Raw genomic sequence first — 215,598 nt, forward strand, 5'->3', positions numbered from 1 at the left:
TTTGCTCAAGGCGGCCGGGTCGCGGCTCATGTAGGCACTGGCGCTGGCGATTTCGTTGAAGAAGTCGCCCGGCGAACTGCGGGTCTTGCGCGCGGCATCGACGATCAGCTTCAGCGACTGCTGCAGGTCGTTGAGCTGCAGCTTGGTCAGCATCACGCACACCTGCAGGGTGGGCAGCGCCGGGTTGGTCAGGTCGCGGTCGGCGGTCCAGGCGCTGACCAGCTGCGGCGCCTGGCTGGCGCCGTGGCGGCCAAGGAAGTCCATGTGCATGGCATAACCCACCGCCTGCGACTTGGCCGCAAGGGTTGCCCCGCTGGCCAGCAGCGGCACCGGTTGCGGCTGCTGGTTGCGCACCTGGTGCACAAGCTCTGCGAAGGTCGAGCCGATCTCGCGCACCCGCTCGCCGAACGTGCCCACCTCGCCGCCCGGCACACCCACGTACAGGTCGCCGATTTTCGGGTTGCTGTCGGCGGTGAGCACGCGGTACTGGCTTTCGGCGGCGCCGTGGTTCTTCACCCCGGCCGGGGTGCGCAGGTGCAGGGCATAGATCTTGATCTGCTTGCTCAGCGCAGCCTGGCGTACCTCGGCCTCGTTCATCTGGGTGCTGCTGAACGGGTCGTTCTTGCGCAAGGCGCCGGCATCGCTGACCAGCAGGATGATGCGCCCGCCGTAGCCGGACCAGTCCATGCCCTCTACCGCCTGCATCACACCGGCAAAGGCATCTTCGTTGAACGAGTGGCTGGAGACGGTGGTGGCTTTCACCTGGCTCGCGGCCTTGAGGAAGCGCGCCGGGTCGCTGCCCTGCTCCAGGCTCACCAGGGTCTTGCTCAGGTACTCAAGGCCCGGGGTGCGCTTGACGTTGTTACGAAAACCCACCAGGCCAAAGCTGACGCTGCCCAGCTCGCCACGGGCGGCCAGTTGCTGCTGCAACTCGCTGACCACGTCGCGCACCCGGTCGATGTACGGCTGCATCGACACCGAGGTGTCCACCACCAGCACGATGCCGGTGCGGAAGCTGTTGTCGCTGGCCGCCACCACGCCTGCGGCCTTCGGCGCGCTGTCGCGGGCGCTGCTGCCGGGGTCGATGGAGGCGATGTTGAGCAACTGTACCGGCTGGCCGTCGGCGTCGAAGCTTTCGCGGTAGTCGAAGATCGGCATCAGGTAGAACTGGTTCTGCGGCACGGCGCTGGCAGCCGGCTCCAGGGCCATCACCTGGGGCACCTGGTCGGGGTTGTTCTGCGCCTTGAGCAGGCTGTCGCGGGCATCGCTCACGTTATCCAGCAGGCGCTGCACGTCGTCGGCCTGGCGCAGGAACATCACCGGCGAGCGGCCGGAGCGTTCGGTGAACTTGAGCACCAGGCTCTGCTTCCAGTCGCTGGTTTGCCCGGCCTTCAGCCAGCCGTCACGCTGGCCGTCGCTAGCGGCGCCCACCTGCACCCAGGCCTGGCCGTCGACGTCCTTGCGCTGGTACACGTACAGCACCGAAAACGCCGGCAGCGGTTCGCCCGAGGCATCGCTGGGCTGGGCCACCAGCTGCGCTTCGGGCTTGCTCAGCACACGCTGGAACAGGGTTTTCTTGCCGGGCATCAGCAGCGGGCGGCCGTCTTCGCTGGCTGCAACCGGCGGCGGCGCAACCGGCTCGACCGGGGCCTGTACCACAGGGGTTTGCGGCTCGGGGGTGTCGCTGCCGCTCAGCAACCAGAAGAACGCCCCGCCCAGGCCCAACGCAGCGGCGATGGCCACGGCCAGCACGGCCTTGGCCGGTTTGCTGGAGCCGGACTTTACCGGCGCGCTGGGCTTGGGCGCGGGCTGCTTGACCGGCTCGGGGGTTGGCGCGGGTTCGGCCTGGGGAATGTCGATGGAGACCGGGGTCAGCCCGCCCAGGTCCGGCACCGCAGGCGCCACGGGCGCGACCAGCGGCAACGGCTGGATCAGCGTGCTCAGGGTGTCCTCGGCCGGCAGCCGGTCCAGCGCGGCCAGCAGCGCGGCGGCGTCGGCGTAGCGCTCGTTGGGGTCCTTGGCCAGCAGCCCGCGCAGGATGTCCTGGTAGCGGCCATGCTCGATGGGCAGCTCCGGCAGCGGCTCGGTGAGGTGCGCCAGCGCCGTGGACAGCGCGTCGGTGCCGTTGTACGGCAGCTTGCCGACGAGGATTTCATACAGCACCACGCCCAACGCATACAGGTCGGCGCGCCCGTCGATCTCAAGGCCGCGCGCCTGCTCGGGGCTCATGTAGCTGGGGGTGCCCACGGCAAAGCCGGCCTGGGTGAACTGGGTGCGGTCATCCAGCGACTTGGCGATGCCGAAGTCCGACAGCACCGCGGTGCCGTCGGCGCGGAACAGGATGTTGGCGGGTTTGACGTCGCGGTGCACCAGGCCCTGGGCGTGGGCATAGCCCAGCGCCTGGGCCATCTGGCGCACGTAAACCAGGCCCTGCTCGGGCGTCAGGCCCGCGGCGATGCGCTCCTTCAGCGTGCCGCTGGGCAAGAACTCCATGGCCATGTAGTACAGCTCGCCGACATTGCCGATGTCGTGGATGGTGGCGATGTTCGGGTGCGCCAGGCGCGCCAGGGTGCGGCCCTCGCGCAAGAAGCGCTCGCAAAAGGTCGGGTCGGCGGCAAGGCTGGCCGCCATCACCTTCAGCGCCACCTTGCGCTCCAGCGAGCGCTGGGTGGCCAGGTACACGCTGGCCATGGCGCCCTGGCCAATCTCGCCGTCGATGTCAAAACCTGGGATCTGCATGTTCATGTTCATCAGTTGGCCTTCACCACCACGGCTGTGATGTTGTCGGGCGCGCCGCGGGTCAGGCCCAGGTGCACCAGGCTGCGCACCACCTGGTAGGGGTCGGCGTGGCCGAGCACATCGGCGATTTCATGGTCTTCGGCGGTCTTGTTCAGGCCGTCGCTGCACAGCAGGTAGGTGTCGCCGGGCTGCACCTGCAAAGCCACCGACTGCAATTCGAAATGCTCCTCCACGCCCAGGGCGCGGGTGACGATGTTGCCGCGCGGGTGCACCCGCGCCTCGGCTTCGCTGAGCAGGCCGCTGTCCTGCAGCTCCTGCACGTAGCTGTGGTCGTGGGACAGGCGCTCGATGCAGCCATCGCGCAGGCGGTACAGGCGGCTGTCGCCGGCCCACAGGCCGATGGCCAGCTCGCCGCGCGCAGCCAGCACCACCACGGTGCTGCCCATCATCGCCACGCCGCGGCGGGCGGTTTCTTCACGCACGGTGCGGTTGACCCAGGCCAGGCCATCACGCACCTCGTCGGCGAATTCTTTCAGCGAGTCGAGCATCGGCAGGCTGCGCAGGCTGTCCACGGCAAGGCTTGCCACGTAGTCGCCGGCGGCATGCCCGCCCATACCGTCGGCCACCGCCCACAGGCCGGCCCAGGTCAGGTCCAGGCAGGCGTCTTCGTTGATCTTGCGCACCATGCCGACATGGCTGTAGCTGGCGGCGCTGTATTGCATGCCGGTCATCCGATCGCAGCCTCGCTACCCAATAAAAACCCGGCGAAATCCGCACTGCGCGGCAAGCCCGCGCAGCGCATCAGCCCCGGGGCAATGCGTTCCGAACCCCGGCCCCACCACAAGCTCATGCCCTCGCAGGCGCACTCGGCCAACGCCAGCGCTCGCCCCTCAGGCGAAGTCGCGTCCAGCCGCTGCAAGCCGCCAAAGGTGTTACGCGGCCCCTGTAGGAGCGGCCTCGCGCCGCGAAAAGGCTGCAAAGCAGCCTCAAAGCTCTCGAAGGCAGCATCCGGCTCAAGCGTCGCCAACAACACCTGCTCGACGCCCTCAAACCACTCATCCCCACCCGCCACGACACTGGCCAACGACTCCCCCGCCCCCAACACCTGGGCCACGGTCAACGGGAAATACCGCCCCACCCGGTCGATGCTCGGCATCAGCACGCCCACCACGGCGTCCGGCCCACACACACCCGGCGCCAACGCAAAGCGCCACAACGGACTGACCAGATACGCCTCGAGCCAACGCTCCCCCAGGCCCTGCTGGCTGGCTTGAAGCCCCGCCGCCAGCCACTGGTCCCAGGGCTGGATGAACGTCTGCGGCAGGCCACGGCTGACGAAGTCGCCACGGCAGGCCAGTTTTCCGTAGAAGCCAAGCTCGTTCACAGGCGCTCCGGCAGGCTGAAACCGCTGACCACTCGGCTGCGGAACGGGTTGAAGGCGCTGCTGGCACGCAGCTCGTAAGACACGCTGGCGCCATCGACGCGCAGGCGCAGGTTGAAGCGTTCGGGCGAGTTGCCGGCCACCAGGTCCGACTGGTCGAGCAGGCGGAACCACGCCCACGGCCCTTCCACGGTCAGCCCGGAACGGCCGCTGGCCAGAGGCGGGGTTACCGACAGGCGCACCACGCCGATGCTGTTGGGGTTGGGCCACTGCAGCGCCACCGGGCGGCTCGGGCCGTGGTCGTAGCTGACCTGCTGGCCGTCGAGGTCGAGCAGGAACTGGGTGATGCTGGCGTCCATCGCCACCGGCTTGAGCTCGAAGCGCACCCCCGGTTGCAGGCCGCTGGTGTTGCGGAAGAACGCATCGCGGATGCTCGCCGCACGCTGGAAGGTGGCCAGCACGTTGCTGTTGATGCCGAGCTTTTGCGCAGCCCCCGGCTGCCAGCTCCAGGGGCTGCTGGAGGTGTTGACGTAGGGTTGCAGGTACTTGCGGAAGTAGTTGTCCATCACCCCGCCAACGCCAAAGAACTGGCCGAAGTCTTCGAGGGTGGCGTCCCGCGAGCTGCCGGCCACCAACGGGTAGCGGCCGCTCAGGGACTGGCGGTAGACGTTGACCACCTCGCTGGTCCAGGCGGCGTTGAGCTGGCTGCGCACCCCGCCCATGACGATGTTGTGGGTCGAGCCCAGCACCGAGCTGACCAGGTTCTGCACCACCTTGGGCTGGCGCGCCGCACCCAGGGCCACCCGCTGCGCGGCGGCCTGGGCCTGGTTCTTGGCCTCGCCCAGCAGCGCATCGCCACTGGCCCCGACCATGGCGCTCACCTGCACGTACAGCGTGTTCAGGTCGGTGAGCAAGCCGTCGATGGCCGCGGGCTGGCCTTCGCCGGTTGCAACCAGCGCAGCCACTTCGGCGAAGTGCTCGGTTACCGGGTCCAGCTGGCGCGCAGCGGGGTTGTCGCTGGCCAGTGGCGTATCGCCCAGCAGGCCGCCCAAACGCTGGCGCAACTGGTCGACGCCGGCCTGCTCGGCCTTGTCCTTGACCTTGTCGAGGGTGGTGGGCTGGGACAGGTCGGTTTCATGGGCCACCGCCTGCAGCAGTTTTTTCATCGGCGAAGTCGGCCCGGACAGCACCCGCAGCACATCGGCGGCCTGGCCGACGCTGGTGATGGGCACAAAGTCCAGGTCAGCCAGCAGGGCATCCCAGTGGCGGATGTAGTCCTGGTAATACAGCTGCAGCACGTCATCCGCCAGGCGTTTGGCATCCCCCGCCTCGCCCGGCTCGCGGCCCAACACCCAGCGCTCTTCGGCCAGGGTGGTGGCCTGCGCAAGGCTGGCAGCCAGGAATGCCTTGCGATAGCCCTCGACGCTGAAGATGCCCGGCAGCGGCTCGCTCAACGGCTTGCCGCTCTTGAAGCGGAACACCAGCGCAGCATCGCGCCCGGCGGCATCGCTGACGCGAAAATCGCTCACGCCGGCGGGCAGCTTCTGGCGTTTGACCCGGTCGTACACGCGCTGCGCCACCGGCAGTTGCTGCAGCTGGCGGCGGGTGTCGTCGATCAGGCGCTGGTCCAGGCGGGCGTTGGGCGGGCGCTTGTCGAACAGCGCCGCCAGGTGCTGCTCCAGGGCCTGGCGCATGTCCGGGGCCAGGTCGCGGGGCAGGCTGCGTTCCCAGTCCAGGGTGACCCAGGCTTTGATGAACTCGGGGTCGTAGTGCTCGCCGTCGGCCAGCATCAGGTAGGCCTTGAGGCCCTCGTACAGGTAGTCGGAGGGGCCGCCGGCGTACAGCTGCTCCTCGATGCGGGTGACCAGGCGCGGGGCGAAGATGGCGATCAGCAGCTTGCGGTACACGCTTTGCGATTCGCCTTCGAGCATGTCGCCCTGGTACAGGCCCAGGCCCTCGGCCCAGCCGGGCGGGTCGTCGGCCAGGCGGCGCACGGCGTTGAGCAGCGGCAGCACCTCGAGCACGTTGCGCTGCGCCGGGCTCAGCTCCTGCACGCTCTTGCCCACCGGCTTGAGGCGGCTGTCCACCTCGGCGATGTACTGCTGGTTGGCGCGGTAGCTCACCGCCCACAGGCTGCCGACCACCAGCACCAGGGCCACGCTCAGGGCCAGGGCGCCACGGGCCAGCCACTTGCGCCGCTGCTCGACTTTCGGGTTGCTGCCCACCAAACCGCGCTCGGCGAAGGCCACGGCGCTGAACAGCTTCTCGATGAAGTAGCTGCGCCCGGTGCCGTTCTGCCGCGCCAGGTGCGCGCGGTCCAGGCCCATGCTCTGGGCCATGCTGCCGATCAGGCGGTCGATGGGGCTGCCTTCCTGGGTGCCGCTGGTCAGGTACACCCCGCGCAGCAGGGCGCGCTCTTCGAAGGCGTTGGGCTTGAACACGCCGTCGAGGAAGCTTTTCAGGTTGCCGCGCAGGGCCGCGAACTGCTGCACGAAGCCGTACACCAAATCGCGCCGCGCCGGGTCGCGCTCTTGTTGCAGGCGTTCGACCAAGCGCTGGTTCAGGCGCTGTTCGAGCAGGCCGAACTCATTGCTGAACTGCGCCAGCGGGCCGTCGCCGTGCTGGCCGTCGTCCAGGGCGAAGGTCATGCCCCACACCTGGGCGCGCTCTTCCTTGCCCAGGTTGTCGAAAAACTCCATGAAGCCCGGCACCAGGTCGAGCTTGGTCAGCATCAGGTAGATCGGGAAGCGCACTCCCAGCTGGCTGTACAGCTCCTGGATACGCGTGCGAATGGCCGCGGCATGGGCGGCACGCTCGGCGTCGCTGCCCAGCAGCAGGTCGGACAGGCTGATGGCGATGAACGCGCCATCAATGGGCCGGCGCGAGCGCTGGCTCTTGAGCAGGTCGAGAAAGCCCAGCCAGGCGGCCTTGTCCACTTGCGCGTGGCTGTCCTGGGTGGTGTAGCGCCCGGCGGTGTCCAGCAGCACGGCCTGGTCGGTGAACCACCAGTCGCAGTTGCGCGTGCCGCCCACGCCACGGATGGCGCCCTCGCCCAGTTGCGCGGCCAGCGGGAAGTGCAGGCCGGAATTCACCAGCGCGGTGGTCTTGCCCGAGCCGGGCGGGCCGATGATCACGTACCACGGCAGCTCGTACAGGTTGCGCCGCTCGTCACCGCCCAGGCGCGCCTTTTTCAGCAGCACCAGGGCTTCGTCCATGCGCTGGCGCAGGGTGGCGAGCTCTTCGGCGGTGGCCACGCTGGCAGGGTCGGGCGCGGTTTCGGCAGCCAGGCTCTCCATCACCTTGGCGGCCTGGCGGCGGGCCTGGATCACCCGCCACACGCGATAGCTGACCCACACCGCGAACAGCAACACGATCAGCACCACCCGTGGGGTGGCCGGCACCAGCGCGTCCAGCAGCGGGCCGACGAACCAGATGATCAGGCTCAGGGCCAGCAGGCCCAGTACCGGGATCACCCAGCGAATGACAAAACTGAAAAACGCCTTCACTCGACGCCCTCCGCTAGAACGGTGATTTCAACCCGGCGATTCTTCGCCCGGCCCTGGGCGCTGTCGTTGGACGCCAGCGGCTCGGTGTCGCTCAGCCCTTGCGCGGTGAAGCGCTGCGCCTGCCCGGTGCGGGCGGCGAGGATGTCGCGCACCTCTTCGGCACGGGCCTGGGACAACGCCCAGTTGGACGGGAAGCGAATGGTGGCGATGCGTTGGTTGTCGCTGTGGCCGGTGATCTTGACGTTGCCCTTGACCTTGCCCACCGCCTCGGCAATTCGCAGCATCAGCGGCTCGAAATCGCCCTTGATGCTGGCGCTGCCGCTGGCGAACAGCTCGTCGCCACGGATGGTCACCACCGAACGGTCCACCGCATCTTCCACGGCAACCCGCCCGGCCTTGATTTCGTCGGCCAAAAAGCCTGCCAGGCGCGGGCGTTCGACAGGTTTTGGCTGCACCACCGGGCGGTCCATGGCCTGCACCGGGATTTCGCCCAGGGCGTGGATGCCGCGGAACACCGGCTCCGCGTCCGAGGCCAGCTTCAGGCGCAGGCCGAACAGCACCAGCAACAGCAGCGCCAGGGCGATGGCCAGGCCAACCCACGGCGGCACGAACTGCGCCAGGCGGTCGCGGGCCACGGTCACGCCGCGCCAGTGCGGCGACAGCTCACGTTCCACATCGCCACGGGCACTGCGAATGGCCGCCGCAGTGCGTTCGCGCAAGGCTTCGAGCTGGGCGCGGCCACCGTTCATTACCCGGTAGCGGCCTTCGAAACCCAGGCTGGTGCACAGGTACAAGAGCTCCAGCAGGTTGATGCGCTCACGTGGGCTTTGCAGGCAGTGCTCCATCAGCTGGAACACTTTTTCGCCGCCCCAGGCCTCGTTGTGCACGGTGATCAACAGGCTTTGCTTGCCCCAGTCGCTGGCGCTGCCCCAGGGGGTGCTGAGCACCGCTTCGTCGAGGGCGGTGCACAGTGCGTAGCGGGCCAGCAACACCTCGTTGCGCGGCACGCCGCCGGCTTCGGCGCGTTCCTCGAACTGGCGCAGGTAGGCCAGCAGTTGCGCGCGCAGGCTGGCCGGCGCCGGGTGGGCGATGGTGTTGCGCAGGCGGGTGAGCAGCGCCAGCAGGGGGCCGGCGGCTTGCTCCAGGGGGTTCAGGCCGACCGCCTGGCCGGGGGCCAGGGGTTCGGCGGGGACGTTCAGCGGCGCAGGCGCCGCCTGCGGCTGCGCGGCGGCCGGCTGCGGGCCACGGCCACCGGGGCGCGGCATGAACTGGGTGCGGTCATCCGAATGCATCGCGGCTTAGTCTCCGGTCCGTGGAAGTGCAGTGGCATCAGGGGTCAGAGAACCCTGTGGGAGCGGGCTTGCCCGCGAAGCAGGCGACTCGGTGTATGGCACCGGCTGCGCCGGTAATCGCGGGCAAGCCCGCTCCCACAGGGTCCCGGCTGGGTCGAGTAGTGCAACGAACTCCACGGCTTACCCCCGAATCGCCCAGAAGGCCAGGTTCAACCCGGGGAACTCGCCGGCCATGTAGAAGGCAAAGCCGCCCGACTGCTGCAGCTGCTTCCAGTGCTCGCTGCCGCGGTCCAGCTCGAAGTAGGTGGAGCCTGCATGGAACGGGATCTGCCGTGGTGCCACCGGCAGCGGCAGCAAGCCGATGCCGGGCAGTTGCAGGTTGACCAGGTCGCGAATGTGCTCCACCGAACCGATCTTGCTCTGCTGGCCAAAGCGCGCGCGCAGGGTTTCGCTGGGCACGTCGGCGCGCACCACCAGGATAAAGCTGGCGCTGTCCAGCAGGCTGCGGTCGGCGAGCATGCCGACGTGGATGCCGTAGGCTTTCTCCACCAGCGGGATGGCCACCGCCTTGCTGTCGATCAGCATCGACAACGCCTCGCGCAGCGCCGCCATCACCGGGGTGAAGGTGGCGGCCAGGTCGTCGTGCTGGTACACAGGGTAGCCTTCCGGGCGCCGGCCATCACGGGTGAAGGTGGCGAACTCGCCGGCCAGGGCCACCAGCTCGCTGTACAGCCGCTCGGGGTGCAGCGGGGTCAGCTGGTTGAGGTGCTCCACCAGCGGCTGGGCGCGGTTGACCAGTTGCAGCAGCATGAAATCGGCAATCTCCGAGGCGCCGCCGTTGGCCGAAGCCACCACGCGCCCGGCCAGGGCCTCGCCACGCTGGTGCAACAGGCCCAGCAGCTCGCCACGGAACCCCGACAGCTGGGTATTGGCCGTTACGTCCAGCAGCGGCGGAATATAGCGCTCGTCCAGCACCAGGGCGCGGTCGGCACGCTTTTCGCGAATGCGCACCACACCTAACGCGGCGTAATCGCTCAGGCCGTCCTCGGCGCGCAGCAGGCGCAGGGCGCGGCTGCCCAGGGCCAGCGGTGCGCGGTTTTCGAACGGGGCGTTGTCGTCGCGCACTTCGCTGATACGGCTGACATAGCGCGCACCATCGGCGGCCTCGCCGTCGTCGACGGTATCGCGGGCACCGGCACGCTTGAGCGCCAAGCCCAGGTAGATCACCCCGTCGCGCAGCTCGTCCGGCACCTCCAGCGGCGCCGGCGGCAGGTCGTCACGGGGGATGTCGAACGGCGTGCCGTCAGGCAAAAGGCCGCGGGCGCTGAGGATCGACAGCTTGCCCTGGGCCAGCAGGCCCTGGTCGATGAGCAGCTCGGAAAAGCCCCAGGCGGCGGCGCTGAGCGGGCGGCTGCGGGCGTCGACGAAGTTTTCCAGGTAGCGGTCGTGCTGCTGGAAGTGCTGGGTCGTGATGAACATGCCTTCCGACCAGACCACGCGATTGTTCCAGGACATGGGGACTCCGATTGCCTAGCGGGCAGGCTCAGGTTGTGGGGTGGCCACGGCGCTGCGCACGGCACGCACATCGAGGCTGATCTGATAATCACGGGGCGGCACCGGCAGCACGCTGCGCCACTGGGCCTGGTCGATCTCGCGGTAGCCGACCACCAGGCCGAGCTGGCGGGTGGCCGGGTTCAGCGGGCGCTCCAGGCGCAGTTGTTCACCGGGCTGCAGCAGCACTTCGTCCTGGTCGATCAAGTCGGCGCCCAGGGTGGCCTGGGCCCGTTCGGCCAGGGCGAAATAATCGGCGCGGGCAAAGGCTGCGCTGTTTTTCAGCTCGTACAGGCGCACCCGCACCGGCGCCGGGGTGCCGGTGGCGCCAGGGTTCAGGCCGGCGGCGGCGCTGAAATACAGGGTGATGCCGCTGGCAGGGTCGGCGGCGGGCTCGACCGGCGCGTCCTTGCTGCAGGCGCCAAGCAGCACCAGGGCCAGGGCGGCGATCAGTCGTGTTGCGTTCATCCTCGTCCTCATGACGTGTCGTGTTCTTCCTGTAGGCAGGGCTTCAGTTGCGTTGCAGGCGGCTGCCGTGGGCCTCGTAGGCACGGCTGAATTCGCGGCCGAACAGGTCCTGGAAGTCGTCTTCGGCCTCGCGGGAAATCTGCCCGTAAAGCTCGGTGAACTGCTGCCAGCAATGGGCCTGGCGCGAACCGCCGAACAGCTTGGCCAGCCCCGCGGCCGGGGCCAGGCGCTGCTCCAGGCGGGCCGGTTCGAAGCGCGTCAGCAGGTGCTTGATGGCCGCCTCCACGCCGGCCATCACCGCCAGCTGGTGGGCGCGCAGGTCGTCGAAACTGTCGCGCAGCGCCTGATCGGGGGGCATGAACGCCTGGTTGCCGGGGCGCAGCAGCAACAGCAGCGCCTCTTCGGCATTGGGGGCAAACTTGAGCGGGTTGTTCTGTACCGGGGCGATGCTGGTTTGCTGCATGCGGAACTCGCCCTTCAGGCTGCTGCGCGCGCGCAACACGTCGATCAGCCCCTCGACCATCAGCCGGTAGCTGCGGCCGATGGACTCCATCTGCGCGGCGGCGTCCTGGGCGTCGATACGCAGGTGATCGATACCGGCGCCGCGCAGGAAGGCTTGCAGCAGGGCATCGCTGCTGGCCGCCGGAGCGGGTGCAGGGGCTGGAATCGGCGCAGGGGCGGCAACAGGTTCGGCGGCGCGCACCGGCTCGGGCATTGGCACTGGCGGCGCAATCGGTGCGGGCGCCGGCGTGCTGTCGAGCAGGTCCCAGTCCGCCGGGATCACGCCCGGCGCGGCAGGCGGCGCCACGGGTGCTGGCGGCGCCACCGGGGTGGGCGGGCGAAAATCATGCTGCTGGGCCGGCACGTGGTCCGGCTGGCTGGCTGGCGGCACGCTGGCCGGGCCGAGAAAATCGAACAGATCGGGCAGCGTGTCGTGGCTCGACGCCCCTTGCAAAAAGGCCGCCGGCGCGCCGGAAATGGGTGCAGCGGGGATGGCCGGTGCAGCCACCTGGTTGGCCATCAGCGCTTCGAAGCTGTTGCCATCGGGCTGGGCGCCGGTGGTGATGGCGTGGCCGGCGTCGATGCGCGCCTGGATTTCATACTCGCCAATACGGATAACTTCGCCGTCCATCAACGGCTCGCTGTTACCCCGGCGCAGGCGAATACCGGCATTGAGCAATTCCACACCGTTGGTACTGTTATCGGTTAGGTAGTAACGCCCATCTTTGAACTGGATCACACAATGTTTCGACGACACCAGGCGCTCTGGGTCGGGAAGTACCCAGTCATTATCCGCGGCACGGCCAACAGTGATGGCACCGGTTTCCAGCAACTTCTCCGGGCATTGCCCGGGCGTGATCTTGTGGTAACTGGTGATAGTTAGGCAAAGTGCCATCATGCCTCCATGCATATATGTAAAACACGCACCCATTCATTTGAATGGTTTTGCGAGCCCGCCCCGCCCAACGGCAGCAACCCCAGCAAACATTGGGGATTACACCGGAAAAGGGTGTTTGGGAGGGCGTATTTAATCCTAGAATCGAGGCACTTTGATGGCACCCGACGCATGGACAACGCAGGCTGCCAAGTAGTTCACAGCCCTCACTCGCGGCGCGTAGCTTACCTTGACACTTGTTTACAAATAAACCATAAATGCGCAACTTCAGAGTGCCATAGTGATATCACCTTGATATCAACTTCGCATTCTTTGACAAGTTTGTGCGCTTGTTCACAAAAGCAACTTAGCGCCACCAACTGCCCCACCACGGGCCGATATGGAGATCGAATTCTGGTGAACTCGCCGCAGTTGCTCGCCGCTGTTTCCGCCGACTTCCCCTGCGGCGAAGACCTCGAATACGACGCCGATTTTCTGCAACTGGAGCGTGATGCCCAGGGCCGCCCCGAGCGCGTGATGGGCGATGCCGTGCAACCGGCCGAGCCACCCCAGTGGCGCGATATCGAACAGGCTTGCACCGGCCTGCTGCAACGCAGCAAGGATTTGCGCATCACCCACTTTCTGGTGCAGTCGAACCTGGCCCTGCACGGCCTGCCGGGCCTGGCGGCGAGCCTCGAGCTGATCCGCGACCTGCTGGGTGAGTACTGGCTGTACCTGCACCCGCAACTGGACGCCGCCGACGACAACGACCCCACGGTGCGGGTCAACGCCCTGGCCGGCCTTGTCTGCGACACCAACATCGCCCTGCTGCGCGACGCCGTGCTGGTGCGTTCGCGCGCCTTCGGCCCGGTGAGCCTGCGCGCCGCCCTGCATGCCGCTGGCGTGCAGCACTTTGCCAGCGAGCAGCTGAGCGCCGAAGAACTCGCCGCCGCCCTGCGCGACGCCGACCCCGAGCAACTGCAGCAGTGCCTGCAAGCCCTGCAAGTGGCCCGCGAGGCCCTGGACGCCATCGAGCACCGGGTCAACGACCAGGTCGGTTCGGCCAGCGGCATCGACCTTTCGGCCCTGCGCCAGCCGCTGCGCCAGGTGCAGCAGGTGCTGGCCGACTACAGCCCGGAGGGTGCAGCGCCACTGGGCAGCGATGAGCAGGCGACGGCCGACAGCGCCAACCACGATAGCGCGCAAGCCCCCGCCGCCGCCGCAGCGCCGCGCCCGACCGCACGCCCAGGCGAAGTGAACAGCCGCGAGGACGTGCTGCAAAGCCTCGAACGCCTGCTGCAGTACTACGCCCGCCACGAGCCTTCGAGCCCGCTGCCGGTGCTGCTGCGCCGGGCGAAAAACCTGGTCAACGCCGATTTCGCGACCATCGTGCGCGACCTGATCCCCGATGGCATGTCGCAATTCGAGAACCTGCGCGGCCCCGACGGCGACTACTGAACGCCCAAGGCCGCATAAAACCGAACGCCCGCAACGAACAGAGCCGCCGCAGCGGCGCCCAGGAGGAACAACGTGGCGAAAGACAGCTCCCAGAAATTCATCGCGCGCAACCGCGCGCCGCGCGTGCAGATCGAGTACGACGTCGAACTGTACGGCGCCGAGAAGAAGGTCCAGCTGCCGTTCGTCATGGGCGTGCTGTCGGACCTCGCCGGCAAGCCGGCCGAGCCGCTGCCGGCGGTGGCCGACCGCAAGTTCCTGGAAATCGACGTTGACAACTTCGACTCGCGCCTCAAAGCCATGAAGCCACGGGTGGCGTTCAACGTGCCCAACGAGCTGACCGGTGAAGGCAACCTGAGCCTGGACATCACCTTCGAGAGCATGGACGACTTCAGCCCGGCCGCCGTGGCGCGCAAGGTCGATGCCCTGAACCAGCTGCTCGAGGCCCGCACCCAGCTGGCCAACCTGCTGACCTACATGGACGGCAAGACCGGCGCCGAGGACATCATCCTCAAGGCCATCAAGGACCCGGCCCTGCTGCAGGCCCTGGCCAGCGCCCCGAAACCCGCCGATTCCGAGCCGAGCGCCTGAGGAGCCAGCCCATGAACGACCCATTGCGCGAAACCCAGGCCCAGCAAACGGCCACCCAGGACCCAAGCGAGTTCGCAAACCTGCTGCTGCAGGAGTTCAAGCCCAAGACCGAACGCGCCAAGGAAGCCGTCGAGAGCGCCGTGCGCACCCTCGCCGAGCAGGCCCTGGCGCAGACCAACCTGGTGTCCAACGATGCCATCGGCTCGATCGAGCAGATCATCGCCGCCATCGACCAGAAGCTCACCGCGCAGGTGAACCAGATCATCCACCACGACGACTTCCAGCAGCTGGAAAGCGCCTGGCGTGGCCTGCACTACCTGGTCAACAACACCGAGAGCGACGAGCAGCTGAAAATCCGCGTGCTCAACATCTCGAAGAACGACCTGCACCGCACCCTGAAGAAGTTCAAGGGCACCGCCTGGGACCAGAGCCCGGTGTTCAAGAAGCTCTACGAAGAAGAATACGGCCAGTTCGGCGGCGAGCCTTACGGCTGCCTGGTGGGCGACTACTACTTCGACCAGTCGCCGCCCGACGTGGAACTGCTGGGCGAGATGTCCAAGGTTTGCGCCTCGATGCACGCGCCGTTCATCAGCGCCGCGTCGCCGACGGTGATGGGCATGGGTTCGTGGCAGGAGCTGTCCAACCCGCGCGACCTGACCAAGATCTTCACCACCCCGGAATACGCCGGCTGGCGTTCGCTGCGTGAGTCGGAAGACTCGCGCTACATCGGCCTGACCATGCCGCGCTTCTTGGCCCGCCTGCCCTATGGCGCCAAGACCGACCCGGTGGAAGCCTTCGCCTTCGAAGAAGACACCGACGGCGCCGACAGCAGCAAGTACACCTGGGCCAACGCTGCCTACGCCATGGCGGTGAACATCAACCGTTCGTTCAAGTACTACGGCTGGTGCTCGCGCATCCGCGGCGTGGAGTCGGGCGGCGAAGTGCAGGGCCTGCCGGCCCACACCTTCCCCACCGACGACGGCGGCGTGGACATGAAGTGCCCGACCGAGATCGCCATTTCCGACCGCCGCGAGGCGGAGCTGGCGAAGAACGGCTTCATGCCCCTGCTGCACAAGAAGAACACCGACTTTGCCGCCTTCATCGGCGCCCAGTCGTTGCAGAAGCCGGCCGAATACGACGACCCGGACGCCACCGCCAACGCCAACCTGGCTGCGCGCCTTCCGTACCTGTTCGCCACCTGCCGCTTCGCCCATTACCTGAAGTGCATCGTTCGCGACAAGATCGGCTCGTTCAAGGAAAAGGACGAGATGCAGCGCTGGCTGCAGGACTGGATCCTCAACTACGTCGACGGCGACCCGGCGCACTCCACCGAGACCACCAAGGCCCAGCACCCGCTGGCGGCCGCCGAAGTGGTGGTCGAGGACGTCGAAGGCAACCCGGGTTACTACAACTCGCGCTTCTACCTGCGCCCGCACTATCAGCTCGAAGGGCTGACCGTGTCGCTGCGCCTGGTGTCGAAGCTGCCTTCGGCCAAAGGGGCCTGAGATACCCCGGGCAAGCCCGTTCCCTGTGGGAGCGGGCTTGCCCGCGATGGGCGGCGTAGCCGCCCCCGTACCGTCAACCGACATGGAATCCCGAGGACATCATGGCTGTAGATATTTTCATCAAGATCGGCGACATCAAGGGCGAGTCCCAGGACAAGGCCCACAAGGACGAAATCGACGTGCTGAACTGGAGCTGGGGCATGTCCCAGTCCGGCAACATGCACATGGGCAGCGGCGGCGGTTCGGGCAAGGTCAACATCCAGGACCTGTCGATCACCAAGTACATCGACAAGTCCAGCCCCAACCTGATGGCCCACTGCTCCAGCGGCAAGCACATCGACAAGGTCAAGCTGACCGTGCGCAAGGCCGGTGGTGAAAGCCAGGTGGAATACCTGATCCTCAACCTCGAAGAGGTGCTGATCAGCTCGCTGAGCACCGGCGGTTCGGGCAGCGACGACCGCCTGACCGAAAACGTGACCCTGAACTTCGCCAAGGTCACCGTCGACTACCAGCCGCAGAAAGCCGACGGCAGCAAGGAAGGCGGCCCGGTCAAGTACGGCTGGAACATCCGCTCCAACGTCAAGATCTGACCTGGCCAACATCTGTGGGATATCCCTGGCCAACTGCGGTTCCTGTGAGAGCGGGCTTGCCCGCGAAGCAGGCAACACGGTGGATGGCACCGGCTATGCCGGTGTTCGCGGGCAAGCCCGCTCCCACAGGTCCAGCGACCTGACGAGAGACTTCCTGAAGTGGTAGCCGAAATCGCCACCCGCGACCGCCTGCAGCCCTCGCTGCTCGATCGCCTCACCGACGACGACCCGGGCAACCCGCAGGAAGCCCCCGACAAGCGCGTGCTCAGCCTGCAGCAACTCAAGGCCTCGGTGCTGCGCGACCTGGCCTGGCTGCTGAACACCACATCATTGCTGGACAGCGCCGCCACCCTGAACACCCACGCAGGTGCCTCGGTGGTCAACTACGGCCTGCCGGCATTGGCCGGCAACAGCGCCTCGAACATCGACCTCACGGCCCTGGAGCGCATCATCCACCAGGCCATCGCCACCTACGAACCACGCATTCTCGCCCACACCCTCAAGGTGCGCGCCCAGGCAGCGCCTGGCGAGATGAACGCCAACGCCCTGAGCTTCGAGATCGAAGGCGACCTGTGGGCGCAGCCGGCGGCACTGCCGCTGCTGCTACAGACCGACGTCGACCTTGAGTCCGGCCATGTGCGCGTGGCCCCCGCCGAGCGCCGGAGGCGTGCATGAACCCGCGCCTGCTCGAGCTGTACAACCAGGAGCTGCAGCACATCCGCGAGGGTGCTGCGGAATTTGCCAAGGAATACCCGAAGATCGCCGGGCGCCTGACGCTGTCGGGCATCGAGTGCGCCGACCCGTATGTGGAGCGCCTGCTCGAAGGCTTTGCCTACCTGACTGCTCGGGTGCAGCTCAAACTCGACGCCGAGTACCCGACCTTCACCCACAACCTCCTGGAAATCGCCTACCCGCACTACCTGGCGCCAACCCCGTCGATGACCGTGGTACAGCTGCAGACCGACCCCGACGAAGGCTCGTTGGCGGCAGGTTTCCAGCTGCCGCGCGCCAGCGTGCTGCGCGCCAACCTGGGCCGCAACTCGCAAACCCCGTGCGAGTTTCGCAGCACCCAGGATGTAACCCTGTGGCCACTGCAGGTGGCCCGCGCCGAATACTTCGGCAACCCCGGCGCCGTGCTCGGCCGCCTGGCCGCCAGCGAGCCCAAGGCCCGCGCCGGCCTGCGCCTGACCCTGCGCAGCGGCGCCGAAATTCCGTTCAGCAGCCTGCCGTTGACGCACCTGCCGCTGTACCTGAACGGCGCCGACGAAACCCCGTTCCGCCTGTACGAGCAACTGCTGGGCGCCGCCTGCGCGGTGTTCGTGCGCCAACCTGGCGCCGACTGGGTCGAACGCATTCCGGTGGAAGAGGCCCTGCAGCCTTGCGGCTTCGACGACGCCGAAGCCGCGCTGCCGGTGGTGCCCCAGGCGTTCCAGGGCTACCGCCTGATGCAGGAATACTTCGCCCTGCCGCAGCGTTTTCTGTTCGTCGACTTCGCCGGGCTGGAACGTGCGGTCAAGCGCTGCGACGGCCAGGAGCTGGAAATTCTGGTGCTGTTCGAGCGCTTCGACCAGGCGCTGGAAAGCAGCGTCGGCGCCAGCCAGCTGGTGCCGTTCTGCACCCCGGCGATCAACCTATTCCCGCGCCGGGTCGACCGCATTCACCTCACAGACCGGGTCAACGAGCACCATGTGATCGCCGACCGCACCCGGCCCACCGATTTCGAGATCCACTCGCTGCAACAGGTGACCGGCCACGGCACCGGGCCGGACCAGCCGTTTCTGCCGTTCTACGCCGTGCGTGACCCGTCGCGCTATGGCCGCGACCAGGCCTATTACATCGTGCGCCGCGAGCCGCGGGTGCTGTCCAGCGAGCAGCGGCGCAACGGCACGCGCTCCAGCTACATGGGCAGCGAGACCTTCGTCAGCCTGGTCGATGGCCAGCAGGCGCCGTACCGCCACGACCTGCGCCAGCTGGGCATCAGCGCCCTGTGCAGCAACCGCGACCTGCCGCTGTTCATGAACGTGGGCGACGGGCGCAGCGACTTCAGCCTGGCCGACAGCGCCCCGGTGGCCGCCGTGCGCTGCCTGGCCGGCCCCAGCCGGCCCAAGGCCAGCCACGCCCACGACAACCGTGCTTGGCGCCTGATCAGCCAGCTGTCGCTGAACTACCTGTCGCTGGCCGAACAAGGCCAGGGCGCAGCGGCCCTGCGCGAGTTGCTGCGCCTGTACGGCGACCCGCACGACAGCGCCCTGCAGCTGCAGATCGACGGCCTGCGCGAAGTCAGCAGCAAGCCTTGCACCCGGCGTTTGCCGATGCCCGGGCCGATTGTCTTTGGCCGGGGCCTGGAGATCACCCTGACCTTCGACGAGAACGCCTTCCGCGGCACCGGGGTGTTTCTGCTGGGGGCGGTGTTCGAGCGCTTCTTGACCCGCTACGTGTCGATCAACAGCTTCACCGAAACCGTGCTGCGCACCAGTGAACGGGGCGAGATCATGCGCTTCAAAGCCAAGCCCGGGCGCAGGCCAACCCTGTGAGTACCTTACAGGCCATGCAGGCCGAGCCCTGGGAGTACGACTTCTTCCAGGCACTGCGCCGCCTTGAGGCAGAAAACCCCGAGCTGCCGCGCTTCGGCCACTCGCTGCGCCTGAGCGACGAGCCGGTGCGCCTGGGCCAGCGCCTGGACTGCGGCTTTGCCCCGGCCACCCTGGCCTCGGTGTCGGCAAGCGAGGAAGGCCCGGCGCGCCTGGAGCAGTTTTTCTTCGGCCTGGGCGGGCCCAACGGCCCGCTGCCGCTGCACCTGACCGAGTACATGCGCGAGCGCCAGCGCAATCACGCCGACCCCACCAGCAAGCGCTTTCTCGATGTGTTCCACCACCGGTTGCTGAGCCTGTTCTACCGCGCCTGGGCCGAGGCCCGGCCAACGGTCAGCCACGACCGCCCGGGCGATGACTACTGGGCCGCGCGCCTGGCGGCGCTGAGCGGCCGTGGCCAGCCGGAGCTGCAACAGCAGGGGCCGCTGGCCGACACCGCCAAGCTGCACTGGTCCGGCCACCTGGCCGCGCAAACCCGCTACCCGGACGGGCTGTGCAGCATTTTGGCCGGTTACTTCGGCGTGCCGGTAAAGCTCGAAGAGTACGTCGGCCAGTGGCTTGAGCTGCCCGAGCGCAGCCAGCTGGGCGTGCGCGCCAACCGGGTTGGCGTCGATTTGTGCCTGGGCCGCTATGTATGGGACCGCCAGCACAAGTTCCGCCTGTGCCTGGGCCCGCTCAGCCTCGACCAGTACCACGCCCTGCTGCCCGGCGGCCAGGCGTTCGTCGAGCTGGCGGCCTGGGTCGCCGAGTACCTGGGCCAGGAGCTGGACTGGGACCTCAACCTCATCCTCGCGCAGGCCGAAGTGCCGGCGCTGCAACTCAATGCCGGCCAACGCCTGGGGTTCGATACCTGGGTCGGCCGCCCGTCGCACGATGCAAACGACCTGAAGCTTGCCCGGTACTACGCCGAGCAGCCGGTCGCCGCCCCCCACACAAGGAGCCAGGACCATGGGTGAAATCAGCCGCGCCGCGCTGTTCGGCAAGCTCAACAGCGTCGCCTACAAGGCCATCGAGGCCGCCACCGTGTTCTGCAAGCTGCGCGGCAACCCCTACGTGGAGCTGGCGCACTGGCTGCACCAGTTGCTGCAGCTGCAAGACAGCGACCTGCACCGCATCATCCGCCAGTTCAACGTGGAGCCGGCGCGCCTGGCCCGCGACCTGACCGACGCCCTGGACCGCCTGCCGCGTGGCTCGACCTCGATCACCGACCTGTCTTCGCAGGTGGAGGAGTCGGTGGAGCGCGGCTGGGTGTACGGCAGCCTGCTGTTCGGCGAAAGCCAGGTGCGCACCGGCTACCTGCTGGTGGGCATCCTCAAGACCCCAAGCCTGCGCAATGCGCTGCTGGGGCTGTCCAGCGAGTTCGCCAAGCTCAAGGCCGAAACCCTGACCGAGCGCTTCGACGAGTACGTGGGCGACTCGCCCGAAAACAACCTGGCCGCCAGCGACGGCTTCAGCGCCGGCGTGCCCGGCGAGGCCAGTGGCGCCGTAGCGCCAGCGGCCATGGGCAAGCAGGAGGCGCTCAAGCGCTTTACCGTCGACCTCACCGAACAGGCCCGCAGCGGCAAGCTCGACCCCATCGTCGGCCGTGACGAAGAGATCCGCCAACTGGTGGACATCCTCATGCGCCGCCGGCAGAACAACCCGATCCTCACCGGCGAGGCCGGTGTGGGCAAAACCGCGGTGGTCGAAGGCTTTGCCCTGCGCATCGTCGCCGGTGACGTGCCGCCGGCACTCAAGGATGTCGAGCTGCGCAGCCTGGACGTCGGCCTGCTGCAGGCCGGCGCCAGCATGAAGGGCGAGTTCGAACAGCGCCTGCGCCAGGTGATCGAGGACGTACAGGCCTCGCCCAAGCCGATCATCCTGTTCATCGACGAAGCCCACACCCTGGTCGGCGCCGGTGGCGCAGCCGGCACCGGTGACGCCGCCAACCTGCTCAAGCCGGCCCTGGCCCGCGGCAGCCTGCGCACCGTGGCGGCCACCACCTGGGCCGAATACAAGAAGCACATCGAGAAAGACCCGGCCCTGACCCGCCGCTTCCAGGTGGTGCAGGTGGACGAGCCGAGCGAGCCGAAAGCCCTGTTGATGATGCGCGGCGTGGCCTCGACCATGGAAAAGCACCACCAGGTGCAGATCCTCGACGAAGCGCTGGAAGCGGCGGTGAAGCTGTCGCACCGGTACATTCCGGCGCGCCAGCTGCCGGACAAGTCGGTGAGCCTGCTGGACACCGCCTGCGCCCGCGTGGCCATCAGCCTGCACGCGGTGCCGGCCGAGGTGGACGACAGCCGCCGGCGCATCGAGGCGCTGGAGGTGGAGCTGCAAATCATCGCCCGCGAAGCGGCCATTGGTGTGGACACCAAGCAGCGCCAGGCACAGGCCGAAACCCTGCTGGGCGAGGAACGCGAGCGCCTGGCCCAGCTGGAAAGCCGCTGGGCCGAAGAGAAAGCCTTGGTGGACGAGCTGCTGGCGACCCGCGCACAACTGCGCGAACAGGTGGGCGTGGTGGACCGTGAAGTCGAGGTGCAAGGCAGCCACGAGCTGCGCGAAAAACTCATCGACCTGCAGCAACGCCTGAGCGCCTTGCAAGGCGAGAGCCCGCTGATTCTGCCAACCGTCGACTACCAGGCCGTGGCCTCGGTGGTGGCCGACTGGACCGGTATCCCGGTGGGGCGCATGGCGCGCAACGAGATCGAGACCGTGCTCAACCTCGACAGCCACCTGGCCAAGCGCATCATCGGCCAGGACCACGCGCTGAAGATGATCGCCAAGCGCATCCAGACCTCCCGCGCAGGCCTGGACAACCCCAACAAGCCGATCGGCGTGTTCATGCTCGCCGGCACCTCCGGGGTAGGCAAGACCGAAACCGCGCTGGCCCTGGCCGAGGCCATGTACGGCGGTGAGCAGAACCTGATCACCATCAACATGAGCGAGTTCCAGGAAGCCCACACGGTGTCCACCCTCAAGGGCGCCCCGCCCGGCTACGTGGGCTACGGCGAAGGCGGCGTGCTGACCGAGGCGGTGCGCCGCCGGCCGTACAGCGTGGTGCTGCTGGACGAGGTGGAAAAGGCCCACCCCGATGTGCACGAGATCTTCTTCCAGGTGTTCGACAAGGGCGTGATGGAAGATGGCGAAGGCCGCCAGATCGATTTTCGTAACACCCTGATCCTGCTGACCACCAACGCCGGCACCGAGCTGATCGCGCGCACCTGCAGCGACCCGCAGGCGCTGCCCGACCCGGAGGCCGTGGCCACCTCGCTGCGCCAGCCGCTGCTGGAGATTTTCCCGCCGGCGCTGCTCGGGCGCCTGGTGACCATCCCCTACTACCCGCTCAGCGACGCCATGCTCAAGGCCATCACCCGCCTGCAGCTGGAGCGCATTCGCAAGCGCGTGGAGGGCACCCACAAAGTCGGTTTTGCCTACGACGACGGCGTGGTGGATGTGATCGTCTCGCGTTGCAGCGAGACCGAAAGCGGTGGCCGCATGATCGACGCCATTCTCACCAACGGCCTGCTGCCAGACATGAGCCGCGAGTTCCTGACCCGCATGCTCGAGGGCAAGCCGCTGGCCAGCGTGCGCATCAGCGGGCGCGACAACGACCTGCACTATGACTTCGGCACTGCCGACTGACGGGGCCGACGATGCTGTTCAAGCAGTTCACGCGCCTGGCGCAGATCAACAGCCCGCTGGGGCCGGACAAGCTGATTTTGGCCGAAATGGGCGGCAGCGAAGAGCTCGGCCGCCTGTTCGACTACGAGCTGCAGCTGACCAGCGACGACCCTAACATCGACCTCAACCAGCTGCTGGGCAAGCCCATGAGCCTGAGCGTGCAGATGGGTGTGGGCAGTTCGCGGCACTTTCATGGCATCGTCGCCCGTTGCAGCCAGTCGGTGGACCAGGGCCAGTTCGCCGCCTACCGGGTAACCCTGCGCCCGTGGCTGTGGCTGCTCAGCCGCACCAGCGACTGCCGGATCTTCCAGCACCAGAGCGTGCCGCAGATCATCAAGCAGGTATTCCGCGACCTGGGCTTCTCGGACTTCGAGGACGCCCTGAGCCGCAACTACCGCGAACGCGAGTACTGCGTGCAGTACCGCGAAACCAGCTTCGACTTCGTCAGCCGGTTGATGGAAGAAGAAGGCATCTATTACTTCTTCCGCCACGAGCAGGAGCGCCACGTGCTGGTGCTGGCCGACGCCTATGGTGCGCACCAGAAGGCCCCGGGGTACGAGAGCGTGCCCTACTACCCGCCTGACGGCCAGCACCGCGAGCGCGACCATATCAACGACTGGCACCTGGCCCAGGAGGTGCAGCCGGGGTCGATGGAGCTCAACGACTACGACTTCCAGCGCCCCAGCGCGCGCATCGACGTGCGCTCGGCCATGCCGCGCCCGCACCAGGCTGGCGACTACCCGCTGTACGACTACCCCGGCGCCTACGAGCAGACCCAGGACGGCGAGCACTACGCGCGCACCCGGCTCGAGTCGCTGCAAAGCCTGCACGAGCGCATCGAACTGCGCGGCAACGCCCGGGGCCTGGGCAGCGGCCACCTGTTCAGCCTCGAAGGCTTTACCCGCCAGGACCAGAACCGCGAATACCTGATCGTCGCTGCCCGCTACTACGTGCATCAGGAGCGCCTGGAAAGCGGCGGCGGCAGCGGCGCGGCGCAATTCGAGAGCAACCTCAGCTGCCTCGACGCACAGCAGAGCTACCGCCCGGTCAGCAGCACCCTGCGCCCGATCGTCAAAGGGCCGCAGACCGCCGTGGTGGTGGGCCCGGCCGGCGAGGAAATCTGGACCGACCAGTATGGCCGGGTGAAGGTGCACTTCCACTGGGACCGGCATGACCAGTCCAACGAGAACAGCTCGTGCTGGATTCGCGTGTCCCAGGCTACCGCAGGCAAGAACTGGGGTTCGATCCAGGTGCCGCGCATCGGCCAGGAGGTGATCGTCAGCTTCCTCGAAGGCGACCCCGATCGGCCGATCATCACCGGGCGGGTGTACAACGCCGAGCAGACGGTGCCCTACGACCTGCCCGGCAGCGCCACACAAAGCGGCATGAAGAGCCGTTCGAGCAAGGGCGGCACGCCGGCCAACTTCAATGAAATCCGCATGGAGGACAAGAAGGGCGCCGAGCAGTTGTACGTGCATGCCGAACGCAACATGGACAGCGTGGTGGAGCAAAACCAGACGCTGTCGGTGGGCATCAGCCGGATCAAGACCGTGGGCCTGGTGGAAGTCGCCACCATCGGCCAGGACCGCATCCGCTCGGTGCGCCAGCACGACACCCTGCAGGTGGGCGGCAACAAGCGCGACAGCGTCGGCGCCAACTACGTGATGGACGCCGGCGACAAGATCCGCCTGGTGTGCGGCGAGAGCGTGATCGAGCTGCTGGCCGACGGCAACATCAACATCAGCTGCAAGAATTTCAATATCCATGCCGGCGAGAACGGCATCATCAACACCGGCGGGCAGCTCGATTTGAACCTTGGCGGCGGGCCGGAGGCCAAGATCTCGGGGCAAGGGGACAAGACCGAGATCAGCGAGCGGGTGGACAAGGTGTTCAAGAAGTAAGGCGCGGTGGATGGCACCGGCTCTACCGGTGTTCGTGGTGGTCCGGCACTCCGGTAAACCCGCTCCTACAGAATTGTGCAAAACCTGGCTACAGCGCCGTACCTGTGGGAGCGGGCTTGCCCGCGAAACAGGCGACGCGGTGTATGGCACCGGCTTCGCCGGTGTTCGCGGGCAAGCCCGCTCCCACAGGGTCCGCGGCGGGCTCGTGCCCAGTGCTCGGCGCGACAGCGCAGCGCAAAAGGGCTGGGTGATCTCCTACAGGATTGCGCTAAGGCCAGCCCCAGTGCCGTACCTGTTAAATGCAGTTCAGCGCTGGCAGCGCGGGCAGAATGCGCTGGCGCGCTGGCCCAGGGTCACCGTGCGCAGCTCGGTGCCGCACACCTTGCACGGCTGGCCGCCACGCCCGTACGCGAACAGCGTCTGCTGGAAATACCCCGGCTGCCCGTCCCCGCCGATAAAATCACGCAACGTGGTGCCGCCCTGCTCGATGGCTGCGGCCAGCACCCGCTTGATTTCGATCGCAAGCTTCAGGTACCGCGCCCGGGAAATGCCACCCGCCGGGCGCCGTGGGTCGATGCCGGCAGCAAACAGCGCCTCGGTGGCGTAGATGTTGCCCACCCCCACCACTACGGCGTTGTCCATGATGAACGGCTTGACCGCCATCGCCCGCCCGCGGGACAGCTGGAACAAACGCTCGCCGTCGAACAGGTCGGTCAAAGGCTCCGGCCCCAGGCGCAGCAGCAGCTCGTGGTTGAGCGCATCGAGGCTCCAGAGCATGGCGCCGAAGCGTCGTGGGTCGGTGTAGCGCAGCATCAGCCCCGACTCAAGCTCGATGTCCACATGCTCGTGCTTGCCCGCCGGCAAGCCCAGCTCGACCAGGCGCAAATTGCCCGACATGCCCAGGTGGCTGATCAGCGTGCCCACCTCGGCATTGATCAGCAGGTACTTGGCGCGCCGCTCGACGCTGACGATGCGCTGCCCCGACAAACGCACGTCGAGGTCTTCGGGGATCGGCCAGCGCAGGCGCCGGTCGCGCACCACCACGCGGCTGACGCGCTGGCCTTCCAGGTGCGGGGCGATGCCCCGGCGGGTGGTCTCGACCTCTGGCAATTCCGGCATCGGTCAGTGCCCGCCCAGTTCGCGGATGTTCTGCTTGAGCTGCTCGAAGTCGTACTCGGTCAGGCCGATGTAGTCGAGCACCAGCGGGCCCACCACGTTCCACTCGTGGTCCACGCTCTGGTTGCCCAGCACCCGGTACGAGGCGCAGATGTGCTCGGCCATCTTCAGCACCGCCAGCAGGTTTTTCAGCTGGGTCTGGGTGTTGCGCGAGGACTCGTCGCGGAACACCGCCAGGGCGTTGTGGTGGTTGGCGATGGCCGCGCTGATGTGCTCCGGCAGGCGCCAGGACTTGGCGGTGAAGTAACCGACCACCGAGTGGTTGGTGTTGAAGGCGCGGTTTTCGGTGTCGACCACGCGCACTTCTTCACTGGCAGCGGCGTAGGACTGCTCCAGCACTTCCATGTAGTTGGGGAAGCGCTTGTGCATCAGTGGCACGCCGCAGTCGTGGAACAGGCCCAGGGTGTAAGCCTCGTCCACAGCCTGGATGCCGGTGCGCTTGGCCAGGGTCAGGCAGGTCATGGCCACGTCCTGGGCGGTGTCCCAGAAGCGGTTGAGGGTGACGATGGTCTCGTCGCTCATCTCGCCACGGATCGACTGGGCGTTGATCAGGTTGATGATCGAGCGGCTACCCAGCAGGTTCACCGCGCGCTGGATCGAGCCGATCTTGTTGGAAAGGCCGAACTGCGACGAGTTGACCAGCTTGAGCAGCGCACCGGCAAGGCCTGGGTCTTGCGAGATCAGCTTGGCGATGGTCTCCAGGTCCGGGTCGGGCATGTACTGCTCGAACTGCAGATCGACCATGATCTGCGGCTGCGGCGGGATGGTGATGCCTTGCAGGGCCTGCTGGATCTGTTCGGCGGTGAGTTCCTGGGACATGAGCACTTACTCCATGGGGACGGGCGAATTCTAACCCTGCAGTCCGCCAGGGCACCAATCAGTGGATCGTTCGTTCCAGTTTTTTCTTTAGAGCCGACCACCCAACCCCCACTTGGTCGCGCATGCGCGCCGAAGGTGGGGCCAACAGGCTATACTCCCGCTCTTTTTTCCCGGAGCGACGTCATGTCCCTGCCCAGCCTTCGCCTCAAAGCCAACGCCGACCGCCGCCTGCGCGCCGGCCACCTGTGGGTCTACAGCAATGAAGTCGACGTTGCCGCGACCCCGCTGCAGGGCCTGAAGGCCGGCCAGCAGGCCATCCTCGAAGCGGCCAACGGCAAGCCCCTGGGCGTTGTGGCCCTGAGCCCGAACAACCTGATCTGCGCACGCCTTTTGTCGCGCGACATCAAGCTGGCGCTGGACAAGTCGCTGCTGGTGCACCGCCTGAACGTGGCCCTGTCGCTGCGCGAGCGCCTGTTCGACAAGCCGTGCTACCGCCTGGTGTACGGCGATTCCGACCTGCTGCCGGGCCTGGTCGTTGACCGCTTCTTCGACATTCTGGTGGTACAGCTGGCCTCGGCCACCATGGAAGCGCACAAGCATGACGTGATCGCCGCCCTGGTGCAGGTACTCAAGCCCAGCGGCATCCTGTTCAAGAACGACTCCGCCGCGCGTGACGCCGAAGGCCTGGAGCGTTACGTAGAAACCGTCTACGGCGAAGTACCGGACTGGGTCGCCCTGGAAGAGAACGGCGTGAAGTTCGAAGCCCCGGTGCGTGAAGGGCAGAAGACCGGCTGGTTCTACGACCACCGCATGAACCGTGCGCGCCTGGCACCCTACGTGAAAGGCAAGCGGGTGCTGGACCTGTTCAGCTACATCGGTGGCTGGGGCGTGCAGGCCGGCGCGTTCGGCGCCAGCGAAGTGTTCTGCGTGGATGCCTCGGGCTTTGCCCTGGACGGCGTCGAGCGTAACGCCCAGCTGAACGGCATCGGCGACAAGCTGACCTGCATCGAAGGTGATGTGTTCGAGGCCCTGCGCGAGCTCAAAGCCGCCGAAGAGCGCTTTGACGTGATCGTTGCCGACCCGCCCGCCTTCATCAAGCGCAAAAAAGACCTGAAAAACGGCGAGGCCGCGTACCGCCGCCTCAACGAACAGGCCATGCGCATGCTGAGCAAGGACGGCATCCTGGTCAGCGCCTCGTGCTCGATGCACCTGCCCGAGGATGACCTGCACAACATCCTGCTGACCAGCGCCCGCCACCTGGACCGCAACCTGCAGCTGCTCGAGCGCGGCGGCCAGGGCCCGGACCACCCGGTGCACCCGGCCATCAGCGAAACCCGCTACATCAAGAGCATCACCTGCCGCCTGCTGCCCAACAGCTGATCGGCAGCACAGGGGCCACTCTGCGGCCCCTGTGCTGCCTTAGCCGCGAAGCAGGCACCGCGCCAGATGGCACCGGCTTCGCCGGTGTTCGCGGCTAAAGCCGCTTACAGGATTGCGCCGCGCCTGAACCCTGCGCTGGACCTGTAGGAGCCGGCTGTGCCGTGCGCCCGTTCAACGCCCAAGATCATGGGTGGGGTGATGGTTGTTGGCGATGATGTTGGCGATCAACGACTCACCGGGAAAGTCCGCCATGATGATGCCTACGGTCCGTTGAAGCGGTGCAGGGCCGTTCAGGTCCTTGATATCGTCGCGGGCAAGGGTGTTGGTGCCCTCGAAGGAAATCGAGCAGACCCGCACCAGGCAAGTTGTCCGTGGAAAGAACGGGTACCAGTCGACATCACCCAGGGCCAGCAGCCCGGTGGACAGCCGGGCCGCATCCGTTGCGGAGCTGACATGCCCGCTGGCGACAAAATAAGGAAATGACCCGACACTGCCGGACAGGTAGTTCACATAGAACGTACCTGGGTCGCCCCCCGCGGCGCGGTGCAGATGACGCCGGACTTTGAGGTACTTTTCGTGCAGGTCCCAGTTGGTTTTAAGGGTCGAGTCGTCCTGGATATCGAAGCGTGAATAGTTCAGCCCCAGGGTGTTGAGTTCGGCGATATTGGACAGCAGCACGAACTTCCCGCGCGCCTGGCCGAGTGTGACGTCGCTTGCGGGCGACTTGAGGAACACGCCCGAGAACTGCTCCATGTAACGGTTGAAGACCTGCGCCAGGCTATGGTCGCGTCGCTGGCGGCGGTGTGCTCTTCCTTGATGCGAAACAGCACGGTTTCGCTGGGGTTCGCCTTGAGAAAGCGCTCAATCGACTGCAGTGCGTTGCCGAACATCTTGTCCAGATAAACCGGGCCATGGTGCAGCGCGAACGCGTCGCCCGTACGTCGGATGCGCAGGTCAAGCACGCGGATGCCATATTTGAGCTGCTCATCGAAATTGAGTGTCTGGGTGCGCACGATGTCGTCGACGATTGGAAACACACTGGTATCGAAAGTGGCCGAATCATGGGTGCCGGCAAGGGCCAGCTCGCTCAACCGCACGTTGTCGCGAATTGCACTCATCCAGGCGCTCTTGTCGGTGAACGCATCCTTGGCGTCGTGGGAATAGGCATCGTCAGAGTGGGCGAAAGCCGGGCTGGCAAGCGCGTAGAAAAGCCCGAGCATGCCGAGCACAGGGTGGAGCAGTTGCATGGGGTGTCCTCCTGGACAACGGGAACTACGGCCACCCTAGGCGGCTGGCGAGCCGCAAGGCGTTAGATAGTTACCCTGCCTGCCCGGGAAGCTTGCGCAGGCATGACCGATTCTCGGCTCGCTTGCGCTTGACCATTCCCTCTGCGCCCCAGCGGTGTAGAATCGGCCTATTCATCGCCAGTCATCCCCGGCGGGTTTATGAGCTCTGGTCGAGCCTGCGGCGATCCCGCGCGGACATCGGCCCCCATCCTTGCCGCTGGCAACCGGCCACGGCGTTTCAGGACAAGAGAAGCTCACTCTCCTACTAGTGACCTGATTAAGCCGCCCGGAGCAGCCAATGCCTGATTATCGTTCCAAGACCTCCACCCACGGCCGCAACATGGCCGGCGCCCGTGCCCTGTGGCGCGCCACCGGGATGAAGGACGAAGACTTCAAAAAGCCGATCATCGCCATCGCCAACTCGTTCACCCAGTTCGTCCCGGGCCACGTGCACCTGAAGGACCTGGGCCAACTGGTCGCCCGCGAGATCGAACGCGCCGGTGGCGTGGCCAAGGAATTCAACACCATCGCCGTGGATGACGGCATCGCCATGGGCCACGACGGCATGCTGTACTCGCTGCCCAGCCGCGAGATCATCGCCGACGCCGTCGAGTACATGGTCAATGCCCACTGCGCCGACGCCATCGTGTGCATCTCCAACTGCGACAAGATCACCCCCGGCATGCTGATGGCTGCCCTGCGCCTGAACATTCCGGTGATCTTCGTCTCCGGCGGCCCGATGGAAGCCGGCAAGACCAAGCTGGCCAGCCACGGCCTGGACCTGGTCGATGCCATGGTGATCGCCGCCGACACCAGCGCCAGTGACGAGAAAGTCGCCGAGTACGAGCGCAGCGCCTGCCCGACCTGCGGTTCGTGCTCCGGCATGTTCACCGCCAACTCGATGAACTGCCTGACCGAAGCGCTGGGCCTGGCCCTGCCGGGCAACGGTTCGACCCTGGCCACCCACTCCGACCGCGAGCAGCTGTTCCTCACCGCCGGGCGTACCATCGTGGAGCTGTGCAAACGTTACTACCAGGAAAACGACGAGTCGGTGCTGCCGCGCAGCATCGCCAACTTCAAGGCGTTCGAGAACGCAATGATGCTGGACATCGCCATGGGCGGCTCGACCAACACCATCCTGCACCTGCTGGCCGCGGCCCAGGAAGGCGAGGTGGCGTTCGACCTGCGTGACATCGACCGCCTGTCGCGCAAAGTGCCGCAGCTGTGCAAGGTGGCGCCGAACATCCAGAAGTACCACATGGAGGATGTGCACCGCGCTGGCGGCATTTTCAGCATCCTCGGCTCGCTGGCCCGTGGCGGCCTGCTGCACACCGACCTGCCGACCGTGCACAGCCGCAGCATGGAGGAGGCCATCGCCAAGTGGGACATCACCCAGACCGATGATGAAGCCGTGCACACCTTCTTCAAGGCAGGCCCGGCCGGCATCCCGACGCAAACCGCGTTCAGCCAGTCGACCCGTTGGGAAACCCTCGACGACGACCGCGAAAACGGCTGCATCCGCAGCTTCGAGCACGCCTACTCGCAAGAAGGCGGCCTGGCCGTGCTGTACGGCAACATCGCGCTGGATGGCTGCGTGGTGAAGACCGCCGGCGTGGACGAGTCGATCCATGTGTTCGAGGGCACCGCGAAGATCTTCGAGAGCCAGGACAGCGCCGTGCGCGGCATCCTCGCCGATGAAGTGAAGGCCGGTGACATCGTGATCATTCGCTACGAAGGCCCGAAAGGCGGCCCGGGCATGCAAGAGATGCTCTACCCGACCTCGTACCTGAAGTCCAAGGGCCTGGGCAAGGCGTGCGCCCTGCTCACCGACGGCCGTTTCTCGGGCGGCACCTCGGGCCTGTCCATCGGCCACGCCTCGCCGGAAGCCGCCGCAGGCGGCGCCATCGGCCTGGTGCAGGACGGCGACAAGGTACTGATCGACATCCCCAACCGTTCGATCAACCTGCTGGTCAGCGACGAGGAGCTGGCAGCGCGCCGCGTCGAACAGGACAAGAAGGGCTGGAAGCCGGCCGAAGTACGCCCACGCAAGGTGACCACTGCGCTGAAGGCCTACGCCCTGCTGGCCACCAGTGCCGACAAGGGTGCGGTGCGTAACAAGGCGATGCTCGAAGGGCTGTGAGGCTTTGAGTGGATAAAAACCGGCGCCTGGTGCGCCGGTTTTTTTTGCAGCCTGTCCGGGCCCTTTCGCGGGTAAACCCGCTCCCACAGGTACCGCACAACCCTTGAAGGCAGTGACAATCCTGTGGGAGCGGGTTTACCCGCGAAGAGGCCGATACAGGTTTACTGAATCTGCTCCGGCGTCACGACCACCCAGTTCTTGTCCGCCGTCACCGGCAACCCTTCCCTGGCCTGGGCCGCGGCATTTTTGCTGATCATCCCGTTCAACTGGTCAATGTACTTGGCCTTGCGGTTTATCCACAGGTGGATGCCGCCCTTGTTCACATCCACACCATGGAACTGCATGTAGCCATCACTGGTAGGCGTGTCGCCGCCCACCAGCACCGGCTTCTTCCATTCATCGATGTAGGTGAGGATGGCCGCCTGCTTGCCGGCCATCCAGGTGGCCGGGGTCCACAGGTAGGGGGTCAGCTCGAGGTTTTCGTTGGCCTTGGCGTCATAGTGCCCGGCGCTGATCTGCTTGCGCGCGGTGGTCAGCTGGCCGCTCTGGCGGTCCTTGAGCAGCAGGCTGACGCCGATCACGTTCTGTGGTTTGACGTTGTAGCCGTACTTGGGGTCAGAGGCGACCATGCGCACCAGCTCCTCGGAGGCGGCGGAGATCACGTACACCTCGATGCCGTTCTCCATCAGCTTGTTGTACAGCTCGGCCTGGCCTGCGAAGACCTTCGGCGGCTGCACCTCGGTGCTCTTGAGCTGGTCACCCTCGAAGTAGGTGGCCGGCACCGGCTTGCCCGAGGCCATCAGCTCGTCCACCTGCACCTTCAACTCCTTGAGGGTGAAGCCCGAGAACACCTGGGCCACCCAGGGGTAGCAGACCATGTCGTCGAGTTCGCACAGGCGGTAGTAGTAGCTGAACAGGCTTTCCTTGTGCCCGGCGGTGTCCTTGAACGGGATCAGCTTGAGCGAAGGGTCGAGCTTGTCGCGGCTCAGCAGGCCCTTGTTCTCCATGAACGGCAGCAGCGCTTCTTCGAGGTCGTAGCGATAGCTGGTGTTGTCCATGTCGAACACCGCGTAGTTGCCCTTGTTGGCATTGGCGGCAATCATCGCGTCCAACTGCCTGGCGGCTTCGGCCGGCCAGTGCTTGAGCTCGGTGGCCGCCCAGCTGCTGGCACTCAGCAACAGGGCCAGGCCGCCGGCAACGAGGCTTGGAACAGACTTCATGGGCAATTCTCCAAAGACGTGGCCGTTCAACCCTAGACGCCTTTGGTGACAAACGGTCGCTTGTGACCGACGCTGAAAAAGCCCTCAGCGCCCCCGGCATATTCAATAGCGACATCGCGTTATGCCAAAAACGACTATGCCCATTACTTTTGGGTATAAATTCGTTTGTTTTCAGGCTGTTAGCATTTGCGTTCGCAATCGCTCACAGAAGCGATGCCTTTTTTGAATTCTGGAGCTGCAATGAACCTGCCCCTGTTTCTAAACCTGCTGGCGTTTCTGGCGCTGTTGCTGGGCCTGTCGCAAACCGGCCGCACCCACTGGAGCCTGGCCAAGAAAGTGCTGCTGGGCCTGGCCCTGGGCGTCGGCTTCGGCCTGGTGCTGCACAGCATCTATGGTGCCGGCCACCCGGTACTCAAGGCCACCATCGGCTGGCTCGACCTGGTCGGCAACGGCTACGTCGGCCTGCTGCAGATGATCGTCATGCCGCTGATCTTCGCCTCGATCCTCAGCGCCGTGGCCCGCCTGCACAACGCATCGAGCCTGGGCCGCATCAGCGTGCTGAGCATCGGCACGCTGCTGCTGACCACCGCCATCGCCGCGCTGCTGGGCATTGTGCTGAGCAACCTGTTCGGCCTGAGCGCCGAGGGCCTGGTGGCCGGCGCGCAGGAAAGCGCACGCCTGCAGGCCATTCACAGCGACTACGCAGGCAAGGTTGCCGACCTCAACATCCCGCAGCTGCTGCTGTCGTTCATCCCGAGCAACCCGGTGGGCGACCTGGCCCGGGCCAAGCCGACCTCGATCATCAGCGTGGTGATTTTCGCGGTGTTCCTGGGCCTGGCCGCGTTGCAGTTGCTCAAGGATGACAAGGACAAGGGCGAGCGTGCGCTGTCGGCCATCGACGTGCTGCAAGCCTGGGTGATGCGCCTGGTGCGCCTGGTGATGAAGCTCACCCCCTACGGCGTACTGGCGCTGATGACCAAGGTGGTGGCCAGCTCCAACCTTGAAGACATCCTCAAGCTGGGCAGCTTCGTGCTGGTGTCGTACATCGGCCTGGGCCTGATGTTCGTGGTGCACGGGGTGATCCAGGCCATGACCGGGGTCAACCCGCTGCGCTTCTTGCGCAAGGTGTGGCCGGTGCTGACCTTCGCCTTCACCAGCCGCTCCAGCGCGGCCAGCATCCCGCTGAACATCGAGGCGCAAACCCAGCGCCTGGGTGTGCCGCAGTCAATTGCCAGCTTCAGCGCCTCGTTCGGTACCACCATCGGCCAGAACGGCTGCGCCGGCCTGTACCCGGCCATGCTGGCGGTGATGGTGGCGGCGGCAATGGGCATCAATACCTTCGACCCGCTGTGGATCGCCACCCTGGTGGCCATCGTCACCCTGAGCTCGGCGGGTGTTGCCGGCGTTGGCGGCGGTGCGACCTTCGCCGCGCTGATCGTGCTGCCGGCCATGGGGCTGCCGGTTGAGCTGGTGGCGCTGCTGATTTCGGTGGAGCCGCTGATCGACATGGGCCGCACCGCGTTGAACGTGAACGGTTCGATGACCGCGGGCGTGGTGACCAGCCAGTTGCTCAAGCAGACCGACCAGCAGGTGCTGGGCGGCGATGAGCATGCGCAGCTGAGCCACAGCTGAAAACCATCGCGGGGCAAGCCCGCTCCCACGCAGATCCGTGGGAGCGGGCTTGCCCCGCGATGCGATCTAGATTTTGTCCCACACCTCGAAGTGATATGCAGGCTTGCCTTCCTCAGCCTGCGCCTCGCTCGAAGCCAGCGTCCACTGCGCCTTGTCGAACTCGGGGAACCACGCATCCCCCGCGGGCGACAGCTCCACCCGGGTCAGGTACATACGGCTCACCAGCCCCTTCTCCAGCGCCTGTGCATAAAGCTGCGCCCCGCCGATCAGCATCAGCTCGTCGACGCCTTGCTCGCGCGCCCACTGCTCGGCCCGCACCAGAGCGGCTTCCAGCGAGGCAAATACCTCTGCCCCTTGCAACTGCAGCCCGGCCTGGCGGCTGACCACGATATTCAAACGCCCGGGCAATGGCCTGCCCAGCGAGTCCCAGGTCTTGCGGCCCATGATGATCGGCTTGCCCAGGGTGGTGGCCTTGAAGTACTTGAAGTCCCCCGGCAGGTGCCAGGGCATGGAATTGTCGATGCCGATCACGCGGTTCTCGGCGAGCGCCGCGATCAGGCTGAGGGGGAGTGAGGTAGTCATGGCGGCGAGGATAGCACCGGGCACGTGGGTTATGCTTGCCCCCTGACCTGTGCACTGGAAGACCTTGTGACTGCACCGACACCACTGGACAAACGCTGGCTCACCGAAGCGGTGCGCCTGCGCGAGGAACACGCCGGCCCCTTGGAAGACCAGGAGGCCAACCGCCGCGCCCGCCAGCAGGGCGGCGACCTGGCGGCGCGCGTCGAGGCCCGCGCGCTGTGGCTGGCCGAACGCGACGGCATGGCCGAGGCCCTGCGCCACTGGAAGCAGGGCGCGCGCCTGGCACTGCTGGCGCTGATCATCGCCGCCGTGCTCAGCGGCGCCGGCCTGGGCCTGGCGGCGCTGGGCGACGGGCAGCGGCCGGTCAATGTGTTCTGGGCCCTGGGTAGCCTGCTGGGGCTCAACCTGCTGTTGCTGATCGGCTGGGCCCTGGGGTTTTTCTTCGCAGGCGAACAGGGCGCGGCATTGGGCCGAGTGTGGCTGTGGCTGAGCGAACGCCTGGCCCGCGATGCCAAGGCCGCGCAACTGGCGCCGGCATTGCTGGTGCTGCTGCAGCGCCAGCGCCTGAACCGCTGGCTGCTGGGCTTGCTGGTACACAGCCTGTGGCTGTTGGCGATGTTGGCAGCCCTGGGCATGTTGCTGGCGCTGCTGGCCACGCGGCGCTATGGCTTCGTCTGGGAAACCACGCTGCTGGCTGCCGACCCCTTCATCACCCTGACCCAGGCCCTCGGCGCACTGCCCTCGCTGCTGGGTTTTGCCGTGCCGGACGAGGCAATGATCCGCGCCAGCGGCGCCAGCCTGCCGGCACTGGATATCGCCCGCCAGGCCTGGGCCAGCTGGTTGCTCGGCGTGGTGCTGGTGTACGGCCTGCTGCCGCGCCTGGTGCTGGCGGCGCTGTGCCTGTGGCGCTGGCGCCAGGGCCGTGAGCGCCTGACGCTGGACCTGAGCCTGCCCGGCTACGCGCAACTGCGTGAGGCGCTGATGCCGCGCAGCGAACGGATTGGCGTGCAGGACGCCGCCCCCGACAGCCTGCCGCATTTCGCCGCCGGCCAGCTGGAAAGCGCCAGCACTGGCGCCCTGCTGGTGGGCCTGGAGCTGGACGAACAGCGCCCCTGGCCGCCCGCCCTGCCCCATGGCATCACCAACGCCGGGGTGCTCGACAGCCGCGAGTCGCGCAACAAGCTGCTGGAACAGCTCAGCCGCTTCCCGCCGGCGCGCCTGGCGATTGCCTGCGACCCGCGCCGCTCGCCCGACCGTGGCAGCCTGGCGCTGCTGGCGGAGCTGGCGCGCAATGCCGGCGCCACGCGTATCTGGCTGCTGCAGGCCGAGCCCGGCCAGGCCATCGATGCCGCGCGCCTGGGTGACTGGCACGAGGCCCTCGACCGCCTCGGCCTGCCCCACGCCGACACCTCGCCTTTGACCTGGCTGGAGCATGGCCATGACTGAGCCGCTGAAACTGGCCGTGGTCGGCCACACCAACGTTGGCAAGACCTCGCTGCTGCGCACCCTCACCCGCGACGTCGGCTTTGGCGAAGTGTCGCACCGCCCCAGCACCACCCGGCATGTCGAGGGGGCCCGGCTGTCGGTGGACGGCGAGCCGCTGCTGGAGCTGTACGACACCCCGGGCCTGGAAGACGCCATCGCCCTGCTCGACTATCTGGAGCGCCTGGAGCGCCCCGGCGAGCGGCTGGATGGCCCGGCCCGGCTTGAGCGCTTTCTGCAGGGTAGCGAGGCGCGCCAGCGCTTCGAGCAGGAGGCCAGGGTGCTGCGCCAGTTGCTGGCCAGCAATGCCGGGCTGTACGTGATCGACGCCCGCGAGCCGGTGCTGGCCAAGTACCGCGACGAACTGGAGGTGCTGGCCAGTTGCGGCAAGCCGTTGCTGCCAGTGCTCAACTTCGTCGCCAGCGATTCGCACCGCGAGCCACAGTGGCGCGAAGCCCTGGCACGCCTGGGCCTGCATGCGCTGGTGCGCTTCGACAGCGTGGCCCCGCCTGAGGATGGCGAACGGCGCCTGTACGAAAGCCTGGCGCTGCTGCTGGAAGACGCCCGCCCGGCCCTGCAACGGCTGATCGACGACCAGCAGGCCCAGCGCGAGGCGCGCCGGCACAGCGGCAAGCGGCTGATTGCCGAACTGCTGCTGGACTGCGCTGCCTGCCGGCGCAGTGTCGAGGCCGAGCCTGCCGCCGAAGCCCGCGCCGTCGAGGCGCTGCGCCAGGACGTGCGCCAGCGTGAGCAACGCTGCGTGGAGGCATTGCTCAAGCTGTATGAATTCCGCCGCGAGGACGCCAATGCTGGCGACCTGCCGTTGCTCGACGGGCGCTGGGGCGATGACTTGTTCAACCCGGAAACCCTCAAGCTGCTGGGCGTGCGCCTGGGCAGCGGGGTGGCGGCCGGTGCGGCGGCGGGCGCCGGGGTGGACCTGCTGGTGGGTGGCCTGACGCTGGGCGCCGCGGCCTTGGCCGGGGCAATTGCCGGGGGCGCGGTGCAAACGGCGCGCAACTATGGCTCGCGGCTGCTGGGCAAGCTCAAGGGCAAGCGCGAGCTGACCGTGGACGACACGGTGCTGCGCTTGCTGGCGTTGCGTCAGCAGCAGTTGATGGTGGCACTGGAGGGGCGTGGGCATGCAGCGCAGGACAGCATTCGGCTGGGGGCCCTGGACGAAAAGGCCTGGCGCGAAGGCAAGTTGCCCGAGGCGCTGGGCAAGGCCCGGGCGCATCCGCAGTGGTCGACCTTGAACCCGGGGAGCAAGGTCAACCAGGCAGAGCGCCAGGAGCAGTTGGAGGCGTTGGTTTTGCAGATCTGATTCGGCAGTTCCGGCCTTATCGCGGGGCAAGCCCGCTCCCACGGAGGTCTCGGCGTGGGAGCGGGCTTGCCCCGCGATAGGGCCTCAAAGCAGCGCCCGGGCCATGGCCTTCAGCACCTCAATGTCCACCAACGCCACCCCCACCTCCTTGGCCATTTCATCCCACTCACGCATGCGCAGGCTCACGGCAAACAGCGGGTCACGTTCGAACGCATCGGCCTCGGCGTCGTTCATCACCCCGCCCTGATACGCCAGCGTGCGCCGGCTGGCCTCGCTCAAGCGCTGGTAGTAGCCGGGCTGGCGCAAGGTCAGGTAGCGCTTGGCCTCGACGTGGTATTGCACCAGCCGCGCCAGGCGCTCGCTGAAGCCCGCCCGGCGCAGGTACTCGGCGCCGATGCGCTCGTGGCTGGCAACGCCAAAGCCGCCCATCTGCTCGCCTTCGCACAGGTGGCCGATGTCGTGGAAGAACGCCGCCAGCACCACCTCGTCGTCATAGCCCTCGGCCATGGCCAGCTGGGCGGCCTGGGACATGTGCTCGAGCTGGGTGATGGCTTCGCCGATGTAGTCGGTGCTGCCGTGGTGCTGGTAGAGGGCGAAAATCTGGTCCATGGTGGGCATCTGGCTTTGCTCGAGGCTGAATTCAATGTTGCCTGTCAGTAAGCATTCGCGGGCAAGCCCGCTCCCACAGGTGTAGCGCAGCGCCAAAGGCAGCGCGATTGCTGTAGGAGCCGGCTTGCCGGCGATGGGGCCCTTACTGCTGGGCGACTTTCTCCGACTTGCCGTCATAACGCTTGCGCCACTCGCTCAAGATCTGGTCGCGGTTCTTCGAGGCCCAGGCGAAGTCGTTCTTGATCAGGCGCTGTTCGTAGTCCGCCGGCAGTTCGGTCTGCGGCTTGGCGATGCCCGGGGCGGCCAATACGGCGAAGTTCTCCTTGTACAGCTCCATGGCGGCCGGGCTTGCCGAAAAATCAGCCAGGCGCTTGGCCGCATCGGCCTTGGGCGAGCCCTTGATCACCGCAGTGGCCTCGATCTCCCAGCCCAGGCCTTCCTTGGGCAGTACGATATCCAGCGGCGCGCCTTGGCGCTTGAGCTGCACGGCCGGGTACTCGAACGAGATGCCGATCGGGAACTCGCCGGCGGCGGCCAGCTTGCACGGCTTGGAGCCGGAATGAACGTACTGGCCGATGTTCTGGTGCAGGGCGTCCATGTAGGCCCAGCCCTGGGGCTCGCCGAAGGTCTGCAGCCAGGCGCTTACATCCAGAAAACCGGTGCCCGACGAGGCCGGGTTGGGCATGACGATCTTGCCCTTGTACTCAGGCTTGGTCAGGTCCTGCCAGCTTACCGGCTTGCTCAGGCCCTGCTTTTCGGCTTCGACGGTGTTGAAGCAAATGGTTGCGGCCCACACGTCCATGCCTACCCAGGCCGGCGGGTTGGCGGCGTCGCGATAGTTGCCGGAGATCTTGCCCAGATCCTTCGGCGCGTAGGCTTCGAGCATGCCGTTCTGGTCGAGGATGGCCAGGCTGGAGGCGGCCAGGCCCCACACTGCATCGGCTTGCGGGCGGTCTTTCTCGGCCAGCAGCTTGGCAGTGATGATGCCGGTGGAGTCGCGCACCCACTTGATCTCGATGTCCGGGTTGGCCTTTTCGAAGGCCTGCTTGTAGCTCTTGAGCTGCTCGGCCTCCAGGGCGGTGTAGACGGTCAGCTGGGTAGCGGCCGAGGCCTGCAGGCTGAACACGGCGGATACGGCAGCGGCAAGTGCAAACGGCTTGAACATGATGCGTTTCCTATGGGTTGGGCAGTCGGTCAATGGCCGGGGGCGCGCTGGCGCCAGGCCTGGGAGCGGCGCAACAGGCCGCGGGAAGCTGCGGCCAGCAGCAGCGAGGCGCCGGCACTGGTGAGCAGAATCAAGGTGGACATGGCGGCGGCGCCGCCGACGTTGCCGGCATCGTCCATGTTCAGCACGGCGACGGCGGCAAGGATGGTGTCAGGGCTGTACAGGAAGATCGCCGCCGACACCGTGGTCATGGCCGAGACGAACAGGTAGCGGATGATGTCCAGCAGCGCCGGCAGGCAGATCGGCACGGTGACCCGCAGAAAGTGCCTGTACAGCGGCGCCTTGAGCGACAGCGCGGCAGCCTCGAACTCGCCGTCGAGCTGGCGCAGGGCGGTGGTGGCGGTCATCTGCGCGGTGGTCAGGTAGTGGGCGATGGTGCACAGCACCAGCAGCGCCATGCTGGCGTACAGCACATGCAGCGGGTTGCCGGCGAGGTTGAAAAAGAACACGTAGCCCAGGCCCAGCACCAGCCCGGGCACTGCCATGGGAATGAAGCTGAGCAGGCGCAGGCTTTGGTTGAGCAGGCGCTGGCCGGAGGTTTTCTCCATCAGGTAGGCGCCGGTGAAAATCACCACGCTGCCGATCAGCGCGGTGCACAGGGCCATGGTCACGCTGTTGCGGTAGGCCAGCCAGCCGCCGCCGGCGGTGTCGTCGAACATGTAGTGCTTGAGCGACAGCGACAGGTTGTACGGCCAGAATTTGACCAGGGACGAGTACACCGCCATGCCGATCACCGCCAGCAATGCGGCGCATACCAGCAGCACCAGCGCCAGGTAGCAGCCGTCGCGCAGCTTGCACGGCTTGGGCTCGAACACCTGGGCACGGCCACTCATGGCCTCGCCCTGGCGCCGGCGCAGCCAGGCATCCACCGCAAAGCTGAGCAGCGCCGGCACCAGCAGCACCATGCCGATCAGCGCGCCGCGGCCGAACTGCTGCTGGCCGACCACCGCCTTGTAGGCTTCCAGCGCCAGCACCTGATAGTCGCCGCCCACCACCACCGGCACGCCGAAATCGGTGATGGTCAGGGTGAACACCAGGCAAAACGCCGCGAACACCGCCTGGCGCGTGGCCGGCCAGGTGATGCTGCAGAACGCCCGGGCGGGGCCGGCGCCCATGCTGGAGGCGGCATCGAACAGCCGCGCATCGGCCAGCGACAGGGCCGACAGCAGAATCATCAGCGCGTGGGGGAAGGTGTAGATGGCCTCGCCGACAACGATGCCCCAGAAACCGTAGATGTTGTCGCTGAGCAGCCCGCGCAGCAGCCCCTGATTGCCGAACAGGTACACCAGGGCGATGGCCGGCAGCATCGACGGCGCCAGCAGCGGCAGCAGCGAGATGCCGCGCCACAGGCCCTTGGCCGGGATCAGCGTGCGTTGCAGGGCGTAGGCGAACAGGTAGGCCAGCGGCACCACGATGGCGGCCACGGTGAAGGCCACCGACAGGCTGTTGCCCAGCAGCCAGTGGAAGTTCGCGCTGGCGAACAGTTCGCGCGCGGCCAGCAGGCCACCACCCTGGCCGGCCTCACCACTGAAGCCTTTCCAGAAGATCGCCAGCAACGGCAGCAGCACCGCCAGCACCAGCAACAGCAGCAGCAGGCTCTTGCCGCCGACCACGAACAGGCGGTCCCCCAGGGCGGCGCCATTGCGCGGCGCGGGCTTGGCAGCGCTGAGCGGCAGGGTCATGGGCGCGGCCATCTCAGGCAAACACCTGCAGGCTCTGCGGCGGCAAGGCCACCCAGATGTCCTGCGAGCCCAGACGCGGCATGGCTTCTGGCGCAAGCTCGGCGAGCAGCGCGTGGCCCGGCAGGGCCTTGAGTTCGAAGCTCATGCGGCAGCGGTTGCCAAGGAAGGTGATCTCGCGGACCTTGGCCGGGAACAGGTTTTCTTCATGCACGATCGGGTTGACGGTGATCGCCTCGGGGCGGCAGAACAGCCGGCCACTGCTGGCGCTGCCGGCGTTGCTGCCCAGGCGCATGTGCATGCCGCCCACCTGGGCGTGGCTGGCGCTGCTGCGCTGGAACGGCAGCCAGTTGCCCTGGCCGACGAACTCGGCGACAAACGGCGTGGCCGGCTGATCGTAGATTTGCTGGGGCGTGGCGTACTGCTCGACCTGGCCGTTGCTCATCACGGCGATGCGGTCGGCCATCAGCATGGCCTCGTCCTGGTTGTGGGTGACCATCAGCGTGGTGATACCCAACTGGCGTTGCAGCTGGCGCAGCTCGGTGCACAGGTGCTCGCGCACCCGGGCATCGAGGGCCGACATCGGCTCATCGAGCAGCAGCAGCGAAGGCGACGGCGCCAGCGCCCGGGCCAGGGCCACCCGCTGTTGCTGGCCGCCGGACAGCTGGCCGGGGTACTTCTTTTCGCTACCCAAAAGGCCCACCAGCTCGAGCATGTCGCGCACCCGCTGGCGCGCCTCGTCACGGCTGCTGCCGGTCAGGCCGTAGGCGATGTTGGCTTCGACGCTGAGGTTGGGGAACAGCGCGTAGGACTGGAACAGGATGCCGTAGTCACGGGCCTGGGGTGGCAGCTTGGAGATGTCGCGCTCGCCGATGTACAGCTCGCCACGGTCCTGGCGCTCCAGACCGGCAATGCAGCGCAGCAGGGTGGTCTTGCCGCAGCCCGAGGGGCCCAGCAGGCACACCAGCTCGCCGGCGGCGATGTCCAGGGACACGTCGTTGAGCGCGGTGAAGGCGCCGAAACGCTTGTGGATGCCACGCACTTTCATGTGCGCGCCAGGGGTTGCGTGGTTCATGGCAGGGCCTCATCGAAGAGATGGGGCCCATGCTAGGAAGGCAGTGCGAAGGTTCTGTGGCGTTTGGGCAAAAGCCGGTGATAGTGGTATTGGCGGATTTTGTAGTGGCCTTGAGGGCCTCTTCGCGGGCAAGCCCGCTCCCACAGGGTCGTCACATTACCTGTGGGAGCGGGCTTGCCCGCGAAGAATCCAGCACCGCTCTAGAACTGCGAACCCACCACTTCCTGCGCCACCCCGAGGAAGGCCGCCGGCAACCTGGCCTGGCGCCGCTCCTTCAGGCAGTACAGGTACTCGTGCATCACCGGTGCATTGTCCAGTGCCAGCACCCGCAGCTCGGGGTTATGCGGCACTTCGTGGCGGGCGATGATGCTGATGCCGATATTGCGCAGCACCGCCTCGCGGATCGACTCGCGGCTGCCGATTTCCAGCAGCGCCCCGGCCTTCACCCCGGCGTCCTGCATCATCTGCTCGGTGAGTTTGCGGGTGGTCGAGCCTTTTTCGCGCATCAGCAGGCAATGCCCGGCCACCACCTCGATGGACACCGCCTGGCGCTGGGCCAGCGGGTGGTTGCGGTGCACCGCCAGCACCAGCGGGTCGGTGCCCAGCACCCGGCGCACCAGGCGGGCGTCCTCCAGCAGTTGCGAGGAGGCGGCGATGTCCACCCGGTAGTCCTCGAGCATTTCCAGCACCTGCTGCGAGTTGCCGATTTCCACCGCCACTTCCACCTGGGGCAGACGTTCGCGAAAGATCTTCACCAGGTCCAGGATGTAGTACGGCGCGGTGGCGGCAATGCGCAGGCTGCCCTGGGCCTGGCCGCTGTTGCGCAGCTCGAACTCGATATCGGCCTCCTGCTGCAGCAGCGTCTTGACCATCGGCAGCAGGCGCACGCCCTCCTCGCTGAGCACCAGGCGCCGGCCGCCGCGGTAGAACAGCTCGACGTTGTACTGGCTTTCGAGGTTGCGGATCTGTGTGGTCACCGTGGGCTGGCTGAGGCCGAGCTTTTTTGCCGCCAGGGTGATGCTGCCCTGGCGGGCCACCATGTAGAAGGCTTTGAGCTCGGCGCTGAGCATTGTGGATAACCTCTAGTTGAACAGACCTGCTGCGCTTCTACAGGGGGGCGTTTGGGTTTATTTACGTAGCAAGCGCAGGCCGTTGAACACCACCAGCAAACTCACCCCCATGTCGGCGAACACTGCCATCCACAGGGTGGCCATGCCGGCGAAGGTGATTGCCAAAAAGATCGCCTTCACCCCAAGCGCCAGCACGATGTTCTGCACCAGGATCGCCGCACTTTGCCGCGACAGCCTGACGAAGGCCGGGATTTTGCGCAAGTCGTCGTCCATCAGCGCCACGTCGGCGGTCTCGATGGCGGTGTCGGTGCCGGCGGCGGCCATGGCGAAGCCGATTTCGGCGCGGGCCAGGGCCGGTGCGTCGTTGATGCCGTCGCCGACCATGCCCACGCGGTGGCCCTGGGCATACAGCGCCTCGATGCTGGCGAGCTTGTCGGCCGGCAGCAGGTTGCCCTCGGCGCGGTCGATGCCCACCTGGGCGGCGATGGCCTGGGCGGTGTGCGGGTTGTCGCCGGTGAGCATGACGGTCTTGATGCCCAGTGCGTGCAACTCGGCGATGGCCTGGCGGCTGCTGTCCTTGACCGTGTCGGCCACGGCGAACAGGGCCAGCGGGCCGGAACGGTCGAGCAGCAGCACCACGGTCTTGCCTTGGCGTTCCAGCACGTCCAGTTGCGCTTCAAGTTCCGCGGAGCACAGGCCCAGTTCTTCCACCAGGCGATGGTTGCCCAGGTGGTAGGTTTGCCCGTTGATATCCCCACGCACACCGCGACCGGCCAGGGCGGCGAACTCGGTAACGTCGCTCAGGGCAATGTTCTGTGCCTTGGCGAACTGGGCGATGGCGCCGGACACCGGGTGGTCGGAACGGGCCGCAAGGCTGGCAGCCAGGGCCTGGGCGCGGCCGTCGAACAACGGGTCGAGCACCTGGCTGTCGGTTTGCACCGGCTTGCCGTGGGTGATGGTGCCGGTCTTGTCCAGGGCCAGGAAGTCCAGCTTGCGGCCGCCCTCCAGGTACACCCCGCCCTTGATCAGGATGCCCTTGCGTGCAGCGGCAGCCAGGCCGCTGACGATGGTCACCGGGGTGGAGATCACCAGGGCGCACGGGCAGGCGACGACCAGCAGCACCAGGGCGCGGTACACCCAGTCGAACCAGGCGCCGGCCATGAACAGCGGCGGCACCAGCGCCACGGCCAGAGCCACGGCGAACACTGCAGGGGTGTAGATGCGCGAAAACTGGTCGACAAAGCGCTGGGTCGGGGCACGGGCGCCTTGCGCTTCTTCCACGGCCTTGATGATGCGCGCCAGGGTCGATTGGCCAGCAGCGGCGGTCACGCGGTATTCAAGCGAGCCGGCCTGGTTGATGGTGCCGGCGAACAGCTTGTCGCCGGCTGCCTTCTCTACCGGCAGGCTTTCGCCGGTGATCGGTGCCTGATCGACGCTGGATTGGCCGCTGAGCACTTCGCCGTCCAGCCCGATGCGCTCGCCGGGGCGTACCCGCACCAGCGCGCCGATGGCCACCTCGCGCACCTGCACTTCGTGCCACTGGCCGTCGGCCTTCTGCACGGTGGCCATGTCCGGCGCCAGCTGCATCAGGCCGCCGATGGCATTGCGCGCACGGTCCAGGGAGCGGGCTTCGATCAGCTCGGCGATGGTGAACAGCACCATCACCATGGCTGCCTCGGGCCATTGGCCGATCAGCACGGCGCCGGTCACGGCAATGCTCATCAGCGCGTTGATGTTGAGGTTGCGGTTTTTCAGGGCGATCCAGCCCTTTTTGTAGGTGCCCAGACCGCAGCCGAGGATGGCCGCCAGGGCCAGCAAGGCGACCACCCACTCCGGTGCTTTTCCTGAGAAGTGCACAATTTCGGCGGCAATCGCGGCAATACCCGACAGCGCCAGCGGCCAGACACTTTTCTTCACCGCCTGTGGGGCGCTGTCGTCTGCGGCAGCCATGGGCTCGGCCTTCATGCCCAGGCTGTCGATGGCCTGCTCGATCGCGACCGTGCCATCGAGGGTGTGGTGCACGCCCAGCACGCGGTTGATCAGGTTGAATTCCAGCTGCTCGACGCCCGGCAGCTTGCCGAGCTTGTCCTGGATCAGAGTCTGCTCGGTGGGGCAGTCCATGGCCTGGATGCGAAAGCGGCTGAGGCGCGCACCGGCGCTGGCCTTGGCGGTCAGTTGCACCTTGGCGGGTGCAGCCTTGCTGGCGCAGCAGCTGTGGGCGTGCGGGTGCTCGCCATGAGGGTGCTCGGCATGGTCATGCTTGTGATCGTGGCTGACAGGCTGGTTCATGGAATCATCCTTAACTGGGCACGGGCCTGGCGGGACTGGTTTGCCGGGGCCCGCAGGGGTATCTGTTGCCAAGTGAACACCCTGTAGCCACTATAGGGTCAAGCCCTGTTTTGGAGAGGCGTGCCATGAAGATCGGCGAACTGGCCAAGGCCACCGACTGTGCGGTGGAAACCATCCGCTACTACGAACGCGAGCAATTGCTGCCGGAGCCGGCCCGCACCGAGGGCAACTACCGGCTTTACACCCAGGCCCACGTGGAACGGCTGACGTTCATCCGCAACTGCCGCACCCTGGACATGACCCTGGATGAAATCCGCAGCCTGCTGCGCCTGCGCGACAGCCCGGATGGCTCGTGCGGCAGCGTCAATGCGCTGATCGACGAGCATATCGAGCATGTGCAGGCGCGGATCGACGGGTTGATGGCGTTGCAGGCGCAACTGGTGGAGTTGCGCAGGCAGTGCAATGCGCAGGGGGCGGAGTGCGCGATCTTGCAGCAGTTGGAGACCAACGGGGCGGTGACGGTGCCGGAGGTGGAGCATTCCCATGTGGGGCGCAGTCATGGGCATTGAGAATGCTGGGGGCGCTGAGCGCCCCTTTCGCGGCACAAGGCCGCTCCTACAGACGAACGCGCGCCCCTGTAGGAGCGGCCTTGTGCCGCGATTGGGCTGCGCAGCAGCCCCCAGCTATCTAAGGGGTCAGACCGCCATCGGCGCCGTCAGCGGCGCATGGTGCTCATAGCCTTCCAGCCAGAAGTCGCTCGGCTCGATCTTCTCCAGCCACTCAGGCTCGTACTTGCCGGTATCGACAAACGCCGGCACGCGGTCGCTGATCACCAGCTTGGGCGCGGCCAGCGGCTCGCGCTTCATCTGCTCGTTCAGCATGTCCAGGTGGTTCTCGTACACATGGGCATCGCCGATGAAGTAGGTGAACCAGCGCGGGGTGTAGCCGGTCAGGCGGCCGAACAGCGACAGCAGCGCGGCGCCTTCGGTGAGGTTGAACGGCGTGCCCAGGCCCAGGTCGTTGGAGCGGATGTAGAGGGTCAGGGAGATCTCTTTGGTCTCTACATTCGGGTGGAACTGGTACAGCAGGTGGCACGGCGGCAGGGCCATTTCGTCCAGCTGGGCGCAGTTCCAGCCGTGGAACAGGATGCGCCGGCTGCCCGGGTCGTTGGCGATGGTGTCCAGGCACTGGCGCACCTGGTCGATGGCCTTGTACAGGATGACGAACGCCTGGCCGTCTTCTTCGTCCTTGGCGATCTGGCGGAAACCGGCCTTTTCGGCCATTTCGATGGCCGCCGGGTTGCTCAGCGGGATGCGCTTGTAACCCGGCCACTGGCGCCATTGCACGCCGTAGATCTCGCCGAGGTCGTCATGCCCCTGGCGGAACGGGTTGGCCAGCCACTGGGCGTTCTCGTTGGCGTTCTGGTCCCAGACCTTGCAGCCCAGTTCGCGGAATTGGCCGGCGTTTTTCACGCCGCGCAAGAAGCCCACCATTTCGCCGATCGCCGACTTGAACGCCAGCTTGCGCGTGGTGACGGCCGGGAAGCCCTTTTGCAGGTCGAAACGCAGCATGGCGCCCGGCAGGCTGATGGTGCGGATACCGGTGCGGTTTGCCTGCAGCGTGCCGTTTTCGATGACGTCACGGACCAGGTCCAGATACTGTTTCATGGCTTACCTGTAGCGAACACGGCAGGGGGATCGCCCCTGCCGTGGTGGGTTCATTGGGCGGGTGTCGCCGTTGGCTTGCGATTATAAGCCCACCAGATCAGGCCGAGGCCAGCCAGGATCATCGGCACGCAGAGAATCTGACCCATGGTCAGCCAGCCCCAGGCGATGTAACCCAGTTGGGCGTCCGGTACGCGGACGAACTCGACGATGAAACGGAAGATGCCGTAGAACAGCGCGAACATGCCGGAAACCGCCATGGTCGGGCGCGGCTTGCGCGAAAACAGCCAGAGGATGACGAACAGCGCCACGCCTTCCAGGGCGAACTGGTACAGCTGTGAAGGGTGGCGCGGCAACTGGGCAGGGTCACTGAACGGCGGGAAGATCATCGCCCATGGCACGTCGGTGGGCTTGCCCCACAGCTCGGCGTTGATGAAGTTGCCGATACGCCCGGCGCCCAGGCCGATCGGCACCAGCGGGGCGACGAAGTCCATCAGTTCGAAGAACGACTTGTTGTTGCGCTTGCCGAACCACAGCGCCGCCAGCATCACGCCGATGAAGCCGCCATGGAACGACATGCCGCCTTTCCACACCTCGAAGATCAGGGTCGGGTTGGCCAGGTACTGGTGCAGGTCGTAGAACAGCACGTAGCCCAGGCGGCCCCCGACGATCACCCCCATCGACAGCCAGAACACCAGGTCGGAGAGTTTCTCGCGGCTCCAGGTGGGGTCGAAGCGGTTGAGCCGACGCGAAGCCAGCAGCCACGCGCCGCCGATGCCGATCAGGTACATCAGGCCGTACCAGTGGATTTTCAGCGGCCCGAGGGCCACGGCCACGGGGTCGATCTGCGGGTAAGGCAGCATGGTTAGTCCTCTTGGTTCAAATCAGAAAGCTTGCGCCGACGCAGAACAGCAGCGCGGCGAACAGGCGCTTGAGCAGGCGCGGCGACAGCTTGTGTGCCAGGCGCGCGCCAAAGCGGGCGAAGAACATGCTGGTGACGGCAATGCCGACCAGCGCGGGCAGGTACACGTAACCCAGGCTGTGGGCCGGTAAATGCTGCTCGTGCCAGCCCAGCCACATGAAGCTCAGGGCGCTGGCCACGGCAATGGGCAGCCCGCAGGCCGACGAGGTGGCCACTGCCTGCTGCATCGGCAAGCTGCGCCAGGTCAAAAACGGTACGGTCAGCGAGCCGCCGCCGATACCGAAAATCGCCGAGGCCCAACCGATCACCCCGCCTGCGGCAGTCAGCGCCGGCTTGCCGGGGATGCTGCGGCTGGCTTTGGGCTTGACGTCCAGGGCCATCTGCACGGCGATCACCAGGGCGAACACACCGATGATCTTCTGCAGCATCGGGCCCTGGATCAGCGAGGCGGTCTTGGCCCCGACCAGCGCGCCGAGCAGGATGCCGAGGGTCATCCAGGCAAAGATCGGCCACTGCACCGCGCCCTTGCGCTGGTGCTCGAGCACCGCATTGATCGAGGTGAAGACGATGGTCGCAAGCGACGTGCCGACCGCCAGGTGGGTGAGCACCGCAGGGTCGAAGCCTTGCAGGGTGAAGCTGAACACCAGCACCGGGACGATGATGATGCCGCCGCCCACGCCGAACAGCCCGGCCAGCACGCCGGCACAGGCTCCCAACAGCAGGTAGAGTACGAATTCCATTCGCCGCCCCAGTGAAAACGATGCGGCATGGTAACGGAAGCCGCGCCTGTGGCTCTAGTGAACTCTGTGTCAGGTGATGGCCTGGGGCCGGGGGCGCGGGTAGAGTGGCGAAAAACACAAGGGGCAACCTATGTGCCTGATCGTCTTCGCCTGGCAGCCCGGAGCCGCCCGGCCGCTGATCGTTGCGGCCAACCGTGACGAGTTCTACGCCCGCCCCACCCAGGCCCTGGCGGCCTGGGAAGACGCGCCGGGGGTGCACGCCGGGCGCGACCTGGAGGCCGGCGGCACTTGGCTTGGGGTCGGGCCGCAGGGGCGCTTTGCGGCGCTGACCAATATCCGCGACCCCGGCAAAGCGCCGGGGCCGCGTTCGCGGGGCGAGTTGGTGGCCAACTTTCTGAGCGGCGAGCTGGGCGTCGAGGCTTACCTGGACCAAGTGGCCAGCCGCGCCGGGCAATATTCCGGGTTCAACCTGCTGGTGGGGGATGGCCAGCGGCTAGGTTACCTGCATGCCCGCGAAGCCGCGCCGCGTTTGCTGCCAGCGGGCGTATACGGGTTGTCCAATGCGGGGCTGGATACGCCGTGGCCGAAGCTTGTGAAGGCGCGCAGGGGGCTGGAGGGGCTGCTTGAATCGGCCGAGCCGCAGCGCTTGCTGGAATTGCTGGCCGATGGCGAGCCGGCGGCGGATGCCGAACTGCCGGAAACCGGCGTGGGGCTGGCTACCGAGAAGCTGCTGTCGAGTGTGTTCATTGCCAGCCACAACTATGGCACGCGGGCGAGTACGGTTTTGATTGTGGATAAGTCTGGCCGGCGGCACATGGTAGAGCGCAGTTTTGGGCCGTTTGGCGGGCATTTGGGCGAGGTCAGCCTGGAAATCTGATCGCGGGGCAAGCCCGCTCCCACGCCATGTGCCAGAGGGTGGGAGCGGGCTTGCCCCGCGATAGGGCCGGTGCAGGCCTCAGAGGCTTTTGTTGGCCCCTGGCCCGATCATCCGCGCCAGGCCCAGGTTCTTCAGGGCCAGCTGCAGCGCGCTATGGGTGAGTTGCGGGTTGTCGTGGCTCAAGGCATCGGCCAGCAGTTCCTTGGCCTTGCTCATGTTCACCTGGCGCAGCATCCACTTCACCTTCGGCAGGTTGGTGGCGTTCATCGACAGGCTGTCAAAACCCATGGCCATCAGCAAAATCGCCGCCGCCGGGTCACCGGCCATCTCGCCGCAGATGCTCACCGGCTTGCCTTCGCCATGGGCATCGCGCACCACGGTGTTGAGCGCCTGCAGCACCGCCGGGTGCAGGTAGTCGTACAGGTCGGCGACCCGCGGGTTGTTGCGGTCCACCGCCAGCAGGTACTGGGTCAGGTCGTTGGAGCCCACCGAAAGGAAGTCCACCTGGCGCGCCAGTTCCTTGGTCTGGTACACCGCAGCGGGGATTTCCACCATCACCCCCACCGGCGGCATCGGCACGTCGGTGCCTTCGTCACGCACCTCGCCCCAGGCGCGATGGATAAGATGCAGGGCTTCTTCCAGCTCGTGAATGCCGGAGATCATCGGCAGCAGAATACGCAGGTTGTTCAGGCCCTCGCTGGCCTTGAGCATGGCGCGGGTCTGCACCAGGAAGATTTCCGGGTGATCGAGGGTGACGCGGATGCCGCGCCAGCCGAGGAACGGGTTTTCTTCCTTGATCGGGAAGTACGACAGCGCCTTGTCACCGCCGATGTCGAGGGTACGCATGGTCACCGGCAGCGGGTGGAAGGCCTGCAGTTGCTCGCGGTAGATCGCCAGCTGTTCCTTCTCGCTGGGGAAGCGCTGGTTGATCATGAACGGCACTTCGGTGCGGTACAGGCCCACGCCCTCGGCGCCGCGCTGCTGGGCGCGAGCGACGTCGGCGAGCAGGCCGGTGTTGACCCACAGCGGCATGCGGTGGCCGTCAGGGGTGATGCATGGCAGCTCGCGCAGTGCGTCCAGGCCTTGAGCGAGCTGGCGTTCTTCCTCGACCACTTCGCTGTACTGCTTGCGCAATACTTCGCCGGGGTTGGTGAATACCTCGCCCTTGTAGCCGTCGACGATCAGCTCGATGCCGTCGACCTTCGAATACGGCAAGTCGACCAGGCCCATGACGGTGGGGATGCCCATCGCCCGGGCGAGAATCGCCACGTGGGAGTTGCCCGAGCCCAGTACCGAAACCAGGCCCACCAGCTTGCCTTCAGGCACTTCGCCGAGCATGGCCGGGGTGAGTTCTTCGCTGACCAGGATGGTATTGTCCTGGTACACCATCGCCTGCGAGCGGGCCTCTTGCAGGTAGGCCAGCAGGCGCCGGCCCAGGTCCTTGACGTCGGAGGCGCGCTCGCGCAGGTAGTCGTCGTCCATCAGTTCGAAGCGGTTGACGTGCTCGCCGACCACCTGGCGCAGGGCGCCCTGGGCCCACTGGCCGGTCTTGATGACGGCGACCACCTCGCCACCGAGGGCGGCGTCTTCGAGCATCATCAGGTACACGTCGAACAGCGCACGCTCTTCGGGGCGCAGCTGGGTGGCGAGCTTGGCCGACAGCTTGCGCATGTCTTCGCGCACGCCTTCGAGGGCGTTGTTGAACAGCTTGAGTTCGGTGTCGATGTCTTCGACGGTCTTGTCCGGCACCACCTCGAGGTCGGCCGGTGGCAGCATCACCACGGCGCGGCCCACGGCAGCGCCCGGCGAGCCCGGCACGCCGACGAAGCGCGCCTCCTGGATGCCCTTGCCCTGGCGCCCCAGGCCACGGATGGACCCGGTGGCCTCGGCGTGGGCGATAACCCCGGCGAGCTGAGCGCTCATGGTGACCAGGAAGGCTTCTTCGCCTTCGTCGAACTGGCGGCGCTCCTTCTGCTGGATGACCAGCACCCCGACCACGCGGCGGTGGTGGATGATCGGTGCGCCGAGGAAGGAGGCGAAGCGTTCCTCGCCGGTTTCGGCGAAGTAGCGGTAACGCGGGTGGTCGGCGGCGTTTTCGAGGTTCAGCGGCTCCTCGCGGGTGCCAACCAGGCCCACCAGGCCTTCGTTGGGGGCCATGCTGACCTTGCCGATCGAGCGCTTGTTCAGGCCTTCGGTGGCCATCAGCACGAAGCGGTTGGTTTCCGGGTCGAGCAGGTAAACCGAGCAGACCTGGCTGCCCATGGCCTCCTTGACGCGCAAGACAATGATACCCAACGCCGTCTTGAGATCTTTGGCGGAGTTCACTTCCTGGACGATCTTGCGCAGCGTATTGAGCATGGCTCGGGGTCGGACTCCGTCGTCAGTCGCGCGTCAGCAGGCGCGGGGCTAGCTCTTTCAGGGCGCGCCGGTACACCTCGCGCTTGAATGTCACCACCTGGCCCAACGGATACCAGTAGCTGACCCAGCGCCAGCCGTCGAATTCCGGTTTGCCGGTGAGGTCCATGCGCACCCGTTGCTCATTGCTAACAAGGCGCAGCAAAAACCACTTCTGTTTCTGGCCGATACACAGCGGCTGGCTGTGGGTACGCACCAGGCGCTGCGGTAAACGATAACGCAACCAGCCACGGGTGCAGGCAAGAATTTCCACGTCCTGGCGTTCCAGGCCCACTTCTTCGTTCAGCTCGCGGTACAGGGCGTCTTCTGGGGTCTCGTCAGGGTTGATGCCACCCTGGGGGAACTGCCAGGCATCCTGGTTGATCCGGCGAGCCCATAGCACCTGCCCGGCATCATTCGTAAGAATGATCCCGACATTGGGGCGAAAACCATCCGGGTCGATCACGGCAGCAACCTCGCAAACGCATGTCACCGCATTGTTCCACAAAGCCTGCGAGCGCAGCAACGCACCCGCAAGCTTATGTGCAGCACGGTGAAAACGCCGTATTCTGCGGGGCCTCCCGAAGATTTGCGCGAGACTTGCACATGCGCCTGGCTTTATTCGATCTGGACAATACCCTCCTCGGCGGCGACAGCGACCATGCCTGGGGTGACTACCTGTGCGAACGGGGCATTCTCGACCCGGTCGCGTACAAGGCACGCAACGATGCCTTCTACCAGGACTACCTCAACGGCACCCTGGACCTACAAGCCTACCTGGCCTTCTCCATGGAAATTTTCGCCGCCACCGAACCTGCACAACTGGAGCAGTGGCACCGCGAGTTCATGCGCGACTGCATCGAGCCGATCATCCTGCCCAAGGCCCTGGCGTTGCTGCAGCAGCACCGCGAGGCGGGCGACCAACTGGTGATCATCACCGCCACCAACCGCTTCGTCACCGCGCCCATCGCCCGCCGCCTGGGCGTGCGCGTGCTGCTGGCCACCGAATGCGAGATGCACGACGGGCGCTATACCGGGCGCAGTACCGATATACCCTGTTTCCGTGAAGGCAAGGTGACGCGGCTGAACCGCTGGATGCTGGAGAACGGCTTCGACCTGCAGGACAGCTACTTCTATAGCGACTCGCTGAACGACCTGCCTTTATTGGAGCAGGTCACTCACGCAGTGGCCGTGGACCCGGACCCGAAGCTGCGCGCCGAAGCCGAGGCGCGGGGGTGGCCGGTGATTTCGTTGCGCGATTGATGTATTCCTGACCCTGCCCTTTCGCGGGCAAGCCCGCTCCCACAGGTACTGCGCAGGCCTTCAAGCCAGTGAGATCCCTGTAGGAGCGGGCTTGCCCGCGAAGAGGCCGGTATGGGCAGCCCAATACTGTCAGACCGGCTTGGCGCCCATCAGCCCGGCAATCGACAAAAAGCACACCCCGCTGAACACCGCCAGCGCCAGGGTGAACTTCAGCCCCACCAGCTCGGCCTTGCGCAGCCGGTTCAGGCGCACCAGCAGCCACCACACGGCGAAGGCACCGAAGGTATAGATGACGCTGGAGGCCAACACCCAGGTCTGCCCCAGCGGCCAGCCCACCAGGTGCACCAGCCACCAACCGGTGAACGGCATGCTCACCAGGCACAGCCCCATCAGCAACCAGACGAACACCAGCGGCCGGCGCAGCAGCTTGGCATAGGCCTCGCTGTCGCCCTTGCGCTTGGCCAGCACGGTCCAGATGGCCAGGCCCAGGGCGCTGAGCAGCAGGATGGCGGTGGCGGCGATGTGCAGGGTCTTGAGGGTGGTCAGGTGTTCCATGTCTTGGTTGTCCTTAAGCAGGCCATTTTGCAGCAGCTTCTTCGCGGGCAAGCCCGCTCCCACAGGTACCGCACAGGCCCTGGTGCCCGCGAATAACCTGTAGGAGCCGGCTTGCCGGCGATGGCGCCATCAGCCCAAGAATAGCTTGTAAGCCGGGTTCTCGGTCTCGTCCCAATACGGGTAGCCGATCTTGGCCAGCGCCGCCGGCACCAGGTGGCGCTCCTCCTCCGGCACCTGCAGCCCCGCCACCACGCGCCCGTCAGCCGCGCCATGGTTGCGGTAGTGGAACATCGAGATGTTCCAGCGCCCACCCAGCTTGTTGAGGAAGTTGAACAATGCCCCGGGGCGCTCGGGGAACTCGAAGCGCAGTACCATCTCGTCGCTGGCCCCGGCCGAATGGCCGCCGACCATGTGACGGATGTGCAGCTTGGCCAGTTCGTTGTCGGTCAGGTCGGTTACCGGGAAGCCCTGCTCGGTCAGTTGCTGCACCAGCAACGCACGCGGGTCGTTTTCCGGATGGGTCTGCACGCCGACGAAAATGTGCGCTTCGTCCGAGGTGTGCTTGCGGTAGTTGAATTCGGTGATCTGGCGCTTGCCGATGGCCTCGCAGAACGCCTTGAAGCTGCCTGGCCGCTCGGGGATGGTCACGGCGATGATGGCTTCGCGCTTCTCACCCAGTTCGGCGCGCTCGGCCACGTGGCGCAGGCGGTCGAAATTGACGTTGGCACCCGAATCGATGGCCACCAGGGTTTGCCCGGCCACGCCCTTGAGCTCGACGTACTTCTTGATGCCCGCCACGCCCAGTGCGCCGGCAGGCTCGGTGATCGAGCGGGTATCGTCGTAGATATCCTTGATGGCCGCGCAGATCTCGTCAGTGCTGACGGTGATCACCTCATCCACATGGTGGCGGCAGATATCGAAGGTATGCTGGCCGATCTGCGCCACCGCCACGCCGTCGGCGAACAGCCCGACCTGCGGCAGCACCACCCGCTCGCCGGCAGCCAGGGCGGCCTGCAGGCAGTTGGAATCGTCCGGCTCGACGCCGATCACCTTGATTTCCGGGCGCAGGTACTTCACGTAGGCGGCAATACCGGCAATCAACCCGCCGCCGCCCACCGGCACGAAGATCGCGTCCAGCCGGCCCGGGTGCTGGCGCAGGATCTCCATGGCCACGGTGCCTTGGCCGGCGATGGTGTGCGGGTCGTCGTAGGGGTGGATGTAGACCAGGCCCTTTTCGTCGACCAGCTTCAGCGAATAGGCCAGCGCCTCGGGGAACGAGTCGCCGTGCAGCACCACCTTGCCGCCGCGCGAGCGCACGCCTTCGATCTTGATCTCGGGGGTGGTCTTGGGCATCACGATGGTAGCCTTGATGCCCAGTTCCCGCGCCGCCAGGGCCAGGCCCTGGGCGTGGTTGCCGGCAGAAGCCGTGACCACGCCGCGGGCCAGTTCCTCGGCGCTGAGCTGCGCCAGCTTGTTGTACGCCCCGCGGATCTTGAACGAGAACACCGGCTGCAGGTCTTCGCGCTTGAGCAGCACGCTGTTGCCCAAGCGCTTGCTCAGCTGCCCGGCGCTGTGCAGCGGGGTTTCGACGGCAACGTCGTAGACGCGCGAGGTGAGGATCTTCTTGACGTACTGTTCGAGCATCGGGAAAGCATCACTGGGCCGCGGGACAAGGGCTGGGAGTCTACCGCAGCGGGCTGTCGGGCGACCACAGCAAAGCCGCGCGAGCCGTTATACTAGGCGACTTTGAAATCCGCCCTGCCCCTTCCCGGAGCCCGCATGACCCAGGACCAACTGAAACAGGCCGTCGCCCAGGCCGCTGTCGACCTCATCCTCCCCAAGCTGGATGAGAAAAGCGTCGTCGGCGTCGGCACAGGCTCCACCGCCAACTTCTTCATCGACGCCCTGGCCCAGCACAAGACCGCCTTCGACGGCGCCGTAGCCAGCTCCGAGGCCACCGCCCAGCGCCTGAAAGGCCATGGCATCCCGGTGTACGAGCTGAACAGCGTCAGCGAGCTGGAGTTCTACGTGGACGGCGCCGACGAGAGCGATGCGCACCTGAACCTGATCAAGGGCGGCGGCGCGGCCCTGACCCGCGAGAAGATCGTCGCGGCAGTGGCCAAGACCTTCATCTGCATCGCCGACGCCAGCAAGCTGGTGCCGGTGCTGGGCGCCTTCGCGCTGCCGGTCGAGGTGATCCCCATGGCCCGCAGCCACGTGGCGCGCCAGCTGGTCAAGCTGGGCGGCGACCCGGTTTACCGCGAAGGCGTGCTGACCGACAACGGCAACGTGATCCTGGACGTGCACAACCTGCAGATCACCAACCCGGTGGAGCTCGAGGCGCAGATCAACGCCATCGTCGGCGTGGTCACCAATGGCCTGTTCGCCGCCCGCCCGGCCGATGTGCTGCTGCTGGGTACCGCCGAAGGCGTGAAGACGGTCAAGGCCGAGTGATCCCATCGCGGGGCAAGCCCGCTCCCACAGGGGTCTCATGACCTGCGTGGGAGCGGGCTTGCCCCGCGATTGTGTTGTTGCAGGCGCTCAATCCGCCGGCTTTTCGAACACATAGAACAGGTTCGGCTCGCTCACCAGGTACAGCCTGCCCGCCTCGTCCATGGCCATGCCCTCGGCCTGCGGCACGGTTTTCTTCAGGCCCTGGAAGCCCTTGCGCAACGACAAGGTGCTCAGCGGCCTGCCCTCCACATCCAGCTCCAGCACCAGGCGCGATTCATCCGACAAGGCCAGCAGGTGCCCGCTGCGCTCGTCGTACTGCAGGCTCGACAAGTCGCGCACGAATAGCCGCCCATCACGCTTGCGGTCCTGCACTACATGCACGGCATACGGCTGCTCGGGGTTGGTGTGGGGGAACCCATGCACCTCGTAGATCAGCATCGGGTCGCGCTCCTTGGCCACGAACAGGCGCTGGCCTGCCGAGTCGTAGGCCAGCCCCTCGAAGCCCTTGTTGCCGTTCAGGCCGATGCCCAGGGTAAGCTGCTCGGCGTCGGCGGCATCGAGGAACAGGGTGTTGTCGTCCAGGCGCACACGAATCAGCCGCTGCTGGCGCTCATCGGTGATCACGAAATTGTTCGGCCCCACGTACTCCACCGCCTCGGGGTCGCCGAAGCCGGTCAGCGGCACGCGCCGCAGAATACGCCCGTCCAGCGACAGCTCGATCAGTTCGGGGCTGGAGTTGGTCACGGTGAACAGGGTCTTGCGGTCGGGATCGTAGGTCAGCGCCGAAACATCGTCATGCAGCCCGTCGATGGGCAGCGCCTCGAGCGTTACCCGATAGCGGTCCAGGCCGATGCCCTGCTCGCTCGGCTGCCACCAGGTCTTGAGGTTGAACCAGCCACGCTCGAACAGACGAAATTCATGCGCCGCCACACCCAGCAGGGTCAGGGTTGAAAACAGCAGGGCAGCAATGGTCAGGCGGTAGCTTCGGCGCATCAGGGCAGGCTCGGACTTGGAAAGGTGCGAATCTAACCATTAACAACTGAAGCAAAGCTTAAAGTCGGTGTGGGAAACAACTGGCAGTTTTATCAGTTTTTTCTGAAGCGATAGAACAGATTGGGCTCACTGACGAAATACAGATTGCCCTGCTCATCCATGGTCACGCCTTCGGCACGCGGGATACCGGCCTTGAGGCCATTGAAGCCACCCAGCAGGGCCATGAAGCTGACCTGGTCGCCCTTTTCATCCAGCTCAAGCAGCATGTTGGAGTCGGCCGACAGCGCCAGCAGGTGCCCGGTGCGCGGGTCAACGGCCAGTGCCGACAGGTTGCGCAGGTCCAGCTGGTCGCTAGGCAGAGCGTGTTTTTCGCCCTTGAGCGGGCTGCGCCCGTCGCTGCTCCAGGCGTACAGCTTGGGCGGGCGCTCTTCGCCTATCAGCAGGCGTTGGCGCATGGCATCCCAGGCAAGGCCTTCGAAGCCCTTGTTACCCTCGCCGGCATCGCCAAGCTCGAACCCTGGGTAGTCGCTGCGCTTGAGCGAAGTGGTGCTGGCATCGACCTTGACCATCACCAGATCATGCTGACGTTCATCGACAATACCGATCAGGCCGTCTTCCATCACCGCCACGGCTTCCGGGTTGGCCCAGCCCTCCAGCGGGATCTTGCGCAGCACGTTACCGTCGAGGTCGAGCTCGGTAAGGAAGGGGTGTTTGCCCATCACCGCGAACAGGGTGCGGGTATGCGGGTTGAACGACAGGTCCGAGGCTTCGTCCCGCTCCATGCCCGGCAGCGGCTTGGCATCGATGTCCACCACGTAATCCGGCAGCCAGATGCTTTCCTGGCGCACGGCAGAGCTTTGAAAGCGCTCCTTGAGCCACAGCAACCCGCGGTCGTCCCAATGCATGGCCATGGCCGCGCAGTAGGCGATCACTGCCAAGGCGCCCAGCCAGACAGGCCAGCGCAGCCACAGCTTGCGTTTGGGAGCAGATGAACGGGACGCAGCAGAGGGGATGACCATCAAGGGAATCCTGTCAGTTTGCCGTGATGTCTTCCTAACGTCGGCGAATGGGCACAGAGCTGCGCATTATCCGAATCATTTGTGAAAAAAACGGCAAATGCCGCCGGCGCGGCGGCACGGCGATGGCTGCAAGGCCATCGCCGCTTCAGGATCAGAGCACGCGGCTTTCGAACCGGCAGACGCCCGGAAGTTCCAGCACCAGCTCGTCACCCACGTTGAACGGGCCCACGCCGGCCGGGGTGCCGGTGAGGATCACATCGCCCGCCTGCAGCGAGAAGCACGCCGCCATGTACTGGATGATCGGCACGATGGGATTGAGCATCATCGCGCTGTTGCCGTCCTGGCGCACTTCGCCGTTGATGCTCAGGCGCACCGGAATGTCGGTGACATCTTCGAACGAGGCGGCCGACACGAACGGCGGCAGCACGCAGGCACCGTCGAAGCTTTTGCACAGCTCCCACGGCAGGCCCTTTTCCTTCAATTTGCTCTGCAGATCGCGCAGGGTCAGGTCCAGCGCCGGGGCGTAGCCGGAAATGGCGTCCAGCACTTCTTCTTCGGTGGGTTTGGTCGAAAGCGGCTTGCCCAGCAGCACGGCGATTTCGGCTTCGTAATGCACCGAGCCACGGTCGGTCGGGATCTTGAAGCCGCCTTCAAGCGGCACCACGCAGCTGCCGGGCTTGATGAACAGCAGCGGCTCGGCGGGGATCGGGTTGTTCAGTTCCTTGGCATGTTCGGCATAGTTGCGGCCGATGCACACCACCTTGCCCAGCGGGAAGTGGATGCGGGTACCGTCTACGTACTGGTGCTGGTAACTCATGGCCGACTCCTGTGAATACTGCTTTTATTCGGGAGCGAAGATCTTACCCGGATTCATGATGCCGTTAGGGTCGAAGACGGCCTTTATCGCCTTCATGCAGGCGATTTCTTCAGGCGAACGGCTGTAACCCAGGTAGTCGCGCTTGGTCATGCCCACGCCATGCTCGGCAGAGATCGAGCCGTTGTAGCGCTGGACGATCTCGAATACCCACTTGTTGACCTTCGCGCACGAGGCGAAGAACTCATCCTTGCCCATATGCTCGGGCTTGAGGATGTTCAAGTGCAGGTTGCCGTCGCCGATGTGGCCGTACCAGACCACTTCGTAGTCGGGGTAATGTTCGCCGACGATGGCGTCGATATCGCGTAGAAAGGCCGGCACTTTCGATACGGTGACCGAAATGTCGTTTTTGTACGGGGTCCAGTGGGAGATGGTTTCAGACAAGTACTCGCGCAGCTTCCACAGGTTTTTCAGCTGCGTCTCGCTCTGGCTCATCACCCCGTCCAGCACCCAGCCCTGCGCCACACAGTGCTCGAAGGTGGCCAGGGCCTGCTCGGCGACCTCTTCTGTACTGGCTTCGAACTCCAGCAGCGCATAGAACGGGCAGTCGGTGGCAAACGGCGCGGGCACATCGCCCCGGGCCATGATCTTGGCCAGGCCCTTGTCGGAGAAAAACTCGAAAGCCGTGAGGTCGAGCTTGCCCTGGAAGGCGTGCAACACCGGCATGATCGCATCGAAGTCCGGGGTACCGAGCACCATGGCGGTAAGGTTGCGCGGCGTGCGGTCCAGGCGCATGGTGGCCTCGACCACAAAACCCAGCGTACCTTCGGCGCCGATGAACAGCTGGCGCAGGTCGTAGCCGGTGGCGTTCTTGATCAGGTCCTTGTTCAGCTCCAGCAGCTCACCCTTGCCGGTGACCACCTTGAGCCCGGCCACCCAATTGCGCGTCATGCCATAGCGGATCACCTTGATGCCGCCGGCATTGGTGCCGATGTTGCCGCCGACCTGGCTGGAGCCGCTGGAAGCGAAGTCCACCGGGTAATAAAGGCCGTGGTCTTCGGCAAACTGCTGCAACTGGCGGGTGATGACCCCGGGCTGGCAGACCACCGTGCGGTCGAATTCGTTGAAATCGAGAATCTGGTTCATGTAGTCGAAGGCCACGACCACTTCACCATTGGCCGCCACCGCTGCGCCGGAAAGCCCGGTACGCCCGCCGGAGGGCACCAGGGCAACGTTGTGAGTGTTGGCCCAGCGGACGATGGCCTGCACCTGCTCGACGGTCTTGGGCAGCACGATGGCGCTGGGCGCCGGCGGGTAGTGCTTGGTCCAGTCCTTGCCGTAGGCCTCGAGCGAAGCCGGGTCGGTCAGCAGCTTGCCGGGGTCGACAAGGGCGCTCAGTTCATCCAGTAATGCACGCTCGGTCATCGCGGGAACTCTCAACTAATTCATAGTGAGCCTGAATTCGTCTCACTGTCTGAAACAGCTCAGCAAGTGTCGCGTATGGTAGCATGGCACCCCCGCTGTTCGTGCTAATGCCGATGCCGCGCCGCTTCACCCCTCGCCATTTTTCTCCGGGATACAGGTTTAAGCAGATGAGCAAGACTTCTCTCGACAAGAGCAAGATCAGGTTCCTTCTTCTCGAAGGCGTCCACCAAAATGCCGTGGACACCCTCAAGGCTGCCGGCTACACCAACATCGAGTACCTCACGGGCTCGCTGCCAGACGCCGAACTGAAGGAAAAGATCGCAGATGCCCACTTCATCGGCATCCGCTCGCGCACCCAACTGACCGAAGAGGTCTTTGACTGCGCGAAGAAACTGGTCGCGGTGGGCTGTTTCTGCATCGGCACCAACCAGGTCGACCTGGGCGCGGCCCGCGAGCGCGGCATCGCCGTGTTCAACGCCCCGTACTCCAACACCCGTTCGGTGGCCGAACTGGTGCTGGCCGAGGCCATCCTGCTGCTGCGCGGCATCCCCGAGAAAAACGCTTCCTGCCACCGTGGCGGCTGGATCAAGAGCGCGGCCAACTCGTTCGAGATCCGTGGCAAGAAACTGGGCATCGTCGGCTACGGCTCGATCGGCACCCAGCTGTCGGTACTGGCTGAAAGCGTGGGCATGCAGGTGTACTTCTACGACCCGCTGACCAAGCTGCCGCTGGGCAACGCCACTCAGGTTACCAACCTGAACGAGCTGCTGGGCCTGGCTGACATCGTGTCGCTGCACGTTCCCGAGCTGCCATCCACCCAGTGGATGATCGGCGAGAAGGAAATCCGCGCGATGAAGAAGGGCTCGATCCTGATCAACGCCGCCCGTGGCACCGTGGTCGAGCTGGACCACCTGGCCGCCGCGATCAAAGACAAGCACCTGATCGGCGCCGCCATCGACGTGTTCCCGGTGGAGCCGCGCTCCAACGACGAAGAGTTCGAAAGCCCGCTGCGTGGCCTGGACAATGTGATCCTGACCCCGCACATCGGTGGTTCCACCGCCGAAGCCCAGGCCAACATCGGCCTGGAAGTGGCCGAGAAGCTGGTCAAGTACAGCGACAACGGTACCTCCGTGTCGTCGGTCAACTTCCCTGAAGTGGCCCTGCCGGCGCACCCGGGCAAGCACCGCCTGCTGCACATCCACCAAAACATCCCGGGCGTGCTCAGCGAGATCAACAAGGTCTTCGCCGAAAACGGCATCAACATCTCCGGCCAGTTCCTGCAGACCGACGAGAAAGTCGGTTACGTGGTGATCGACGTGGATGCCGAGTACTCGGACCTGGCGCAAGAGAAGCTGCAGCACGTCAAGGGCACCATCCGCTCGCGCGTACTGTTCTGAGCTTGATTGCGGCATGGAAAAGGGAGGCCCTGGTGGCCTCCCTTTTTTTGCCTGCAAGATTGGTGTCGCCTGATTCGCGGGTAAACCCGCGAAGAACCCAACGCTTACTTCACCTCGACAGTGATCTTCTTCGACTCGACGCTCGGCTTGAACGGCACGTGGTACTGGTCACCCAGCACCAGCTGCAGGGTGTGCTTGCCCGGCGTCAGGGTGATGCTGGTTTCGGTCTGCGCCTTGCCAAAGTGCAGCACCTGCGGGCCGGCCGGCAGGGCCACGCCGCTCTCGGGCATCAGGCTGGTGGGCAGCGGCATGTCGGCCACCGGGGCTTTGTCCACATCCACCAGCAGGTGGTGGTGGCCGGTGTGCGGGGTTTGGTCACCGGCAGGCTTCAAGCCCATGCCCTCGATGCCGAACTTGACGGTGAAGGTCTTGTCGACCGTTGCGCCATCGGCGGGGGAAACGATGAACACCTTGGCGTCTTTCGGGGGTTCCTGGCTCTTCAATGCATCCGCTGCACTGGCCAATACCGAGGCTCCCATCAACACACCGGCGACGGCAGCACGCGAAAATAGGCTTTTCATTCACTTCTCCTGTGATTCACTTCAATAGACCGCTATGACTTAAACGAGGTCGCACGGTAGTTCACCATAGTCCAGCCACAGCACCAGAGGTTCAAAAGCCGGTGCAGAAATATTTGCGTTTCGGTTAAACATAAACGGCCTAGCAGGGTCATAGGCTGCGTTCGACCGGGGCGGGGAGAAACCCCCGGGGAATGAAATTCATCTGCCAAAAAAGAAAAGGGGCACCCATGCGTTTGACCATTGGCGTACTGCTGGCCGTACTCGTCAGCCCGCTGGCCCAGGCCGAACTGATCGACGAAATCAACGACCGCGGGGAATTGCGCATTGCCGTGCAAACCGACAACTCGCCGTATTCGTTCAAAGAGAACGAGCAACTGACCGGGTTCGATATCGAACTGGGCCAAGCCCTGGCCAAAGAGCTGGACTTGCGCGCCGAGTTCATCGAAACCGCAGCCGCCGAAGTGCTGACCGGTGTTGAAAGTGGCACTTACGACATCACCGTCGACAAACGCGGCAACGAACAGACGGCCGATTCACCGCTGACCACCAGCAAGCCTTTTGGCAACGAGAAGCTGGTGATCCCGTTCCAGAAGGACAACCCGGCCTTTGAAAGCGCGCTGAACAATGCGCTGCAGCGGATCAAGGACGATGGCCGGCTGGGGGCGCTGGAGCAGAAGTGGTTCAAGGGTGCGGCGCAGCAGGCTGCAGAAGAGCACTGAAACCGAGCCTGCCCCATCGCCGGCTCCTACAGTCGATCGACAGGGCCGGCCCAGTCTCAAGCGCCAAGCAACGCCAGCGAAGCCTCTTCCAGCTCCAGTTCACTGAACACCAGCACCCCCTCACGGCGCAGCAACGCGGCAGTCACCCCTTCACCGGCCACCTTCACACCGCTGAAGCTGCCGTCATAGGTGAGCCGGTTGCCGCACGAAGGGCTGCCGGACTTGAGCACTGCCACGCGAATGCCATGCCGACGCACCAGCGCCAACGCCTGCTGCGCACCGCTCAAAAAAGCATCGCTGACATCCTCTCCACCGACCGTGATCACCTGCGCCTGCCCGTCCAGCACCTGGCCGCCCTGCCCGCCGGGGATTTCCGCCGGGGGCCGGGGCGTCGGCAAGCCGCCGGCCACCTCGGGGCACAACGGTACCACCCGGCCCTCGGCCTGCCAGCGCTGCAGCAGGTCGGGGTGGCCACTGGCGCGCCCGTCGTAGCGCACCGGCTGCCCCAGCAGGCAGGCGCTGACGAGGACCTTGGGCAACTCAGAACGGGTCATTGCCACGCCGGCGGAACCAGCCCGTCAAGGACAGCCGCTCACGCCCGGCCGCCAGCACTTCGTGGGGGACGTCACCAGACAAGAACACCACCAAGGTGCCGGCCACAGGCTGTACGTCATGCACCTGCTCGCCCGCGAGGAACATGCGCAACTGGCCGCCGTCCGCAGGCTTCCAGTTTTCGTTCAGGTAGTACACCGCCGAGACCATGCGCCGGTCGTCATCGCGAAAGCGGTCAAGGTGGCGGCGGTAGAAGGCCCCCGGCGGGTACAGGGCGAAGTGGCACTCGAAATCCTCAAGGCCCAGGAACAAGCCCTGGTTGATCGCCTGGCGCAGGCTGTCCATGGCACCCAGGTACTGGTCGCACGGCGCGGACTCGCCAGGGTCGAGCCACTGGATCTGGTCGCCACGAATAGCCTCGCGCACTTCTTGCGCGGCGCCACGGCCCACCCCGGCAGGGTTCAGCTCGCCTTCGGCGTAGCGGCGCCGGCACTCGGCCGCGAGTGCCCGCGACAGTGCGTCGGGCAAAAACAGGGTTTGCTGCGACCAGCCACGGGTGGCCAGGTCGTCGACGATCGCCGACAGCAGTGAATGTTCGAGAGGAGTGTGCATGGCGCATCATAGCCATTCGGCCTGCGCGCGCACAGCGCCACTTGGTCAGGAAGCGCCGCGTGCGTCTCGACAAAGCCCCGCCACGCCACGGACAATAGCGGCCTGCCGACAGGAGTCCTGAATGCGCCGTCTGTTTTCCCTGCTTCTGCTGATGATCTGCACCATGCCTGTCTGGGCAGACAACCTCGATCAGCTGTACAAGGCCGCCGGCTGGCCCGACCAGCGCGCCCATTTCAACGATGCCGTGAGCGCCGCCCAGCAGCGCTACCGCAACAGCCTGCCGCCTGCGGTTTACCAGGCGCTGGTCAACAACAGCAACCAGCGCTTCCAGGCCCAGGCCATGGACAAGCGCGCCCAGGCGCAGCTGCGCAGCACCTTGCAAAACCCCGCTCCGGCACTGGCGTTTTTCCAGTCGCCCTTGGGCCGCAAGGTGGTGGCCGCCGAGCTGCTGGCCACACGTAAAGACCAACTGGCCAAGAACGCCAAGGGCCTGCCGAAGATGCAGGCCAGCGACAACCGCCTGCTGATCATCGGCCACCTGGCCCAGGCCCTGCCGGCCCGCGAGGCCGGTGCCGAGGTCAGCCTGGCCATCGCTGGCGTTGCCGCCGACAGCCTCAGCTCGATGATCCCCGGCCTGTTCGGTGGCGGCCAGGCCCAGGGCCTGCTCGACGGCCAGCGCCAGCGCCTGATGAACCAGGTGGGCGAAGACCTGAACAACACCCTGCTGTATGTCTACCGCGATCTGTCGGACGCCGAGCTGGAAGAGTTCTCGACCTTCGCCGAATCACCCGAAGGCCAGGCCTACTACAAGGCCGCCGTGGCCGCCGTGCGCGCAGCCCTTGCCGTGGGCCAGCAGGCGTCGGACCTGAACTGATCAGCCCAGGCGCTGGCCAATGAAGTCGAAATAGCGCTGGCGGATGCCCGGCAGCTCATTGGCCAGGTGGTGCCGGGCTTCGGGCAGCATCAGGACCTGCGGCTCAGCGAACTTGGCCTTGAGTACCTGCAGGTTGTATGGCCAGTCCACCGTGCCGTCCGCCTCGCCCTGCACAATCAGCAATGGCCGCGTACTGCGCGGCGCCGCCTCGATACGCCGCACCCACTTCAGCAGCGCCCCCACCCAGGCGGTGGGCAGGCGCCGTGGTTGCAGCGGGTCGGTTTGGAGAAACGCCAGAAACGCCGGATCGTTGGTGTTCTCGCTAAAGCGCCGCTCGATGCCGTTGACGAAGTGGCGCAACACGCGATAGCTGAGCTTCGACCAGTGCCAGGCCCGCGGGCGTACCAGCGGCGCCAGCAGAATCACCTGGCCATCGGCCGGGCTTTGCCCGCCACAGTGCAGCAGGTGGTCGATGACGATCGCCCCGCCAGTGCTCTGGCCAAACAGGTGCCAGGGGCGCGGTAAATCGAGCAGCCGCGCCTGGTTGAACAAGGCGTCGAGGGTCTGCTGATACAGGCCGAAGTCATCGATGCTGGCCCGCTCGCCGCTGGACAGCCCGTGCCCGGGCAGGTCGCAGCTGATCACCGCATAGCCCCTGGCCAGCGCCCACTCGATCACGTGGCGATACAGGCCCATGTGGTCGTAATAGCCATGCAGCAAAAACAGCGTCGCCACCGGCTGCTCGGGCAGCCACACCTGCCCCACCAGGTCGAACCCCGCTGCCTGAAAGCCGCCCAGCCAGCTGTGCGCCGGCAGGTCGAGGCCGTAGAAGCGCTGGTAGTCGTGGCCCTGGGCAGGCAACGGCTGGCGCTCGACAAGGGGTGAAAGGCTGGCGCGCAGCAGGTCGGGGTGGAAGGTGGCAGGCATCGGGTAGATCCAGAAACGCAGCGGGTATTGACCTGGGATATTCAGGTCTGGGCGATGCCGTGGCAAGCTTGACCCCTTTAATTGAGCACCATTGATCACTGTGGGAGCGGGCTTGCCCGCGAAAGCGTCAGCCGCAACAAATAGGTTGCCTGAGCTGACGCATTCGCGGGCAAGCCCGCTCCCACAGAGGTCCTGCGGATCGACCATGCCAACCCGAACACTCATCACCGCCATAGCCACCCTGCTCTGCGCCGCCGCCCTGTGGTGGGCCTACGACAGCTTCCAGGCCCGCTACCTGCGCCCCTTCGATAACCAAACCACCTTGTTCGACGGCAGCCAACTGCGCCTGCCGCCGCAGCTGGCCGGCCCCGGGCCGATCCGCGTGGTGCACTTCTGGGACCCGGCCTGCCCGTGCAACGTCGGCAACCAGCAGCACCTGGGCGAGCTGGTGGCGCAGTTCGCCCCGCTGGGGGTGAGCTTCCATGTGCTGCAAAAGCCCGGCAGCCACGGCCAACTGCCCGCCAACCTCGATGCCCTCAAGCCCCTGGCCAGCCTGCCCGGCAGCGAGCACCTGCCTGCCACCCCCGCCGTGGCGATCTGGGACCACGACGGCCAACTGGCCTACTTCGGCCCCTACAGCGAAGGGGCGATGTGCAATTCGAGCAACAGCTTCATCGAACCTATCCTCAAAGCCTTGCAACAAGGCCGCCGGGTGCAGGCCTCCAACACCCTGGCGGTGGGCTGCTACTGCCCCTGGGCCGGCTGACGCACCCGCGCCGGGTTGCCCACCACCACCGCCCCCGCCGGAACGTCGCGGGTGACCACGCTGCCGGCGCCAACCACTGCGTCGTCGCCGATGCTCACCCCCGGCAGAATGATCGCCCCGCCGCCAATCCATACGTTGTCACCGATGCTCACCGGCCGCCCGCTTTCCAGCCCGCTGAGGCGCAGTTCAGGGTCCAGCGGGTGGTCGGCGGTGTAGATCTGCACCGCAGGCCCGATCTGGCAGTCGGCGCCGATGCGCACCGGCAGCACGTCGAGGATCACGCAGTTGAAGTTCATGAAGGTGTTGGCGCCCACGCTGATGTTGTAGCCGTAATCGCAATAAAACGGCGGGCGAATCACCACGCCGTCGCCAACACAGGCGAAGTGCTCGGCCAAAAGGCCATGGCGCGCCTGGTTGAGCAGCTCGACGCTGGTGTTGTAGCGATGCATCCAGTGCTTGTTGGCGACCTGCTCCACCTGCAGCTCCGGGCAGCCGGCGTGGTAGAGCTGGCCGGCCAGCATTTTCTGTTTTTCGCTGAGGGCCATGGAAACTCCTTGTTGGGGGCTATGCTCAGTGCGCGAATACACCGATGATCGGACCACAAAATTTCGCTCGAGTGCACAAGGAGTCTCGATGAAGCGCAGCCTGACCCTGCTGGCCGTGGTGATTGCCGTTGGCGCCGCCGGCACCGGTTACTGGTACGTACAGGGCAAGCAGCCGGTGCGTGACGGCGAGGTGGCCCTGGCCGGGCTGCAGGCGCCGGTCAGCGCACGCTTCGATGCCCGCGGCGTACCGCACCTGCAAGCGCAGAACGAGCCCGACCTGTACCGCGCCCTGGGTTACGTGCACGCCCAGGACCGCCTGTTCCAGATGGAGATCATGCGCCGCCTGGCCCGCGGCGAGCTGGCCGAGGTGCTCGGTGAAAAGCTGCTGCCCACCGATACCCTGTTCCGCAGCCTGCGCATTCGCGAGCAGGCCGCGCTGATGGTCAAGCGCATCGACCACCAGTCCCCGGCCTGGCAGGCCCTGCAGGCCTACCTGGACGGCGTCAACCAATGGCAGGCCGGCCACCCCAAACCGATGGAATTCGACCTGCTGGGCATCACCCCACGCCCGTTCAGCGCCGAAGACACCCTGAGCATCGCCGGCTACCTGGCCTACAGCTTCGCAGCGGCGTTCCGTACCGAGCCTGCACTCACCTACATTCGCGACCAGCTCGGGCCCGAGTACCTGAAAATCTTCGACCTCGACTGGCAGCCAGGCGGCGCCCTGGCCACGCCCCTGGCCGCCGCCGACTGGCGCAGCCTGGAACAGTTGGCCAAGCTGAGCCAAGACGCCCTGGGCGATGCCGGCATCCCGCAGTTCGAGGGCAGCAACGCCTGGGCCGTGGCCGGCAGCCGCACCCGCAGCGGCCGCCCGCTGCTGGCAGGCGACCCGCATATCGGCTTTGCCGTGCCGGCGGTGTGGTACGAGGCCGAACTGTCGGCGCCGGGTTTCAACCTGTATGGCTACTTCCAGGGGCTCAACCCGTTCGCGCTGCTGGGGCACAACCGCGACTTCGGCTGGAGCCTGACCATGTTCCAGAACGACGACCTGGACCTGATCGCCGAAAAGTCCAACCCGGCCAACCCCGAACAGGTGATGGTCGATGGCCGCTGGCAAACATTGGAAAAGACCGAGCAGACCATCGCCATCAAGGGTGAAAAACCCGCCACCATCACCCTGCAGCGCTCGCCCCACGGGCCCATCGTCAACAAGGTGCTGGGCGATACTGCAGGCCCCACGCCGATCGCCATGTGGTGGGCGTTCCTCGAAACCGACAACCCGATCCTCGAAGGCTTCTACCAGATCAACCGCGCCGACACACTGGACAAGATGCGTGACGCCGCCGCCAAGGTGCAGGCGCCCGGGCTTAACCTGGTGTGGGCCAACGCCCGTGGCGATATCGGCTGGTGGGCGGCGGCGCGCCTGCCGATCCGCCCTGACGGGGTAAACCCGGCGTTCATCCTCGATGGCAGCACCGGCCAGGCCGCCAAGCCCGGCTTCTACCCGTTCAGCGTCAACCCGCAGCAGGAGAACCCGGCCAGCGGCTACATCGTCTCGGCCAACTACCAGCCGCCTGCCGTGGTGCCGGTGCCCGGCTACTACAACCTGGCCGACCGCGGCCGCCAGCTCGACCGCCACCTGAGCAACCCGGACATCAAGTGGGACACCCAGAACAGCCAGGCCCTGCAGCTGGACACCAGCAACGACTATGGGCCGCGCACCCTGGCGCCACTGCTGGGCACCCTGCGCAACGTGGCCCAGGGCGATGAAGAGAAAGAGCTGGTGGAGCAACTGGCCGCCTGGCGCGGCGATTACCCGGTGGATTCCACCAGCGCCACGCTGTTCAACCAGTTCCTTTATGAGCTGGCCTACGCCGCCTTGCACGACGAGCTGGGCGACACCTGGTTCCCGGTGCTGCTCAGCACCCGCGCCATCGACGCCGCGCTGCCGCGCCTGGCCGCCGACCCCGCCTCGCCCTGGTGGCGCCAGCGCGGCAGCAACGAACAAACTGACCGTACCGCCATCGTGCGCCAGGCCTGGCAGCGCAGCCTCGCGCACCTGCGCAAGACCTTCGGCAAGGACCCGGCCAGCTGGCAGTGGGGCAAGGCCCATACCCTCACCCACAACCACCCGCTGGGGGTGCAGAAGCCGCTGAACCTGCTGTTCAATGTCGGCCCGTTCGCCGCCCCCGGCAGCCACGAGGTGCCCAACAACCTCTCGGCGAAAATCGGCCCGGCGCCGTGGCCGGTGACCTACGGGCCTTCGACCCGCCGCCTGATCGACTTTGCCGATGCCGGCGCTGCGCTGACCATCAACCCGGTGGGGCAGAGCGGCGTACCGTTCGATGCGCACTATGCCGACCAGGCCGAGGACTACATCCAGGGGCGCTACCACAAGGCGCGCATGGGGGTGATCCCGGCGCAGAGCACGTTGCGGTTGGTGCCGGGCAAATGAATTTCCCTGCCTGGGCCAATCGCCGGCTTGCCGGCGATTGGCCCAACTCTATCCATCAAGAGATAAACCCCATGCAAAAACACTTCATCGAAATCGACGGTGCGCGCATGAGCTACGTCGAGCAAGGCCAGGGCTTCCCGGTGCTGCTGGGCCACAGCTACCTGTGGTCGGCGGCCATGTGGCAGCCGCAAATCGAAGCGCTGTCGCAGCACTTTCGGGTGATCGTGCCCGAGCTGTGGGGCCATGGTGATTCCGACGCGCCGCCGGCCAGCACCACCGACATGACCGCGCTTGCCCGCCAGCACCTGGCATTGCTGGATGCGCTGGATATCACGCAATGCCACCTGGTCGGCCTGTCGGTCGGCGGCATGTGGGGCGCGCAACTGGCTATCGAACACCCTGAGCGCGTCGACCGCCTGGTGCTGATGGACACTTACCTGGGCGCCGAACCTGAGGCGACGCGGCTGAAGTACTTCGGCTTGCTGGATGCGGCCAGCGCCGCCGGCGCTTTCACCGACCCGCTGCTGGATATCGTGGTGCCGATCTTCTTCCATGCCGGCGGGCAGACGGTGCCCGAAGTGCGCGAGCAGTTCCGCGCCGATTTGAAGGCCAGCAGCGCGCAGACCATTCGTGAAAGCCTCGACCCCATGGGCCGGGTGATCTTCGGCCGGCCCGACCTGCTCGGGCGGCTGGGTGAACTGCAGGGCGCCAAGACCATCGTGGTCTGTGGTGACCAAGACATCCCGCGCCCGCCCGAGGAGTCCAACGAGATGGCGCGGATCATCGGCTGCCTGGCGGCGCAGATTCCGTTTGCCGGGCATATCAGCAGCCTGGAGAACCCGCAGGTGGTGAACGATTTCCTGCTGAACTGGTTGCCGCACAAAATTTGAGCTTGCAGGGGCTGCCTTGCAGCCCTTTCGCGGCACGAGGCCGATCACAGGTAACGCATCTCCTTGTGGAGATTACCCAGCCCTGCGGGCTGCGCTGTCGCGCAGAGAACAGGTCCCGCAGATGCGCCACGCCCCCCCCTGTGGGAAGCGGCCTCGTGTCGCGATGGGCTGCGCAGCAGCCCCGGCAATTTTGCATGAGGCCGAGGCCTTGGGGCCGCTTTGCGCCCCATCGCGACACAAGGCCGCTCCCCACGGGAATCGCGTTAAATCAATGAGTTGTAGTTTGTTCTATGAGAGCGGCCTCGTGCCGCGAAAGGGCCGCAAAGCGGCCCCAATGGCTTCATCACCCCTGCCACTTGCCGCCTTCGACGATCACGCTCTCAGGCTTGGTGTCGTCGCTCAGCTCTTTGCGCACGTACTGGTCATACAGCTTGAGCAGAAATTTCTCCTCGCCCAGCTTGGCAAGCTCGGCGTTGACCCAGTCACGCAGCTCGGTATTGCCCTTCTTCACTGCCGGGGCAATCGGCGCCTCGTCACCCAGCAACTGCGGCAGCACGCGGTAGCCCGGGTTCTGCTTGGCCCAGCTGAACAAGATCAGGTTGTCCTGGGCGTAGGCGTCACCCCGGCCATTGGCCAGGGCCGCCAGCGACTCGCTGTTCTTCTCGAACTTGAGCAGCTTCCAGTCCGGGTGGTTCTTGGTCAGCCAGACATCCGCCGTGGTGCCGGTGGTGACGATGATGGTCTTGTCGGCCAGGTCGTCGAGTTTTTGCACCGGGCTGCCGTCGGCAACGATGGCCTGCACCGCCACGCGCAGGTTGGGGTTGGTGAAGTCCACCGCCTCCTTGCGCTCGGGGGTGACGGTCATGTTGGCGAGAATCAGGTCGACCTTGTCGCTTTGCAGGAATGGGATGCGGCTGGCCGGCTCGACGGCGACGAACTCGACCTTGTTTTCATCGCCCAGCAGCTCCTTGGCAAAGCGCCGGCCGATGTCGGTGTCAAAGCCCACGTAGCGCCCGCTTTCATCGACGAAACCGAACGGCGGCTTGTCGGTGAACACGCCGACGATCAGCTTGTCGCGGGCCTTGATGGTTTCCAGGTAGCTGCTGGCCGGTGAAGCGGCGGCGGGCTTGGCCGGCTCCTCGGACTTGTTGCAACCGGCCAGCAGGGCCAGGCCGAGCAGCGGGGCGAGCAGTTTGGCAAAGGGTGCGGTTTTCATGACAGTTCCTTGTGCAGTGTCTTGGGCAGGCTTTCGACGAAAGAGAATTTCTCCAGGAACTGCTGCGCGCGTGCGGTTTGCGGTTGGGTGAAGAAGCGCTCGGGGTGGTTCTGTTCAAGGACCCTGCCGGCCTCCATGAACACGATTCGGTCGGCCACCGCACGGGCGAAGGCCATTTCGTGGGTGACGATGAGCAAGGTCATGCCATCGCGGGCCAGGCCCTGGATCACCTGCAGCACTTCCTTGACCATTTCCGGGTCCAGGGCGGCGGTGACCTCGTCGAACAGCATCACCTCGGGGTTCATGCACAGCGAGCGCACGATGGCGATACGCTGCTGCTGGCCACCGGAAAGCTGGCGCGGGTAGGCGTCGCGCTTGTCCAGCAGGCCCACCCGGGCCAGCAACGCCTCGGCCTGGGCCTGGGCTTCGCCGCGCTGGCGCTTTTGCACCTTGAGCGGGCCGAGCAGCAGGTTGTCGAGCACGCTCATGTGGCCGAACAGGTGGTAACTCTGGAACACCATGCCCACTCGCTGGCGCACCTGGCGCCAGTCGGTACCCGGCGCCAGCAGCTCCTGGCCGCCAAGGCGCAGACTGCCGCCGTGGGCCTCTTCCAGGCCGTTCAGGCAGCGCAGCAAGGTGCTTTTGCCGCAGCCGCTGGGGCCGAGGATCACCACCACTTCGCCGGCCTGCACCTGCAGGTCGATACCGGCCAACACCTGCTGCTCGCCGAAGAACTTGTTGAAACCCTGAAACTCGATCAATGCGCTCATGTGTGGGCCCAGCGGCGTTCCAGCACGCGCGAGGCGGCCGAAAGCGGGTAGCAGACAAAAAGGAAGAACAGCAGCAGCACGCCGTAGATCAGCACCGATTCGTAGGTGCGCTCGATGATCTGCTGGCCGGCCTTGATCACCTCGACCACGCCGATCAGCACCGCCAGCGAGCTGGTCTTGATGATCCGCGTGTAGATGTTGATGGTCGGCGGGGTCATGCGCTTGAGCGCCTGGGGCAGCAGCACGTAGCCATACAGCTGCCAGCCGGCCAGGCCGATCGACAGCCCCGCTTCGCGCTGGCCGCGTGGCAACGAGCGCAGCGCACCGCGCACCACCTCGCCCACCTCGCTTGCGCCCCACAGGCCCAGCACCAGCACCGCGCACCAGAAGCTCGGGATGCTCAGCCCGAAGAAAATCGGCAGGCCGAAGAACACCAGGTACAGCCAGACCAGCACCGGAATGGCCCGGAACAGCTCCAGATACACCTGCAGCCCGATGTTCAGCAGGCGGTTGCCGAGGCTCGCCAGCACCCCGTAGAGCACGCCCCCCAAGGTGGCGAAGAGAATGCCCAGGGCCGAGATGGCCAGGGTTTGCCCGGCGCCGGCCGCCAGTTGCGGCCAGGACACCTGCAGCAGTTCAAACCCCGTACTGGCCATGTTGCAGCCTCCTTTCCAGATAGCGCAGCAGCAGCGACAGCGGCAGGAAGATCAGCACACACAGCAGCGTCAGCACGGCGAGCATCTCGTAGGTTTTGTAGTACAGGGCGATGTAGTTCTTGGTGGTGTAGAGGATCTCGGGCACCGCCACCGCCGACACCACGGTGGTTTCCTTGAGCAGGAACACGAAGTTGGCGAACAGCGCCGGCAGGCTGGCGATGCCGGCCTGGGGCAGGATCACGTGGCGCAGCAACTGGCCCTCGGACAACCCGATGGAGCGCCCCGACTCCAGTTGCGCCCGCGGCACCGCCTCGACGCCTGCGCGCAGCACTTCGGTGAGGTAGGCGCCGCCCATGAAGGTCATGGTGATGATCGCCGCGGCGAAACTGGACACCTTCACCCCAAGGCTTGGCAGGGCGAAGTAGACGAAGAACAGCTGGATCAGCAGCGGGGTGTTGCGCGCCAGCTCCACGTAACCCTTGACCAGGCGCTGCAGGTACGGCGTGCGCAGCACCAGAATGGCTGCATTGAGCACGGCCACCAGCAGCGAGGTGGCGATGGCGATCAGGCCGACCTGCAGGGTGACGCCGACGGCCTTGAGGAATGCCGGCAATGTGCTAAGCATGAAAGCGGTGTCGAAGTTCATGGACGTCGCCTCGACACCGGCGTTTGGCAGTACGGCATGGGTTATTTCCAGGTCGGCGCGAGGGTCGCTCGGCGTCGTTTCACAGTGGCTGGCGATGTGCCGGTAGGCACCTTGAATAGACTTTAAAGGTATAAAAATATTTTTCTAAATATCTTTATTGCATATTCATATCACTCAGTTCACGTTTCGGAAATTTCCTACGAAATTTTGGGACCTTTCTGGCGAATGCCCTTTCCAACCGGTTTCAAACTGTGACTTGCGCGGCCCATCAAACCTACAAGGACGATAACGATGAACAGCCCCTGCTCGCCTGCTTCGAACGAACAACTGCTGTGGCTCATGGCCTTGCGCCGGGCGCTGGGTGACAAGCGCCCGGCGTGATCCTCTGTAGAAGATCACCCAGCCCTTTGGGCTGCGCTGTCGCGCAGAGAACTAGCCTCGCAGATGTACTGCGGTCCCTGTGGGAAGCGGCCTTGTGTCGCGATGGGCTGCGCAGCAGCCCCGGCAATTTTGCATGAGGCCTTGGGGCCGCTTCGCGCCCCATCGCGACACAAGGCCGCTTCCCACAGGGACCGTGTTAAATCAACGGGTTGTAGTTAGTTCTATGAGAGCCAGCCTGGGTGAACGCCGCACAAACAAAAACGCCGACGCAAATGCGTCGGCGTTTTTCGTTGCGGGCCGCGTATCAGAACGCTGGCAGCACCGCGCCTTTGTACTTCTCGGCGATGAAGGCTTTCACCTCAGGGCTGGTCAGGGCCTTGGCCAGCTTCTGCATGGCTTCGCTGTTTTTGTTGTCCGGGCGGGCAACCAGGAAGTTCACGTACGGCGAGTCGCTACCCTCGATCACCAGGGCGTCCTTGGCCGGGTTCAGGCCGGCTTCCAGGGCGTAGTTGGTGTTGATCATGTCCAGGTCGACCTGGTCCAGCACGCGCGGCAGCATGGCCGATTCCAGCTCACGGAACTTGAGCTTTTTCGGGTTCTCGGCGATGTCTTTCGGGGTGGCCAGGGCGTTTTTCGGGTCTTTCAGGGTGATCAGGCCAGCCTTCTGCAGCAGCAGCAGGGCACGGCCGCTGTTGCTACCCTCGTTGGGGATGGCAACGGTGGCGCCTTCTTTCAGCTCGGCCAGGGTCTTGACCTTCTTCGAGTAACCACCGAACGGCTCGACGTGCACGCCGATCACGGTTTCCAGGTGGGTGCCCTTGCCTTCGTTGAAGTTCTGCAGGTACGGCAGGGTCTGGAAGTAGTTGGCGTCCAGGCGCTTCTGGTCTACCTGCACGTTGGGCTGCACGTAGTCGGTGAACACCTTGATCTGCAGGTCGACGCCTTCTTTGGCCAGGGTCGGCTTGATCAGCTCGAGAATTTCAGCGTGCGGCACCGGGGTTGCGGCAACCACCAGTTTTTCGGCGGCGGATGCCAGGCCGGCGAAGGACAGGGCAGCGGCCAGGGCGGTGGTCAGCAGGGTCTTTTTCATGGTGATCCTTGTTATGGAGCTGGGCCATCGCTGATGGCGGCAATGTCGGGTGCCCATCCGTTCAGGTGGGCGTGAAGCGGACGATACCGGGAATTTTTATTCCGTAACAATATCTTTTATTTAGCTGCTTATTCCAAAAACAAATTGCCACCATGGCGTTTGTTTATGAGCCTTGTAGGAGCGGCCTTGTGCCGCGAAAGGGCTGCGTAGCGGCCCCGGCATTTTTGAGTGGTGCCAATATCCTGGGGCCGCTGCGCGCCCCTTTCGCGGCACAAGGCCGCTCCTACAGGTCCAGTTTTGCCAGCGCCCCGAGCAATACACTCCGCAACTCGGCCAGCGTCCGGGCCTCACGGCTTTGCGCCAGTTGCCCAAGCTGCCGGGCCAGCGCATCCAAAGGCGCGCGCTCCGGCAGGTCGAGGTGTTCCGGCAAAATTTCCTCGCCCTCGCTGACCAACAGCGCAAAGTGAATGACGTTCTCCAGCTCCCGGGTATTGCCCGGCCAGGCGTGGGCCTCCAGCGCCTGCTGGGCGGCCTCGCTGATCAGCGCCAGCGGCCGGTCCAGGCGCACGCTGTAGATACCGACGAAGTACTCGGCCAAAGGCAAAATGTCGCCAACCCGATCGCGCAGCGCTGGCAGTTCCAACTCGCCCTCGTGCAGGTAGTGGTACAGCCGCTCGTTGAAGCGCCCCGCCTTCACCGCCAGGGCCAGGTCGATGCTCGAGGCCGCCACCAGGCGCACGTCCACCGGCTGCGGGTGGCTGGCGCCGACCCGGGTCACTTCGCGGTTTTCCAGTGCGGCCAGCAACTTGCCCTGGATCGCCAGGGGCAGGTCGGCGATTTCGTCCAGGTACAAGGTGCCGCCGTTGGCCGAGCCGAACCAGCCGGCGCGGCTGCTGGCGGTACCGCCCTGGCTACCGGCGCTGTAGCCGAACAGCTCGGCATCGGCATAGGTGGGGCTGATGGCCGCGCAGTTGACCGACACGAACAGCCCGCCGCGGTCACTGGCGCGGTGGATCTGCCGGGCCAGCAGCTCCTTGCCGGTGCCGGTCTCGCCGCGGATCAGCACCGGCAAGGGTTGCGGCGCCAGGCGTTCGAGGGCCTGGCGCAGCGCCTGGGAACGCGGGTCGACGAACACCAGGGCCTTGGCGCGAATACTCAGCGGGCTCTTGTCCAGCTCGGGAAAGGTCAGCAGCGGCTGGCCGAAGGGGGCGTGAAAGGTCATGCAATACTCCCGCCCCGGCCAGCCGGCCGGGGCTCAAGGCAACACAGTGAAAGGCCGGTGGCTCAGGCGCGGCGCAGCGCGCGCTGGTCAATACGGGCCTGCAGGCGGAACAGGTAGGCGAAGCCCTGCTCCCAGCGTTCATGGCCGGACTTGACGTTGATGTGCCCGGCATTGGCCAGCAGCCCGGCCTCGGCGCCCCAGGCGCGGGCCAGGTGCAGGGCGCGGGGCACGCTCACCGCCGGGTCGTTGTCCGAGCTGACCACCTGGCTTGCGAACGGCAGCGGCTGCTGCGGGATCGGCGCAAAGTTGCGCAGGGCCGGCGCACAGGCAGGCCGCTCGACATCGGCCGGGGCCACCAGCAAGGCGCCGCGCACCCGCCGCAGCAAGCCGGGGCTGGCCTGGGCGGCCCAGTGGGCGACAGTGATGCAGCCCAGGCTGTGGGCGATCAGGATCACTGGCGAGGCGTCGGCGGCAATCGCCTGTTCCAGCGCCTGCACCCAGTCGCGGCGCTGCGGGGTGAGCCAGTCGTGCTGCTCGACCCGGGCGCTGTTGGGCAGGCTGCGCTGCCAGTGACTCTGCCAATGGTTGTCTGGCGATCCTTGCCAGCCCGGCACAATCAGGTAACGAATCGACTCATTGCGCATGGGGACGCCTCCGAAAGTTTGCGTGCTTGGGGTGCAAGTATAGGGAGGGGGTTATATTCGTAAAGGAATAAGAAGCTATTTATTAATAACCAAAATATAGAATCCATCAACGTGGGAGCGGGCTTGCCCCGCGATGGCGTTGGTGAGGCCAGTATCGCCATCGCGGGGCAAGCCCGCTCCCACGCCCACACGCAAATGGCCCTTCACTCAGGCGTAAAAAAAGGGCCATCCCCTGCCAAGGAAAATGGCCCATAAGCACTTGCCTGAAGGGGGTGTTTCCGGTCAGCGGGCTGTGATCACCGCCAGCTTGCTGATACCGGCGCGTTCGATGGCCGCCATCGCCCGGGCGACTTCGCCGTAGTTCACGCCATCGTCGGCCTGCAGCTGCACACGCAACTCGGCGTCCTTGCTCTTGGCGGCCTTGAGGCTGGTTTCCAGCAAATCGGGCTGGATCTCGTCCTTGTTGATGAACAGCTTGCCGCTGCCATCGATGCTCACCACCAACGGGTCCTTCTGCTCCACCGGGGCCACGGCCTCGGTCTTGGGCAGGTTGATGGGGATGGCGTTGGTCAAAAGCGGCGCGGTGACGATGAACACCACCAGCAGCACCAGCATGACGTCCACCAACGGGGTGACGTTGATTTCACTCAACACTTCATCGCTGTCCTGGGTCGAGAAGGCCATGTCAGGAGGCCTCCTTCACCGGCTGGGTGAACCCGGCCGCCTGGCGCTGGGCCGCCGGGTGCACCAGCACGCGGAAGGCACTCTTCTGCGCCAGGCTGTAGAAGTCGTGGGCAAAATCATCAAGGTCGGCCGCGGTGAGCTTGAGGCGGCGCAGGAAGTAGTTGTAAACCAGCACCGCCGGCACCGCGACGGCAATGCCCACGCCGGTGGCCACCAGTGCCGCGCCGATGGGGCCGGCGACGGTTTCAAGGCTCGCGGAGCCGGCCGCGCTGATACCCTTGAGCGCCTCCATGATGCCCCACACGGTGCCGAACAGGCCGATGAAGGGCGAGGTGCTACCGATACTGGCCACTACCGCCAGGCCGGTTTCCAGCGAGCGGCGCTCACGCACGATCTGCTGGCGCAGGGCACGTTCGAGGCGGTCCTGGTGGTTGATGGCGTGGCTCAGGTCACTGGCCTGGCCGGGCTCGCCCACGGCAATCGCGGCGTAGCCGGCCTGGGCCACGCGGGCAGCGGGGCCTGGTTGCTCGTCGCTGATGCCGGCCGCCGAGTCCAGGCTGGAGGCCGCCCAAAACTGCTGATGGAAGCGTTTGTCCTGGTTCTTCAGGCGCACGAACTGCACCACCTTCACCAGGGCCAGCGCCCAGGTAGCGACAGAGAAGCCGACCAACAGCCAGATGACGGCGCTTTCAACGGATTCGAGGGGGGATGCCAGCAGGCTCATGATGTAGTCCTTCCTTAAGCGGGGGGCAAATTAACGAAGCTTGAAATCGATCGGTACGCTGACCCAGCCGGCCAGGGCCACGTCGCCCTGCTTGGCCGGCACGAAGCTCCAGCGCTTGACCGCAGCCAGCGCGGCGGCGTCGAGGGCGTCGCGGCCACTGCTTTTCTGCACCTGGATCTGCCCGGGCTTGCCGCTGGGCAGCACCTCCACGCGCAGCAGCACGGTGCCTTCCCAGCCACGGCGCTGGGCCATCTGCGGGTATTCCGGGGCCGGGTTCTTCAAGTACGCGGCGTTGGCCGAGGGTGGCGTTACCGGGGCCGGCGCAGGGGGCGCGGGCGGGGCCGGGGCGGCCACGGGGGCTGGCGGCGGCGCTTCGACCGGCTTGGGTGCTGGCTTGGGCTCGGGCTTGGCCTTGACCACCGGCTTGGGGGCAGGCTTGGGCTTGATTTTGGGCTTGGCAGCCAGTTCGTCGACCACCGGAGGCGGCGGCTCGACCACAGGTGGCGCCGGGGCCGGTGGTGGTGGCTCGACCACTGGCGGCGCGGGGGCGGCGAACTCGATGGTCATTGGCGGCACTTGTGGCGGTACGATCGGCAGCGCCGGGGTGGGCGACTGGCTGATCCAGTAGGCGGCGGCGCCGTGCAGGGCCAGCACCAGCAGGCCCAGCGCCAGCTTGTCGCGGCGCTTGAGGCCGCTGGCCGGGGTGCGCTGCAGGCGCAACTGGCCCAGTGGCAGGCGCAACGTGCGCCCAAGCTCGACCAGGTCACCCGCTGCCGGGTGCCATGGCTGGTCGAAGGCTCTGGCGGCCGTCTGGACATTACCCATTTGCTCGAACTCCCTGTGGGCTGGATTCAGGTGTGTGGCTGAATCATCGGGGGTCGAGGCTTATGCTATGAAGTAATGTTTGAAGTTAAAGTTAGATCTTTTGTGCATATTGTTTTTGGCTGGAAGGCTCAAGGCCGCGTATTTCGGGGGATTCGAAGCGGAGCGCGCTCGTCGATGCCTTGTGGGCATATGAAATATTCGTGCAAGGCATCGGATTGTTGCGAGGGCTGCCCCCTCGATCGCGACACAAGGCCGCTTCCCACAAGGGATCGCGTAACCCTGTAGGAGCGGCCTTGTGCCGCGAAAGGGCTGCAAAGCAGCCCCGGCAATTCATCAATAAAAAACCCGGGACCATGCCCGGGTTTTTCATGCATCAAGCGGCGGCTCAGATGTCTGCCACCTTCTGCCACACCTTTGGCCGGAAGAACAACGTCTCGCCCCGCGCCAGGCCTGTCAGGCTGTCGTGGTCCTTGACCACCTCGGCCTCGATCAGCTCGCTCTGCCCTTCCACCTTCAGCGTCACCCGGGTGGTGGCGCCCAACGGGCGGATGTCGCGCACTTCGGCGGCGTGGTGGCCTTCGGTTTCGTGGCGCGACAGCGACACCTCGTGCGGGCGGAACAGCACGTGGTGGCCTTCGCTCAGGGCCAGGCGGTTGGAATCCCCCAGGAAGTGGTAGACGAAGTCGTTGGCCGGCTGCTCGTACACCTCGCCCGGCGAGCCGATCTGCTCGATCACGCCCTTGTTCATCACCACGATGCGGTCGGCCACTTCCATGGCTTCTTCCTGGTCGTGGGTGACGAACACCGAAGTCAGGTTGATGTCTTCGTGCAGGCGCGCCAGCCAGCGGCGCAGCTCTTTGCGCACCTTGGCATCCAGCGCACCGAACGGCTCGTCCAGCAGCAACACCTTGGGCTCCACCGCAAGAGCCCGGGCCAGGGCGATACGCTGGCGCTGGCCACCAGACAACTGCTCGGGGTAGCGGTCGGACAGCCAGTCAAGCTGCACCATGTTCAGCAGCTCATGGACCTTTTCGGCGATCTTGCTCTCGCTCGGGCGCTCGCCCTTGGGCTTCATGCGCAGGCCAAAGGCGACGTTGTCGAACACGCTCATGTGGCGGAACAGCGCGTAGTGCTGGAACACGAACCCGACGTTGCGGTCGCGCACATCGTGGCCGGACACATCCTCGCCGTGGAACACGATGTTGCCGTCATCCGGGGTTTCCAGCCCGGCGATGATGCGCAAAAGGGTGGTCTTGCCGCAGCCGGACGGGCCGAGCAGGGCCACCAGCTCGCCGCTGTGGATATCCAGGTTGATGTTGTTCAGGGCCTGGAAGCTGTTGAAGCGCTTGCTGACGTTACGGACTTCGATCGACATGAATCATTCCTCCGCGGCGCTATGGCGCAGGCGGTTAATACGGTTCTCGCTCCACTGCTTGAGCAGCAGGATGAAGAGCGCCAGGATCAGCAGCAGGCTGGCCACGCTGAAGGCCGCGACATGGTTGTACTCGTTGTAGAGGATCTCCACGTGCAGCGGCAAGGTGTTGGTGACGCCGCGAATGTGCCCGGACACCACCGACACCGCGCCGAACTCGCCCATGGCCCGGGCGGTGCACAGCACCACGCCGTAGATCAGGCCCCACTTGATGTTGGGCAGGGTCACGTGCCAGAACATCTGCCAGCCGTTGGCGCCGAGCAGGCGCGCGGCCTCCTCCTCTTGCGTGCCCTGCTCCTGCATCAGCGGGATCAGTTCACGGGCGACGAACGGCACGGTGACGAAGATGGTCGCCAGCACGATGCCCGGCAGGGCGAAGACGATCTGGATGTCGTGGTCCTGCAGCCATGGGCCGAACAGGCCCTGGGCGCCGAACATCAGCACGTAGACCAGGCCGGCGATCACTGGCGACACCGAGAACGGCAGGTCGATCAGGGTCACCAGGATGCTCTTGCCGCGAAAGCTGTACTTGCTGACGCACCAGGCAGCGGACACGCCGAACACCAGGTTCAGCGGCACCGAGATGACCACCGCCAGCAGGGTCAGCTTGAGTGCCGACAAGGCATCGGCTTCGAAGATCGCCTCGAAGAAGGTGCCAAAGCCGTTTTTCAACGCCTGGGACACCACGATCACCAGCGGCAGCAGCAGAAACAGCGCGAAGACGATCCAGCCAAGGGTGATCAGCACGCGGCGCGAGGTGGCGCTGCCACGCCGGGCGGCGTTGGCGGCGGCGGTCGCGCCAATAGTGGATGAAGACATTACCGGGCCTCCTTCAAGGGGTTTCGATGCGCCGCTGCAGCAGGTTGATCAGCAGCAGCAGGATGAAGGAAACCACCAGCATCAGCACGCCGATGGCGGTGGCGCCGGTGTAGTCGTACTGGTCGAGCTTGACCATGATCAGCAGCGGCAGAATCTCGGTTTTCATCGGCATGTTGCCGGCGATGAAAATCACCGAGCCGTATTCACCCACGCCGCGGGCAAACGCCAGGGCGAAACCGGTCAGCCAGGCCGGCAGCAGCGCCGGCGCCAGCACATGGCGGAACACCTGCAAGGGTTTGGCGCCCAGGCAGGCGGCGGCCTCCTCGACCTCGCGCGGGATGTCCGCCAGCACCGGCTGCACCGTGCGCACCACGAACGGCAGGGTGACGAAGGTCAGCGCCAGGGTAATGCCCAATGGGGTGTAAGCGATCTTGAAGCCAAGATCGGTGGCGAACTGGCCGACCCAGCCCGAGGGGGCGTACAAGGCGGTCAGGGCGATGCCGGCCACCGCGGTGGGCAGGGCGAACGGCAGGTCGATCATCGCGTCGATGACCTTGCGCCCGGGGAAGGTGTAGCGCACCAGCACCCAGGCCAGCAGGGTGCCGATCACGCCGTTGATGATGGCGGCGAACAGGGCGGTGCCGAAACTCAGCTTCAGCGCGGCGATCACCCGCGGTGCGCTGATGATGGTCCAGAACTGCTCCCAGGTCAGCTGCGAGGCATGGATGAACATGGCCGCCAGCGGTATCAGCACGATCAGGCTGAGGTACACCAAGGTGTAGCCCAGCGTCAGCCCGAAGCCGGGTATGACGGGGGAAATACGACGTGACATAAAGGTCCCTGGTTGAACGCACGAAGCCCCGATGGCTGTCGGGGCGGTGCAGGGTTCTGAATCCTGGGGCTGCCTTGCAGCCCTTTCGCGGCACAAGGCCGCTCCTACAGACGATCGCGTTTCCGTTGTAGGAGCGGCCTTGCGCCGCGAAGGGCCGCAGAGCGGCCCCCGCTGTTTTCATGGCCGATCACTGCGCCTGGTAAATCTGGTCGAACACACCGCCGTCATTGAAGAACTTGGGCTGTGCAGTCTTCCAGCCGCCGAAGTCCTTGTCGATGGTCACCAGGTCCAGTTTCGGGAACTGCTTGCCAAATTCGGCGGCGACTTTTTCGTCACGCGGGCGGTAGAAGTTCTCGGCGGCAATCTTCTGCCCGGCCGGGCTGTACAGGTGCTTGAGGTATTCGGTAGCGATCTCGGTGTTGCCTTTCTTCTCGGCGTTCTTGTCCACCACGGCCACCGGCGGCTCGGCCAGGATCGACAGCGAAGGCACGACGATATCGAACTTGTCGGCGCCGCCGTCTTCTTTAAGCGCCAGGAAGGCTTCGTTTTCCCAGGCCAGCAGCACGTCGCCCTGGCCGTTGTTGACGAAGGTGATGGTCGAGCCACGGGCGCCGGTATCGAGCACCGGCACGTGCTTGAACAGCTCCTGCACGTACTCTTTGGCCTTGGCTTCGCTGCCGCCGGCCTTCAGGCCATAGGCCCAGGCGGCGAGGAAGTTCCAGCGGGCGCCGCCGGAGGTTTTCGGGTTGGGGGTGATCACCGAGACGTCCTTCTTGATCAGGTCGCCCCAGTCCTTGATGCCTTTCGGGTTGCCCTTGCGCACCAGGAACACGATGGTCGAGGTGTACGGGGTGCTGGCGTCCGGCAGGCGCTTCTGCCAGTCCTCTGGCAGGGTCTTGCCGAGCTTGGCGATTTCGTCGATGTCGCCGGCCAGGGCCAGGGTCACCACGTCGGCGCGCAGGCCGTCGATCACCGCACGGCCCTGCTTGCCCGAGCCGCCGTGGGATTGCTGGATCTTCACCTTGTCGCCCGGGTGGGCTTGCTGCCAGTGCTTGATGAACTCGGCGTTGTACTGCTGGTACAGCTCACGGGTGGGGTCGTAGGACACGTTCAGCAGTTCGTAGTCCTTGGCGATGGCGGAACCGGCAAAAACGGCACTGGCCAGGGCGGCGAGCGCATAACGGCGGATGGACATGGTGAAGCTCCCGATTGGCATTTTTCTAATTTATGGGTGGTGCGGGGTCAGCCGGCCTTGTTGCCGGGCTGCTGCAGGCGGAACTTCTCCTTGCGCTCGATCTGCACCACCTGGGCGTTGTGCACGGTGATTTCCACCGCGCCAAAGCGCAGGTCGCGCAGGGCGCTCTGGATCTCACGCAGAATGGTGGCTTCGTCCTGACCGTCGATGCTACGCAGCGATGCGCTCATGCTCGTTCTCCTGTGAGTTAGGGTGCCGGGCAGAGGTTCGAAGGGGATTTGCGCCTGGCTTGAGGGCAATAGTAGTGAGGCGCGGATATTCTTAAAAATACTGTTTAAGAATGTTTATATAACCGAAAAATCAGCAACAAACGCCGTGCCTGTGGGAGCGGGCTTGCCCGCGAATGCGGCGGTAGATTCACCATCGCATTCGCGGGCAAGCCCGCTCCCACAGGGTTCTACATCAGCTTTCAGGATTGTTTCTGCGGCTCGCGAATCTTGTACCAGGCCACATACAGCGCCGGCAGGAACAACAGCGTCAGCAGCGTTGCACTGATGATGCCGCCGATCATCGCGTAGGCCATCGGCCCCCAGAACACCTCCCGGGCGATGGGGATCATGCCCAGGCTGGCCGCCGCGGCGGTCAGCAGGATCGGCCGACGGCGGTGGTTGGTGGCTTCCACCACCGCATCCCAGGGGGCGAAACCCTGGGCTTCGAACTCGTCGATCTGGGTTACCAGAATCACCGAGTTGCGGATGATGATGCCGATCAGCGCCAAAATGCCGAGAATCGCCACGAAGCCCATAGGCGTGCCGGTGGGCACCAACGCCAGCACCACACCAATCAAGCCCAGCGGCGCCACGCTGACCACCAGAAACAGCTTCTGCACGCTGTGCAGCTGGATCATCAGGAAGGTCGCCATCAGGAACAGCATCAGCGGCACCACCTGGCGGATCGGGCCCTGGGCCTTTGCGCTCTCCTCCACCGTACCGCCGGTGGCCACCTCGTAGCCGGCCGGCAGCTTGCTGGCGAACTGGTCAATGGAAGGCTTGAGCTGGGCCACCAGGTCGGTGGGCTGGATCTCGCCGTTGACCGAGGCCTTGATGGTGATGGTCGGCTTGCGGTCGCGGCGCCACACCAGCGGCTGCTCCAGCTCATAGCGCACGGTGGCGAACGCCAGCAGCGGGATCGAGGTGCCGTTGGGGCTGACGATCTGCAGGTTCTGCAGGGTGTCGGGGGAGCCGCGCTCGCTGTCCTCGGCGCGGGCGACCACGTTGATAAGATAGATGTTGTCGTTGACCTGGGTGATCGGCACGCCGCTGACGATGCTGTTCATCACGTTGGCCACGTCTTCGGACGACAGCCCCAGCTGGCGCGCCTTGTCCTGGGCGATCTCGACCCGCAGCACCTTGCCGGGCTCGTTCCAGTCATAAATCATCTCGCCGATGTGCGGGTTGCTGTCGAGCAGCGTGGCCAGCTCGATGGCATGGCTGCGCACCTGGTCGATATCCTTGCCGCTGACCCGGTACTGGATCGGCCGGCCCACCGGCGGGCCCATCTCCAGCGACTGGATGTTGGTGCCGATGCCGACGAAGTCGGTACGCAGGCGCTCCTTGAGCCGCGCCATCAGCTCGCCGCGCACCTCCAGGCCCTTGCTGACGATGACGAACTGGGCGTAGTAGGGGTTTTGCAGTTGTTGGTCCAGAGGCAGGTAGAAGCGAATCGCACCCTGGCCGATGTAGGTGCTCCAGCTGACGATATCGGGGTCGTCCTTGAAGGTGGCTTCGAAGCGGTCGACCACCTTGCGTGTCTCCTCGATGGAGGCGTTTTGCGGCAAGTTAAGGTCGACGAGGATCTCCGGGCGGTCCGAAGACGGGAAAAACTGGTTCTGCACAAAGCGCATGCCCACTACCGACAGCACGAACAGCACGATGGTGCCGATCACCGTCACCCAGCGGTGGCGCAGGCACCACAGCAGGCCGTGCTCGAAGGCGCGCCCTACCCGGCCCGGCTCGGCTTCATGGGCCTTGAGCTTCTTGGCGTCGAGAATGTGCACGCCGAGCACCGGGGCGAAGAACACCGCAACGATCCACGACACGATCAGCGCCACGGCAATCACCGCGAACAGGGTGAAGGTGTATTCGCCGGCGGAGCTGGCGTTCAGGCCGATGGGCACGAAGCCGGCCACGGTCACCAAGGTGCCGGTGAGCATCGGGAAGGCCGTGGAGGTGTAGGCAAAGGTGGCCGCTTGCTCTTTGGTTTCGCCCATCTCCAGCCGCGTGACCATCACCTCCACGGTAATCATCGCGTCATCCACCAGCAGCCCCAGGGCGATGATCAGCGCCCCCAGCGAGATACGCTGCATGGTGATGTCGGTGTACTCCATGAACACGAACACCATGGCCAGCACCAGCGGTATCGAGCAGGCCACCACCAGCCCGGCGCGCACCCCAAGGCTGACGAAGCTCACCACCAGCACGATCACCACCGCCTCGAACAGCGCGCTGGTAAAGCCGCCGACCGCCTGCTTGACCACCACCGCCTGGTCGGACACGGTGTGCACCTCGACCCCCACCGGCAGGTCGGCGGTGACCTTGTCCATGCGCTCGCGCAGCAGCTGGCCGAACACCTGCATGTTGCCGCCGGCCTTCATGCCGATGGCCAGGCCAATGGCGGTCTGGCCGTTGTAGCGGAACATCGGTGACGGCGGGTCGACGTAGCCGCGCTCGATGTCGGCGATATCGGCCAGGCGGAAGAAGCGGTCGTTGATGCGCAGGTTGACCGACTCGAGGTCTTTTTCGGAGGCGAACTGGCCGGTGGTGCGCACCGAAATACGCTCGGGGCCGGCCTCGATCACCCCGGCCGGGGTCACCGCGTTCTGTGCCTGCAAGGCCTGCATCACCTGGCTCTGGTCGATGCCGAACGAGGCCAGCTTGCGGGTCGAGAAGTTCAGGTACAGCACCTCGTCCTGGGTGCCGACCAGCTCGATCTTGCCGATGTTGGGTACATCGCGCACCTCGGCGCGCACCTGCTCCACATAATCGCGCAACTGGCGCAGGGTCAGGCCGTCGGCAGTAAAGCCGTAGATCGAGCCGTACACGTCGCCGAACTCGTCGTTGAACGCCGGGCCCTGCAGGCCCTTGGGGAACTGGCCGCTGATGTCCTGGATCTTCTTGCGCACCTGGTACCAGATCTCGGGGATGTCCTTGGCCTTGGTGGTGTCGCGCAGGTACACGTAGACCGTGGATTCACCTGGGCGGGTGTAGCTTTTCACGTAGTCGAGCGAGTCCAGCTCCTCGAGCTTTTTCTCGATGCGGTCGGTGACCTGCAGCAGGGTTTCTTCCTGGGTGGCGCCGGGCCAGCGGCTCTGGATCACCATGGTCTTGATGGTGAACGAGGGGTCTTCCTCGCGGCCCAGGTTGAGGTAGGAGAACACCCCCATCAGCAGGCTCACGGCCATCAGGTACCAGACGAACGACTGGTGGCGCAGGGCCCATTCGGAGAGGTTGAAGCTTCCTTTCATCGTGCGTCCTCGTCGAAGGTGACCTTCTGGCCGGGCTTGAGGATGTTGACGCCGGCCGTGACCACGCGCTCACCGGGCTGCACGCCCGAGGCCAGGACGATGCGTTCGTCGTTGCGTTCGATCACCTGCACGTCGCGGGTGGCGACGGTCTTTTGCTGCGGGTCCACGACCCACACCTGGGTTTTGCCGTCACGCTCCAGCAAGGCTGTGCGTGGCAGCTCGCTGCGCGGGGTGACGGCGGAGCTCAAGGTGACGCTGACGGCGGTACCCAGGTGGAAGCTGTCGGGGGTGCTGGCCAGGGTCAGCCGTGCACGCCGGGTGCGGGTGGTGGCGTCGGCCTGGGGCTCCAGCTCACGCAGGGTGGCGGTAGTGTTGATACTCGGCTCCAGCTGCAAGGCGACGGTGAAGGTCAGGCCCGGGGTGAGCTGTTCGGCAAGGTTGGTGGGCAGGTCGATCACCGCCTCCTTCACATCCGGGCGGGCCAGGGTGACCACCGCCTGGCCTGCACTGACGGTCTGCCCGGCCTCGGCCTGCCAGGCGGTGACGACGGCCGCGTGGTCGGTGCGCAGGGTGCTGTAGTCGAGCTGGTCGCGGGCCTGGCTCACCGCTGAACGTGCCTGCTCCAGCGAAGCGCCAGTGGTTTTGAGGTTGGTGTTGGCGATATCCAACTGGGCCTGGGCACCCACGCCCCGGTCGTACAGCTGCTGCTGGCGGCGGGCATCGGCCTGGGCGTTGATCCACTGCGCCTGGACCTTGGCCAGGTCACCTTCGGCGGCGCGCAGCTGGTTCTGCTGGTCGGTGGGGTCGAGGGTGGCCAGGGTGTCGCCGGGTTTGACCTGGGCGCCGACATCCAGCCAGCGCCGGGCGATGCGCCCGGACACACGAAAACCCAGGGTGCTCTCGAAGCGCGCCTGGATACTGCCGGCGAAACGCCCCAACTGTGACTGCACCTGCGGCTGTACCACCGTTGACAGCACCGGGCGCACCGGCTCGGCCTGCTCCTTGTCGCTGCCGCAGGCAGCCAGCAGCAAGGCCGCCGGCAAGGCGATGATCAGGCGCTTCATGGCTTGGCTCCCGTATCCTGGGCGGCGACTTTCTGTACCTGCATGCCCGGGTGCAGCAGTTGCGCACCGCCCACCACCACGGTTTCACCGCCCTTGATGCCTTGGGCGATCACCACCTTGCCGGTGAGATAGCGCGCCACCTGCACCTTGCGCAGCTCGACCTTGTCGCCCTCGCCCACCACCCACACCGCAGGCTCGTGCAAAGCCTTGGTCAGCGCCGCCCAGGGCAGCTCGATGCTCGGCCGGCTCTGGGCATTGGTGGCGGCGGTCACCGGCGAGCCCAACTGCATGCCCGCCGGCACGTCGCGCAGGGCCACCTTCACCTGCACCGTGCCGCTTTGCGCCGACACCGTCGGGGTGACCTCGCGCACATGGCCGTGGGCCTGGATTTTCGGGTTGTCGAGCAGGCTGACCACCACCCCGGCATCGCTCGGCGGGCTGACCAGCAGGGATTCATAGACGTTGAACACCGCGTCGCGGTCGCCGTCCACCGCCAGGCTGAAGATCGGCATGGTCGCCTGCACCACCTGGCCGACCTCGGCCTGGCGCGCGGTGATCACCCCGTCGGCCTCGGACACCAGGGCGGTGTAGCCGAGTTGTTCGTTGGCGTTGGCCAGTTGCGCCTGGGCGGCCTTGAGCGCGCTCTGGCTGCTGCGCAGGGCGGCTTGCGCCGAGTCGTATTCGCTCTGGCTGGTATAGCCCTTGGGCAGCAGTTTTTGCTGGCGGACAAAGGCTGCGCTGGTTTGGGTAACCCGGGCCTGTTCGGCGAACACTTCGGCCTTGGCCGAATCGACGTTGTTTTGCAGGTCTTTCGGGTCCAGGCGCGCCAGCACCTGGTTGGCCTTGACGTGGTCGCCCACATCGACGCTGCGCGAGACGATCTTGCCGCCTACGCGGAACGACAGGTCGGTCTGCACCCGCGCCTGCACATCGCCGGTCAGGGTGACCCGCGCGGCAAAGTCGGTGGGCTGCACCTGCTGCACCACCACCCGGGGCAGTTCTTCGCTGACCTTCTCCTCGCCACAGCCTGCCAGCAGTGCCAGCAACCCCAGGCAAACACCCCTCAGCGCGCGCATTGGCGTCATGCCGGCTCCTTGCATCGACGAATGGTTTACAGGACGCGATGAAAGCGTAGATCAGGGATCGACACACGGCATTGATGTGAGTTCAAGAAAGCGAGGCGGGTTGGTAGATGGCACCGGCTGCGCCTGTGTTCGCGGGCAAGCCCGCTCCCACAGGGTTTGCGCTGTCTGAGATAAAGCGCCGTACCTGTGGGAGCGGGCTTGCCCGCGAATAGGCCGGTAAAGCCCAAAACCTCTCTCCTGCCATATCCAGAAACCATATGCAGTCCATTACCTACACCACAGTCACTAAATTTCAGGCGTCGATTATTTGATAAGAGATCAATCAAATGCCTCCAGCCCAATCACACCTGCTGCGTCGTGGCCGCTTTTCTGAACCGGGCAGAATCTACCTGCTCACCACCATCACCCATCAGCGCAGGCCACTGTTCAGCGATCTGAGGTATGCAAGGCTGGTTATCCAGCAGTTGCGTCAGTCGGATATAGAGCAAACCTGCAAGAGCCTGGCTTGGGTCGTCATGCCAGATCACTTGCATTGGCTCATCGAGTTGCAGGAGGTCACTCTCGCCACGTTGATGAGGCGGTTGAAATCACGTACTGGTATTGCCCTGCGCAGGGCCGGGGTTCGAGATGAGCCCATCTGGCAGCCGGGATATCAAGACAGGGCCTTGCGGCGAGAAGAAGATGTCAGGAAGGTAGCACGCTACATCGTTGCCAACCCTTTGCGGACCGGGCTTGCGAGCAGTGTGCGGCTGTACCCGCATTGGGATGCGGTTTGGCTCTGAGCCGGTGTAGCCTGCTTCGCGGGCAAGCCCGCTCCCACAGGGCCTGTGCTGCCTTCGAGACATGCACAGTACCTGTGGGGGGGGGCACTGCCTCAGGCCTGGGCAGTGGCCTGAGCCGGGCGGCGTACCTGGGCCTGGCCTGCGTTGGCTGCAGCACCTTCTTCGATGGCTTGCTGGATCGCCTTGCGGCGGCGTTCTTCGGCCTGGCGGCTGAAGTACCACACCAGGAAGGTAACCAGCGACACCGACAGCAGGATCAGGCTGGCCACGGCGTTGATCTCGGGCTTCACGCCAAGGCGCACGGCCGAGAACACTTCCATCGGCAAGGTCGTGGAGCCTGGGCCGGAGACGAAGCTTGCCAGCACCAGGTCATCCAGCGACAGGGCGAACGACATCATGCCGCCCGCTGCCAGCGATGGCGCGATCATCGGGATGGTGATCAAAAAGAACACTTTCCAGGGTTTGGCGCCCAGGTCCATGGCCGCCTCTTCGATGGACAGGTCCAGCTCACGCAGGCGTGCCGAGACCACCACCGCTACATAGGCTGCGCAGAAGGTGGTGTGGGCGATCCAGATGGTGACGATGCCACGCTCCTGGGGCCAGCCGATCATCTGCGCCATGGCCACGAACAGCAGCAACAGCGAAAGACCGGTGATCACCTCGGGCATCACCAGCGGCGCGGTGACCAGGCCACCGAACAGCGTGCGGCCCTTGAAGCGGGTGACCCGGGTCAGCACGAAGGCCGCCAGGGTACCCAGCGCCACGGCGGCCACCGCGGTGTAGCAGGCGATCTCCAGCGAGCGCATCACCGAACCCATCAGCTGGCTGTTGTCGAGCAGGCCGACGTACCACTTCACCGACCAGCCGCCCCACACCGTCACAAGCTTGGAGGCGTTGAACGAGTAGATCACCAGGATCAGCATCGGCAGGTAGATGAACAGCAAGCCGAGCACCAGCATCAGCTTGGAGAAACTGAAGCGTTTCATGCGCGGCCCTCCATTTCTTTGGCCTGGCTGCGGTTGAACAGCAGAATCGGCACGATCAGGATCGCCAGCATCACCACCGCCAGGGCAGACGCCACCGGCCAGTCGCGGTTGTTGAAGAACTCCTGCCACAGCACTTTACCGATCATCAGGGTTTCCGGGCCACCGAGCAGTTCAGGGATGACGAACTCGCCCACCACCGGGATGAACACCAACATGCAGCCGGCGATGATGCCGTTTTTCGACAGCGGCACGGTGATCTTCCAGAAGCTGTTGAAGGTGCTCGAACCCAGGTCGGATGCGGCTTCGAGCAGGCTCTGGTCGTGCTTCACCAGGTTGGCGAACAGCGGCAGGATCATGAACGGCAGGTACGAATAGACCACGCCGATGTACACCGCAAGGTTGGTGTTGAGAATCTGCAGCGGCTGATCGATCAGCCCCAGCCACAACAGGAAGCTGTTGAGCAGGCCGTTGTTGCTGAGGATCCCCATCCAGGCATAGACGCGGATCAGGATCGCGGTCCAGGTCGGCATCATGATCAGCAGCAGCAGTACCGTCTGGGTTTCTTTCTTGGCGTTGGCGATGGCGTAGGCCATCGGGTAGCCGATCAGCAGGCACAGCAGGGTGCTGAAGAAGGCCATCTTCAGCGAGCCGAGGTAGGCCGACAGATACAGCTCGTCTTCAGTCAGCAGGCCGTAGTTGGCCAGGTTCAGCACCAGCTGGATCTTGCTCTCGACGTAGGTGTAGATCTCGGTGTACGGCGGGATCGCAACGTCGGCCTCGGCGAAGCTAATCTTCAACACGATGAAGAACGGCAGCATGAAGAACAGGAACAGCCAGATGAACGGCACGCCGATCACCAGGTGCCGCCCCTGCGGGGTAATGCGCTGGAAGGCTCGCTTGAGCTTGCGAAGTTTCATGACCGCAGTACCACGCCGCTGTCGTCTTCCCACCACACGAACACTTCATCGTCCCAGGTCGGGCGGGTGCCCTGGCGCTCGGCGTTGGCCACGAACGACTGGACGATCTTGCCGCTGGGCAGCTCGACGTGGAACACCGAGTGCCCGCCCAGGTAGGCGATGTCGTGGATCTTGCCGCGTGACCAGTTGTGCTCGAACTCAGGCTGGGTGGTGGTCACCAGCAGTTTTTCCGGGCGCAGCGCGTAGGTGATGTGCTTGTCCTCGACCGAGGTGGTGATGCCGTGGCCGACGTAGATCTTGCGCTCCAGCTCCGGGCTGGCAATGATCGCGTGGCCTTCGGCGTCGTCGACCACTTCACCTTCGAACAGGTTGACGTTGCCGATGAACTCGCACACCAGGCGGCTGGTAGGGGTCTCGTAGATGTCCACCGGCGAGCCGATCTGGGCGATCCAGCCCAGGTGCATGATGGCGATGCGCTGGGCCATGGTCATGGCCTCTTCCTGGTCGTGGGTCACCATCACGCAGGTCACGCCCACGCGCTCGATGATCTCCACCAGCTCCAGTTGCATCTGCGAGCGCAGTTTCTTGTCCAGCGCGCCCATGGGTTCGTCGAGCAGCAGCAGCTTGGGGCGCTTGGCCAGCGAACGGGCCAGGGCCACGCGCTGGCGCTGGCCACCGGACAGCTGGTGCGGCTTGCGCTTGGCGTACTGGGTCATGTGCACCAGCTTGAGCATCTCGCCAACCCGGGCGTCGATCTCGGCCTTGGGCATCTTGTCCTGCTGCAGGCCGAAGGCGATGTTCTGCGCCACGGTCATGTGCGGGAACAACGCATAGGACTGGAACATCATGTTGATCGGCCGCTCGTAGGGCGGCATATCGGTGATGTCGACGCCATCGAGGAAGATCCGCCCTTCGGTGGGGCGCTCGAAACCGGCCAGCATGCGCAGCAAGGTGGACTTGCCGGAGCCGGAACCGCCCAGCAGGGCGAAAATCTCGCCCTTGCGGATTTCCAGGGACACATCGTCCACGGCGACGGTTTCGTCGAATTTTTTCGTGACCCGGTCGATCTTGACCAGCACCTGCTTGGGTTGCTGGCCACCCTCGAGGGCTTTTTTATAGGCACCGGAGGCAACTGCCATGAGTGAAACTCCCAACAAGATTTTTTGTGCCCGCGCGGCCTGCTTTAAAGGCGCCGCGGCGGGCCTGGATATTTACTTGCCCGACTTGACCTTGGTCCAGCTGCGGGTCATCAGGCGCTGCACCTTCGGTGGCAGCTCCGAGTTGACGAACATCTTGTCCAGCACTTCCTGCGGTGGGTAAACCGCGGCGTCAGTCCTCACGGCCTGGTCCATCAGGTCGCCAGCCTTGGGGTTCGGGTTGGCGTAACCGACGTAATCACTGACCTGGGCAATAACCTCAGGCTTCAGCAAATAGTTGATGAAGGCATGGGCCTCCTTGACGTTGCTGGCGTCCTTGGGAATCGCCAGCACATCGAACCAGAGGTTGCCGCCTTCCTTGGGGATGGCGTAGGCCAGCTTCACGCCCTTCTTGGCTTCTTCAGCACGGGCCTTGGCCTGGAACACGTCGCCGGAGAAGCCGGCGGCCACGCAGATATCGCCGTTGGCGAGATCGGTGATGTATTTGGAGGAGTGGAAGTAGGTCACGTAAGGGCGCACGGCCAGCAGTTTTTCTTCTGCCTTGGCGTAGTCCTTGGGGTTGCTGCTGTTCGGGTCCAGGCCCAGGTAGTTGAGCACTGCCGGCAGCATCTCGTCAGCCGAGTCGAGGAAGGCCACCCCGCACTTGCTGAGCTTTTTCATGTTCTCGGGCTCGAACAGCACGGCCCACGAATCGATCTTGTCGGTACCCAGCGCGGCCTTGACCTTCTCGACGTTGTAGCCGATGCCGTTGGTGCCCCACAGGTAGGGGACCGCGTACTGGTTGCCCGGGTCGTTCTTCTCGAGGCGCTTCATCAGCGCAGGGTCGAGGTTGGCATAGTTGGGCAGAAGGCTCTTGTCGAGCTTCTGGAACGCGCCCGCCTTGATCTGCTTGCCGAGGAAATGGTTGGACGGCACGACCACGTCATAGCCGGTGCGCCCGGCCAACAGCTTGCCTTCGAGGGTTTCGTTGCTGTCGAAGACGTCGTACTTGGGCTCGATGCCGGTTTGCTTCTGGAACTCGGCAAGGGTGTTCGGGCCGACATAGTCGGACCAGTTGTAGATGTGCACCGTGGGCGCCGCTTGGACGCTGCATGCCAGCGTCAGACCCGCTCCAGCCATCAAGGCCTTGCGAAATACGGAAATAGACAAGTGGGTGGTCCTCACAATCAGTGCCTTTGCGGGCGAAAACTCCTGGCCGCTCACGCAAAACCGGCGCGCAACTTACCTTCACGGCACGGATGCCGCAATCTTATTTGCCTCTTCAGGCCTCCAGGCCGGGAAACCCCGGCCCAGAGGGCTTCGCATCAGGCTTACTTGCCCGACTTGATCTTGGTCCAGCTGCGGGTGATGACGCGCTGGGCGGCAGCTTCGGGGGCTGCGATCGCGTACAGCTGCTTCTTCACTTCAGCAGGCGGGTAGATGCTTGGGTCGCTGGTGATGTCCTTGTCGACGAACTGGGTCGCGGCCTTGTTGCCGTTGGGGAAGCGTACGGCGTTGGTGATCTCGGCCATGACTTCTGGTTGCAGCAGGAAGTTCATGAACTGATAGGCAGCGTCTTTATGCTCGGCATCTTTCGGGATGGCGACCATGTCGTAGAAGGTACCGGCGCCTTCTTTCGGAATGATGTAGTCCAGCTTGACCTTGTCGCCGGCTTCGTGGGCACGGGCCTTGGATTGCTCCAGGTCACCCGAGTAGCCGACGGCCACGCAGATGTTGCCGTTGGCCAGGTCGCCGATGTACTTGGACGAGTGGAAGTAGGTGATCGACGGGCGAACGCTGAGGAACAGTGCCTCGGCCTTCTTCAGGTCTTCGGTCTTGGTGCTGTTGCTTGGCAGGCCCAGGTAGTGCAGCGCGGCCGGCAGCATTTCGGTCGGGGCGTCGAGGAAGCTCACGCCGCAGCTCTTGAGCTTGGCGATGTTCTCGGGCTTGAACACGGCATCCCACGAGTCGATCTTGTCTACGCCCAGCGCAGCCTTGACCTTTTCCGGGTTGTAGCCGATGCCGATGGAGCCCCACATGTAGGGGAAGGCGTACTTGTTGCCCGGGTCGCTGGCATCACCCACGGCCTTGAGCAGGTCTTCGTCGAGGTTCTTCCAGTTGGGCAGCTTGGAGCGGTCCAGTTCCTGGTAGACGCCAGCCTTGATCTGCTTGGCCAGGAAGTTGTTGGACGGCACCACGATGTCGTAACCGGACTTGCCGGCCAGCAGCTTGGCTTCGAGGGTTTCGTTGCTGTCGAAGACGTCGTACTTGACCTTGATACCGCTCTGTTTCTCGAACTTGGCGATGGTGTCCGGAGCGATGTAGTCCGACCAGTTGTAGACGTTCAACACCTTGTCTTCAGCCTGAACAGCGGTAGCCATGGCACCCATCAGGGCGGCGGCCAGCAACGTCTTGCCCATTTTATTCATGCGTATTGCTCCAGAATTTATTATCAAAGCCTTCTGTTCAGCAGCCAGGCCCCACGGTTCACGCGCTGGGCGACTGAAACAGCCGTTAGTCTGGCAAGTTACAAGGCGCTGTTTCAACAAAAGCAGCCCCTTGTCGCAACTTAATGTCACCTCGCCAGCCTAGCAGACCGTCAGTTGATCGCTTCCAGGGTCAAATCCAGGCACTTGCGCGCCTTCTCCACCAGTTCGTCCACCTCGGCGTGGCTGATCACCAGCGGCGGGGCGATGATCATGGTGTCGCCCACCGCGCGCATGATCAGGCCGTTGTCGAAGCAGAAGTTGCGGCACACCATGCCCACCCCTTTACCCTCGTAACGGCTGCGGGTGGCCTTGTCCTTGACCAGCTCGATTGCGCCGAGCAGGCCCAGGCCGCGCACTTCGCCCACCAGTGGGTGGTCCTGCAGCTCACGCAGACGTTTTTGCAAGTAGGGTGCCACTTGTGTGCGGGCCTTCTCGACGATGTGCTCGTCGCGCAGGATGCGCAGGTTTTCCAGGCCCACCGCCGCCGCCACCGGGTGGCCGGAGTAGGTGAAGCCGTGGTTGAAGTCGCCGCCTTCGCTGAGCACCTGGGCCACCTTGTCACGCACGATCACACCGCCCATGGGGATGTAACCGGAGGTCAGGCCCTTGGCGATGGTCATCAGGTCGGGCTTCAGGTCGTAGTAGTCAGAACCGAACCACTCGCCGGTGCGGCCGAACCCGCAGATCACCTCATCGGCGACGAACAGGATGTCGTACTTGGCGAGGATCTCCTTGACCTTGGGCCAGTAGGTTTCGGGCGGGATGATCACCCCGCCGGCGCCCTGGATCGGCTCGGCGATGAAGGCGGCAACGTTGTCTTCGCCGACTTCGAGAATTTTCTGTTCCAGTTGCTCGGCGGCCCATACACCGAACGCGTCCGGGGTCATCTCGCCGCCTTCACCGAACCAGTACGGCTGCGGGATGTGCACGATGCCCGGGATCGGCAGGCCGCCCTGCTCGTGCATGCCGCTCATGCCGCCCAGGCTGGCACCGGCCACGGTGGAGCCGTGGTAGCCATTGATGCGGCCGATGATGGTCTGCTTGTGCGGCTTGCCCTTCAGCGCCCAGTAATGGCGGACCATGCGCAGCACGGTGTCGTTGCCTTCGGAGCCGGAGCCGGTGAAGAACACATGGGTCATGCCCTCGGGGGCCACCTCGGTGATCGCCTTGGCCAGCTCCAGCGCTGGCGGGTGGGCGGTCTGGAAGAACAGGTTGTAGTACGGCAACTCGCGCATCTGCTTCTCTGCCGCCTGTACCAGTTCTTCGCGGCCATAGCCCACCGCCACACACCACAGGCCGGCCATGCCGTCGAGGATCTTGTGCCCCTCGCTGTCCCACAAATGAACGCCCTGCGCCTTGGTGATGATGCGCGGCCCCTTGGCCTTCAGCTGCTTGTAGTCGCTGAAAGGTGCCAGGTGGTGTTCGCCGCTCAGGGCTTGCCATTCACGGGTTTGCGGGTTGTTGACGCTCATGTGCCTCTCCATTTTCCGGCAGCCGCCCGCAGGCGGCCTCAGGGTTGATCAGACAGCGAACAGCAGGAACTCTCGCTCCCAGGAGCTGATGACGCGCTTGAAGTTCTCGTGCTCGGCGCGCTTGGTGGCGACGTAGCCGGCGATGAATTTCTCCCCCAGGTACTGCTCCAGTGCGCGGCTGTTTTCCATGCGTTCCAGGGCATCTTCGATGGTCAACGGCAGGCGCAGGTTGCGCCGCTCGTAGCCACGGCCCTGCACCGGTGCGCTGGCCTGGATACCTTCGACCATGCCGATATAGCCGCACAGCAGGCTGGCGGCGATGGCCAGGTAGGGGTTGGCGTCGGCGCCCGGCAGGCGGTTCTCGACCCGGCGGTTTTGCGGGCCGGCATCCGGCACGCGCAGGCCGACGGTGCGGTTTTCTTCGCCCCACTCGACGTTCACCGGCGCAGACGTATCCGGCAGGAAGCGGCGGAACGAGTTGACGTTGGGGGCGAACAGCGGCAGCGCTTCGGGGATGAGCTTCTGCAGGCCGCCGATATGGTTGAGGAACAGCTCGCTCATGCTGCCGTCTTCGTTGCTGAAGATGTTCTTGCCGGTGGCCGCATCGACCACGCTCTGGTGCAGGTGCATGGCGCTGCCCGGCTCGCCGGTCATCGGCTTGGCCATGAAGGTGGCGGCCACGTTGTGCTTGAGCGCGGCCTCACGCATGGTGCGCTTGAACACCAGGATCTGGTCGGCCAGGTGCAGGGCGTCGCCGTGACGGAAGTTGATCTCCATCTGCGCGGTGCCGTCTTCGTGAATCAGCGTGTCGAGGTCCAGCTGCTGCAGTTCGCACCAGTCGTAGACGTCCTCGAACAGCGGGTCGAATTCGTTGGCGGCCTCGATGGAGAACGACTGGCGGCCGGTCTCAGGGCGGCCGGAGCGGCCCACCGGCGGCTGCAGCGGGAAGTCCGGGTCTTCGCTGCGCTTGGTCAGGTAGAACTCCATCTCGGGCGCGACGATCGGCTGCCAGCCTTTGTCGGCGTAGAGCTTGAGCACTTTCTTGAGCACGTTGCGCGGCGACAGCTCGACCGGGTTGCCCTTCTTGTCGTAGGTGTCGTGGATCACCTGGGCGGTCGGCTCGATGGCCCATGGCACGAGAAACACCGCGTTCTCGTCAGGGCGGCAGATCATGTCGATGTCGGCCGGGTCGAGCAGTTCGTAATAGATGTCATCGTCGACGTAGTCGCCGGTCACGGTCTGCAGCAGCACGCTCTCGGGCAGGCGCATGCCTTTTTCGGCGATGAACTTGTTGGTCGGCGAGATCTTGCCGCGGGTGATGCCGGTCAGGTCGCTGATCAGGCATTCCACTTCGGTGATCTTGTGCTCTTTCAACCAATCGGTGAGCTGGTCGAGGTTGTTACTCATAAATACCTCAGGAGGTAATGTGGCCCGGTTGACGGCAACCTGCGGCCGTTGACGCCTGGCGTCGTTCAGGGTCGGCGCACGGGGCACCGAGGGGCCTTGAATGGCCCACGCCTTGATTCTGTATGGAGTGCATGGCTAAAGCAAAAACCCCCGCGCAGGACGACAGTGGATACACTCGATAAAAGTGTGTCCGGGCTGGAAACCGAGGGCAGATAGAAAGGAAGAGTGGTGCTAAAGCGTTACGCGGCATGGCCTTTTTGTGCAAACCGTCAATTATTGCGGCCAGTACAACACGGCAGTGTTGCAAACGTGCAATGACTGGGCGGCAACCGGGAGATATGCCTGAGCGCACCGTGCAGGCGGTGTTTTCAGGTCTCGACAGGCGGACCATGTGACCCTCGTATTATTGTGTTTTGGGTTGTGTCCGAGCTTAGCCTTGTTCATTTTTTTACACAACCGTTCCGTAAAAAATAAAACACGCCCTGCCCGGGATAACCCTTCAACACGAAAATAGCGGATAATGGCACGCCCCGATATGCAGCAAATCTGCCGTAGATGTGCCATTTAAGGGCATCATGGGGCTGGCTTGACTTCACCTGGTCTTTCCGATTGACTGGGGTTGCAAGCCCCCCTTGATTGATATTTTTAACAACAAAGGTGTTGCATCATGTCGGTACCCCCGCGTGCCGTTCAGCTTAACGAAGCGAACGCGTTCCTTAAGGAACATCCTGAGGTTCTCTACGTTGACCTTCTGATTGCAGATATGAATGGTGTGGTTCGTGGCAAGCGCATCGAGCGCACGAGCCTGCACAAGGTTTACGAAAAAGGCATCAACCTGCCGGCCTCCCTCTTCGCCCTGGACATCAACGGTTCCACCGTCGAAAGCACAGGCCTTGGCCTGGACATCGGCGATGCCGACCGCATCTGCTACCCGATCCCCGGCACCCTCTCCAACGAGCCCTGGCAGAAGCGCCCTACCGCGCAGCTGCTGATGACCATGCACGAGATCGAAGGCGAACCCTTCTTCGCCGACCCGCGTGAAGTGCTGCGCCAGGTGGTGAGCAAGTTCACCGACATGGGCCTGACCATTTGCGCCGCGTTCGAGCTGGAGTTCTACCTGATCGACCAGGAGAACGTGAACGGCCGCCCGCAGCCGCCACGCTCGCCGATTTCGGGCAAGCGCCCGCAGTCCACTCAGGTCTATCTCATCGACGACCTCGACGAATATGCCGACTGCCTGCAGGACATCCTTGAAGGCGCCAAGGAACAAGGCATCCCGGCCGACGCCATCGTCAAGGAAAGCGCCCCGGCGCAGTTCGAAGTCAACCTGCACCACGTCGCCGACCCGCTCAAGGCCTGTGACTATGCAGTGCTGCTCAAGCGCCTGATCAAGAACATCGCCTACGACCATGAAATGGACACCACCTTCATGGCCAAGCCCTACCCGGGCCAGGCAGGCAACGGCCTGCATGTACACATTTCCGTGCTGGACAAAGATGGCAACAACATCTTCACCAGCGAGGATCCCGAGCAGAACGCCGCGCTACGTCACGCTGTCGGCGGTGTGCTCGAGACCCTGCCCGCCTCCATGGCGTTCCTGTGCCCCAACGTCAACTCGTACCGCCGCTTCGGCGCGCAGTTCTACGTACCCAACGCGCCGAGCTGGGGCCTGGACAACCGCACCGTGGCCCTGCGCGTACCGACCGGCTCGCCGGACGCCGTGCGCATCGAGCACCGCGTGGCCGGCGCCGACGCCAACCCGTACCTGATGATGGCTGCGGTCCTGGCCGGTGTTCACCATGGCCTGACCAACCAGATCGAGCCGGGTGAGCCGATCGAAGGCAACTCGTACGAGCAGCTGGAGCAGAGCCTGCCGAACAACCTGCGCGATGCCCTGCGCGAGCTGGACGACAGCGAAATCCTCAACAAGTACATCGATCCGAAGTACATCGACATCTTTGTCGCGTGCAAGGAGAGCGAGCTGGAGGAGTTCGAGCATTCGATCTCCGACCTTGAGTACAACTGGTACCTGCACACCGTGTAAACAAAAACGCCGCCCACAAGGGCGGCGTTTTTCATTGACCCCAGCCCACAGATCTCTCTATGTAGGAGCGGCCTTGCCGGGACGCCGGACCGGTCGGAAAGGGGTGCGAGGCACCCCCAGGATTTGTGTATCAAGCAGAGATCGCCGGGGCCGCTCCTACAAAAGCCCGCGCAGCCTGCAGATCACTTACAACGACTTCTCGAAAATCTTCGAATTACGCTGGTAGTTGTACAGCGATGCCCGCGCCGCCGGCAGGCGCTCCACACCACTGGGCGCAAACCCCCGCTCACGGAACCAGTGCGCAGTACGGGTGGTAAGCACGAACAAGGTGTTCAACCCCAACGCCCGCGCCCGCGTTTCGATGCGTTCGAGCAACTCGTCACCGCGCCCGCCATGGCGGTACTCCGGGTTCACCGCCAGGCACGCCAGCTCGCCGGCCTCGGAATCGGCAATCGGGTACAGCGCCGCACAGGCGATGATCATGCCCTCGCGCTCGACCACGCTGAACTGCTCGATCTCACGCTCCAGCACCTCCCGCGAACGGCGCACCAGAATGCCCTGCTCTTCCAGCGGGCTGATCAGCTCGAGCAGGCCGCCAACGTCTTCGATGGTCGCCTCGCGCACCACCTCGAACTGCTCCTGGGACACCAGCGTTCCGGCCCCGGCCCGGGTGAACAGCTCGTTGAGCAGCGCACCGTCCTCGACATAGCTGACGATATGGCTGCGCGCCACGCCGCCCTTGCAGGCCTCGGCGGCGGCGTCCAGCAGCTCGCCCTGGTAGTCGCTGCCCAGGCGTTGCAGGTGCGGTGCCACCTGTTGCGGGCGCAGCTCGCGCACCAGGCGGCCCTGGTCGTCCAACAAGCCGGGTTCTGCGCCGAACAGCAGCAGCTTGTCGGCGCCCAGCTCGATGGCGGCGCGGGTGGCGACATCTTCGCAGGCCAGGTTGAAGATCTCCCCGGTGGGCGAATAGCCCAGCGGCGACAGCAGCACGATGGAGCGTTCGTCGAGCAGCCGGCTGATGCCCTTGCGATCGACCCGGCGCACTTCGCCGGTGTGGTGGTAGTCCACCCCTTCGAGCACGCCGATCGGCCGTGCGGTGACCAGGTTGCCCGAGGCCACCCGCAGGCGCGAACCCTGCATCGGCGAGGCGGCGATGTCCATCGACAGGCGCGCCTCGATGGCCAGGCGCAGGGCGCCGACGGCGTCGATCACGCAGTCCAGGGTGGCCGCATCGGTGATGCGCAGGCCACGGTGGTAGTGCGGGGTCAGGCCGCGGGCAGCCAGGCGGCTTTCGATCTGCGGGCGCGAACCGTGCACCAGCACCAGGCGCACACCCAGGCTGTGCAGCAGCACCAGGTCGTGGACGATATTGCCGAAATTCGGGTGTTCGACGCCGTCACCGGGGAGCATGACCACGAAAGTGCAGTCGCGGTGGGCGTTGATGTAGGGAGAAGCATGGCGCAGCCAGTTGACGTAATCGGGCATGACAAGGCCTGTGGATAAGTGAACGGAGACGAAAAGGCGCACAACGTTCGAAAGTCATCGTCGGAACAGGCTTGCGGTCACGCGCGGTCTCCTCTAGGCAGTGACGAATGAAGTCAGTGGACGTTTAGCTCAGGCAATAGTGCCGCACCAGGTCACGCAATAGACGCACGGTAGGCTCGATACGTGACATTTCAAGGTATTCGCCGGGCTGGTGGGCGCAGGCGATGTCGCCGGGGCCGAGCACGATGGTCTGGCAGCCCAGCTGCTGAAGATAAGGCGCTTCGGTACCAAAGGCCACCGCTTCGGCGCGGTGGCCGGTCAGCCGTTCGGCCAGTTGCACCAGCTCCGCGTCGGCAGCCTGCTCGAACGGCGGCACCTCGGGGAACAGCGGCGCGTAGTCGATCTGCACTTCAAAGCGCTCGGCCAGCGGTACCAGCTTGCTGCGGATGGCCGCGCGCAGTTGCTCGACATCCATGCCCGGCAACGGGCGCAGGTCGAACTCCAGGGCGCACTGGCCGCAGATGCGGTTGGGATTGTCGCCGCCGTGGATGCAGCCGAAATTCAGGGTCGGGGTGGGTACGGTGAACTGCGGGTTGCGGTATTTTTCCTGCCAGCCGCGGCGCAGGTCCATCAGCTCGCCCATGGCCGCGTGCATGGCCTCCAGGGCGCTGCGGCCCAGATTCGGGTCCGACGAATGGCCGCTGCGCCCGAGAATGTCGATGCGGTCCATGAGGATGCCCTTGTGCATGCGGATCGGCTTGAGCCCGGTGGGCTCGCCGATCACCGCCGCACGCCCGAGGGGCTGGCCGGCCTCGGCCAGGGCGCGGGCGCCGGACATCGAGCTCTCTTCGTCGCAGGTGGCCAGAATCAGCAGCGGCTGCTTGAAGTCGTGCTCAAGCAGCGGCGTGACCGCCTCGATCACCAGGGCGAAGAAGCCCTTCATGTCGCAGCTGCCCAGGCCCACCCAGCGGCCGTCGACCTCGGTGAGCTTGAGCGGGTCGCTTTGCCACAGTTGCGGGTCAAACGGCACGGTGTCGCTGTGCCCGGCCAGCACCAGGCCGCCGGGGCCGGTGCCGCGGCTGGCCAGCAGGTTGAACTTGCCCGGGGTGACCTGCTGGATCTCGCAGGAAAAACCCAGGTCGCCCAGCCAGCCGGCCAGCAGGTCGATGACCGCGCGGTTGGACTGGTCGAGGGCCGGCTGGGTGCAACTGACCGACGGTGCGGCGATCAGGGCGGCGAACTGGTCTTTCAGCGACGGCAACGGCATGCGCGGACTCCTCAAAAGCATGGGGGGCATCATAACAACCCATTCCCTGCGCAGGGCAAGCCATTCCTGGGGCCGCTGTGCGGCCCTTCGCGGGTAAACCCGCTCCTACAGGGTTATCGCCATCCTGTAGGAGCGGGTTTACCCGCGAAGGGCTGCGCAGCAGCCCCAAATCCGGCAGGCGACACCCGACTCCTGTAGACTCACATCCCACGATGCCCCTCCTTCCGAGCCCGCGATGCACAAAGAAACCGAACTCAAACTCCGCGCCAGCCGCGAGACCCTCGCCGCCCTACGCGAGCACCCCCTGCTGAAAAAGCGCAACAAGTCCGGCTGGCAGACCCGCGAACTGCTCAACCAGTACTTCGACACACCGGAGCGCGACCTGTCGGCCGCCCGTGTGGCGCTGCGCCTGCGCCGCGACGGCGAGGTCATCATCCAGACCCTCAAGTGCCGCGGCCAAAGCGTGGCAGGCTTGTCCGAGCGCAACGAGTACGAGTGGCAGCTGGACAAGGTCAAGCTGGACCTGAAAAAACTCGACGCCAGCTGCTGGCCCGAGCAACTGGCCGAGCTCGACAAAAAGACCATCAAGCCGCTGTTCACCACCGACTTCACCCGCGAGTACGCCGAAATCTCCTGGGGCCGCGGCAAGGCCAAGGTGGTGATCGAAGCCGCCCTGGACCAGGGCTTCGTGGTGGTCGGCAAGCGCAAGGAAGAAATCAGCGAGCTGGAGCTTGAACTGCGCGAAGGCGACCCGGCAGCCCTGCTGGAGCTGGCCGCCGAACTGGCAGCGAGCGTAGCCCTGATGCCGTGCGACATCAGCAAGGCCGAACGCGGCTACCGCCTGCTCGACGAAGCCAGCTACGAGCTGGACCTGCCGGCCAGCGAGCTGCACGCCGAGATGCCACTGGACGACGCCTACGCCGCCCTGGCCTGGCAACTGCTGGGCAGCAGCCAGCGCCTGGCCGAGCAGTACCGCCACAACGGCCACTGGCGCCTGCTGCAGGACTGGGTACGCTGCCTTGCCGAACTGCGCGCCCTCACCGCAAGCCTTGGCCAGGCGGCACCGCGCCCGGTCACCAAGGCTCTGCGCGCCAGCCTCGACGCGCTGCTGGAAGACTGGCGCCCGCTGGTACAGGCCGGCAATGACGACGAAGACATCCGCCGCGCCGCCCCCGAGCAGTTCGCCGAAGAGCTGGAAGACCCGCGCTGGGGCCAGTTCTCGCTGGAAACCGCACGCTGGCTGACCGCCCGCGCCTGGACCGTGGAACGCAAGGGTCGTGGCGAGCGCCAGGGCAAGGCGCAGCTGGCCAGCTGGCTGCACCATCAGCTGGGTGAAGAAGCCCGCGCCCTGAAGCTGCCGCTGTACGTGCAGCGCCCGGAGGACCTGGGCGAGCAGCTGCCGCGCATCGAAGGCATCCTGGCCTGGCTGCACCACGCCCGCCAAGTGCTCGACGTGCCGCAACAAGACCGCCTGTATGGCGAGCTGAACAAGCTGCACGAGCTGGCCGAGCAACCGCTGGGCGAGGACGACAAGAGCGAGCTGCTGGAAGCGCGCATCGAGCAGGCCCGCGCCATCGAGCAGAACCGCGCGTGGAAGCATTTGCTCAAGGCTTGAGGCCGCACATCGCAGTTCAAGCCCGCTCCCACGGGTAGTGCACTGCATGGGCCGGCCTCATTGCCGGCCAGCCGGCTCCTACAGGTTCAGCGCAGGCCCCAAGGCATGCGATCCCTGTGGGAGCGGGCTTGCCCGCGATGGGGCCGTTAGCGCCCCAAGGGCAAACTCGTCGTACTCTTGATCTCGGAAAGCGCCACGATCGAATTCACTTCCTGAATACCCGGCACGTTCGACAGCTTTTCGAAGAAGAAGCGCTCATAGGCCTCGATATCCGAGGTAACGATGCGCAGCAAGAAGTCCACCGAGCCCATCAGCACATAACACTCCAGCACTTCCGGGAAACCGCGGATCGCCTCGGTGAATTCGGCAAAGTTCGAACGCCCGTGGGCGTTGAGTTTCACTTCGGCGAAGATCTGCGTGTTCAGGCCCACCTTCTTGCGGTCCAGCAGGGTCACCTGCCCGCGAATCACCCCTTCCTCGCGCAAGCGCTGAATGCGCCGCCAGCATGGCGACTGCGAAAGCCCCACACGCTCGGCGATCTGCGCGCTGGAAAGCGACGCGTCCTCCTGCAGCAGCTCGAGGATTCGACGATCAAAGGCATCCAGTTCGCTTTGCATGATTGATTCCTGAAAATACGTTTTTGCGAATCACATAATTCGCACAGCAGCCAAATCGACCGAATCATAGCGAAACAATACCCCGTTCAGCGTGCAAGAATTTCCCCACTTTCGCGGAGACCCAGCATGAACGCACTCGAACGGCCCCTCGCCTCCCCCCGCCTCGACGCCTGGGCTGCCAGCACCGCCCACAGCACCGTGCACTACCGCCTGCAGGCCGAGGCCGAGCCAGACAGCCTGTGCCGGGTGCTGAACCTGTTCGCCCTGCAGTTCCTCACCCCCCACAGCGTGCAGGTAAGCCAGCAGGATGACTGGCTTGACGTGCACATCGGCATCGGCGGCCTGAGCTGGCACCGCGCCGAGGTGATTGCGCAAAAACTGCGCAACCTGGTCTGCGTGGCTGACGTGAGCCTTGAGAACATGCCGCCGCTGGCCGAAGTCGCGGCCGGTTGAGGCGGCGCCCGGCAAAGTCCCGAAACCCTTTGCCCGCACGCAGGCAAAGCCATCCGGGTAGCCTTCCAGGTCCGTTCCCCTGGCAAGGACTGCCGCCATGTTCGCCAACCAAACCCTCGACCTCGACCTGCGCCGCCTGCTCGATGCCTTGCTGGCCGGGCAACGCATCACACCCAAGGCCGCCCTCGAAGCCCTCGCCCAGGCCAAGGCCAAACCCACCGAACACCCGCTCGAACTGATCGCCGGCCTGGGCCTGGCCGACCCTTGCCGCCCCGGCCAGCTGCTGAGCCTGAACACCTTGTGCCAGTGGCTGGCCGAGCAGGTTGGCCAGCCCTTTCTGCACATCGACCCGTTGCAGGTCGACCTGGCTCAGGTCGGCGGGTTGGTGTCTGCGGCCTTTGCCCAGCGTCATCAGATTCTGCTGGTCGCGGCCGATGCCAGCGGCGTCACCGTGGCCAGCGCCCAGCCCTACCAGCGCGAATGGGAGGCCGACCTGTGCCGCAGCCTGGGCAAACCCGTGCACCGGGTACTGGCCAGCCCCGCGCAAATTCGCCAGCTAGCCCCGACCTTTTTCGGCCTGGCCCATTCAGTACAGGGCGCCGACCAGCAGCAGCCGGCGCGCCTCGGCGAGCTGGAGCAACTGCTGGAGCTGGGCGCAGGCCTCGGCCAGGCCAGCGCCGACGATGTGCCTATCGTGCACCTGGTGGACTGGATGCTGCAGTACGCCATCGAACAGCGCGCCAGCGATATCCACCTGGAACCACGCCGCGAACAAGGCCACCTGCGCCTGCGCATCGACGGTTTGCTGCACAGCGTGTACGCCTTTCCGGCGGGTGTCGCCCTGGCCATGGTCAGCCGCCTCAAGCACCTGGGGCGCATGGACGTGGCCGAAAAGCGCCGCCCGCAGGACGGCCGCCTGAAAAGCCGCCTGCCTGGCGGGCTCGAGGTGGAAATGCGCCTGTCGACACTACCCACGCCCTTCGGCGAAAAGCTGGTGCTGCGCCTGTTCGACGCCCGCCAGCAGCACGAAACGCTACAAAGCCTCGGCCTGCAAGGCCAGTTACTGGAGCACTGGCAGGCGCTGCTCAAGCAACGCCAGGGCATTGTGCTGGTCACCGGCCCCACAGGTTCGGGCAAGACCAGCACCCTTTACGCCAGCCTGCGCTTGCTGGCCACGCCCCAGGTGAACCTGTGCAGCATCGAAGACCCCATCGAGCGCCTGGAGCCTGCGATCAACCAGTTGCAGGTGCAGCCGGCGCTGGACCTGGGCTTTGCCGACGGCGTGCGCGCCTTGCTGCGCCAGGACCCCGACGTGATCATGATCGGCGAGATCCGCGACCGCGAAACCGCCCAGGTGGCCGTGCAGGCGGCGCTCACCGGGCACCTGGTGCTGTCGACCCTGCACACCAACGATGCCTGCAGCGCCGTGACCCGCCTGCTGGAGCTGGGGGTGGCCAGCTACCTGGTGCGGGCCACGCTGCTCGGGGTCATGGCCCAGCGCCTGGTGCGCACCCTGTGTACGCTGTGCCGCGGTGCGGGCACTGTGTGCTACCAGTGCCGGGGCACCGGTTTTCATGGGCGTACCGGGCTGTTCGAGCTGCTCTGCGTCAGCCACGGCCTGCGCGAACGCATCACCGCCGACACCGACCTGGCCGCCTTGCGCCAGCAGGCGCAGGCCGACGGCATGCTTGATTTGCGCAGCTGCGGCCAGGCGCGCATCGGCCAGGGTGTGACCTCGCTCGAAGAGGTGCTGCGGGTCTGTGGATAACCGACAAATAGCCCGTGGCGCCGGGAACTTGCCCACAGGGGGCAAGATCCAAGTTGCATCCTCACAACCCTCACTCTCCGAGGAGCTTCATCATGCGTTTCAAGCAAGCCATCGCAGCCGCTGTCCTGTTGTCGCTGCCCGTTGGCGCCGCCATGGCCGACGGTTTCTGGCGCAACATCATTTCGTCGGGCGCCACCACCGCCTCGACCTACCTGACGTTCAAGGACCACAAGCTGATCGTTGCCGCCCAGGATGATGCCGGCAGCTTCGTCGCCAGCGACGGCGCCATTCGCGGGCCGTTCCTGGAGGCCGCGATGCGCCAGGTGCGCGCCGACAACCCGGGCGTGCAGGCCAGCGACATGGAACTGGCCAACGCGATCCTGGCCAAGAACGCCGTCGCCGAGTAAACCGCAATCGCGGGGCAAGCCCGCTCCCACGCAGGTTCGCTTCGTGGGGGCGGGCGTGCCCCGCGATGCGTCCGCCCCTCAGCGATAAGCCTCCACCGGCACACAAGCACAAAACAGGTTCCTGTCCCCATACACGTTATCTACCCGGTTCACCGCCGGCCAGTACTTGTGCTGGCGTGCGTGAGCGCTGGGGGCGATGCCCTGCTCGATGCTGTAGGGCCGCGCCCACGGCGCCAGTACATCGGCCAGGGTGTGCGGGGCATGCCTGAGCGGGTTGTCCTCCAGCGGCCAGTTACCCTGCTGCACCAGGTCGATTTCTGCGCGAATCGCCAGCATCGCCTCGACGAAGCGGTCCAGCTCAGCCTTGGATTCGCTCTCGGTGGGCTCGACCATCAGCGTACCCGGCACCGGGAACGACATGGTCGGGGCATGGAAGCCGTAATCCATCAGGCGTTTGGCCACGTCCTCCTCGGTAATGCCGGTCAGCGCCTTGAGCGGGCGCAGGTCGAGGATGCACTCGTGGGCCACGCGCTGGTTGCGCCCGCGGTACAGCACCGGGAAGGCATCACGTAGCTGGCTGGCCAGGTAGTTGGCCGAAAGGATCGCCACTTCGCTGGCGTCGGCCAATTGCGCCCCCATCATGGCGATGTACATCCAGCTGATCGGCAAGATGCTCGCGCTGCCCCAGGGTGCGGCGCTGACCGCGCTGTTGTTCGGGTCCAGCCCGGGCACCGGCACCACCGGGTGGCTGGCGACGAACGGCTTGAGGTGGGCGCGGATGCCGATCGGGCCCATGCCCGGGCCGCCACCGCCATGGGGGATGCAGAAGGTCTTGTGCAGGTTCATGTGCGACACGTCGGCGCCGATGTCGGCCGGCCGCGCCAGGCCCACCTGGGCGTTGAGGTTGGCGCCGTCCATGTACACCTGGCCGCCATGCTGGTGCACCACCTCGCAGATTTCGCGTATGCCCTCCTCGTACACGCCGTGGGTCGAAGGGTAGGTGACCATCAGGCACGCCAGCCGCTCACCCGCCGCCTGGGCCTTGGCCTTGAGGTCGGCAAGGTCGACGTTGCCGTCCTCGTCGCACTCGACGATCACCACCTGCATGCCGGCCATCTGCGCCGAGGCCGGGTTGGTGCCATGGGCCGATGACGGGATCAGGCACAGAGTGCGCCCGGGCTGGTGGCGGCTCTGGTGGTAGCGGGTGATGGCCATCAGGCCTGCGTACTCGCCCTGGGCGCCGGAGTTGGGCTGCATGCAGATGGCATCGAAGCCGGTGATGGCGCACAACCAGCTTTCCAGCTCGTCGATCATCGCCTTGTAGCCCTGCACCTGCGCCGCTGGGGCGAAGGGGTGAGGCTGGGCGAACTCGGGCCAGGTGATCGGGATCATCTCGCTGCTGGCGTTGAGCTTCATGGTGCAGGAGCCCAGCGGGATCATCGACTGGTTCAGCGCCAGGTCCTTGTTTTCCAGCTGCTTGAGGTAGCGCAGCATCTCGGTTTCGCTGTGGTGCAGGTTGAACACCGGGTGTTCGAGGATCGGCGTGCGCCGCACCAGCGCACTAGGGATGCCCTCTGGCAGCGCCTGCTGGTCGAGGGTGGCGATGTCCAGGCCGTGGTCTACGCCGAGGAAGATATCCAGCAGCTTGAGCACGGTGGCTTCGTCGCAGGTTTCGTCCAGGCTCACCCCCAGGTGCCCGCGGCCAAGAATGCGCAGGTTGATGCGCGCGTCTTCGGCGCTTTCGATGATCGCCGCCTGGGTGCCGCCGACGTCGAGGGTGAGGGTGTCGAAGAAGTGCTGGTTGAGGCGCTTGATGCCCTTGCTCTCGAGCCCCGCCGCCAGGATGAAGGTCAGCCGGTGCACGCGCTGGGCGATGCGCCGCAGGCCCTCGGGGCCGTGGTACACGGCGTAAAAGCCGGCGATATTGGCCAGCAGCACCTGCGCCGTGCAGATGTTCGAATTGGCCTTCTCGCGGCGGATGTGCTGCTCGCGGGTTTGCAGGGCCATGCGCAGCGCGGTGTTGCCGCGGGCATCGCGGGACACGCCGATGATGCGCCCGGGCATGGCCCGCTTGTAGTCGTCGCGGCAGGCGAAGTAGGCCGCGTGGGGCCCGCCGTAGCCCATGGGTACGCCAAAGCGCTGGGTTGAGCCGAGCACCACGTCGGCGCCCAGCTCGCCCGGCGGGGTCAGCACCACCAGGCTGAGAATGTCGGCGGCCACGCAGGCCACGGCCTGCTGGCCATGCAACTGGTCGATCATCGGGCGCAGGTCGCGCACCTCGCCATGGGTGTCGGGGTACTGCAGCAAGGCGCCGAACACTGCGTGCTTGCCGAGGTTATCCACAGCATCGACGATCAATTCGAAGCCAAAGCCCTCGGCGCGGGTCTTGAGCACCGACAAGGTCTGCGGGTGACAGTGCTCATCGGCGAAGAACGCATTGCTTTTGCTGCGCGCCACGCGCTTGGCCAGGGCCATGGCCTCGGCAGCGGCGGTGGCTTCATCGAGCAGCGAGGCATTGGCCAGCGGCAGGCCGGTGAGGTCGATGACCATCTGCTGATAGTTCAGCAGCGCTTCCAGCCGGCCCTGGGCGATCTCCGGCTGATAGGGCGTGTAGGCGGTGTACCAGCCGGGGTTTTCCAGCACGTTGCGCAGAATCACCGTGGGGGTGACGGTGGCGTGGTAGCCCATGCCGATCAGGCTGGTCCACAGCTGGTTTTGTGTGGCGTAACCGGCCAGCTTGGCCAGGGCGGCCTGCTCGTCCAGGGCCGGGGGCAGATCGAGCGGGCGGTTGAAGCGGATGTCCGGCGGCACGGTCTGCTCGATCAGCTCGCTGCGGCTGGTGACGCCGAGGGCGGCCAGCATGGCCTGCTGCTCCTGGGCATCGGGCCCCAGGTGGCGCTGCAGGAACGGGTTGGGGAGGTGCAGTTGACGCAGGGATGGCGACTGGGACATGGCGAGATCTCTTCCTGGACCAGTTCTCTTGGAGACTTACAAGTCTAGGAAGGATTGCCGGATGTGCGGGGGAAAGTTGTTGCCAGGGCTGGCCCTATGGCCGGCAAGCCGGCTCCTACAGGAGGCGGCGGGCCGGCAACAGGATTATTCGCCGATGGCGGCCTTGTAGGCGGCGGCGTCCAGCAGCTTGTCCAGTTGCGACTTGTCGCTTGGCTTGAGCTTGAAGATCCACGATTCGTAGGGCTCTTCGTTGAGCAGCTCGGGGCTGTCGGCCAGCTCTTCGTTGACCGCGATCACTTCGCCGGCCACCGGGGCGTAGATGTCGGAGGCGGCCTTGACCGACTCGACCACGCCAGCGGCGTCGCCGGCGGCGAACACCTTGCCGACTTCGGCCAGCTCGACGAACACCACGTCACCCAGCGCCTGCTGCGCGTGGTCGCTGATGCCTACGGTAACGCTGCCGTCGGCTTCCAGGCGGGCCCACTCGTGGCTCTCGGCGAAACGCAGGTCGGCGGGGATATTGCTCATGTGTTGTCTTCCTCGTTTGGGTCAGCGGTCGGCCCGCCGTTGAATGTTCAGATCAGGACTTTGCCGTGGCGCACGAAGGTCGGCTTGACCACCCGCACCGGGTACCACTTGCCGCGAATCTCGACCTCGGCGCGGTCGCCGGTGGCCATGGGTACGCGGGCCAGGGCAATGGACTTGCTCAGCGTAGGCGAGAAACTACCACTGGTGATCTCCCCTTCGCCAATGCCGGATACACGGACCACCTGGTGGGCACGCAATACACCGCGCTCCTCGAGCACCAGCCCGACCAGTTTCTCCTGCACGCCGCGTTCGATTTCTGCCAGCAGACCCGCCCGCCCGATGAACTCGCGGCCCGCCGGTTCCCAGGCAATGCACCAGCCCAGGTTGGAGGTCAGCGGAGTGTGGCTTTCGTCGATGTCCTGGCCGTACAGGTTCATGCCGGCCTCAAGGCGCAGGGTGTCGCGGGCGCCCAGGCCGCTGGGGGCGATGCCGGCGCCGACCAGGTCGTTGAAGAAGGCCACGGCCTGATCGCCGGGCAGAATGATCTCCAGGCCGTCTTCACCGGTGTAGCCGGTGCGGGCGATGAACCAGTCGCCTTCAGCCACGCCTTCGAAGGGGCGCAGTTCGCGGATGACTGCAGCGCGCGCCGGGCTGAGCAAGGGCGCGACCTTGTCGCGGGCACGCGGGCCCTGGATGGCGAGGATGGCCAAGTCCGGGCGTACGTCGAAAGTTACCTCGAAACCTGCGCCCTGCACGCGCAGCCAGTCGAGCACCTTGGCGCGGGTAGCGGCGTTGGTGACCAGGCGGTAGCCCCAGTCGGTGCGGTAGGCGATCAAATCGTCGATCACGCCGCCGTCATCACTGAGCAGCGGGCTGTAGAGGGCCTTGCCGATGCCGTCGAGGCGGGCCACGTCGTTGGCCAGCAGGCGTTGCAGCCAGGGCGTGGCCTGGCTGCCGGTGACGTCGATCACCGTCATGTGGGAAACATCGAAGACGCCGCAGTCACTGCGCACCTGGTGGTGCTCCTCGACCTGCGAGCCATAGTGCAGCGGCATGTCCCAGCCACCGAAATCGACCGTCTTGGCGCCAAGCGCCAGGTGCAAGTCGAACAAAAGCGTGCGCTGTCCCATGGGTTTCTCCTTCCGGGCGTGGCGAAGCGGCGGCGGTCGATGACGTTTAATCGTCAGCTCTTCTTGTAGGACCCGCCGCGCGAATGCCGCGCATTGTAGCCGCAAGGACGCGACGTGGCACCCTCAGCGCGGATGCCCGGGGCGCTGGGCCGAACGGCGGATCAAGCCGATCACCGGCAACAGGCCCACCAGCACCAGGGTCAACGCCGGCAGCGAGGCCCGTGCCCACTCGCCTTCGCTGGTCATCTCGAACACCCGCACGGCCAGCGTGTCCCAGCCGAACGGGCGCATCAGCAAGGTGGCGGGCATTTCCTTGAGCACGTCGACGAACACCAGCAGCGCGGCGCTCAACGCGCCGGGCACCAGCAGCGGCAGATACACCTTGAAAAACAATCCCGGCCCAGCCACCCCAAGGCTGCGCGATGCCTCTGGCAGCGACGGGCGGATGCGCCCCAGGCTGCTTTCCAGCGGGCCGTAGGCCACGGCGATGAAACGCACCAGATACGCCAGCAGCAACGCCGACAGGCTGCCCAGCAACAGCGGCTTGCCAGCACCACCCAGCCACTGCGACAGCGGGATCACCAGCTGGTTGTCGAGGTAACTGAACGCCAGCATGATCGACACCGCCAGCACCGAGCCCGGCAGCGCATAGCCCAGGTTGGCCAGGCCGACGCCGGCGCGAATACCAGTGGTTGGTGCCTGGCGCCGGGCGAAGGCCAGCAGCAGGGCCACACACACCGTGACCAACGCCGCCATGGCCCCCAGGTAGAGGGTGTGCAGCACCAGCCCGACATAACGCTCGTCCAGGTCATGCCGGCCGCGCTGCCAGCACCACACCAGCAGCTGCAACAGCGGGATCACGAAGGCGCAGGCGAACACCAGCAGGCACCAGGCGCTGGCGGCGAACGCCTTGAGCCCGCGCAGGTGGTACAGCGCCTGCCCGCGCGGGCGTTCGTTGGCGCTGCGGCTGGCACCACGGGCGCGGCGTTCGCCGTACAACACCAGCATTACCGCCAGCAGCAGCAGGCTGGCCAGTTGCGCAGCGCTGGACAGGCTGAAGAAGCCGTACCAGGTCTTGTAGATGGCGGTGGTGAAGGTGTCGAAGTTGAACACCGCCACCGCGCCGAAATCGGCCAGGGTTTCCATCAGTGCCAGGGCGATGCCGGCGCCGATGGCCGGGCGCGCCATGGGCAGCGCCACCCGCCAGAACGCCTGCAACGGCGACAGCCCGAGCACCCGCGCGGCCTCCATCAGGCCCTTGCCCTGGGCCAGGAAGGCGGTGCGCGCCAGCAGGTATACGTAGGGGTAGAACACCAGCACCAGCACGGTGATCACCCCGCCAGTGGAGCGCACCCGGGGCAGGCGCATGGGCCCGAACACCTCGCGCAGGGCGGATTGCACGGGGCCGGCGAAGTCCAGCAAGCCGACGAAGACGAACGCCAGCACGTAGGCGGGGATGGCGAACGGTAGCATCAGCGCCCAGTCCAGCCAGCGCCGGCCGGGGAATTCGCAGAGGCTGGTGAGCCAGGCCAGGCTCACGCCCAGCACGGTAACGCCTACCCCCACGCCGAGCACCAGGGTCAGGGTGTTGCCCAGCAGCCGACTCATCTGCATATCGAGCAGGTGCGACCAGATCTGCATATCGACCGACTGCCAGGACAGCAGCAGCACGCTCAGCGGCAGCAGCACCAGGGCGGCGGTGAGAAAGACCGGGAGGTACCAGCGGCGTTGGGGGGTGTGGGGCAAGGGCAGAGATCTCGGTGGCTGTGCAATCGCATCGCGGGCAAGCCCGCTCCTACAGGGGCCTGCGCATGCCTGTAGGAGCGGGCTTGCCCGCGATAGGGCCGTTGAAGGCCCAGGAAGGATATAGCCTGGTGCTTAGTTCCAGCCAGCCCGATCCATCAGCCGGATGGCCTCGGCCTGGCGTTTGCCGGCCACTTCCACCGGAATGCTGTCAGCCTTGAAGCTGCCCCAGGCCGCCACTTCTGCCGACGGCTTGACCTTCGGGTTGGCCGGGAATTCCTGGTTGATGTCGGCGAACAGCTTTTGCGCCTCTTCACCGGTCATCCATTCCACCAGTTTTTTCGCAGCTTCCGGGTGCGGGGCATGCTTGGTCAGGCCGATGCCCGACAGGTTGACGTGCACGCCGCGGTCAGCCTGGTTGGGCCAGAAAATCTTCACCGGCAGCTTGGGGTTTTGCTGGTGCAGGCGGCCGTAGTAGTAGGTGTTGACGATACCCACATCACACTGGCCGGCCTCGATGGCCTGGATCACCGCGTTGTCGTCGGAGAACACGTCGGTGGACAGGTTGTTGACCCAGCCTTTGACCAGTTTCTCGGTTTCGGCCTCGCCGTGGTTTTCGATCATGGTGGCGGTCAGCGACTGGTTGTACACCTTCTTCGCCGTACGCAGGCACAGGCGGCCTTCCCACTGCTTGTCGGCCAGGGCTTCGTAGGTGCTGAGCTCTGCCGGCTTGACCCTGTCGGTCGAGTAGATGATGGTCCGCGCGCGCAGGCTCAGGCCGGTCCAGTCATGGGACGAGGCGCGGTACTGTGGCGGGATGTTCTGGTCGATGATGCTCGACTTGATCGGCTGCAGGATGCCCATCTGCTCGGCCTGCCAGAGGTTGCCGGCATCGACGGTTAGCAGCAGGTCGGCCACGCCGTTCTGGCCCTCGGCCTTGATGCGCTGCATCAGCGGCGCTTCCTTGTCGGTGATGAACTTGATCTTCACCCCGGTCTTGGCGGTGTAGGCGTCGAACACCGGCTTGATCAGTTCGTCGATGCGCGAGGAGTAGACCACCACTTCGTCCGCCGCCTGGGCGGTGCCACCGAACAGGGTGAGGGCCAGGGCGGCCAGTAGGGGCTTGCGGGGCAACATGGGGGCACTCCTCGCTGATATGAGAGGTGCGAATGGTAGTGAATCCCATTTTGTGGCTCATCCACCCAGCAGTTACTGGATGTTGCAAGCGGGCGCCGCGTTGCGGCCCTTGTGCTGCGAAAGGGCTGCAAAGCAGCCCCGGCCATCTCAAGCCCGAGCCAGTTCCGGCAGGTCTCCGCTAAGCCCCAGCGCCTGGCGCACGAACAGTGCCTTGGCCTCGGGCATCTGCTGCACCAGCTTCAAGCCGCTGTTACGCAGCCAGCGCAGCGGCAGCGGGTCGGCCTGGAACAGGCGCTCGAAGCCTTCCATGGCCGCCATCAGCGCCAGGTTGTGCGGCATGCGCCGGCGCTCGAAGCGGCTCAGTACCTTCACATCCGCCAGACGCTCGCCGCGCTCGCAGGCGCGCACCAGCTCCTCGGCCAGCACCGCAGCATCGAGAAAGCCCAGGTTGACCCCCTGCCCGGCCAGCGGGTGGATGGTGTGCGCCGCATCGCCGATCAGCGCCAGCCCTTCCTGCACATAGCGTTTGGCGTGGCGCTGGCGCAGCGGTACACAAACCCGCGGGTCGGCCTCGAGCACCTGCCCCAGGCGGCCTTCGAAGGCGCGCTCCAAGGCCTGGCAGAACGCCGCGTCATCCATTGCCATGGCCTGCTCGGCCTGCTCCGGGGTGGTCGACCAGACGATCGAGCACCAGCCCTGCTCGCCGCCCCGCTCAAGCGGAAGGAACGCCAGCGGGCCTTCGTCGGTAAAACGCTGCCAGGCGGTGCTGCGGTGCACCTCGCTGCAGCGCACGCTGGTAACGATGGCGTGGTGCAGGTAGTCCCACTCGCGGGTCTCGCAGCCGGCCAGGCGGCGCACGGCGGAGTTGGCGCCGTCGGCGGCAATCACCAACGGCGCACGCAGCTGGCGGCCGTCGGCCAGGGTCAGCAGCCACTCATCACCAGAGCGGCGCAGTTGTTCCAGCCGCGCGTTGGGCAACAGGCCCAGGTCGCTGTCGTGCAGGCGCTCCAGCAAACCGTCCTGCACCACGCGGTTTTCGACGATATGGCCGAGCACCTGGGCGTGCACGCTGGCTGCCGAGAAATGGATTTCACCGGTGCCGGTGCCGTCCCACACGTGCATGTCCGAATACGGCGACACGCGGCGGGCAGCAATGCCGTCCCAGGCCCCCAGGCGTTCGAGGATGCGCTGGCTGGCCGCCGACAGGGCGCTGACCCGCGGCTCGAACGGCGCCTGGGCGTCGAACGGCTTGACCGACAGCGGGCCGCCATCGAGCAGGAGGATTTCCAGGCCACTGTGGCGCAGCGCCAGGGCCAGGGTGCTGCCGACCATACCGGCACCGACGATCAGTACATCTGCGCGCATTTCCATGCCTTACGCCTGCCTCGCTTGCGGCTTGAGCCGCACGTATAGGGTTTTGTCGACCCGCGCCACCAGCTCGCCGGCGCCGTCGCGAATATCCACCTGCAACCGGGGCAGGTACTTCTTGCCGCTGGCGGTCTGCTGGCGAATTTCGTCCAGCAGCGCGTCGTCGACGTGGAATTCGGCGTACACCGGGCCTTTGCCCGGCGAGACGAAATCGATGCTGGCGGCCTTGTCCCAGACGATGTATTCGCGCCCCAGCTGCTCGATCAGCAACAGCATGTAGAACGGGTCGACCATCGAATACAGGCTGCCGCCAAACTGGGTGCCGACGTAGTTGCGGTTCCAGCGGGTGAGCTTCATGCGCACCTTGGCGCTGCGCATGTCCGGGCTGATCGACTGGATGCGGATACCGGCGCCCAGGTACGGCGGGTAAAGGTTCAGCAGCCAGCGCAGCATGCGCGCCCGACGCGCCAGCTTGCGCGTGTCGCTCATGAAAGGCCCCGCGGGTCGGGGCGGGTACCCAGGCCCATGGCCTGGCGGGCGAACCAGCTTTTTGCCGGCGGCAGCAAGTCGAGGCCGAGCAGGCCGATGTTGCGCCCGGCCACCATCAACGGCTGGTTGCTGCCGAACAGGCGGGTGACCTGGTCGGAGAAGCCGATGGTCATGGCCTGGTCGAGGCGCTGGCGCTGCTGGTAGCCCTGCAGGGTAGCCAGGTCGCCCGCGTGCTGCGGGCCGGCCAGCAGCGCTTCGGCCAGCGACTGCACGTCGCGCAGCGACAGGTTGAAGCCTTGGCCGGCAATCGGGTGCAGGCTGTGGGCGGCGTTACCCAGCACCACCAGATGCGGGCGTACCTGCTCCTGAGCCTCGACCAGCGCCAGCGGGTACAGATGCCGCGCGCCGACCTGGCGCAGGGCGCCAAGGCGGTAGCCGAAGGCGTCCTGCAGCTCGCGCAGGAAGCTGCGCTCGTCGAGCTCGGCCAGGCGCCGGGCGTCCATCCCCTGGCGGGTCCAGACCAGCGCACAGCGGTTTTCCGGCAGGGGCAGCAGGGCCATCGGGCCTTGCTCGGTGAAGCGCTCGAAGGCCTGGCCGCGGTGGGCCTCGCCCGGGGTGATGTTGGCGATCAGCGCGCTCTGGTCGTAGGGCGTGCTGCGCACATGGATGCCCAGTTGCTCGCGCAGGCCGGAGCGGCCGCCGTCGGCCAGCACCGCCAGGTCGCATTCCAGCGTGGTGTCGTCGTCCAGTTGCAGGCGGTAGCCGCCGGCGATCGGCTGCAGGGCTTTCACTTCGGCCGGGCAGCGCCAGGTCACCACCTCGCTGTCCAGAGCCTGCCACAGGCACTGGCCGAGCCAGGCGTTCTCGACCACGTAGCCAAGCGCCGGCACGCCTTCGTCGCGGGCATCCAGGCGGGTGGCGCCGAAGCGGCCACGGTCGGATACCTGGATCTGGCTGATCGGCTCGGCGCGGCGGCTGATGGCCTGCCACAGACCGAGCTGGTCGTAAATTTGCCGGGTGCCGTAGGACAGCGCCGAAGAACGCGCATCGTAGCTGGGCTGGAAGCTGTCGCCCGGGGCGAACGGCTCGATCAGCATGATCTTCCAGCCGCGCGCCTTGGCCCCGGCCTGCAGGGTCAGGGCCAGGCTGGCGCCGACCAGGCCGCCGCCGATGATCGCCAGGTTGACCCGGCTCATGCCACGTCCTTGCGCGCGGCGAGCATCAGCGCCTCGATTTCGGCGACGGTCTTGGGTACGCCCGTCGTCAGGATTTCACAGCCTTGCCTGGTCACCACCACGTCGTCCTCGATGCGGATACCGATGCCGCGCCATTTTTTCGCGACGTTCGGGTTGTCGGCGGCAATGTAGATGCCGGGTTCCACGGTCAGTGCCATGCCGGGCTCGAGCACCCGCCACTGGCCGCCGACCTTGTATTCGCCCACGTCGTGCACGTCCATGCCCAGCCAGTGCCCGGCGCGGTGCATGTAGAAGGCGCGGTAGGCTTCGCTGTCGATCAGCGCCTGCACCTCGCCCTTGAGCAGCCCCAGTTCCACCAGGCCCGCGGTGATCACCCGCACGGTGGCCTCGTGGGCGTGGTTCCAGTGCTTGCCCGGGGCGATTTCGGCGAACGCCGCTTCCTGGGCCGCAAGCACCAGCTCGTAGATGGCCTTTTGCTCGGGCGAAAAACGCCCGCTGACCGGGAAGGTGCGGGTGATGTCGCTGGCGTAGCAGTCGATTTCGCAACCGGCGTCGATCAGCACCAGGTCTCCGTCCTTGAGCGGCGCGTCGTTCTGCTGGTAGTGCAGGATGCAGCCATTGCGCCCGGCGGCGACGATCGAGCCGTAGGCCGGCATCTTCGCCCCGCCCTTGCGGAATTCGTAGTCCAGCTCGGCTTCCAGGCTGTATTCGTGCAGCCCGGCGCGGCAGGCCTGCATGGCCCGCACGTGGGCGCGTGCGGAAATTACTGCAGCCTCGCGCATCACTTTCACTTCTGCCGCCGATTTATACAGGCGCATGTCGTGCAGCAGATGATCCAGGGCAACGAACTCGTTCGGCGGTTGCGCGCCCAGGCGCGCCTTGGAGCGGATCACGTTGATCCAGTCCATCAGCCGGCGGTCGAACTCGGGGTTGCTGCCCATGGCGCTGTAGACCCGCTCACGGCCCTCGATCAGCCCGGGGAGGATCTCGTCGATGTCGCTGATGGGGAACGCATCATCGGCGCCGAAGTCGCGAATCGCACCTTCCTGGCCGGCCCGCAGGCCGTCCCACTGCTCGCGCTCGGGGTTGCGTTCACGGCAGAACAGCACGTACTCGCCGTGCTCGCGCCCGGGAATCAGGGCAATCACCGCCTCGGGCTCGGGGAAGCCGCTGAGGTACTGGAAATCGCTGTCCTGGCGGTACACGTGCTCGACGTCACGGTTACGGATGGCAACCGCGGCAGCGGGCAGGATGGCAATGCTGTTGGGGACCATCTGCGCCATCAGCGCCTTGCGCCTGCGGGCGTATTCGGCCTTGGGTATGTGGCTCATGGGCAAACGACCCCGTATCGATCAGTGCAGCGATGGCTTGGGCGCAGGTGCGGCGGGCGCGGCGAGCTCGGTGTACAGCAGCAGCGGGGCGACGCGCAGGTACTCCATGACTTCCATGTAGTCGCTTTCGCCGTCCTCGGACTCTTCCAGCGCTTCCTGGACTTGCGAGATGGCTACCAGGTCCTGGAGCACTTCTTTGGCATCGGTGGACAGGTCCTTGCCGCCGGCGTTCAGGCCAAAGCCTGCGATGAAGCCCTGGCACCACTGGCCCAGCGCCGCGGCGCGGTCAGCCAGCGCGGCGTCATCGCTGGGCAGCAGAAGGACGATGGCAACGTCTTCGCCGGTGAGCTCGGCCTTGACCATCTCTTGCAGGCCAACCAGGGCGTTGCGCACGTTATCGCCAGGCTCGGTCTCGAGCAGTTGAGCGGCATCGGCCAGCCAGGCGTCGGCGTCGAAGCCTGCGCCGGCGCAACTGCGGCCGATCAGCAGGCCGTGCAGCTCGGCAGGGGTGACAGGGTGGCCATTGCTGGAAAGCAGCATGGCGAAGGCAACGTAGGGCGATTGGGTATTGGGCATGGCAGCTAGGCGCCAGACGGCGCAATGACTAGAATGAAGGCCTTGTATCCTAGCACCGGCAGGCGCGCCAAGACCATCAGCACTGGCCGCTTGGCCCCTTGTGCAGGCATGATCGCCAGGTGAGTCGACGACGGAGCGAATCGAGTGCAACCCATGCAAGAGAACGACCTGCAAGCGCTGATGAGCCGGTTCGAGTTGCTGATCGAGCGCGTCGAGCAACTAAAACGGCAAAACGCACTCTTAGTTGCTCAGGAAAAATCCTGGCGCGAGGAGCGCGCACACCTCATCGAAAAGAACGAGATCGCCAAACGCAAGATCGAATCGATGATCTTGCGCCTCAAGGCCCTGGAGCAAGACTCATGAGTTCAAGCAATAGCGTCACCGTCCAGATCCTCGACAAGGAATACTCCATCATCTGCCCGCCCGAGGAGCGCAACAACCTGGTCGGTGCCGCCCGTTACCTCGACGGCAAGATGCGCGAGATCCGCAGCAGCGGCAAGGTGATCGGCGCCGACCGCATCGCCGTCATGGCCGCGCTGAACATCACCCACGAACTGCTGCACCGCCAGGACCGCCCTGAAGCTGCCGCCGGCACCGGCGCCACCCGCGAGCAGGTGCGCGACCTGCTGGAGCGGGTCGACCAGGCATTGTCCGACGACCCGGTTAGCAAAAACGATTGAGATTGGTATACTGGCGCCACTCCCTGGGGGATGCGCCAGTCGGTTATGTCCCTGAGCCGATACGCACAACCACGGGGGTTGCACGCTGGGGCCGGTGTGCATGTCCGCCCGACGGAAAGCCTTAACGCCCCCTGCAATCTCCACCTTGAACTTTCGGGTTCAAGGGCTACACCGATAGCGGTCTTGTCGGGGAGCCTTCTTCAGAACTGCCCGCCTTCATGGCGGGTTTTTCGTTTCTGGCAGCTGCCAACCCAGGGATCGCCCGTGCCATGACCGACACCGCGCCGCTCACCCGCCCCCAACTGCGCCGCCTGTTGCGCAACGCCCGCCGCGCCCTCAGCCCCGCCCAGCAAAACCGCGCAGCCGTTGGTTTGTATCGCCAGCTGGCGCAAGACCCGCTGTTCCGCCGCGCGCGGCACATCGCGCTGTACCTGCCCAACGACGGTGAAATCGACCCGCGCCTGCTGCTGCGCGAGGCGCACAAGCGCGGCAAGCGCGTGTACCTGCCGGTGCTGCATGCCTGGCCGCGCACGCGCATGGTGTTCCAGCGTTTCGAGCAGGGTGAGCGGCTGCGGCCAAACCGCTTTCGCATCCCCGAACCGCTGATCGAGCGCAAGCGGCAACGGCCCATCTGGGCGCTGGACCTGATCCTGCTGCCGTTGGTCGGTTTCGATGAAGTGGGGGGAAGGCTGGGCATGGGCGGCGGCTTCTATGACCGCAGCCTGGCTTACCAAAGCCGGCGCAAGGCCTGGAAGAAACCCCTGCTGCTGGGGCTGGCCCATGAATGCCAGAAGGTGGAGCGGTTGGCGCAGGCCAGTTGGGATGTACCGCTGCGCGGGACGGTCTCGGACCGTGGCTGGTACCTGGCGCCGAAATGAACGGGCGCGCGGCTTAAGGTTAGCGGCGCTGCTGTTGGGCCGGGTCGACCGGGGCCTGCTGGTAGGCGGCGTCGGCCTTGCGTTCCCAGAAACCTTGCGCATAACCGGTGGTGACCACGCCCAGACCGAAAATGAAAGCGAGGATCCAGAGCAGGTCCGGTTTGCGTTGTTTCATGGAATTGCCCCCCTAGGCAACGTGTCCATGCTCGGCGGCTTTCTTGATGGCTGCCGGAGCGTCTAGCTTTAAAATCGGCGCATTTTCCGACAACGTGACGCAACACGCAAACGTTGACGCCAACCGACTGTCGGTTTCATGCAACGAGTTATTTCAAACTCTTTCAGGAGCAGCACCCATGGCCTACTGGCTAATGAAATCCGAGCCCGACGAGCTCTCTGTCGAAGCCTTGGCACGCCTGGGCAGCACGCGCTGGGACGGGGTGCGCAACTACCAGGCGCGCAACTTCCTGCGGGCCATGAGCGTAGGTGACGAGTTCTTCTTCTACCATTCCAGCTGCCCGCAACCGGGCATTGCCGGCATCGCCCGCATCAGCGCCGCAGCCTACCCCGACCCCACCGCGCTGGACCCGCAGAGCCACTACTTCGACGCCAAGGCCAGCAGCGACAAGAACCCCTGGAGCGCGGTGGACGTGGAGCATGTGCGCACCTTCGGCCAGGTGCTTGGCCTGGGCCTGCTCAAGCAGCAGGCGGCGCTGGAGGAATTGCCACTGGTGCAAAAAGGCAGCCGCCTGTCGGTGATGCCAGTGACCGCAGCCCAGTGGGCAGCGATTATCGCACTGGCCCGTTGATCACTGCACGATCAGGTTGTTGAACAGCAGGTCCTCGACGATCGGCTTGCCCTCTTCGGACTCCATCACCTGCTGTACCTGCTTCAGGGCTTCCTGGCGCAGTTTTTCCTTGGCCTCGACATTGCTCATGTCGTCCACGCCCTGCTGGGCGAACAGTGCCACCAGCTGGTTGCGGATCAGCGGCTCCTGGTGTTTTACCGCGGCAGCGGCGGCATCGCCGGTCACCCGCAGGGCGACGTCGGCCTTGTACACGCGCAGCTTCGGGCTGCCGTCCAGGGCATAGTTGCCGACGAAGGGCGGGCTCAAGGTGATGTACGCCACCTTCGGCGCGCCTTCACTGGCTTCTTCGGCCATTGCCGCTGCTGGCAGCATCAGGGCCAGTACCATCAAGATCCACGCTTTCACGAATTCGCTCCTCAAAACAATTGGCGCCAGCTTACCCAGCACGCCGGCCAAACCCAAGCCCGGGTTTATGCAGGCCTATCAGGGCAGGCCATGCTCGTTGACCCAGGTTCCGGCCCTGCTGTACTTATCGGCCATCACCCGCAAAGGAATAGCCCTGATGAAAGCCTTGTTGTGCAAAGCCCTGGGCCCGGCGCAGGACCTGGTCCTGGAAGAGGTCCAAAGCCCTACACCGAAGAAGAACGAGATCCTGCTCGAGGTACACGCTGCCGGGGTCAACTTCCCCGACACCCTGATCATCGAAGGCAAGTACCAGTTCCAACCGCCATTGCCATTCTCGCCCGGTGGCGAGGCGGCAGGGGTGGTCGCGGCGGTGGGCGAGAAGGCCGGCGCGTTCAAGCCCGGCGACCGGGTCATGGCCCTGACCGGCTGGGGCGCCTTTGCCGAACAAGTGGCGGTACCGCACTACAACGTGCTGCCGATACCCGCCGGCATGGGCTTCACCACCGCAGCGGCCTTCGGCATGACCTATGGCACCTCGATGCACGCGCTGGCCCAGCGCGGCCAGCTCAAGGCCGGTGAAACCCTGCTGGTGCTGGGCGCCTCGGGTGGCGTGGGCCTGGCGGCAGTGGAGATCGGCAAGGCCATGGGCGCCAAGGTGATTGCCGCCGCCAGCAGCGCGGAAAAACTGGCGGTGGCCAAGGCCGCCGGGGCTGACGAGTTGATCGACTACAGCCAGGCCAGCCTGAAGGATGAGATCAAGCGAATCACCGGCGGCCAGGGTGTGGACGTGATCTACGATCCGGTGGGCGGCGAGCTGTTCGACCAGGCGGTGCGCGGGCTGGCCTGGAATGGCCGGCTGCTGGTGGTGGGTTTTGCCAGCGGCACGATCCCGCAGTTGCCGGTAAACCTTGCGCTGCTCAAGGGCGCGGCGGTGATCGGGGTGTTCTGGGGGGCCTTTGCCCAGCGCCAGCCCGAGGATAACGCGGCCAACTTCCGCCAGCTGTTTGCCTGGTTTGCCGAGGGCAAGCTCAAGCCGCTGGTGTCGCAGACTTATCCACTGGCCGAGGGCGGCGCGGCCATCGAGCAGTTGGGTCAGCGCAAGGCTGTGGGCAAGTTGGTGGTGGTGGCGCGGTAGGGTATCGCGCACGCCCCTGCAGGAGATCACCCAGCCCTTCGGGCTGCGCTGCCGCGCAGGGAACAAGTCTCGCAGATGCACCGCGGCCCTAGTGGGAAGCGGCCTTGTGCCGCGATGGGCTGCGCAGCAGCCCCGGCAATTTTGCATGAGGCCTGGGGGCCGCTTCGCGCCCCATCGCGACACGAGGCCGCTTCCCACAAAGACCGTGTTAAATCAATGAGTTGTAGTTTGCTCTATGAGAGCCGGCTCAGACCTCCCGCAGGTTATGGCAGCGCCTGAAGCGCGCCTCCAGGTTGCGGTCGGGCATCTGGTGGCTGCGCAGGGCGTTGAGGGTCTGCTCGACATAATCACGGGTGCTGCCGTAGCGCCCCTTGGCGCTGGCCAGGATCAGGCTGAGCAAGCCGTCCGGCAGGTTGCCGGCATAGCACGGCAGGTGCCGCTCCAGCACGAAGCCCAGGGCCTGCACCTTGCTGCCATCGTTCAGCCGGCAACTGAGCCAGTGCGGGCGGTAGGCCGGGTACGGCATCTCCCGCTGCCACAGGGCCATCAGGGCATCGTCCAGGTTGCTTTCGTCCAGGCGGTAGGCAAAACCGCTGCAGGAGCCGCCTCGGTCCAGGCCGAACACCAGGCCTGGGCATTCCGGGGTGCCGCGGTGCTCGTGGGACCACAAATACAGGCCGCGGTGGTAACCGTGCACCCGCGCCCGCTGGCGCTCCACCGAGCTGCATTCCGGGCGCCAGATCAACGAGCCATAGGCGAACAGCCACACCGGGCCACCACTGTGTTGCGCCATGGTTTGCTGCATCGAGCGCTGCAGTTGTTCGCGGGTGAGTTGCTGGCCGAAGTCCAGCGAAGGCGGGTAAGCGATTTGCCAGGATGAACTTTCAAGTGTCGACATGGGCTGCCGCCATTAATTCCTGTGTATTGCCAAGTGCAAGTTTTGTAGCGCCTGCAGTTAGGCCACTGCGGGCAAGCCCGCCACTACAGGGTCACGCAGGCCTTGTGGGAGCGGGCTTGCCCGCGAAGGCCTTGACACTAACTTAAGACAGAACACGCGCAACACTCAACCCCGGGTTGCAAATTTCACCCAGGCTTGCGCCGAACGGCAACGACTGTTTCAAATAACGCTAAAGTTATTAACCGACCCGGTAAAAGTTAAGGCTATATATCCAGAGCAAAAGGGAAGGATATATAAACCCCGGCCCGCCCTTGCAGCGCACCGGGGTTGCAGGTCAGCCGCGCGGCGCGTAGGCGAACACATCGGCGCGCATGCGGTGTGCATCCATGCCGGCCTCGACCAGGGCGTCGAGGGTGGCGTACACCATGTTCGGTGAACCACTGGCGTACACATGCACCTGGTTGAGGTCGCCGATGTCTTCGCAGACCGCCTCGTGCAACAGGCCGCAGCGCCCTTCCCAGACGCACTGGTCGCTGACCACCTTGTGCAGGAACAGGTTGGGCAGTTGCTCCCACTCGTGCCAGTGCTCGATGGTGTAGAAGTCTTCGGGCCGGCGCACGCCCCAGTACAGGTGCACCGGGTGCTTGAAGCCCTGGGCGCGGCAGTGCTCGACCAGGCTGTGCATCTGGCCCATGCCGGTGCCGGCGGCAATCAGCACCAGCGGGGCATCCGGCAGCTCGGCCAGGTGGGTGTCACCGAACGGCAGTTCGATGCGCGCCAGGCCATTGCGCTGCAACTGTTCGACCAGTTGCACGGCGCTGCTCTCGCGGGCCAGCACATGCAGCTCGAGGTCGCGCCCGCCATGGGGAGCCGATGCCAGCGAAAACGCCGCCTTGCCGGCGCCGGCGCGCTCGATCATCAGGTACTGCCCGGCGTGGTAGCGCGGCGGCTTGCCGGCAGGTGCGCGCAGGCGGATGCGCCAGACATCGCCGCCCACCTCGACGCACTCGCTGACGGTGCAGGCCAGCGTGCGCACCGGCAGCTCGCCCAGGGCCAGCACGCCATCCCACAGCAATACGCAGTCTTCCAGGGGCTCGGCGATGCAGGTGAACAGCTCGCCGTGGTCACGCACCTGGCCTTCCTGGCGCACGCTGCCTTCGACCAGCAGCGCGGCACACACATGGCAATTGCCATTGCGGCAGCTGTTCGGGCAGTCGTAGCCCAGGCGCCGCGCCGCATCCAGAATTCTTTCGCCCGGTTCGACCGCCAGCACCGCCCCGGACGGCTGCAACGTTACCTGCATCAATCTATTCCCAACTGGTCCCACAGCTCATCGATACGGCGGGTGACGGCCTCGTCCTTGACGATGACCCGGCCCCATTCGCGTGTAGTCTCGCCCGGCCATTTGTGCGTGGCGTCCAGGCCCATCTTCGACCCCAGGCCCGACACCGGCGACGCGAAGTCGAGGTAGTCGATGGGGGTGTTGTCGATCATCACCGTATCACGCTTGGGGTCCATGCGCGTGGTGATGGCCCAGATCACGTCGTTCCAGTCACGGGCATTGATATCGTCGTCGGTGACGATAACGAATTTGGTGTACATGAACTGTCGCAGGAACGACCACACACCCAGCATCACGCGCTTGGCGTGGCCCGGGTACTGTTTTTTCATGGTAACCACGGCCATGCGGTACGAGCAGCCCTCGGGCGGCAGGTAGAAGTCGACGATCTCGGGGAACTGCTTTTGCAGAATCGGCACGAACACTTCGTTCAGCGCCACGCCGAGAATCGCCGGCTCATCTGGCGGGCGGCCGGTGTAGGTGCTGTGGTAGATGGGCTTTTGCCGGTGGGTGATGCGCTCGACGGTGAACACCGGGAAGCTGTCCACCTCGTTGTAATAGCCGGTGTGGTCGCCATACGGGCCTTCAGGGGCCATTTCGCCGGGGTGGATCACCCCTTCGAGGATGATCTCGGCGGTGGCCGGCACCTGCAGGTCACTGCCGCGGCACTTGACCAGCTCGGTGCGGTTGCCGCGCAGCAGGCCGGCGAAGGCGTACTCGGAGAGGGTGTCCGGCACCGGGGTGACGGCGCCAAGGATGGTCGCCGGGTCCGCGCCCAGGGCCACGGCCACCGGGAATGGCTGGCCGGGGTGCTTCTCGCACCATTCGCGGTAGTCCAGAGCGCCGCCACGGTGGCTGAGCCAGCGCATGATCACCTTGTTGCGGCCGATCACCTGCTGGCGGTAAATGCCCAGGTTCTGGCGTTCCTTGTTCGGCCCGCGGGTGACGGTCAGGCCCCAGGTAATCAGCGGCGCCACATCGCCCGGCCAGCAGTGCTGGATCGGCAAGGCACCGAGGTCGACGTCGTCGCCCTCCACCACCACTTCCTGGCACACCGCGTCCTTGACCACTTTGGGCGCCATGGACACGACCTTCTTGAAGATCGGCAGTTTCGACCAGGCGTCTTTGAGCCCCTTCGGCGGCTCGGGCTCCTTGAGGAAGGCCAGCAGCTTGCCGATTTCACGCAGTTCGGCGACCGACTCGGCGCCCATGCCCATGGCCACGCGCTCGGGGGTGCCGAACAGGTTGCCGAGCACCGGCATGTCGAAACCGGTGGGGTTCTCGAACAGCAACGCCGGGCCCTTGGCGCGCAGGGTGCGGTCGCAGACTTCGGTCATTTCCAGTACAGGGGAGATGGGAACCTGGATGCGCTTGAGTTCACCGCGCTGTTCCAGGCCACGGATGAAGTCGCGCAAGTCGCGATACTGCATGCAAGGGCCTCGTGTGGGGGCGTGTCGGTCGGGGGGCAGAGTGTAGCGCCGTTCGGCGTTTTTTGGGGGGCAAAAATGCGTTGGGGCCGCTTCGCAGCCCTTCGCGGGTAAACCCGCTCCCACAGGGATCGTGCGAAACCTGTGGAAGCGGGTTTACCCGCGAAGGGGCGCGAAGCGGCCCCAATTGCTTCCTGAAATCCTGCGCTTACTTGCGCTTCATCGACAGGAAGAACTCGTCGTTGGTCTTGGTCTGCTTGAGCTTGTCGACCAGGAACTCGATGGCGGCGATTTCGTCCATCGGGTGCAGCAGCTTGCGCAGGATCCACATGCGCTGCAGTTCGTCGTCGGCGGTCAGCAGCTCTTCGCGACGGGTACCGGACTTGTTGATGTTGATGGCCGGGAACACACGCTTCTCGGCGATGCGGCGGTCCAGCGGCAGCTCCATGTTGCCGGTACCCTTGAACTCTTCGTAGATGACCTCGTCCATCTTCGAGCCGGTCTCGACCAGCGCGGTGGCGATGATGGTCAGCGAGCCACCTTCTTCGATGTTACGGGCAGCACCGAAGAAGCGCTTGGGCTTCTCGAGGGCGTGGGCGTCGACACCACCGGTGAGTACCTTGCCGGAGCTCGGGATCACGGTGTTATAGGCGCGGGCCAGACGGGTGATGGAGTCCAGCAGGATGACCACGTCTTTTTTGTGCTCGACCAGGCGCTTGGCCTTTTCGATGACCATCTCGGCAACCTGCACGTGGCGGGTCGGTGGCTCGTCGAAGGTCGAGGCGACCACTTCGCCGCGCACGGTGCGCTGCATTTCGGTCACTTCTTCCGGGCGCTCGTCGATCAGCAGGACGATCAGGTGGCACTCGGGGTTGTTGCGGGTGATGTTGGCCGCGATGTTCTGCAGCATGATCGTCTTACCGGCTTTTGGCGGGGCTACGATCAGGCCACGTTGGCCCTTGCCGATTGGCGCGCACAGGTCGATGACACGGCCGGTGAGGTCTTCGGTGGAGCCGTTACCGGCTTCCATCTTCAGGCGCTTGTTGGGGAACAGCGGCGTCAGGTTTTCGAACAGGATCTTGTTCTTCGCGTTTTCCGGACGGTCGAAGTTGATGGTATCGACTTTCAGCAGGGCGAAGTAACGCTCCCCTTCCTTCGGCGGGCGGATCTTGCCGACGATGGTGTCACCGGTACGCAGGTTGAAACGGCGGATCTGGCTGGGCGAGACGTAGATATCGTCAGGGCCGGCCAGGTAAGAGGCATCCGCCGAACGCAGGAAACCGAAACCATCCTGGAGAATCTCCAGCACGCCGTCACCCGAGATCTCTTCGCCGCTTTTCGCGTGCTTTTTCAGCAGGGCGAAAATCACGTCCTGTTTGCGCGAACGGGCCATGTTTTCGATGCCCATCTGTTCGGCCATTTCCAAAAGATCGGTAATCGGCTTTTGCTTGAGTTCAGTCAGGTTCATAAGGGGAATGACGTAATCATGTAAGAAGGGAGGAATTAAGCATGTGGCTTAATGAGGCCGCGCCGCTAGATGGCGACAAGATCGCGTACTGATTCGAATTAGGGATGCTTCGGCGACGGCGTGCAGAGGGCACTGGAGAAGCAGTGCGAGGCCGAATGTAACACTTGCTTTTTTCGACGTCTAGTGGTTTTGACCTACCGATTTGGCGCCTCACTCCACATTGTGGGAGCGGGTTCACCCGCGAAACAGGCAACAGCGTGACAGGGCACCGGCTTTGCCGGTGTTCGCGGGTGAACCCGCTTGCACAAGGTAGTGAGCAGCCTGAGCCAGGCAAGAAATACCCTACAGCAACCAAAGAAAAGCCCCGCATTTGCGGGGCTTTTTCACATCACAGGTGGGCGTCGAGGAACGCGGCCAGCTGCGATTTGGACAGGGCGCCAACCTTGGTCGCCTCTACGTTGCCGTTCTTGAACAGCATCAGCGTCGGGATGCCACGCACGCCGTGCTTGGCAGGGGTTTCCTGGTTCTCGTCGATGTTCAGCTTGGCGACGGTCAGCTTGCCTTCGTAGGTGGAGGCGATGTCGTCCAGTACCGGAGCGATCATCTTGCATGGGCCGCACCACTCAGCCCAGTAGTCGACCAGCACCGGGCCTTGGGCCTGCAGTACTTCGGCCTCGAAGGTGGCGTCAGTGACGTGTTTGATCAGATCGCTGCTCATGGATATCTCCAGGTCGTAAGCAAAAAAACGTTGCCCATCATAGCTGCACCCCGTCGCTACAGGAAGCCGCAGGCGATTGACTGTATCTATAGTTGTGCAAGACGCCACGAATCGAAAGTGTCATGTCGCTGTCATAGGATTGCTATGACATTGCCATGCATCAAGCCCGGCGATGCCGCGCGTTGGCTAAGGGCCACGATCGTGGCACGATTGCCGGGTTAACGACCGAGAATCTCCAGACCATGCCGCAAACCACCGCGAAGAACCTGTCCCTGATCGCCGCCATCGACCTAGGCTCCAACAGTTTCCACATGGTCGTGGCCAAGGCCCACCATACCGAGATCCGGATTCTCGAGCGGCTGGGGGAGAAGGTTCAGCTGGCCGCCGGCATCAACGATGACCGCCAGCTCAGCGAAGAAGCCATGCAGCGGGGCCTTGAGTGCCTCAAGCGTTTCGCCCAGCTGATCAACGGCATGCCGGCAGGCGCGGTGCGCATCGTCGGCACCAACGCCCTGCGCGAAGCGCGCAACCGCAACGAATTCATCCAGCGTGCCGAGGCCATTCTCGGCCACCCGGTCGAGGTCATCTCCGGCCGTGAAGAAGCCCGCCTGATCTACCTGGGGGTGTCGCACACCCTGGCCGACACCGCCGGCAAGCGCCTGGTGGCCGACATCGGCGGCGGCAGCACCGAGTTCATCATCGGCCAGCGCTTCGAGCCGCTGCTGCGCGAAAGCCTGCAGATGGGCTGCGTGAGCTTCACCCAGCGCTACTTCCGCGACGGCAAGGTCACCCCGGCGCGCTACGCCCAGGCCTACACCGCCGCGCGCCTGGAGCTGATGAGCATCGAGAACGCCCTGCACCGCCTGACCTGGGACGAAGCCATCGGCTCCTCGGGCACCATCCGCGCCATCGGCGCGGCCATCAAGGCCGGTGGCCTGGGCAACGGCGAGGTCAACGCCGAGGGCCTGGCTTGGGTCAAACGCAAGCTGTTCAAGCTGGGCGAGACCGACAAGATCGACTTCGAAGGGGTCAAGCCCGACCGCCGGGCGATCTTCCCGGCGGGCCTGGCGATTCTCGAAGCCATCTTCGATGCCCTGGAGCTTGCGCGCATGGACCACTGCGACGGTGCGCTGCGTGAAGGCGTGCTGTTCGACCTGCTGGGCCGCCACCACCATGAAGACGTGCGCGAACGCACCCTCAACTCGCTGATGGAGCGCTACCACGTCGACCAGGGCCAGGCCGCACGCGTGGAGCGCAAGGCGTTGCATGCCTTCGACCAAGTGGCCGAGGCGTGGGGGCTGGAAAACGGAAACTGGCGCGATCTTCTGGGCTGGGCGGCGAAAGTGCACGAAGTCGGGCTGGATATCGCCCACTATCACTACCACAAGCACGGCGCCTACCTGCTCGAGCATTCCGACCTGGCCGGCTTCTCCCGCGAAGAGCAGCAGATGATGGCCCTGCTGGTGCGCGGCCACCGCCGCAACATCCCCAAGGACAAGTTCGCCGAATTAGGCGACGAGAGCGTGCAGCTGATTCGCCTGTGCGTGCTGCTGCGCTTTGCCATCCTGTTCCACCACATCCGTGGCACCCAGCAGATGCCCAAGGTGGTGCTGCAGGCCGGTAAGGACAGCCTGGAAGTGGTGTTCCCCGAGGGCTGGCTGGAGCAGAACCAGCTGACCCAGGCCGACTTCGCCAACGAGGCGGAATGGCTGGCGCGGGTTGGGTTTGTTTTGAGCGTGCGTTAAGGCTTAGGCCTCACAGTTACCGCGCCGGGCCTAAGCTCTGCGCGGTCCTGTGGGAGCGGCTTCAGCCGCGAACACCGGCCAAGCCGGTGCCATCCACCGCGTCGTCTGCTTCGCGGGTGAACCCGCTCCCACAGGGTTGCGCACAACCCAAGCTCAACGCTGTACCTGTAGGAGCGGGCTTGCCCGCGATCACCGGCAAAGCCGGTGCCATCCACCGCAGCGCCTGCTTCGCGGGCAAGCCCGCTCCCACTGGGTCCGCGGCTCGCCATCAGCCTTAGCGTACGTTCAAAACCGGGTTGCTCAGCCGCTCCAGCAGCGTCGCTTGGGCGCTGCGGGCGTTCTGGTTGCCGGTCGGCGTGCTGCGCACATAACGCCCGTCCGGCTGCAGCGTCCAGGCCTGGGTGTTGTCGGTGAGGTAACCCTCCAGCTCCTTCTTCACCCGCAGAAGCAACTTCTTGCCTTCTACCGGGAAGCAGGTCTCGACGCGCTTGTCGAGGTTACGCTCCATCCAGTCGGCACTGGACAGGTAGATCTGCTCGTCGCCGCCGTTGAGGAAGTAGAACACCCGGGTGTGCTCGAGGAAGCGGCCGATGATCGAGCGCACGTTGATGTTGTGCGACACCCCCGGGATGCCCGGGCGCAGGCAGCACATGCCACGCACCACCAGATCGATGCGCACGCCCGACTGGCTGGCCTTGTACAAGGCCTTGATCACCTTGGCGTCGGTCAGCGAGTTGAACTTGGCGATGATGTGCGCCGGCTTGCCGTCCAGGGCGAACTGGGTCTCCCGGGCGATCATGTCGAGCATGCCCTTCTTCAGGGTGAACGGCGCGTGCAGCAGCTTTTTCATGCGCAGGGTCTTGCCCATGCCGATCAGCTGGCTGAACAGCTTGCCGACGTCCTCGGTGAGGGCATCGTCGCTGGTCAGCAGGCTGTAGTCGGTGTACAGGCGGGCATTGCCGGCGTGGTAGTTGCCGGTACCCAGGTGCGCATAACGCACGATCTCGCCCTGCTCGCGGCGCAGGATCAGCATCATCTTGGCGTGGGTCTTGAAGCCCACCACGCCGTAGATCACTACCGCACCGGCCGCCTGCAGGCGGCTGGCCATCTGCAGGTTGGACTCTTCGTCAAAGCGTGCACGCAGCTCGATCACCGCAGTGACCTCCTTGCCGTTGCGCGCCGCATCCACCAGGGCGTCGACGATCTCGGAGTTGGCCCCCGAGCGGTACAGGGTCTGGCGCACGGCAAGCACGTGCGGGTCCTTGGCGGCCTGGCGCAGCAGGTCGATCACCGGGGTGAACGACTCGAACGGGTGCATCAGCAGGATGTCCTGCTTGCCAATCACGCTGAAGATGTTGTCGGCGTTCACCAGCAGCTTGGGAATGGTCGGGGTGAACGGGGTGTACTGCAGCTCCGGGTGGCTGTCCAGCCCGGTGATGCTGAACAGGCGGGTCAGGTTGACCGGGCCGTTGACCTGATACAGCTCGCTCTCGCTCAGGCTGAACTGCTTGAGCAGGTAGTCCGACAGGTGTTTCGGGCAGGTGTCGGCCACTTCCAGGCGCACCGCGTCGCCGTAGCGACGCGAGAACAGCTCGCCACGCAGGGCGCGGGCAAGGTCGTCGACCTCTTCGGAGTCCAGTGCCAGGTCGGCGTTGCGGGTCAGACGGAACTGGTAGCAGCCCTTGACCTTCATGCCCTGGAACAGGTCATCGGCGTGGGCGTGGATCATCGACGACAGGAACACATAGTTGTCGCCGGGGCCGCCGACTTCTTCCGGCACGCGGATCACCCGCGGCAGCAGGCGCGGTGCCGGGATGATCGCCAGGCCCGAGTCGCGGCCGAAGGCATCGACACCCTCGAGCTCGACGATGAAGTTCAGGCTCTTGTTCACCAGCAGCGGGAACGGGTGGGTCGGGTCGAGGCCGATCGGGGTGATGATCGGCGCGATCTCGTCGCGAAAGTAACGGCGTACCCAGGTCTTGAGCTTGGTCGTCCAGTAGCGGCGGCGGATGAAGCGGATCTGGTGCTTTTCAAGCTCAGGCAGCAGCACGTCGTTGAGGATCGCGTACTGGCGCTCCACCTCGAAGTGCACCAGTTCGCTGATGCGCGCCAGCGCCTGGTGCGGCTGCAGGCCGTCGGCGCCGGCCTGTTCACGGGCAAAGTTGATCTGTTTCTTCAGGCCCGCCACGCGGATTTCGAAAAACTCGTCCAGGTTGCTGGAGAAGATCAGCAGGAACTTCAGGCGCTCGAGCAGCGGGTACGACTCATCCAGCGCCTGTTCCAGCACGCGGATGTTGAACTGCAACTGCGAGAGCTCGCGATGAATGTACAGGCTGCTGTCGTCCAGGCCCGGCACGGCGATTGCCGGCACCGGCGCTGGGGCCGGTGCCGGGGCCTCGACCACAGGCTCCGGCGCAGGCTCGGCGGCCGGCGGCAGGTCCGGCGGGGTCTGCACCATCTCTTCGGGCACGGCCTGGGCATCCTTGATCGCGACAGGGGTGAGCACTTCGTTATTCATCTGACGTTCCTGTGAGGGCGTTACTGCCCTCTCATCAATTGAGCGGCACGCACGGCGAAATAGGTCAGGATGCCATCGGCGCCTGCCCGTTTGAATGCGGTGAGGGATTCGAGGATCACGGCTTCGCTGAGCCAGCCGTTCTGGATGGCGGCCATGTGCATGGCGTACTCGCCGCTGACCTGGTAGGCGAAGGTCGGCACCTTGAACTCGGCCTTGACCCGCTGGACGATGTCCAGATACGGCATACCCGGCTTGACCATGACCATGTCGGCGCCTTCGGCGAGGTCCAGGGCCACTTCGTGCAGGGCCTCGTCGCTGTTGGCCGGGTCCATCTGGTAGGAGGCCTTGTTGGCCTTGCCCAGGTTCAGGGCCGAGCCCACTGCGTCGCGGAACGGGCCGTAGTAGGCGCTGGCGTACTTGGCCGAGTAGGCCATGATGCGCACGTTGACATGGCCGGCCACTTCCAGGGCTTCGCGGATGGCGCCAAGCCGCCCGTCCATCATGTCCGACGGCGCAACTACCTGGGCCCCGGCCTCGGCGTGGGACAGCGCCTGGCGCACCAGAGCGTCGACGGTGATGTCGTTCTGTACGTAACCCTCTTCATCGAGGATGCCGTCCTGGCCATGGGTGGTGAACGGGTCGAGGGCCACGTCGGTGATCACCCCAAGCTCCGGGAAGGCTGCGCGCAGGGCGCGGGTGGCGCGCTGGGCGATGCCGTCCGGGTTCCAGGCTTCGGCGCCATCGAGGGTTTTCTTTTCGGTCGGGGTCACCGGGAACAACGCCAGCGCCGGAATGCCCAGCTCAACCCAGCCCTGCGCAGCTTCCAGCAGCAGGTCGATCGACAAGCGCTCGACGCCCGGCATGGACGGCACTTCTTCGCGGCGGTTTTCACCGTCCAGCACGAATACCGGCAGGATCAGGTCATCGACGGTCAGGGTGTTCTCGCGAACCAGACGACGGGAAAATTCGTCCCGGCGGTTGCGACGCAGGCGAGTAGCAGGGAACAGGCGATTGGCGGGGGTAAAGCTCACGGCAGACTCCTGAGCCCGCGCAGGCGGGCTAGCGCGACAGTTATAAGCGGCCATTATGACGCCTGTGTTACACCCTGAGGCAACCCTGCGACTTGTAGCCGCAGCCATTGTCCTTGTAGGAAATGTTCACGTCGAGACACATTTGGACACTTTCCCCCGCGCCCGCGAAGGGGTAGGCTGCGCGTTCATTTCGCCAGCACGCCTGAAAATGCTTCAAAATTTCCTGAACGATTTCGGCTACTTTGCCCTTTTTCTCGGCACGTTCTTCGAAGGCGAGACCATCCTGGTTCTGGCAGGTTTTCTTGCGTTCCGCGAATACATGGATATCAAGCTGGTGGTGCTGGTGGCCTTCTGCGGCAGCTATGCCGGTGACCAGCTGTGGTACTTCATGGGCCGCCGCCACGGGCGCAAGATCCTCGCCCGCAAGCCACGCTGGCAGGCCATGGGCGACCGCGCGCTGGAGCACATTCGCCGCCACCCGGACATCTGGGTGCTGAGCTTCCGCTTCGTTTACGGTTTACGCACGGTAATGCCGGTGGCCATCGGCCTGTCCGGTTACCCGCCGCGCCGCTACCTGCTGCTCAACGGCATCGGCGCTGCGGTCTGGGCCCTGGCCCTGGGCCTTGCCGCCTACCACTTCGGGGCCATTCTCGAAGGCATGCTGGGCAGTATCAAGAAATACGAGCTATGGGTGCTTGGCGGCCTGCTGGTGCTGGGCCTGGGCCTGTGGCTGCGCCGGCGTTTTCGCAACAGCCGTGCCGAGCGCCGCGCGGCGGCACAGGGCCAGGCCGATGACGCTGAGCAGGCCGTAAGCCAGGAGCAGGACCCAGGCCAGGGGCGTAACCACCACTAGCCCCCAGGTGCCAGCCAAGTACAGGGCCGGCACCGCTGACAGCAGCCGCGCCAGCTCCAGGCGCGGCGCCCAGGGCCGGTCTTCCAGCGCCGCCCCCAGCACGAACAACCCCCACGCCATCAGCGCCCAGCCCAGCACCAGGGCCATGGGCGGCAGTTGCCCGGCCCGGTCCATCAGGTAGCTGCCCAGCGCCACATACACCGCGAACTGCGCCACCACGTACAGCTGCTGCGCGCGCCCCAGCGGGATGGCGAACTTGCGAAACCCCGCCAGCTCATGTTTTTGCTGTGGATAACCCGCCAGCACATCCGCCGGGCGCCAGCCGGTGGGCATGAACCAGATACGCAGCTTGTCGCGCCAACGCGCCGTACGCCGGGCGTCACTGAACAACTGCGCATAGAACTGCAGGTTGGCCCACAACGGGTTCCAGCTGGCCAGCGGCGTGGTCACGCCGAACACCACCGGCTCGCGCGGGTCTTCTTCCTGAAAGGTGCCGAACAGGCGGTCCCAGATTATGAACACCCCGCCGTAGTTGCGATCCAAGTACAAAGGATTCTGCGCATGGTGAACGCGATGGTTGGACGGTGTGATGAACAGCCACTCGAAGGCGCCAAGCTTCGGTACATGGCGGGTGTGCACCCAGAACTGGTACAGCAGGTTCAACGCAGCCACGGTGACGAACACCAGCGGCGGCACGCCCAGCAGCGCCAGCGGCAGGTAGAACAGCCACGAAAAAATGAAACCGCTGCTGGTCTGGCGCAGGGCCGTGGTGAGGTTGTACTCCTCGCTCTGGTGGTGCACCGAATGCGCTGCCCACAGCACGTTGCGTTCGTGGCCCAGGCGGTGCAGCCAGTAGTAGCAGAAGTCGTAGAGCACGAACGCCAGCGCCCACACCCACCAGGCATCGCCCGGCAGGCGCAGCAGCGCCAGGTGCTCCCAGGCGATGGCGTAGCTGACCAGCCCCACGCCCTTGGTCAAAAGGCCGGTGGTGGTCGACAGCATCCCGGTGCTGAGGCTGTTGATCGAGTCGGCCAGCTGGTAGTTGCGCTGGCCGCGCACACGGTCGGCCACCAGCTCCACGGCAATCAGTACGAAGAAGAACGGCACGGCCAGCAGAATCAGGTCCATGGGCAGCGGTCTCGGGAGTTATCCACAGAGCGTAGGCGCGGCCCGCAGCAAACCCTATGGCGACATCTGCCAAACTAGAGGACATTTAGTGCCTCGCCCCTGGAGTAATGAGCATGACAAAAAAAGTTGCGGTGATCCTGTCCGGTTGCGGTGTTTACGACGGCGCCGAAATTCACGAAAGCGTGATCACCCTGCTGCGCCTCGACCAGCGCGGCGCCCAGGTGCAGTGCTTTGCGCCGAACATCGCGCAATTGCACGTGATCGACCACCTTACAGGTAAAGAAATGCCCGAATCGCGCAACGTGCTGGTTGAGTCGGCGCGCATTGCCCGGGGCGAGGTGAAGGACATCCGCGAAGCCAAGGCCGAGGACTTCGACGCGCTGATCGTGCCAGGTGGTTTTGGCGCGGCGAAGAACCTCTCCAACTTTGCCGTCGAAGGCGCCGAGTGCAGCGTGAACCCCGACCTGCTGGCCCTGGCCGAGGCCTTTGCCGAAGCCTGCAAGCCGGTCGGGCTGATCTGTATCTCGCCGGCGCTGGCGGCGAAGATCTACGGGCCGGGGGTAGTCTGCACCATTGGCAAGGATGCCGACACTGCCGCAGCGGTGGTGAAGATGGGCGGCACCCATGAAGAGTGCGATGTGAAAGACATCGTCGAAGATGCGCAGCGCAAGCTGGTGACCACGCCGGCGTACATGGAAGCCAAGTCGATCAGCGAGGCCGCCGGCGGTATCTACAAGCTGGTGGACCGGGTGCTGGAGCTGACCCACGAGAGCGATCAGTAAGGTCTCAACGAACCCTGTAGGAGCAGCGGTTTGTAGCTCCCGCGGTCCATGTGGGAAGCGGCCTTGCCGGGGCGCCGTCCGGTCGAGATGGGCTGCGCAGCAGCCCCGACAATCTTGCATGATGCCGAGACCCTGGGGCTGCTACGCAGCCCATCTCGACCGGACGGCGCCCCGGCAAGGCCGCTCCTACAAGGATCGCGTCAGGCTTTCGACAGCCGGGTAAGAATACGGTCCAGCGAATTGGCGAACGCCTGCTTCTCGCGCTCGCCATAAGGCGCCTGCCCGCCGCCCACCTGGCCCTGCTCGCGCAGCTCGGTGAACAGGTTACGCACTGCCAGGCGGTCACCCATGTTGCGCTCGTCGAACTCGCGCCCGCGCGGGTCGAGCGCCGCCACGCCCTTCTTGATCAAACGGTCGGCCAGCGGCACATCGCTGCAGATCACCAGCTCGCCAGGCACGGCGTTGTCCACCAGGTAATCATCGGCCGCGTCCATTCCGCTGGGCACCACGACCAGCCGCACACAGGCAAAGGCCGGCTTGACCTGCGCCTGGCCGGCCACCATCACCACCTCCAGCTTGCGCTTGAGGGCGAACTTGACGATCAGGTCCTTGGCCGCCTTGGGGCAGGCGTCGGCATCGATCCATACACGCATTTAGATTGTTCCGATTTGCAGATCACAGACCGCTAGTGTCTGGCCTGGCCTCTTCGCGGGCAAGCCCGCTCCCACAGGTTGTGCGCAAGTTTTATGGCCTGCGCTTTACCTGCAGGAGCAGGCTTGCCTGCGATGGGCCGCGCAGCGGCCCCGTTGGTCAGCCCGCCGCCACCCGGCGCTTCCCGGCCAGCCAGCTACGCCCATACAGGAACACGATGGCCAGCAACGCCACCGCCTGCGCGCTCAGCGAGTAAGCGTCGGCATGAATGCCCAGCCAGTCGAACTCGAAGAACGCCACCGGCCGCGTGCCCAGCACGCCGGCCTCTTGCAGCGCCTTCACACCATGCCCGGCGAACACCACCGACAGCGTACACAGCAAGGCGGCGTTGATGCTGAAGAACAGCGACAGCGGCAACTTGGCCGAACCGCGCAGGATCACCCAGGCCAGCCCCACCAGCAGCACCAACGCCGTGGCGCCACCGGCCAGCACCGCCTGGTGCCCGGCTGGGCCTGCCTGCAGCCACAGGGTTTCGTAAAACAGGATCACCTCGAACAGCTCGCGGTACACCGAGAAGAACGCCAGCATGGCAAAGCCGAAGCGCCCGCCACCGCTGACCAGGCTGCTCTTGATGTAGTCCTGCCAGGCGGCGGCGTGGCGGCGGTCGTGCATCCACACCCCCAGCCACAACACCATTACCGCCGCGAACAGCGCCGTGCAGCCCTCGAGCAGTTCGCGCTGGGCGCCGCCCACGTCGATCACGTAGGCCGCCACGGCCCAGGTGGCAAAGCCGGCCACCAGCGCCAGGCCCCAGCCGATGTTCACACTGCGCACCGCCGACTGCTGGCCAGTGTTGCGCAAGAAGGCCAGGATCGCCGCCAGCACCAGAATCGCCTCAAGCCCCTCGCGCAGCAGGATCAACAGGCCGGAGATGTAGCTCAGCGACCAGCTCAGACCATCGCTGCCCAGCAGCTTGGCGGCTTGCTCCAACTTGCTCTTGGCCTCGGCCAGGCGCTGTTCGGCTTGTGCCACCGGCAGGCCATCCTGCAGCGACTGACGGTAGGCCATCAGCGACTTTTCGGTGTCCTTGCGGGCCTGGGTGTCGATGTTGTCCAGCGAGCTTTCCACCAGCTCGAAGCCTTCCAGATAAGCCGCCACCGACAGGTCGTAAGCCTGGTCGTGGTCACCGGCGCGGTAGGCGGCAAGGCTCTTGTCCAGGGTGCTGGAGGTGTACTCCAGCAACTGCGCCGGGCCGCGCTTGGCCTGCGGCGGCTGCGCGCGCTGGGCACGGAACACCGGCACGGCAGCGGCGCCTTCGCTGGCGGCGATTTCCGCCGGGGTCTGGCGGGCCAGGTCGGCAATGTTCCAGGCCTTGTCGCCCTTTGCCGCCTGCGGGTCGGCAGTGAAGCTTGCTATATAAGCCGCCACGTCCCAGCGCTGACGCTCGTCGAGCTGGTCGGCGAACGACGGCATCTCGGTGCCGTCGATGCCCAGGCCCAGGGTGTTGTACAGGTCGTACAGGCTCAGCTGGTCGAGCCGCGCGGCATCGCGCAGGTTGGCCGGTGCCGGCTCCAGGCCGACGCCCGCCGGGCCGTCGCCAAGGCCGGTATCGCCGTGGCAGATCGAGCAGTTTTGCGCATACAGCGACGCGCCACGGGCCGGGTCCGGGGTAATCACCGGGGCCTGGCTGACCTCGTAGGCCACCGCCAGGCGAGCCCCCAGCTGCCGGGCCTGGCGGGCTACCGCGGCACCGTCGTGGCGCTGTTCGATGGCCTGGTGCAGGCGCTGCACTTCTTGCGCCAGCGCCGGCTGCTCGGGGTGGGCGGGCAGGCCCTTGACCAGCTCGGCCAGCACGCCGCTGAACTCCAGTTGCTCACGGTATTCGCCGTCATCCAGCACCTTGCCGGCCTGTACCGTTGGCGGGTAATCGGCACCGATGTAGTCCAGCAGATGCAGGGCCTTGGTGGCCTCGGCGGGCGCTTCGGCCAGGGCCAGGGTGCTGCACAGTGCCAGCACCGGGCCCAGCACAACGGCAGGCAGCCAGGCGAGCAGACGGGAACGGGAATTCATGGCCAGTCTCGTTGGGAATACGAAAGAGAACATTGTTCACTTCCACTCATTGCCGCTCAAGCTTCACTCAGCCGATTTCATGAAAAATCCTGCAACAAATTCGCCCCTCTGGACTGCGATTGCTCCCACAAGCAAATCAGAAGCAACTGGCCATCTTGTTGGTATCACTTTAGTTATACTGCGCGCCGTCGAAATAGCCATTTGCAATCAAAGCGCCTCTGTCCAGAGACTCTGGTACCTAACCAGAGGGACCGCCGCACCCGCCCCGTGGCCTCCACCGAATCAGGGATTGAAGAAGTCCGATGGTATCCCGTGCCCTCACCTTGGCGACTCTGGTCGCCGCCGTGCAACTGACCGGCTGCTCGGTGTTCCGTAGCTACGACAGTGAAATGCAGGAAACCAACCAGCAACTGGCCGCCGGCAATGTCGACGCCGCCCTGGCCGTGCTCGAAAGCAACAACAAGGGCGAGCACAAAGACCTGCTCTACTACTTCGAAAAAGGCGAGCTGCTGCGCTCCAAGGGCGACCTGCAGGGCAGCCAGGACGCCTGGCGCTCGGCCGACGGCGTGGTGCTGCAGTGGGAGGACTCGGTCAAGCTCGACACCGCCAAGTACCTCAGCCAGTTCGGCAGCTACCTGGTCAACGACAAGGTGCGCCGCTACGAAGGCTATGACTACGAAAAGGTCATGCTGAGCACGCAGATGGCCCTGAACCTGCTGGCGCAGAACGACTTCGACGGTGCCCGCACTGAAATCAAGAAAACCCACGAGCGCGAGGCGCTGATCGCCGAGCTGCGCGACAAGCAATACCTCAAGCGCGAGGAAGAGGCCGAGCAAGAAGGCATCAAGACCGAATACAAGGACCTGCAAGGTTACCCGGTCGCCAGCCTTGACGCCCCTGACGTGGTCAACCTGAAAAACAGCTACCAGAGCGCCTTCAGCCACTACCTGGCAGGCTTCGTCTACGAAGCCCTGGGCGAAAAAGGCCTGGCCGCACCGGGCTACCGCAAGGCCGCCGAGCTGCGCCCGAACACCCCGCTGCTCGACCAGGCCCTGCTGAACCTCGACAAAAACAGCGCAAGGCCCGGCGAAAGCGACGTGCTGGTGGTGGTGCAAAGCGGCCTGGCGCCGGCCCGCGACTCCATCAGCATTCCCCTGCCGCTGCCGATCGACAACGAACTGGTGATCGTGCCGCTGTCGTTCCCGATCATGCGTGACGACACCTTGGCCGCGCCGGTGGGCCAGGTGCGCCTGGACGACAAGGCCCTGGCCCTGACCGCGCTCAACAGCACCAGCGCCATGTCGCGCCGGGCGCTGCGCGACGACATGCCGGGCATCATCCTGCGCACCAGCGTGCGTGGCATCACCCGTGGCGTGGCGCAGAAGAACCTGAACAAGACCAACCCCATGGCCGGCCTGCTGGTAGGCCTGGCCTCGGCGGTGGTCGAAGGCGCCGACACCCGCACCTGGCGCACCCTGCCCGACCAGACCCTGGTCGCACGCCTGCGCCTGGCGCCCGGCGAGCACCAGCTGAGCGTGGCGTCGGCCCTGGGTGGCACCCAGGTCAAGGTGAAGATCGACCGCCCCTACCAGGTGGTCAGCCTGCGGGTGCTCGGCAACCAGGTGTTCGCCGGCGGCCCGGCCGTGCAGGTAATCGCTCCACCGGCCCCGGCCCAGGCCGTTGCCGCTCTCAAATGACTTTCAAGGACTGAACATGCGCAGAACATGCCTCGCCCTGGCTGCCGCCGCCCTTCTGGCCGGCTGCGCCACCCCGCCCCCAGCCCCGGGCAGCGCCGCCAGCAAGGTGGTGACCATGGGCCAGCTGGACGACATCGAGATCGGCCAGATGCGGGTCGCCCGCGAAAACGGCTTTCTCACCGTCAACGTGGCGCTGAACAACAGCAGCCGCAGCAACCAGACCCTGTTCTATCGCTTCGCCTGGCTGGGCGACGACGGTTTCCCGGTGGGTGATGAAGAAGGCTGGAAGGCCCTGCCGCTGTACGGCAAGCAGGCCAAGTTCCTGCCGGCCATTGCGCCAACGCCGCAAGCCACCGACTTCCGCCTCGAAGTCCACACCCGGTAAAACTTTTCAGGAGCACTTTGCATGTTTGCACGCCTTTCCCTCGCCGCCATCACCATCGCCCTGGTCAGCGGCTGCAGCACCCCTTCGCCGGTTCTCGGCGGCAAGAACATCAGCTACGGCGACAGCAAGGCCGTTGAGCTTGTGACCAACGAGTTCGGCTCCACCGACCTGCAGATGATCGCCGAGAGCATGACCCGCTCCCTGGCCCAGTCCGGCGTGCTCAGCGGCCGCCCGGTGGTGCAGGTGTACGACGTGAAGAACAAGACCAGCGAGTACATCGATACCCGCGAAATCACCACCTCGATCAAGACCCAGCTGATGAAAAGCGGCGTAGCGCGCTTTGCCAGCGACAACAACGCCATGCAAAGCCAGGTCGACCAGCTGAAGCTGCAGAACCAGAGCGGCCTGTACAAAAAGAGCACCGTGGCCAAGACCGGCAACATGATCGCCGCCAAGTACCGCCTGGAAGGCTCGATCAGCTCGATCGTCAAGCGCAGCAGCGACTACAAGGACGTGTTCTACAAGTTCAGCCTGCAGCTGGTCGACGTCGAAAGCGGCCTGGCCGAGTGGATGGACGAAAAAGAAATCCGCAAGACCACGGAGCGCTGACCGATGCGTGCATGGATGGCAGTGATCGGCCTGGCCTGCGCGTTCGGCGCCCAGGCGGCCCCCAAGGTGGCGGTGACCGACCTGGCCTACGAGGCCCAGGTGCAGGAGTACATCCACAGCGTCAACGCGCAGAACAGCGCGCAGTCGGGCATGTACCACGCCAACAGCCAGGCGAGCTACAGCGAGTACGAGAGCCTGAACAGCTACATCGAGCAGACCGAGCTGCGCAAGTTCGGTGGCGCCATCAAGGGCGAGATCCTCAAGACCGGCGTGTTCGAGCTGGTGCAGGGCCACCCGTATACCGCCGGCGCCAAGGAAGACGTGTACGACGTGATCCGCCGCATCAAGGGCGGTGCGTTCCCGGGGGCCGACTACGTGCTGTTCGGCACCCTGTCGGACATCGACTTCCAGCAGGACACCAACGCCCTGGACCACACCGACAGTTATTCGGCGGTGCTGGGCCTGACCGTGGTGGCCGACTTCAGCCTGATCGACACCCGCACCTACCAGATCACCTCGGCGTTCACCGCCATGGGTGAGGGGCAGGACACCAAGCTGGTGAACGGCCGCGATCGCCGGGTGACGCTGAACCGCCCACGGGTGGTGCGTGATGTGTCCAAGGCGCTGGGTGAAGATGTGGCGCAGCAGCTGGCCGAGCAGTTGGGTGGCGCGGTGGCCGGCAAGCCAGGCCGCCCGCGCGGGCAGAACAACCTGCCGCCGGATGAGCCGGCGCGGGTGTTGAACTAAGGCCCCCGCTCCTGCAGGTCTACAGGTAAAGGCCTGCAGGCTACGCGGTCCCGTGGGAAGCGGCCTTGTGTCGCGATGGGCTGCGAAGCAGCCCCGACGATCTTGCATGATGCACAAATCCTGGGGCCGCTGCGCGCCCCATCGCGACACAAGGCCGCTTCCCACAGGTACAACGCTGCCTGCAAAGGCTACTGACCACAGTTACAGCACTGCCTGCAAAGGCTACCGCCCCGCCCGATTCATCCCCCGCTCCAGGTCATTGGCCAGCGCCTTGGCCATGTCGCTCAAGATCCGCGCCGCACTCCCCGCCAGCAAGTCGCCTTCCATCTCCGCCTCGGTGGACAGGTGGCGGATGCACCCCAGCAATACCGCGATTTCGCCCAGTACCCGCTCCATGGGGATACCCGGCTGCACCCGGAACATCTCCAGGCAGGTCTCGCTGCCGACGGTGGTGAAGGTGTTGGTTAGCTCGCTCATGCGCCCCCCCCCTGCGCCGCGTCCAGGCGCGCCAGTGCATGTTCCACCAGGGCCCGGGCCATGTCGGTGCTGTGGGTGGCGTTGGCCAGCATGTTCAGCCCGGGCTCGCCGGCGTGCAGGCGGCAGTGTTCGTCGAGGGTTTCGCTGATGCCGCGCAGCAGCTCGCTGGCGTGGGCCAGGGCGTCGGCGGGCAGGAGGTGGCTTTGGATGGAGAAGAAGGGGGTGGGGGGTGGGTCAGGGACGAGTTTTTTCATTGATGAAGCCTCACGTGGACCTTAAGGAACTACCTTCCTCCTCGTCTCACTGAGTTGGGTGGCAGTCGTACGCAGGTGTGAGACCCGGGCCACATGAGAAACCCGATCAGGCCGAAGCCTGCCCGCGTACGACCGCCATAAGCGGTGTAATTCTCATGTTGCCGGGGGTCTCAATCCCGATCGCCAAAAGCGACCCGAGGACGTTATTCCTGAGGCATTTCCCCGACAACATCGAAACTTCCGCAAGGTGCGTAGGATAGGTCCTAAACCATTAGGATCTGTAGGATTTGGTTTCAAACTCGGAATTTTCGTACGGTTTTCGGGGAGATCGACGAAATTTGTGAGGCTGGAAGGGCCTGTCGCTGGACCGCATCACAGCCACCAGGTGTTCGCCGAGGATTCTCCGGCGCCTATGAGATCGAGCGCCGCCCGCGCGGCGCTTCGCGGGCAAGCCCGCTCCCACAGTTTGTTTCGGGCCAATTTTTCCTGTGCAGGTACCGGCGCCTGCCTTGGTGTATGTCTTGAGGCATGTGGAGCGGCGGCAACGCCCACGCTGAAACCGCGTCGAACCAACAGGGCGGACCAGGTGATGGCACAGGACAGACTGGCCCGAAACAAACTGTGGGAGCGGGCTTGCCCGCGAAGCGCCGCGCGGGCGGCGCTCGATCTCAAAGGCGCTGCAAGGTTTGTGGCGAGCACCTGTATGCCTTGATGCAACCCCAAGCCAGGCACCTGCATGCCTTGATGCCCCCCCTAAGCCAGGCTCCCACATGGATCACATAAGCCTCAGGCCTGCTCTGTACCTGTAGGAGCCGGCGATTGGCCCTCGAATACCTGCACAGGGCTTCGGCATTGATGAGCACCTGACAATTCTGCCAGTTGCCGCCCCACCGCAACTTAATCCACAGTCAGGCCAATGCCGCCCTCTCCGAGATCAACGACGCCATGGCCACTCGGCTCTTCTACCAAGACAAAAAACTTCATTCGTTGATAAACGGCGGCGTCACTTCGTCACTGTTTCGCACAGCGGGTACCGCACATGCCGAACACAAGGCGACGACGCAGGGAGTCGAAACATCGATATTGGCCACGAACGAGCCAGGCTCCGTAGTGCAAACCCACACGAGCCATGGCCAGGACCAGCTATTGAGTTACTCCGCTTATGGCGCAATTCAAACAGAACTGACAAAGGCGCAGACATTGTTGTTCAACGGCGAATGGCCTGAGCCGCTGACAGGCGGCTACCCATTAGGCAATGGCTATCGAATTTTCAGTCCGCAACTGATGCGCTTTCATTCACCAGACAGTTTGAGTCCTTTCAGTTCGGGCGGCATCAATGCATATGCCTATTGTGAGGGCGACCCTATAAATCATACTGACCCTCTCGGACATGTACGGGTTAAAACTGTGCCGAGGCATCTGGATCCGCGGCGCAAAATCGCCCCCCACTCTCGACCCCCAGTACCAGGCACACGCCTGACCGCAGTGGGCGCCCCACAACAGGGGAGAGTGATAGTTGAGCCACCGCATGCGGTAACCGCTACAGAATCGGTGTCATCTCTGGTCAACCGCGCAAAGAATACGGGGCCTTTGAGCTCTAACCGAGCATCCGCGCCGCCTGCTAAGCCGATGCAGATAGCTCAGCCCACTATGATTAGTGAGGTCCCACGAACTCAGCAGCAGATAAATTATGAAGCATTTTATTTCAGCTCTCTATATCGCAGCTTACCAACCCCTGAGACGAGATTAATTGCAGGAGCACATGCGCTTAACCTAACCAAATTAAGTGATAGCTTAACAGCAACTAGCTTATTTAAGCTAAGGTCAAATAATCCCATATACAGACGCCTCAATTATCATTCCAAGAAGATGTCAGGTCTCAATAGCACCCAGGTTTGGAATCTCATTACGGCCGCAATTCGAGCAGCTCTTTGAACAAGGGCTGCCCAGGAGGGCCTGGCGTTGGACCGCATCACAGCTGCCATATGCTCGCCGAAGATTCTTCAGCGCCTGTGAGACCGAGCGCCGCCCGCGCGGCGCTTCGCGGGTGAACCCGCTCCCACAGTTTGTTCGGGCCAATTTTTCCTGTGCAGGTACCGGCGCCTGCCTTGGTGTATGTCTTGAGGCATGTGGAGCGGCGGCAACGCCCACGCTGAAACCGCGTCGAACCAACAGGGCGGACCAGGTGATGGCACAGGACAGACTGGCCCGAAACAAACTGTGGGAGCGGGCTTGCCCGCGAAGCGCCGCGCGGGCGGCGCTCGATCTCACAGGCGCTGCAAGGTTTGTGGCGAGCACCTGCATGCCTTGATGCACCCCTAAGCCAGGCTCCCATATGGATCACATAAGCCTCAGGCCTGCTCTGTACCTGTAGGAGCCGGCGATTGGCCCTCGAATACCTGCACAGGGCTTCGGCATTGATGAGTACCTGACAATTCTGCCAGTTGCCGCCCCACCGCAACTTAATCCACAGTCAGGCCAATGCCGCCCTCTCCGAGATCAACGACGCCATGGCCACTCGGCTCTTCTACCAAGACAAAAAACTTCATTCGTTGATAAACGGCGGCGTCACTTCGTCACTGTTTCGCACAGCGGGTACCGCACATGCCGAACACAAGGCGACGACGCAGGGAGTCGAAACATCGATATTGGCCACGAACGAGACAGGCTCCGTCGTGCAAACCCACACGAGCCATGGCCAGGACCAGCTATTGAGTTACTCCGCTTATGGCGCAATTCAAACAGAACTGACAAAGGCGCAGACATTGCTGTTCAACGGCGAATGGCGCGAGCCGCTGACCGGTTGTTATCCCTTGGGAAATGGCTATCGTTTGTTCAGTCCAAAGCTCATGCGTTTTCATTCACCTGACGATAGGAGTCCGTTCGGTTCCGGGGGTCTCAATACATATGCCTATTGCGAGGGTGATCCAGTGAATTACACCGATCCGCAAGGCCATGGAAAGCTGAAAACCTTGCCGGGCAGGGCCGCGAGAGATGAGGCGAGCGGCTTCAATTCGATAAATCCGAACAGCAGAACTATTACCAGAGATCAAGCCCAGCGTCAGCCGCGCGCGCCCTCACCAGCGGCTGCTCAACCTGTACCAAGAGATCCCGCTCAGCCATCCAGTGCTCCTGTGGGGCGCACAATACAAGAGAATTTGCAGCTAAGACTGCAGCGCGAGCAACCATCTTGGATGAATACAATTTCGCGCACTGCTAGACAGGCAGAGGACGAAGCACTGTTCTTTATGGATATACTCAGTGACTTTTCAGATAATCCGGCGGTTGTGGAAAAGATCATTACACATGTATTCGCGCTCACTAGAGCGACGAGGAATCTGCAGGCGACCAAGCTTTTGAACATTTCCGCTGGGAGCACGTTGTATAACCGTCTTCAGAGGTTATCTGCTAAATCTGGTGCTCGGCCTGGACTTCTGGTGTTTAATGAAATGTTCGAAATAAGGGGAGGGCACTAATTATCAGAAACGTCGCGCGGGCGGCGCTCGATCTCACAGGCGCTGCAAGGTTTGTGGCGAGCACCTGCATGCCTTGATTCAACCCTAAGCCAGGCCTCTATTCGTGGGAGCGCATAAGCTTCAGACCTGCTCTGTACCTGTAGGAGCCGGCTTGCCGGCGATTGGCCCTCGAATACCTGCACAGGGCTTCGGCATTGATAAGCACCTGACAATTCTGCCAGTTGCCGCTCCACCGCAACTTATCCACAGTCAGGCCAATGCCGCTCCCTCCGAGATCTCCGACGCCATGGCCACTCGATTCTTCTACCAAGACAAAAAGCTTCACTCGTTGATAAGCGGCGAAACCAACATATCGCTGCTGCGCACAGCAGCCCATGCACATGCCGAGCGCAGGACAACAGGTTCGGGGGCTCAATCGTTGCTCTTGGCTACCAACGAGCCAGGCTCCGTACTGCAAGCCTGCGCAAGCAGTGGCCAGCCCCAGCCATTGATCTACACCGTATATGGCGCCGTTCCGGTAGCCCTGCCGGCCTTGCAAACATTAATGTTCAACGGTGAATGGCGTGAATCGCTAACGGGTTGCTATCACTTGGGTAATGGCTATCGACTATTTAGCCCAGGCTTGATGCGTTTTCAATCGCCGGATAGCCTATGCCCCTTCGGGGAGGGGGCATTAACACATATGCCTACTGTACAGGTGATCCGATCAATAAGACCGACCCGACCGGGCATATCAGCGCCGCGCTAGTAAACAAATACAGACTCATCACCAGCACGCAAAGGCCTATATCCGCACCGCCTCCTTCTGCCGGACTTATCAGCCCGCAGCCGCCGCAGCAAAGCGGCTCAGTAATAGTCGCTGCGCCAAAGCGATCGCGCGCAAATAACGAGTTGAACTCCGTCTCAAGTGCCTCACACTCAATTGCCCGACAAGATCGAGGCTCCAATGCGACAAATCCACGACTACTGATGCCGCCACCCAGAAGTGACCTGGAAAAAGAACTCGCAGCTGTCGCCAATGCTGTCCAGCATTTGAAAAAATCTCCCGTTTCGCCCCAACAGCAGAAGGCTTTGTTAACTGCGCAGAGCCAGTTCTTGAAATTATCTGGGCGCATGGTGAGAAGTAATATTCCCTACAAGCCAAGTAGTCGTGAATATCAGCTTATTGCCCTTGAAGCCGGGCGTTTGGGAGATACTTCAACCAGCTCCGTCTTGGACATGGCTGATAAAGTGCTAGTGTCCTGTCTCGGAAATAACTTAACCCACTTGAGCTACGCTTCGTTGGTCAGCCACAAAGAGGAGTGGAGCCGTGAACTCTCAAGCCATTGTGCTCAGTGACGATGAGCAGGTTGAGTTGAGCCGGCGGGTTCGCTCGGCGACCATCAGCCAGCGCGACGGTCGCCGAGCGCGTGTAATCTTGCTGGCTGCTCAAGGTCATTCACGTAACGAAATCGCTGAATTGACCGGCCTCTCCGTTGTTTCGATCACCCGCTGGTGCAAGCGTTTTCAAGCCCAGCGCCTACAAGGCTTAGTGGATTTGCCTGGGCGAGGACGCAAAACTTCCTTACCTGCCGAAGCTTTGAAACGAACGCTTGAGCAGGTCACTCAACCACGCATTGGCCAACCTCGTTGGAGCTGCCGCAGCATGGCGCGAGTCGCCGGTATTTCGCCTGCCAGCGTCCAACGAATTTGGGCCGCGAACGACATCAAACCGCACCTGACTCGCACCTTCAAACTGTCCAATGACCCGCATTTCGAAGAGAGATTCTGGGACGTCATTGGACTGTATCTGGCGCCACCGGATAAAGCGCTGGTGCTCTGCTGCGATGAAAAGAGCCAGGTTCAAGCCTTGCAACGCACGCAACCAGGCTTGCCATTGGGCATTGGCCACATCCGCACACAGACCCATGACTACGTTCGTCACGGCACGCTAACGCTGTTCGCGGCCATGGATTACCTCCAGGGTCGGCTGATCAGCAGCATCGAAACACAGCACCGGCATCAGGAGTGGCTGGCTTTCCTGAAAAAGATCAACCGGGAAACACCCAAGAACCTGCAATTGCACTTGATCGTGGATAACTACGCCACGCACAAGCATCCGGTCGTCAAGGAATGGCTCAAACGCCATCCACGATTTCATCTGCACTTCACCCCGACCTCAAGCTCCTGGATGAACATGGTTGAACGCTTTTTCCGGGACATCACCGTCTACCTGCGCGATGGCAGCTTTAGTTCGACACGCGAACTGGCTAGCTCCATCACCGCGTTCTTGGCGCTGCACAACGCTCAGCCCTGCCGGTACGTCTGGAACGCGAAAGGTGAAGACATCTTGCGCAAGATCCAGAGTGCCCGAGACGCGATGGCAGGCGCGATGAAAAAGAACGTTTTATCTGAGACGGGACACTAGCCCATCGTACCGCCCAATAGAATATTGGGGCATCAGCGGCCGCTCGGTCCCATGACCGTTAGCCGGCGGGGGCTCTACCAGTGATCGCGGGGCAAGTCGCATCGGCGCATCGCCGCTCCCACGCAGCCTGACCACATCAGTGGATCGATGCTTTCTCAAGTGGCTTGCCACCACCCTTCCACCCCCCACCCAACGCCAGAAACACCCCGATCTGCCCCATGGCCACCTGGCTGTTCGCCGCCGCCAGCTGCGCCCGCACATCGGTATAGGTGCGCGTCGCCTGTAAATCCGCCAAAAACGACTCACGCCCCACCTGATAGCGCAAATGCGTCTGGTCTGCCGACTCCTTCGCCGAGCGCTCCGCTTCGGCCAAGGCATCGCGCCGGTCCAGCAACGCGCTGTACTGCGCCAGCCGCGTCTGGGTCTCGCGAATGGCGTTCAACACCACCCCGTCAAAGTGCGCCAGCGCCGCCTGGGTGGACGCCTCGGCCATGCGGATGCGCGCCCGGGTGCCGTTGGTGGGGATGCTCCAACTGATCTGCGGGCCGATGCCCCAACGGTTGGTCGAGGCCTCGCCAAGGTTCTCCAGAATACCGATGGTGCCCACCTGGGCGCCGATGCTGATGTCCGGGTACAGCGCGCCGGTGGCCACGCCAATTTCGGCGGTCGCCGCCGCCAGCTGGCGCTCGGCCTGGCGCACGTCGGGGCGGCGCTTGAGCAGCGCTGCGCCGTCACCAACTGGCACCAGTTGCGCAAGCTGGGGCAGCTCGGCGCAGTCGGCGGTGCCGGCAGGCAGTTGCTCCACAGGCTTGGCCAGCAACGCCGCCAGGGTGTACAGCCCGGCCTCACGCTCGGCCTTGAAACGCGGCAGCTCGGCGCGCAACGACTTGAACTGGGTCTGCGAACGGGTCACCTGGGTGTCATCACCGCGCCCGGCATCGCGCAGGCGCTGGGTCAGTTGCACGCTCTGCTGCTGCAGGCCGAGCGACTCGCGGGCAATGTGGTACTCCTCGTTGGCCGAGCACACCTGGGTGTAGGCCTTGACCACATCCGCCACCAGGGTGATGCGCGCCGTATCGGCCGCCGCCTGCACCGCATCGGCGTTGGCCTTGGCGGCCTCGGTGCCGCGCTTGAAGGTGCCCCACAGGTCGAACTGGTACGAAGCGCTGAAAATCGCCTCGCCGATATTGGCCACCGGCACTTTCTCCGGCAGCAGGAAGGCTTCGCCGGACTCCTGCAAACGCTGGGCACCGGCCTTGAAGCCACCGTTGAAGCCGCCCTGGGACTCGGCCACTTCCACTTGGGCACGGGCCCGGGCGATGTTGGCGGCGGCCACGCGCAGCTCGGTGTTGGCGCTCAAGGCCTGGCGTACCAATGCGTTGAGCCGTTGATCCTGATACAGCTGCCACCAGTCCTCGGGCACCGGCGCCGACACCACGCTGCCTGCATCCTGGCGCAGCGGGCCGTTGAGGTCGCTGCGTTGCAGCGCCGCATCCTTGGGCACCTCATAGTCGGGGCCGACCATCATGCAGGCCCCTAAAGACAGGCACAGCCCGGCCAGGATCAGCTGTTTCATGGGCGCTGGCCCTCGATGATCGACACCGTCGCAGTGCGCCCGGCGATCATGCGAAAGTCCTGCGGCACCTCGTCGAAGGCGATGCGCACCGGAATACGCTGGGCCAGGCGCACCCAGCTGAACGCCGGGTTGACGTTGGGCAGCAGGTTGGCGCCGCTGCTGCGGTCGCGGTCTTCGATGCCGGCGGCCAGGCTCTGCACATGGCCGCGCAGGCGGGTGTTGTCGCCCATCACGCGAATGTCCACGGCGTCGCCGACGTTGATGCCGCCCAGCTTGGTCTCTTCGAAGTAGCCATCGACGTGGTACGAGGCGCTGTCGACCACCGACAACACCGGCCGGCCGGCGGTGACGAATTCGTGGTTACGCGGTGCGCGGTCGTTGAGGTAGCCGTCCACCGGGCTGCGCACCACCGAGCGGTCGAGGTTCAGCTGCGCGGTATCCACCGCCACCTGGGCCTCACTGACCGCCGAGCGCGCGCGAGCCTCGCGGGACTGGCTCTCTTCCAGCTGTTCGGCTGCCACCAGGTTGCCCAGCTTGCGGTTGCGCTGCGCCTCGCGGCTGGCCTGGGCCAGGGTTTCCTGGCGCTCGCCGAGGGTCGCCTTGGCCTGGCGCAGGGCCAAGGTGAAGCGGTCCTGGTCGATGGTGAACAGCACGTCGCCGCGCTTGACGGTCTGGTTGTCGCGCACCTCGACCTGCTGGATCAGCCCGGACACATCCGGGGCAATCTGGATCACGTCGGCGCGAATGTGGCCGTCGCGGGTCCAGGGGGCGAACATGTAGTACACCACCATCTGCCACACGAGCACGGTGGCCAGGGTCACTACCAGCAAGGTCAGGACCGCGCGGCCCAAGGTCAGCAAAGGTTTTTTCATGGCAGCATCAGGCTTCGGCAAAAGTGGTCGACCGCGCCCAGCAGCACGGCATACAGGGCAACGTTGAACAGCGCCCGGTGCCAGACCAGGCGGTAGAAATGCAGGCGCACCAGCACCGCGTGCACCCCCAGGAACAACAGGTAGGTGCCAAACATCATCACCAGCAGCGTGGGCAGGAACACCCCGCTGATATCCAGTTCACCGATCACAGGGGCGCTCCGTCCAGGCCGGGGGGCAGTTGCGTTTGTTCGGCAGGCTCGAGCATCACCTCCACCCCCGGCAGCAGCGCCAGGCGCAGGCCCGCCAGGGCATGCAGCAGGTGGGTGCGGGCATCGCCGCGTTCGTAGAGTTCATCCAGGTTCAGCGCCAGGCGCGCGCGCTCCATGTTGCGCAGCAGCGCAGCCGGGGCGTGCAGGCGCTCGCCGGCGCGCAGGCAGGCGGCGTAGTGCGCGCCCACTTCTTCGATCACCGTGGTCAGGCGCTCGCGGGCCTGTACCCCGGCGCGCGGCAGGTAGGCCAGCAGGTCCAGCAGGTTCAGCCCCACGCGCAAATCGCGCAGCGCCACGCCGCTGTCCTGGCCGGTTTGCGACAGCCGCGGCAGGTGCTGCATCAGCCGGTCGAGCATCTGCACGCCAACCTGGCGGTGCTCGGCCAGGGTGGCCGGCTCGGTCATTTCGACGATGTCGCGCCAGGCAAAGCGGGTCATGCGCTTGGCCGCCAGCTCCACGCCGAACGGGCGCATCACCAGGGTCCAGATAAAGGCGAACAGCAGGCCCACGGGGCCGGCCAAGTTGGCGTTGATGAAGGCGAAAAAGTCCGCGTCGTAGGCGCCCTGGATGCTGATGAAGGTCGAAGTGTTGACGATGGTCAGCAAGGTGCCCAGGTAAAAGCGCGGCTGCACGGTCAGGGTGCCGACACAGATGAACGGCACGGCGAAGGCCAGCACCAGCATCGGGAAGTCGTGCAGGTTGGGCAGCACCAGAAACAGGTACAGGCTTGAGAAGATCACCGACATCAAGGTCCAGAAGAAGAACCGGTAGATCTGCGGCGCCGGGTCGTCCATGGCAGCGAAGAAGCTGCACGACACCGCCGCCAGGATGACCGCGCTGGCGCCGTCGTTCCAGCCCAAACCTATCCACAGGCCGCAGGCGACGATGATCGCCAGCACCGTGGACACCACCGAGTACAGCATCAGCCCACGGTCGAAGAACGCCGTCAGGCGGCCCAGGCGCCAGTGCCGGTACACCGCGCGCCAGGGCGTGGGGTCGTCGAGGCGCAAGGCGTGCTGCAAGGTGCAGCAGTCCTGCCACAGGTCGGCCCATTCGGTCAGGCGGTACAGGGCGTTGGACAGCAGCAGCTCGGCGCGCTGGTCCAGCGCCGCAGCGCCGGGCTGCAGGCGGTCGATCTGCTCGTGCAGGGCGGCCCAGCGGGCGACCGAGGCGCTGTCGGCGGTGCCCTTGAGCCATTCGCGGGCGGCCTGAAGTACCGGCTGAAGTTGCGCAAACTGCGCCGGGGCGCGGCCTTCCAACGCCACCAGGGCGTCGTCCAGGGCGTCGACTACCGGCAGCAGGTGAATCATCCGCCCGCGCAGCTCACGGGCGTTTTTCAGGGTGTGCGGGCCGGCGCCTTCGTGGCCGAGCTGGCCGATCATCAGCTCAAGCGAGTTGAAGGTGGCAACCATCGCCCCGCGCATGCCGCCGACCTTGTCGGCGCTGACCTCGCGGGCAAGGTAGGTGTCGTTGTAGCGGATCGCTTCGCTGAACCAGTTGCCGGTGGCCCCGACCACCACCGGCGCCAGCCGGCGTGGCCAGAAAATCGCCCCGACCACCGCCGCGCAGACGATACCCAGGCAGATTTCCTGGGCCCGGGAAGAGGCCACATCGAACACCGCCAGCGGGTTGTCGACCACCGCCAGGGCGATCATCGGCAGGGTGTAGCCGGCCAGCATCAGCACATAGTTGTTGGCGGTGCGCAGGTTCAGCGAGAGGAACAGCAAGGTACCGGTCCACAGCGCAATGGCGATGCTCAGCAACAGCGGCGACTGCACCAGCGGCGGCACCAGGAAGATCGCCCCGCCGGCACCCAGCAGCGTACCCAGGGCGCGGTACAGGGCCTTGGAGCTGGTCGGGCCGACGAACGGGCTGGAGACGATGTACACCGTGGCCATGGCCCAGTAGGGGCGCGGCAGTTGCAGCAGCAAGGCGATGTACAGGGCGATCATGGACGCTGCGAAGGTACGCACGCCGTAGAACCAGTCGCGGGCCGGTGGCACCGAGCTGAAAAAGCCGCTCACGGTTGCATTCCGGCGGCTTCGAAGGCCTGGATCACCCGCAGGGTGGCTTGAAGGTCGGCCGGCTCGATGCCCAGCAGCACCTCACGGCGCAGGCGCACCAGTTCGCCCTCGATGGACTCGGCCAGGGCGCGGCCTTCGGCGGTCAGGCTCAGGGCCTTGGCGCGGCGGTCCAGCGGGTCTTCACAGCGCTTTACCAGGCCGGCCTTGCACAGCTGGTCGAGCAGGCGCACCAGCGACGGGCTTTCCAGGCCCGCGGCCTGGGCCACAGCCACCTGGTGCACGCCATCGCCCAGGCGCACGATCATCAGCAACGGCACCGCGCAAGCCTCGGAAATGCCATAGCCGGTCAGGGCGCCCTGGCACAGGCGACGCCAGTGCCGGGCCGCCACTACCAGGCCGCTGCTGATTTTCAGTTGCAGTGCTTCGAGGGACATTGGGGAACCGAATATATTCATAGTTTGCTAACTATCAATATACGCCGCGCCCTCCCCCTGTCGTCAACCGCAGGTGACCGCAGGGGTGGATGAAAGGTTGTTCATCAAGCCCGCGCAGAGAACTGGTCTGGCAGATACGCCACGCCCCTGTGGGAAGCAGCCCATCGCGACACAAGGCCGCTTCCCACAGAGAGCGCGCCAGCTTTTAGAAATCACAACCAGGTCACGGCTGTATCTGGTCTTCCAGCTTCATGGTCAACGCCAGGGTGCTGCCCAGCTGGATCGCCTGGTCGCGCCAGCCCATGTAGCGCGCCTCATCACGCCGGCTGAAATGCACCGCCAGCTCTTCGGCAGCCTGCATCACCCCAGTGGCCGCCGCCAGCTCCAGCCAGTACAGCGCCGCCTTGGTGTCGGGCTCCACATACAGCCCGTGCAGCAACCGGTAGCCCACCTCGAAGCGGCAGCGCGTCTCGCCGCGCTGGGCGCCGCGCAAAAACCACTGGTAGGCCTGCGGCGGGTCCACCTGCCAGTCCTGGTCGCCGTCGCATACCTCTTCTTCGTACAGGTCGCCCAGCGCCGCTGCGGCATGCAGCAGGCCGCGCTCGAACGCGTGGCGGTAATACTCGGCGGCATTGGCGTAGCTGATATCCACACCCTTGCCGAAGTAATGCTGCTGCCCCAGGTTGAACCAGGCAGCGGCATTGCCCTGCAGTGCGGCCATGCGCAGCAGGTGCCCGGCCAGCACGGTATCGCCGCGCCAATACTTGCCGTTGAGCCAGATCCAGCCCAGGTCGTTGAGCACCGCCACGTTACCCAGAAGCGCCTGGCGGCACAGGTCGGCGTACACCGCATGCATGTCCACCGCTTCGTCCAGACGGTGGATCAGGCTAAAGCGCTCGCCGGCCAGCGCTGGCTGGCTGGGCAGGCCGATACCGGCGAACAGGCGATGGCGCTGCCCCGGGCGCGACGGCGCCGGGGCGATGCGCTCGGGCAGCAGCCGCGCGAGCATTGAATGGATATTGCTGGCAGCAGGCATGTTCATCCTCATTGAACCTCACAGCCCGACCTCGACTGCGCTGAGGCGTGATTCTGCGCGACGGCACGACAAAACCTGTCGCGAACGAACTACCGTTCGGCAACCAATTGCCTCTTCCTTGATCTGAACGGGCTGTGGCCAATTGCCATGACCCGCCCATGCCGCCATCCTAGGCGGCAAGCCTAGACAAGGACGTTCCCTTTTGCCGTTCGCCACCACCCGCGCCACCCTCAGCCGCCAATGGGCCTTGCTGCGCCAACTGCCCGGCCGCTCCCCCGGCATCACCAGCGCCGAGCTTGTCTGGCGCCTGCGTGACGTGGGCTTTACCGTGAGCAAACGCACGGTCGAGCGCGACCTCAACGAGCTGTCGCTGATTTTCCCGCTGGAGCGCAACGACAAGAGCATCCCGTTCGGCTGGCACTGGTCGTCCAGTGCCGGCGGCGAGCTGCGCGGCAATTTCGATTTGCAGGCGTACCTGCGTGGGGACTCGCTGCAGCCGGTGCAGGAACAGGGCATCGAGCTGCAGGCCTGGGTAAGCGACCAGCTGGCCCGCCAGCTGCGCGAGGCGCCGCTGACCGCCGACATGCAGTTGACCGCGCTGGAGCAGGGCCACCGGCTACGCGCCACGGTGGTGGATGGCTGGCCGCTGCGCTGGTGGCTGTTGGGGCAAGGGGAAGGCTTGGTGGTGGAGCAGCCGGCAGCCTTGCGCGATGAGATCGGCAAAACCCTGGCCAATGCTGCGGCGCAGTACCAGGGCTGAGAATCTGTACCTTGGCGCGGACCTGTGGGAAGCGGCCTTGTGTCGCGATGGGGCGCGTAGCGGCCCCAACAATTTTGCATGATGCCAGGATCCTGGGGCCGCTTTGCGCCCCATCGCGACACAAGGCCGCTTCCCACATGGACCGCGTGACCTTCAAAACTGCGCTGTACCTGTAAGAGCCGGCTCCTACAGGTTTGGGTCAGGGCACCTAGCGCTGCATCCCCCAACGCTTCACCGTCAGCCGCTCCAGGGTATTGAACACCAGCCCCTCCACCAGCAACCCGATCAGAATCACCACCGCCAGCCCGGCGAACACCTTGTCGGTGTACAGCTCGTTGCGGTTCTGGAAGATGTACCAGCCCAGCCCGCCCTTGCCGCTGCTGGCGCCGAACACCAATTCTGCCGCAATCAGCGTGCGCCAGGCGAAGGCCCAGCCGATCTTCAGCCCCGACAGAATCGACGGCAGCGCCGCCGGCACCAGCACGTAAAGCACCAGGCGCAGGCCGCGCAGGCCATAGTTGCGCCCGGCCATGCGCAGGGTCTCTGACACCCCCTGGAAGCCTTGGTAAGTGTTCAGCGCCAAGGCCCACAGCACCGAATGCACCAGCACGAAGATCAAGCTGTTGTCGCCCAGGCCAAACCACAACAGCGCCAAGGGCAGCAGGGCGATGGCCGGCAGCGGGTTGAACATCGAGGTCAGGGTACCGAGCAGGTCGCGGCCGAACTGGGTCGATACGGCCAGGCTGGTCAGCCCGAACGCCAGCACGATGCCCAGCACGTAGCCCTTGAGCAGCACCACCAGCGACACGCCGACCTTGGCCGGCAGTTCACCACTGAGCATGCCCTCGCCGAACGCTGCAGCCGTCTGCAAGAAGCTCGGCAGCAGCAGGTCGTTGTCGGTGTAGCGGGCCACCGCCTCCCAAACGATCGCCAGCAGCGCCAAAATCAGCCCCTTGCGCAACCAGCCCAGTTGCCACAAGCGCTGCAGCACCGGCAGCTGGCGTTCCAGCGGCACCCCCGGCAGGGGCTGCAGCTGCACTTCGTATTCCTGGCGAGCAGGTGTCGTACTCATGTGCGTGCTCCTGTCAGTAGGCGATGCGGATGTCGTTGAAGCCAAGCTCGGCGCTTTGCTCAGGCGCCTCGGCTTCATCGAACAGCAAGCGGTGGATGCGCCGCGCACTGGCCTGGAAGTCACTGGCGCCCAGGCTGCCCAGGTCGTACTGGTGGCTGTGCACCTCGGCGCGCACCCGGCCCGGGTGCGGCGACAGCAGCAGGATGCGGTTGCCCACCACCAGCGCCTCTTCGATGGAATGGGTGACGAACAGCAAGGTGAAGCGCACCTCCTCCCACAACAGCAGCAGCTCTTCCTGCATCTTGCGCCGGGTAAGGGCGTCGAGGGCGGCGAAGGGCTCGTCCATCAGCAGGATCTTCGGCTGGGTGGCCAGAGCGCGGGCGATGGCCACCCGCGCCTTCATGCCGCCCGACAGGGTGTGCGGGTAGGCATCGGCAAACGCCGCCAAACCGACCTTGTCGAGGTAATGCAGGGCACGCTCCTCGGCCTCGGCACGCTTGAGCTGGCCAGATACCAGCAGCGGGAACATCACGTTGTGCTTCACCGTCTTCCACGGCGGCAGCTGGTCGAACTCCTGAAACACCACGATGCGGTCCGGCCCCGGGCCGCGCACCGGCTGGCCTTGCAGCAGAATCTGCCCTTCGCTGGGTTCGATGAAGCCGGCCACCGCTTTGAGCAGGGTCGACTTGCCGCAGCCCGAGGGCCCCAGCAGCACGAACCGGTCGGCGCGGTCGACTTCAAAGCTGACCTGGTGGGTGGCCCGCACCACGCGCTGGGCGGTGCGGTATTCAAGGCTCAGGTTGTCCACCGCCAGCAGCGGTGGGGTGGCGACACGGCTCAGGTTGCTGGCCGTGTGGCCTGGCAATGGGGCGCTCATGTGCGATCAGCTCCCCTGCAACGGGCGTTCATCCTGGAAGAAGTAGTCCTTCCACGATTCAGGCTTGTGCTTGATGGCGCCGACCCGGTACAGGAAGTCGGCCAGCTTGTAAGTGTTCTTCGGGGTGACGGTGAATTCGTATTGCGGGTTGTCGATCAGCTTGATCAGCTCGTTGCGGTCGATCTTGGCCTTGGTCACGCGAATGTAAGTGTCGGCGGCTGCAGCCTTGTCGTGCTGGGCAAAGTCGGCGGCCTCGGCGAGGGCATCGACGAAGGCTTTGTAGGTTTTCGGGTTGTCCTTGCGGAATTTCTCGGTGGCGAACAGCAGGGTCGGCGAGTTGGGGCCGAGCAGGTCATAGCTGTTGAGCACGATGTGCACGTTCTTGTTGGCCAGCGCCTGGTCCTGGAACGGCGGGTTGGAGAAGTGCCCGTTAAGCTCGGTGCCACCGGCCAGCAGGGCCGCGGTGGCGTCCGGGTGGGGGACGGCCAGGGTGTACTTGTCGAGGCGGTTGTACTCCTTGTCGCCCCACTGCTGGGCGGCGGCGTACTGCAAGAAGCGCGACTGCACCGACACACCCACCGCCGGCAGGGCGATGCGGTCCTTGTCGCTGATATCGGCGATGGTCTTCACGTTGGGGTTGCTGCTGACCAGGTAGTACGGGAAGTTGCCCAGCGAAGCCACGGCCTTGACGTTCTGCCGGCCCTTCGTGCGGTCCCACACGGTGAGCAGCGGGCCGACGCCGGCACCGGCGATATCCACCGAGCCCGACAGCAGTGCGTCGTTGATCGCCGCGCCACCGGACAACTGCGCCCAGTCCACCTGGATGTCGATGCCCTGCTCCTTACCGTGCTTTTCGATCAGTTGCTGGTCGCGCACCACATTGAGCAGCAGGTAGACGATGCCGAACTGTTCGGCGATGCGGATCTTGCCCTCGGCGTGGGCCAGGGTGGGTGCCGCGAGGCTACCGACCACCAGGCTTGCGCCCAGGCCGATGCTTGCCGCCAGGCGGCTGATGGATTTACGCATGATTATTTCCTCAGTCGTCAGAACGGGGCATCGCCCTGGATGGTGGTGCGGTACAGCTTGCGCCGCAGGTGCGCGGGGCAGCCGGTGGCCAGGTGAATCAGCGAGCGGTTGTCCCAGAACACCAGGTCATGGGGCTGCCACTGGTGGCGGTAGATGTTCTGCTCCAGCACGCTCAGGGCGTACAGCTGCTTGAGCACGTCGCGGCTTTCGTCTTCGGGCAGGCCGACGATGCGGGTGGTGAAGCCTTCGCTGACGAACAGCGCCTTGCGGCCGTTTTCCGGGTGGGTGCGCACCACCGGGTGGATGACTTCCTGTACCTGGGCCAGTTGCTCGGCGGTGAGGGTCGGGCGCCAGCTGCCTTCGAACTTGGTCTCGGCGTAGCGGGCGGTATACGAGTGGGCGGCGTCGCGGCCTTCGACCACCTTGCGCAGCGCTTCGGGCACCGCGTCCCAGGCCTTGTGCATGTCGGCAAACAGGGTGTCGCCGCCCTCGCTGGGCAGCTCCTGGGCGTGCAGCATCGAGCCCAGGCTTGGCAGCTCTTTATACGAAAGGTCCGAATGCCAGAACTTGCCGGCATCGCCCAGGCCAAGGTTGCGACCGTCCTCGATGATGTTGGAAACGATCAGGATCTCGGGGTGGCCGGCCAGCAGGAACTGCTTGAGCACGTGGATCTGCAGCTCGCCGAAGCGGCGGCTGAAGGCGATCTGCTGTTCGGGGCTGATGCGTTGGTCGCGGAACACCAGCACGTGGTGGTCCAGGTGGGCGCGGTGGATACGGCTGAAATCCTCGGCATTGACCGGCTTGGCCAGGTCCAGGCCGACGATCTCGGCACCGACGGCGCCGCTGAAAGGGCGGATTTCGAAATTTTGCGGCAGGGCGCTGTCGTTGATCGACAAGGCGTTCGAGGCGGCTGGCATTGTTCACTCCCACGCAGTGCGCGACGTTCAGGGCGCGCAACGATTCAGAAACGCACGGGGTTTACCCGTGTGGGTTCGAGTCGTGCGGCGCGCCGATTGGTCGGCGGGTACGCAGTGGGGCGACTATAAAGGAATAAGAAAAATAATTTAAATATCTTTAAAGAATAACGATAGTAGCGCTTGCCGAGCCCCGCAGCGAGGGCGACGGTATCGTGCTACCTGTGCCGGCGTCATCGCCGGCAAGCCCGCGAAGCAGCCGACGCGATGTCTGGCACCGGCTTCGCCGGTGTTCGCGGGCAAGCCCGCTCCCACAGGGTACGCGGCGCGCTTGCGCATTCTGCAGGTACGGCACCGCCCTTCAGGGCAACGGCAGGTCATCGACCCAGGGCTTTTGCAGGTCGCGCTCGTTGATCTCCCAGATCAGCAACTGCGCCGGGGTTTGCTTGAACGCCTCGCTGCTGAAGTAATCCTTGGCGGCGCCAGTGAACTCGCCGCCGTCCTTGGCGAAGTTGCCCACACTGGCGCCCACGCCCTGCTCCAGAAACGGCACGAAGTTGCTGTTGCGCGAGAACGAGGTACCGATCAAAGCCACATTGGGCAGTTGGCTGTCGCCGAACAGGTCATCCTCGCTGCCCGAGGAAGCCTCGCTGCGCACCTCGAAACGCGAAGCGGCCAGCACTTCACCGGCCGGCTGCAGGCGCTCTGGCAGCCAGTCGAGCCCGGCCAGGCGCACCAGGTCGCCCGGGCGACGGGCTTCGGGCAACAGCGTGCGAACCAGGCTTTGCGCAGGCGTAGGGGCCACGCCGCTGGCCAATACCGCCGCCGCCAGCTGCGTGGCCGCCGCTTGCGCGCCCTGCTCGCTCCAGTGGGTATCGGTACGCAGAAACGCCGCACTGCCCAGCGCCTGCAGCGCGGCAGTCGGGTCCACGGTGGCGATGCCGGCCTGCTCCAACCTGGCCTTCCAGTGCTGCAGGCGCCCGGCGAGCTGCGGTGCGCGCTGCAGGCCGCACAGCTGTTGGGCGGCGATGCGGCTCTTGTCCGGCACCAGCAGCACCACCAGGCGCATGTTGCGCGCCGCCAGCCAGTCGCGCACGGCCACCACCTTGGCGGCCCGCGCCTCGGCGTTGGCCTGGGCGTGGGGATGGATGCGGATCTCGTCGGCCAAAAACAGCCAACCCGGGCAACCGCTGCGCACCCGTGGGCCGGTATCGCCGACGGTCAGCCAGCTGAAGGCACGCTCCAGGTCTGCCGCGCCCTTGGCCACCGGCACGTTGGCCAGTTCATGGGCGATGTGGTGGGTAATTTCGCCGTTGCGTACCCCGTCCCAGCCCAGGTGCTCCGGCCACAGGTCGACCTTGCCGGTCAGCATGGCCCACAGGCAGGCCACCAGCCCCAGCAGCATGAAGCCGAACATCACCAGCCCCGCCGGCGGGCTCAGGCGCTGCATCATCGGGCTGGGTGGCACCGGTGCCAGGGATGGATCTTTCTTCGACATGCGCGCGCCTCAGAACTGGAAGTACAGAAACGGTACGGTTTCACGGCTGGCGATCAGCGCGAACGACAGGGCAAAGCCCAGTATCGGCCACACTGCCCCCACCGCGCGGAACGCCCAGGCCTGGCCGTAGCGCTGCTCTGCCCGCGCCTGCAGCAGCGGCAGCAACAGACACGCCACGCCCAGCCCTGCGGCCAGCGCGTGCACCGGCCGCAGGGTGGCGGCCAGTGCATCGCCAAGGGCGAAGCCGTGCAGGCCGAACTGCCCGGCATACATGCCCAGCGCGGTGGCGAAGTCCGGCGCGCGGAACAGCGTCCAGGCCAGGCACACGAACAACAGCGTCAGGCTGTGGGCCAGCCAGGCCGGCAGGTCGGGCAGGCCGGCGCGGGTCCAGGCCCGGTCCAGGCACAGGGCGATGCCATGGGCACAACCCCACAGCAGGTAGTTCCAGCTGTCGCCACCGTGCCACAGGCCACCGATGGCCATGATCAGGAACAGGTTGCGGTAGGTCTTCCAGGCCCCGCGGCGGTTGCCGCCCAGGCCGATGTACAGGTAGTCGCGCAGCCAGCTCGACAGCGAGATGTGCCAGCGCCGCCAGAAGTCCTGGATGTTGCGCGCCCAGTACGGGTGGTTGAAGTTTTCCGGGAAGTGAAAGCCCAGCATCAGCCCCAGGCCGATGGCCATGGCGCTGTACCCGGCAAAGTCGAAGAACAGCTGCAGCGAGTAGGCCAGGCAGCCCAGCCAGGCATCGACGAACGAAGGATCCTGCTGGGCGAACACCACCCCCACCAGTGGCGACAGGCTGTCGGCCACCAGCACCTTCATGCTCATGCCGATCATGAAGCGCCGCGCGCCCAGGGCGAAGTTCAGCGGGTTGAAGTAGCGCTGACGCAGCTCCTGGCGCACCCAGTCGTAGCGGATGATCGGGCCGGCGATGGAGTGGCCGAACATCGCCAGGTAGGTGGCGAAGTTGGCGAAGTTGCGCTCCACCGGCACCACCTTGCGGTGCACGTCGACCAGGTAAGAAATCACCTGCAGAACAATGAACGACAGGCCCGCCGGCAGCGCCACCTTCTGCCACTCGAACGGCATTGCGCCGTGGGCGCTGAGCAGCTCGTTGAAGCTGGCGGCGACGATGTTGGCGTACTTGTACCAGCACAGCACCAGGGTGTTGGCCACGATCAGCCCGGCCAGCAGCTGCAGGCGCCTGCGCGAAGCATCGCCAGTGCCGGCCACCCACAGCCCGCCCAGCCAGCCGAACACGGTCAGCACCACGTGCAGCAGCAGGAAGGTCGGGCTTAGCCAGCCGTAGAAGAACCAGCTGCCGACCAACAGGACGTGGTTTCGCCCCGCAGGCCGCACCAGGGCATACACCAGCATGAATGCCGGAAGGAACAGCAGCAGAAACTCGAGCGAGGCGAAGACCATGATCGTCCGTCAGTGTTTGCCGGTGGGCGGGCTCAGTTGGCGAGGGTGTCCTGGGCCTGGAACAGGCGCGGGCCATCGGCCCCCGGGGCCAGCAACACGGTGTAGCGCTGCCCGGCGGCCAGTTGGCCGAGGTCCAGCGGTTCACCGCGCGGGGCACCGGCGCAGGTCAGTTGCACCGCCAGCTTCAGCGGGTTGATCGAGCGGCGTTGGGCGCTGCCGTCAGCCACGGCCTTGAAGATGTCGACATTGCCGCCGGCCGAACGCAGCCCGGCCTGGGCACAGCTGGCATCGAGGCTATAGAAGGCCAGCGAGGCCTTCAGCGCGTTGAAGTCGTCCGGCTGCTCGCGCACCGTCACCAGGCGCAGGTCGCTGGCGCCGGGCACACCGACCACCGTGGCGAACTCGCCGGGCTCGACACTGACTTTCAGCGCCTGCTGCTGGCTGCCCAGCGCCAGCTTGCCTTCGATCGGCTTGCCGGCCGGCACGGTGAGGAAGTTCGACGCCTGGCCCGGGGCCAGGCTCAGGCTGGCGCCGTTGGCGGCGCTCAGGCGCAGTTCAGCGGCACCGGCGTTGAAAAAGCGCAGAAAGGCCGAGTCTTCACTGGGCCCGGTGGGGTACAACGGGATTTCGGCAGCCAGGGCGTTGCCCAGGCACAGCAGCGCGGCCAGGCCGCCAGCGACGCGGCGCATCATTTGCCCCCCTTCAGGCTGCTGGCCGGCAGCTTGTCGATGGCTTCGACGATGGCGCCGGCCCAGGCCTTGTAGCCGGCCACGGTGAAGTGCTGGCCGTCGGTGGTGACCCATTGCCCCGGCTTGGACAGGGTCAGCGAATCGACGTAGCTGCACGGCGCCACGTTGGCGGCGAGGAACTGCGACATCAGCTGGGTGCGCTGGTCGTTCTTCTTGTACATGCCGCCAACCTTGCCCCAGGCCGGCCCGACCCAGACGCACTTGGTGCCGGTCTCGCTGATCGCCTTGGTCAGGCTGGTAACGCTCTGCCAGGCCCAGGCCTTGGGGAAGGCCGGCTTGTCGTAGCTGGCCATGGTGTCGCCGATCACCAGCACCACCACGTCAGGCTTGTGGGTGGCGATCAGTTGCTTGATCGGCGTGGTGCTGGCCTCGCGGCCCTTGATCTGCAGCTTGCCGTTGTCTTGTTGCTCGGCACCGCAGTCGACTTTCTTGGTGATCAGCCAGTCGCCGGCGCTGGCGCCGCAGGCACCGATCGAATAGGCATGGCCGCCCTTGGCCACCACGGCAGCGTTGAGTGGCTCGGTGAGGTGGTTGGCCAGGCTCATGTGGCTTTCGCCCAGCACCAGCATGGTCAGGCCGGCAATTGCAGAAGCAGGCATGGTGTGTCTCCTAGAAACGGTTCAATGGGAATACGGGGAGCGGTAAGGGCTGACCGGCAAGGCCATGGGCCGGTACTGGTCCTCGAACATGTAGCGTACGTACATGCCACCGTTGAATTCGCGATAGTCCTGGGAGTTGTTCAGGCCCATGTGGCCGCCCAGGAAGAAATTGCGCCCAAGCTGGTACTCGGCAGCGGCGGCCAGGTTGTAGCCGACGCCGGTCTTGCTGTTGCTGGAATACTCCGATTGCAGGTCCGGGTCGGCCTCGGCCAGTGCCTGGCGCGCCTTGTCGCCGGGGTAGTAGTCCACTGCGTCCTGGTTGAAGAACTGCACCCCCACCGAGCCTTTGAGCGACACGGTCAGGCGCTCGAAACGGCGCGCCCAGCTGACCGGTACGCCCAGGGCGAAGAAGCTTTGCGGGCTGAAATAGCCGCCGTGGCCGTAGGTGTAGTAACCCTGGTTCTTGTCGTAGCCCATGGCCATGAGGCTCAGGCCGGCAGTGAGCTGGGTGTCCTCGCTGTTTTGCAGGTACCAGTACACGCCGCTGCCCAGCTCGGCGCGGGTGTTGTTCTCGACGTGGTGGCCATCGAGGCTGTGCAGCGAGCCGTATACGTAGGCACCGACCTGGCGGTCGTCATAGCCCAGTTCCAGACGCCCGCCGGTGGCGGTGACGCCGCCCCACTTCTGCCCGGTGCGCTTGTCTTCGCTGCCGGCGAACGAAGTGACGCTGTCGGTCACCGCGCGCCGCGAGGCCTTGGCGCTCCAGTGCAGGTCGGGGTTGCCGGCCACTGGCCGTTCGATGGAAACACCGCCGACCAAGGTGCTGTAGAGAAAGCCCTGCGGCGTGGTGCCGATGTCGGCCTTGACCCCGCTGGGCTGGTTCTCGAACGCCAGGGCCACGCCCACGCCCGAGGCCTTTTGCGAGCCGACCGTGCCGTCACCACCGCCGCCGAAGCGGGTTGCCGCCTCGCCGCTGGGGCTGCCGGCGTTGAGCGTAACCGGGGTCACCCGCAAGGCTACGCGGCTGTCGCCCAGCGGGGCGCTGGCTTCGAACGGGGCCTGCACGCTGACCATCCGGCCAAGGCCGGACTCGCTGTCGTTGCCGCTGACCTCCAGGCCCTGGGCGACGTAGGCGCTGCGCTCCTGCTGGATGTCGCTGAGCGCCCTGGCCGCTTCGCTCATGCCGGCCCGCGGGTCAGGGCGGCTGCCCTTGGCCGCTGGCGCGAACGGGTTGCCTGCGGCGGGCTGTGCGGTGTCCGGCAGGCGCGTCGCCGGTGCCTGCGCCAAGGTCGGCGCCAGCAGCTCGTCCACCGATTGCGCGCTGCGCGCACGGTCCTGGCGGGCGAACGGGTTGCCCGGCACGCTGGCCGGCGTCGCGGCGGCGTAGGTGCTGTTGTGCTGCTGGCGGCTCTGCTGGTTGACCACCCTGGTCAGCAGCTCGGCAGCCTTGCTGGTGTGGCCCTGGAAGCGGTAGATGCGTGCGGCGACGCCGAGCACGTCGGGGTCGTCCGGGGCGACTTTCAGGGCCTGTTCCAGGGCCTTGTTGGCGTAGTCGTCCTCGCGCAGCTGCGCGGCCACGTCGGCAGCGCCGACCAGCAGGCGGGCGTCGTCGGGGTTACGCTCGACCAGCGGCTGATAAATCTCAAGCGCCTTGGCGGTGTCGCCGTTGGCGGCGTACATGCGCGCCAGCGCAGCGCCGGCCAGCGGGTCTTGCGGGCGTTGCACCAAGGCCGGCGACAGGGTGTCGTAGGCACCGGCCAGGTCGCCCTGCTCACGCTGTTTGTCGGCCTTGCGCACGCGGTAGAGGTACAGCAGGTCGTCGTACTGGCGGCGCTGCTGGGCGTCCAGTGGCTGGCCCTGCAGGTCGCGCAGGATACCGGCCACTTCACTCTCCTGGCCGGCCTGCAGCAGGATGCCGGCATACCGCAGGGTCAGGCCGGGCTCGTTGCGGGTGCTGCCGGCCATCAGGCCGCGCAGCATGGTCAGGGCGCGCTGGTCGTCCTTGGCGTCGGCGTAGGCCGAGGCCAATTGCGCCTGGCGCTTGGGCAGGCCGCCGGTCAACGGCTCGAGGCGCGACAGCAGCACCCTCGCCTCCTGGTAACTGCCGCGCCGGGTGAGGCCGTCGGCCTCCTGCAGGCGCTGGCGGAATTCCACATCGCCGAGCAACTGGCTGACTTGCTCGCTGCGCGCGCTGGCCGGGATACTCGACAGGCGCTCGCGGGCGTTGCCCCACTCACCCTGCTGCATCGCGAACAGCGCCGAGGTGTACAGCGCGTCGGGGTCATCGGGCTGGGCGCGCAACAGGCCATCCATCAGGCTGCGAGCTTCGTTGCCGGCGCCCATGCCCAGGTACAGCCTGGCCAGGCCGTAGCGTGCCCAGGCGTTGTCGGGGTCGTTGCGCAGGGCTTCTTCAAGGGCGGCGCGCTGGGCGGCGGTGTCGCCGCGCTGTTCGGCCAGCTGCGCCTGCTGCAGCGCCACGTCGGCGCGCATACGGCCCAGGCCGCCGAGCTTGGCCTGTTCTTCGGCAGACAGCTGCTGCACCTCGCGCAGGGCCAGGTCTTGCTTGCCCTGCTGCACCAGTGCGCCAATCAGGCCGCGACGCGCCTGCTGGTCGTCGGGTTGGCGCGCCAGCACCTGCCGGTACAGGGCTTCGGCGGCGGCCGGGTTGCCTGCGCTTGCCTGTACATCGGCCAGGGCCAGGGCGGCCTCCGGCGCCTGCGGGCGCATGCGCCGGGCCTGCTCGAGCTGAGCCCGGGCATCGGCTGTGCGGCCCTGGGCCTGGCTTTGCCTGGCCTGGTCGAGCAGCGACCAGTAGCGCACCTCGTCGAGCGCCTTCTGCCACGAGCGCCCGCCGGCCTTGACCGCGCGGGCGAGCAGCAGCTCGGCATCCTCGAAACGGTTCTGTTGCTGGCGCAGCACACCCATACCACCCAGGGCATCGGCGTCGTTCGGTGCGGTCTTCAGGCGTGCGCCGAGTTCGCGCTCGGCGCTGGCCTGGTCGCCGGCATCCAGCGCCTTCAGGCCACGCTGGACCTGCGGGTCGCGCTGCCAGCCGGCACTGCCAGCGCCGCCGCCGGCGCGGCCCTTGCCGAGCAGGTCGCGAATTTCCTGGTCATCCGGGTGGCTGGCCAGAAACGCCTCGAACAGCGGCTGCTGGCGGGCATTCGGGGCGCCCAGCCAGGTCAGCGCCAGGCGCCAGGTCTCGTCGGCGTCGCCACCGATGTCCTCGCGTTTGGCCAGGCGCTGCAGCGCCGCGATGCCCTCCTCGCGGGTGTCTTGGCGGCGCACCAGGTGCTTGGCCAGAAACAGCGTCACGTAGGGGTCGTCCGGTTGCTCCTGGCGCAGGCGCTCGAAGCCCTGGCGCGCCTCGGCCCAGTGGCCGTCGAGGAAGCCCAGGTTGTTGTAGAACTCACGGCCCACGCGGCCCTGCGCCGGCTGGTTGCCCAGCGCCTGGCGGTACAGCTGGTCGGCACCGGCACGGTCGTCGTTGTCGACCGCCAGGCGCGCCTGCTCCAGCAGCTTGGCGTTGGCCGGTTGGGCCAGGCGGATATCCTGCGCCAGCTGGCGGGCCTGCCGCGGCGCCGGGCTGAGTGCCTGCAGGCGCGTCAGGTACTCGCCGGCCCGGGCCAGCTGCTTGTCCGCGACCGCGATCAGGCCAAGCCCGTACAGGGCGTCGGGCTGGCGGGCGTCGAGCAGCAACAGCTTGTTCCACACTTCGGCGGCGCGCTTGGGCTTGTCCTGGGCCTGCCAGAACAGCCCCTGGTCGACCAGAAGACGCGTCGGGTCGGTGGTCTCGGCCAGGGCGGCGCCCTGAATGAGCACGGCCAGCAGGCCCAGGGTCAGGGGGCTTTTGCGGAACATTCGGACTCCCAGGAGGGCTTCAATTGGCCGTTGGCGGCGAAGCGGTAGCGTTGATCGTGCCAGCCAAGGCCGAACAGGCTGAGCATGTAGTCGTAGTAGACCGACGGCAGGGCGGGGTCGCGCGAGCCTTGCACGGCGGCGTCCAGCTCACGGCGGGCGCGGCGCTCCTGCAACTCGGCCAGCCAGGGTTGGCCGTTGGCCATGAAATACGGCACCAGCGCGGCAGAAAAGCCGAACGGCCCGCTGCCCTGGCCTGCGCCAGTGCCCGGGGCGACTTTTTCCGGCGGCACGCCGCTGGGCGCGGTCAGGCGCGTCATGCCCTGCAATGCCGACAGCACGGCGGCGGCCTGCGGGTCGCCCGGGTCGGTCATGCCGGCCCACAGGTAGACGCGGATGGCATCGTAGCTGCCCAGATCGCCCGTGCTGGCATCGCGGGTGAACACCCCGGCCTTGGCCGAGGTGCCGCGGTAGCCCACCCAGTCGGCGGCCAGGCCATTGCCTGCGCCTTCGCGCAGCAAGCGCAGGCTGCTTTGCAGCACGCCCTTCCACGGGCCTTGCGGGTCGGCGGCGGCCAGCCGGCGCAGCAGCGGCAGCGGCACGTAGCTTGGGTTCAGGCGCCACAGGTGGTCGGGCTGCACGTAGCCCACCGGGCCGGGCAGCAAGGTCGGGCCCAGGCCTGGCAGTTCGGCGACTTCCTGCGCCTTGACCTGGCCGAGCAAGGCCTGCGCGTCGGCGCGATAGCCGGGGTTTTTCCACAGGCGGTCGGCCTCGAGCAGGGCGTAGGCGAACCACAGGTCGGCATCGGAGGCCGAGTTGCGGTCCTGCACCTGCCAGCTGCCATCGGTGCCCTGCCCCCACAGCCAGCCGGGCAGCATCTTGCCTGGCTGGTTGCCGGCGAGGTTTTCGCGGCTCCAGCGCCAGATCTGCGCGAAGCGCTCGCGGTCATTGGCCACCAGGGCGAAGAACAGCGCATAGGCCTGCCCTTCGGAGGTGCTGTGGTTGGCCTTGAGGCTGGACTCCAGCACCCGCCCGTCGGCCTGCACCCAGCGCGCAGCAAAGGTGTTCCACATCGCCCAGGGTGCATCGCAGGCAGGCGTGGCCGCCTGCACCGGCAGGCCGCTCAACAGCAGCAAGGCCAACAGGCCGCGTGACAGCAGGCTGGCCATGCTCAACCCTGCAACCGCTTGCGGGCGCGAGCACGCAGGCTGAGGAACAGCAGCACGCTGGCCAGGCCGACGCCGGCTGCGGTCAGCACCAGGGTGCCGCCAAGGTGCTGCGACAGCCACCATTGCACATGGCGGAACCAACCGAGGTCACCGACGTGATACTGCTCGTCGGCCACCAGCGAGCTGACCCGCTCGCCATTGACCACCGCCAGGCTGCCCTGGATGGAGTTGTCTTCATCCTGTACTGCGGCCAGGGCGCTGGTCACCTCGGCGAGCCCCTGGGGGCTGGCGCCGGCGATCACCACCACGCTGCGCCCGCTATCGAGCGGCGATTCGAAGCCGGTCAGGTAGTTGTCGACGGCGCCGTTGCCCAGGGCAATGCTGCTGCGCGACGGGCGCTGGTCGATGTGCTCGACGCCGCTGACCCAGTCACGCACCCGGTAGACCAGGTCGGACAGCTGGAACTGCGCCTGGCCGTCCAGGCTCACCGGCAGTTGCCCGGCCCAGCGCTGCAGCAGGGGCTGGTTGCCGCCGGAGGCGATCACCAGCAGGTCCTTGCCGCGCAGGCGGGCTTCGTCGCTTGCCTGCACTACGCTGACGGCGGTGGCCGGCAGGCCGGTGGAGTCACCGAAACGGCCGAGCACATCGAGCAGCGCCGACACGTCGGCGGCGCCGTAGCCATCGGGCATGACCACCGCCGTTTCGGACAGGTCGGCCATGCGCGTGAACGGGAAGCCGCTGTCGCGGAACACACCCAGGTTGGGCAGCGCGATGAAGTGGCGGTAACCGCTCAGGTCGAGGGTCGAGGTCGGTTCGATGGTGCCGCGCATGTTGTCGATGATGATGTCGCGGCATTCACCCTGCTTGATGTAGTCGTACATGAAGCGCAGTTGCAGCGACGACTGCAGCGGGAAGCTGGCCAGCGGCACGTTCAGCTGGGCCTCGCGCAGCAGGGTTTCGTCCTGCTTGAGGCGGGCCAGCAGGCCCTGCTCGTCCTTCAGGTGCTCCTGCGAGGGCAGCGGCAGCGACTTGAGGAACTTGCCGCTGACACTGACCAGCAGCGACGAGTTGGTCGACACCGGCTGCGGGGTATAGCGGTATTTCAGGTGCAGCGGCACGCCCGGCTCACGCCAGGTGAACAGGTCTGGCGGCAGGCGCATGGGCAGGCTGATGGTGCCAGGGTCGTAGCCGGCCACGCTCAGGCGCTTGGCCTCGATCAGCTCGCCGAGCTGCACCGGGCGGTCGCTGGGCAGCCAGTTGGGGGCGTCGTAGGGCTTGCGCGGGCGCAGCTGGCTGACGCCATCGATGCTCGCCTGCTCGCCCTTCATCACCCGGCTGCCGCTGACCAGGGCCACGGCGGCCTGCTTGAGCTGCTGCTCGTCGCGCCCAGAGATCACCAGCAGCTTGCCGTTGGGGTCGTTGGGGTTGGTCAGCACGCGCAAACCGGGCTTGGCCGGGGCCTCCAGTGCCAGGCCGCCGGGGGCCTGGTCGCCGGTGACCAGCACGATGGCATTGCCTTGCGCGGGCAGCTCGCCTAACAGCACCGGGAAGTGCGCACCGCGGTAACTGGCCTGGGCGCCGAACCACGAAGCCACGGCACTGGCTGCCTCCAGCTTGGCGCTGTCGGGGGTATCGGCGAAGACGAACGGCAGTTCCAGGCGCTGGGCATCGCGGCGGTCGAAGAACGGCGCCGGCAGCAGGGCCAGGTCGTTGGGCAGCACCAGTGGCGCGAGGTCCAGCTGCAGCTCGCTGGCGTTGCTGACCTTGGCCCACAGGCTGGAGTGCTGAGGGTCTTCGCACTGCATGGTGTAGTGGCCGATCAGCTGCAGCGTGAGGCGGTTGAAATCGGTGATCAGGTGCGGCGGGATCTGCACCACCTGCTTTTGCGGGCTGCCGGCGGTTTCCTTGGGCAGCGCGATGCTCGCTGCCACCTGGTCGTTGACCAGCACGTTGAGCTGCGACATCTCGGCGATCAGCGCCGGCGAGTAGCTGTACTCGAGGTTCAGCCGTGCGCCGGTCACCACGCGGTCGGTGCGCACGTCGAAGTTGACGCTGTCACTGCCCTCGATACCGCGCAGGTTGAGGGTGTAGCTCGCGCCCAGCTGCTTGAGCGTGGCGTTCTGGCCGGGCACCACGGCCTGGCTCAGCGGTTCGCTGGCACTTGGTTCTTCGGCACCGGCAGGAGACATCGCCAGAAACAGCAGGGACAGCGGCAGCGCTAATGCGAGCCGGCATTTCGGCTTGCCGGTAAGAAAGAAGCTCATGGATGCCTCGAAGGGTTGGAGCCGGACGAAAGGGAAGACGGGCGAACGCGGGTGACCACCTCGGTGAGCGTCGCCCGGGACAGCTGACGCACACCGCGCCAACCGATGCGCGAGACTTCGCGCAGCGCCGACAGCGGGGTATCGGCGCCCTGCCCCCAGGCGTTGGCCCAGGTGTCGGCGCGCGAAAATGTCAGGCGGGTCAGGTCGTACTGCTGTTGCAGGCTCAGCTCGTGGAAGGTCAGGCCCAGGGTTGCGCCGCGGCTGAACACCACCTGGGCGGGCAGCACGCATTCCTGGCTGTCGAGGAACAGCGACACCTGCACCTGCTCGCCACGGGCAACCGTGACGCCTTCGGGCAAGGTCAGGCCGACACCGCGCTGGGAAAAGTCGTTGGTGGTGCAGACCACGGTCTTGCCGTCCGCCAGGCCGATGGTCGCCGGCAGTTGGGCGAACACCCGCGGTTCGGCACGGATCTGCCGGGTTTCACTGGCCACGGCCACGGCGGCGGCACTGATGATGATGTTGTAAAGCGTCCAGCCCATGTTGATCAGCAGGGTGGTGGCGCTGGCGTCGGCGTCGAAAGCCAGCTTGTACAGGCCGATCGCCGCGCCGGCCAGGTTGAGCAGCAGCACGGCGATATACGGGCGCGCCAGCTTCCAGTCGAAGTAGCCCTGCTCGATCATGCCGCCCTTGGCGGTCACGTTGAAGCCACCGGCCTTGGGGTTGATCATCGCCAGCAGCACCGGGCGCATGATGTACCAGGCCAGCACGGTCTCGTAGACCTCGTTCCAGAACGAATGCCGGAAGCGCCCCTGGATGGTCGAGTTGGTCACGCTGGCGATCATGATGTGCGGCAGCGCATAGGCCAGGATCAGCAGCGCCGGAGCCTGGAACACCTGGGCCTCGAACATCAGGTAGGCCAGCGGTGCGGTCAGGAACACCAGCCGCGGCAGGCCGTAGAAAAAGTGCAGCATGGCGTTGAGGTAGCACAGGCGCTGGCCCAGGGACAGGCCTTTGCCCAGCAACGGGTTGTCGGTACGGAAGATCTGCGCCATGCCCCGTGCCCAGCGGATGCGCTGGCCGATGTGGCCGGACAGGCTCTCGGTGGCCAGGCCCGCCGCCTGGGGCAGCGGCAGGTAGGCGGTGTTGTAGCCGCGGCGGTTGAGCTTGAGCGCGGTGTGGGCGTCCTCGGTGACGGTCTCGACGGCGATGCCTTCGATTTCCTCCAGCGGCCCGCGCTTGATCACCGCGCAGGAGCCGCAGAAGAACGTGGCGTTCCACAGGTCGTTGCCGTCCTGGATCAGCCCGTAGAACAGCTCGCCCTCGTTGGGCACGCTGCGGAAGGTTTCGAGGTTCTTCTCGAACGGGTCGGGCGAGAAGAAGAAGTGCGGGGTTTGCAGCAAGGCAAGCTTCGGGTCCTTGAGAAACCAGCCCATGCACACCTGCAGGAACGAGCGGGTCGGCACGTGGTCGGCGTCGAACATGGCGATGTATTCGCCGCTGGTGTGGCGCAGGGCGTTGTTGAGGTTGCCGGCCTTGGCGTGCAGGTTGTTGTCGCGGGTGATGTAGCCAACCCCTGCGCTTGCGCAGAACTGGCGGAACTCGTCGCGGCGCCCGTCATCGAGCACGTACACGTTGAGCCGGTCGCGGGGCCAGTCGATGGCCAGCGCGGCCAGGGTGGTGCGGCGGATGATTTCCAGCGGCTCGTTATAGGTGGGGATGAACACGTCGACGCTGGGCCACAGCCTGCTGTCGGCCGGCAGCGGGTGCGGCTTGCGCTGCAACGGCCAGGCGGTCTGCACGTAGCCGAGCAGCAACACCAGCAGCGCGTAGAGCTCGGCGGCCACCAGGCCATAGCCGAAGAACATGTCCAACGGGCTCTCGAAACCCAGCGACGAGGTGACCCGCCAGTACAGGTAGCGCAGCGAGGCGATCACCGACATCACGGTCATTGCCAGCACCGCCAGGCGGCTGGCGCGCCGGCGCAGCAGCAAGGTGGCGCCCAGGCAGGCGCCGCAGAACAGCATCTGCTCCTCGAGCTCGAACGGTACGGTGACCACCACCAGCAGCATCGCCAGGGCCATCAGCCCCAGCAGCAGGTCCCAGCTGCGATGCGCCCGCACTCCGTCACCTGCGCTGCGCAGGTAAGCCTTGAGGCGGTTCATTGCGCGGTTGGAGCAGCGATGGCCAGGCGCCCGATCAGCGCCTGGGCGCAATCGAGGATGTCATGGCAGCCACGGCCATGGGGGTCGTAGCCCAACACATTGCGGTTGTAGGCAAGCGCATCGCTGATCGACTGGTCGCGGTGCACCAGGCCGATCATCTGCTTGCCCAACAGGCCGCGCAGGATCTGGGTGATGTTTTTGTTCATCTGGCGCGAATGGTCGACCTGGTTGATGACGTACGCCGCGCCGGCAAAATCGGTGCGCTCCTGGGTGTAGGCGGCAATCAGCTTGTCGACCTGGGGCAGCGAGGTGTACGAGGCCGGGTCGGCCAGGCTCACCACCACGGCCAGGTTGGCCACCGACAGGGCCTGACGCAGGTAGACCGAAGGGCCAGGGGGCGTGTCTACGACCACGATGGTGCCTTCGGCCAGCTGCATGTCGGCCAGGTGACGGGCCAACCACAGCGGGTCATGGTGCAGGCCTTGCTCGAATTCTTGACGGTGATTTTCGTCGATCATGCCGTGAGCGACGACGAAAACGCCGTCATCGCTGAGCTTGCCCAGTTCCTGCCAAGGCTGCCCGGCCTGCACCACGCCGGCATCTTCCATGACCGACCCAGAGGCCTCGGCCGCCTGGAAGTGGTGGTGCAAGGCGTTCTGCGGGTCGAGGTCGATGGCCACCACCTGACGCCCGGCCCGGCGCAGGGCGCTGGCCAGGCTTGCCGCCAGGGTGGTCTTGCCGACGCCACCTTTGGCGGAGATCACGCTGATGACGCGGATATGCTCCAGCGCCGGGCGCAGCTGGGCCACCCGCGGCGTACCGACGGAGGCGGGGGTGGGGTTTTCGGCCATCTTGGCCAGCAGGTTGCGAAGCCCGGCTGCGGACCAGTCGTGGGCTTCGGCCTGCGCTGCGGGGGCCTGCTGTTCGGCGCCACCGAACGGCGCCGGGCTCGGCTCAGGGGCCAGCGCGCTCAGCGGCGCCAGCTCCGGCACCGGGGAGCCGGGCAGCAGCGGCCAGCGCGGCGAGCCGCCACGGCCGTGTTCGTCACGGGTGAATTCCTGGTATAGCTCGGGCTCACCGCCAAACTGCTTGAACAAACTACGAATATCGTTCGAGGCACTCATGTGTACTGCGCACTTAATAGGTTAGTCAAAGTTCAGGCGTTTGAATGACGGCCTTATGTCAAAAAAAAAGCGCTTTTTAGGTATACCAAGTCTATCTGTCAATTTTACAACGCACACAGCAAACGATGTCAACATGACATTGCCAGCAGGTGATCGACGGTGTGGAATGTCCAACTGCCACCGCGCTCAACGTCGAGCAGGCAGCTGCATGACGCGCGACTGCCCAGTCAGCGGTCACATTCTGTATCTGGCTTGGCGGGAAAAAGTTGAGCCGCGTCTATCAAGCCGCGTGCTTGAGGCTCTGCCAGCCCCATGGGCTGCGCTGTCGCGCAGAAAACTGGTCTCGCAGATGCACCGCGACCTGTGGGAAGCGGCCTTGTGTCGCGACGGGCTGCGCAGCAGCCCCGGCAATTTTGCATGACGCCGGGATCTTGGGGCCGCTTCGCGCCCCATCGCGACACGAGGCCGCTTCCCACGGAGACTGTGTTAAATCAATAAGTTGTAGTTTGCTCTAAGAGAGCCGGCTCCTACAGGGGGCGCGCTGGATTTTGGAAGTTGATCATGACATTGCTGCTGCAGATGTTGCTCAGCAGCTCCAGCGCTCAACGCTCACGCAATGCCTCGGCCTTGGCCTTGATGATCGGCTTGAGCAGGTAGCTCATGATGGTCTTCTTGCCGGTCTTGATATCCACCGTGGCGACCATGCCGGGGATGATCAGCAGCGGCTTGTCGTCGGTGCCCAGGTGGCTTTTTTCGGTGCGCAGGCGGATCGGGTAGTAGGTGGTCTTTTTGTCTTCGTCGGTGACGGTGTCGGCGCCGATCTGTTCGAGCTTGGCTTCGAGCCCGCCGTAGATGGTGTAGTCGTAGGCGGTGAACTTGACCATGGCTTCCTGGCCGGGGTGCAGGAAGGCGATATCCTTGGGCAGGATCTTCGCCTCGATGACCAGCGAATCGTCCAGCGGCACCACTTCGACGATGTCGCTGCCGGGCTGGATCACCCCGCCGATGGTGTTGACCAGCAACTGCTTGACGATGCCGCGCACCGGCGAGGTGACCAGGGTTCGGTTGACCCGGTCGTCCAGGGCCTTGCTGGTGGCGGTGGTCTTGTTGAGGTCGGCGCGGGCCTCGTTGAGCTGGGTGAGGGCGTCGCTGCGGAACTTGCCGCGGGTCTCTTCGATCTTGCTCTGCACCTCCTTCACCGCGGCCTCGGCCCGGGGGATGGCCAGGCCGGTGGCGTCCAGCTCGCCGCGCATTTCCACCTCGGCGCGGCGCAGGCGCAGGATCTCCACCTGGGAGATGGCGCCCTTGGCCACCAGCGGCTCGGACATGCCGATTTCCTGGCGCAACAGCCCCAACTGGTTGCTGTACTGGGCACGCTTGGAGTTGAACTCGCGCAGCTCCTGCTGTTTTTGCACCAGTTGCTGCTGCAGGCCGTCGATTTCGTTGGCCAGTTGCTGGCGGCGGCTGTTGTACAGCGACTCTTCGCTGGCGGCTTGGCTCGGCGCCGACTCGCGCAGCGTGCTGTCGATGTTCAGCGGCCGGTCATCGACCTCGGCACTCAGGCGCTCGACGCGCAGGGCCATGGCCACGCGGTCGGCCTCGGTTTCGCCCTTGTTCGAGGCAAAGCGGGTTTCGTCCAGGCGCAGCAGCGGCTGGCCCACCTCCACCACCTCGCCCTCCTTGGCGAAAATTTCGGCGACGATGCCGCCCTCGAGGTTCTGGATTTTCTGCACCTTGGACGAGGGGATGGCCTTGCCCTCGCCGCGGGTGACCTCGTCGATGGGGGCGAAGCTGGCCCAGACAACCAGGAACAGGAAGAACGCGATCACCCCCCAGATGGTCAGGCGCACCACCCGCGGGGCGTCTTCGATCAGCGCCTTGTTGACCTCGGGCAGGGGTTGCCCGTGGAGCGACTCCGAGCCTTTGAAGTAGCGGCGCAGCTGGTCCTTGAAGTGACCGACATCGAGTTTAGGCAACACTGATCTGCCCCTTCTTCAGCGCATCCATGACAGAAGCTTTCGGGCCATCGGCAACCACCTGGCCGCGGTCGATGACGATCAGCCGGTCGACCAGCGACAGCAACGAGGCGCGGTGGGTGACCAGCAGCACGGTCTTGTTTTCGACCACCGCCTGCAGGCGCTGCTTGAGGCGTTCCTCGCCGGTGTTGTCCATGGCCGCGGTGGGTTCGTCGAGCAGCAGGATCTGCGGGTTGAGCAGCAGCGCCCGGCCCAGGGCGACGTTCTGCCGCTGGCCGCCGGACAGGTTCTGCCCGCGCTCGCCGACCTGCAGCTCGTAGCCGTCCGGGTGCAGCCTTGCGAACTCGTGCACCCCGGCAAGCTCGGCGGCCTGCAGAATCAGCTCGTCCTCAATGTAGCGGGCGCCGCTGACCAGGTTGTCGCGCAGGGTGCCGGCCAGCAGCTGGATATCCTGGGGCACGTAGCCGATGTTGTGGCGCAGCTCGCTGACGTCGATCTGGCGGATGTCCACGCCGTCCACCAGCAGCGCGCCGTTGTCGGCCTCGTACAGGCCGACGATGAGCTTGGCCAGGGAGCTCTTGCCCGAGCCGCTGCGGCCGATGATGCCGACCTTCTCGCCGGGGCGGATGGTCAGGCTGATGTTCTTCAGCGCCATGTTCTGCTGGTTGGGGTAGGTGAAGTCGAGCCCGCGGAACTCGATGGCGCCCTGCAGCACCTGGCGGCTGAGCGGGCGCTCTTCGAAGTTGCGCTCCTGGGGCAGGTCCATCATCTGGTTGGTGGCGGTCATGGTCACCTTGGCCTGCTGATAGCGCGCCAGCAGCCCGTTGAGCTGGCCCAGCGGCCCGAGGGCGCGGCCGCTGAGCATGTAGCAGGCCACCAGGCCGCCCATGCTGAGGTTGCCGTCGATGATCAGGTACACCCCGACGCAGATCATCGCCACGCCGGCCAGTTGCTGGATCAGCAGGGTGATGTTCATGGCCAGGCCCGACAGCACCTTGACCCGCAGCTCCAGGCGGCTGAGGGTGCCGAGGGTCTGCTCCCACATGTACTGGCGCTCGCTCTCGGCGTTGTTGACCTTGACCGCATCCAGCCCGGCGAGGGTCTCGATCAGGCTGGACTGGCGCTCGGAGGCCAGCGCCATGGTCCGCTCCATGGTCGCCATCAGTGGTTTTTGCAGGGCGTAGCCGATACCCAGGGCCAGCGGGAAGGCCAGCACCGGGATCCACACCAGGTGCCCGCCGATGATGGCGATGACCACCAGGATGATCAGGGTGAACGGCAGGTCGATCAGGCTGGTGAGGGTGAGCGAGGCGAGAAAGTCGCGCAAGCCCTGGAACTCGTGGATGTTCTGCGCGTAGCTGCCGACCCGCGCCGGGCGGTACTTCATGGCCATGCCGACGATGCGTTCGAACAGCGTGGCGGAGATGATCAGGTCGGTCTTTTTGCCGGCAAGGTCCAGGCACAGGCTGCGCAAGCCTTTGAGAATGAGGTCGAAGATGTAGGCGCCGGTAATGCCCACCGCCAGCACCCACAGGGTGGAGGTGGCCTGGTTGGGCACAACGCGGTCGTAGACGTTCATCACGAACAACGGCGCGGCCAGGGCAATGAGGTTGATCACAAGGCTGGCGGCGATGGCGTCGATGTACAGCCATTTGCTGCGCAGCAGCGTGTCGCGGAACCAAGAGCGCGTACGCGGGATGAGGTTGCCGTGGTTGACGTCGTACTTGTGCTGCGGCTGGGCGAAGAACACCCGGCCGCTGTAGTCACTTACCAGCGCCTCGCGGCTGACCAGCACCTCGCCGCCGTCGCTTTCGCTGAGCAGCAGGCGTGCGGTGTCGGCGTTTTCCCAGCCCAGCAGCACGGCGGCGCGGCCTTCCTTGAGCAGCAGCATGGCCGGCATGGCGATGCTGGGGATCTGCTCCAGCTTGCGCTGCAGCATGCGCCCCTGCAGGCCGGCGCGGGCGGCGGCACGGGGCAGCAGCTCGGGGGTGAGGCGCTGGGAGGGCAAGGGCAACCCGGTGGTCAGCATCACCCGGCTGGCGGGTTTCTGATGCAGGACGCAAAGGGTCAGCAGGCAGTCCAGCAGCGGATCGTCGTGCTGACTACGCGGATCGTGACTGAGCAGGACTCGACTGACTTCGGATTCCACGTGGCACTCTCTTCATTGCGCAAGTTGCGGGCAACATGCCATCAACCGTCACCCGATGTTCTTCATTGCAGACGGTGGGCCAACACGAAGGTTCATCTTTGTCACCAGCACTTCGCAAGCTATCAGCCATCCTTGGTTATAAGCCTGAACACAAGTTTCATTCAGGCCACAGCACGTTCAAAAGACTAACGCTTGATGGCGCCGATGCAAGTGGAAGTTGCAGCAGTAACGCTTGCGGGGCTTGCCATGCTGCGCGCAAGCCACGTACTACGCGGCTTGCGCACGCATAAAACCGTGAACGCGTCTAGGGTGAAGCTCAACGCCGAGTGCAGCGACGCTTATGAGCCAAGCCATCGGCTATATGACTAATACGAAAGTAAGAGTTGGCAAGCGGTGAAATCACGATATGACTTTAGATTGTCGCGCGCCTGCTACACACGGATAAATGTCAATATTTCGGCATGTTTAACCAGCCGAGAAGAGTAATAGCGAAAGTTTGACAGCCACCAAATAGCGGCACTTTAAAATCATTCCAGCCAGCGCCGGAAACCCCACCGGCAGGCCAGGGAAGGTACAGGTCGGGTCTTCTGGAGAGTTCAATGAGTACTGTTGTTGCCATCGTAGAACGCATTGTTGGCCAGGTCGTTGCAGTGTCGCCGGAAGGCGTGCGACGGGTACTCGTGGAAGGTGACCGCCTGTACGTGGGCGAACAGCTGCTGACCGGGCCGGGCGGCGCGGTGACCCTGCAGCTGCCCGACGGCCGCCACCTGGACCTTGGCCGCGACAGCCAATGGAGCGCCGGCGAGCCCGACCACAGCACCGACATGTGCATGGCCACGGCGCAGAACGCGCCGTCGGTGGAGCAGCTGCAACAGGCGATCGAGGCGGGCCTCGACCCGACCACCGCATTCGAGGCCACCGCAGCCGGCCCCGGAAACGCGGGCAGCGGCAGTGGCGCCCTGGGCGGCGGCCACAGCTTCGTCATCCTCGAGGAGACCGCCGGGGTGGTCGCCCCCAACGTGGGCTACCCCACCGTGCCCTTGGGGTTCAGCGACGGGCTGAGCCCGGCACAGTTCACCAGCCTCGACAGCACCGGGCAAACGACGGCGGCCAGCACCGCGCAAACCGGCACCGCCGTGGTGCTGAGCGCCACACCGTCGATCAGCGAGGCTGGCGGCACCATTGTGTACGTGGCCACGGTGGGCCAGGCGCCGCTGAGCGACCTGACCGTGACGCTGTCCAATGGCGCAGTGATCGTCATCGCCGCCGGGCAGACCAGCGGCTCGGTAAGCGTGACGGTAGCCCCCAACAACACGGTGTACCTCGACGCCCATGACCTGTCGGCCAACATCACCGCCACCAGCGGCGGCGGGCTGAGCGTGAGCATCGACCACACTCCGGCCACCACCCGCGTGGTCGACACCGTCGACATCACCACCGCGACCCTCAGCGCCACGCCGGCCGTGACCGAGGGCGGCGTGGTCACCTACACCGTGACCCTGAGCAACCCTGCGCAAACGCCGGTGACCGTTGCCCTGTCCAATGGCCAGACCCTGACCATCGCTGCCGGCCAGAGCAGCGCCAGCGTTACCGTGCAGACGCCCAACGACGCCTACAAGGGCGCCAGCAACCTGAGCGCCAGCATTACCTCGGCCAACGGCGGCAACTTCGAACACCTGCAGGCCGACACCACCCCGGCCGCCACCCAGGTCAGCGACAGCCTCGACACCACCACGGTGAGCCTGACGGCAACCCCGTCGGTGAGCGAAAACGGCACTATCGTCTACACCGCCAGCGTCAATGCACCCGTTACCGGCACGCCGCTGGTGGTGAGCCTGGCCAACGGGCAGAGCATCACCATTGGTGTGGGCCAGAGCTCCGGCAGCGTGAGCGTGCCGGTGGGCAACGATGTGTACCAGCAACAGGGCCAGGTGAGCACCAGCATCAGCGGGGTGGCCGGCGGCAACTACGAAAACCTGGTGGCCAACCCGGCCCCGGCCAGCACCACGGTCACCGATGTACGCGACAACACCACGGTGACGCTGAGCGCCACGCCGAGCGTGGCCGAGGGCGGGCAGATCGTCTACACCGCGACCCTTGATCACCCAGGCCAGACGGACGTGACCGTCACTTTGAGCAACGGCCAGAGCATCCTCATCGCCGCCAACCAGACCAGCGCCAGCATCAGCCTGCCGGCCCCGGCGGACACCCCCTATGCCGATGCCACGCTGGTCAGCGCGCGTATCACCGGCGCCAGCGGCGGCAACTTCGAAAACCTGGCGATCAATGCCACGCCGGCGGTGACCCAGGTGAGCGACACCCCGGACACCTCCACCGTGACGCTGACGGCCACCCCTTCGGTGGCCGAGGGCGGCACCATCGTCTACACCGCGACCGTGAATGCGCCAGTGACCGGCTCACCGGTGGTGGTCACGCTCGCCAATGGCCAGAGCATCACCATCCCCGTCGGCCAGAGCACAGGCACGGCAACCGGTAGCGTCAGCGATGACGTGTACCAGGGGCATGCGCCGGTGACCAACAGTATCACCGGGGTGTCTGGCGGCAATTACGAGCACCTGGTCGCCGACCCGACGGGTGTCAGCACCACCGTCACCGATGTGCAGAGCACCACCACGGTGACCCTCACCGCCACGCCTTCGGTCGCCGAGGGCGGCACCATCGTCTACACCGCCACGGTCAATGCACCTGTGACAGGCTCGCCGGTGGTGGTCACGCTGGCCAACGGGCAGAGCATCACCATCGCCGTCGGCCAGAGCACAGGCACGGCAACCGGTGCCGCCAGCAACGATGTGTATCAGGGGCATGCGCCGGTTACCAACAGCATCTCCGGCGTTTCCGGGGGTAACTTCGAGAACCTGGTAGCGAACCAGAACCCGGTCAGCACCACCGTCACCGATGTGCAGGACACCACCACGGTGACCCTCACCGCCACCTCTTCGGTCGCCGAAGGCGGCACCATCGTTTACACCGCGAGCGTTGACGCGCCTGTTGCAGGCTCACCCGTGGTGGTGACCCTGACCAATGGCCAGACCATCACCATCCCGGTCGGGCAAAGCTCGGGCACCGCTACCGCAGTGGTCAGCGATGACGCCTACCAAGGGCATGCGCCGATCAGCAACAGCATCTCCGGGGTGGCTGGCGGCAACTTCGAAAGCCTGGTGGGTAACCAGACGCCGGTCAGCACCACGGTCACCGATGTGCAAACCACTACCACCGTGACGCTGACTGCCACCCCTTCGGTGGCCGAAGGCGGCACCATCGTCTACACCGCCACGCTCAACGCCCCGGTGACCGGTTCGCCGGTGGTCGTGACCCTGGCCAACGGCCAGACCATCACCATCCCGGTCGGCCAGAGCGCCGGCACTGCCACCGGAACCGCCAGCGACGACGTGTATCAAGGGCACGCGCCAGTCAGCAACAACATCACCGGTGTGTCCGGCGGCAATTACGAGAATCTGGTCGCAAACCAGGACCCGGTGAACACCACGGTCACCGACGTGCAGACCAGCAGCACGGTGACCCTCACCGCCACGCCGTCGGTCGCCGAGGGTGGCACCATCGTTTACACCGCCACGCTCAGCGCACCGGTCACCGGCTCACCCGTGGTGGTCAACCTGGCCAATGGGCAGACCATCACCATCCCGGTGGGCGCAAGCTCCGGCACCGCCACGGGGGCGGTCACCAACGACGTGTACCAGGGCCATGCCGCGGTCAGTAACAGCATCAGCGGGGTGAGCGGGGGTAGCTACGAGCACCTGGTCGCCGACCAGAACCCGGTCAGCACCACCGTGACCGATGTGCAGGACACCACCACCGTCACCCTGACCGCCACCCCCTCGGTGGCCGAAGGCGGCACCATCGTCTACACCGCGAGTGTCGGCGCACCGGTGACGGGCTCGCCTGTCGTGGTTTCGCTGGCGGGCGGGCAGACCATCACCATCCCCGTCGGCCAGAGTTCCGGCACCGCCACTGGCGCCGTGACCAATGACGTGTACCAAGGGCATGCGCCAGTCAGCAACAACATCACGGGTGTGTCTGGCGGCAGCTACGAGCACCTGGTCGCCGACCAGAACCCGGTCAGCACCACCGTGACCGACGTGCAGGACACCACCACCGTCACCCTGACCGCTACACCTTCGGTCGCAGAGGGCGGCACCATCATCTACACCGCTTCGGTAGGCGCGCCGGTGACGGGCTCGCCGGTGGTGGTCACCCTCGCCAACGGGCAGAGCATCAACATCCCGGTCGGGCAAAGTTCGGGCACCGCCACCGAAGCTGTGAGCGATGATGTCTATCAGGGGCATGCCGCCGTCACCAACAGCATCACCGGTGCGTCCGGTGGCAACTTCGAAAACCTGGTGGCCAACCAGACGCCGGTCAGCACGAGCGTGACCGACGTGCAGAGCACCAGCAGCGTGACCCTTACCGCCACCCCTTCGGTGGCCGAGGGCGGCACTATCGTCTACACCGCCACGGTCAGCGCACCGGTGACTGGCTCGCCTGTGGTGGTGACCCTGGCGAACGGCCAGACCATCACCATCCCGGTCGGCCAGAGCTCTGGCACAGCCACGGGGGCCGTGACCAATGACGTGTACCAAGGCCACGCGCCGGTCAGCAACAACATCACTGGCGTCAGCGGCGGCAACTACGAGCACCTGGCGGCCGACCAGACACCGGTCAGCACCACGGTCACCGACGTGCAGGACACCACTACCGTCACCCTGACCGCCACACCCAGCGTGGCCGAAGGCGGCACCATTGTTTACACGGCGAGCGTGAATGCACCGGTCACAGGTGCGCCTGTGGTGGTAAGCCTGGCCAATGGCCAAACCATCACCATCCCGGTTGGGCAAAGCTCGGGGACCGCCACCGGCGCCGTAACCAACGACGTGTATCAGGGCCACGCGCCGGTCAGTAACAACATCACCGGCGTATCCGGCGGCAGCTACGAGCACATGGTCGCCGACCAGAACCCGGTCAGCACCACCGTCACCGATGTACAGGACACCACCACCGTCACCCTCACCGCCACACCCAGCGTGGCCGAGGGCGGCACCATTGTTTACACGGCAACCGTCAATGCACCGGTCACAGGCTCCCCCGTGGTGGTGACCCTCGCGGGCGGGCAGACCATCACCATCCCGGTTGGGCAAAGCACCGGCACCGCCACTGAAGCGGTGACCGACGACGCGTATCAAGGGCATGCCGCGGTGAGCAACAGCATCACCGGTGTTTCTGGCGGCAATTACGAGAGCCTGGTGGCCAACCAGACGCCGGTCAGCACCACCGTCAGCGATGTGCAAACCACCACCACCGTTACGCTGACGGCAACACCAAGCGTGGCCGAGGGCGGGACGATCATCTACACCGCATCGGTCGGGGCGCCGGTGACCGGCTCGCCGGTGGTGGTGACCCTGGCGGGCGGCCAGAGCATCACCATCCCGGTCGGGCAGAGCTCAGGCACCGCCACCGGGGCGGTGACCAACGACGTCTATCAGGGCCATGCGCCGGTCAGCAACAACATCACCGGCGTATCCGGCGGCAGCTACGAGCACCTGGTCGCCGACCAGAACCCGGTCAGCACCACCGTCACCGATGTTCAGGACACCACCACGGTAACCCTGACCGCCACGCCAAGCGTGGCCGAAGGCGGCACCATCGTTTACACCGCGACCGTCAACTCACCGGTGACCGGCTCGCCGGTAGTGGTAACCCTCGCCAATGGCCAGACCATCAGCATCCCGGTCGGCCAGAGCTCCGGCACCGCCACCGGCGCGGTGACCAACGACGTGTATCAAGGGCATGCGCCGGTCAGTAACAGCATCACTGGCGTCAGCGGCGGCAACTACGAGCACCTGGTCGCCGACCAGAACCCGGTCAGCACCACCGTCACCGACGTGCAGGACACCACCACCATCACCCTGACGGCGACACCAAGCGTGGCCGAGGGCGGCACCATCATCTACACCGCCTCGGTCGGGGCGCCGGTCACCGGATCGCCTGTGGTGGTGACCCTGGCAGGCGGCCAGACCATCACCATCCCGGTTGGCCAGAGCTCCGGCAGCGCAACCGGGGCGGTGACCAACGATGTGTATCAAGGCCACGCACCGGTCACCAACAACATCACTGACGTGAGCGGCGGCAACTACGAAAACCTGGTGGCCAACCAGGACCCGGTGAACACCACCGTCACCGATGTGCAGGACACCACCACCGTCACCCTCACCGCCACGCCAAGCGTGGCTGAAGGGGGCACCATCGTTTACACCGCGACCGTCAATGCACCGGTGACTGGTTCGCCTGTGGTGGTGACCCTGGCAAACGGCCAGAGCATCACCATCCCGGTCGGGCAGAGCTCGGGGACCGCCACCGGGGCGGTGACCAATGACGTCTATCAGGGCCACGCGCCGGTCACCAATAACATCACCGGTGTGTCCGGCGGCAACTACGAACACCTGGCTGCCAACCAGGACCCGGTCAGCACCACCGTCACCGATGTGCAAGACACCACCACCGTCACTCTGACCGCTACACCTTCGGTCGCCGAGGGCGGCACCATCGTCTACACCGCAACCGTCAACGCGCCGGTAACCGGCGCCCCCGTGGTGGTGAGCCTGACCAATGGCCAGACCATCACCATCCCGGTGGGCCAGAGCAGCGGCACCGCAACCGGGGCCGTGACCGATGACGCCTACCAAGGTCACGCACCGGTCAGCAACAGCATTTCCGGGGTTTCTGGCGGCAATTACGAGAGCCTGGTCGCTGACCAGAACCCGGTGAGCACCACAGTCACCGATGTACAAACCACGACCACGGTGACCCTGACCGCCACCCCTTCGGTGGCCGAAGGCGGCACCATCGTCTACACCGCGACCGTCAACGTGCCGGTGACCGGCTCGCCGGTGTTGGTATCGCTCGCCAATGGCCAGACCATCACCATCCCGGTTGGGCAGAGCTCCGGCACGGCCACCGGGGCCGTGACCAATGACGTCTACCAAGGCCATGCTCCGGTCACCAACAACATCACCGGCGTCAGCGGCGGAAACTACGAGCAGTTGGTGGCTGACCAGAGCCCTGTAAGCACTAGCGTCACCGATGTACAGGACACCACCACCGTCACACTGACGGCGACGCCAAGCGTGGCCGAGGGTGGCACCATCATCTATACCGCCAGCGTGGGAGCACCGGTGACTGGCTCGCCGGTCGTGATCTCGCTGGCTAACGGCCAGACCATCACCATCCCGGTCGGCCAGAGCTCCGGCACCGCCACCGGTACCGTGACCAACGATGTTTACCAAGGCCATGCGCCGGTCAGCAACAACATCACCGGGGTCAGCGGCGGCAATTACGAAAACCTGGTCGCTAACCAGAACCCGGTCAGCACCACCGTCACTGATGTGCAGGACACCACCACCGTGACCCTGACCGCCACGCCCAGCGTGGCCGAAGGCGGTACCATCGTTTACACCGCCAGTGTGGCGGCGCCGGTCACAGACTCCCCGGTGGTGGTCGCGCTGAGCAACGGGCAAACCATCACCATCCCCGTGGGCCAGAGCTCCGGTACCGCCACCGGCACCGTGACCGATGACGTCTACCAAGGCCATGCACCGGTCAGCAACAGCATCACCAGCGTCACCGGCGGCAACTACGAGAGCCTGGTGGCGGACCAGACGCCAGTCAGCACCACGGTCACCGATGTACAAAGCACCACCACGGTCACCCTGACCGCCACCCCGAGCGTTGCCGAGGGCGGCACCATCACCTACACCGCCACGGTCGATGCACCGGTCACTGGCAGCCCGGTCACGGTGACATTGACCAACGGCCAGACCATCACCATCCCGGTGGGTGAGAGCTCGGGCACCGCCACGGGCGCGGTCAGCAACGACGTCTACCAGGGCCATGCCCCTGTGAGCAACAGCATTTCCGGGGTTTCCGGCGGTAACTACGAGCATCTGGTGGCCAACCCGAACCCGGTCAGCACCAGCGTGACCGATACCCAGGACACCACCACGGTGTCGCTGTCGGCAACGCCAAGCGTGGATGAAGGTGGCCAGATCACCTACACCGCCACCTTGACCAGCGCCGCCCAGTCCGACGTTACCGTGACCCTGAGCAACGGCCAGAGCATCACCATCGCGGCCAACCAGACCTCGGGCAGCGTCACCGTGGCTGCGCCGGGCGACGACCCGTATGTCGATGCCGGGCAGGTCAGCGCGCACATTACCGGGGCTTCTGGTGGCAACTTCGAGAACCTTGCGGTGAACAGTACGGCGGCGGTGACACAGGTTACCGATACCACCGACACCACCACGGTCACCCTGACCGCTACGCCTAGCGTGGCCGAGGGTGGGACGATCATCTATACCGCCAGCGTGGGGGCACCGGTGACCGGTTCGCCGGTCGTGGTTTCACTGGCCAGCGGGCAGACCATCACTATCCCGGTCGGGCAGAGTTCCGGGACCGCCACGGGTGCCGTGACCAACGATGTCTACCAGGGCCATGCTGCCGTTACCAACAACATCACCGGCGTATCCGGCGGCAATTACGAGAATCTGGTCGCCAATCAGGATCCGGTCAGCACTACCGTCACAGATGTTCAGGACACCACCACGGTCACCCTGACCGCCACGCCGAGCGTGGCTGAAGGCGGGACAATCATCTATACAGCCAGCGTTGGTGCTCCGGTGACCGGTTCGCCGGTCGTGGTTTCGTTGGCAAACGGGCAGACCATCACTATTCCGGTCGGGCAGAGTTCAGGCACGGCCACGGGTGCGGTGACCAACGACGTCTACCAGGGCCATGCTCCGGTAACCAACAACATCACTGGCGTATCCGGCGGCAACTACGAAAACCTCGTCGCTAACCAGAATCCGGTCAGCACCACCGTCACTGATGTTCAGGACACCACCACGGTCACCCTCACCGCCACGCCAAGCGTGGCCGAGGGCGGCACGATCATTTACACCGCTTCGGTCGGGGCACCGGTGACTGGCTCACCAGTCGTGGTTTCGCTGGCCAATGGGCAAACCATCACCATCCCAGTAGGGCAAAGCTCCGGCACGGCCACAGGCGCCGTGACCAATGACGTCTACCAAGGCCATGCGCCGGTCACCAACAACATCACCGGCGTATCCGGCGGCAACTACGAGAACCTGGTCGCCAATCAGGATCCGGTCAGCACTACCGTCACTGATGTTCAGGACACCACCACCGTGACGCTCACCGCCACGCCGAGCGTGGCCGAAGACGGCACGATTATTTACACCGCTTCGGTCGGGGCACCAGTGACTGGCTCGCCGGTCGTGGTATCGCTGGCCAACGGGCAAACCATCACCATCCCAGTAGGGCAAAGCTCCGGCACGGCCACAGGCGCCGTGACCAATGACGTCTACCAAGGCCATGCGCCGGTCACCAACAACATCACCGGCGTATCCGGCGGCAACTACGAGAACCTGGTCGCCAATCAGGATCCGGTCAGCACTACCGTCACTGATGTTCAGGACACCACCACCGTGACGCTCACCGCCACGCCGAGCGTGGCCGAAGACGGCACGATTATTTACACCGCTTCGGTCGGGGCACCAGTGACTGGCTCGCCGGTCGTGGTATCGCTGGCCAACGGGCAAACCATCACCATCCCAGTAGGGCAAAGCTCCGGCACGGCCACAGGCGCCGTGACCAACGACGTATATCAAGGCCACGCGCCAGTTACCAACAACATCACCGGTGTCAGCGGTGGCAACTACGAGAACCTCGTTGCCAACCAGAACCCAGTCAGCACCACCGTGACCGATGTGCAAGACACCACCACGGTGACCCTGACTGCCACGCCGAGCGTGGCCGAGGGCGGGACGATCATCTATACCGCCAGCGTGGGGGCACCGGTGACTGGCTCTGCGGTCGTGGTTTCGCTGGTCAACGGGCAAACCATCACCATCCCGGTCGGGCAGAGCTCCGGTACGGCCACGGGCGCTGTGACCAACGACGTCTATCAAGGTCACGCGGCAGTAACCAACAACATCACCGGGGTGTCTGGCGGCAATTACGAGAACCTGGTCGCCAATCAGGACCCGGTCAGCACCAGCGTCACCGATGTTCAGGACACCACCACAGTCACCCTGACGGCTACGCCGAGCGTGGCCGAGGGCGGGACTATCATTTACACCGCTTCGGTCGGGGCGCCAGTGACTGGCTCGCCGGTCGTGGTTTCTTTGGCCAACGGGCAGACCATCACCATTCCCGTGGGCCAGAGCTCTGGTACTGCCACGGGTGCTGTGACCAACGACGTCTACCAAGGTCATGCGCCGGTCAGCAACAACATCACCGGGGTGTCCGGCGGCAACTACGAGAACCTGGTCGCTAACCAGGAGCCCGTAAGCACCACAGTGACCGATGTTCAGGACACCACGACGGTAACCCTTACCGCCACGCCGAACGTGGCTGAAGGCGGCACGATCATTTACACCGCCAGCGTAGGTGCACCAGTGACTGGCTCGCCGGTCGTGGTTTCGCTGGCCAACGGGCAGACCATTACCATCCCGGTTGGCCAAAGCTCAGGCACCGCCACGGGCGCCGTGACCAACGATGTCTACCAGGGCCATGCTGCAGTTACCAACAACATCACCGGCGTATCTGGCGGCAATTACGAGAATCTGGTCGCAAACCAGAACCCGGTCAGTACTACTGTCACCGATGTGCAGGACACCACCACCGTTACCCTGACCGCCACGCCGAGCGTGGCCGAGGGCGGCACGATCATCTACACCGCCACGGTCGGCGCACCGGTTACCGGCAGCCCGGTTGTAGTCAGCTTGGCCAATGGCCAGACCATCACCATCCCCGTCGGCCAAAGCTCCGGCACGGCCACCGGCGCCGTGACCAACGACGTCTATCAAGGCCACGCGCCGGTCAGCAACAACATCACTGGCGTATCCGGCGGTAACTACGAAAATCTGGTCGCCAACCAGGACCCGGTCAGCACAACCGTCACCGATGTGCAGGACACCACCACGGTGACCTTGACCGCCACGCCAAGCGTGGCCGAGGGCGGCACCATCATCTACACCGCCTCGGTCGGTGCTCCGGTGACTGGTTCGCCGGTTGTGGTTTCGCTGGCCAACGGGCAGACCATCACCATTCCGGTCGGGCAGAGTTCCGGCACGGCCACCGGCGCCGTGACCAATGACGTCTACCAAGGCCACGCGCCGGTCAGCAACAACATCACCGCCGTCAGCGGCGGTAATTACGAAAATCTGGTCGCTAACCAGAATCCGGTCAGCACCACGGTCACCGACACCCAGGACACCACCACGGTTTCCCTGTCGGCAACACCGAGCGTCGCGGAAGGTGGCCAGATCGTCTACACCGCGACCCTGACCAACGCAGCCCAGTCTGCAGTCACCGTTACCTTGAGCAACGGCCAAACCATCACCATCGGCGCCAACCAGACCTCGGGCAGCGTAACCGTGGCTGCGCCAGGGGATGACCCGTATGTGGATGCCGGCCAGGTGAGTGCGCGCATCACCGGCGCCAATGGCGGCAACTTCGAGAACCTGGCGGTCAACAGCACGCCTGCGGTGACCAACGTCACCGATACCATCGACACCACCACAGTCACCCTGACCGCTACGCCTAGCGTGGCCGAAGGTGGGACGATCATCTATACCGCCAGCGTCGGCGCACCGGTGACAGGTTCGCCTGTCGTGGTAACCCTGGCCAACGGGCAAACCATCACCATCCCGGTCGGCCAGAGTTCCGGCACCGCCACGGGCGCCGTGACCAACGATGTCTACCAAGGCCATGCGCCCGTTACCAACAGCATCACCGGCGTCAGCGGTGGCAACTACGAACACCTGGTCGCCAATCAGAACCCGGTCAGCACCAACGTAACCGACGTGCAGGACACCACCACGGTAACCCTGACCGCCACGCCAAGCGTGGCCGAGGGCGGCACCATCATTTACACCGCCACGGTCGGCGCGCCGGTCACCGGCAGCCCGGTTGTAGTCAGCCTGGCCAACGGGCAGACCATCACCATCCCGATAGGTCAGAGCTCCGGCACTGCCACGGGTGCGGTGACCAACGACGTCTATCAAGGCCACGCGCCAGTTACCAACAACATCACCGGTGTCAGCGGTGGCAACTACGAGAACCTCGTAGCTAACCAGAATCCGGTCAGCACTACAGTGACCGATGTGCAGGACACCACCACGGTGACCCTGACCGCCACGCCGAGCGTCGCCGAGGGCGGGACGATCATCTACACCGCCTCGGTCGGTGCTCCGGTGACGGGAAGCCCGGTCGTAGTGAGCCTCGCCAACGGGCAAACCATCACCATCCCGGTGGGCCAAAGCTCCGGCACGGCCACCGGCGCCGTGACCAATGACGTCTACCAAGGCCATGCGCCGGTTACCAACAACATCACCGGGGTGTCCGGCGGCAACTACGAATACCTCGTCGCCAACCAGAACCCGGTCAGCACGACGGTCACCGACGTACAGGACACCACCACGGTCACCCTGAGCGCCACGCCAAGCGTGTCCGAAGGCGGCACGATCATTTACACCGCTTCGGTCGGGGCACCGGTGACTGGCTCACCGGTCGTGGTTTCGCTGGCCAATGGACAGACCATCACCATCCCGGTCGGGCAAAGCTCAGGCACAGCCACGGGTACGGTGACCAATGACGTCTACCAAGGCCACGCGCCAGTAACCAACAACATCACCGGTGTGTCCGGCGGCAACTACGAAAATCTGGTCGCCAACCAGAACCCGGTCAGCACCACGGTCACCGACGTACAGGACACCACCACCGTCATCCTGACCGCCACGCCGAGCGTCGCCGAAGGCGGCACGATCATTTACACCGCGACCGTCGGGGCTCCGGTCACTGGAAGCCCGGTCGTGGTCAGCCTCGCCAACGGGCAAACCATCACCATTGGGGTTGGTCAAAGCTCAGGCACTGCAACCGGCGCCGTGACCAACGACGTTTACCAAGGCCATGCACCGGTCACCAACAACATCACCGGCGTCAGCGGTGGCAACTACGAGAACCTCGTAGCCAACCAGAACCCGGTGAGTACCACCGTGACAGATGTACAGGACACCACCACGGTGACCCTGACTGCCACGCCAAGTGTCGCCGAGGGTGGCACCATCATCTACACCGCTACAGTTGGGGCTCCGGTCACCGGCAGCCCGGTCGTGGTCAGCCTGGCCAACGGCCAGACCATCACCATTCCGGTCGGCCAGAGCTCCGGCACTGCCACGGGCGCAGTGACCAACGACGTCTATCAAGGCCATGCCGCAGTCACCAACAACATCACCGGGGTCAGCGGTGGCAACTACGAGAACCTGGTCGCCAACCAGAACCCGGTCAGCACCTCCGTCACGGATGTTCAGGACACCACGACGGTATCGCTTTCGGCCACGCCAAGTGTTGTGGAGGGTGGCCAGATCACCTACACCGCGACCCTGACCAATGCGGCCCAGACCGCCGTCACCGTCACCCTGAGCAACGGCCAGAGCATCACCATCGGCGCCAACCAGACTTCGGGCAGCGTCACGGTGGCTGCGCCGGGCGATGACCCTTACGTGGATGCCGGCCAGGTGAGTGCGCGCATCACCGGCGCCAGCGGCGGCAACTTCGAGAACCTGGCGGTCAACAGCACGCCAGCGGTGACCAACGTCACCGATACCATCGATACGACGACCGTGACGCTCACCGCCACCAACTCGGTTGCCGAGGGCGGCACCATCGTCTACACCGCCACGGTCGGGGCACCGGTCACCGGCAGTGCGGTGGTGGTGACCTTGACCAACGGCCAGACCATCACCATTCCCGTGGGCCAAAGCTCGGGCACGGCGACCGGCAGCGTGACCAATGACGTGTATCAGGGCCATGCCCCGGTCACCAACGGCATCTCCAACGTCAGCGGCGGCAACTACGAAAACCTGGTGGCCAACAAGACTCCGGTCAGCACCACCGTCACCGATGTTCAGGACACCACTACCGTGACCCTGACCGCCACGCCAAGCGTGGCCGAGGGTGGGACCATCATCTACACCGCCACGGTCGGCGCACCGGTTACCGGCAGCCCGGTTGTAGTCAGCTTGGCCAATGGCCAGACCATCACCATCCCCGTCGGCCAAAGCTCCGGCACGGCCACCGGCGCCGTGACCAATGACGTGTATCAAGGCCACGCACCGGTTACGAACAACATCACCGGAGTCAGCGGTGGCAACTACGAAAACCTCGTAGCCAACCAGAACCCAGTCAGCACCACCGTCACTGACGTTCAGGACACCACTACCGTGACTCTGACCGCCACGCCAAGCGTGGCCGAAGGCGGCACCATCACCTACACCGCCACGGTGGGTGCACCGGTTACCGGCAGCCCGGTCGTGGTAACCCTGGCCAACGGGCAGACCATCACCATCCCGGTGGGCCAGAGCTCCGGCACTGCCACGGGTGCCGTGACCAACGACGTCTATCAAGGGCATGCACCGGTCACTAACAACATCACCGGGGTCAGCGGCGGCAACTACGAAAACCTCGTAGCCAACCAGACACCGGTCAACACCACCGTCACTGATGTGCAGGACACCACCACGGTGACCCTCACCGCCACGCCGAGCGTGGCCGAGGGCGGCACCATAATCTACACCGCAACGGTCGGCGCTCCGGTCACCGGCAGCCCGGTCGTGGTCAACCTTGCCAACGGCCAGTCCATCACCATTGCGGTCGGTCAGAGCTCCGGTACTGCCACTGGCGCGGTGACCAATGACGTCTATCAAGGCCACGCCCCGGTCACCAACAACATCACCAGCGTCAGCGGCGGCAACTACGAAAACCTGGTGGCCAACCAGAACCCGGTCAGCACCAGCGTCACCGATGTGCAGGACACCACCACCGTCACCCTGACCGCCACACCGAGCGTGGCCGAAGGCGGCACGATCATTTACACCGCGACCGTCGGGGCGCCGGTTACCGGCAGCCCGGTCGTAGTCAGCCTGGCCAACGGGCAGACCATCACCATCCCAGTTGGCCAAAGCTCCGGCACCGCAACCGGTGCGGTGACCAACGACGTCTACCAAGGCCATGCAGCGGTCACCAACAACATCACCGGGGTCAGCGGCGGCAACTACGAGAATCTGGTCGCCAACCAGAACCCGGTCAGCACCACTGTCACGGATGTGACCGACACCACGACGGTATCGCTGTCGGCCACGCCGAGTGTTGCGGAGGGTGGCCAGATCACCTACACCGCCACCCTGACCAATGCGGCGCAGACCGCCGTCACCGTCACCCTGAGCAATGGCCAGAGCATCACCATCGGCGCCAACCAGACCTCGGGCAGCGTCACGGTGGCCGCACCGGGTGATGACCCTTACGTGGATGCGGGCCAGGTCAGTGCGCGCATCACCGGCGCCAGCGGCGGCAACTTCGAGAACCTGGCGGTCAACAGCACGCCAGCGGTGACCAACGTCACCGATACCATCGACACGACGACCGTGACGCTTACCGCCACCAATTCGGTTGCCGAGGGTGGCACCATCGTCTACACCGCCACGGTCGGGGCACCGGTCACCGGCAGCCCGGTCACGGTGACGCTGACCAATGGCCAGACCATCACCATTCCCGTCGGCCAAAGCTCGGGCACGGCGACCGGCAGCGTGACCAATGACGTGTACCAGGGGCATGCGCCGGTCACCAATGGCATCTCCAATGTCAGCGGCGGCAACTACGAAAACCTGGTGGCCAACAAGACTCCGGTCAGCACCACCGTCACCGATGTTCAGGACACCACTACCGTGACCCTGACCGCCACGCCAAGCGTGGCCGAGGGCGGCACCATCGTGTACACCGCAAGCGTGGGTGCGCCGGTGACCGGCAGTGCCGTGTTGGTGACACTGGCCAACGGCCAGACCATCACCATCCCGGTCGGGCAAAGCTCCGGCACGGCAACGGGCGCCGTGACCAACGACGTGTACCAGGGCCATGCTCCGGTCACCAACAACATCACCGGCGTGTCCGGCGGCAACTACGAAAACCTGGTGGCCAACCAGACACCAGTCAGCACCACCGTGACCGATGTGCAGGACACCACCACCGTGACCCTGACTGCCACGCCAAGCGTGGCCGAGGGCGGCACCATCATATACACCGCCACCGTCGGTGCGCCGGTCACCGGCAGCCCGGTAGTGGTGACGCTGGCAGGCGGCCAGACCATCACCATCCCGGTGGGCCAGAGCTCCGGCACGGCCACCGGTAGCGTCACCAACGACGTTTACCTGGGCCACGCCCCGGTCACCAACAACATCACCGGGGTCAGCGGCGGCAACTACGAGAACCTGGTGGCCAACCAGAACCCGGTCAGCACAACAGTGACCGATGTACAGGACACCACCACGGTGACCCTGACTGCCACGCCGAGCGTGGCCGAGGGCGGCACCATCATCTACACCGCGACCGTAGGCGCCCCGGTCACCGGCACGCCGGTGGTGGTGACCCTGACCAACGGCCAGACGATTACCATCCCGGTGGGCCAGAGCTCCGGCACCGCCACCGGCACGGTCACCAACGACGTGTACCAAGGCCATGCGCCGGTGACCAACAGCATCAGCAGCGTCAGCGGCGGCAACTACGAGAACCTGGTGGCCAACAAGGGCGTGCTCAGCACCACGGTCACCGACGTGCAGGACACCACCACAGTGACCCTGACCGCCACGCCGACCGTGGCCGAAGGCGGCCAGATCGTCTACACCGCAACCCTGACCAACCCGGCGCAGACCGCCGTGACGGTGACCCTGAGCAACGGCCAGAGCATCACCATCGGCGCCAACCAGTCGTCGGGCAGCGTCACCGTGGCGGCCCCGGCCGACGATGTGTACATCGACGCAGGCCCGGTCAGCGCGACCATCACCGGCGCCAGCGGCGGCAACTTCGAAAACCTGGCGATCAACAGCACGCCTGCAGTCACCGCGGTGACCGACACGATCAACAACACCACGGTGGGCATCACCGGCAGCGCGACGGTGGCCGAGGGCAGCAACGCCACCTACACCCTGACCCTGAGCAACGCGCCGCAAACCGACGTGGTGGTCAAACTGAGCTACAGCGGCACCGCCACCAACGGCGTTGACTACACCGGCGTGGCCAGCGTGGTGATCAAGGCCAACAGCACCTCGGCCACCTTCACCATCCCCACGCTCAAGGACAACATCACCGAGGGCACCGAGCAGTTCAACGTGAAGATCGACTCGGCCACCGGCGGCAACTTCGAGGGGCTGGTGGTCAATGGCAGCGCGGCCAGCGTCACCACCCAGCTGTTCGAGCCGGCGCCGGTGCTGGACCTGGACGCCAACGACTCGAGCGGCAAGAACGGCGCCGACTACCAGACCACCTACACCGAGAACGGCGCCGGCAATTCGATCAGTGACCTGGATATCTCCATCACCGACTTCGACAGCAGCCAGCTGGCCGGCGCCACGGTCACCCTGACCAACCGCCAGCCGGGCGATGTGCTGAACCTGGGCAACAGCGTCAACGGCATCACCATCACCTCGACGGTGACGGGCGGCCAGGTGGTGCTGACCTTGAGCGGCACGGCCTCGCTGGCCGACTACATGCAGGCGATCAAGAACATCACCTTTGCCAGCACCAGCGAGGACCCGAGCACCACGCCGCGGGTCATTACCGTGACGGTGACCGACGGGGTCAATGTGTCCAACACCGCCACCACCACGGTCAACGTGGTGGCCGTCAACGACGCGCCGGTTACCACCGGCGGCGCGGTGACCGGGGTGGAAGACACCGAGCTGGTGCTGAACTGGAGCAACTTCAACGTCACCGACGTTGACAGCCCGGCCGCAAGCCTGGGGGTGACCTTCACCAAGCTGCCGGACCTTGGCAGCCTCAAGTTCTTCAACGGCACTGCCTGGGTGGACGTTACCCTCAACCAGACCGTGAGCCAGGCCGACATCAGCGCCGGCAAGCTCAAGTTCGTGCCGCTGGCCAACCAGTCCGGCGTCGACGGCTACGGTGGCAGCGGCGTTGGCAACAAGCAGGCTGACTACGCGCAGGTGAAGTACAAGCCCACCGACGGCGTCACCCCGGGCAGCGAGGCCACGCTGAAGGTGGACATCACCCCGGTGGCCGACAAGCCGAACCTGAGCATCGCCAGCAACAACGTCAACTCCCTGGGCCTGACCAAGGAGACCTGGACCAGCCTTACCGGCCTTGGCACCAACGGCAACGGCATCACCGGCGATGCGTTGAAGACGGTGTTCGCCAATTCTGGCAACGCCAGCAAGAGCGAAACCACCACCAACGTGCAGTCCGATGCCAGCGTGGCGGCGCAGAGCGGCTCGAAGACTTCCGGCCTGATCTACCTGGAAGCCGGCAAGACCTACACCTTCAGCGGCACCGCCGATGACAGCCTGCTGGTGAACATCGGCGGCAAGAACGTGGTCACCGCCACCTGGGGGGGCGGCGGCACGGTGGCGGGCAGCTACACGCCGACCACCAGCGGCTACTACACCCTGGAGATCTACCACGCCAACCAGGCCGGCCCGGGCAGCTACGACATCAATGTGAAGGTGGGCAACGGGCTGGTCACCGACCTGAACAGCACCAACATTCCGATGTACCCGAGCGTCACCGAGCTGGGCAACGCCGGAGTGACGGTGTCGGACCTGCATGGCAGCAGCGGCCAGGGCTATTACGACGGCTACAAGCTCAACGAAGGGCCGGAGAACGGCAGCGTCAAGCTGGTGGGCATCACCAGCAGCCTGACCGACACCGACGGCTCGGAGAGCCTGAGCGTGAAGCTGGGAGGCATCCCGGCGGGCTCGGTGGTGACCGACAACGCCGGCCACAGCATTACCGTGGGCACCACGGCGGTGGATGTCACCGGCTGGAACCTGGGCAGCCTGGCGATCAAGCCACCGGCCTACTACTACGGCCAGTTCGACGTGAAGGTGACCTCCACCTCCAGCGAGAGCGTCGGCGGCAGCCAGGCCACCACCGAGGGCACGCTGAAGGTCACGGTGTACCCGGAAACCTATACCTCCACCAACCTGGGCACCGACAGCGACACCAGCACCGGCACGGTCAACAACGACATCATCATCGCCGACGTGACCGGCCTGCATGTGGTTGCCGGCAAGGACTACAACATCGCCTTCATCGTCGACACCTCGGGCAGCATGGGGCAGTCCGGCGTGGACGGGGCCAAGGCGTCGCTGGAGTCGGTGTTCAGGACGCTGGCCGCAAGCGTCAAGGGTTCGCTCTCGGGGACGGTCAACATCCTGCTGGTGGACTTCGCCACCCAGGTCAAGAGCACGGTGTCGGTGACACTCAACGATGCCGGGCTCAAGACCCTGCTCAACGCGCTCGGCACCCTGAGCGCCGATGGCGGCACCAACTACGAAGATGCCTTCAAGACCACCGCCAACTGGTTCCAGACCCTGAAGAACGCCGGCAACACCGGCAGCAACCAGACCTTCTTCATCACCGACGGCCAGCCCACCTACTACCAGACCGGCGAACAGGGCAACCCGACGCTGGCCAACAGCTCGACCAAGCTGGACACCTTCCTCAGCACCATCAACTACAAGGTGGGCGACACGGTCACCAACTACCAGCTGGATGCCACCAACCGGGTGTCGATCGACAGCAGCGGCAAGCTGACCGCCGAAACCCGCGGCAACTTCGACCTGCTGAGCTGGAGCTACAAGTGGAACACCGTGACCAGCGGCAGCATTCGCGCCGAGGGCAACGGCGGTTATGAGCTGTCGACCCGCGCCGGTACCGGCAACACCACCACCGACGCGACCCTGACCAACTCCACCGACAGCTACAAGATCCTCGCGGCGCTGTCGACGGTGGAGGCCATCGGCCTGAACAGCGGGGTGAATACCAACGACCTCAAGCCCTACGATTCGGACAGCACGCCGCAGACCAACATCGACCCGACCAAGCTGGCCGATGCCATCCTCGGCCACACCGAGGCCACCGTGCCCGGCTCGGACAAGGTGGACGGCGGCGATGGCCACGACATCATCTTCGGCGACCTGGTGACCTTCGATTCGATCCCGGGCACCGGGGTGGAGGCGATCCAGGCGTTCGTCGCCACCAAGCTGGGGGTGGATGCGGGCGACGTGGATGCGCGGATGATGCACCAGTACGTGTCGGAGCATTACACCGAGTTCGACGTGTCGCGCAGCAACGACGGCAACGACACGCTGTTGGGCGGGGCCGGCAACGACATCATCTTCGGCCAGGGCGGCAACGACTACCTCGATGGCGGCAAGGGCAACGACATCCTGCTGGGTGGTACCGGCAACGACACCTTGCTGGGCGGGGAAGGCAACGACCTGCTGTTTGGCGGGGCCGGCAACGACACCCTGATCGGTGGCAAGGGCAACGACATCATGACCGGCGGAGCCGGGGCCGACACCTTCGTGTGGAAGGCCGGCGATACCGGCCAGGATGTGATCAAGGACTTCAAGGTCAGCGAAGGTGACCGCCTGGACCTCAGCGACCTGCTGCAGGGCGAGCGTGGCACCACCATCGACAATTACCTGAAGATCACCACGGTGGGCGGCGAGTCGACCTTGCAGATCAGCACTGAGGGCAAGCTCAACGCCGCAGGCGGGCTGGCCAATGTGGATGTGTCGATCAAGCTCGAGGGTGTGAACTGGTCGAACACTTCGATCAACTCGCTGATCAGTGGTGCCGACCCGACCATCAAGATCGACAATTCCAACAGTTGACCGCAAGGCGCAGCCTGGCAATTTTGCCTAAGCTGCGCATAACCCAACCAGCAAGGAACCAACGTGACGAGGATGGAAGCCATGTTCTACGTGCAACGCGACGAGTTCGGCCAGTTGCAGCGGGTAGAAGCCGCCCCCTTCGCCGAGCACAACGAACTGCTGCCGGCCGACCATGCCGAGATCCAGGACTGGTTTGCCGACGACCTGGTGGAAAACAGCCTCAAGCAGCTCAAGCAGAGCGACCTGGACATGATTCGGGTGCTAGAGGACTTGATCGAGGTGCTGACCGAGAAGGGCGTGATCAGCATCACTGACCTGCCGGCGGGAGCCCAGGCCAAGCTGCTCAACCGCTCTACGGCGCGGCGGGCGCTGGGTAGTTTGAACAACCTGATCGAAGATGATGAGGGGGGTGGGTTGATCTGAGGGCGGCGATTTTGCAGAGCGCCGATATTCTGGGGCCGCTACGCGCCCCATCGCGACACAAGGCCGCTTCCCACAGGATTGCACAGAGCCTGGATCTGGCGCTGCACCTGTAGGAGCGGCTTTAGCCGCGAACACCGGCGCAGCCGGTGCCAACCACCGCGTCGTCTGTAAACGCGGGCTCAACGCCAGGGTGCGGGTTCGCCCACCAGCTGGCCCTGGATGCCTTGCACGCCCATCTTGCGCAGCACCTGCAGCTCCCCGTCGGTCTCGACCCGCTCGGCGATCAGCGGCAGGTCGATGCTGTGCGAGGCGCGCTGGATGGCCTCGATGAACAGGCGCTTGTGCTGCTCCTGGTCGATATGGCGGATGTAGCTGCCATCGATCTTCAGGTACGCCAGGCCCAGGTGCGCCAGGTTGCCGATCATGCTGAAACGCCCGCCAAAACGCTGCAACGCCAGGCCAAAACCCAGCCCGCGCAGGCGCCGGGTGAGCTTTTCCAGCGCGGCTTGCTCGGGCAACTGCTCCTCGCCGATCTCGAAGGTCAGGCGCGGGCCCGCGTTGCGGTGCTGGCCGAGCAGGTCGAACACTTGCTGCAACACCTTGGGCTCGGCGAGTGTTGCACCGGACAGGTTCAGCGCCAGCGACTCGGCATGGGCCGGCAGGTGCGCCAGCACTTTTTTAAGCATCAAGAGGTCCAGCCGTGGCATCCAGCCGAAGCGCTCCAGCCAGGGCAGGTAGCGGCCGGCCGCCACGGCCTCGCCCTGCTGGTCGAGCAAGCGTGAAATGACCTTGTAGTGCAACACGCGTGCGGGCATGTGGCTGTCGACCACCGGCTGGAAGAACAGCTCGAAGCGGCCTTCTTCAAGGGCTTGGTCCAGCCGCTGGTGCCAGTCGTGGTGGCCGTCGCCGGCGCTGGCGGCAAGGCCTTGCTCCAGGCATACCCAGCCGGGCTGCGGCTGCGCCTCGGCGCGGGCCAGGGCCTCGTCGGCGAGCTTGAGCAACGCCTGCGGGGCATCGCCTGGGGTGTAGGGCGCAAGGCCTATGCAGGCCACCGGGTCGACATCGCTGGCACCGGTGCTGTGCAGGCTTTGCAGGGTGACGGCCAGGGCCTGGGCCAGCTGGGTCGCCTCGTCATGCACCATGCCCGGCGCCAGCACGGCGAATTCGCCGCCGCGGCTGCGGGTGATCAGGTCGTTGGTTTCGGGGTATTGCGCACAGGTGCGGCGCAACTGCTCGCCCACCGCCTGCAGCAACTGGTCGGTGCGCTGCCCGCCCAGGCGGGCATTGAGACCGGCCAGGTCCTGTACGCGCACCAGCATCAGGTAACCGGCGCGGGCGTCTTCGGCATTGCTGACCCGGGCGTTGAGCTGCATCTCGAAGTAACGCCGGTTGGCAAGGCCGGTGAGGCTGTCCTGGTAGGACTCGTTGCGCAGTTGCTCACTGCGCTCGGCCTGCTCGCTGAACAGCGCCTTGAGCTTCTCGACCATCTGGTTCATCGCCTGCACCACCCGGCGCAGCTCGGGGGTGCGCGGCAAATCCGGCAGGCTGAGGAATTCGCGCCGGGCGATGGCGTGAGACTGCGCCACCATGTAGTCCAGCGGGCGCAACTGGCGGCGCAGCAGCAGGGCGCCGAGCACCGCGCTGACCGCGCCGCACAGCAGCAACCAGCCGAGGCTGCCCAGGGCGCTCTGCCACAGTTTTGCCAGGGCGAACATCGGGTGGCTGATCACCTCGACCCGCGCCGCCTGCTGCCAGCCACGGCTGACGATGGCGTCGCCGCCGGCCGGCTCCAGGCCGATCAGCCGGATGAACCAGCCGGGCACCTCGCCGCTGTCGGGTTCGGCGTGGCGCTCGACCAGCACGGCATTGGACTGGATGTCGATGACCTTGATGCTGGAGTAGTAGCCGCTATCGAAGATCGAGCTGACCATCAGCTCGACCATCGCCGGGTCGTCGATGCTCGGCGTCAGCGACAGCGCCAACGCGGTGGCGGCGTCCTGGGCGTGGGAGCGCAGCTGGTTGACGTACTGGCTGCGCGAACTCTCCAGGCTGACCATGAAACTGCCGCTGAAGGCGACCACCAGGAACAGGCAAATGGCAAGCAGCAATTGTTTGAACAGTGACATCTGTGCTCCCTCAGTAAACCGGTTCGGCCGGGAATCCTTCGGCCTGCATTTTCTTCAGCAAATCCTGCCAGCGTGACAGGCGCTTGGTGTCGCCGACCTTCTTGTTGCCCGCCGCGCCCGTCAACCACAGGCCTTCACCATTGAAGGCATAGACCGGCAGCAGGTCGCTGCGCTGGCTGGCGGGCTTGATCGCGTCCATCAGGCTGTCGAGCACCAGGGGCTGGGCCTGTGGGCTTGAATAATAGGTCAGGACCATGTGCGCCCGGTTCTGGCGCAGGGCCTTGACGTAGGTGATGCGCAGTTTTTCGGCGGGGATGCCCATGCGCCGCAGGCTGAAGTACTTGGCAATGGCGTAGTCCTCGCAGTCGCCGGCGCCCTTGATCAGCGACTGCACCGGCGTTGCCCAGTAGTCCACCTCGTGCCACAGGTCGATGTCTTCGACGTAGCGCAGTTGCTTGTTGAAGAACAGGTTGACCTGTTTGAGCTGCTCCAGCTCGCTGGCCTGCCGCTGCGCGGCCATCAGGTTCTGCCAGGCGTCGATGCGCCCCTGCCCTGCCCCGAGCGGGCCGTAGAGCGCCTGGGCGCGGCGGCTTATTTGCGAGAAGTCCCAATCGGCCTGGACGCCGCCCAGCAGCAGGCAGCCGAACAGCACGGCCAGGCCGAGGCGGCGTAGGATGGTGCTGAGCGCCCAAGGTATCGCCACTGCGAACACCCGTTCAGGTCCGTTGGAAGGTGCGATGGTGCAAGCTGGGGAAACAAAACACAACGGCACACTGCCAGCTGTCGGCAAACCCGCTTGCCACAAGGGCTGGCGCCCTTGGCTGTCTTCCCAATGCCTGCGACTTCATTCACGATAGCCGCGTTTGCACACGGGGCTGTGTTGCCTGGGGCAAACACAGTGTTTGACAAGCGCCCCCCACCCTCTCTAGTGTTATTGGATCCAATTTTGCCGAGGCGACCCCTGCGTGGCTGAGAAACCCAAACTCCTGAGCACCGTCCTGGGTAGCGAACAGGTTCCTGCACACCTGGCCCGCGGTGTCATCGAAGAACGCCTGCGCAGCGCCATCCTCGACGGCCGCTTGCCGCCGGGTACGGCCGTGCGCCAGCAGGAGCTGGCCACGCTGTTCGGCGTCAGCCGCATGCCGGTGCGCGAGGCGTTGCGCCAGCTCGAGGCGCAATCGCTGCTGCAGGTGGTGATGCACAAGGGCGCGGTGGTCGCACCGCTGATCGGTGAGGACGCTGTCGATACCTACGGCCTGCGCGTGCTGCTGGAAACCGAAGCACTGCGCCAGTCGATCCCGCGGCTCGATGCCGACGACATCGCCCTGGCCCGCGGCTACATTCGCCAGCTGGAGACCGAAACCCGCCACGCCGAGATCGGCCGCCTGAACCGCCTGTTCCACATGGCGTTGTACAGCAAGGCCGGCAACCAGAAACTGCTGCGCCTGATCGAGATCGAGCTCAACGAGGAGGAACGCTTTCTGCGCTTCCACCTTTCGTCGATGGGCCTTGGCAAGCTGACCCAGGACGACCACATCGCCCTGGTGGATGCAGCCAGCGACAAGCTGGTAGACGAGGCCGTGAAGATGCTCGAAGCGCACCTGAACAACGCGGCACGCACCATCCGCAACTACCTCGACAGGCAATCGGCCACCTGACCCCACGCCAACGGCGTGACCAGGCATAAGGAACGGCAGTGCACGTGCAGACCCAAGCACCCCACGAACAGCCCACCAGGATTCGCCTGATTTGCCTGGCCTGCAGCCGCCAGCAGCTCGAGCAGTACCGCCAGTGGGCCGAAGCGTTGAGCGAGCCGGTGGAGGTGATCGCTGTCGACCTGCCAGCCACCGCCTGCCTCGACAGTGTCGACCCCGACGAGTCCAGCCATGCCCTGGCCAGTGCCCTGGGCGAGCGGCTGCAGCCGCTTCTGCAGCACCCCCATGCGATCTTCGGCCAGAGCCTGGGCGCCCATGCGGCGCTGGCATTGGCGCAATGGGCGCAGCGCCACTGGCCGGGGCAGACCCGCCACTTATTTGTTGCCAGCTGTGACAGCCCGAGCGTTGCCAGCGGCCGTGACAGCACGCCCTTGCAGGTGCCGATGACGGTGCTCTACCCGCCGGGCTCGCTGCCGGCGATGCTGGGCTGGAACCCGCTGGCATACGGCGGCCTGGAGCTGATCGAGCTGCCGGCCCACGCAGTGGATGGCGCACCGTTCAACCAGCGCATCGTGCGCATCTTCCATACCCACCTCGGCCTGCTCAGTTTCTAAGCCCCCCTGCCCTGCCTGACTGCGCTGCGGCAATTGCGCGGCGTGCGCTGCCGGCCATGGCAGTGCCAGCATTTTGGGCACACTCTAGTCCCCGCAGCGGCCGCTGATCGTCAGTAGCGGACCTGGCCGCCTGCGCCCACATCCACCAGCAGAAGGAGCCTGCCACCGGGGCCAGGACCGCCAGCCGATCAGCCGCCCCTAAATAATCCCGACCCTCGACACCCGCTCATCAGTGCTCCGAGTGAGGCATTCACTCTGCATCTTTTTTCTGATCATTAATGATCGGAAGGGGTACTTATTGCCCAAATCAAAACAACTTGATTGTTTTGATCGGGCAACTATCAGCTTCAAAAAGTTGCAACTTGCAAATACTTCAAAAAACAATTGCAAGTACTTTGGAAGTTGCTCTAGCTTTTATAGCGCCGATACAGGGGGACCTGTTTCCCCGTGAGCCCAGGCCCATAGAGCCCTGCACGGCCCATGCACGCTTGTTCGACATCGAAACTTCGTTCGAGGCACCCGCTCGCCCGACGTTTTGAAGTTCTGCAACTGCCTGGCATCAACCGACCTGAAAACATGCCAAGACGGAACTAAACATGAGCCCATTGAAACGCACACTTACCGACAAGAAACAGACACTTTCCCAGCACCCGTTGTTTTCTGAAATCGATTCGCTGGATACCCTGCGCCGGTTCATGGAAACCCATGTATTTGCCGTGTGGGACTTCATGTCGCTGACCAAGCGCCTGCAACAGGAACTGACCTGCGTCAGCCTGCCCTGGCTACCGCCTGCCGACCCTGCGGCGGCGCGTCTGATCAACGAAATCGTGCTGGGCGAGGAGTCCGATGACCGCCTGGACCACGGCCACTACAGCCACTTCGAGCTGTACCTGGATGCCATGCGCGAAGTGGGTGCCAGCACCCAGGCGATCGAGCGTTTCGTCAGCCTGATGCAGCAGGGCGTCAGCCACCCCGAGGCGCTGCAGCGCGCCGGGGCCAGCGAGGCGGCGCAGCGCTTCGTGCGCGACACCCTGGAGGTTGCCCTGGACGCACCGGCGCACCAGGTGGCCGCGGCCTTCCTGCATGGCCGCGAAAGCGTCATCCCGAGCATGTTCCAGCAGATTCTCGATGAGTGGGGTATCGGCATCGAGCAGGCGCCGACCTTCCGTTACTACCTGCAACGCCATATCGAGGTGGACTCCGAAGACCATGGCCCGGCCGCCGAGCAGTTGCTGGCGCGCCTGGTCGAGCATGACCCGGTGCGCGAGGAGGATGTCTACGTGGCGGCCATTGCCGCAGTGGACAGCCGCATGGCGCTGTGGGACCGCCTGCGTGCGTCGATCAAGGCGCCGCTGGCCGAGGTTACGCCATGAATGCCGCCGAGTACCGCTCCTTCGCCGATGCCTGGGAAGAGCGCGCGACCATCCGCACCCGGCCACGGCGCCGGGTGGAGGATGACCAGCGGCTGATCTACCCGCTCAGCCGCCAGCCACTGGTGCTGGGCGCGGCCTTCCAGCGCGAATGCCCGCAGCTGCGCGATTTCGTGCTGGTGCAGAGCCTCTACAAGTTCATCAATGACGTGGTGATCTTCGAGACCGAGATTGTCGATCGCACCGCGCGGCGCATCGCCAAGGACCGTTTTGCCGTGCGCTTTCCGTTCGCCTGCCGCTACGACGCCATGACCGTGGTGGTGGACGAGGACTACCACGCCCTGGTGGCGATGGACTTCCTGCAGCAGACCATTGCCCTGACCGGCATCGAGCCTATCGCCCTGCCCCAGGAGATCGAGCTCAGCCGGGCGATACCGGCGGCGCTGGAGCGGGTGCCGGAGGCGCTGCGCGATGCCATGGAGCTGATCTGCGTGGGTATCGCCGAGAACACCTTGACCGACGATGTGGCGGCCTTTGCCCGCGATGACACGGTCAAGCCGTCGGTGAAGGGGCTGATGGCCGACCACCTGCTCGACGAGGGGCGCCATTCGAGCTTTTGGGCGCGGCTGACGCGGATTTATTGGCAGGCCGCCCCGGAGGCGGACCGCCGGGCGTTGGCCGAGGTGTTGCCGGTGTTCTTGCGCGAGTACCTGACCAACGACATCCAGCAGGGCTTCGACTTTGCCCTGATCGCTGCGCTGCCGGTAGGCGAGGCGGTGCGCCAGGCCCTGCGCGAGGAAGTACAGGGGCTGGCTTTCCCGATCAATCACCAGCACCCGCTGCTGGGCAACATCCTGCGCTTTCTGCGCAGCAGCTCGATGCTCGACGCCGGCTGCGTGCAGGACGCGTTGCGCGACTACCTGCCCTGAGGAGCACATCATGAGACGCCTCGACATACTCCTGGCGGGCACCAGCCCCGCCCTGGGGGAACTGGCCTGCCAGCTCGACGCCCAAGGCCACGGCGCGGCCACGGCTGGCAGCGCGCAAGCCCTGCGCGAACAGTTGGCAAGCCACCCTGACCTGGTGGTGGAAGACGGCAGCCTGGCCCTGGCCAGCGGCGACTGGCAGCCCTTGGGGGCCACGCCACTGCTACGGCTGCGCCTGGGCGCAAGCTTCGCGGAAACCTTGCCGCGCCTGGAAACCCTGTGCTGGTGTGGCAGTGCCAGCGCGCAACGGTTGATCGAACGCCAGCTGGTTCCGACACCGGCTTCGGGCAATGGCCGACAGTTGCGTGAAGATGCCCTGCAGGCGCTGGGCGACCTGCTGGCGCTGCAGGTCAACCGGTTTGCCCGCAACCCGCAATACCTGCATGAAGCGCCGGCGGTCAGCCCCGGTGTGCATGAGCGCGAGCACGGCCTGGACTGGCTGGAGGCCCTGGCCTACCGGCACCCATTCAACCGCACGCTGCGCGCCGACCTGCTGGAGCAGGCCGAAGGCGGGCTGATCGAGCGGCTGGAGCAGAGCCTGCGGCGAAATGCCGGGCGCCCGGCGCTGAACCGTAAGGGCCTGCGTGAAAGTTATGCACAGCTGCACGCGCGCACGGTGGGCATTCAGCGGGCCCTGCTGCCACTGTTGCCTGCCGAGGGTGTGCAGCCACCAGTGGTGGCGGTGTGCATGGCCAAATCAGCCGAGCTTTATGCCAGCCTGCTGGCAATTATCGGGTGTGCGGCCATCTACCTGCCGTTGGACCCGGCTACGCCGGTGGAGCGCCGCCAGCGCATCCTCGCGGATGCCGGTGCCTGCGTGCTGCTGCATGACGGGCAGGCGCCTTTGGATGTCTTCGGCCTGGATGTGCGTGATATCGCGCGGGCGGTAGATGCTCCGCTGCCGAGCCTGGCCGTGCGTGAGGCAACGCCCGGGCGGGCCTGCGTGGCGATCTACACCTCGGGTACCACCGGGCTGCCCAAGGGCGTGCTGCTCAGCCAGCGCAACCTGACGCATTTCATGACCTGGTACCGCGAGCATGTGGCGCTGGATGCCGGCTGCCGGGTGCTGCAGTTCTCCACCATCGGCTTTGATGCTTCGCTGCTGGATATTCTGCCGACCTTCGCCTGCGGGGCCGAACTGGTGTTGCCCGATGAGGACCAGCGCCGCGACCCGCAGGCGTTGCTGGGGCTTATCCACAGCCAGGAAGTCAGCCATGCCTTCCTGCCACCGGCGCTGCTGAGCATTTTGCCCCGCGATGCGCACCTGGGGCTGCGGCACCTGATAACCGGCGGCGATGTGTGCGAGCCGGAGGTGATCGCCCGGCTGGCCGGGCAGTGCCACTTGCACAACATCTACGGGCCGACGGAAACCACGGTGCTGGCCACCACCCGGGTGTTCGCTGCCGGGGATGGCAACCGCAACCTCGGGCGGCCGATCGCCAACACGCAAGTGTTGATTCTCGACGAGCAATTGCAGCCTGTAGCAGAGCAGACCCCCGGGGAGCTGTATATCGCCGGGCCCGGCGTCGGGCTGGGTTACCTGAACAATCCCATACTGAGCGCGGAGCGCTTTGTCGAGTTGGGCCTGCCGGAGGGGCGCTCGCTGCGCGCTTACCGCACGGGCGATATCGGCAAGTGGACGGCGCAGGGTATCGAGTTGTGCGGGCGGCGGGACAATCAGGTGAAGATCCGTGGTTACCGTGTGGAGCCCGAGGAGATCGAGCACTGCCTGCGCGACAGCCGCCTGTTCGGCCAGGTGGCGGTGGTAATCGATGGGCAGCGCCGGGTGCTGGCGTTTCTCGCCCAGCCTGAGGGTGAGGAAGCTGAAGTACGGCTGCGTGAACATGCCGAACGTGCCCTGCCCGACTACATGCGCCCGGCGTTCTACCAAGTGTTGGAGCAGATGCCCTACACCGCCAATGGCAAGGTGGACCGCCAGGCGCTGCTACTGCGCCCGTTGGCGCTGCCTGCGAGCGAGCGGCTGCAACCGGGTACTGCGACTGAACAACAGTTGCTCGGCCTGTGGAGCGAGCTGCTGGAGCTGCCGGAGGCGGACATTTCAGCCGACGACAGCTTCTTCAACCTGGGTGGGCATTCGATCCTGCTGTCGCGGCTGCTGCTGGAGGTGCGCGAGCGCTTCGGGCGGGGCGTGGCGATCAACCGCTTCATCGAGCTGCCGACACTGCAGCGCCTGGGGGCGCTGCTCGATGGCGAGCAGGGGCAGCAACAGGAGGCGCTGGCGGGGCTGGAGCAGGATGCCAACCGCGAACTGGGGCTGCAGGTACTGCCGGTGGAGCGCCTGGGTGATGTGCACAAGGTGATCGTCACCGGGGCCAACAGCTTCCTCGGTGTGCACCTGGTGGAGGCGCTGCTGGACTGGGGCGCCACCGAGGTGGCCTGCCTGGTGCGCAGTGGTGGCGGGCAAAGTGCCGACGAACGTTTCACCCAGGCACTGGCTGACAACCAGGTGCAGCTGGACCTGGCCCGTGTGCGGGTGTTCGAGGCCGATTTGCGCAAGCCGCGGCTGGGGCTGAGCCAGGCCGACTACGACTACCTGGATACCGGCTACGGCGCGCTACTGCATAACGCTGCGCAGGTGAACCATGTACTCGATTACCAAGTGCTGGCGGCGGACAACATCGAGCCGTTGTTCGAGTGCCTGCGGCTGTGCGAGGGACGGCGCAAGAAGATCTTCAACTTCGTTTCCACACTGTCGGCCTGCAGCGCCGTGGACAGCAGCGGCCGGGTGCTGGAGGACGACCCGGCGCAGACGCCGCCGATCTACATCCGCAATGGCTACAACCTGAGCAAGTGGGTGGGCGAGCGGATATTGCAGCGGGCGCGGGCGCAGGGGGTGTGGGTCAACCTGTTCCGCCCCGGCAACATCACCTTCGACAGCCGCACAGGGGCCTGCCAACCGCAGCGCAACCGCTTGATGCTGATGCTCAAGGGGTCGCTGCAACTGGGCCAGGTGCCGGGGCTGGAGATCGACTTTGACCTGATGCCGGTGGACTTCCTGGCGCGCTTCATCGCCTTCCACAGCAGCCGTCACCAGGCCGGGCAATGCGTGTTCAACCTGCACAACCCCGAGCCGCTGCGTTGGCGCGACTACCTGGCGTCATTCCACGAACAGGGCCATGCCTTTGAGCTGGTGAGCGTCGAGCAATGGCAGCAGCAGTTACGTCGGGTCGACCGTGACAACGCGCTGTATGACGTCCTGGGCTTCTACCTGGACGGTTTCGAAGAAGACATCGGGGATATCTCCGGCATCGCCCATGACAACGCGCGCGCCGGCGTGCAGCGCATGGGCAGCCATTACCCGAGCAAGAGCCCGGACCTGTTGCGCCGCGGCTGCCGTTACCTGACCGACATCGGCTTTATCTGATCGTTTTTTACACAACAGGAGTAACACGACATGCAAGCACTCAAGCCCGATACCCTGATCCGCAACCCGCAAGGCTGCCTGGTGGTGTCCAGTGTGGAAATTGCCGCGCCTGCGGCCAGCGTCTGGAACATTGTCGGTAACTTTGCCGGCTTCCCGGTGTTCATCCCGGCACTGGCGCATATCGACATGACCGGTAGCGGTGTGCGCTCGGTGCGCAAGAAGCTGTTCAAGGATGGCAACGTGGTGATCGAGCAGCTCAATTCGCGCGATGACCAGGCCATGAACATGACCTGGAGCCTGATCTACACCAGCCTGAATATCGGCAACCTGTGGGCGGCGATGGAGGTGGTTGCGATCGATGGCCAGCGCAGCCGTGCGACCTGGACCATCCAGGCCGAGCCTTGGGAAGGTGGCCCGGAGGCGTTGCCGGGCTTCCAGGCGTTCCTGCAGGGGTTTGCCGATGAGGCGATGGGGAATGTGAAGAACCTGCTCAGCTGACAGGGCTGAGCTGTATTGAAAGGCCGCTCCCGTTGGGGGCGGCCTTTTTTTGTGCCTGTTTGGGCCCTATTGCCGGCAAGCCGACTCCTACAGGGGACGCGGCAGCGCAGTGGTCATGGTTCTCTGTAGGAGCCGGCTTGCCGGCGATGAGGCCGGTGCAGGTTTTCGCATGCGCCAGAAAGACAAAACCCCTGACCGCATGGCGATCAGGGGTTTCGGAATTGAATCTTGACGATGACCTACTCTCACATGGGGAAACCCCACACTACCATCGGCGATGCATCGTTTCACTGCTGAGTTCGGGATGGGATCAGGTGGTTCCAATGCTCTATGGTCGTCAAGAAATTCTGTGTGCCGGACCGTCAAGGGACGTGCCAGCGAATCTCTGTACTCTCTACTTAAAGACAAAACCCCTACCTGCGTGCGCAGATAGGGGTTTTGCGAAATGAATCTTGACGATGACCTACTCTCACATGGGGAAACCCCACACTACCATCGGCGATGCATCGTTTCACTGCTGAGTTCGGGATGGGATCAGGTGGTTCCAATGCTCTATGGTCGTCAAGAAATTCGGTAGCCAGCCCGTTCAGATGAACAGCCCAGCGAATTCGGATATGCGATATTTGTGGTTCTTGCTGACGTTGTGAACTTTCGGTTCTTTCGTCTTCACCACCACAATTCGGCTCACGCACAAATTGCTTGGGTGTTATATGGTCAAGCCTCACGGGCAATTAGTATTGGTTAGCTCAACGCCTCACAGCGCTTACACACCCAACCTATCAACGTCGTAGTCTTCGACGGCCCTTCAGGGGATTCAAGATCCCAGTGAGATCTCATCTTGAGGCAAGTTTCCCGCTTAGATGCTTTCAGCGGTTATCTCTTCCGAACATAGCTACCCGGCAATGCCACTGGCGTGACAACCGGAACACCAGAGGTTCGTCCACTCCGGTCCTCTCGTACTAGGAGCAGCCCCTCTCAAATCTCAAACGTCCACGGCAGATAGGGACCGAACTGTCTCACGACGTTCTAAACCCAGCTCGCGTACCACTTTAAATGGCGAACAGCCATACCCTTGGGACCGGCTTCAGCCCCAGGATGTGATGAGCCGACATCGAGGTGCCAAACACCGCCGTCGATATGAACTCTTGGGCGGTATCAGCCTGTTATCCCCGGAGTACCTTTTATCCGTTGAGCGATGGCCCTTCCATACAGAACCACCGGATCACTAAGACCTACTTTCGTACCTGCTCGACGTGTGTGTCTCGCAGTCAAGCGCGCTTTTGCCTTTATACTCTACGACCGATTTCCGACCGGTCTGAGCGCACCTTCGTACTCCTCCGTTACTCTTTGGGAGGAGACCGCCCCAGTCAAACTACCCACCATACACTGTCCTCGATCCGGATAACGGACCTGAGTTAGAACCTCAAGGTTGCCAGGGTGGTATTTCAAGGATGGCTCCATGAGAACTGGCGTCCCCACTTCAAAGCCTCCCACCTATCCTACACAAGCAAGCTCAAAGTCCAGTGCAAAGCTATAGTAAAGGTTCACGGGGTCTTTCCGTCTAGCCGCGGATACACTGCATCTTCACAGCGATTTCAATTTCACTGAGTCTCGGGTGGAGACAGCGCCGCCATCGTTACGCCATTCGTGCAGGTCGGAACTTACCCGACAAGGAATTTCGCTACCTTAGGACCGTTATAGTTACGGCCGCCGTTTACCGGGGCTTCGATCAAGAGCTTCGCTTGCGCTAACCCCATCAATTAACCTTCCGGCACCGGGCAGGCGTCACACCCTATACGTCCACTTTCGTGTTTGCAGAGTGCTGTGTTTTTAATAAACAGTCGCAGCGGCCTGGTATCTTCGACCGGCATGGGCTTACGGAGCAAGTCCTTAACCCTCGCCGGCGCACCTTCTCCCGAAGTTACGGTGCCATTTTGCCTAGTTCCTTCACCCGAGTTCTCTCAAGCGCCTTGGTATTCTCTACCTAACCACCTGTGTCGGTTTGGGGTACGGTTCCTAGTTATCTGAAGCTTAGGAGCTTTTCTTGGAAGCATGGCATCAACCACTTCGCGCTCTAATGAGCACTCGTCATCAGCTCTCGGCCTTGAAATCCCGGATTTGCCTAAGATTTCAGCCTACCACCTTAAACTTGGACAACCAACGCCAAGCTGGCCTAGCCTTCTCCG

The 215,598-nt window shown here is 65.1% G+C and carries 166 protein-coding genes, 3 rRNA genes, 1 other RNA gene and 1 pseudogene (2 of these 171 cut by a window edge); 57 read left to right on the forward strand and 114 right to left on the reverse strand.

What is annotated here, in order from left to right; translation table 11 throughout:
• From KSS93_RS00515 to tagH, 8 genes are all read right to left on the reverse strand, one after another.
• On the reverse strand, positions 1 to 2,745 hold the 5' portion of the coding sequence (locus KSS93_RS00515) for a serine/threonine-protein kinase (RefSeq protein WP_217888654.1). Its footprint begins 255 nt before the window's first position; the window shows 2,745 of its 3,000 coding nt (coding positions 1-2,745); its start codon is at positions 2,743 to 2,745; its stop codon lies beyond the left edge, outside the window.
• Positions 2,746 to 2,750: 5 nt separating this feature from the next.
• A complete protein-coding gene (locus tag KSS93_RS00520) occupies positions 2,751 to 3,470 on the reverse strand; it encodes a PP2C family protein-serine/threonine phosphatase (protein WP_217886724.1) in 720 nt (239 codons plus the stop codon).
• Complete coding sequence (gene tagF, locus KSS93_RS00525) at positions 3,467 to 4,123, reverse strand: type VI secretion system-associated protein TagF (RefSeq protein ID WP_217886725.1); 657 nt, start codon at positions 4,121 to 4,123, stop codon at positions 3,467 to 3,469. Before tagF ends, KSS93_RS00520 begins: the two co-directional genes overlap by 4 nt.
• Complete coding sequence (tssM, locus tag KSS93_RS00530) at positions 4,120 to 7,626, reverse strand: type VI secretion system membrane subunit TssM (protein WP_217886726.1); 3,507 nt, start codon at positions 7,624 to 7,626, stop codon at positions 4,120 to 4,122. The genes tagF and tssM overlap by 4 nt, the downstream gene beginning before the upstream one ends.
• A complete protein-coding gene (locus tag KSS93_RS00535) occupies positions 7,623 to 8,918 on the reverse strand; it encodes a DotU family type VI secretion system protein (RefSeq protein WP_217886727.1) in 1,296 nt (431 codons plus the stop codon). Before KSS93_RS00535 ends, tssM begins: the two co-directional genes overlap by 4 nt.
• Before the next feature lie 180 nt (positions 8,919 to 9,098).
• Entirely contained in the window at positions 9,099 to 10,433 is a 1,335-nt protein-coding gene (gene tssK, locus KSS93_RS00540; protein WP_217886728.1) for a type VI secretion system baseplate subunit TssK, read from the reverse strand.
• A 15-nt stretch (positions 10,434 to 10,448) separates the two neighbouring features.
• The gene (tssJ, locus tag KSS93_RS00545; RefSeq protein ID WP_217886729.1) at positions 10,449 to 10,937 is read right to left on the reverse strand and encodes a type VI secretion system lipoprotein TssJ; all 489 of its coding nucleotides are present in this window, start codon (positions 10,935 to 10,937) and stop codon (positions 10,449 to 10,451) included.
• 43 nt (positions 10,938 to 10,980) lie between these two features.
• Complete coding sequence (gene tagH / locus KSS93_RS00550) at positions 10,981 to 12,333, reverse strand: type VI secretion system-associated FHA domain protein TagH (RefSeq protein ID WP_217886730.1); 1,353 nt, start codon at positions 12,331 to 12,333, stop codon at positions 10,981 to 10,983.
• Positions 12,334 to 12,729: 396 nt separating this feature from the next.
• Between tagH and tssA the strand changes: the two genes are divergently transcribed.
• The 9 genes from tssA to KSS93_RS00595 all read left to right on the forward strand — a co-directional run bounded on the left by tssA (position 12,730) and on the right by KSS93_RS00595 (position 24,608).
• Positions 12,730 to 13,770 carry a type VI secretion system protein TssA gene (tssA, locus tag KSS93_RS00555; RefSeq protein WP_217886731.1) on the forward strand — a complete coding sequence of 347 codons (1,041 nt, stop codon included), beginning with the start codon at positions 12,730 to 12,732 and terminating at the stop codon, positions 13,768 to 13,770.
• A 72-nt stretch (positions 13,771 to 13,842) separates the two neighbouring features.
• On the forward strand, positions 13,843 to 14,358 hold the full coding sequence (tssB, locus tag KSS93_RS00560) for a type VI secretion system contractile sheath small subunit (protein ID WP_217841331.1): 516 nt from the start codon (positions 13,843 to 13,845) through the stop codon (positions 14,356 to 14,358).
• An 11-nt stretch (positions 14,359 to 14,369) separates the two neighbouring features.
• Positions 14,370 to 15,863 carry a type VI secretion system contractile sheath large subunit gene (gene tssC / locus KSS93_RS00565; protein ID WP_217841330.1) on the forward strand — a complete coding sequence of 498 codons (1,494 nt, stop codon included), beginning with the start codon at positions 14,370 to 14,372 and terminating at the stop codon, positions 15,861 to 15,863.
• 101 nt (positions 15,864 to 15,964) lie between these two features.
• Positions 15,965 to 16,453 (forward strand): Hcp family type VI secretion system effector, encoded by a 489-nt coding sequence (locus KSS93_RS00570; protein ID WP_217841329.1) that lies wholly within the window; start codon positions 15,965 to 15,967, stop codon positions 16,451 to 16,453.
• A 159-nt stretch (positions 16,454 to 16,612) separates the two neighbouring features.
• A complete protein-coding gene (gene tssE / locus KSS93_RS00575) occupies positions 16,613 to 17,128 on the forward strand; it encodes a type VI secretion system baseplate subunit TssE (RefSeq protein WP_217841328.1) in 516 nt (171 codons plus the stop codon).
• Entirely contained in the window at positions 17,125 to 18,987 is a 1,863-nt protein-coding gene (gene tssF, locus KSS93_RS00580) for a type VI secretion system baseplate subunit TssF (RefSeq protein WP_217886732.1), read from the forward strand. Before tssE ends, tssF begins: the two co-directional genes overlap by 4 nt.
• A 14-nt stretch (positions 18,988 to 19,001) precedes the next feature.
• A complete protein-coding gene (tssG, locus tag KSS93_RS00585) occupies positions 19,002 to 20,000 on the forward strand; it encodes a type VI secretion system baseplate subunit TssG (RefSeq protein ID WP_217888655.1) in 999 nt (332 codons plus the stop codon).
• On the forward strand, positions 19,993 to 22,668 hold the full coding sequence (gene tssH, locus KSS93_RS00590; RefSeq protein WP_217886733.1) for a type VI secretion system ATPase TssH: 2,676 nt from the start codon (positions 19,993 to 19,995) through the stop codon (positions 22,666 to 22,668). Before tssG ends, tssH begins: the two co-directional genes overlap by 8 nt.
• A gap of 11 nt (positions 22,669 to 22,679) precedes the next feature.
• On the forward strand, positions 22,680 to 24,608 hold the full coding sequence (locus KSS93_RS00595; RefSeq protein WP_217886734.1) for a type VI secretion system Vgr family protein: 1,929 nt from the start codon (positions 22,680 to 22,682) through the stop codon (positions 24,606 to 24,608).
• Between the two features lie 306 nt (positions 24,609 to 24,914).
• Here the strand turns inward: KSS93_RS00595 and mutM are convergent, their stop codons facing one another.
• Positions 24,915 to 25,727 carry a bifunctional DNA-formamidopyrimidine glycosylase/DNA-(apurinic or apyrimidinic site) lyase gene (mutM, locus tag KSS93_RS00600; RefSeq protein WP_217886735.1) on the reverse strand — a complete coding sequence of 271 codons (813 nt, stop codon included), beginning with the start codon at positions 25,725 to 25,727 and terminating at the stop codon, positions 24,915 to 24,917.
• Between the two features lie 3 nt (positions 25,728 to 25,730).
• Positions 25,731 to 26,549: an HDOD domain-containing protein gene (locus KSS93_RS00605; RefSeq protein WP_217888656.1), complete on the reverse strand. Its 819-nt coding sequence runs from the start codon at positions 26,547 to 26,549 to the stop codon at positions 25,731 to 25,733.
• A gap of 237 nt (positions 26,550 to 26,786) precedes the next feature.
• On the opposite strand from KSS93_RS00605, the gene KSS93_RS00610 reads away from it, so the two are divergent.
• Positions 26,787 to 27,983, forward strand: a complete 1,197-nt coding sequence (locus tag KSS93_RS00610) for a class I SAM-dependent rRNA methyltransferase (protein ID WP_217886736.1) — start codon at positions 26,787 to 26,789, stop codon at positions 27,981 to 27,983.
• Positions 27,984 to 28,154: 171 nt separating this feature from the next.
• On the opposite strand, the gene KSS93_RS26415 is transcribed toward KSS93_RS00610, so the two are convergent.
• Both KSS93_RS26415 and KSS93_RS26420 read right to left on the reverse strand, forming a co-directional pair.
• A complete protein-coding gene (locus KSS93_RS26415) occupies positions 28,155 to 28,661 on the reverse strand; it encodes a PI-PLC domain-containing protein (protein WP_225917279.1) in 507 nt (168 codons plus the stop codon).
• A complete protein-coding gene (locus KSS93_RS26420; protein WP_225917281.1) occupies positions 28,619 to 29,230 on the reverse strand; it encodes a phosphatidylinositol-specific phospholipase C domain-containing protein in 612 nt (203 codons plus the stop codon). Before KSS93_RS26420 ends, KSS93_RS26415 begins: the two co-directional genes overlap by 43 nt.
• Before the next feature lie 337 nt (positions 29,231 to 29,567).
• Here KSS93_RS26420 and ilvD point away from each other — a divergent pair, with 337 nt between their 5' ends.
• Positions 29,568 to 31,409 carry a dihydroxy-acid dehydratase gene (ilvD, locus tag KSS93_RS00620; protein WP_217886737.1) on the forward strand — a complete coding sequence of 614 codons (1,842 nt, stop codon included), beginning with the start codon at positions 29,568 to 29,570 and terminating at the stop codon, positions 31,407 to 31,409.
• A gap of 161 nt (positions 31,410 to 31,570) precedes the next feature.
• On the opposite strand, the gene KSS93_RS00625 is transcribed toward ilvD, so the two are convergent.
• Positions 31,571 to 32,629, reverse strand: a complete 1,059-nt coding sequence (locus tag KSS93_RS00625) for an HAD family hydrolase (protein WP_225917282.1) — start codon at positions 32,627 to 32,629, stop codon at positions 31,571 to 31,573.
• A 240-nt stretch (positions 32,630 to 32,869) separates the two neighbouring features.
• Here KSS93_RS00625 and KSS93_RS00630 point away from each other — a divergent pair, with 240 nt between their 5' ends.
• On the forward strand, positions 32,870 to 34,261 hold the full coding sequence (locus tag KSS93_RS00630) for an L-cystine transporter (RefSeq protein WP_217886738.1): 1,392 nt from the start codon (positions 32,870 to 32,872) through the stop codon (positions 34,259 to 34,261).
• A 66-nt stretch (positions 34,262 to 34,327) separates the two neighbouring features.
• On the opposite strand, the gene KSS93_RS00635 is transcribed toward KSS93_RS00630, so the two are convergent.
• Complete coding sequence (locus KSS93_RS00635; RefSeq protein ID WP_217886739.1) at positions 34,328 to 34,843, reverse strand: dihydrofolate reductase; 516 nt, start codon at positions 34,841 to 34,843, stop codon at positions 34,328 to 34,330.
• 54 nt (positions 34,844 to 34,897) lie between these two features.
• Between KSS93_RS00635 and KSS93_RS00640 the strand changes: the two genes are divergently transcribed.
• Together KSS93_RS00640 and KSS93_RS00645 are read left to right on the forward strand one after the other, a co-directional pair.
• Positions 34,898 to 36,289 (forward strand): DUF2868 domain-containing protein, encoded by a 1,392-nt coding sequence (locus KSS93_RS00640; RefSeq protein WP_217888658.1) that lies wholly within the window; start codon positions 34,898 to 34,900, stop codon positions 36,287 to 36,289.
• Entirely contained in the window at positions 36,282 to 37,646 is a 1,365-nt protein-coding gene (locus KSS93_RS00645; RefSeq protein WP_217886740.1) for a GTPase/DUF3482 domain-containing protein, read from the forward strand. The genes KSS93_RS00640 and KSS93_RS00645 overlap by 8 nt, the downstream gene beginning before the upstream one ends.
• An 84-nt stretch (positions 37,647 to 37,730) precedes the next feature.
• Here KSS93_RS00645 and KSS93_RS00650 read toward each other — a convergent pair whose 3' ends face one another.
• From KSS93_RS00650 to KSS93_RS00675, 6 genes are all read right to left on the reverse strand, one after another.
• Positions 37,731 to 38,255: a phosphonate degradation HD-domain oxygenase gene (locus KSS93_RS00650; protein ID WP_437182086.1), complete on the reverse strand. Its 525-nt coding sequence runs from the start codon at positions 38,253 to 38,255 to the stop codon at positions 37,731 to 37,733.
• Positions 38,256 to 38,397: 142 nt separating this feature from the next.
• Positions 38,398 to 39,420, reverse strand: coding sequence for a putative 2-aminoethylphosphonate ABC transporter substrate-binding protein (locus tag KSS93_RS00655; protein WP_217886742.1), 1,023 nt, complete (start codon positions 39,418 to 39,420; stop codon positions 38,398 to 38,400).
• A gap of 29 nt (positions 39,421 to 39,449) precedes the next feature.
• Complete coding sequence (locus KSS93_RS00660) at positions 39,450 to 41,174, reverse strand: putative 2-aminoethylphosphonate ABC transporter permease subunit (RefSeq protein WP_217886743.1); 1,725 nt, start codon at positions 41,172 to 41,174, stop codon at positions 39,450 to 39,452.
• Between the two features lies 1 nt (position 41,175).
• The gene (locus KSS93_RS00665; protein WP_217886744.1) at positions 41,176 to 42,234 is read right to left on the reverse strand and encodes a putative 2-aminoethylphosphonate ABC transporter ATP-binding protein; all 1,059 of its coding nucleotides are present in this window, start codon (positions 42,232 to 42,234) and stop codon (positions 41,176 to 41,178) included.
• Positions 42,235 to 42,434: 200 nt separating this feature from the next.
• On the reverse strand, positions 42,435 to 43,304 hold the full coding sequence (locus KSS93_RS00670) for a LysR family transcriptional regulator (protein ID WP_217886745.1): 870 nt from the start codon (positions 43,302 to 43,304) through the stop codon (positions 42,435 to 42,437).
• A gap of 57 nt (positions 43,305 to 43,361) precedes the next feature.
• Positions 43,362 to 45,593, reverse strand: a complete 2,232-nt coding sequence (locus KSS93_RS00675; protein ID WP_217886746.1) for a heavy metal translocating P-type ATPase — start codon at positions 45,591 to 45,593, stop codon at positions 43,362 to 43,364.
• A gap of 125 nt (positions 45,594 to 45,718) precedes the next feature.
• Here KSS93_RS00675 and cadR point away from each other — a divergent pair, with 125 nt between their 5' ends.
• Complete coding sequence (cadR, locus tag KSS93_RS00680) at positions 45,719 to 46,162, forward strand: cadmium resistance transcriptional regulator CadR (protein WP_217886747.1); 444 nt, start codon at positions 45,719 to 45,721, stop codon at positions 46,160 to 46,162.
• A 126-nt stretch (positions 46,163 to 46,288) separates the two neighbouring features.
• Here the strand turns inward: cadR and KSS93_RS00685 are convergent, their stop codons facing one another.
• The 3 genes from KSS93_RS00685 to KSS93_RS00695 are packed head-to-tail and all read right to left on the reverse strand — an operon-like array spanning position 46,289 to position 48,919.
• Positions 46,289 to 47,260 (reverse strand): thymidylate synthase, encoded by a 972-nt coding sequence (locus tag KSS93_RS00685; RefSeq protein ID WP_217886748.1) that lies wholly within the window; start codon positions 47,258 to 47,260, stop codon positions 46,289 to 46,291.
• A 50-nt stretch (positions 47,261 to 47,310) separates the two neighbouring features.
• Entirely contained in the window at positions 47,311 to 48,120 is an 810-nt protein-coding gene (lgt, locus tag KSS93_RS00690) for a prolipoprotein diacylglyceryl transferase (protein WP_217886749.1), read from the reverse strand.
• Between the two features lie 16 nt (positions 48,121 to 48,136).
• Positions 48,137 to 48,919 carry a sulfite exporter TauE/SafE family protein gene (locus tag KSS93_RS00695; RefSeq protein ID WP_217886750.1) on the reverse strand — a complete coding sequence of 261 codons (783 nt, stop codon included), beginning with the start codon at positions 48,917 to 48,919 and terminating at the stop codon, positions 48,137 to 48,139.
• A gap of 130 nt (positions 48,920 to 49,049) precedes the next feature.
• On the opposite strand from KSS93_RS00695, the gene KSS93_RS00700 reads away from it, so the two are divergent.
• Positions 49,050 to 49,796, forward strand: a complete 747-nt coding sequence (locus tag KSS93_RS00700) for an NRDE family protein (protein WP_217886751.1) — start codon at positions 49,050 to 49,052, stop codon at positions 49,794 to 49,796.
• Between the two features lie 78 nt (positions 49,797 to 49,874).
• Here KSS93_RS00700 and ptsP read toward each other — a convergent pair whose 3' ends face one another.
• Together ptsP and KSS93_RS00710 are read right to left on the reverse strand one after the other, a co-directional pair.
• Entirely contained in the window at positions 49,875 to 52,154 is a 2,280-nt protein-coding gene (gene ptsP, locus KSS93_RS00705; RefSeq protein WP_217841304.1) for a phosphoenolpyruvate--protein phosphotransferase, read from the reverse strand.
• 22 nt (positions 52,155 to 52,176) lie between these two features.
• Positions 52,177 to 52,656, reverse strand: coding sequence for an RNA pyrophosphohydrolase (locus KSS93_RS00710; RefSeq protein ID WP_028688498.1), 480 nt, complete (start codon positions 52,654 to 52,656; stop codon positions 52,177 to 52,179).
• 140 nt (positions 52,657 to 52,796) lie between these two features.
• On the opposite strand from KSS93_RS00710, the gene KSS93_RS00715 reads away from it, so the two are divergent.
• Positions 52,797 to 53,453 carry a histidinol-phosphatase gene (locus tag KSS93_RS00715; protein WP_217886752.1) on the forward strand — a complete coding sequence of 219 codons (657 nt, stop codon included), beginning with the start codon at positions 52,797 to 52,799 and terminating at the stop codon, positions 53,451 to 53,453.
• 129 nt (positions 53,454 to 53,582) lie between these two features.
• Here KSS93_RS00715 and KSS93_RS00720 read toward each other — a convergent pair whose 3' ends face one another.
• On the reverse strand, positions 53,583 to 54,008 hold the full coding sequence (locus tag KSS93_RS00720; RefSeq protein WP_217886753.1) for a DUF2269 domain-containing protein: 426 nt from the start codon (positions 54,006 to 54,008) through the stop codon (positions 53,583 to 53,585).
• A gap of 129 nt (positions 54,009 to 54,137) precedes the next feature.
• Entirely contained in the window at positions 54,138 to 55,652 is a 1,515-nt protein-coding gene (gene ilvA / locus KSS93_RS00725) for a threonine ammonia-lyase, biosynthetic (RefSeq protein ID WP_217886754.1), read from the reverse strand.
• 135 nt (positions 55,653 to 55,787) lie between these two features.
• Here ilvA and rpiA point away from each other — a divergent pair, with 135 nt between their 5' ends.
• Complete coding sequence (gene rpiA / locus KSS93_RS00730) at positions 55,788 to 56,462, forward strand: ribose-5-phosphate isomerase RpiA (RefSeq protein WP_217886755.1); 675 nt, start codon at positions 55,788 to 55,790, stop codon at positions 56,460 to 56,462.
• Positions 56,463 to 56,549: 87 nt separating this feature from the next.
• On the opposite strand, the gene KSS93_RS00735 is transcribed toward rpiA, so the two are convergent.
• The 4 genes from KSS93_RS00735 to KSS93_RS00750 form a co-directional block, all read right to left on the reverse strand.
• Positions 56,550 to 57,455, reverse strand: coding sequence for an SdiA-regulated domain-containing protein (locus KSS93_RS00735; protein WP_217886756.1), 906 nt, complete (start codon positions 57,453 to 57,455; stop codon positions 56,550 to 56,552).
• A 92-nt stretch (positions 57,456 to 57,547) separates the two neighbouring features.
• Entirely contained in the window at positions 57,548 to 58,474 is a 927-nt protein-coding gene (locus tag KSS93_RS00740) for an SdiA-regulated domain-containing protein (RefSeq protein WP_437182088.1), read from the reverse strand.
• 151 nt (positions 58,475 to 58,625) lie between these two features.
• A complete protein-coding gene (locus KSS93_RS00745) occupies positions 58,626 to 59,291 on the reverse strand; it encodes a fumarylacetoacetate hydrolase family protein (protein WP_217841297.1) in 666 nt (221 codons plus the stop codon).
• A gap of 24 nt (positions 59,292 to 59,315) precedes the next feature.
• Complete coding sequence (locus KSS93_RS00750; protein WP_217886757.1) at positions 59,316 to 60,713, reverse strand: D-2-hydroxyglutarate dehydrogenase; 1,398 nt, start codon at positions 60,711 to 60,713, stop codon at positions 59,316 to 59,318.
• A gap of 167 nt (positions 60,714 to 60,880) precedes the next feature.
• Here KSS93_RS00750 and serA point away from each other — a divergent pair, with 167 nt between their 5' ends.
• The gene (gene serA, locus KSS93_RS00755; protein ID WP_217886758.1) at positions 60,881 to 62,110 is read left to right on the forward strand and encodes a phosphoglycerate dehydrogenase; all 1,230 of its coding nucleotides are present in this window, start codon (positions 60,881 to 60,883) and stop codon (positions 62,108 to 62,110) included.
• A gap of 104 nt (positions 62,111 to 62,214) precedes the next feature.
• Here the strand turns inward: serA and KSS93_RS00760 are convergent, their stop codons facing one another.
• Positions 62,215 to 62,691 carry a DUF4399 domain-containing protein gene (locus KSS93_RS00760; protein ID WP_217886759.1) on the reverse strand — a complete coding sequence of 159 codons (477 nt, stop codon included), beginning with the start codon at positions 62,689 to 62,691 and terminating at the stop codon, positions 62,215 to 62,217.
• Positions 62,692 to 62,918: 227 nt separating this feature from the next.
• Between KSS93_RS00760 and KSS93_RS00765 the strand changes: the two genes are divergently transcribed.
• Positions 62,919 to 63,410: a transporter substrate-binding domain-containing protein gene (locus KSS93_RS00765; RefSeq protein ID WP_217886760.1), complete on the forward strand. Its 492-nt coding sequence runs from the start codon at positions 62,919 to 62,921 to the stop codon at positions 63,408 to 63,410.
• Positions 63,411 to 63,466: 56 nt separating this feature from the next.
• On the opposite strand, the gene KSS93_RS00770 is transcribed toward KSS93_RS00765, so the two are convergent.
• Together KSS93_RS00770 and KSS93_RS00775 are read right to left on the reverse strand one after the other, a co-directional pair.
• Positions 63,467 to 63,964, reverse strand: coding sequence for a 2-thiouracil desulfurase family protein (locus KSS93_RS00770; RefSeq protein WP_217886761.1), 498 nt, complete (start codon positions 63,962 to 63,964; stop codon positions 63,467 to 63,469).
• Positions 63,951 to 64,574: a 2OG-Fe(II) oxygenase gene (locus KSS93_RS00775; RefSeq protein ID WP_217886762.1), complete on the reverse strand. Its 624-nt coding sequence runs from the start codon at positions 64,572 to 64,574 to the stop codon at positions 63,951 to 63,953. Before KSS93_RS00775 ends, KSS93_RS00770 begins: the two co-directional genes overlap by 14 nt.
• 121 nt (positions 64,575 to 64,695) lie before the next feature.
• On the opposite strand from KSS93_RS00775, the gene KSS93_RS00780 reads away from it, so the two are divergent.
• Positions 64,696 to 65,448, forward strand: a complete 753-nt coding sequence (locus KSS93_RS00780) for a DUF2059 domain-containing protein (RefSeq protein WP_217886763.1) — start codon at positions 64,696 to 64,698, stop codon at positions 65,446 to 65,448.
• Here the strand turns inward: KSS93_RS00780 and bipL are convergent, their stop codons facing one another.
• Entirely contained in the window at positions 65,449 to 66,375 is a 927-nt protein-coding gene (bipL, locus tag KSS93_RS00785; protein WP_217886764.1) for a phospholipase BipL, read from the reverse strand.
• 205 nt (positions 66,376 to 66,580) lie between these two features.
• Here bipL and KSS93_RS00790 point away from each other — a divergent pair, with 205 nt between their 5' ends.
• A complete protein-coding gene (locus tag KSS93_RS00790) occupies positions 66,581 to 67,141 on the forward strand; it encodes a DUF6436 domain-containing protein (RefSeq protein ID WP_217886765.1) in 561 nt (186 codons plus the stop codon).
• Here KSS93_RS00790 and KSS93_RS00795 read toward each other — a convergent pair.
• Complete coding sequence (locus KSS93_RS00795) at positions 67,120 to 67,686, reverse strand: sugar O-acetyltransferase (RefSeq protein ID WP_217886766.1); 567 nt, start codon at positions 67,684 to 67,686, stop codon at positions 67,120 to 67,122. The genes KSS93_RS00790 and KSS93_RS00795 overlap by 22 nt on opposite strands.
• Positions 67,687 to 67,774: 88 nt before the next feature.
• On the opposite strand from KSS93_RS00795, the gene KSS93_RS00800 reads away from it, so the two are divergent.
• Positions 67,775 to 70,141, forward strand: a complete 2,367-nt coding sequence (locus KSS93_RS00800; protein WP_217886767.1) for a penicillin acylase family protein — start codon at positions 67,775 to 67,777, stop codon at positions 70,139 to 70,141.
• A gap of 71 nt (positions 70,142 to 70,212) precedes the next feature.
• Positions 70,213 to 71,031 (forward strand): alpha/beta fold hydrolase, encoded by an 819-nt coding sequence (locus KSS93_RS00805; protein WP_217886768.1) that lies wholly within the window; start codon positions 70,213 to 70,215, stop codon positions 71,029 to 71,031.
• 343 nt (positions 71,032 to 71,374) lie between these two features.
• Here KSS93_RS00805 and KSS93_RS00810 read toward each other — a convergent pair whose 3' ends face one another.
• The 18 genes from KSS93_RS00810 to KSS93_RS00895 form a co-directional block, all read right to left on the reverse strand.
• Complete coding sequence (locus tag KSS93_RS00810) at positions 71,375 to 72,247, reverse strand: transporter substrate-binding domain-containing protein (protein WP_217886769.1); 873 nt, start codon at positions 72,245 to 72,247, stop codon at positions 71,375 to 71,377.
• Positions 72,244 to 73,017: an amino acid ABC transporter ATP-binding protein gene (locus tag KSS93_RS00815; RefSeq protein ID WP_217886770.1), complete on the reverse strand. Its 774-nt coding sequence runs from the start codon at positions 73,015 to 73,017 to the stop codon at positions 72,244 to 72,246. Before KSS93_RS00815 ends, KSS93_RS00810 begins: the two co-directional genes overlap by 4 nt.
• A complete protein-coding gene (locus KSS93_RS00820; protein WP_217841282.1) occupies positions 73,014 to 73,673 on the reverse strand; it encodes an amino acid ABC transporter permease in 660 nt (219 codons plus the stop codon). Before KSS93_RS00820 ends, KSS93_RS00815 begins: the two co-directional genes overlap by 4 nt.
• Positions 73,654 to 74,319 (reverse strand): amino acid ABC transporter permease, encoded by a 666-nt coding sequence (locus tag KSS93_RS00825; protein WP_217886771.1) that lies wholly within the window; start codon positions 74,317 to 74,319, stop codon positions 73,654 to 73,656. Before KSS93_RS00825 ends, KSS93_RS00820 begins: the two co-directional genes overlap by 20 nt.
• 685 nt (positions 74,320 to 75,004) lie before the next feature.
• Positions 75,005 to 75,790 carry a MetQ/NlpA family ABC transporter substrate-binding protein gene (locus KSS93_RS00830; RefSeq protein ID WP_217841279.1) on the reverse strand — a complete coding sequence of 262 codons (786 nt, stop codon included), beginning with the start codon at positions 75,788 to 75,790 and terminating at the stop codon, positions 75,005 to 75,007.
• 283 nt (positions 75,791 to 76,073) lie between these two features.
• The gene (locus KSS93_RS00835; RefSeq protein WP_217886772.1) at positions 76,074 to 77,012 is read right to left on the reverse strand and encodes a sigma 54-interacting transcriptional regulator; all 939 of its coding nucleotides are present in this window, start codon (positions 77,010 to 77,012) and stop codon (positions 76,074 to 76,076) included.
• A 62-nt stretch (positions 77,013 to 77,074) separates the two neighbouring features.
• Positions 77,075 to 77,656: an alpha/beta hydrolase gene (locus KSS93_RS00840; RefSeq protein ID WP_217886773.1), complete on the reverse strand. Its 582-nt coding sequence runs from the start codon at positions 77,654 to 77,656 to the stop codon at positions 77,075 to 77,077.
• A gap of 282 nt (positions 77,657 to 77,938) precedes the next feature.
• Positions 77,939 to 78,340: an ExbD/TolR family protein gene (locus KSS93_RS00845; RefSeq protein WP_217886774.1), complete on the reverse strand. Its 402-nt coding sequence runs from the start codon at positions 78,338 to 78,340 to the stop codon at positions 77,939 to 77,941.
• Position 78,341: 1 nt separating this feature from the next.
• Positions 78,342 to 79,064: a MotA/TolQ/ExbB proton channel family protein gene (locus KSS93_RS00850; protein ID WP_217886775.1), complete on the reverse strand. Its 723-nt coding sequence runs from the start codon at positions 79,062 to 79,064 to the stop codon at positions 78,342 to 78,344.
• 30 nt (positions 79,065 to 79,094) lie between these two features.
• Positions 79,095 to 79,889, reverse strand: a complete 795-nt coding sequence (locus KSS93_RS00855; protein WP_217886776.1) for an energy transducer TonB — start codon at positions 79,887 to 79,889, stop codon at positions 79,095 to 79,097.
• Positions 79,890 to 80,274: 385 nt separating this feature from the next.
• Positions 80,275 to 81,264, reverse strand: a complete 990-nt coding sequence (locus KSS93_RS00860; RefSeq protein ID WP_217886777.1) for a sulfate/molybdate ABC transporter ATP-binding protein — start codon at positions 81,262 to 81,264, stop codon at positions 80,275 to 80,277.
• A gap of 3 nt (positions 81,265 to 81,267) precedes the next feature.
• Positions 81,268 to 82,140 (reverse strand): sulfate ABC transporter permease subunit CysW, encoded by an 873-nt coding sequence (cysW, locus tag KSS93_RS00865; RefSeq protein WP_217886778.1) that lies wholly within the window; start codon positions 82,138 to 82,140, stop codon positions 81,268 to 81,270.
• Positions 82,141 to 82,153: 13 nt separating this feature from the next.
• Entirely contained in the window at positions 82,154 to 82,972 is an 819-nt protein-coding gene (cysT, locus tag KSS93_RS00870) for a sulfate ABC transporter permease subunit CysT (RefSeq protein WP_217841271.1), read from the reverse strand.
• A gap of 187 nt (positions 82,973 to 83,159) precedes the next feature.
• Positions 83,160 to 84,167 (reverse strand): sulfate ABC transporter substrate-binding protein, encoded by a 1,008-nt coding sequence (locus KSS93_RS00875; RefSeq protein ID WP_217841270.1) that lies wholly within the window; start codon positions 84,165 to 84,167, stop codon positions 83,160 to 83,162.
• 47 nt (positions 84,168 to 84,214) lie between these two features.
• Positions 84,215 to 84,397, reverse strand: coding sequence for a sulfur starvation response protein OscA (gene oscA / locus KSS93_RS00880; protein WP_016712582.1), 183 nt, complete (start codon positions 84,395 to 84,397; stop codon positions 84,215 to 84,217).
• A 239-nt stretch (positions 84,398 to 84,636) separates the two neighbouring features.
• Positions 84,637 to 87,690 (reverse strand): efflux RND transporter permease subunit, encoded by a 3,054-nt coding sequence (locus tag KSS93_RS00885; protein ID WP_217886779.1) that lies wholly within the window; start codon positions 87,688 to 87,690, stop codon positions 84,637 to 84,639.
• Positions 87,687 to 88,754, reverse strand: coding sequence for an efflux RND transporter periplasmic adaptor subunit (locus KSS93_RS00890; protein ID WP_217886780.1), 1,068 nt, complete (start codon positions 88,752 to 88,754; stop codon positions 87,687 to 87,689). The genes KSS93_RS00885 and KSS93_RS00890 overlap by 4 nt, the downstream gene beginning before the upstream one ends.
• Entirely contained in the window at positions 88,751 to 89,839 is a 1,089-nt protein-coding gene (locus KSS93_RS00895; RefSeq protein WP_217886781.1) for an efflux RND transporter periplasmic adaptor subunit, read from the reverse strand. Before KSS93_RS00895 ends, KSS93_RS00890 begins: the two co-directional genes overlap by 4 nt.
• Before the next feature lie 326 nt (positions 89,840 to 90,165).
• Here KSS93_RS00895 and KSS93_RS00900 point away from each other — a divergent pair, with 326 nt between their 5' ends.
• The gene (locus KSS93_RS00900) at positions 90,166 to 90,621 is read left to right on the forward strand and encodes an REP-associated tyrosine transposase (protein ID WP_217886782.1); all 456 of its coding nucleotides are present in this window, start codon (positions 90,166 to 90,168) and stop codon (positions 90,619 to 90,621) included.
• Positions 90,622 to 90,713: 92 nt separating this feature from the next.
• Here the strand turns inward: KSS93_RS00900 and KSS93_RS00905 are convergent, their stop codons facing one another.
• The 7 genes from KSS93_RS00905 to KSS93_RS00935 all read right to left on the reverse strand — a co-directional run bounded on the left by KSS93_RS00905 (position 90,714) and on the right by KSS93_RS00935 (position 99,028).
• Positions 90,714 to 91,607: an ABC transporter permease subunit gene (locus tag KSS93_RS00905; RefSeq protein WP_217886783.1), complete on the reverse strand. Its 894-nt coding sequence runs from the start codon at positions 91,605 to 91,607 to the stop codon at positions 90,714 to 90,716.
• The gene (locus KSS93_RS00910; RefSeq protein WP_217886784.1) at positions 91,604 to 92,524 is read right to left on the reverse strand and encodes an ABC transporter permease subunit; all 921 of its coding nucleotides are present in this window, start codon (positions 92,522 to 92,524) and stop codon (positions 91,604 to 91,606) included. Before KSS93_RS00910 ends, KSS93_RS00905 begins: the two co-directional genes overlap by 4 nt.
• The gene (potA, locus tag KSS93_RS00915) at positions 92,521 to 93,663 is read right to left on the reverse strand and encodes a polyamine ABC transporter ATP-binding protein (RefSeq protein ID WP_217841264.1); all 1,143 of its coding nucleotides are present in this window, start codon (positions 93,661 to 93,663) and stop codon (positions 92,521 to 92,523) included. Before potA ends, KSS93_RS00910 begins: the two co-directional genes overlap by 4 nt.
• Before the next feature lie 72 nt (positions 93,664 to 93,735).
• Positions 93,736 to 94,830, reverse strand: coding sequence for a polyamine ABC transporter substrate-binding protein (locus tag KSS93_RS00920; protein ID WP_217841263.1), 1,095 nt, complete (start codon positions 94,828 to 94,830; stop codon positions 93,736 to 93,738).
• 161 nt (positions 94,831 to 94,991) lie between these two features.
• Positions 94,992 to 96,089: a polyamine ABC transporter substrate-binding protein gene (locus tag KSS93_RS00925; protein WP_217886785.1), complete on the reverse strand. Its 1,098-nt coding sequence runs from the start codon at positions 96,087 to 96,089 to the stop codon at positions 94,992 to 94,994.
• Between the two features lie 170 nt (positions 96,090 to 96,259).
• The gene (locus KSS93_RS00930; protein WP_217886786.1) at positions 96,260 to 97,621 is read right to left on the reverse strand and encodes an aspartate aminotransferase family protein; all 1,362 of its coding nucleotides are present in this window, start codon (positions 97,619 to 97,621) and stop codon (positions 96,260 to 96,262) included.
• Between the two features lie 48 nt (positions 97,622 to 97,669).
• On the reverse strand, positions 97,670 to 99,028 hold the full coding sequence (locus tag KSS93_RS00935) for a glutamine synthetase family protein (RefSeq protein WP_217841260.1): 1,359 nt from the start codon (positions 99,026 to 99,028) through the stop codon (positions 97,670 to 97,672).
• 667 nt (positions 99,029 to 99,695) lie between these two features.
• Between KSS93_RS00935 and KSS93_RS00940 the strand changes: the two genes are divergently transcribed.
• On the forward strand, positions 99,696 to 101,072 hold the full coding sequence (locus tag KSS93_RS00940; protein ID WP_217841259.1) for a glutamine synthetase family protein: 1,377 nt from the start codon (positions 99,696 to 99,698) through the stop codon (positions 101,070 to 101,072).
• A gap of 186 nt (positions 101,073 to 101,258) precedes the next feature.
• Here KSS93_RS00940 and argA read toward each other — a convergent pair whose 3' ends face one another.
• Entirely contained in the window at positions 101,259 to 102,557 is a 1,299-nt protein-coding gene (gene argA / locus KSS93_RS00945; protein WP_217886787.1) for an amino-acid N-acetyltransferase, read from the reverse strand.
• 124 nt (positions 102,558 to 102,681) lie between these two features.
• Positions 102,682 to 103,824, reverse strand: a complete 1,143-nt coding sequence (gene argE / locus KSS93_RS00950) for an acetylornithine deacetylase (protein WP_217886788.1) — start codon at positions 103,822 to 103,824, stop codon at positions 102,682 to 102,684.
• 235 nt (positions 103,825 to 104,059) lie between these two features.
• On the opposite strand from argE, the gene KSS93_RS00955 reads away from it, so the two are divergent.
• Positions 104,060 to 105,439: a CYTH domain-containing protein gene (locus KSS93_RS00955; RefSeq protein ID WP_217886789.1), complete on the forward strand. Its 1,380-nt coding sequence runs from the start codon at positions 104,060 to 104,062 to the stop codon at positions 105,437 to 105,439.
• Between the two features lie 146 nt (positions 105,440 to 105,585).
• Here KSS93_RS00955 and KSS93_RS00960 read toward each other — a convergent pair whose 3' ends face one another.
• Positions 105,586 to 106,056 (reverse strand): Lrp/AsnC family transcriptional regulator, encoded by a 471-nt coding sequence (locus KSS93_RS00960; RefSeq protein WP_217841255.1) that lies wholly within the window; start codon positions 106,054 to 106,056, stop codon positions 105,586 to 105,588.
• Positions 106,057 to 106,182: 126 nt separating this feature from the next.
• Here KSS93_RS00960 and KSS93_RS00965 point away from each other — a divergent pair, with 126 nt between their 5' ends.
• From KSS93_RS00965 to KSS93_RS00975, 3 genes are all read left to right on the forward strand, one after another.
• Positions 106,183 to 106,509: an ACT-like domain-containing protein gene (locus KSS93_RS00965; protein ID WP_217886790.1), complete on the forward strand. Its 327-nt coding sequence runs from the start codon at positions 106,183 to 106,185 to the stop codon at positions 106,507 to 106,509.
• A gap of 97 nt (positions 106,510 to 106,606) precedes the next feature.
• Positions 106,607 to 108,277 (forward strand): GspE/PulE family protein, encoded by a 1,671-nt coding sequence (locus KSS93_RS00970; RefSeq protein ID WP_217886791.1) that lies wholly within the window; start codon positions 106,607 to 106,609, stop codon positions 108,275 to 108,277.
• Between the two features lie 92 nt (positions 108,278 to 108,369).
• Positions 108,370 to 108,684: a DUF2388 domain-containing protein gene (locus KSS93_RS00975; protein WP_217841252.1), complete on the forward strand. Its 315-nt coding sequence runs from the start codon at positions 108,370 to 108,372 to the stop codon at positions 108,682 to 108,684.
• Positions 108,685 to 108,762: 78 nt separating this feature from the next.
• Here the strand turns inward: KSS93_RS00975 and gcvP are convergent, their stop codons facing one another.
• From gcvP to KSS93_RS01025, 10 genes are all read right to left on the reverse strand, one after another.
• Complete coding sequence (gene gcvP / locus KSS93_RS00980) at positions 108,763 to 111,636, reverse strand: aminomethyl-transferring glycine dehydrogenase (RefSeq protein WP_217886792.1); 2,874 nt, start codon at positions 111,634 to 111,636, stop codon at positions 108,763 to 108,765.
• 144 nt (positions 111,637 to 111,780) lie between these two features.
• Positions 111,781 to 112,164, reverse strand: a complete 384-nt coding sequence (gcvH, locus tag KSS93_RS00985) for a glycine cleavage system protein GcvH (protein ID WP_217886793.1) — start codon at positions 112,162 to 112,164, stop codon at positions 111,781 to 111,783.
• A gap of 47 nt (positions 112,165 to 112,211) precedes the next feature.
• On the reverse strand, positions 112,212 to 113,294 hold the full coding sequence (gene gcvT, locus KSS93_RS00990) for a glycine cleavage system aminomethyltransferase GcvT (protein WP_217886794.1): 1,083 nt from the start codon (positions 113,292 to 113,294) through the stop codon (positions 112,212 to 112,214).
• Between the two features lie 123 nt (positions 113,295 to 113,417).
• A complete protein-coding gene (locus KSS93_RS00995; RefSeq protein WP_217886795.1) occupies positions 113,418 to 115,040 on the reverse strand; it encodes an ABC transporter permease in 1,623 nt (540 codons plus the stop codon).
• A 132-nt stretch (positions 115,041 to 115,172) separates the two neighbouring features.
• Positions 115,173 to 116,174, reverse strand: coding sequence for an extracellular solute-binding protein (locus tag KSS93_RS01000; RefSeq protein ID WP_217886796.1), 1,002 nt, complete (start codon positions 116,172 to 116,174; stop codon positions 115,173 to 115,175).
• Positions 116,175 to 116,321: 147 nt separating this feature from the next.
• The gene (locus KSS93_RS01005; protein WP_217888660.1) at positions 116,322 to 117,539 is read right to left on the reverse strand and encodes a 2-octaprenyl-3-methyl-6-methoxy-1,4-benzoquinol hydroxylase; all 1,218 of its coding nucleotides are present in this window, start codon (positions 117,537 to 117,539) and stop codon (positions 116,322 to 116,324) included.
• 9 nt (positions 117,540 to 117,548) lie between these two features.
• Positions 117,549 to 118,031, reverse strand: coding sequence for a DUF4442 domain-containing protein (locus tag KSS93_RS01010; protein ID WP_217886797.1), 483 nt, complete (start codon positions 118,029 to 118,031; stop codon positions 117,549 to 117,551).
• Positions 118,028 to 119,227, reverse strand: a complete 1,200-nt coding sequence (ubiH, locus tag KSS93_RS01015) for a 2-octaprenyl-6-methoxyphenyl hydroxylase (protein ID WP_217886798.1) — start codon at positions 119,225 to 119,227, stop codon at positions 118,028 to 118,030. The genes KSS93_RS01010 and ubiH overlap by 4 nt, the downstream gene beginning before the upstream one ends.
• The gene (gene pepP / locus KSS93_RS01020) at positions 119,224 to 120,558 is read right to left on the reverse strand and encodes a Xaa-Pro aminopeptidase (protein ID WP_217886799.1); all 1,335 of its coding nucleotides are present in this window, start codon (positions 120,556 to 120,558) and stop codon (positions 119,224 to 119,226) included. Before pepP ends, ubiH begins: the two co-directional genes overlap by 4 nt.
• 21 nt (positions 120,559 to 120,579) lie before the next feature.
• A complete protein-coding gene (locus KSS93_RS01025) occupies positions 120,580 to 121,134 on the reverse strand; it encodes a YecA/YgfB family protein (protein ID WP_217886800.1) in 555 nt (184 codons plus the stop codon).
• A gap of 153 nt (positions 121,135 to 121,287) precedes the next feature.
• Between KSS93_RS01025 and KSS93_RS01030 the strand changes: the two genes are divergently transcribed.
• The 4 genes from KSS93_RS01030 (at position 121,288) to KSS93_RS01045 (ending at position 122,692) form a co-directional block, all read left to right on the forward strand.
• Positions 121,288 to 121,497: a TIGR02449 family protein gene (locus KSS93_RS01030; protein WP_217841242.1), complete on the forward strand. Its 210-nt coding sequence runs from the start codon at positions 121,288 to 121,290 to the stop codon at positions 121,495 to 121,497.
• Complete coding sequence (locus KSS93_RS01035) at positions 121,494 to 121,814, forward strand: cell division protein ZapA (RefSeq protein WP_217886801.1); 321 nt, start codon at positions 121,494 to 121,496, stop codon at positions 121,812 to 121,814. Before KSS93_RS01030 ends, KSS93_RS01035 begins: the two co-directional genes overlap by 4 nt.
• Before the next feature lie 17 nt (positions 121,815 to 121,831).
• Positions 121,832 to 122,011: non-coding RNA, 6S RNA (gene ssrS, locus KSS93_RS01040), on the forward strand.
• 72 nt (positions 122,012 to 122,083) lie between these two features.
• Positions 122,084 to 122,692, forward strand: a complete 609-nt coding sequence (locus KSS93_RS01045; RefSeq protein ID WP_217886802.1) for a 5-formyltetrahydrofolate cyclo-ligase — start codon at positions 122,084 to 122,086, stop codon at positions 122,690 to 122,692.
• Between the two features lie 19 nt (positions 122,693 to 122,711).
• Here KSS93_RS01045 and KSS93_RS01050 read toward each other — a convergent pair whose 3' ends face one another.
• Positions 122,712 to 122,867 (reverse strand): hypothetical protein, encoded by a 156-nt coding sequence (locus tag KSS93_RS01050; RefSeq protein WP_217841239.1) that lies wholly within the window; start codon positions 122,865 to 122,867, stop codon positions 122,712 to 122,714.
• A 178-nt stretch (positions 122,868 to 123,045) separates the two neighbouring features.
• On the opposite strand from KSS93_RS01050, the gene KSS93_RS01055 reads away from it, so the two are divergent.
• Positions 123,046 to 123,498: an EVE domain-containing protein gene (locus KSS93_RS01055; RefSeq protein WP_217886803.1), complete on the forward strand. Its 453-nt coding sequence runs from the start codon at positions 123,046 to 123,048 to the stop codon at positions 123,496 to 123,498.
• On the opposite strand, the gene KSS93_RS01060 is transcribed toward KSS93_RS01055, so the two are convergent.
• Entirely contained in the window at positions 123,499 to 123,903 is a 405-nt protein-coding gene (locus tag KSS93_RS01060; RefSeq protein ID WP_217841237.1) for a flagellar basal body-associated protein FliL, read from the reverse strand.
• A 157-nt stretch (positions 123,904 to 124,060) separates the two neighbouring features.
• On the opposite strand from KSS93_RS01060, the gene KSS93_RS01065 reads away from it, so the two are divergent.
• On the forward strand, positions 124,061 to 125,038 hold the full coding sequence (locus tag KSS93_RS01065; protein WP_217886804.1) for an NADPH:quinone oxidoreductase family protein: 978 nt from the start codon (positions 124,061 to 124,063) through the stop codon (positions 125,036 to 125,038).
• Positions 125,039 to 125,285: 247 nt separating this feature from the next.
• Here the strand turns inward: KSS93_RS01065 and KSS93_RS01070 are convergent, their stop codons facing one another.
• The 5 genes from KSS93_RS01070 to trxA form a co-directional block, all read right to left on the reverse strand.
• Positions 125,286 to 125,936 carry a gamma-glutamylcyclotransferase gene (locus KSS93_RS01070; protein ID WP_217886805.1) on the reverse strand — a complete coding sequence of 217 codons (651 nt, stop codon included), beginning with the start codon at positions 125,934 to 125,936 and terminating at the stop codon, positions 125,286 to 125,288.
• Between the two features lie 334 nt (positions 125,937 to 126,270).
• The gene (locus KSS93_RS01075) at positions 126,271 to 127,239 is read right to left on the reverse strand and encodes a CDP-6-deoxy-delta-3,4-glucoseen reductase (protein WP_217841234.1); all 969 of its coding nucleotides are present in this window, start codon (positions 127,237 to 127,239) and stop codon (positions 126,271 to 126,273) included.
• A complete protein-coding gene (ubiD, locus tag KSS93_RS01080) occupies positions 127,239 to 128,705 on the reverse strand; it encodes a 4-hydroxy-3-polyprenylbenzoate decarboxylase (protein ID WP_217886806.1) in 1,467 nt (488 codons plus the stop codon). The genes KSS93_RS01075 and ubiD overlap by 1 nt, the downstream gene beginning before the upstream one ends.
• Before the next feature lie 205 nt (positions 128,706 to 128,910).
• Entirely contained in the window at positions 128,911 to 130,170 is a 1,260-nt protein-coding gene (gene rho, locus KSS93_RS01085) for a transcription termination factor Rho (RefSeq protein WP_011536308.1), read from the reverse strand.
• Between the two features lie 388 nt (positions 130,171 to 130,558).
• Positions 130,559 to 130,888, reverse strand: a complete 330-nt coding sequence (gene trxA, locus KSS93_RS01090) for a thioredoxin TrxA (protein ID WP_136917140.1) — start codon at positions 130,886 to 130,888, stop codon at positions 130,559 to 130,561.
• A gap of 242 nt (positions 130,889 to 131,130) precedes the next feature.
• On the opposite strand from trxA, the gene ppx reads away from it, so the two are divergent.
• Entirely contained in the window at positions 131,131 to 132,633 is a 1,503-nt protein-coding gene (gene ppx / locus KSS93_RS01095; protein WP_217886807.1) for an exopolyphosphatase, read from the forward strand.
• Positions 132,634 to 132,907: 274 nt separating this feature from the next.
• Here ppx and ppk1 read toward each other — a convergent pair whose 3' ends face one another.
• Positions 132,908 to 135,151 (reverse strand): polyphosphate kinase 1, encoded by a 2,244-nt coding sequence (gene ppk1, locus KSS93_RS01100; protein ID WP_217886808.1) that lies wholly within the window; start codon positions 135,149 to 135,151, stop codon positions 132,908 to 132,910.
• 20 nt (positions 135,152 to 135,171) lie between these two features.
• Entirely contained in the window at positions 135,172 to 136,182 is a 1,011-nt protein-coding gene (gene hemB / locus KSS93_RS01105) for a porphobilinogen synthase (RefSeq protein ID WP_217841230.1), read from the reverse strand.
• A gap of 208 nt (positions 136,183 to 136,390) precedes the next feature.
• Here hemB and KSS93_RS01110 point away from each other — a divergent pair, with 208 nt between their 5' ends.
• Complete coding sequence (locus KSS93_RS01110; RefSeq protein WP_217886809.1) at positions 136,391 to 137,035, forward strand: DedA family protein; 645 nt, start codon at positions 136,391 to 136,393, stop codon at positions 137,033 to 137,035.
• 501 nt (positions 137,036 to 137,536) lie between these two features.
• Here KSS93_RS01110 and KSS93_RS26425 read toward each other — a convergent pair.
• Positions 137,537 to 138,163, reverse strand: a pseudogene (locus KSS93_RS26425) (sterol desaturase family protein); the annotation flags it as partial.
• A gap of 113 nt (positions 138,164 to 138,276) precedes the next feature.
• On the opposite strand from KSS93_RS26425, the gene elbB reads away from it, so the two are divergent.
• Positions 138,277 to 138,945 carry an isoprenoid biosynthesis glyoxalase ElbB gene (gene elbB / locus KSS93_RS01120; protein ID WP_217886810.1) on the forward strand — a complete coding sequence of 223 codons (669 nt, stop codon included), beginning with the start codon at positions 138,277 to 138,279 and terminating at the stop codon, positions 138,943 to 138,945.
• A gap of 200 nt (positions 138,946 to 139,145) precedes the next feature.
• On the opposite strand, the gene KSS93_RS01125 is transcribed toward elbB, so the two are convergent.
• Both KSS93_RS01125 and KSS93_RS01130 read right to left on the reverse strand, forming a co-directional pair.
• A complete protein-coding gene (locus KSS93_RS01125) occupies positions 139,146 to 139,598 on the reverse strand; it encodes a YaiI/YqxD family protein (RefSeq protein ID WP_217886811.1) in 453 nt (150 codons plus the stop codon).
• A 157-nt stretch (positions 139,599 to 139,755) separates the two neighbouring features.
• Positions 139,756 to 141,699 (reverse strand): cytochrome c/FTR1 family iron permease, encoded by a 1,944-nt coding sequence (locus KSS93_RS01130; protein WP_217886812.1) that lies wholly within the window; start codon positions 141,697 to 141,699, stop codon positions 139,756 to 139,758.
• 269 nt (positions 141,700 to 141,968) lie between these two features.
• Here KSS93_RS01130 and KSS93_RS01135 point away from each other — a divergent pair, with 269 nt between their 5' ends.
• Genes KSS93_RS01135 through KSS93_RS01150 form a run of 4 tightly spaced genes read left to right on the forward strand, consistent with a single transcriptional unit; the run spans position 141,969 to position 145,104 of the window.
• Entirely contained in the window at positions 141,969 to 143,363 is a 1,395-nt protein-coding gene (locus KSS93_RS01135) for a COG3014 family protein (protein ID WP_217886813.1), read from the forward strand.
• 16 nt (positions 143,364 to 143,379) lie between these two features.
• The gene (locus tag KSS93_RS01140) at positions 143,380 to 143,748 is read left to right on the forward strand and encodes a YcfL family putative periplasmic lipoprotein (RefSeq protein ID WP_217886814.1); all 369 of its coding nucleotides are present in this window, start codon (positions 143,380 to 143,382) and stop codon (positions 143,746 to 143,748) included.
• 21 nt (positions 143,749 to 143,769) lie between these two features.
• A complete protein-coding gene (gene lpoB, locus KSS93_RS01145) occupies positions 143,770 to 144,357 on the forward strand; it encodes a penicillin-binding protein activator LpoB (RefSeq protein ID WP_217886815.1) in 588 nt (195 codons plus the stop codon).
• Between the two features lie 3 nt (positions 144,358 to 144,360).
• Positions 144,361 to 145,104, forward strand: a complete 744-nt coding sequence (locus tag KSS93_RS01150) for a penicillin-binding protein activator LpoB (RefSeq protein ID WP_217886816.1) — start codon at positions 144,361 to 144,363, stop codon at positions 145,102 to 145,104.
• A gap of 222 nt (positions 145,105 to 145,326) precedes the next feature.
• Here the strand turns inward: KSS93_RS01150 and KSS93_RS01155 are convergent, their stop codons facing one another.
• Positions 145,327 to 145,581, reverse strand: coding sequence for a DUF3077 domain-containing protein (locus KSS93_RS01155; RefSeq protein WP_217886817.1), 255 nt, complete (start codon positions 145,579 to 145,581; stop codon positions 145,327 to 145,329).
• Entirely contained in the window at positions 145,578 to 145,835 is a 258-nt protein-coding gene (locus tag KSS93_RS01160; RefSeq protein ID WP_217886818.1) for a hypothetical protein, read from the reverse strand. The genes KSS93_RS01155 and KSS93_RS01160 overlap by 4 nt, the downstream gene beginning before the upstream one ends.
• Positions 145,836 to 146,780: 945 nt before the next feature.
• Between KSS93_RS01160 and KSS93_RS26765 the strand changes: the two genes are divergently transcribed.
• From KSS93_RS26765 to KSS93_RS01180, 5 genes are all read left to right on the forward strand, one after another.
• Entirely contained in the window at positions 146,781 to 147,770 is a 990-nt protein-coding gene (locus KSS93_RS26765; RefSeq protein ID WP_225917283.1) for an RHS repeat-associated core domain-containing protein, read from the forward strand.
• A 575-nt stretch (positions 147,771 to 148,345) separates the two neighbouring features.
• Positions 148,346 to 149,311, forward strand: a complete 966-nt coding sequence (locus KSS93_RS01170) for an RHS repeat-associated core domain-containing protein (RefSeq protein ID WP_217886820.1) — start codon at positions 148,346 to 148,348, stop codon at positions 149,309 to 149,311.
• Positions 149,312 to 149,855: 544 nt separating this feature from the next.
• The gene (locus KSS93_RS26620) at positions 149,856 to 150,059 is read left to right on the forward strand and encodes an RHS repeat-associated core domain-containing protein (RefSeq protein ID WP_263975046.1); all 204 of its coding nucleotides are present in this window, start codon (positions 149,856 to 149,858) and stop codon (positions 150,057 to 150,059) included.
• A 221-nt stretch (positions 150,060 to 150,280) separates the two neighbouring features.
• Positions 150,281 to 150,649, forward strand: a complete 369-nt coding sequence (locus KSS93_RS26435; protein WP_225917284.1) for a hypothetical protein — start codon at positions 150,281 to 150,283, stop codon at positions 150,647 to 150,649.
• Positions 150,621 to 151,718, forward strand: a complete 1,098-nt coding sequence (locus KSS93_RS01180) for an IS630 family transposase (RefSeq protein WP_217885335.1) — start codon at positions 150,621 to 150,623, stop codon at positions 151,716 to 151,718. Before KSS93_RS26435 ends, KSS93_RS01180 begins: the two co-directional genes overlap by 29 nt.
• Positions 151,719 to 151,854: 136 nt before the next feature.
• Here KSS93_RS01180 and KSS93_RS01185 read toward each other — a convergent pair whose 3' ends face one another.
• The 6 genes from KSS93_RS01185 to KSS93_RS01210 all read right to left on the reverse strand — a co-directional run bounded on the left by KSS93_RS01185 (position 151,855) and on the right by KSS93_RS01210 (position 157,929).
• Complete coding sequence (locus KSS93_RS01185) at positions 151,855 to 153,294, reverse strand: efflux transporter outer membrane subunit (RefSeq protein ID WP_217886821.1); 1,440 nt, start codon at positions 153,292 to 153,294, stop codon at positions 151,855 to 151,857.
• Positions 153,291 to 154,166 carry an efflux RND transporter periplasmic adaptor subunit gene (locus KSS93_RS01190; protein ID WP_217886822.1) on the reverse strand — a complete coding sequence of 292 codons (876 nt, stop codon included), beginning with the start codon at positions 154,164 to 154,166 and terminating at the stop codon, positions 153,291 to 153,293. Before KSS93_RS01190 ends, KSS93_RS01185 begins: the two co-directional genes overlap by 4 nt.
• Positions 154,163 to 154,375 carry a DUF1656 domain-containing protein gene (locus KSS93_RS01195; RefSeq protein WP_016392395.1) on the reverse strand — a complete coding sequence of 71 codons (213 nt, stop codon included), beginning with the start codon at positions 154,373 to 154,375 and terminating at the stop codon, positions 154,163 to 154,165. Before KSS93_RS01195 ends, KSS93_RS01190 begins: the two co-directional genes overlap by 4 nt.
• Positions 154,372 to 156,459 carry an FUSC family protein gene (locus tag KSS93_RS01200; RefSeq protein WP_217886823.1) on the reverse strand — a complete coding sequence of 696 codons (2,088 nt, stop codon included), beginning with the start codon at positions 156,457 to 156,459 and terminating at the stop codon, positions 154,372 to 154,374. The genes KSS93_RS01195 and KSS93_RS01200 overlap by 4 nt, the downstream gene beginning before the upstream one ends.
• Positions 156,456 to 156,893, reverse strand: a complete 438-nt coding sequence (locus KSS93_RS01205; RefSeq protein ID WP_217886824.1) for a MarR family winged helix-turn-helix transcriptional regulator — start codon at positions 156,891 to 156,893, stop codon at positions 156,456 to 156,458. The genes KSS93_RS01200 and KSS93_RS01205 overlap by 4 nt, the downstream gene beginning before the upstream one ends.
• 223 nt (positions 156,894 to 157,116) lie before the next feature.
• Complete coding sequence (locus tag KSS93_RS01210) at positions 157,117 to 157,929, reverse strand: tetratricopeptide repeat protein (RefSeq protein WP_217886825.1); 813 nt, start codon at positions 157,927 to 157,929, stop codon at positions 157,117 to 157,119.
• Positions 157,930 to 158,131: 202 nt separating this feature from the next.
• Between KSS93_RS01210 and KSS93_RS01215 the strand changes: the two genes are divergently transcribed.
• Positions 158,132 to 158,689: a WYL domain-containing protein gene (locus KSS93_RS01215; protein ID WP_217886826.1), complete on the forward strand. Its 558-nt coding sequence runs from the start codon at positions 158,132 to 158,134 to the stop codon at positions 158,687 to 158,689.
• A 208-nt stretch (positions 158,690 to 158,897) separates the two neighbouring features.
• On the opposite strand, the gene KSS93_RS01220 is transcribed toward KSS93_RS01215, so the two are convergent.
• The 15 genes from KSS93_RS01220 to KSS93_RS01290 form a co-directional block, all read right to left on the reverse strand.
• Positions 158,898 to 159,761, reverse strand: coding sequence for an ABC transporter permease (locus KSS93_RS01220; protein ID WP_217886827.1), 864 nt, complete (start codon positions 159,759 to 159,761; stop codon positions 158,898 to 158,900).
• A gap of 13 nt (positions 159,762 to 159,774) precedes the next feature.
• Positions 159,775 to 160,638 carry an ABC transporter ATP-binding protein gene (locus KSS93_RS01225; protein WP_217886828.1) on the reverse strand — a complete coding sequence of 288 codons (864 nt, stop codon included), beginning with the start codon at positions 160,636 to 160,638 and terminating at the stop codon, positions 159,775 to 159,777.
• Between the two features lie 6 nt (positions 160,639 to 160,644).
• A complete protein-coding gene (locus tag KSS93_RS01230) occupies positions 160,645 to 161,664 on the reverse strand; it encodes an ABC transporter substrate-binding protein (protein ID WP_217886829.1) in 1,020 nt (339 codons plus the stop codon).
• A gap of 17 nt (positions 161,665 to 161,681) precedes the next feature.
• Complete coding sequence (locus KSS93_RS01235; RefSeq protein WP_217886830.1) at positions 161,682 to 162,581, reverse strand: TauD/TfdA dioxygenase family protein; 900 nt, start codon at positions 162,579 to 162,581, stop codon at positions 161,682 to 161,684.
• Positions 162,582 to 162,939: 358 nt separating this feature from the next.
• Positions 162,940 to 164,076, reverse strand: a complete 1,137-nt coding sequence (locus KSS93_RS01240; protein ID WP_217886831.1) for an alginate O-acetyltransferase AlgX-related protein — start codon at positions 164,074 to 164,076, stop codon at positions 162,940 to 162,942.
• Positions 164,077 to 164,085: 9 nt separating this feature from the next.
• Complete coding sequence (locus KSS93_RS01245) at positions 164,086 to 165,501, reverse strand: MBOAT family O-acyltransferase (RefSeq protein WP_217886832.1); 1,416 nt, start codon at positions 165,499 to 165,501, stop codon at positions 164,086 to 164,088.
• Positions 165,502 to 165,533: 32 nt separating this feature from the next.
• The gene (locus tag KSS93_RS01250) at positions 165,534 to 166,190 is read right to left on the reverse strand and encodes an alginate O-acetyltransferase AlgF (protein WP_217888661.1); all 657 of its coding nucleotides are present in this window, start codon (positions 166,188 to 166,190) and stop codon (positions 165,534 to 165,536) included.
• Entirely contained in the window at positions 166,190 to 166,849 is a 660-nt protein-coding gene (locus KSS93_RS01255) for an SGNH/GDSL hydrolase family protein (RefSeq protein ID WP_217886833.1), read from the reverse strand. Before KSS93_RS01255 ends, KSS93_RS01250 begins: the two co-directional genes overlap by 1 nt.
• 21 nt (positions 166,850 to 166,870) lie before the next feature.
• Positions 166,871 to 170,710: a cellulose biosynthesis protein BcsC gene (locus KSS93_RS01260; RefSeq protein ID WP_217886834.1), complete on the reverse strand. Its 3,840-nt coding sequence runs from the start codon at positions 170,708 to 170,710 to the stop codon at positions 166,871 to 166,873.
• Positions 170,689 to 171,876, reverse strand: coding sequence for a cellulose synthase complex periplasmic endoglucanase BcsZ (gene bcsZ, locus KSS93_RS01265; RefSeq protein ID WP_217886835.1), 1,188 nt, complete (start codon positions 171,874 to 171,876; stop codon positions 170,689 to 170,691). Before bcsZ ends, KSS93_RS01260 begins: the two co-directional genes overlap by 22 nt.
• 2 nt (positions 171,877 to 171,878) lie before the next feature.
• Positions 171,879 to 174,140, reverse strand: coding sequence for a cellulose biosynthesis cyclic di-GMP-binding regulatory protein BcsB (gene bcsB / locus KSS93_RS01270; RefSeq protein WP_217886836.1), 2,262 nt, complete (start codon positions 174,138 to 174,140; stop codon positions 171,879 to 171,881).
• Positions 174,137 to 176,305, reverse strand: coding sequence for a UDP-forming cellulose synthase catalytic subunit (gene bcsA, locus KSS93_RS01275; RefSeq protein WP_217886837.1), 2,169 nt, complete (start codon positions 176,303 to 176,305; stop codon positions 174,137 to 174,139). Before bcsA ends, bcsB begins: the two co-directional genes overlap by 4 nt.
• Positions 176,302 to 177,429 carry a cellulose biosynthesis protein BcsQ gene (gene bcsQ / locus KSS93_RS01280; RefSeq protein ID WP_217886838.1) on the reverse strand — a complete coding sequence of 376 codons (1,128 nt, stop codon included), beginning with the start codon at positions 177,427 to 177,429 and terminating at the stop codon, positions 176,302 to 176,304. Before bcsQ ends, bcsA begins: the two co-directional genes overlap by 4 nt.
• 602 nt (positions 177,430 to 178,031) lie before the next feature.
• On the reverse strand, positions 178,032 to 179,408 hold the full coding sequence (locus KSS93_RS01285; protein WP_217886839.1) for an HlyD family type I secretion periplasmic adaptor subunit: 1,377 nt from the start codon (positions 179,406 to 179,408) through the stop codon (positions 178,032 to 178,034).
• The gene (locus KSS93_RS01290; RefSeq protein ID WP_217841195.1) at positions 179,398 to 181,554 is read right to left on the reverse strand and encodes a type I secretion system permease/ATPase; all 2,157 of its coding nucleotides are present in this window, start codon (positions 181,552 to 181,554) and stop codon (positions 179,398 to 179,400) included. Before KSS93_RS01290 ends, KSS93_RS01285 begins: the two co-directional genes overlap by 11 nt.
• Positions 181,555 to 182,153: 599 nt before the next feature.
• On the opposite strand from KSS93_RS01290, the gene KSS93_RS01295 reads away from it, so the two are divergent.
• Both KSS93_RS01295 and KSS93_RS01300 read left to right on the forward strand, forming a co-directional pair.
• A complete protein-coding gene (locus tag KSS93_RS01295) occupies positions 182,154 to 202,355 on the forward strand; it encodes an immunoglobulin-like domain-containing protein (protein ID WP_225917285.1) in 20,202 nt (6,733 codons plus the stop codon).
• Between the two features lie 81 nt (positions 202,356 to 202,436).
• Positions 202,437 to 202,778 carry a tryptophan synthase subunit beta gene (locus KSS93_RS01300; protein WP_217888663.1) on the forward strand — a complete coding sequence of 114 codons (342 nt, stop codon included), beginning with the start codon at positions 202,437 to 202,439 and terminating at the stop codon, positions 202,776 to 202,778.
• Positions 202,779 to 202,957: 179 nt separating this feature from the next.
• Here KSS93_RS01300 and lapD read toward each other — a convergent pair whose 3' ends face one another.
• Positions 202,958 to 204,904, reverse strand: a complete 1,947-nt coding sequence (lapD, locus tag KSS93_RS01305) for a cyclic di-GMP receptor LapD (RefSeq protein ID WP_217886840.1) — start codon at positions 204,902 to 204,904, stop codon at positions 202,958 to 202,960.
• 10 nt (positions 204,905 to 204,914) lie between these two features.
• Positions 204,915 to 205,607, reverse strand: coding sequence for a cysteine protease LapG (gene lapG, locus KSS93_RS01310; protein ID WP_225917286.1), 693 nt, complete (start codon positions 205,605 to 205,607; stop codon positions 204,915 to 204,917).
• Positions 205,608 to 205,869: 262 nt separating this feature from the next.
• Between lapG and KSS93_RS01315 the strand changes: the two genes are divergently transcribed.
• The 6 genes from KSS93_RS01315 to KSS93_RS01340 all read left to right on the forward strand — a co-directional run bounded on the left by KSS93_RS01315 (position 205,870) and on the right by KSS93_RS01340 (position 213,412).
• Positions 205,870 to 206,562 carry a GntR family transcriptional regulator gene (locus tag KSS93_RS01315; RefSeq protein ID WP_217886841.1) on the forward strand — a complete coding sequence of 231 codons (693 nt, stop codon included), beginning with the start codon at positions 205,870 to 205,872 and terminating at the stop codon, positions 206,560 to 206,562.
• A gap of 44 nt (positions 206,563 to 206,606) precedes the next feature.
• Positions 206,607 to 207,173 carry a thioesterase domain-containing protein gene (locus KSS93_RS01320; RefSeq protein ID WP_217886842.1) on the forward strand — a complete coding sequence of 189 codons (567 nt, stop codon included), beginning with the start codon at positions 206,607 to 206,609 and terminating at the stop codon, positions 207,171 to 207,173.
• Positions 207,174 to 207,769: 596 nt separating this feature from the next.
• Entirely contained in the window at positions 207,770 to 208,546 is a 777-nt protein-coding gene (locus tag KSS93_RS01325) for a DUF3050 domain-containing protein (RefSeq protein WP_217886843.1), read from the forward strand.
• Positions 208,543 to 209,472 carry a diiron oxygenase gene (locus KSS93_RS01330; protein ID WP_217841190.1) on the forward strand — a complete coding sequence of 310 codons (930 nt, stop codon included), beginning with the start codon at positions 208,543 to 208,545 and terminating at the stop codon, positions 209,470 to 209,472. The genes KSS93_RS01325 and KSS93_RS01330 overlap by 4 nt, the downstream gene beginning before the upstream one ends.
• A gap of 10 nt (positions 209,473 to 209,482) precedes the next feature.
• Positions 209,483 to 212,914, forward strand: coding sequence for an amino acid adenylation domain-containing protein (locus tag KSS93_RS01335; RefSeq protein WP_217886844.1), 3,432 nt, complete (start codon positions 209,483 to 209,485; stop codon positions 212,912 to 212,914).
• Positions 212,915 to 212,944: 30 nt separating this feature from the next.
• Positions 212,945 to 213,412, forward strand: a complete 468-nt coding sequence (locus tag KSS93_RS01340; protein WP_217886845.1) for an SRPBCC family protein — start codon at positions 212,945 to 212,947, stop codon at positions 213,410 to 213,412.
• A 226-nt stretch (positions 213,413 to 213,638) separates the two neighbouring features.
• On the opposite strand, the gene rrf (KSS93_RS01345) is transcribed toward KSS93_RS01340, so the two are convergent.
• The 3 genes from rrf (KSS93_RS01345) to KSS93_RS01355 form a co-directional block, all read right to left on the reverse strand.
• Positions 213,639 to 213,754 (reverse strand): 5S ribosomal RNA (gene rrf / locus KSS93_RS01345).
• Between the two features lie 108 nt (positions 213,755 to 213,862).
• Positions 213,863 to 213,978: ribosomal RNA gene (gene rrf, locus KSS93_RS01350) — 5S ribosomal RNA — on the reverse strand.
• A gap of 144 nt (positions 213,979 to 214,122) precedes the next feature.
• Positions 214,123 to 215,598 (reverse strand): 23S ribosomal RNA (locus KSS93_RS01355) (it continues 1,417 nt past the right edge of the window).

The organism is Pseudomonas xanthosomatis, assembly GCF_019139835.1.
In the GTDB taxonomy this organism is placed as follows: Bacteria; Pseudomonadota; Gammaproteobacteria; order Pseudomonadales; family Pseudomonadaceae; genus Aquipseudomonas; species Aquipseudomonas fakonensis.

What these genes read in the sequence shown, in the direction of transcription:
- ppk1 (WP_217886808.1), bottom strand. Translation starts at nt 135,151, where the DNA reads ATGAATAACGAAGTGCTCACCCCTGTCGCGATCAAGGATGCCCAGGCC.
- KSS93_RS01225 (WP_217886828.1), bottom strand. Translation starts at nt 160,638, where the DNA reads ATGAGCGCCCCATTGCCAGGCCACACGGCCAGCAACCTGAGCCGTGTC.
- KSS93_RS00675 (WP_217886746.1), bottom strand. Translation starts at nt 45,593, where the DNA reads ATGAACCAGCCTGTCAGCCACGATCACAAGCATGACCATGCCGAGCAC.
- KSS93_RS01025 (WP_217886800.1), bottom strand. Translation starts at nt 121,134, where the DNA reads ATGCCCAATACCCAATCGCCCTACGTTGCCTTCGCCATGCTGCTTTCC.
- tssK (WP_217886728.1), bottom strand. Translation starts at nt 10,433, where the DNA reads ATGTCCTGGAACAATCGCGTGGTCTGGTCGGAAGGCATGTTCATCACG.
- KSS93_RS01235 (WP_217886830.1), bottom strand. Translation starts at nt 162,581, where the DNA reads ATGCCAGCCGCCTCGAACGCCTTGTCGATCAACGACAGCGCCCTGCCG.
- tagH (WP_217886730.1), bottom strand. Translation starts at nt 12,333, where the DNA reads ATGGCACTTTGCCTAACTATCACCAGTTACCACAAGATCACGCCCGGG.
- KSS93_RS00895 (WP_217886781.1), bottom strand. Translation starts at nt 89,839, where the DNA reads ATGACGCCAATGCGCGCGCTGAGGGGTGTTTGCCTGGGGTTGCTGGCA.
- KSS93_RS00750 (WP_217886757.1), bottom strand. Translation starts at nt 60,713, where the DNA reads ATGACCGAGCGTGCATTACTGGATGAACTGAGCGCCCTTGTCGACCCC.
- KSS93_RS00840 (WP_217886773.1), bottom strand. Translation starts at nt 77,656, where the DNA reads ATGCGCAATGAGTCGATTCGTTACCTGATTGTGCCGGGCTGGCAAGGA.
- KSS93_RS01325 (WP_217886843.1), top strand. Translation starts at nt 207,770, where the DNA reads ATGAGCCCATTGAAACGCACACTTACCGACAAGAAACAGACACTTTCC.
- tssJ (WP_217886729.1), bottom strand. Translation starts at nt 10,937, where the DNA reads ATGAACGCAACACGACTGATCGCCGCCCTGGCCCTGGTGCTGCTTGGC.
- KSS93_RS00975 (WP_217841252.1), top strand. Translation starts at nt 108,370, where the DNA reads ATGCGTTTCAAGCAAGCCATCGCAGCCGCTGTCCTGTTGTCGCTGCCC.
- lpoB (WP_217886815.1), top strand. Translation starts at nt 143,770, where the DNA reads ATGTTTGCACGCCTTTCCCTCGCCGCCATCACCATCGCCCTGGTCAGC.
- KSS93_RS00900 (WP_217886782.1), top strand. Translation starts at nt 90,166, where the DNA reads ATGCCTCCAGCCCAATCACACCTGCTGCGTCGTGGCCGCTTTTCTGAA.
- KSS93_RS00760 (WP_217886759.1), bottom strand. Translation starts at nt 62,691, where the DNA reads ATGAAAAGCCTATTTTCGCGTGCTGCCGTCGCCGGTGTGTTGATGGGA.
- cadR (WP_217886747.1), top strand. Translation starts at nt 45,719, where the DNA reads ATGAAGATCGGCGAACTGGCCAAGGCCACCGACTGTGCGGTGGAAACC.
- KSS93_RS01155 (WP_217886817.1), bottom strand. Translation starts at nt 145,581, where the DNA reads ATGAGCGAGCTAACCAACACCTTCACCACCGTCGGCAGCGAGACCTGC.
- pepP (WP_217886799.1), bottom strand. Translation starts at nt 120,558, where the DNA reads ATGAGCCACATACCCAAGGCCGAATACGCCCGCAGGCGCAAGGCGCTG.
- potA (WP_217841264.1), bottom strand. Translation starts at nt 93,663, where the DNA reads ATGGCAGTTGCCTCCGGTGCCTATAAAAAAGCCCTCGAGGGTGGCCAG.
- KSS93_RS00745 (WP_217841297.1), bottom strand. Translation starts at nt 59,291, where the DNA reads ATGAGTTACCAGCACCAGTACGTAGACGGTACCCGCATCCACTTCCCG.
- KSS93_RS26765 (WP_225917283.1), top strand. Translation starts at nt 146,781, where the DNA reads ATGGCCACTCGGCTCTTCTACCAAGACAAAAAACTTCATTCGTTGATA.
- KSS93_RS01160 (WP_217886818.1), bottom strand. Translation starts at nt 145,835, where the DNA reads ATGAAAAAACTCGTCCCTGACCCACCCCCCACCCCCTTCTTCTCCATC.
- KSS93_RS01170 (WP_217886820.1), top strand. Translation starts at nt 148,346, where the DNA reads ATGGCCACTCGGCTCTTCTACCAAGACAAAAAACTTCATTCGTTGATA.
- KSS93_RS00740 (WP_437182088.1), bottom strand. Translation starts at nt 58,474, where the DNA reads ATGGTCATCCCCTCTGCTGCGTCCCGTTCATCTGCTCCCAAACGCAAG.
- KSS93_RS01255 (WP_217886833.1), bottom strand. Translation starts at nt 166,849, where the DNA reads ATGCCTGCTTCTGCAATTGCCGGCCTGACCATGCTGGTGCTGGGCGAA.
- lapD (WP_217886840.1), bottom strand. Translation starts at nt 204,904, where the DNA reads ATGTCACTGTTCAAACAATTGCTGCTTGCCATTTGCCTGTTCCTGGTG.
- gcvH (WP_217886793.1), bottom strand. Translation starts at nt 112,164, where the DNA reads ATGAGCAATATCCCCGCCGACCTGCGTTTCGCCGAGAGCCACGAGTGG.
- KSS93_RS00665 (WP_217886744.1), bottom strand. Translation starts at nt 42,234, where the DNA reads ATGAACCACGCAACCCCTGGCGCGCACATGAAAGTGCGTGGCATCCAC.
- KSS93_RS00855 (WP_217886776.1), bottom strand. Translation starts at nt 79,889, where the DNA reads ATGGGTAATGTCCAGACGGCCGCCAGAGCCTTCGACCAGCCATGGCAC.
- ppx (WP_217886807.1), top strand. Translation starts at nt 131,131, where the DNA reads ATGCCGCAAACCACCGCGAAGAACCTGTCCCTGATCGCCGCCATCGAC.
- argA (WP_217886787.1), bottom strand. Translation starts at nt 102,557, where the DNA reads ATGCCCGATTACGTCAACTGGCTGCGCCATGCTTCTCCCTACATCAAC.
- KSS93_RS00890 (WP_217886780.1), bottom strand. Translation starts at nt 88,754, where the DNA reads ATGAAGCGCCTGATCATCGCCTTGCCGGCGGCCTTGCTGCTGGCTGCC.
- KSS93_RS00715 (WP_217886752.1), top strand. Translation starts at nt 52,797, where the DNA reads ATGCGCCTGGCTTTATTCGATCTGGACAATACCCTCCTCGGCGGCGAC.
- bcsA (WP_217886837.1), bottom strand. Translation starts at nt 176,305, where the DNA reads ATGAACCGCCTCAAGGCTTACCTGCGCAGCGCAGGTGACGGAGTGCGG.
- KSS93_RS01125 (WP_217886811.1), bottom strand. Translation starts at nt 139,598, where the DNA reads ATGCGTGTATGGATCGATGCCGACGCCTGCCCCAAGGCGGCCAAGGAC.
- ilvA (WP_217886754.1), bottom strand. Translation starts at nt 55,652, where the DNA reads ATGCTCGAACAGTACGTCAAGAAGATCCTCACCTCGCGCGTCTACGAC.
- serA (WP_217886758.1), top strand. Translation starts at nt 60,881, where the DNA reads ATGAGCAAGACTTCTCTCGACAAGAGCAAGATCAGGTTCCTTCTTCTC.
- KSS93_RS01230 (WP_217886829.1), bottom strand. Translation starts at nt 161,664, where the DNA reads ATGCGTAAATCCATCAGCCGCCTGGCGGCAAGCATCGGCCTGGGCGCA.
- bipL (WP_217886764.1), bottom strand. Translation starts at nt 66,375, where the DNA reads ATGCCTGCCACCTTCCACCCCGACCTGCTGCGCGCCAGCCTTTCACCC.
- tssC (WP_217841330.1), top strand. Translation starts at nt 14,370, where the DNA reads ATGAACGACCCATTGCGCGAAACCCAGGCCCAGCAAACGGCCACCCAG.
- ptsP (WP_217841304.1), bottom strand. Translation starts at nt 52,154, where the DNA reads ATGCTCAATACGCTGCGCAAGATCGTCCAGGAAGTGAACTCCGCCAAA.
- KSS93_RS00790 (WP_217886765.1), top strand. Translation starts at nt 66,581, where the DNA reads ATGCCAACCCGAACACTCATCACCGCCATAGCCACCCTGCTCTGCGCC.
- KSS93_RS00660 (WP_217886743.1), bottom strand. Translation starts at nt 41,174, where the DNA reads ATGGCCGCGCCCATGACCCTGCCGCTCAGCGCTGCCAAGCCCGCGCCG.
- KSS93_RS00720 (WP_217886753.1), bottom strand. Translation starts at nt 54,008, where the DNA reads ATGGAACACCTGACCACCCTCAAGACCCTGCACATCGCCGCCACCGCC.
- KSS93_RS00775 (WP_217886762.1), bottom strand. Translation starts at nt 64,574, where the DNA reads ATGCACACTCCTCTCGAACATTCACTGCTGTCGGCGATCGTCGACGAC.
- KSS93_RS01295 (WP_225917285.1), top strand. Translation starts at nt 182,154, where the DNA reads ATGAGTACTGTTGTTGCCATCGTAGAACGCATTGTTGGCCAGGTCGTT.
- KSS93_RS00955 (WP_217886789.1), top strand. Translation starts at nt 104,060, where the DNA reads ATGCACAAAGAAACCGAACTCAAACTCCGCGCCAGCCGCGAGACCCTC.
- KSS93_RS01140 (WP_217886814.1), top strand. Translation starts at nt 143,380, where the DNA reads ATGCGCAGAACATGCCTCGCCCTGGCTGCCGCCGCCCTTCTGGCCGGC.
- KSS93_RS00795 (WP_217886766.1), bottom strand. Translation starts at nt 67,686, where the DNA reads ATGGCCCTCAGCGAAAAACAGAAAATGCTGGCCGGCCAGCTCTACCAC.
- KSS93_RS26435 (WP_225917284.1), top strand. Translation starts at nt 150,281, where the DNA reads ATGCCGCCACCCAGAAGTGACCTGGAAAAAGAACTCGCAGCTGTCGCC.
- KSS93_RS01050 (WP_217841239.1), bottom strand. Translation starts at nt 122,867, where the DNA reads ATGAAACAACGCAAACCGGACCTGCTCTGGATCCTCGCTTTCATTTTC.
- KSS93_RS01030 (WP_217841242.1), top strand. Translation starts at nt 121,288, where the DNA reads ATGCAAGAGAACGACCTGCAAGCGCTGATGAGCCGGTTCGAGTTGCTG.
- KSS93_RS00805 (WP_217886768.1), top strand. Translation starts at nt 70,213, where the DNA reads ATGCAAAAACACTTCATCGAAATCGACGGTGCGCGCATGAGCTACGTC.
- KSS93_RS26620 (WP_263975046.1), top strand. Translation starts at nt 149,856, where the DNA reads ATGTTCAACGGTGAATGGCGTGAATCGCTAACGGGTTGCTATCACTTG.
- KSS93_RS00960 (WP_217841255.1), bottom strand. Translation starts at nt 106,056, where the DNA reads ATGCAAAGCGAACTGGATGCCTTTGATCGTCGAATCCTCGAGCTGCTG.
- KSS93_RS00845 (WP_217886774.1), bottom strand. Translation starts at nt 78,340, where the DNA reads ATGGCCTTCTCGACCCAGGACAGCGATGAAGTGTTGAGTGAAATCAAC.
- KSS93_RS00930 (WP_217886786.1), bottom strand. Translation starts at nt 97,621, where the DNA reads ATGAGCGTCAACAACCCGCAAACCCGTGAATGGCAAGCCCTGAGCGGC.
- KSS93_RS00695 (WP_217886750.1), bottom strand. Translation starts at nt 48,919, where the DNA reads ATGGAATTCGTACTCTACCTGCTGTTGGGAGCCTGTGCCGGCGTGCTG.
- oscA (WP_016712582.1), bottom strand. Translation starts at nt 84,397, where the DNA reads ATGAGCGCATCGCTGCGTAGCATCGACGGTCAGGACGAAGCCACCATT.
- KSS93_RS00570 (WP_217841329.1), top strand. Translation starts at nt 15,965, where the DNA reads ATGGCTGTAGATATTTTCATCAAGATCGGCGACATCAAGGGCGAGTCC.
- KSS93_RS01035 (WP_217886801.1), top strand. Translation starts at nt 121,494, where the DNA reads ATGAGTTCAAGCAATAGCGTCACCGTCCAGATCCTCGACAAGGAATAC.
- KSS93_RS00735 (WP_217886756.1), bottom strand. Translation starts at nt 57,455, where the DNA reads ATGCGCCGAAGCTACCGCCTGACCATTGCTGCCCTGCTGTTTTCAACC.
- cysW (WP_217886778.1), bottom strand. Translation starts at nt 82,140, where the DNA reads ATGTCTTCATCCACTATTGGCGCGACCGCCGCCGCCAACGCCGCCCGG.
- KSS93_RS00905 (WP_217886783.1), bottom strand. Translation starts at nt 91,607, where the DNA reads ATGAAACGCTTCAGTTTCTCCAAGCTGATGCTGGTGCTCGGCTTGCTG.
- tssF (WP_217886732.1), top strand. Translation starts at nt 17,125, where the DNA reads ATGAACCCGCGCCTGCTCGAGCTGTACAACCAGGAGCTGCAGCACATC.
- KSS93_RS00650 (WP_437182086.1), bottom strand. Translation starts at nt 38,255, where the DNA reads ATGGACCAGATTTTCGCCCTCTACCAGCACCACGGCAGCACCGACTAC.
- KSS93_RS01010 (WP_217886797.1), bottom strand. Translation starts at nt 118,031, where the DNA reads ATGAGCGACACGCGCAAGCTGGCGCGTCGGGCGCGCATGCTGCGCTGG.
- KSS93_RS00625 (WP_225917282.1), bottom strand. Translation starts at nt 32,629, where the DNA reads ATGAAGTCTGTTCCAAGCCTCGTTGCCGGCGGCCTGGCCCTGTTGCTG.
- KSS93_RS01260 (WP_217886834.1), bottom strand. Translation starts at nt 170,710, where the DNA reads ATGTTCCGCAAAAGCCCCCTGACCCTGGGCCTGCTGGCCGTGCTCATT.
- KSS93_RS00635 (WP_217886739.1), bottom strand. Translation starts at nt 34,843, where the DNA reads ATGACTACCTCACTCCCCCTCAGCCTGATCGCGGCGCTCGCCGAGAAC.
- KSS93_RS01210 (WP_217886825.1), bottom strand. Translation starts at nt 157,929, where the DNA reads ATGCCTGCTGCCAGCAATATCCATTCAATGCTCGCGCGGCTGCTGCCC.
- KSS93_RS00670 (WP_217886745.1), bottom strand. Translation starts at nt 43,304, where the DNA reads ATGCTCAGCGCCGAGCTCAAAGCCTTCTACATGGTGGCCCGCCAGGGC.
- mutM (WP_217886735.1), bottom strand. Translation starts at nt 25,727, where the DNA reads ATGCCGGAATTGCCAGAGGTCGAGACCACCCGCCGGGGCATCGCCCCG.
- KSS93_RS01045 (WP_217886802.1), top strand. Translation starts at nt 122,084, where the DNA reads ATGACCGACACCGCGCCGCTCACCCGCCCCCAACTGCGCCGCCTGTTG.
- KSS93_RS01250 (WP_217888661.1), bottom strand. Translation starts at nt 166,190, where the DNA reads ATGCGCCGCGTCGCTGGCGGCCTGGCCGCGCTGCTGTGCCTGGGCAAC.
- KSS93_RS01055 (WP_217886803.1), top strand. Translation starts at nt 123,046, where the DNA reads ATGGCCTACTGGCTAATGAAATCCGAGCCCGACGAGCTCTCTGTCGAA.
- KSS93_RS00645 (WP_217886740.1), top strand. Translation starts at nt 36,282, where the DNA reads ATGACTGAGCCGCTGAAACTGGCCGTGGTCGGCCACACCAACGTTGGC.
- bcsQ (WP_217886838.1), bottom strand. Translation starts at nt 177,429, where the DNA reads ATGAGTGCCTCGAACGATATTCGTAGTTTGTTCAAGCAGTTTGGCGGT.
- KSS93_RS00825 (WP_217886771.1), bottom strand. Translation starts at nt 74,319, where the DNA reads ATGAACTTCGACACCGCTTTCATGCTTAGCACATTGCCGGCATTCCTC.
- KSS93_RS00820 (WP_217841282.1), bottom strand. Translation starts at nt 73,673, where the DNA reads ATGGCCAGTACGGGGTTTGAACTGCTGCAGGTGTCCTGGCCGCAACTG.
- cysT (WP_217841271.1), bottom strand. Translation starts at nt 82,972, where the DNA reads ATGTCACGTCGTATTTCCCCCGTCATACCCGGCTTCGGGCTGACGCTG.
- KSS93_RS01220 (WP_217886827.1), bottom strand. Translation starts at nt 159,761, where the DNA reads ATGAGTACGACACCTGCTCGCCAGGAATACGAAGTGCAGCTGCAGCCC.
- KSS93_RS00520 (WP_217886724.1), bottom strand. Translation starts at nt 3,470, where the DNA reads ATGACCGGCATGCAATACAGCGCCGCCAGCTACAGCCATGTCGGCATG.
- KSS93_RS01130 (WP_217886812.1), bottom strand. Translation starts at nt 141,699, where the DNA reads ATGTTCTCTTTCGTATTCCCAACGAGACTGGCCATGAATTCCCGTTCC.
- gcvP (WP_217886792.1), bottom strand. Translation starts at nt 111,636, where the DNA reads ATGTCCCAGTCGCCATCCCTGCGTCAACTGCACCTCCCCAACCCGTTC.
- KSS93_RS00655 (WP_217886742.1), bottom strand. Translation starts at nt 39,420, where the DNA reads ATGTTCAAGCCGTTTGCACTTGCCGCTGCCGTATCCGCCGTGTTCAGC.
- bcsZ (WP_217886835.1), bottom strand. Translation starts at nt 171,876, where the DNA reads ATGGCCAGCCTGCTGTCACGCGGCCTGTTGGCCTTGCTGCTGTTGAGC.
- KSS93_RS01070 (WP_217886805.1), bottom strand. Translation starts at nt 125,936, where the DNA reads ATGTCGACACTTGAAAGTTCATCCTGGCAAATCGCTTACCCGCCTTCG.
- KSS93_RS00595 (WP_217886734.1), top strand. Translation starts at nt 22,680, where the DNA reads ATGCTGTTCAAGCAGTTCACGCGCCTGGCGCAGATCAACAGCCCGCTG.
- KSS93_RS01110 (WP_217886809.1), top strand. Translation starts at nt 136,391, where the DNA reads ATGCTTCAAAATTTCCTGAACGATTTCGGCTACTTTGCCCTTTTTCTC.
- KSS93_RS01245 (WP_217886832.1), bottom strand. Translation starts at nt 165,501, where the DNA reads ATGGTCTTCGCCTCGCTCGAGTTTCTGCTGCTGTTCCTTCCGGCATTC.
- KSS93_RS00860 (WP_217886777.1), bottom strand. Translation starts at nt 81,264, where the DNA reads ATGTCGATCGAAGTCCGTAACGTCAGCAAGCGCTTCAACAGCTTCCAG.
- KSS93_RS01240 (WP_217886831.1), bottom strand. Translation starts at nt 164,076, where the DNA reads ATGTCGAAGAAAGATCCATCCCTGGCACCGGTGCCACCCAGCCCGATG.
- ubiH (WP_217886798.1), bottom strand. Translation starts at nt 119,227, where the DNA reads ATGAGCCGGGTCAACCTGGCGATCATCGGCGGCGGCCTGGTCGGCGCC.
- ilvD (WP_217886737.1), top strand. Translation starts at nt 29,568, where the DNA reads ATGCCTGATTATCGTTCCAAGACCTCCACCCACGGCCGCAACATGGCC.
- KSS93_RS00765 (WP_217886760.1), top strand. Translation starts at nt 62,919, where the DNA reads ATGCGTTTGACCATTGGCGTACTGCTGGCCGTACTCGTCAGCCCGCTG.
- KSS93_RS01330 (WP_217841190.1), top strand. Translation starts at nt 208,543, where the DNA reads ATGAATGCCGCCGAGTACCGCTCCTTCGCCGATGCCTGGGAAGAGCGC.
- KSS93_RS00835 (WP_217886772.1), bottom strand. Translation starts at nt 77,012, where the DNA reads ATGACCTTTCACGCCCCCTTCGGCCAGCCGCTGCTGACCTTTCCCGAG.
- KSS93_RS01185 (WP_217886821.1), bottom strand. Translation starts at nt 153,294, where the DNA reads ATGAAACAGCTGATCCTGGCCGGGCTGTGCCTGTCTTTAGGGGCCTGC.
- KSS93_RS00770 (WP_217886761.1), bottom strand. Translation starts at nt 63,964, where the DNA reads ATGACCCGTTCTGAGTTGCCCAAGGTCCTCGTCAGCGCCTGCCTGCTG.
- KSS93_RS01075 (WP_217841234.1), bottom strand. Translation starts at nt 127,239, where the DNA reads ATGCAGGTAACGTTGCAGCCGTCCGGGGCGGTGCTGGCGGTCGAACCG.
- argE (WP_217886788.1), bottom strand. Translation starts at nt 103,824, where the DNA reads ATGCCGTTGCCGTCGCTGAAAGACCAGTTCGCCGCCCTGATCGCCGCA.
- rho (WP_011536308.1), bottom strand. Translation starts at nt 130,170, where the DNA reads ATGAACCTGACTGAACTCAAGCAAAAGCCGATTACCGATCTTTTGGAA.
- KSS93_RS01135 (WP_217886813.1), top strand. Translation starts at nt 141,969, where the DNA reads ATGGTATCCCGTGCCCTCACCTTGGCGACTCTGGTCGCCGCCGTGCAA.
- KSS93_RS01300 (WP_217888663.1), top strand. Translation starts at nt 202,437, where the DNA reads ATGTTCTACGTGCAACGCGACGAGTTCGGCCAGTTGCAGCGGGTAGAA.
- KSS93_RS00535 (WP_217886727.1), bottom strand. Translation starts at nt 8,918, where the DNA reads ATGCATTCGGATGACCGCACCCAGTTCATGCCGCGCCCCGGTGGCCGT.
- elbB (WP_217886810.1), top strand. Translation starts at nt 138,277, where the DNA reads ATGACAAAAAAAGTTGCGGTGATCCTGTCCGGTTGCGGTGTTTACGAC.
- KSS93_RS00885 (WP_217886779.1), bottom strand. Translation starts at nt 87,690, where the DNA reads ATGAAAGGAAGCTTCAACCTCTCCGAATGGGCCCTGCGCCACCAGTCG.
- KSS93_RS00780 (WP_217886763.1), top strand. Translation starts at nt 64,696, where the DNA reads ATGCGCCGTCTGTTTTCCCTGCTTCTGCTGATGATCTGCACCATGCCT.
- KSS93_RS00935 (WP_217841260.1), bottom strand. Translation starts at nt 99,028, where the DNA reads ATGAGTAACAACCTCGACCAGCTCACCGATTGGTTGAAAGAGCACAAG.
- KSS93_RS00940 (WP_217841259.1), top strand. Translation starts at nt 99,696, where the DNA reads ATGTCGGTACCCCCGCGTGCCGTTCAGCTTAACGAAGCGAACGCGTTC.
- bcsB (WP_217886836.1), bottom strand. Translation starts at nt 174,140, where the DNA reads ATGAGCTTCTTTCTTACCGGCAAGCCGAAATGCCGGCTCGCATTAGCG.
- rpiA (WP_217886755.1), top strand. Translation starts at nt 55,788, where the DNA reads ATGACCCAGGACCAACTGAAACAGGCCGTCGCCCAGGCCGCTGTCGAC.
- KSS93_RS01150 (WP_217886816.1), top strand. Translation starts at nt 144,361, where the DNA reads ATGCGTGCATGGATGGCAGTGATCGGCCTGGCCTGCGCGTTCGGCGCC.
- KSS93_RS00810 (WP_217886769.1), bottom strand. Translation starts at nt 72,247, where the DNA reads ATGAAAACCGCACCCTTTGCCAAACTGCTCGCCCCGCTGCTCGGCCTG.
- KSS93_RS01005 (WP_217888660.1), bottom strand. Translation starts at nt 117,539, where the DNA reads ATGCGCGCAGATGTACTGATCGTCGGTGCCGGTATGGTCGGCAGCACC.
- KSS93_RS00815 (WP_217886770.1), bottom strand. Translation starts at nt 73,017, where the DNA reads ATGAGCGCATTGATCGAGTTTCAGGGTTTCAACAAGTTCTTCGGCGAG.
- KSS93_RS00925 (WP_217886785.1), bottom strand. Translation starts at nt 96,089, where the DNA reads ATGAATAAAATGGGCAAGACGTTGCTGGCCGCCGCCCTGATGGGTGCC.
- KSS93_RS00830 (WP_217841279.1), bottom strand. Translation starts at nt 75,790, where the DNA reads ATGAAAAAGACCCTGCTGACCACCGCCCTGGCCGCTGCCCTGTCCTTC.
- KSS93_RS01205 (WP_217886824.1), bottom strand. Translation starts at nt 156,893, where the DNA reads ATGTCCCTCGAAGCACTGCAACTGAAAATCAGCAGCGGCCTGGTAGTG.
- KSS93_RS00800 (WP_217886767.1), top strand. Translation starts at nt 67,775, where the DNA reads ATGAAGCGCAGCCTGACCCTGCTGGCCGTGGTGATTGCCGTTGGCGCC.
- tssH (WP_217886733.1), top strand. Translation starts at nt 19,993, where the DNA reads ATGGGTGAAATCAGCCGCGCCGCGCTGTTCGGCAAGCTCAACAGCGTC.
- KSS93_RS00965 (WP_217886790.1), top strand. Translation starts at nt 106,183, where the DNA reads ATGAACGCACTCGAACGGCCCCTCGCCTCCCCCCGCCTCGACGCCTGG.
- KSS93_RS00910 (WP_217886784.1), bottom strand. Translation starts at nt 92,524, where the DNA reads ATGAAACTTCGCAAGCTCAAGCGAGCCTTCCAGCGCATTACCCCGCAG.
- KSS93_RS01000 (WP_217886796.1), bottom strand. Translation starts at nt 116,174, where the DNA reads ATGTTGCCCCGCAAGCCCCTACTGGCCGCCCTGGCCCTCACCCTGTTC.
- KSS93_RS00700 (WP_217886751.1), top strand. Translation starts at nt 49,050, where the DNA reads ATGTGCCTGATCGTCTTCGCCTGGCAGCCCGGAGCCGCCCGGCCGCTG.
- KSS93_RS00850 (WP_217886775.1), bottom strand. Translation starts at nt 79,064, where the DNA reads ATGAGCCTGCTGGCATCCCCCCTCGAATCCGTTGAAAGCGCCGTCATC.
- gcvT (WP_217886794.1), bottom strand. Translation starts at nt 113,294, where the DNA reads ATGGGACAGCGCACGCTTTTGTTCGACTTGCACCTGGCGCTTGGCGCC.
- KSS93_RS00685 (WP_217886748.1), bottom strand. Translation starts at nt 47,260, where the DNA reads ATGAAACAGTATCTGGACCTGGTCCGTGACGTCATCGAAAACGGCACG.
- KSS93_RS00610 (WP_217886736.1), top strand. Translation starts at nt 26,787, where the DNA reads ATGTCCCTGCCCAGCCTTCGCCTCAAAGCCAACGCCGACCGCCGCCTG.
- KSS93_RS01340 (WP_217886845.1), top strand. Translation starts at nt 212,945, where the DNA reads ATGCAAGCACTCAAGCCCGATACCCTGATCCGCAACCCGCAAGGCTGC.
- KSS93_RS00630 (WP_217886738.1), top strand. Translation starts at nt 32,870, where the DNA reads ATGAACCTGCCCCTGTTTCTAAACCTGCTGGCGTTTCTGGCGCTGTTG.
- lgt (WP_217886749.1), bottom strand. Translation starts at nt 48,120, where the DNA reads ATGCTGCCTTACCCGCAGATCGACCCCGTGGCCGTGGCCCTCGGGCCG.
- ubiD (WP_217886806.1), bottom strand. Translation starts at nt 128,705, where the DNA reads ATGCAGTATCGCGACTTGCGCGACTTCATCCGTGGCCTGGAACAGCGC.
- KSS93_RS26420 (WP_225917281.1), bottom strand. Translation starts at nt 29,230, where the DNA reads ATGCAACTGCTCCACCCTGTGCTCGGCATGCTCGGGCTTTTCTACGCG.
- KSS93_RS01065 (WP_217886804.1), top strand. Translation starts at nt 124,061, where the DNA reads ATGAAAGCCTTGTTGTGCAAAGCCCTGGGCCCGGCGCAGGACCTGGTC.
- tssG (WP_217888655.1), top strand. Translation starts at nt 19,002, where the DNA reads ATGCAGGCCGAGCCCTGGGAGTACGACTTCTTCCAGGCACTGCGCCGC.
- KSS93_RS01335 (WP_217886844.1), top strand. Translation starts at nt 209,483, where the DNA reads ATGAGACGCCTCGACATACTCCTGGCGGGCACCAGCCCCGCCCTGGGG.
- KSS93_RS00875 (WP_217841270.1), bottom strand. Translation starts at nt 84,167, where the DNA reads ATGTCCATCCGCCGTTATGCGCTCGCCGCCCTGGCCAGTGCCGTTTTT.
- KSS93_RS00970 (WP_217886791.1), top strand. Translation starts at nt 106,607, where the DNA reads ATGTTCGCCAACCAAACCCTCGACCTCGACCTGCGCCGCCTGCTCGAT.
- trxA (WP_136917140.1), bottom strand. Translation starts at nt 130,888, where the DNA reads ATGAGCAGCGATCTGATCAAACACGTCACTGACGCCACCTTCGAGGCC.
- KSS93_RS01190 (WP_217886822.1), bottom strand. Translation starts at nt 154,166, where the DNA reads ATGAAAAAACCTTTGCTGACCTTGGGCCGCGCGGTCCTGACCTTGCTG.